Here is a 162752-nt window from a genome sequence, read left to right as displayed (position 1 = left end):
CCTGTAGGGCGCGTGCGCGGGGGGGGCGGCCCCCCCCCCCCCCCCGGGCCCCCGCGGGGGGCCGGGGGGGGCCGCCCCCCCCCCCCCCCCCCCCCCCCCCACCCCCTATGTGTCAGCGAACGCCGCGCGGCCCTGGTGGCAGTGCGGCCGGCAGGCGCTGCCACTGCGTCTGCTGCCGGGCGCTGTAGGCCCCTGCGCTGTAGGCGCTGTACGAGCTGCTGAACGATCCCGGCCGATGACCTCCGTGCGACTCCGAACTGGTCGGAATGTTGCCGAAGGCGACGAACCCCAGGTTCTCCTCGCCGCTGCGGTCACCCGGCAGCGTGCGGAAGGACTTGACGTACTCGGACCAGAGCGCGTCGTAGATGGGCGTGGCCGAGTGGCTGCCCGAAATGTCCTGGGCCGAGCGGGCGGAGGGAATCGGCTGGAAGGACTGGCGGCGGGGGATGTCGTATGCGTGCACGTATGTCCAAACGACCCCGAACTTCAAGGGATGCGGTTGATATCCGCCTCTTTGGGTGATCTCAGGTGCCCGCGAGCGGCATGGCGACGCCGACCAGCTTCCCGTTGGCCGCCGCCTTGTCGAGTGCGTCCCGCAGCAGGTCCTCACGGGGCTGGCGCCCGATGGACCCCACCGGCGCGGCGAACATGAGCACCTGCTGGTGCTTGTTGGCGGCGGCCCGCCAGCCGTCGGTCACCTGCAGCGGCTGGTGCGCCTGCCACCACGCCACCGGCTGCCCGCCGTTCGTGCCGGGCTGCAGCACGGCGTGCAGCTGGCCCATGGCGAGCAGCACCGACCAGCCGTGCAGCACCGGCGGCACCTCGGACAGCTCCATGAGCGGCATGAACCCCTGCTCGATCAGCAGCGGCAGGAAGTCGTCGCCGAGCCCGGTCGTGCCCGGCCGCACGATGGGCCCGGTGGGCTCGACGACCAGCGCCGGGTGCAACTCCCCGGCGATCAGGACCAGTCCGCTGGTCACGCCGAGCACGGCCTGCTCGGGGACGACCTGGTCGGGGTCCAGGTCCACGGAGTCCCCGGAGATGGAGCGCACGGCCCCCTGGAGCTGCTCCTCGGTGACCTGGACGACCTGCGAGGGCAGGCAGGTGGCGTGGGCGAAGGCGAGGACGGCGGTCTCCTCGCCGACGAACAGGACGGTGCTGGTGCGCTCCTGTTCGGAGTCGCCCGGGGTGCGGCAGGAGGTGCAGTCGTAACTGCCGGGGGCGTTCTCTCCGGCGAGCAGCCGGTCGGCTTCTTCGTCGCCGATCTCGGCTCGTACCTCGTCGCTGACGTCGAGCATGCGCGGCACGGGTGGCTCCCCTCGGGAAGTGTGAACCGGGCGGGTCCCGGGCTCATGAAGAAGACAACGGGCGATCTGTGGCGGGAGTCACGCTTCAGGGCGAACGGAGTCGAACCATCCACCGCACACGGTCACCTCGGGTGCGGAATCGGACACTCATTGTCAATTCCTTGGATATCCAAGGAAGTTGGTTGCGTGAAGTGAGTCACAGGTTCTCGGGCCTCACGGTCGACATATCAGGAAATCCGCGAATTAAATGGGTGGCCGAAAATTGCCGATACCGGCGGTAACGGCTAACTGGCCTGGAATGACAAGCAGTTGGTTGCTGACGCCTCGACAGGCTCCTTAGATTCCTCCGCCGTGTGCAACGAGCACCGCTCGGGAACGTCCGCCGACCGCACCAGCCAGCAGTACCAGCAGAACGCGATCACCGGCGGACGGGGCGGAGCGCGGCGACCGGCCCATGTGCCGTGAGCGCGCCCCGCCTTGGGGGAGCCCGGGTGATTCGAGAGGGAATTACATGTCCGAGTGTGCCGATACCACCCGTGACAACGTCCGCAGGAACCGTACGACGGCGCTCCTCGCCGGGGCTGCACTGCTCGCCCCGCTCGGGCTGCTGGCCGCGACCGGCAACGCCGCGGCGGCGGACGGCGGGGTGTGGGACCGCATCGCCCAGTGCGAGAGCGGCGGCAACTGGCACATCAACACCGGCAACGGCTACTACGGCGGGCTGCAGTTCTCCGCCGGAACCTGGCGCGCCTACGGTGGCACGGCCTATGCGCCGACGGCCGCCGGGGCCTCCAGGGAAGAGCAGATCTCCGTGGCCACCAAGGTCCAGCACGCCCAGGGTTGGGGCGCCTGGCCGGTCTGTTCGGCACGGGCCGGAGCGTACGGCAGCGCACCCGCGGCCTCCTCCGGATCCGCCACCACCAAGTCCTCATCGGCCGCCAAGCCGAAATCGGTCACCAAGTCGAAGCCGTCCAAGGCGCCGGCACGTTCGACCGGCCACCCGGCGCGCAGTGCCTCCCGCGGCGACTACACCGTCCGCGAGGGCGACACCCTGAGCAAGATCGCCGCCCGGCACGGGACCACCTGGCAGCGGCTGTACGCCGCCAACAAGGCCGTCATCGGCTCCGACCCCGACCTCATCGTCCCCGGGCAGCAGCTCGACCTCTGAGCCGCTCCCCCTCACCGAAGGGCTCCGTCCGGTCCTCCGACCGGGTGGGGCCCTTCGGCCCATCGGACGCGCCGGAGCGGTCGAGGGCCGCCCACTGCTTACCGTGGCCCGATGTTCCGCATGCACCGTACGCAGTTCGCACTCGCGCTGGCCGCCGCCCTGTTCGGCGCCCTCGTCCCCGTCACGGCGCAGGCGGCACCACCCCCACCGCTGCCGGGAACGCTTCCGGTGCGTCTGTCCTACGCCTGCGCCAAGGACCACTGGCCCTGGGGCTGCATCGCGGACTGCGAGAGCGGCGGACAGTGGGACATCAACACCGGGAACGGCTTCTACGGCGGGCTGCAGTTCCGGCAGTCCACCTGGAAGTACTTCGGCGGGCTGAAGTACGCCCCGCGCGCGGATCTCGCCAGCCGTGAGGAGCAGATCGCCGTGGCCGAGAAGGTGCTGGCCGCCCAGGGGTGGGAGACCTGGCCGGCCTGCTCCCACCGCTACCGCCTCCAGGGGCGCGTGCACGCCGTGCACGCCGGCGAGACGCTGGTGTCGATCGCGGACAGGTACGGCGTCGACGGCGGCTGGCTGTCGCTGTACCGGGCCAACAGGGACATGGTCGGCGAGCATCCGACCCGGCTGAACGTCGGTACGCAGCTGCTCATCCCGCGGGGCTCGGCCCGCGCCCGGGAGCCGTACCAGGACTTCGAGACGGCCGGCCCGCCCCTGTCCGAGGACGAAGCTCCCGTTCGCCCGCCTCTCCGCTGAACACGACGGTGCCGCGGCGCAGTTCGTACACGATGACCCCCGCCCGGTCCCGGAGCCCGGGCGGCAGCCGCTGCTCGGCGATGACGACGCAGGCGTCGAGGCCGCCCAGCAGCTCGTAGGTGCGGGCCGCGACCGCGGGGGACATGCCCTGCGCGGGCTCGTCGACGAGCACCACGCGCGCGCGTGCCAGCAGGGCGCGGGAGAGGGCGAGCATGCGCTGCTCGCCGCCGGAGAGGGTGCCGGCGCGGCGTGTGAGCAGCGGCTCCAGCTGCGGGTACGCCTCCAGGGCGAACCCGTATTCCCCTGACGCCAGTTCGAGGTTCTCGTGCACGGTGAGGGAGCCGAACACGGCCTGCCGCTCGGGAACCAGACACAGTCCCCGCCGGGCCCGCTCGTACGCCGGTGTCCGGCTGACGTCGACGCCGTCCCACACCACCGCGCCACCGGACAGCGGTACGAGGCCGGCCAGCGCGCGCAGGGCGGTCGTACGGCCGGATCCGTTGCGGCCGAGCAGCACGGTGAGGCCGGGGCCGGGGGCGGCGAGGGTGACGCCGTGCAGGGCCTCCAGGGGGCCGTAACGCACACGCGCGTGACGCAGGGAGATGGTCATGGGCCCGCCTCCCGGCTGCCGAGGGCGCCGCGGGTGTCGAGTACACGTCCGGGTGGGCCGGAGGCCACGATGCGGCCCGCCGTCATGACGTGCACGACGTCCGCGAGGTCGGCGACCAGGTCGAGGTCGTGCTCCACCACGAGCAGGGCGGTGCCGTCGGCCGCCAGCGCCTTCAGCACCCGTGCCAGGGCGGCGACTTCGGTGCCGTCGAGGCCGGCGGCGGGTTCGTCCAGGAGCAGCACGCGGGGGCTGCCCGCGAGGGCCCTGGCCAGCTCCACTCGGCGCAGTGTGCCGGTGGGGAGGTCCGCGGCGGGCAGGGTCCCTACGGGGCCGTCGAGGCCCAGCAGCCGCAAGGCCCGGTCCGCGGCTGCCGGGTCGTTCAGCCGGCCCTGCTCGGCGCCCACGCGGACGTTTTCGGCCACTGTCAACGACGGGAAGACGGAGAGTTGCTGGAAGGTGCGGGCGATTCCGAGGCGGGTGCGGGTGTGGGCGGCCAGGCGCGTGATGTCCCTTGCGCCCAGGCGGACTTGGCCGTGGGTGGGGTGGAGGGTGCCGGCCAGGCAGTGGAACAGGGTGCTTTTCCCCGCCCCGTTGGGGCCGACGACGGCGGTGATCTGTCCTGGGGGGACGGTGAGGTCGACTCCGTCGAGGGCCTGGAAGCCGCCGTAGCGGGCGTGGAGTTCGTGGGCTTGGAGGGTCGGTGCGGGTGCGGGTGCGGGTGCGGGTGCGGGTGTGTGGGGGTGCACCCGGCCTTCGGCCGGGTTCGGGTTCCCACCCGCACCATCCGTCGCACTATCGTTGTCGCGTGCGGGTGGCCCCTGTGGGGGCTGGGCGCCGTCGGCGGCCGCGGCTTGTTCTCGTGGGGGCTCAGCCGCGTCGGTCACTGCGGCCCGCCTTCGTGGGATTCCAGCCGCGTCGGCCACTGCGGCCCGCCTTCGTGGGATTCCCGTCGCATCGGTGCCCCCTCGCCCCGTCGCTCGCGCCTGCGGTGCCGCGGTCACCCCAGCCGGGGCGGGCCGACGGTCGGCCGGCGGCTCCGCAGGCCGTAGCCTTGCCCGCACCCGTACCCCCACCGGCGTCAGCCGTGCCCCCCGTCGCGGCCGCAGGCCGGCCGCCGCTGTCCGGAGGGCCTCGTACGGGCCGCCCGGGAAGCGGCCCACCAGCACCGCCAGTACGCCGATCAACGCTGCCGCCACGCCGCCGCGGGCGCCCGCGTCCAGGCCCACCAGGAGGGCGGCCGCGGCCAGGGCGCCCAGGGTGCTGTCGGCGCCCAGGACCACGACGGCGGCGAACCACAGCAGGCTGCGTACGGGGTCGTAGGCGCTCGGGTCGAAGGCCCGCAGGCCCATGCCGAGCATGCCGCCGCCGAGCGCGGCCAGGGCGGCGCCCGAGACGAAGGCCAGGAGCTTGAGCGAGGGGACCTGGACGCCGGCCGCCGAGGCGCCCGCCTCGTGGTCGCGCATGGCGGCCAGGGCCCGGCCCGTGCGGCCTCGGCGGAGCGCCCGCGTGGCCGCCAACGCGGCTGCCAGCAGGGCCAGTTCGAGGACGTAGTAGGCGCGGTCGCCGTCGAAGCCCGCGGGGCGGTCCAGGGTGAGGCCGGAGGTGGCGTAGGGCTGGGCGAAGACGAAGCGGCTCACGCCGACGCCCACCGCGAACGTCGCCAGCGCGAGGGCGAGGCCCTGGCGGCCGATCGCCGGCCAGCCGGTCAGGAGGCCCAGGGGAGCCACCAGGACGACCGCCACCGCCAGGGCGGCCAGCTCGGGCAGACGCGGCAGCACCGGGAAACGGCCCGCCGCGAGGAGGGCCGTGAACAGGGCGCCCAGGCCCGCGTAGGCGGCCTGGCCGAGGGAGATCTGGCCGCCCCGGCCGGTGACCACCACCAGGGACAGCAGGATCACGCCCAGCGCCGGCACCTGGACCGAGGTGTGCAGGTCCGAGCCCGCGAAGCCCAGCGGGAGCAGGAACAGGACGACGGCCACTGTCCAGGCGCCCGGCGGTGTCGGCACGCGCGCGGTGGCCGTGCGCGGGAGCGCGTCGCGGGTGCCGATCCGCGGCAGCACCAGGGCCGCGACCAGCAGCGCCACCACGAACAGGTTCGCGCCCACCGCCTGCAGCAGGGGCCCGCCCCAGCCGGCGGGATGCAGCCGCGTCAACTGGCTCTGCGCGATCCCGATGCCCAGCGCCACGACGACGGCCACCGGCAGGTTCCGCATCCGCGCCGCCACCGCGACCGCCACCACCTCCATGACGAGCAGCGGCAGCCCGTACGGGTCCAGGCGCACGTACGGTGCCAGCAGCGCTCCCGTCAGGCCCGCCGTGAACGCACCGAACGCCCAGCCCGCCGCCGCCACCCGGTCCGCGTCGATCCCGCCGAGCACCGCGAGCTGCCGGTCGTCGACCACGGCCCGCAGCTCCCGCCCGAACCGCGTCCACCGGATCACCGCGCCGACGCCCACGGCCAGCACGAGCACCACCGCCAGTTGGCCCCAGGGATCCTCCGAGACCAGTTCCGGGGCGTCGTCCCGCGCCCCCTGCCCCCACACCAGCGCCGCCCCGCCGACCAGCAGCACGAAGACCCCGATCGACGCGACGAGCGTCTGCGCCGGGTCACTGCCCAGGACGGCGAGCGGCCGGAAGACGAACCGCTCCAGGACCACGCCGATCGCCGGGGCCAGCACGACAAGCGTCACCGTCGCCCCGAGCCACAGCGGCCAGCCCCACTCGACCACGCACTGCCGCAGCACATACGCGCACACCATCCCGACCGCGCCGTGCGCGAAGTTGAGCACGCCGGTCGCGCGGTACGTCACGATCAGGCCGATCCCCGTGAGCGCGGCCGCGCTGCCGACGGAGAGGCCGGCGAGCGTGAGGTCGTACGTCAGGGAGGACATCGGGAGGCTTCAGTCGGTCTCGTCGGCGGGTTCGCAGATCGGGCACGGGCCCAGCTCGCCGCTCTGCAGCAGTTTCGCGTCGACCGGTACGGCCTCCACCTTCCCGGCGACCAGCGGGCAGTCCGCGCGGTGCCACAGCGTGCCGCCCGGCACCATCAGCAGCTCACCGCTGACCGCGAGGGGCAGGGCGGCCGCCTGCCGGGAGTCGTCGGCGTCGGCGGGCTCGGCGGCGACCAGGAGGCCGTAGAGCTCCTCCACGCGCGCGGCGGCGAGCGCGCCCCGCCCGTGCGTGAGCAGCACCGACCCGGCGACGATCAGCGCGGCGCCGGGGACCGTGCAGGAGGCGAGATAGGGCAGCTGGCGCTCGGCGTAACGCTCACCGGAGATGCCGTACCAGCCGACGACGCACAGCACCGCACCCGCGGCGAGCGCGGCCCAGCCGGCCCACAGGACGGGGTGCACGGTCCGCAGTCGGCCTGTCCGCATCACTGGCTCCCACACGTCGCGTTTCTGTGTATGTGCCTGGCGATATTCCATGTAAGCCAATGGACTTGCACTATGCCTCCTGGAAGCTGACCCTGAAAGCACCGGGCGCACCTTGCCCGGACCGACACCCGGTGGTGAGCCAGATGGTTCTCGGGAGCGACCTCAGGCGGGGGAAAGCAGGCAGGGGGCGCGGCCCAGGGGCGGCGGGACGGGGTACGGCGTTCGCGGCCGCCCTTGTTCTCATCTTCGCCCCGGCCCTCGCGGCCTGCAGCGACAGCAGTGGCGGTGGCAGCGCGAGCACACCCCCCACTCCGTCCGTGGAGAAGACGACGAGCGCGCCGGCCACCGCGCCCGCCGATCCGGCGGCGGCCAAGCAGGAGATCAGCAGGAACTGGCAGACGTTCTTCGACCCCAGGACGCCGCTGGCCCAGAAGCAGAAGGTCCTGGAGAACGGCGAGCGGATGGCGCCGGTCCTGAAGGCCTTCAGCGGTGACAAGCGCGGCGGGCAGGTGCAGGCGAAGGTCCAGAAGATCGAGTTCACCTCGCCGACCCAGGCGACCGTGACGTACACGCTGACCCTGAACGGCGCGACCGCCCTGCCGAACGCCTCCGGGACCTCGGTCCAGCAGAGCGGCACCTGGAAGGTGTCCGTCAACACGCTGTGCGCCCTGGTCAAGCTGAGCGGCGATGCGTCGGCCTCGCCGGCACCCGGCTGCTGAGCACGCGGCTGCCGCGGCGCTGCTGCTCCTGCTGGGCACGGCCTGCGGCAGCCGCCTGCCGGAGAGCGACTTCGAGCACGGCGGCCGCACGAACGCGCCCGCGCCCAGCAGCGGCACACCCGTTCGCGTCGGCATCATCACCAGCGCCACCAGCCCGGTCGGCGGCAACACCTTCACCGGCCCGCGCGACGGCGCCAAGGCCTTCTTCGACCGGCTCGACACGCTCGGGGGCATCGACGGGCATCCCGTCGAGGTGCGCGAGTGCGACGACGGTGGCAGCGGCGTCGGCAACAACACCTGTGTGCACCGGCTGGTCGACGAGGACCAGGTCGTCGCGCTGGTCGCCACCACCGCCCTGGACTACGCGGGCGCCTCCCGTGTCTCCCACGCGCGTGTGCCCGACATCGGCGGCCAGCCCATCGGCGCCGCCTACGACACCTGGCCGCACCTCTACGGCATCTACGGCAGCCTGGCCCCGCGGAACGGCACCCCCGGCTGGAACGGAAAGCTCTACGGCGGCACGGAGGTCTACCGCTACTTCAAGCACGAGAAGGGCGCCCGCACGGCCGCCGTCGTGTCCTACAACCAGGCCGCGTCCGCCGCCTACGCCCGTCTCGTCGAGCAGGGCCTGAAGGCCGAGGGCTACAAGGTGGTCACCGAACAGGTCGACTTCGCGCTGCCCAACTTCCGTGCCGCGGCCGCCGATCTGAAGGAACAGGGCGCCGACCTGGTCTTCGACGCCGTCGACACCCACGGCAACGCCCAGCTGTGCAAGGCGATGGACGAGGTCGGCGCCAAGGTCATCGCGAAGGTCACCAACGTGCAGAACTGGACGTCCACCGTCGCCGAGGACTACAAGGACTCCCCGCGCTGCCGCAACGCCCTCTGGGCGACCGGCTCCAGCCGCAACCACGACGACACCGGCAACGCGGCCGTACGCGAGTTCCGGGACGCCACCAAGGACCTGAAGACGCACTCCCAGTGGCAGTTGGAGGGCTGGGCGGCCGCCATGTGGTTCACGGACGCGGCGAAGTCCTGTGCACGGACGGGCATCACGCGCGCGTGCGTCGACGCCTTCATGAACCGCAGTGAGAACTACACCGCGGGCGGGCTGCTGGTTCCCGTCGTCTTCGAACGGCTGGCCGAGCCGCCGAAGGACCGCAGGGCCTGTGTGTCGGTGGCCCGCTGGCAGGACGGCAGGGGCTGGGTGTCCCAGGGGGACATGAACAGCACCTGCTTCGACGTGCCGCAGCTCTCCTACCAGCCGTAGTCCGGTATCGGCCGCGGTCCGGTCAAGGGGCAACCAAAGCGCCTGTTCGCGGGTCTGACCGAGAAGCACAGGCCGAGAAGGGATCCGTACCGCATGACAACGTTGGCTCCGCAGTCCACACCGCTGCGCGCCGACTGCATCGCCGACTCGGCGGGCGGCCTGACCTTCGACGTCCGCGCGGTCGGCGAGACGGCCACGGCCCTGCTCGTGCTGCGCCGCCGCGAAAGCCACGACGAGGTGTATCTGCCGCTGACCCCCGCCGCGGACGGCAGGCTGCGTGCCGCGCTGCCCAGCATCGTCGCCCTTCCCGAGGGCCGCTGGGACGCCTACGCGCGCGTGGACGCCGGCGAGCCGCGCCGCCTGGCGCCCGGCGTCACCGATCTGCGCTCGCTCGCCGCCCGTACCCCCAGCGGCACCCACGGCCAGGTCGCCGTCCGCATCCCGTACGCGACCCGGCAGGGCAACCTCACCGTCCGCAGCTGGGTGCGCGCCCCGCACGCCGAGGCGGGCGAACTGCGCATCAGACAGGGCGTGCTGACGGTGCCGGGGCGGATGTACGGCATCGGGCTCGGCCCGGACGCCCATGCCGAGCTGCGCGGCCGGCACGCGCCCGTCCCGGTGCGACGTGCCGAAGTCCTCGCCGACCGCACCGAGTTCCGCTTCAAGGTGGTCTACGGTGCCCTGGAGCCGGGCCTGTGGGACCTGTGGCTGCGGCCCGCGGGCGAGGCGGGACCGGCGGTGCGGATCGCGCGGCTGCTCGACGACGTGGCCGACAAGAAGCCCGTGTTCACCTATCCGCGGGTGCGCGTGAACGCGTCGTACGGCCCGGTGGAGGCCGGGCCCTACTACACACGGGACAACGACCTGTCCGTGTCCGTCACCGCGGTGAGCCCGTCTCTCCAGGATCCTCTTTAGGACAGCAACGGTCCGCAACGGCTGGCAGACTCGGGCCCATGTTGGAGACCTCGGCACGACTGCTGCGTCTGCTCTCGCTCCTCCAGGCCCACCGCGAGTGGTCCGGCGCCGACCTCGCCGACCGTCTCGGTGTCACCGCGCGCACCGTGCGCCGGGACGTGGACCGGCTGCGCGAGCTGGGCTATCCCGTCAACGCCAGTCCCGGCACCGGTGGTGGCTACCAGTTGGGCGCGGGCGCCGAGCTGCCGCCGCTGCTCCTGGACGACGACGAGGCGGTCGCCGTCGCCGTCGGGCTGCGCATGGCCGCCGGGCAGGGCATCGAGGGCATCGGCGAGACCTCCGTACGGGCCCTCGCCAAGCTGGAGCAGGTGCTGCCCAGCCGGCTGCGCCGCCGGGTGGGCGCCCTGAACGCCTTCACCGTGCCGATGCTGCGCGGCCCGCAGCCCTCCGCCGTCGACCCGGCGGTCCTGACCGAACTGGCCAACCTCTGCCGGGACTGCGAACGCCTGCGCTTCGAGTACAGCGACCACGGGGGTGCTTCGAGCCGCCGGACCGTCGAACCCCACCGCCTGGTGTGCTCCGAGCGCCGCTGGTACCTGGTCGCCTGGGATCTCGACCGCGCGGACTGGCGTACGTTCCGCGTCGACCGCATCACGCCGAAGCCGCCGCACGGCCCGCGCTTCGCGCCGCGCACGCCGCCCGCCGAGGACCTCGCCGCGTACGTCTCGAAGGGCGTCTCCACGCGCGCGTACGCCTCCCATGCGGTCGTCCGGCTGCTCGCGCCCCTGGACGAGGCGGCGGAGCGCATCTCGCCCTCGGCGGGGCAGCTGGAGGCGGACGGCCCCGACGCCTGCATTCTGCGCACCGGGGCGGCGAGCCTCGACGTCATGGTGATCCACGTGATGATGACGGGCTTCGACTTCGAGGTCCTGGAGCCCACCGAGCTCACCGAGGCGATCAGGACGGCCCGGGACCGGCTTTCTCGCGCTCTTCTCCGAGAGGCTCCTCGGGCGTCGCCGCGAGCTCGGGATGGTGCAGGTCGAACGCGGGGGACTCGGAGCGGATCTTCGGCAGGATCGTGAAGTTGTGCCGCGGCGGCGGGCACGAGGTCGCCCACTCCAGCGAGCGGCCGTAGCCCCAGGGGTCGTCGGTGTCGACCTTCTCGCCGTACTTGGCGGTCTTCCAGACGTTGTAGAGGAACGGCAGCGTCGACATGCCGAGCAGGAACGCGCCGATCGTGGAGATGGTGTTGAGGGCCGTGAAGCCGTCCGCCGCGAGATAGTCGGCGTACCGCCGTGGCATGCCCTCCGCGCCCAGCCAGTGCTGCACCAGGAACGTGGTGTGGAAGCCCACGAAGAGCGTCCAGAACTGGATCTTGCCCAGCCGTTCGTCGAGCATCTTCCCGGTGAACTTGGGCCACCAGAAGAAGAAGCCGCCGAAGATCGCGAAGACGACCGTGCCGAACACCACGTAGTGGAAGTGCGCCACGACGAAATAGGTGTCCGAGACATGGAAGTCCAGCGGCGGCGAGGCCAGGATCACCCCGGTCAGTCCGCCGAACAGGAACGTCACCAGGAAGCCGCATGCCCACAGCATCGGCGTCTCGAAGGACAGCGAGCCCTTGATCATCGTGCCGATCCAGTTGAAGAACTTCACGCCGGTCGGCACGGCGATCAGGAACGTCATGAACGAGAAGAACGGCAGCAGCACCGCACCGGTGACGAACATGTGGTGCGCCCACACCACCACCGACAGTCCGGTGATCGCCATCGTCGCGCCGACCAGCGTCAGATAGCCGAAGAGCGGCTTGCGGCTGAAGACCGGGAGGATCTCCGTGACGATGCCGAAGAACGGCAGCGCGATGATGTACACCTCGGGATGGCCGAAGAACCAGAACAGGTGCTGCCACAGCAGCGCCCCGCCGTTGCCCGCGTCGAAGACCTGCGCGCCGAACCGCCGGTCCGCCTCCAGACACAGCAGCGCGGCCGCGAGCACCGGGAACGCCATCAGGATCAGGATCGACGTGAAGAGCGTGTTCCAGGTGAAGATCGGCATCCGGAACATCGTCATGCCGGGGCAGCGCATCCCGATGATGGTGGTGATGAAGTTGACCGCCCCGAGGATCGTGCCGAAGCCCGCCAGCGCCAGCCCCATGATCCACAGGTCGGGCCCGACACCGGGGGAGCGCACCGCGCTGTTGAGCGGCGCATAGGCGAACCAGCCGAAGGCGGCGGGACCGCCGGGCACGAGCAGCGAGCCGAGCACGATGAGGCCGCCGAACAGGAAGAACCAGTACGAGAGCATGTTCAGCCGCGGGAAGGCGACGTCGGGGGAGCCGATCTGCAGCGGCATCAGCTCGTTGGCGAAGCCCGCGAACATCGGCGTCGCGAAGAGCAGCAGCATGATCGTGCCGTGCATGGTGAACAACTGGTTGAACTGGTTGTTGTCCATGATCTGCAGCCCCGGCCGGGCGAGTTCGGCGCGCATCAGCAGCGCCATCACCCCGCCGGTCAGGAAGAACAGGAACGAGGTGATCAGGTAGAGATGCCCGATCTTCTTGTGGTCGGTGGTCGTCAGCCAGTCGACGATCACCCGGCCCTGACTGGTCGGCACGGGTCGCGCCGCGGCCTGCACGGTCTGGGTCCCCATCGCTCGCTCGCCCCTTCGCTCGTCGCGCCCCGGGTCCGCTGAAGCCCGCGCCACCCCCGCCCGCGAGCTCACGTCATGATGCGCGCGCCGTCGCGCGCTCCGACAGGGGGCGTGCGGGGGTTCTGTGCTGGAACCGTGCATTTTCTACGCGGTGTCAGCTCTCACGAACCCGCCGGGAATCGGACCCGAAAGAAGTCCGGGATCAGTTCTCACGGCACTTTCCGACGGGCTATTCGAAGAGCGGCCGCGACACGCGGGAATTACGTTCGATTCCCTGCGGAAGGCCTACGGAACCGGTACGGAACCGCTCGTTCGTGTGACACCCGCAGCGCGGTAGTTGATGTCACATGAGCCGAAACACGTGTCGTGGTCCTGTGACAGAAGTGTGACAGGAGGGGGATGCGGGCCCTGGGGGACCGCCCCGGCTTCCCCGTCCGGGGGACAGGGCCTAGCGTGGCGGCATGGCACCGATTCCCACTCCGCAGGCGGAGCCCCAGGACAGTCCGGACGCGTATGTCGGCCTCGATGCGGCCGGCGCCGAGCGGCGCGCTCGGGAGCGCGGCTGGGCCACGGTGCGCTCGCTGCCGCCGGGGGCGATCATCACGATGGAGTACCGCACGGGCCGGCTGAACTTCGAGGTGGAGGACGACCGGGTGGTGCGGGCCTGGAAGGGCTGACAGCCGACGAAGGCCCCGGTTCCCGAACGGGAACCGGGGCCTTCGCGGTGCGGGGGTGGTTGTGCGTACCGGCCCCGCTGTCGCCGTGCTCTCAGCCGCCCGCCAGGGGGCGGGCCGTGGAGGTCGTCGCGCCGCGCGGGATGCGGTCCGCGTGCGGCGGGCGGCGGCTGCCGGCCGGGGTGACCGGTGTGCGCTCCGAGCGGGCCGTGTGCGGGCCCGGGGCCAGATAGAGGGGCGCCCGGGCCGAGCGGGCCCCGGAGCCGACCGTCTCGCGTGCGGCGGCCTCGTCCTGTGCGGTCGTACGCGGCTTGAGCAGCACCGGAGCGCCCACGGGTGCGGCCGGTGCGCCGGCACCCTTGCGGGCGCGCCAGCGGTCGCGCAGGTCGAAGAGGGCGACCTCGGCCTTGGCGATCCCGGGCTCGCACCACGGCAGGGCCAGCAGGATCAGCAGGCCGGCGGCCCAGCCGAGGAGCACGTCGCTCAGCCAGTGGGTACCGAGGTAGACGGTGGCCAGGCCCACGCCCAGGGCGGTCAGCGCGGAGAGGGCGGACAGCCAGCGGCGGGCTCTCGGGGTGGAGGCGAGATAGGCCAGGATGCCCCAGGTCACCACGGCGTTGGCGGTGTGGCCGCTGGGGAATATATCGCCGCCCATGCCCATCTCGTTCGAGCCGATGGTGGTCGCGTAGTGCGGTCCGAGCCGCCCCATGCCGATCTTGGCGGCGCCCACGGTGATGTTCAGCAGGAGCAGCGAGACGCCCAGGGTCAGCAGCGGGCGCAGGGTGTGCTGGCGCCAGGAGCGCCAGCCCAGCCAGGCCGCGACCATCACCGCGGTCGGACCGCGCTGGCCGAGCACGACGTAGTAGTCGACGAACCAGTGGATGTTGTGCCACTGCTGGTACGGCCGGAAGAACATGACCTGCCAGTCGAAGCGGACCAGCCACGACGTGGTCACGACGAGATACACGATCGCCAGGTAGAAGGCCAGGGTCCCGGTCAGCAACGCGACCCGGTGCCGGCTCATCCTCGGCACATCGAGGTTGGCCGGTCGTTCCGGCTCCCGGTCCAGTCTGGCGAACACCCGGTCCAGACGGGTGAGGTTTCGTTCGGTACGCACCCAATCGACGTTACAGCGAGTGAGGTAAGTTCTCCGTCTCTTCAGCTGCTTTGTGATGACGATGTGATGTGGGATTCCTCTCAGCGGCGGGTTTATTTCCAAGGAATCCGCAATGTCCGGCGGCTGCTCCCTTCAATTCCTTTGATCATTCTGCGAATCAGTTTTATGGGACGTACGAATTCGTTCACCGAATGCTGGGGTTGATTTACCCGGACGCTCACCGGCCCCACGAGTCGATCATGGAGGGCCGGAGCCGTTCAGCCAGAACGCTCCGTACACGGCCGATGCCACCGCGACACCGCCCACCACCAGGACCGACCGGGACGTACGCAGCCGGGACAGGGCCAGGGCGAGGGGCAGCAGCAGCGGGAAGGCGGGCAGCAGCAGGCGCGGCTTCGAGCCGAAGTAGCTCGAGGCGCACAGGGCGAGCGCGGTGACCACACCCGCGTAGACCAGCAACGGAAGCGGCTGGCGCTGCCGTAGGCAGACGACGTACAGCCACACCACAAGGCCGACCCCGAGGACGATCGCGGCGGCCGCGAGGGCCGAGGGGAACGACGTGAACTTCTCGGCGACGAAACGGGCGAAGGCCAGGCCGCCGTCGAAGCCGTTGCGCCAGCCTGCCTGGACGTCCAGATAGCCCAGCGGGCCCCTGCCGGTGCGGTGTCCGACCCACAGGACGTAGCCCGCGGCGCCCAGCGGGGCCAGGAGCACGGCCAGGGCGCGTCCTGCGGCCGCGGGGGCGCGCACTACGTCCGGCGCGCCTTCGGGCGACCCGACGCGCCGCGTGGAGCCGTTCCCGGGCGGCGCGGGAGTGCACTCGCCCGCGCGCGCGTCCGTCGCGCTCCGCTCTCGCACGAACGAGACCGTCGCAGCCGCCCACACCGCCGCGACGACGGCGAGCCCGACCGGCCGGGTCAGCCCCGCCAGCGCGGCCAGCGCGCCCGCCGTAAGCCAGCGGCCGGTGAGCACCGCATACAGCGACCAGGCGGCGAGCGCCGTGAACAGCGACTCGCTGTACGCCATCGACTGCACGATCCCCACGGGCAGCACCGCCCACAGCAGCACCGCGCACACCCCGGTTCTCCGGCCGTACACATGCTCCGCGACCGCGAAGATCCCCCAGGCCGCCGCGAGCGAGGCGAGCACGCTGACGACGAAACCGGCGTCGGCGTACGACAGCGGGCTCACCGCCGCCAGGCCCCGCTCCAGCCAGGGCAGCAGCGGGAAGAACGCCAGATTCGAGTGCACGTCGCCATTGGGCAGCCGCACCTCGTAGCCGTAACCCAGCTCGGCGACCCTCGTGTACCAGAGCGCGTCCCAGCGGGCCGTCAGCAGCGTGTACGCGCTCTTGCCGCGCGCGGCGCTCCACAGGGCCAGCACGAGCAGGCCCAGAGCGCGCACGGCCACGTACCCGAGGAGGGCCGGGGCCGCACGGCGCAGGGCCGTCTCGCGAGGCGGCGCCACGCGTGTCACAAGGTCGGTCACGGGCTCGATTATCGACGGCCGACGGAACCGGAAGGCCCGGCGGGGCGTGACCCGGAAGGAGGGGGAGTGGCGTACGCCACACCGGTCCGTGCGAAGACTGAGAGGTCCGCCACGTGACCTTTACACGAACTCGCGTACGCTGACGTGTCACTCGCCTTCGTTGCGCGGGCCGGAGACCACCGCTCCTCTCCGGCCGAGATCACGGGGAGTCCCCACCCCGTGTGCCCGCCGACCGCGAGGGAACATCTGGGAGGTACGTACATGTCCGGGACGACCACGGCCGCCGCTGCGCTGCGCCGTCGGGCGGCCGGGGCCGGTGCCAACCGCTGGGTCGTCCTCGTCGTCCTCTGCGTGAGCCTGCTGCTGGTCGCGGTCGACGCGACCGTGCTGCACGTGGCGGTTCCCGCCGTCACCGAGGACCTCAGGCCCGGCGCGATAGAACTGCTCTGGATCGTCGACGTCTACCCCCTCGTCTGCGCCTCGCTGCTGATCCTCTTCGGCACGCTCGGCGACCGGGTGGGCCGCAGAAGGATCCTGCTGCTCGGCTACGCCCTCTTCGGCCTCGCCTCCGGCCTCGCGGCCCTCGCCCACGACCCACAGGTGCTGATCCTCGCCCGGGCGCTGCTCGGCGTCGGCGGCGCGATGATCATGCCCGCGACGCTCTCGATCCTCCGCCAGGTCTTCCCCGACCGGCGGGAACGGGCCCTCGCGATCGGCGTCTGGAGCGCGGTCGCCGCGGTCGGCGCGGCGGTCGGTCCGCTGCTCGGCGGCTTTCTGCTGGAGCACTTCTGGTGGGGTTCGGTCTTCCTCGTCAACATCCCGCTGATGCTGGTCAGCCTGCCGGTGGGCCGGCTGCTGCTGCCCGAGTCGCGGGGCGCCGGTGACGGCCCCTGGGACGTGGTCGGCGCACTGATGGCTGCCGCCGGGCTGTTCGGCGTGGTGCTGGGCGTCAAGCGGCTGGGCGGCGGCGAGCTGGGTCTGTTCACCGTGGCGCCGCTCGTCGTGGGCGTCCTCCTGCTGGTCCTCTTCGTACGGCGGCAGCGGCGCCGTACGCATCCGCTGGTGGACCTCGGGATGTTCGCGCGGCCCGCCTTCAGCACCGCCGTGGGCTGCATCGTGCTGGCGATGCTCGCGTTGGTCGGTCTCGAACTGATCGCGGCGCAGTATCTGCAGCTGGTGCTGGGCCTGTCGCCCCTGGAGACGGGGCTTCGGCTGCTGCCGCTGACCTTCGCCGCGATGGCGGCGGGGCTCGCGGGGGCCCGGATGCTGCGCCGCTTCGGCCCGCGCCGGATGGTGAGCCTCGGGTTCTGCCTGACCGCCGGGGCCGTGGTGCTGCTGACGGTGATGGGCGGGTCCGACAACGCGGGGCTGATGGTGGCCGCGTTCATGCTGCTGGGCTTCGGCCTGGAGACCACGCTCTTCGGGGCGTACGAGTCGATGCTGAGCGAGGCTCCGCCGGAGCAGGCCGGTGGGGCCGCGGCGATCGGCGAGACCTCGTACCAGCTGGGGGCGGGGATCGGTATCGCGCTGCTCGGGAGCGTGATGAACGCCGCGTACACGCCCGGACTGGCGTCCGTACCAGGAGTTCCTTCGTCGGCCTCGGCCTCCGCGTCGCATTCGCTGGGCGAGGCGTATCAGGTGGCCGCGCAGTTGGGCGGACCCGTGGGGGTGGCTCTGCGGCGGGCCGCGCGGGACTCGTTTGTGCATGGGCTGCATGTGACCCTGCTGGTCAGTGCGGGGTTGTTGCTGCTGGGGGCGGTGATGGCGTTGCGGTTGCCGCGGATCATGCAGTGCGGGTCGCCTGCGGCGGCTGTGGAGTTGCCGGCGCCTCGGGAGGTTGCCGACTCGCGGGTCTCGGCCTGACCGATTTTTCGGCTCCACCGCCGGGTCGTTGGTTGTCTGCGGCGCCGTGGGGGCTGGTCGCGCAGTTCCCCGCGCCCCTTGAAGGCCGTTGCACTGGACGTGGAGGACACTGCACCGTAACGTCGGTCCAGAAGTCCTAACTAGCGGTGCTAGTTTTTCAACGTGCCGGAGGGTCCTATGTCCGCGTCCTCGAAGCTGCCCCCCTTCGATCCCGCCGACCCGCTCGGCATCGATGACCTGCTCGAACCCGAGGACCTGGCCATCCGGGACACGGTTCGCGGTTGGGCGGCCGACCGCGTGCTGCCGTACGTCGCCGAGTGGTACGAGAAGGGGGAGCTGCCCGGTATTCGCGAGCTCGCCAAGGAGCTCGGCAGTATCGGGGCCCTCGGTATGTCGCTCAGCGGGTACGGGTGTGCCGGGGCCAGTGCCGTGCAGTACGGGCTGGCCTGTCTGGAGCTGGAGGCCGCCGATTCCGGGATCCGGTCGCTGGTCTCCGTGCAGGGGTCCCTTGCCATGTACGCCATCCACCGGTTCGGCAGCGAGGAGCAGAAGCAGCACTGGCTGCCGCGCATGGCCGCCGGTGAGGCCATCGGGTGCTTCGGGCTGACCGAGCCCGATCACGGGTCCGACCCCGCCTCGATGCGCACGCACGCCAAGCGGGACGGCGACGACTGGGTCCTCAACGGGCGGAAGATGTGGATCACCAACGGGTCCGTGGCGGCCGTCGCCGTGGTCTGGGCCCGGACGGAGGACGGGATCCGCGGCTTCGTCGTGCCCACCGACAGCGCCGGGTTCTCCGCGCCGGAGATCAAGCACAAGTGGTCCCTGCGGGCCAGCGTCACCAGCGAACTCGTCCTCGACGACGTACGGCTGCCCGCCGATGCCGTACTGCCCGAGGTCGTCGGGCTCAAAGGACCGCTCAGCTGTCTCTCGCACGCCCGCTACGGGATCGTCTGGGGCGCCATGGGCGCGGCCCGCAGCTGTTTCGAGGCCGCCGTCGACTATGCGAAGTCACGGGAGCAGTTCGGGCGGCCCATCGGGGGATTCCAGCTCACCCAGGCCAAACTCGCCGACATGGCGGTCGAACTGCACAAGGGGATTCTGCTCGCCCACCATCTGGGGCGGCGCATGGACGCCGGCCGCCTGCGTCCCGAGCAGGTCAGCTTCGGCAAGCTCAACAACGTACGAGAGGCCATCGAGATCTGCCGTACGGCACGGACGATCCTCGGTGCCAACGGGATCTCGCTCGAATACCCCGTCATGCGGCACGCCACCAACCTCGAGTCGGTGCTGACCTACGAAGGCACCGTCGAGATGCACCAGCTCGTCCTGGGCAAGGCGCTCACCGGACTCGACGCGTTTCGGTAAAGCCTCCCCGCAACCCGGCGCGGGGGCAGGGCCGGTGAGCGGCCCTGCCTCAGCTCTGGTTGAAGAAACCGTCCGAACGGTGCGAGGCCGGCTCCCCGCTGATGATTTCCGTGTCGGCGGGGGTGAGCAGGAAAACGCGGTTGGAGACACGGTCGATCGAACCGCGCAGACCGAAGATGAGCCCCGCCGCGAAGTCGACGACGCGCTTGGCGTCGGACGCCTCCATGGCGGTGAGGTTCACGATCACCGGGACACCCTCGCGGAACAGCTCGCCGATGGCGCGGGCGTCCCGGAAGCTGTCCGGGGTCACCGTGCCGATGCGGCGGCCCTTTTCCTCGGCGGTGTCCGAGGCCACCTTGACCCGCGGGTCGGTGACCCAGGCATCCCCGGGCTGCTCGGTCCCTTCGGAGTAGTCGTCGTCGTAGTAACGCTCGTCATCGTTGTCGTCAACGAGGCCAAGCCAGGCACTCGCCTTGCGTACCGATCCCATGGACGCCTCCTCTCACAGCGGTCCTTCTTGCTTTCCGCATCCCTATGGTCATCCATGATGCGGTTGGCGCGCCAAGTGGATAGACGCCGCGCGGGGGGTTTGTGACGGTACTGGTGCAGAGCGAATCCGTCGAGAGCCCGCGTTTCCCAAGGGTCGTGCTGTACACAGATGCTGACTGTGAGTGAAATATGATTCTTCACGGCGTACGGGTGACGGGCAGTGCGTACGGGTGAACGCAGTGGTCGGTACGATGCGGCAGCTCAACGCCGTATCAGAAGCAGCGCCGGCACCGGAAGTCACACGAGCCACGGGGGGATCGTCGTGTTCGGAATCGTCAGGCCATGTACTCATCGACTCGGTGAGAACCTCAAGTCCCAATGGGTTGCCCATTTGTGCGGACTGTGTCTCGCACTGCGCAAGGATCACGGTCAGTTCGCACGAGTCGTGACCAACTACGACGGGCTGCTCATATCCGTTCTGACGGAGGCTCAGGCCGCGCGGGCCGCCGGACGGCGGCGCACGGCGGGGCCTTGTCCGCTGCGCGGGATGCGCACCGCGTCCGTGGCGCAGGGGGAAGGGGCGCGGCTCGCGGCCGCCGTGTCGCTGGTGCTCGCCTCGGCCAAGGTGCGGGACCACCTCGCCGACGGGGACGGGCTGCTGGCGCGCAAGCCGGTGGCGCTCGCCGCGCGCCGGGTGGCCTCGAACTGGGACACGGCGGGAGCCCGTACCGGATCCGCCGTCGGGTTCGACACCGCGGTGCTCGTGGACGCCGTGGACCGGCAGACCGGCATCGAGGCCCTCGCAGGACCCGGGACGCCGGTTGTGACGGTCACCGAACCCACCGAGACGGCGACCGCAGCGGCCTTCGCGCACACCGCGGTCCTGGCCGGACGGCCGGGCAACGCCGAGCCGCTCGCCGAGGCCGGGCGGCTGTTCGGGCGGCTCGCCCATCTCCTGGACGCGGTGGAGGACCGGGAAACTGACGCGGCGTCGGGTGCCTGGAACCCGCTCACCGCCACCGGAACCCCGCTCGCCGAGGCCCGGCGGCTCACCGACGACGCCCTGCACGGGATCCGGCTCGCGCTGCGCGAGGTGGACTTCGTGGACAGCGGACTCGCCCACCGGCTGCTGGTGCACGAACTGCGCACCTCCGTCGACCGCGCCTTCGGTACGGCCTCCTGCGCGCACGGGACGGCGCCGCCGGAGCCGCCGCGGAGCGACCGCCGTGGGCTGCTGGCGGGCTGCGCGGTGTGGGCGGGGCTGGCCTGTACGTGCCAGATGTGCTGCGGCGAGTACGAGGACCCGTGGAGCCGCCGACGCAAGGACGGCCTCTGCAAGGGCACCGACTGCGGCGACTGTTGCGATTGCTGTGACTGCGGCTGCGATTGTTGCGATTGCTGTGACGGGTGCGACTGCTGTGACTGCGGCTGCGACTGCTGAACCCGGTACCACAGGTGTCGTATACGGAATGCGCCCGGCGGGACGGTCACCTGGCGCTTCCTGAAGATCCTGTGTCCACAACGTAAAAGAAGAAGATGATCTGGTGACCGGTGCCCCGGTGAGGTCGTTGGGCGGAAGCAGAACCATTTCTGTCCCTGTCCCAACTCGCCACCCACATAAGGCACTTCTGTGGACGTCACAGCAAAAGCGACCACCACCATTCGCACCAGGCTGCTGCGGATCCTGATCCTCGCCCTCGCGGTCCTGCTGACGCTGCTCGGCGTCGCGGCCGCCCAGCAGATCTCCGCCTACCGCAACGCATCCGCCACCGACAACAACGCACGACTGGAGATCACCCTCCAGGGCCTCGTCCACGAGCTGCAGAAGGAGCGCGGACTCACCACCGGATACGTGGGCGGAGTCGGACAGTTCAAGGCCAAGCTGCCCGCCCAGCGGCGGGCCACCGACAGCGCACGCGCAGCGCTCGACAAGGCGCTGAAGGAGCGCGACGACGCGGCCGCCGACTCCGTGCGCGAGTCCCTCGGACGGCTCGACGGCCTGGCCGGCATCCGCAGGGACGCCGACGACGGCACCGGCGTCGTGAAGGACACCTTCAACTACTTCACCACCACGATCACCGTCCTCGACCGGCTCGACCTAGGCCTCGACGCGGTGCGCGACGGCACCCTGCGCGACGCCTACCAGGCGCTCCAGGTCCTCGGCAACGCCAAGGAGTTCACCGGGGAGGAGCGCGCCATCGTGCTCGGCTCGGTGCGCGCCTCCGGCGGCCGCTTCCGCGGCGACGACTACAGCCGCTTCATGCAGATCCGGGCAAGTCGCCAGGCCGCCCTCGCCGCCTTCCCGCGCGCGGCCACCGCCGACCAGGAACGGCGCCTGAACGAGGCCCTGACCACTCCGGACGCGCAGCGCATGCTGGCCTACGAGAGCGTGGCCGTGCACGGCGGTTCCAAGCTGAGTTCCTCCAGCCTCCCGCCCATGGACTGGTGGAACACCACGACCTCGACCATCAACGGGCTGCGGGCGGTGCAGATCTCCCTCGGCGCCGACGTCGAGCACCGCGCCGCCGCCCTGGAGAGCACCGCCCAGCGCGACCTGCTGCTGTTCGTGCTGCTCGCGCTCGGCACCGTCGCCGCACTCGGCGCGCTCGCCCTCGACTGTGTACGGTCCGTGTCCGCGCCGCTCGCCGAACTCGCCCAGCAGGCCCGGGAGGTGGCGGGCGAGCGGCTGCCGCGCGCCGTCGCCGCCGTACAGGACGCGAACGCCGGGGAGAGCCCCGAACCGCCCGCCCCACTCACGGTGAGCCGCAGGGCGGGCGCCGAGGTCCGGGAGGTCGCCGAGGCGTTCGACCGCGTCCAGCGGGCCGCCTTCGACCTCGCCACCGAACAGGCCGTGCTGCGCCGCAACGCCACCGACTCGCTGGTCAGCCTCGGCCGTCGCAACCAGAACCTGGTACGCCGCCAGATCAGCTTCATCAACAAGCTGGAGCACGAGGACGCCGATCCGGCCACCCTCGCCAACCTCTTCGAACTGGACCACCTCGCCACGCGCATGCGCCGCAACGCCGAGAGCCTCCTCGTGCTCGCCGGGGAGTCCAGCCCCCGCCCCTGGGCCACCCCGCTGGCCGTCACCGACGTGCTGCGCGCCTCGCTCGCCGAGGTCGAGGAGTACCGCCGGGTCACCCTGCGCCGGATCGAACCCGCGCACATCAGCGGCGCCGTCGTCGCCGAGGTCGCCCATCTGCTCGCCGAGCTGGTCGAGAACGCGCTGAGCTACTCGCCGCCGGACTCCGCCGTGGAGATCGAGGGGCGGCGCACGAGCGCCGGCTATCTCGTCGCGATCGTCGACAACGGCCTCGGCATGGACACCCAGGCGCTCGCCGAGGCCAACGTACGGCTGTCCGGCACGGCCAGCTTCATGGCCGAACCCACCCGGTTCCTCGGCCACTTCGTGGTCGGCGCCCTCGCCCGCAAGTGCGGGATCGAGGTACGGCTCGGCGAGGCGCCGGCGGCCGGAGTGGTCGCCCGGGTGCTGATTCCGTTGCAGCTGCTCACGGAGGCTCCGCAGGGCAAGGCCGCCGACAAGCCGGTGCTCCCCGCTCCCCGGAAGGAGAAGGACGTGGACGTTCCCCCCGGGGAGCTGGTGACGGTTCAGGCAGCGGCGAAACCCGCCGAGAACGCCGAGAACAGGGCCGCGGGCGGCAAGGGCACCTCCGCCGCGCGGACCCGCAACGGGCTCGTCAAGCGACCGCAGCGCAGCGCCATCTCCGAAGCGGTCAGTGAGACCGACCGCCCGGAGCGCCCGGCTGCCGCCGAGCGCACTCCCGACCGCAGCCCCGAGGAGATCTCCGGGATGCTCTCCACCCTGCGCAGCGCCCATATGCGGGGCGGGATCAGCGCGGAGAAGGAGAAGGCGAAGGAGGGCGACAAGGACGACCGGAAGGGCGCCGAGCAGGAAGAGGGTGACGCCAAGTGACCGCCGTCGACGCCCACAAGGACTCGCAGACCTTCAACTGGCTGCTCGCCAACTTCGTCAAGAGCACCGACGGGGTACGGGACGCGGTCGCCGTCTCCTCCGACGGGCTGCTGATCGCCGTGTCCGACGGGCTCGGGCGGACCGAGGCCGACCATCTCTCCGCGATCGTCTCGGGGCTCAGCAGCCTGGCGCGCAGCGCCTCCAAGCGGTACGGCTTCGACGGGGTCAAACTCATCATGATCGAGATGGGCCGGGGCTTCCTGCTCGTCTCCGCGATCCGCGACGGCAGCTGTCTGGGTGTACTGGCCGACAGCAGCGGTGAACTGGGGCTCGTCGGCTACGAGATGGCGGTCCTCGCGGAACGGGCGGGTGATCTGCTCACGCCGACCCTGATCGCCGATCTGCGACAGGCGTTGCCGCGGTGAACGGCGAAGAGCCCATGGACGTAGAGCCTGTTGAGGACGCGACGTTCGTCCGGCCGTTCATCATCACCGGCGGCCGGGCCGAGCCGCTCCAGGCCGACCTGCGGCTGGAGACGCTGGTCGTCGCCGTCGGTGACCCCGACGAGTCGCTGACGTTCGAGCGGCGGCACATCGTCGCGGTGTGCGAGCAGCCGACGACGGTCGCCGAGGTGGCGTCGCGGGTCGGCATCCCGCTGGGCGTCGCCAAGGTGCTCGTGTCCGACCTGGTCGTCGCCGGCCGGCTCGACTGCCGGGAACCCGAGGAGCTGCCGCTCCAGATGCTCGAAAGGATCAGGGACCATGTCCGGGCGCTCTGACAGGATCGTGCCGCTCGCCGTGAAGATCGTGGTGAGCGGTGGACTCGGTGTCGGCAAGACCACGTTCATCGGGGCGATTTCGGAGATCGAACCGCTGGACACGGAGGCCGCGATGACGCAGGTCTCCGTGGGCGTCGATTCGCTCGACGGGGTCGAGTCGAAGACGACCACGACCGTGGCGCTGGATTTCGGGCGGATCACTCTTGATCCGACGATCGCGCTCTATCTGTTCGGGACGCCGGGGCAGGACCGGTTCTCGTTCCTGTGGGACGACCTGGTGGAGGGAGCCCTGGGGACGGTCGTCCTCGCGGACACCCGGCGCATCGAGGAGTGCTTTCCGGCCGTCGACTACTTCGAGTCGCAGGGGGCGCCGTTCGTCCTTGCGGTGAATCGGTTCGACGGGGCGGAGCGGTTCGAACTGGAGGAGGTCCGGGAGGCGCTTGGCCTGGGGGCCGACGTTCCGGTGCTGGAGTGTGATGCGCGGGATCGTTCCTCGGTGCGGGATGTTCTGGGGGCGTTGATGGATCGGGTGATCGGGGTTCGGGCTGCGCCTAAGAGACGGGCGGCTCTGGTGCGTTAGCGGGTGCGGGGTTGGTTGTGGTTGCTCGCGCCCACGCGGCGGGGCCGCAGATCGACACAGCCCCGCGCCCCTTAAAAGCAGGCGCGGGGCACAGCCGTTAGTTCTGCAGCTCCGGGGGCGAGATCTGCGACTTCGTGATCGCCGAGCCCGTCGTTCCCCACTTCTTCAGGACCTTCTCGTACGTGCCGTCTGCTATCAGCTTGTTCACCGCTGACTGGAAGGCGGGGGCCAGTCTGGTGCCCTTCTTGAAGGCGAAGCCCACGTCCAGGCGGTGGTACTCGTTGAGGAACTTCACGCCCTGTTGGTGGGCCACCGCGTAGCGGAGACCGTTGATCGTGGACATCACCACGTCGCTGCGGCCCTGCTGGAGGGAGGACCAGATGGCGCCCGTCTCGCTGTAGGTCTGCACGTTGTACGGTTTCTTGCCGGCGGCCGTGCAGAGCTTCTTGTTCTCCTCCAGCGTCGCCTCGAAGGTGGTGCCGGCGCCGGTTGCCACGTTCAGGCCGCACAGCTGCCTCAGGTCCGTGACCTTGGAGAGCTTGCTGTCCTTGCGGGTGGCGAAGCCCTGGCCGTCGTTGATGTAGGTGACGAAGTCGATGGTCTTGCGGCGTTCGTCCGTGACGCCGAAGTTGCTCGCGCCGAAGTCGTACTTGCCGCTGTCGAGGGCCGGCAGGATCGCCTCGAAGCCGGCCTGTTCGGACTTGAGCCTGATGCCGAGCACCTTGGCGACCGCGTCGGCGAAGTCGACGTCCTGGCCGGTCAGGGTTTTGCCGTCGTCCAGGTAGGTGGTGCCGGGCGGGGTGCCGCCGACGCTGAACGCGACGGTGAGGCTTGTCGTGCCCGGCGGCAGCAGCTTTGCCGACGCCTCGTCCTTGTGGACGGCGGAGACCACGTCCGTCGTGGGGATCTTGTCCGCCTTCGCCGAGGTGCCCGCGGCGTCGGTCGAGCCGTCCGGACCCGAGCCGCAAGCGGTGAGCAGCACCGTGGCGGACGTGATCAGGGCGAAAGGTGCGAAGAGGGTTCTACGGGTACGCGTGAACGTGCGCATCGGGTGCGGTCTCCTGGAAGCAGGAAGGAGTGAGAAGAGCGCGAGGGGAGGGGTGCGTGCGCGTGTGAAGGCGAAGCGGGAGAACGCTGAGAACGCCCGGTCAGGGCGCGCAGTGAGGTCGGCTCAACAGGAACAGGACCACACTCGACCGAAGTCGATGTGGGAGCGCGTGACCAGCCACTGCTGTGGATGCATGGGCCAAGTGGAACAGGCATCCGGTTCTGCGTCAACTGACTTGAGACGTGCTGCTCACATGCCGGACAGCCTTGACAGTGAGGGGAAACGGCCCCGTACAGTCGATGGACGGCCCTGCTGAGGGGCTCGGCCGTAGCGCGCTGTCGCTGTGTGCAGCCCGGCGCGTCCGTGTGAAGGCATCCACCGTGTTCGACCAACGCGTCACGGAGCCTTCGCATGTCTTCCGACACTCTCGCCAAAGTCCCGGCGGCACCGGACATACCCGAGCAGGCCGATGCCCTGCGCATCGTGCCGCAGCGGCGGTTCGGCCAGTGGACCGCAGCCGTCCTCGTGCTCGCCCTGCTCGGCCTCGCCGTCAACTCCGTACTGCGCAACCGGGCGTTCGAGTGGGACGTCGTCGCCGAGTACTTCACCTCGGACTCGGTGCTGCGCGGGCTGTGGCTCACGCTGTGGCTGACCGCGGTCGTGATGGTGCTCGGCTTTGCGCTGGGCACGCTGCTCGCCGCGTTCCGGCTGTCCGCCAACCCCGTGCTGAGAGCGGTGAGTTGGGGCTATGTCTGGCTCTTCCGGTCGATTCCGATCCTGGTGCAGCTGTTGTTGTGGTTCAACATCGGGGCCCTGTATCCCGAGTTGTTCGGGGTCAAGACGGTCAATCTGCTCGGGCCCGTCGAGGTCGCCGTCGTCGGACTCACGCTGCACGAGGCCGCCTACGCCGCCGAGGTCGTGCGCGGCGGCATCCTGTCCGTCGACCGGGGGCAGATCGAGGCCGCCCAGGCGCTCGGGCTGAGCCGCTGGCGGCGCTGGCGGCGGATCGTGCTGCCACAGGCGATGCGCTCCATCGTGCCGCCCGCCGGGAACATGCTGATCGGCACCCTCAAGGGCACCTCCATCGTCAGCGTCATCGCGGTGAACGACCTGCTCTTCTCGGCGCAGCTGATCTACCACCGCACCTACCAGGTCATTCCGCTGCTGATGGTGGCCACCCTCTGGTACACCGTCGTCACCTCGGTGCTCGGTGTCGGGCAGTACTACGTGGAGAAGCACTACGCCCGCGGTTCGGAGCGCGCGCGATGAGGCCCTCCCTGGTGATCGTCGGGGCCGGGCCGCGGGGGACCGGTCTCATCGAGCGGATCGCGGCCAACGCCTCCGAGCTGTATGCCGGTTCGGGCCTCGACATCCATCTCGTCGACCCCCATCCGCCGGGCGCCGGACGCATCTGGCGCGCCGCCCAGTCGCCGCTGCTGTGGATGAACTCCCACGCCGAGGACGTCACCATGTTCACCGACGAGACGGTGGCCATGGAGGGCCCGGTGCGGGAGGGGCCCACGCTGCACGAGTGGGCCGGCATCGACGGCCGTACCTTCGCGGACCGGCAGCTCCAGGGGGCGTATCTGCGCTGGGTGCATGAACAGGCCGTGGCCGACCTGCCCCCGGGTGTCGTCGTCCACCACCATCCCCGGCGCGCCCTTCGGGTCAGCGGCCCGCGCGAGGGCCGTCAGCAGGTGTGGCTGGAGGGCCGCCCGCGCCCGCTCCTGGCCGACCTCGTCGTGCTCGCGCTCGGCCACCTCGACGCCGAACTCGACGTTCAGCAGGTCGAGTTGGCCGAGTACGCGCGTGCGCACGGGCTGGTCCACCTTCCGCCCGACTTCACCGCCGACAGCGATCTGACCGCGCTGAAGGCCGGTGAGCCCGTTCTCGTGCGCGGGTTCGGGCTCGCCTTCGTCGACCTGATGGTGCTGCTGACCGAGGGGCGGGGCGGGCGGTACGAGGGCGACACCTATGTGCCGTCGGGGCAGGAGCCGGTGCTGTACGTCGGTTCGCGGCGCGGAGTGCCGTACCACTCGAAGATCGGCTACGACTGGAGCGGCGAACGGCCGCCGCTGCCGCGGTTCTTCGGGCCGCCCGAGGTCGAGGCGCTGCTCGCGCGTCCCGACGGGTTCGACTTCCGGCGGGACGTGTGGCCGCTGGTGGAGAAGGAGCTGGGGTTCGCCCACTACCACCGGCTGTTCACCGTGCATCCGGAGCGGACGGCCGTCGAATGGAACGTCTTCGAGGAGAAGTACGCGGCCGCGTCCGGCGTGGCCGAGCGGGAGGCGCTCGTGGCGTCCGCCGTGCCCGACCCCGCCGACCGGCTCGACCTGGACGCGCTCGACCACCCGCTGGACGGGGTGCGGTACGGCTCCTTCGAGGAGTTCCAGGAGGGGCTGCGGGGCTATGTCGAGCATGACCTGAGCAGACGTCACGACCCCGACCACAGCCCCGACCTGGCCGTGTTCCTCGGGCTGCTCTCCGTCTACGGTCAGCTGGTCCGACTCGGTGGTATCGGCCCCTGGTGGCACGGCTTCTTCAGCTATCTGGCCTCCGGGCCGCCCGGACCGCGGCTGCGGCAGCTGCTGGCGCTGTCCCGAGCCGGAGTCCTGAAGTTCCTCGGCGCCGACATGACCGTCAGCGCCGAGGACGGGGTGTTCCGGGCGTCCAGCGCCACCGTTCCGGGTGCCTTCGTCGAGGCACGGGCGCTGGTCGAGGCGCGGCTGCCCGAGCCCACCGTCGGACGGGCCCGCGACCCCCTGCTGCGCGAACTGCACGCCGACGGCGCCGTCGAGACCCCCGACGGGCTGCTCCGGGTGGACCCCGCCGACGGGCGGCTCCTCGACGGCGTCGGGCGGCCGCATCCAAGGCGGTTCGCGCTCGGGCCCTACACCGACGGACGCACGCCCGGCGCCTTCACCCGGCCGCGCACCGGCGGTCCCGCCTTCCGGCAGAACGACGCCACCGCACGGGCCGTGCTGCGGTTCCTGCGCGAGCTGGACGGCAGCGCGGCCGCATGACCCGCCTGACTCCCCTTCCCAAGGAAGTGCCCCGATGAGCGTCATGGTCGACATCAGATCCGTCCACAAGAGCTTCGGCTCGCTCGAGGTCCTCAAGGGCATCGATCTGGAGGTGCGCACCGGCGAGGTCACCGTCGTCCTCGGCCCGTCCGGCTCCGGCAAGTCGACGTTGCTGCGCACCATCAACCACCTGGAGAAGGTGGACCGCGGAGCGATCAGCGTGGACGGCACGCTGGTCGGCTACCGGCGCTCCGGCGACAAGCTGCACGAACTGCCCGAGCGTGAGGTGCTCAAGCAGCGCACCCGGATCGGGTTCGTCTTCCAGAACTTCCATCTGTTCCCGCACCTCACCGTGGTGGACAACATCATCGAGGCACCCGTGTCCGCGCTGAAACGGCCGCGCAAGGAGGCGCTCGAGAGTGCGCGCCGGCTGCTGGACCGGGTGGGTCTCGCGGACAAGGCCGACGCCTACCCGCGGCAGCTCTCCGGCGGACAGCAGCAGCGGGTCGCCATCGCACGGGCACTGGCGCTGGAGCCCAAGCTGCTGCTCTTCGACGAACCGACGTCCGCGCTCGACCCCGAGCTGGTCGGCGAAGTCCTCGACGTCATACGGGACCTGGCCGATCAGGGCACCACGATGATCGTCGTCACGCACGAGATCGGCTTCGCCCGTGAGGTCGCCGACACCGTGGTCTTCATGGCCGACGGAAAGATCGTCGAACAGGGCCCGCCCGGTGACGTGCTGGACGCTCCCCGCCACGAGCGCACCAGGGCGTTTCTCTCCAAGGTTCTCTGAAAGGTTCCCCCCACATGACCTCATCGCACGGCCGGGGGCGGTTGCACCTGGCCGCCGCCCTGGACCAGCCGGCGGTGTTCGACGCCGGCTCCCACATCGAACTGGCGCGGCTCGCCGAGCGCGGCGGCCTGGACTTCGTCACGCTGGACGACACCTTCGCCCGCCCCGGGCCCGACGCGCTCGCCGTCCTCTCCCGGGTCGCCCCCGCCACCACCCGCCTCGGCCTGGTCCCCACCGTCACCACCACCCACACCGAGCCCTTCCATGTGCAGGCCGCCGTCGCCACCCTCGACTGGGTCAGCCGCGGCCGGGCCGGCTGGCGGATCGACGTGTCCACCACCGAGGGCGAGGCCCGTCTCTTCGGCCGCCGCCATGCCGTGACCGCCGAGGAACTGTGGCGCGAGGCCGGCGAAGTCGCCGACGTGGCCGCCAGACTGTGGGACAGCTGGGAGGACGACGCCGAGATACGGGACCCGGCGACCGGCCGCTTCATCGACCGGGACAAGCTGCACCACGTCGACTTCACCGGCGCCGGCTTCTCGGTGAAGGGCCCCTCGATCGTGCCGCGGCCCCCGCAGGGCCACCCCGTCCGCGTGGTCGACGCCACCGAGGGGCACGCCCGGCGCACCGCCGCCCAGTACGCCGACGTGGCCCTGGTGCGGGCCGCGAGCCCCGCGCAGGCCGCCGCCGTACGGGACCAACTCCGCCAGTCGGCCGCCGAGTTCGGACGCAACCCCGACACCCTGCGGGTGCTCGTGAGCCTCCTCGTCGACCTCGGCGACGGTGAGCACGCGGCCGAGCCGGGCCACGGCGGGGGCGGCCCCCGGCAGACCGTGCAGGGCCCGCTGTACCGGGGCGGCCCCGTGGACCTCGCCGAACTGATCGCCGGCTGGCACGCGGACGGCATCGTCGACGGCTTCCACCTCACGCCCACCGAGCCGCGCCGTGACCTGGAGCGGCTCGTCAACGGGACGGTGGCGCTGCTCCAGCACCGCGGGCTGTTCCGCACCTTCTACCCGGGCAGCACCCTGAGGGAGCACCTGGGCCTCGCGAGGCCCGCCAACCGGTACGCCGTGACCGGGGGAGCGTCATGACCGTACGACGCAAGCAGATGCATCTCGCGGCACAGTTCCCGGGGGTCGACAACACCACGGTGTGGGCCGATCCGCGATCGCGGTCGCAGATCGACCTCTCGTCCTTCGCACACCTCGCCCGCACCGCCGAACGCGGTCTGTTCGACTTCTTCTTCCTCGCCGAGGGGCTGCGGCTGCGCGAGCACAAGGGCCGTGTCCACGACCTGGACGTGGTGGGCCGGCCCGAGTCGCTGACCGTGCTGAACGCGCTGGCCGGCGTCACCGAACACCTCGGCCTCGCCGCCACCGTCGACGCGACCTGCAACGAGCCCTACGAGCTCGCCCGCCGACTGGCCACGCTGGACCACCTCAGCGGCGGCCGCGCGGCCTGGAACGTGGTGACCTCCTCCGACGTCTTCACCGGCGAGAACTTCCGGCGCGGCGGCTTCCTCGACCCGGCGGACCGGTACTCGCGCGCCGCCGAATTCGTGGGCGTGGCAAGGAAGTTGTGGGACTCCTGGACCCCCGAGGGCGTCTCCCGGCCGTTCGCGCACCGCGGGCAGCACTTCGACATCGCGGGCGAGTTCACCGTGCCGCGCTCACCGCAGGGGCACCCCGTCGTCATCCAGGCCGGGGACTCCGGCGAGGGACGGGAGTTCGCCGCGTCCACGGCCGACGTGGTCCTTTCCGGCTGGGGGTCCGGGGGTTATCCCCCGGGAAGGCACAGCACCCGGCACGGCACGCTGGAGGCGGGGCGCTCGTTCTACGCCGATGTGAAGCGCCGCCTGGAGAAGTACGGCCGCGCCCCGGACGACCTGAAGATCATGCTTGGTGTCACCGTCGTCCTCGGCGACACCGCCGCCGAGGCCCAGGAGAGAGCCGCCGAGATCCGGCGGCAGCAGGTGTCCCCGCCGAACGCGATCCTCGCCCTGGAGCAGATCTGGGGCGTCGACCTGTCGGCGTGCGACCCCGACGGCCCGCTCCCCGAGATCGACCCGGTGGCGGACTCCGCGATCACCCAGGGACGGACCCGGTGCGGCGACACCGTGGCGATCGCGGAGATGGGGGTCCCCCCGCTCGAGCGAAGTTCGAGAGTGGGGGAGGCGCGCGCGTCCAAGGAGAAGGGGCTGTCCATCCGGCAGACCGTGATCGAGGCGGGCGGCCGGCAGTCCTTCATCGGCACGCCCGAGGCCGTCGCCGCCGAACTCGACGAGTATGTGCGGAAGGACGCCGCCGACGGCTTCGTCCTCCAGCCGCTGATCACTCCGGTCGGGCTCGACGAGTTCGTGGACCGTGTGGTGCCGCTGCTGCAGGAGCGCGGCGCTTTCCGCACGGAGTACCAGGGGGCGACGCTGCGGTCACATCTCGGCCTGCCCGACCCGGTACCGTCCGTCAGTGCCTGACCGGCCTGGGGCGCGCCCGGGGTCGAGGGCCATCCGGAAGGGCGACTTCCGGACATCCCCGCGTGCTGGGCTTCTGCCGTTCCCGCCGCCGGGGAACATACGGGCGAGGCGGGCGTCCGCAACCTGGTCCCAACCAGGGCAGAGTTGGCCAAAACTCATGGTTCGTTGAGGGGTTGACGGCCGAAAGGCGCCCTTGCGCCTACCGGCCGTTCGGCCGAATACTCCCCGTCAAGCGCTTGTCAGGGGCACGGCGTGTCCGGAATCCGGACGAACGCGGCCCTGGCTGCGCCTCACGGGCCCCGACCCCACGCGGGCCCCCGACTTCCCCTTGGGAGGAACGAACGTGAGGATCAAGCGCACCACCCCCCGCAGCGGCATTGCGAGACGGACCCGGCTGATCGCCGTCGCCACCGGTCTCGTGGCCGCCGCAGCGTTCGCGGTCCCCAGCGCGAACGCGTCCACCGCCACCCCCTTCAGCACGGCCCAGCTCAAGAGCGCCGACGCCTCGGTGCTCAAGGCCGATGTCCCGGGCACCGCCTGGGCCGTCGACAGCAAGAACCACCGTGTCGTCGTCACCGTCGACAGCACGGTCTCCCAGGCCGAGATCGCGAAGATCAAGCGGCAGGCGGGCAGCAATGCCGGCGCCCTCACCATCAAGCGCACCTCCGGGCAGTTCAAGCCCCTGATCAGCGGTGGCGACGCCATCTACGGCGGCCAGTACCGCTGCTCCCTCGGCTTCAACGTGCACAGCGGGAGCACCTACTACTTCCTGACCGCGGGCCACTGCGGTGAGGTCGCCTCCACCTGGTACTCCAACTCGGGCCACACCACCACGCTGGGCACCAACGTGGGCTACAGCTTCCCGGGCAACGACTTCGCGCTGGTGCGCTACACCAACTCGTCGATCTCGCACCCGAGCACGGTCGGCAGCCAGACCATCACCAGCGCGGCCACCCCGAGCGTCGGCACCACGGTGTACCGCCGCGGCTCCACCACCGGTACGCACAGCGGCCGGGTCACCGCCCTGAACGCCACCGTCAACTACGGCAGCGGCGACATCGTCTACGGCCTGATCCAGACCACGGTCTGCGCAGAGGGCGGCGACAGCGGCGGCCCGCTGTACGGCGGCACCGTGGCGTACGGTCTGACCTCCGGCGGCAGCGGCAACTGCACCTCCGGCGGCACGACCTTCTTCCAGCCGGTCACCGAGGCCCTGAGCTACTACGGCGTGAGCATCGGCTGACGCCCGCTGTTCCCGGCCCCCGTGCGCAACCGGCGCGCGGGGGCTCCCTCTTGTCCGGGTGACGGAGTTACCTTCGAAGCACACGTGGTGCTCGGTCCCCTGGGGGCGGCATGGTCGAGGAGCTGGTGGCGGCGGGAGCGACCCTCGCGTCCGCCGGTGTGGTGTACGTGATGGCGGCCGCTCGGGTCGTCAAGCAGTACGAACGCGGTGTGGTGTTCCGGCTCGGCAAGCTCCGCGACGAGGTGCGCGGGCCGGGGTTCACGATGATCGTGCCGTTCGTGGACCGGCTCCAGAAGGTCAATATGCAGGTCGTGACGATGCCGGTGCCCGCGCAGGAGGGCATCACCCGGGACAACGTCACGGTGCGGGTGGACGCCGTCGTCTACTTCAAGGTGACCGGGCCGGCCGAGGCGGTCGTCCGGGTCGAGGACTACCGGTTCGCGGTCGCGCAGATGGCGCAGACCTCGCTCAGGTCCATCATCGGCAAGAGCGAACTGGATGATTTGCTGTCCAACCGGGAAAAACTCAACCAGGGGCTGGAGTTGATGATCGACAGCCCGGCCGTGGAGTGGGGCGTCACCATCGACCGCGTCGAGATCAAGGACGTGTCCCTGCCCGAGACCATGAAGCGTTCGATGGCCCGGCAGGCCGAGGCCGACCGGGAGCGCCGGGCCCGGGTCATCAACGCCGACGCCGAACTCCAGGCCTCGAAGAAGCTCGCCGAGGCCGCGCAGCAGATGGCGGACACCCCGGCCGCGCTGCAACTGCGGCTGCTGCAGACGGTGACGGCCGTCGCCGCCGAGAAGAACTCCACGCTCGTGCTGCCGTTCCCGGTGGAGCTGCTGAGGTTCCTGGAGAAGGCGCAGCAGACGGCCGGGGCGCCCCAGCAGGTCCCGCAGCAGCCGGTCCAGGCCCAGCAGCAACCGGTGCAGGAGCAACTGCCGCCTCCCGTGCCGAGCTTGGAGGCCGGCCCCGAGGGGTCGAATTCCGGACAGGACTAGACCTCACGCACCGCACATGGGTTACTCGCTCGTAGTGTTTGCAGAGCGAAGACATGGGGTGACCGTGCACTGTCAAAAAGGTAGGGGGCGCGCACACCGCGTTCTACGCGCGTCCTGAAGACGCCCTTGTGTGCTCCCTGCCGCCCTCGGGATAGTAGGCGCTGTTCAACGCCTTCCGGTTCGCGAGGTCCCCACAACCTCCCGGACCGACCCCCCACAGGAGGACGTGAGTTGAAGCACCGACGCATACCCAAGCGGCGTGCCGCCGTGGCCGGTGCGGGCATAGCCGCACTGGTGGCCGCGGGAGTCACCTTCCAGACTGCGAACGCCAGCGAGCCCTCGAAGGCCTCCGCGCCCGAGACCCTGTCGGCCGTGGCGGCCGGAAAGCTCGCCTCGACGCTCGGCAAGAGCCTCGGCGGCGACGCGGCGGGAACGTATTACGACGCGAAGGCGAAGAGCCTCGTCGTGAACGTCCTCGACCAGGCCGCCGCCAGGACCGTCGAGGCGGCCGGCGCCAAGGCGAGACTCGTGGAGAACTCCCTCGCCGAACTCGACGCCGCCCGTACGACGCTGACCAAGGACGCCACCATCCCCGGCACCTCGTGGTCGACGGACCCGGTGAGCAACAAGGTCGTCGTCACCGCCGACAAGACCGTCTCCAAGGCCGAGTGGGCCAAGCTCTCCAAGGTCGTCGACGGGCTCGGCGCCAAGGCCGAACTCAAGCGCTCGAAGGGGGAGTTCAAGCCCTTCGTCGCGGGCGGCGACGCCATCTCCGGCTCGGGCGGGCGCTGCTCGCTCGGCTTCAACGTGACCAAGGGCGGCGCGGCGTACTTCCTCACCGCGGGCCACTGCACCGACGCCATCAAGACCTGGTCGGACTCCGGCGGCAACCAGATCGGCCAGAACGCCGACTCCCAGTTCCCCGGCAATGACTTCGGCCTGGTGAAGTACACCGCCGACGTGGACCACCCGAGCGCGGTCGACCTCTACAACGGCTCCTCGCAGTCCATCACCCACGCCGCCGAGGCCACGGTCGGCGAGAAGGTGACCCGCAGCGGCTCCACCACCCAGGTGCACACCGGCACGGTCACCGGCCTGAACGCCACCGTGAACTACTCGGAGGGCACGGTCAGCGGTCTCACCCAGACCGACGTCTGTGCCGAGCCCGGCGACAGCGGCGGCTCGCTCTTCGACGGCGACGCGGCGATCGGCCTCACCTCCGGCGGCAGCGGCGACTGCACCTCCGGCGGCGAGACCTTCTTCCAGCCGGTCACCGAGGCGCTGTCGGCCGAGGGCGCCCAGATCGGCTGATCGTCGGCTCCGCCGGATGCGCGAAGTTGTGTGAAGTCCCGCCCCTGCGCGCGAGGGGCGGGACTTTCGCGTGCCGTGTCGCTCCGCGGGATGTGCGGTTGACTGTCTGCGGGTGTGTTCAATTCTGCGGGCGCGTTGTGGCTGGTCACGCGGTTCCCCGGACCGAGCCGCGTTTCCCTTGAAGTACGCGATCGACCGCGCCGCCCAGGTCCCGGCGCCGGGCGGCAGCGCGCCCGATCGCCTTCCAGAACGGCGGCAGCATGAGCGCGAGCGTTGCCGCCCCGACCGCCCCCACCCGCGGGTCGAAGGGTGAGCCGCGCAACCGGCCCAGCCGGGCCACCGTCTGCTCGACCGCGGCCTTGGGCGCCATGTCCTCACCGTCCGGGGTGGCGGACGTTTCCGCAGGTGGGGGAGGGGCGAACGGTTGTCGCACACTCGTTCGGTTTTTGGTCTATGGTGGAGGTGAGGCAGTCGGGAACTGATGTTCGATAATGGAGACGGCTCAGACAGCGGGAGGTGCGGATGCCTGGCTTCACCCATCTGCACACCGCCTCCGGATTCTCCCTGCGCTACGGCGCCTCGCATCCGGAGCGGCTGGCGGAGCGCGCCTCCGAGCAGGGCATGGACGCCCTCGCCCTCACCGACCGCGACACCCTCGCCGGCACGGTCCGCTTCGCCAAGGCCTGCGCCGGGGCGGGCGTCCGACCGCTGTTCGGCGCGGACCTGGCCGTGCAGCAGCCCGCCCGGCTGCGCGAGGACGATCCCGTACGGCGGGAGCGGCGCCGCACCCCCGTACGCGGCGGTGCCTTCATCGACGAGTCGACCCCCCGCGTCACCTTCCTCGCCCGGGACGGCGCCCGCGGCTGGGCCGACCTGTGCCGCCTGGTCACCGCGGCGCACTCCGCCGACGGCCCGCCCCTGCTGCCCTGGACCGACAACCGTGCCGACGGCCTGACCGTCCTGCTCGGCCCCGCCTCCGACGTGGGCCGCGCCCTCGCGGCCGGCCGCCCCGACCGCGCGGCCAGGCTGCTCGCCCCCTGGCGCGAGATCTACGGCGACGCCCTGCGCCTCGAGACGGTCTGGCACGGCCGCAAGGGCACCGGCCCCGGCTCGCTGCGCCTGGCCGCCCGCACCGTCGGCTTCGCCGCCGAACAGCGCATCCGCCCGGTGCTCAGCAACGCCGTCCGCTACGCCGACCCCGGCCTCGGCCCGGTCGCCGACGTCCTGGACGCGGCCCGCCGTCTGGTCCCCGTCGACCCGACGAAGGAGCTGGACTCGGGCGAGGCCTGGCTCAAGGGTGCGGGTGACATGCTGCACACCGCCGAGCGGATCGTCGAGGCCGCGGGCTACCGGCGCGACACCGCCCACCGGCTGCTGGAGCAGACGCAGGCGACGGCCGCCGAGTGCCTGGTCGACCCCGAGGACGACCTCGGCATGGGCGCCGTCCACTTCCCCGAGCCGCACCTCGTCGGCGCCGGCCGCCGCACCGCCCAGCGGGCACTGGCCTCGCGGGCGGCGGCCGGGATGGTGCTGCACGGCTACTCCGGCAGGCGCGCCTACTGGGAGCGGATGCACCGCGAGCTGGACATCATCGCCCACCACGGCTTCGCCTCCTACTTCCTGACGGTCGCTCAAGTGGTGGACGACGTACGGAAGATGGGCATCCGGGTGGCCGCCCGTGGCTCCGGAGCGGGCTCCCTGGTCAACCACCTCCTCGGCATCGCGAACGCCGACCCGGTCGAGCACGGGCTGCTGATGGAGCGCTTCCTGTCCAAGGAACGGGTCGTGCTCCCTGACATCGACATCGACGTGGAGTCCGCGCGCAGGCTGGAGGTCTATCGCGCGATCATCGACCGGTTCGGCGAGGAGCGGGTCGCGACGGTCTCGATGCCGGAGACGTACCGGGTCCGCCATGCGATCCGTGACGTCGGCGCGGCCCTGTCCATGGACCCGGCCGACATCGACCGCATCGCCAAGTCCTTCCCGCACATCCGCGCCCGCGACGCCCGCGCGGCACTGGAGGAACTGCCCGAACTCAGGGCACTGGCCGGGGAGAAGGAGCGCTACGGGCGGCTCTGGGAACTGGTCGAGGCGCTCGACGCCCTGCCGCGCGGAGTCGCCATGCATCCCTGCGGGGTGCTCCTCTCCGACGCGTCCCTGTTGAGCCGTACGCCGGTCATGCCGACCAGCGGCGAGGGCTTCCCCATGTCGCAGTTCGACAAGGACGACGTCGAGGACCTCGGACTGCTCAAACTCGATGTGCTCGGGGTGCGGATGCAGTCGGCGATGGCGCACGCGGTCGCCGAGGTGCAGCGGGCCACGGGGGAGCGGATCGACCTGGACGCGCTCGAGGGCGGCGACCCGGCGACGTACCGGCTCATCCGTTCCACCGAGACCCTGGGCTGCTTCCAGATCGAGTCGCCGGGCCAGCGGGACCTGGTGGGACGCCTGCAGCCGGCCACCTTCCACGACCTCGTCGTCGACATCTCCCTCTTCCGTCCCGGTCCGGTCGCCGCCGACATGGTGCGGCCGTTCATCGAGGCGCGGCACGGGCGGGCGCCCATCCGTTATCCGCACCCGGACCTGGAGGAACCGCTGAAGGGGACGTACGGGGTCGTCGTCTTCCACGAGCAGATCATCGACATCGTGGCCATCATGACCGGCTGCGGACGCGGCGAGGCGGACCGGGTGCGGCGCGGGCTGTCGGACCCGGAGTCGCAAGGCCGGATCAAGGTGTGGTTCGCCCAGCACGCGGCGGCGGCCGGGTACGACGCAGAAACGATTCGGCGGACCTGGGAGATCATCGAGGCCTTCGGCAGTTACGGCTTCTGCAAGGCGCACGCGGTCGCCTTCGCCGTGCCGACCTACCAGTCGGCGTGGCTGAAGGCGCACCACCCGGCCGCCTTCTACGCCGGACTGCTCACGCACGACCCCGGGATGTATCCGAAGCGGCTGCTGCTGGCGGACGCGCGGCGGCGCGGGGTGCCGGTGCTGCCGTTGGATGTGAACAAGTCGGCGGTCGCACACCGTATCGAACTGGTGTCTGAATCACCTGCCGTGTGGGGGCTGCGGCTTGCCCTCTCCGACGTGTACGGCATCAGCGAGGCCGAGGCGGCGCGGATCGCGGAGGGGCAGCCGTACGCCTCGCTGCTGGACTTCTGGGAGCGGGCGCGGCCGAGCAGGCCGCTGGCCCAAAGGCTGGCCCAGGTCGGAGCGTTGGACTCCTTCGGCGCCAACCGCCGTGACCTGCAACTGCACCTGACCGAGCTGCACCGGGGTGCCCGGGGTGCGGGCGGCGGTCAACTCCCGCTGGCGGGCGGCCGGAAGACGGCCTCGGCCGGGCTGCCGGACCTGTCGGAGGCGGAGAAGCTCAGTGCCGAACTGGGAGTGCTGTCGATGGACGCCTCGCGCAATCTGATGGATGATCACAGGGCCTTCCTCGACGAGCTGGGCGTGGTCTCCGCGCGCCGGCTGCGCGAGACCAGGCACGGCGAGACGGTTCTCGTGGCGGGCGCCAAGGCGGCCACGCAGACCCCGCCGATCCGCTCCGGCAAGCGTGTCATCTTCTCCACCCTGGACGACGGCACGGGCCTGGTCGACCTCGCCTTCTTCGACGACTCCCACGACGCCTGCGCCCACACCGTCTTCCACTCCTGGCTGCTGCTGGTGCGCGGGGTGGTGCAGCGGCGCGGTCCGCGCAGCCTCAGCGTGGTGGGCGCCGCCGCCTGGAACCTCGCCGAACTGGTCGAACTTCGCGCCGAGGGCGGCCTCGACGAGGTGGCGAAACGGCTGGCGCAGCCGCTGCCGGAGGGTGGCGGGGATTCGGCCCGCGGCCGGCGGATCCAACTGCCCACCGGATACGAGATGAACCCGTGGGCCGATCTGCGGCCGGCGGGCCAAGAGCCCTCACAGGTACGGAAGTTGTGGCACCAGAGCCCGGGGAGTGCGGGATGACCATCGTGTGCGTACGTTTCCAGCTGCCGCAGGCCTCGGAAGCCGCGCTGCCGGGGCTGCTCGGGCTGCTGGAGGAGTTCACCCCGGTCGTCCAGGCGCTGCCGCCGGACGCGGCGCTGGCCGATCTGCGGGGTGCCGAGCGGTACTTCGGTCGCAGCGCGGTCGAGCTGGCGGCGGTGATCCGGGTGCGCGCCCTCGCCCTGTACGGCGTCGACTGCGCGATCGGCGCCGGGCCGGGTCCGATGCTGGCCCGGGTGGCACTGGGTGCGGCCGGGCCCGGGCTGACCTGCGAGGCCCCCGGCGATCCGGACGGCATCGCGGAGTTCCTCGCGGACCGCCCGGTCACCGCGCTCCCCGGTGTCGGCGCGGCCACCGCCCGCACCCTGGACGAGTACGGCCTGGACACGCTCGGCCGGGTCGCCGCCGCACCGCTCTCCACACTCCAGCGCCTGATCGGTGCGAGGGCGGCCCGCGAGCTGCACGAGAAGGCGAACGGCGTCGACCGCGGCCGGGTCGTCCCGAACGCCGTCTCCCGCTCGCTCGCCGCCGAACGCCCCTTCACCCGCGACGAGTTGTCCCCGGACCGGCACCGCCGCGCGCTGCTCTCCGCCGCCGAGGAACTGGGCGCCCGGCTGCGCGCCCTGGACAAGGTCTGCGGCACGCTCACCCTCACCGCGCGCTACGCCGACCGCACCGCGACGACCCGCACCCGCACCCTGAAGGAACCCACCGCCCACTCGGCCGCCCTGACCAGGACGGCGTACGACATGTACGAGTCGCTGGGCCTCCAGCGCGCCCGCGTCCGCACCCTCGCCCTCCGCGCCGAGTCCCTCGGCCCCGCCGAACAGGCCTCCTACCAGCTCACCTTCGACCCGGTGGACGAGAAGGCCCGCCGCATCGAGGAGGTCGCGGACCGGGTACGGGCGAAGTTCGGACCGGAGGCACTGCGGCCGGGGGCACTGGCGGCATAGCCCTCAGTTGGCCCACGGGGGAGTGATGCGGGTGCCGTCGGCGAGCACCGCCTCCAGGCCGATGGACGTGGTGACCCAGGAGATCGCCGTCTGATCGGTGGGGTTCTCGACGCCGAGGGTCGCGCCGGGGTTGACGATGACCGTGTCGCCCGCGGTGATGCGTTCGGTGCGGCCGTCGAGGGTGATCAGCAGTTCCCCGATGAGGAGATGGAAGATCTCCTCACGATTGACCGTGTGCACCGGCGCCTTGGCCCCGGCGGGGATCTCACCGCGCCAGGCGCACAGTTCCTTGCTGCCGCCCCGCTCCGCTCGGGTGGTGCCGGTGAGGGGCGTGTTGTGCAACTGGCGTGCAGCGCAGCCGGCACCCACAGAGGTGGGCAGGATCCAGGCGCCGGGAAACGGGGCACGACTGAGCCCTCGGGGCCCGGAGTGGTGCGATTGAGGGCACCGCACCGCGGTCTCGTGAGCCACCCCGCAATGCCCTTGATGTATCGGCCCAGCCGCGCAGCGCGGTCGTACGGAAGGGCTACGCCGAGCGTCGCGTGCACCCCGTGGACGCCCGCGCCAGGTTGGTCGTGCTGACCGAGCAGGGGTGGGCCTGTACGCGGGCGGCGGAGGAGGCTGCCGCGGAGGTGGTGCAGGGGTGGAGTGAGGTGCTTGGTGAGGCTGGAGTGCGGGCGTTGGGTGGGCAGTTGGGGCGTATTGCGCCCTATGGGCCCATCCGGCCCGCCTGGTGAGGGTTCGGTGGCGGCTACTGGCGAGTCAGTTACCACTGGAAGTTTTTACTGACGCGTAACTTCACACTTGCACTACTCGCCCGTAACTTGACGAGTGAACAGCATCCTTCGTGATCCGGATCACAGGGCGTAAGGCCATCGCAACTCCCTTGAGCCGCAAGGAGATCACCCGATGCTGCCCTGGAAACGAGTGCTCAGACCCCTGACCGCGCTGCTGCTGACCGCCGCGGTCGTCACCGTCCCCGCCGCCACCGCAGCCCACGCCGACACGGCCGCCACCTCGTCGAGCGGCTGGAACGACTACTCCTGCAAGCCCTCCGCCGCCCATCCCCGACCCGTGGTCCTGGTCCACGGCACCCTCGCCAACTCCGTCGACAACTGGCTCGCCCTCGCCCCGTATCTGGAGGACCGCGGCTACTGCGTCTTCTCCTTCGACTACGGCCAGCTGCAGGGCGTCTCCGTCTTCTACGGCCTCGGCCCCATCGACAAGTCGGCGGAGCAGCTGTCCGCCTACGTCGACAAGGTGCTCGCCGCGACGGGCGCCGCCAAGGTCGACCTCGTGGGCCACTCGCAGGGCGGCATGATGCCCCGCTACTACCTCAAGTTCCTCGGTGGAGCCGCCAAGGTGAACGCCCTCGTCGGCATCGCGCCCGACAACCACGGCACCGACCTCGACGGACTGACCAATCTGCTGCCGTACTTCCCCGGCGCCGCAGACCTGATCTCCGCCTCGACCCCCGGGCTCGCCGACCAGATCGTCGGATCCGCCTTCCTCACCAAGCTCAACGCCGGCGGAGACACCGTCCCCGGCGTCCACTACACGGTCATCGCCACCAAGTACGACGAGGTGGTCACCCCGTACAGCAGTCAGTTCCTGAGCGGTCCCGACGTGCACAACGTGCTGCTGCAGAACCTGTGCGCACTCGACCTCTCCGAGCACGCCCTGATCGGGCTGACCGACCGGATCGCCTTCCACGAGGTGGCGGGCGCCCTCGATCCGGCGCACGCCACCGCCACCACCTGTGCGTCGGCGCTGAGCTGACGCACCTCTCGGGGCCTGTCCGACCTGAGCCGCCGGACAGGCCCCGCGCTCTTCGGCCCGGTCAGCGGCCGTGCCGTCCACGGCGGATCGAGGAGACCGAGAGGAACAGCGCCGCCGCACCGAGCGCGAGGGTGGCCGCGCCGCCGATGGCGAGGTACGAGGTGCCGGCGTCGGCGCCCGTCTCGGCGAGGTTCTCCGACGTCCCGGCGACCCTGGGCCCGTTGACCGCGGCGGCGGTCGGCGAGTCCGCGGAGGTGCTCGCGCCGGCGTCACCGTGACCGTGGTGCTCGACTGTCGACTTGTCGGCACCCGCCTCGATCTGCCGGTCCGAGGGGGCGGAGGCGGTCGGAGCCGGGGACGAGCTGCTCGGCGTACCACTGCCGCCGGTGCGACCGCCGCCGAAGCTCACGTCCGAGCAGGAGTAGAACGCCTCCGGGCTGTCCGAGCGCTGCCAGATCGCATACAGGAGCTGCTTGCCGGAGCGCTCGGGGAGCGTGCCGGAGAAGGTGTAGAAGCCGCCCGAGGCGACCGGGTCGGTGGCCGTCGCCACCGGGTGGTCGAGGTCCAGGTCGGACCAGGCCAGGGGGTGCGCCGGGTCGTAGCCGGCCTTGGTGACGTACACCTTGAAGGTGCCCTTGTGCGGGGCGGTCACGCGGTACTTGAAGGTGTACGGACCCGCGCTCGCCCTCGTCGCCGGCCAGTCGGCGCGGGCCAGGTCGAGCCCCTTGAACTCCTCGTTGTCCCCGCTGCACAGCCTGCCGTCCGGGATCAGCGTCCGGTGCCGCCCGTTCGCGTCGCCTATCCGGATGCCGTTCCAGTCGTAGAGCGCCTGGGTGCCGCCGGCCGCGACCGCCGCCCTGCACGCATCCGACTTCGGGCTCTCCGGGCCCTCCGCGTAGCACTGCGCCACCCGGCTGACCGGGTCGCCCATGGTGCCGTGCGCCGAGGCCGGGGCCGCGGCGAGGGCGGTCAGGGCGAGCGGGGCGACGCCGAGCACGGTGAGAGCGGCGACCTTGCGACGGCGTGCGGGCATGCGGAATCTCCTCGGAACGGTCCGGGTGCGATCAGAAGCTAGCCCCAAGAAACCGTGAAATCGCCTGCTGGAGGCGGGTGACGGAGATCCTTATGGTGCCGTTAAGGGAGTCCTCAGCCTGGGATCAGGTAATACCGTGCCCGGCATGACCGACGAGGAGATCCGGGCGGCCGTCGCCGCCGACGTACCGGCCGTGAAGGCCGTGACCGACGCCGCCTACCACCACTACATCGAGCGCATCGGGGTGGTGCCGCAGCCCATGGAGGCCGACCACGCGGCGAACGTGGCCGCGGGCCGGGTGTTCGTGACGGGGGAGCCCGTGATCGGTCTGGTCGTGCTGGAGGAGCGCACGGACCATCTGCACCTCGACAACATCGCCGTCCACCCCGAGGCGCACGGCAGGGGCGTGGGGCGACGGCTGCTGCAGTTCGTGGACGCACGCGCGCGTGCGCTCGGACTGCCCGAGGTCAGGCTCTACACCAACGCGATGATGTGGGAGAACCAGAAGATCTATCCGAAGTTCGGCTATGAGGTCGTCGAGCGGCGGGTGGACGGCCCCTACGACCGCATCCACTACCGCAAGCGGCTGGATTGACTTGACTGATGGGCTGGACCGGCTGTTTCAGCCGTCCGGCCACCACGTTCGTGCGATGTCCTTGCGGACCTCCGGGCGCCCGGAGGGGCGCTCGTCGGCCTCCTCGCGGACCTTGCGGGAGTCCGTCTTCGTCAGGGGCTTGTGCACGGTGGTGCGGCGCATGGCTGCCTCCTTCAGCGCCTACCGGGTTCCGCGTTCTCACGGAGGTAGACCCTTTCGGGGAGAGTGACTCATCGGTCGGGGTCTGTCTGTGGTGGCTGTCACGAATCGACTGTCAGTGGCGGGTGTCACTCTTGGGCGCATGACCAACGACAACGATGCGCTGAGCTGGGCGGCTGTGGACTGGGACGCGGAGGCCGCCTCCTTCGACGACGAACCGGACCACGGTCTGCGCGACCCGCAGGTGCGCCGCGCCTGGGCGGAGCGGCTTCGCTCCTGGCTGCCGGAGCGGCCGAGCGACGTCCTCGACCTCGGCTGCGGCACCGGAAGCCTGTCGCTCCTCGCATCCGAGCAGGGACACCATGTGACCGGAGCGGACGGCTCCCCGGCCATGGTCGGCCTCGCGAGAGCGAAGCTCGCCGGACGTGACGCGGCGTTCCTGGTCGGTGACGCGGCGGCGCCCCCGGTGGGGGAGCAGCGCTTCGACGTCGTGCTCGTACGGCATGTGCTGTGGGCGCTGCCCGAGCCCGGCCGGGTCCTGCGGCACTGGCGGGAGCTGGTGCGCCCAGGCGGCCGGCTAGTGCTGGTCGAGGGCGTGTGGGGGACGGTCACGCCGGTCGGCATACCGGCCGGCGTGCTCACCGGCCTCCTGACACCGCTCGCCGCCGAGGTGCGGCTGGAACAGCTGTCGCAGGACGCGCAGCTGTGGGGGAAGGAGGTGACGGACGAGCGGTACGCGGTGGTGGCGCTGGTGTGAGCCCTCACGCCAGGAGCGCGTCGAAGCCGCCCTCGCGGGCCAGCGACTCCAGCTCGTCCAGGGCGGCGACGGCGGCGGCCGCGGCCTGAGGGTCCGTCGCCGCCAGGCCGCTCTCGGCGAACTCGTCCTCGTCCAGCCGGAGTACGTCCTTGCCGTCGGCGGAGTGCCACAGGTCCAGGTCGAGGTCCTCGACGACCAGTTCCGTGCCGGAGAGCGTGGCCGGGCGGGTGACGTCGCAGTACCAGCCCTTCAGGGTGCCCTCGGAGTTCCTGACCTCCTTCACGGCGTACCAGCGGTCGCGCCAGTAGTACTCCGTGAAGACGTCGCCCTTCTCGAAGCGGACGAACCCGAAGTCCCGGACGCCGTCGCCCGCCCAGGGCGCACGGACGACGACGCGCGTACCGTCGTCGCCCAGCAGCTCCGCGGCATAACGGATCTTCGTCCGGCCCGCCTTGACCAGGACGACGTCCAACTGCCGTGTCATGTCAGGCGAGTTCGCGGACATACCGCACCTCCGATGCGCAGATCTCGTAACCGAACCATTTGTTGATCCCGAGCATGGGCCCGTTCCCGGTGTCGTTGCCCGTGAGCGCCACCGTGTATCCGGCGGCGCGGGCGCGGTGCAGGGAGTCGTTCTTGGCGAGCTTGGCCAGGCCGCGGCCGCGGTAAGGGCGGGCGGTGCCCGTCATGGCGGTGGCGTAGCGGCCGGTGGCCGCGTCCGTCCAGGCCAGGCTGAACGCGGCCGGGTGGCCCTCGACGAGCGCGATCGTGGTCAGCTCCCGGTCGAGCAGCGGGTGCTTCCAGATCTCCTCGACCCAGGTCTCGTAGTCGGTGAGCTCGGCGTCGACATCGCTCGGTTCGTCCGAGGTGGTCGCCGCGTCCAGCTCGAACAGCGGGCGCGGATCGTCCGCGAAGTCGGCCGCGGAGCGCAGCTCGACGCCCGGCGCCGGCGACTGGAGCGGCGGGAGCGCCCCGCCGGTCAGATCGAGGCGGAGGAAGTGGGCGGAGCGGCTCGCGCGGTAGCCGCGCCGTTCGGCGAAGGCCCGGTTGGCGGGCTCGTCCAGGACCCAGGCGAACAGCTTGGTCGCGCCGTGCCCGGCCAGGTGCCGCTCGGCCGCGCGGACCAGGAGATCACCGGCGCCGCGGCGGATGCGGTCCGGGTGCACATAGATGTTGAGCATGCCCTGGCCCGGCTCCGGGCTGTCGTACGCCAGTTGCACCTGGGCGGTGCCGACGACCTCGCCGTCCTCCTCCGCGACCAGGGATCTGAAGCGGGCGTCGGGGTGGGTGTGGGCGAGGTTGTGGACGATGGCCTCGGGGGTCCACAGGATGTGTGGGAGGGCCAGATGGCGGACATGGGCGAAGGCCTCCACCTCGGCCCGGTCCTCGGAGCGGAGATCGCGCACGGTCACTGTCATTGGGCGCACGCTACGGGGAAGGGACACCCGGATGCCTCTCATTTTCGGGCCGGTGCGGGACAATCGGCAGCGTGACCTTGAAGATCCACATCGACGACAGTGCCGCGCCGTACGAGCAGGTGCGGGCGCAGATCTCCGAGCAGGCGCGGTCGGGGGTGCTGCCGGTGGGCTACCGGCTGCCGACCGTGCGGGGGCTGGCCGAGTCGCTCGGACTCGCGGCGAACACCGTCGCCAAGGCGTACCGGGCGCTGGAGAGCGACGGGGTGATCGAGACCCGGGGGCGCAACGGTACGTTCGTCGCTGCCGCGGGCTCGGCGGCGGAGCGGGAGTTGGCCCTGGCGGCCCAGGCTTACGTGGAGCGGGCTCGGCGGCTGGGGGTGGGGGAGGAGGCGGCGCTGGCCGCCGTGCGGGATGCCCTGCGGGCGGCTTACGGGGGGTGAGCGGTCCCCCCCGGGGGTATTCACTGCGGCCGGCCCGTCGGTCGTCTGCAGGCCCGCTGTGGCTTGTCGCGCCCACGCGGCGGAGCCGCAAATCGACACAGCCCCGCGCCCCTGTAGGGGCGCGTTGGTCAGCGCCGGGGCGCCAGTTCCGGTGTGCGCGTTACCGTCAGGCCCGCTCTGGTTGCCGCCCGGCCGAAGGTCACCGCGTCCTTCACCGCCGCCCCGCCCGGGTCGTTGTTGAAGTAGGCGTACACGTCCCGGGCGTCGGACCAGGTGGTGGCGATGCGGTCCACCCAGGTTTCCAGGGAGCGGCGGCCGTAGTGGGGCCATGGGTGGGCGCGGCCCTGGTGGAAGCGGACGTAGCCCCAGTCGGTCGTACGCCACAGCGGAGTGGCGGGGCGGGCCTGGACGTCGGCCCAGCACAGGGCCGCACCCCGGGACTCCATGACCTTCCGGACCTCCTTCGTCCACCAGGAGTCGTGACGCGGTTCGACCGCGATCCGGGTCGATGACGGGAAGCGGGCCAGACATGCGTCCAGCAGTCCCGCGTCGGCCTTCAGTGTCGGTGGGAGTTGGAGGAGCACCGGGCCCAGGCGGTCGCCCAGGCCCGTCGCGTGGCTCATCAGACGGTGGACCGGCTCCTCGGGGTCCTTGAGGCGCTTGATGTGGGTGAGGTAGCGGCTCGCCTTCACCGCCACCACGAAGTCCCGCGGCACACGCTCCCGCCACGCCTCGAAGTTCTCCCGCGTCGGCAGCCGGTAGAAAGCGTTGTTGATCTCCACCGTGGCGAAGTGCTCCGTGTACTGCTCCAGCCACAGCCGCATGGGCACGTCGGCGGGGTAGAAGACCTCCCGCCAGTCCTTGTACTGCCACCCCGACGTTCCGACGAACAGGGTCATACGTCCATCAAAACACCGGGCGCCTACAGATACAGCCCGGCGTCCGCCCCGTCCCGCGGTTCCGGCAGGGCGGTTGGCGAGGTGCCCCTGCGCAGTGCGTACAGCTCCGCCAGGGTCGCGCCCTCGCGGCCCACGCCCTCCTCGGTGCCCAGCCAGTTCACCGCCTCCGCGCGGGTCAGCTGCCCCACCTCGATGCGGGCCAGACAACGCCCCGGGCGGACCACGGCCGGGTGCAGACGCTCCAGGTCCTCGTTGGTCGTCACGCCCACCAGCACGTTGCGGCCCTGGCCGAGCAGGCCGTCGGTCAGGTTCAGCAGCCGCGACAGGGCCTGGCCCGCCGTGTGCTTGGCCTCGCCGCGGATCAGCTCGTCGCAGTCCTCCAGGAGCAGCAGCCGCCAGCGGCCCTTGCCCGTCCCGTCCTCCTCGCCGATCGCGATGTCCATCAGATAGCCGACGTCGGAGAACAGGCGCTCCGGGTCGAGCACGCAGTCCACCTGGCACCAGTCCCGCCAGGAACGGGCCAGCGTGCGCAGGGCGGAGGTCTTGCCGGTGCCCGGCGGCCCGTGCAGCAGGAGCAGACGGCCCGCGATGTCCTGCGGGGTCGTCCTCATCAGGCGGTCCATCGCGTCCGCCACCGGCGCCGTGTAGTTCTCCCGCACCTCGTCCCAGGTGCCCGCGGAGATCTGCCGGGTGGTGCGGTGCGGGCCGCGCCTCGGGGAGACGTACCAGAAGCCCATCGTCACGTTCTCCGGCTGGGGTTCGGGCTCGTCCGCAGCGCCCTCCGTCGCCTGGTCGAGGACCTTCTGCGCCAGCTCGGCACTGGTCGCCGTCACGGTGACGTCGGCGCCGCGGTTCCAGCGGGAGATCAACAGCGTCCAGCCGTCGCCCTCCGCCAGCGTGGCGCTGCGGTCGTCGTCACGGGCCATGCGCAGCACCCGGGCACCCGGCGGCAGGAGCGTCGCCCCGGAGCGGACGCGGTCGATGTTCGCCGCATGCGAGTACGGCTGCTCGCCCGTCGCGAAGCGGCCGAGGAACAGCGCGTCGACGACGTCGGACGGCGAGTCGCTGTCGTCGACGTTGAGCCGGATCGGCAGAGCGTCGTATGGGTTCGCAGACATGCCGCCCATGATCCGGCACGTGGGCGCTCCGTGCACTGGATTTCCCCCGCTCTGTCCCGGGTGTCTGTTTGCTACAACCTCTGCCATACCTGGCATTCCGACGGTTACTGTTGCCCTCGATGGGACGTCATGAGTGGAATTCGGGGGCACGACGGTGGCGGTTCACCGCGCTGCTCGGCGTGGGCGTGGCCGCACTGGCTCTGATCGTGACCCTGATCAACACGCTGCCGGGGAACGGCGCCGGCACCGCGGGCACCTCGCGCAACGGCGACACGGTGCACGGCACCCCGGTCACCCGGCCCGACCAGGACAGGCCCGAGGTCGGCTGGGGCTTCACGCACACCCAGTACAGCGCCGACGAGGGCAGCTCCGCCGCCACCGAGCGGGTCGAGGGGCTGATCTCGGACGCCGGGGGCATGCCGCAGGACCAGGCGGTCATGGGCTGGGGCGCGGACAACCCCGAGCCGGTGAAGGGGCGTTACGACTTCGGCGCGATGGACCGCCGGATCGACTTCATCCGCAAGTCCGGCGGCACCCCGGTGGTCACCCTGTGCTGCTCACCTGACTGGATGAAGGGCGGCAAGGCCGGCGTCGACAACACCGACTGGAGCCAGTCCGCACTGGAGACCGCCCCGCGGCCCGAGCACTACGCGGACTTCGCCGCGCTCGCCGCGACCGTCGCCAAGCGTTATCCGGACGTACGCCACTTCATCGTCTGGAACGAGTTCAAGGGCTTCTGGAACGACGCCAGGGGCCGCTGGGACTACGAGGGTTACACCAGGCTCTACAACCTGGTCTACCAGGCCCTGAAGAAGGTCGACAAGGACATCATGGTCGGCGGGCCGTACCTGGTCATGGACAGTGTCGACCCGCGCGCGGACGAGGCCTCCAAGACCTTCAAGGGCCCCTGGGGCGCCATGGACCAGCGGGTCCTCGACGCCTTCGACTACTGGAACAAGAACAAGGCGGGCGCCGACTTCGTCGTCGTCGACGGCTCCAGCTACACCAACGACGACGAGATGCTGCCGAACGAGTTCGCGGCGACCGACAAGTTCACCGCCGTCGGCACGTGGGTGCGGCAGCGGACCGGCAACCTCCCGCTGTGGTGGTCCGAGTACTACGTCGAGCCCGCCGACGGCAACGACGACCGCAAGGGCTGGTCCGAGACCCGCCGGGTCGCCGTCCAGGCCGCCGGAATGATCGCCATGGTCAGGGGCGGCGCCTCCTCCGGCTTCTACTGGAACCCGGAGGACGAGAAGGGCAGCGACTGCGCGGGCTGCCTGTGGACGCCGACCGACGGCGCCGACGGCGGCCGGAAGCTGCCCATGTTCGACCTGGTCTCCCGCTTCCACCAGGCCTTCCCGCCCGGCACGAAGTACACGACCGTCTCCGTCGCCGCGGACGACGTGCCCAACGTCCGCGTCCTGGCCACCGGCAGGACCGTCCTGGTGGTCAACACCCTCGACCGGTCGATCAGCGCGCAGGTCGACGGGAAGCGGTTCGAGATGCAGGCGTACGAGGTGCGGTGGCTCACGCGCTGAGCCACCGCACGGTCACTTCATCGTCAGGAACCGCTGCACCAGCGAGGCCAGCAGCACCGCCAGCAGCGGCAGCGAGAACCAGAAGCTGCTCTGCAGCCACCGCAGCTGCCGCACGCCCGGCCGCACCGCGACCCGCACCACCTCGCGCGCCGTCAGCAGCACGATCAGCGCAAGGGCGGCCAGGGCGCCGACGACCGACCACGGCGTCCAGGTGATCATCGGCCCGATCGGACCCGGATCCGGCTTCGGCACCTTGCCCTCGGGCTGCTTCCTGAGGGCGTAGACGGTGGCGTCGTCGTTGACGTACACCTTCTTCAGCTCGGGCCGCTGGTCCAGGTTCTGGATGAGCCGGGGCTCCCAGGTGTCCGAGTAGCCCACGTCCATCTCGAGATACGTCGTCTGGCTCTCGTTGACCATCAGATACGAGTTCGGCCCCGCGTCCTTGAGCGCCTTGACCAGGCCCGACACCAGCACCGGGTCGGCGGGCGCCAGCGTGGGCACGTAGTTGACCCGCTCCATGTCCTTCGCGCCCCACGGCATCGCCGGCGTCACGTCGTTGACCGTGTCGTTGCTCAGCCACAGCAGGCGGACGGTCGGCTTGTCGTGGGCGTACACGTAGTCCATGGCGGCGACCTCTCCGGGCCGGACCCGCTCGAAGGGCTCGTTGCCCCAACGGGCCACCAGGAAGCCGCCCATGAGGACCAGACCCGCCATCAGCGCGGCCAGCGGGGCGACGCTCACGCGGTCCTTCTCGCGTTCCTCGGCGGTGACGCCGGTGCGCGGGAACAGGGCGAGGCCGCCGAGGAGGGCCGCGCCCGGCACCGCGAACATGAAGACGCGCAGGGCCATCTCGCCGCCGTAGGACTGCATGCCGAAGCCCAGGAACGGCACGAAGGTCAGCACCAGCAGCGAGCGCTCCCGGTACTTGTGGTCGCGCCGCCGCCACCAGCCCCAGCAGGCGAAAGCCATCACACCGCCGGCCAGCAGCACCCGCGCGTACAGGACGAGCTTGTGGGTCGAGTCGCCGCCCTGGATGCGGCCGGAGACCGAGGTGGAGACATTGCTGCCGACGCCGCCGACCCCGCCGAACAGATCGTTGAAGTGGCCGGACCAGTACGGCTCGGCCATGAAGCCGATCCACACCGCCACCACCACGGCGAACAGGATGGGCAGGCCGCGCAGTTCGGACCTGCCGATCAGGACGAGCACCGCGAGCACGCCCAGCATCACGAACGGGGTGAGCTGGTGCGCCGGGACGCTCGCCATGAACAGGCCGATCAGCACCCCGAGCAGAACGGCCTTCTGGCGCCGGTTCGCCGGCTCGACCTCCGCCTCGCCCGGCCGCTTCCTCGTCCAGATCACCCGCGGCTCACGGAACCAGACCAGGAGGACCGCGACGAACGCCAGGTACAGGAGGTAGGTGAAGCCCTGCGGGGAGAAGTAGTCCTGGCCCACCCAACTGCTGAGCACGAAGATCCAGATGCCGGCCCACTTGGCGCGCCAGCTCGCCCGCAGGGAGCGCACCAGCAGGAACATCGGGGCCAGATACATCAGCTGGATGGTCAGCGGCCACCAGCGGATGAGCTCGCTGAGGTCGGTGACCCCGCAGGCCTTCGTGACGAACGCGGCCACCGCGAAGAAGCCCGGCCAGCTCCAGCGCGCGTCCAGGTCCGGTACGGCGGACCCGGTGCGGTCGATGTAGTCGAGGAACCCGAGGTGCTGCCAGGCCGTCGGGAACCGCGGCTCGGTCTCGATCACCGCGGGCAGCGCATGCAGCGACACCACGGTCGCCACCAGGGTGACCAGCAGCAGCGCCTTGTGCTCACGGCCCAGCCACAGCAGCGAGGCGAACACCGTGACCAGCAGCGCCGCCCCGACCAGCGTCGGCAGCGGCAGCACCGAGATCAGGCCGAGCCCGCCCATCCGGTCCAGGTCGGCCTCGCCCAGGCGCAGCGCGGGCACCCAGTACAGCAGCAGCGCTGCCACCAGCAGACAGCCGAGGACCACGCCGAGGCGGGTGGGCTGCAACCGCTCCCGCCAGGAGAGCGAGGGCGACCCGGACCCCGGTACGGGCGCCTCTTCCGGCACGAGCGACGCCTCCGCCTCACGTACGACCTTCTCGCCCGCGCCTGGGCCCCTGGCGAGGCTCCTGTCGAAGCCCACGGCGAAGCCGGGCTCGAACTCGGTCTCGAACGGTGCGTCCACCTCCGCCTCGGCCGGTCCCAGGGAGGCTTCGGAACCCGGTTCGCGCTCTTCGACGGGCAGCCCGACCTCCGGGTTCTTCGCCCAGGTGGGCCGGGGGTCGAAGCGTGCGACGGGCGTGCCGGTGGGCGGGGTGCCCGGGCCCGGCCGCACGTCGGGACGGCGTTCCAGGTGGTCGAAGTCGACGTGGATGCCGAGAGCGAGGGTGTCCGTGTCCAGCGCCCAGGCGGGCCCCCGCCGACGGGGCTTCTCGGCGGCCGAGGCCTCGCTCGCCCCCAGGTCGGCGAGGTCCCCGTCGGGCGCCGTGTCCTCGGGGACGGCATCGGCCGGTGCGGCCCTGACGGTCCGGTACAGCTTGGGCGCGGCGATGGTGACGATCACCGCGAGCGAGGAGATCTCGGCGACGCCCGCACCGGTCAACCCCATGCGGGGGAGCAGCAGCAGCGTCAGACCGAGCACCAGGACGCACAACAGGCCCTGCAGCCAGGCCAGTCCCGCGGTGCGGCTCTGCGCGCGCAGCACCGCGAAGTACGTCTCCATGACGACCCTGAGCAGCGCTCCGACCGCGAACCAGCGCAGCAGCGGCGTCGCCGCGTCCGCATAGCCCTGGCCGAACACGCCGAGGATCCAGGGCGCGCCGAGGAACAGCAGCCCGCAGATCGGCAGCATGATCCGCGCCATCCGCTTGAGCGCGGCGCGCGTGTTCGCGGACAGCCGGCCGGGGTCGTGGGAGCCCTCGACGGTCAGCGAGGCGCCCATGTTGATGGCCAGCAGATTGACCGTGCCGCCGATCGTCGTGGTGATGTAGAAGTACGCGTTGTCCTCGGAGCTGACCTGCGAGGCGATGATCACCGGGATCAGATAGACCACGGCGAGCGAGAACAGCGAGCCGGTGTAGTCGCCCGCCAGGAACCTGCCGATCTCCTTCAGTGTCGGCGGTTTCGCATGGTCCGCGGTGGCCTCGATGTGCCGGGGGACGAGCCGCCGGAACACCAGCAGGCCGAGCGGCACCACGGAGGTGGCGATCGCCAGCACCCAGGAGACGAAGACACCGGTCGTGGGCATGCTGGCGGCGAGTCCGACCAGCAGCGCCAGCTTCACCGCCGAGAACACCGTGTTGCCGACCGGCACCCACGGCGCACTCCGCAGCCCCGTCAGCACCCCGTCCTGCAGCGTCAGCAGGTTCCAGGAGGCCACAGCCATGATGAAACCGAGGCCCTTGATCGACCCGTGCAGGAAGTGGTACGACGGCCCCCAAGTGCTGAGGGTCAGCAGGAAGATGCCGGCCGCGAACGACACGACGACACAACTCGCCGCGTACGTACGGAAGATGAGGCGTCCGGTGGCGCGCCCGGCGACCGGGATGAAGCGGGCCAGAGCGCCCGTCAGCGTCACCGCCGTCAGCCCGGCCAGCAGCTTCATCGCGGCGATCGCGGCCGAACCCTGGCCCACCGCGGACTCGGAGTAGTAACGGGCGGCGATCAGCCAGTAGCCCAGGCCCAGCACCGCGGAGATACCGGTGTTGAGCATCAGGGCGTACGCGTTGCGGAACAGCGGGCTGCCGCCCTTGGAGCTGCCCATCCCGGGCAGCCGAAGACGGCGCCCCGACTGCTCGGGCGCCTGGGTCGCGGGCTGCTTCGCCTCGGTCGTCGTGGTCGTGTCAGACACGGGAACGGATGACCTTCCGGCGGACCTGTCGTGCTCTGCGGACCAGGGCGTACCCCTTGGTGAGGGCACGGTCCCCGGCGAAGGTGCGGGCGATCGAACGGCCCTCGACCAGCCGCTCGAACTCCTCGATGCCCGTGCTGCGGCGCACGGTCAGGCGCTGCAGGGCGTACGGCCCCTGCCGGCGGCGCGCGAGGCCGTTGCCGACGGCGAGCGCCTGGGCGTACCCCGTCTCGCGGACCGCCCGGCGCACCCGGCGGCTGGAGTAGCCGTACGGATAGGCGAAGGAGGCCGGGACGGTGCCCAGTTCGTCGGCGACGATCTCCTTGCAGTGGATCAGCTCGTGCCGCAGCGTGTCGTCGTCGAGCTGGTCGAGCTGCGGGTGGGTGTGGCTGTGCCCGCCGATCTCGACGTCCGAGGCGGCCAGTTCGCGCACCTGTTCCCAGTCCAGCATCGTGTCGAGACCGCCCCCGGTGTCGTGCGCGCCCTTGATCCAGCCGGTGGAGACGAACAGCGTGGCCGCGAAGCCGTGCTTGGCGAGCACCGGCAGCGCATGCCGGTGCACGCCCTCGTAGCCGTCGTCGAAGGTGATCAGCACCGGACGCGGCGGCAGCGAGCGACCGGAGCGCCAACTCGCTGCCAGATCAGCTGTGTTGACCGGGGTGAGCCCCAGGTCGCCGATCATCGCCATCTGCTCCGCGAACGCCTCGGGCGCCACCGACAGCGCGCGCGTGGCCTCGTTCGGCGCGGTCGCGACCGAGTGGTACATGAGAACCGGTACGGGCGCTTCGCTCATTGAGATCCCCCCTCGATCCCGACCACGGAGAAGGTGGCACCGCCCTTGCGGGCCCGGACGCTCCCCACCACGTACCCACCCGCCGCCGTCAGCACCCCGGCGACGATCGCACCCGCCCGCCCCGCGCCGCCCGGCCGGGCCAGCACGGCGTCGCGCAGACCCCGCACCACACCGGCCGGCAGCACCCGCGTGGTGTACCGGCGCTCCGACTCAAGTCCCTTGCCCGCCCCCACACTGCGCGCCACCAGCGCCTTGGACAGGCCCTCGGCGTACGCACGCGTACGGAAGTACCCGAAGTGCTCACGCGCCTCGGGCACCCGGTGATGGATCACCGCACGGTCGTCGATCAGCAGGATCGCGTCCGGCCTGGCACGGGTCAACCGGATGCACAGCTCCGTCTCCTCGCAGCCCAGCGGCCGCTTGTCGCCGTCCCGCCCGATACCGGTGGCGAAGCCGCCCGCGGCGTCGAAGGCCGTCCGGCGGAAAGAGGCGTTGCCGCCCAGGACGTTGCGCACCCGCACCAGACCCGGCGGCAGCCCCCTGTACGTACAGCCCACCACCCAGTCGAACTCCTCCGGGAACCAGGCAGGGCGGCGGCCCGAGGCCCAGATCGGCATCGTACGGCCGCCGACGGCCATCACCCGCGGGTCCGCATACGCCTCGGCGAAACGCCGCAGCCACTCCCGCTCGGCCACGGCGTCGTCGTCGAGGAACGCGATCACCTCGCCCCGCGCGGCCGCGATACCGGTGTTGCGGCCGGCGGACAGCCCGCGGGGACCCGCGTTGGCGAGCACGCGGACCTCACCCGTCTCCTTGTGGTCCTTGTACTCCTTGGCGAGCCGGTCCAGCAGGGCCGGATTGTGGTCGACGACCAGCAGGGTCTCCAGCGCGGGCCGGGACTGCGCGCGCACCGAGGAGACCGCCGCGAGGATGTCCTCCCAGCGGTCCTCGGTGTAGACGCAGATCACGACGGAGATGTCGAGATCGCTCAAGACACCTCTCCCCGCACCGAGTCGAGCATCGGCGAGTGGCGTTCCTGGCTGCGCAGCTCGCGCCGGTTCGACCGTTCCTTGAGGATCACCTTGAGCACCCGGAACCCGTCGCGCACGGCCCGCAGATTGCTCGCGCCATGAATGCGGAGGTACTCGTAACTCGGTATCTCCTGCACCTTGAGCCCCGCCTTGACCACCCGGATGTTGATCAGGGTCTCGATCTCGAAGCCCGTGCAGTCCAGGGAGATCTTGTCCAGGCAGTGCCGCCAGAACGCGTTGTAGCCGTAGCACAGATCGGTGTAGCGGGCGCCGAACTTGCGGTTGACGATGGTGCACAGCGCCCAGTTGCCGAGCTTGCGGATGAACGTCATGTCGTCGGTGCCGCCGCCGTTGGCGAAGCGCGAACCCTTGGCGAAGTCCGCGCCGGAGACCAGCGCGGACACGTACGACACGATCTCGTTGCCGTCGGCCGAGCCGTCCGCGTCGACCATCACGATGATGTCGCCGGTGCATGCCTCGAACCCCGTGATCAGGGCATCACCCTTGCCCTTGCCCTGCTGCTCGACGACCTTGACGTCCGGCCACAGGCCGCGGGCCACTTCGACGGTGTCGTCCGTGGAATTGCCGTCCACCAGAACGACTTCGTGTATCCAGTCCGGAAGTGTCTTGAACACGTACGGGAGATTCTCCGCCTCGTTCATGGCGGGAATCACCACACTCACCGGCGGCGCGATGGCCAGGTGAGAGGAGATCGGCCGGTATTGGCCGGCAAGTGACGGACCTTGGTCCGTGGCCGCCGACCGCAGAACAGAACTCATGAGTCTGGTCCCTCTCGTCCGGTGGACCGCCCGCCCCTGGGCGGCCCGGTTATGTGTCCGGTTCGAAAGGGGGGTTTCACGCCTGTGGCAATGACGAAATGGATCTCCGTGCACGCCGATGGCGAGCTGGCAAAGCTTTCCGTCTGCCGTGGAACGGCAGCCGGTCGCGCGGCACGACCCGGTCACCAGTGCGGTCACCGAGCACGGCACCCCCCTACCGCGCCCCACGCCGGGAACCATCGCGGTCCTGAGCCCTCCCCTGGGCCGCTCGATGATGGACCGATGCGGGTGAGATGTACGACGGTATTGACGATTGAACCCGTATGGCAAGACCTGGAACGAGGCCTCACGTTTTTGTTGGTTTGACCGTTACAGAACCCAGAAGAATCAGAAAACTGATCACGGTCACTGCGATGATTCCGCCGCGCACCGACCACCGGTGAACGGCCAACATGCCCTGTGCCACCAGCATGTTGAGAACGATTGCGCCCGCGACGGCGGCGAGTGTGCGGCCGAAGGGCTCCAGTCCGCGCAGCGCGGCCCCGATGGCCGTGGCGGGCGCGGCGAGCAGAAAAAACAGGGTGAGCGGCCCGCGCAGGGGCGAGCTCGAGTCGGCCAGCGCCAGCAGCGCGCCGAACCCTCCGATGGCCGTCGCGGCGCCCGCGAGCAGTGGCGACAGGTCCCTCCCCGGCCCTGGTCGCGCCCGCTCGGCGCCGTCAGTCGACGAACTGCCGTCGTGCGAAGGTCTCTTGCTGAGTCTCTTGATGCGGATCGTCTGCATTGGCGACTTTGCCCCCCAGCGCGCCGGATGCCGGGCTTCAATGTCGCGCAGCGCAAGAGGGGGCGTCAAGGGACGGAACCGTCCCACAACTGTTCTCATCCCTCTTCAAACCTGTGATCCCCGGAGGCGTCGACTGCCTCCGGGGATCCGTGGATCAGGCCGAACGTGTCCCTTGTGCCGGTGCTACGGCACGATCCTCAGGAGCTTGTTCGGCGAGCCGGAGCCCGCGCTGGTGACCACACCGGAGGTGGCGCCGTTCACCAGGGCCGTGGCGACCTGGGCCGGGGTGGCCGAGGTGTGGCCCGCTAGGTAGACCGCCGCGGCGCCCGCGACATGCGGGGTGGCCATCGACGTACCGGAGATGGTGTTGGTCGCGGTGTCGCTGGTGTTCCAGCCCGCCGTGATCGAAGAGCCAGGCGCGAAGATGTCCAGGACCGAGCCGTAGTTGGAGTAGCTGGCCCTGGCGTCCGAGCTGGTGGTCGCGCCGACCGTGATCGCGGTGGAGACCCGGGCCGGGGAGTACGAGGAGGCGTTGGCGGAGCTGTTGCCCGCCGCGACGGCGTACGTCACGCCGCTGGATATGGAGTTGGCGACCGCCGTGTCCAGCGAGGAGGAGGCGGAGCCGCCCAGCGACATGTTGGCGACGGCCGGCGTGGTGTGGTTCTCGGTGACCCACTCGATGCCGTCGATGACGCCCGCGGTGGTGCCGGAACCGCTGTTGTCGAGCACCCGCACGGCCACGATCTTCGCCTTCTTGGCGACGCCGTAGGTCGACCCGGCGATGGTCGTGGCCACATGGGTGCCGTGGCCGTTGCCGTCGGAGGCGGTGGTGTCGCCGTCGACCGCGTCGTAGCCGTAGGAGGCCCGGCCGCTGATCTGGGTGTGGGTGATGCGGACGCCCGTGTCGATGACGTACACGGTCACGCCGCTGCCCGCGCTGTCCGGGTAGGTGTAGGTGCCGGAGAGCGGGAGCGCGCCCTGGTCGATGCGGTCCAGCCCCCACGGGGCGCTGGACTGCGTGGTGTCGGTCAGCTGCACACGCTGGTTCTGCTCGACGGAGGCCACCGACGGGTCGGCCGCGAGTCTCTTCGCCTCGGTCGCCGAGAGAGTGGCGGTGTAGCCGTTGAGCACGGTGTCGAAGGTCTTCCTGACCGTGCCTCCGTACTCCTTGATCAGGCCCTTGCCCGCGCTGGAGGCCGCCTTGAGGCCGGCGCTCTTCTTCAGCGTGACGATGTAGCTGTCCTTGACCGCGGTGGGGGAACCGGCGGCCAGGACCCTGCCCTCGGCCGGGGCGGCCTGGGCGGGGAGGGTGGTGAGTCCGCCGACGAGGGCGGTGGTCGCCAGACCGGTGACGGCGGCGAACCGGAGCTTCCTGCTGCGCAGTTGTGCCATGACGAGGGAGTCCTCCTCCAGGCGGCGCGCGCCTGGGTCGGGCGCACGACTGTGGGGGGTGCGCGCGAGGTCGCACGCACAGCCCGGAACGTCGCGTTCCCGCCCCAAGCCGAAGTAAAGAATGGGTCATCTGCCGGTGTGGAACAAGGGGGTTGAGGAGTCGTCAACAAATCTGTCATGAGCACGTAATCAAACACGCTGTGAAGCCGCGGTGGCGACCCGTCAGGGGCGGAAAAGTCTTGACATGAACACTTCCCATCGACACGTGTCATTGGTACGACGGTTATGGCAGAGATCCTGCTAAAGGGAGGTTCCATGAGACGTTCCCGAATTGCCGTTTTCGTGAGCTCGATCCTCCTCGCCGCCGGCACGGCCCTCACCGGGGCCACGGCGGCGCAGGCGTCCGGACAGGCCGCAGCCACCGGCTATGTGGCCCTCGGCGACTCCTACTCCTCCGGGGTCGGCACCGGCAGCTACATCAGCGCCGGCGCCGACTGCAAGCGCAGCACCAAGGCCTACCCCTACCTCTGGGCCGCCGCCCACTCACCCTCGACGTTCGACTTCACCGCCTGCTCGGGCGCCCGTACGGGTGATGTTCTGTCAGGTCAGCTGAGCCCGCTCAGCGCCTCCACCGGCCTGGTCTCCATCACCATCGGCGGCAACGACGCAGGCTTCTCCGACGTCATGACGACGTGTGTGCTCCAGTCCGACAGCGCCTGTCTCTCCCGGATCAACACCGCGAAGGCGTACGTCGACTCGACGCTCCCCGGACAGCTGAACAACGTGTACTCGGCGATCACCGCCAAGGCCCCCAACGCCCACGTCGTCGTCCTCGGCTACCCCCGCTTCTACAAGCTCGGCACCACCTGTCTCGGCCTCTCCGAGACCAAGCGGAAGGCCATCAACGACGCGGCCGACTACCTCGACACCGCCACCGCCAAGGTCGCCGCCGACCACGGCTTCACCTTCGGCGACGTCCGCACCACCTTCACCGGCCACGAGATCTGCTCCGGCAGCTCCTGGCTGCACAGCGTCGAGTGGTTCAACATCGGCGAGTCCTACCACCCCACCGCGGCCGGCCAGTCGGGCGGCTATCTGCCCGTCCTGACCAGCGCGGCCTGATCACTCGGAAGGCGACGGCGAAGTACTGGAGGAGGCCCCGCCCGTCGGGGTCTCCGACACGCAGGTCACCGAGAACGGAACCGGGTCGGACGTCGCCTGCTTCGGCGAGCGCACCTCGACACTGATCGAGTTCCGGAAGGTCCCGGTGCTGTTGTACGTCGTCACGAACGCCCTGTCCTGCTTGGTCTTTCCGCCGCCCTCGGGGAAGGACAGGGTCTTCCATCCCGGATCCATGATCTGCCCGTCCTTCGACAGCCAACGGTAACTGACCTCCGCCGGCAGCTTCCCCACCGTGAAGGTCGCCGTGAACTCGGGCGCGTCGCTCCGGGCGGGCGGACAGGTGCCGGAGTAGTCGGTGTTCGAGCCGGACAGGGTGACGCTCACCGTCTGGGGCGCCGCCTTGGAGGCGCTGCTGCTCGGACTCGGCGTCGGACTCGCGCCTCCACCCGGATTGCTGTGCGTGGCGGTCGACGGAGTCCCGGTGTCCGAACGGGGGGTGTCGGCATTGTTGTCCCCGCCGCCGTGGCCGCGGTTCAGCAGCGCGTACGTCAGCCCTGCGATGGCCAGGGCGAGGACGAGCACCCCGACGAGCAGGACGACACCGGCCCGGCGGTTGCGCTCCGGCGGCGGTGCGGCCGTCGCCGTCGTCGAGGGGCCCGGCGCCGGCTGCGGGTATCCGGCCGGGTACGGCATCGGAGGCGTCGGCGACCGATGCTGCGGGAAGGCCGCGACGGTCGGGGCGAACGGAGACACCGGCGCGCCGTACGCATGGGGCGTGCCTCCCCCAGAGGGGGTACCCCCAGCCGAGATGATCCGCAGGTCCTGCTCCGCCCGGTCGGCCGGCAGCCGCTCGGCCGGGTCCTTGCGCAGCAGCCCCTCGATGACAGGGGTCAGCGGACCGGCCCGGTGCGGCGGCGGCAGCTCCTCGTCGACGATCGCGCGCAGGGTGCTGAGCGGGGTGTCCTGGCGGAACGGGGAGTTGCCCTCGACCGCCGCGTACAGCAGCACGCCGAGCGACCACAGGTCGGACTCCGGGCCGGGCGTGCGGCCCAGCGCCCGCTCCGGCGCCAGGAACTCCGGGGAGCCGATCACCTCCCCGGTCATCGTCAGCGCCGAACTGCCCTCGACCTGTGCGATACCGAAGTCGGTCAGCACCACCCGGTCGTCGTTCGACAGCAGCACATTGGCGGGCTTCACATCCCGGTGCAGCACCCCGGCCTCGTGCGCCGCCCGCAGCGCGGCGAGCACCTCGGCACCGATGTGCGCGGCGCGCCGCGCATCCAACGGGCCCTCGGCGTCCAGGAGTTCGGCAAGGGAGATACCGCGGACCAGCTCCATGACGATCCACGGCCGGCCGTCCTGCGTCGCCACGTCGTACACCGTGACGACATTGCGGTTGGCGACCCGCGCGGCCGCCCACGCCTCGCGCTCCAGCCGGGCGTACATCCGCTCCACGTCCGCGGCCGGCAGCCCGGCGGGCGCACGCACCTCCTTGACGGCGACCTCGCGGTGCAGCACCTCGTCCCGGGCGCGCCACACGGTTCCCATGCCGCCCTCGCCGAGGGGGGACAGGAGACGGTAGCGGCCCGCGATCAGACGTTCACTGCCCGATTCTTCGGACACGGGCGTCCCCCATTCGCATCCGCGTGTTTTCTCCACTCCGTGCGTTTTCATCACAAACGTAGCTCAGCCGAGGGCGGATGCGGCCCCCTTGAGCACCAGTCCCACCCCGAGAGCCACGACGAGGAACGCCGAGCCCAGGGGTGCGGTCCTGCGGACGAGGGCCGCCATGGGGTGGGTGGTCCAGCGGGGGCGCCTGTCCAGCACACGGTTCATGCCGGTACCCAGCTTGACGACGGCGAACCCCGCCGCGGTGAGGGTGAGGGCGAGCCCGACGCCGTACGCGACGACGAGCAGCAGCCCGAACCAGGCCTGACCGAGAGCCGCCGCGCCGACGAGCACGACGACCGCGGAGGGACTGGGGACGAGGCCCCCGGCGAAGCCCAGCAGGATCGTGCCGCGCAGGGTGGGGGCGACGGAGTGGGTGTGGGTGAAGCCGCCGTGGGTGTGCTCGACGGTGTGGGGGTGGGGGTGGGGGTGGGGGTGGGGGTGGTCGGAGTGGTGGGTGTGGCTGTGGTGGTGATCGTGGCTGTGGGAGTGCTCGTGGTCGTGATCGTGGCTGTGGGAGTGCTCGTGGTCGTGGTCGTGTTCGTGGGTGTGGCCGGGGGAGTGCGTGTGGGTGGGGGCTTCGGCTGTCGTCGAGGCAGCTTCGGCGTGGGCGGCGACCAGGACCAGGGCGCGTTCCTCGGGCTCGGCGGTTTCGTGCGGATGCGTGTGTCCGTCCGGGCTGTGCGGATGCGGGTGGTCGTGGTCGTTGGGGTGCCCGTGTTCGTGGGTGTGCCCCGGTCCGGGGCCGCGGTTGCGCCAAGCTCGGCGTACGAGGGTTGCACCCGCGCAGGTCACCATGACGCCGCTCGCGATGCCCAGCCAGACGATCACCGAGGGGGCCGCCGCCGAGCCGGCCGTGACCAGCAGGCCCAGGGCCACCACGCCCAGGGTGTGGGTGACCGTGACCGAGGCGGCCAGGGGCATGACGTCCTTGAGGCGGGCGCGGCCGCCGCGGGCGGCTGCCGTAGCGGCCATCAGGGTCTTGCCATGGCCCGGGGCGAGCGCGTGCATCGCGCCGAGGACGACCGCGATGAGCAGCGAGAGCGCGGCGAAGCCGAAGGTGAGGTGGTGTCGGGCGACCAGGTTGTTCAGGGCCTGTGTCCAGCGGTCGGCGCCGCGCGGCAGCACGGAGACGGCGGGGGCGTCCTGCCGCTCCTCCACCAGGGCCGGTCCGCCGGGGCGCACCCGCAGGGAGGCGGTCGAAGTGTCGGCGGGGGAGGAGAGCAACTCCTTCGGGTAGCTGGTGAGTTCATGGGAGACCGACGTCCTCGGCACGTCCGTCGCGGTGAGCGTCATACGGTCGCCGCGCGCGGTGATCTCCCGCCAGCCGGGCCCGGAGGTGGCGCCCTCGCTGTGGAAGCCGAGTGTCACCGTGTCGCCCTTGGGGAGCGGCGCGGTCAGCCGGCACTCCACCCGGAGGGTGTTCAGCCCGGCCTGCCCCGGCCGCAACTGCGCCTTGCTGCTGCCGACGGTCAGGCCGGCGGCCCGTCCGTCGACGGTGACCTTGCTGCCCTCGGCCGCCTTCGCGCACCGCTCCTTCGCCCACTCGGTCATGCCGAGCCGCCTGATGTCGGGCTTGGCCTGGGTGGCCGGGATCTCGGCGAGGTCCTCCACGTGGTCGACGCGGAGCTTGCCGGGAGCGGCGACCAGGCCGTCGTAGCGGTTGACGGTGAAGTTGCCGAGGGGGTGCGCGCTCGCGCCGGTGGAAGGTACCAGCGCGAGCGCGCAGGCCGCCGTGAGGACGGCCCCGGCGGAGGCGAGCAATCGACGGGGGTTCACTTCGCCGCCTCCAGGTCTGCGAGTGCCTTGCGTGCTTCGCGGGCGCCCAGCGGTGAGAAGCCGGAGTTCAGCTCCAGCGCCGCCTTGAGGGAGTCACGGGCGTTCTTGGTGTGGCCGGTGGCGCGTTCGATCATGCCGCGGTGGTAGAGGAACGAGGCGTTGCGGTAGCCGGTGGCCGTCGCCTGCCGGGCGTACGGGAGGGCCTCCGCGTCCTTGCCGTTGACATGCAGCGCCCAGGCCAGCGCGTCCGCGGTGTGCACGGTGTGGCGGCGGGCCCACTCGGCGCGGGCGGCGCGCAGAGCAGCCGACTTGTCGCCGTGGTCGGCCGCCGCGAGGGCGGTGTCGAGGTCGGCGTTGACGCCGTTGGCGCGGGCGAGCGCGATCCAGGCGTCGACCAGGGCGTACTGCTCGCGGGCCTTCGCCTCGTCGCCGGCGGCGCCGCGGTCCTCGTACATCTCGCCCAGTTCCACGAGCGGTTGGGGCAGCGGGTAGCGGGCGACGAGCTGCTCCATGTCCCTGAGCCCGGTCGCCTTGTCGCCGCTCGCGTACTCGGCGCGGGCGCGGCCCTCCAGCGCCGGCAGGTAGTTGTCGTCCGCGGCGAGGGCGCGGGCGTAGTAGTCGACCGCGGTCTTGTAGTCGCCCTGGTTCCAGGCGAGTTGGCCCAGCTGGAAGGCGACGTAGGAGATGTCGCCCTTGGTGCTCGCGGTGCCGAGGGCCTGCTCCAGGACCCGGCGAGCCGTCTTCACGTCCCCGCGCAGCTCGTGCACATACGCGTACCGGGTGAAGACGGGGATGCCCGGGCGCCGCGAGTCCGCGGTGTCGGCCGCCTTCGACGCGTCGGCGTAGCGGCCGAGTTCGACGAGGGCGTCGATACGGGAGGAGAGGGCGCTTTGACTGTAGGGGTTCTCCTTCAGCACCCGGTCGGCGTACGTCAGGGCGTCCTTGAAGTCGTGCCGGGCCGCCGCGAGAGCCGCCTGCCCCATGATGGCCTGCTCGTTGCCGGGCTTCACGGCGAGGGAGCGCTTCAGCGCCTTGTCGGCCTGCGGGTAACGAGAGGGGTCACCCTTGGTGCGGGCCTGCTCGACATACGCCAGCCCAAGACTCGCCCAGCTCCCGAAGTCCCTTGGCTGCGCCTTGAGATGGGCCTGCAGGGAGAGGATGCTCGCGTCGATGTCCCCGCTGTTCAGCAACGCCGGAGAGAGCGCGCTGGGCGCGTCGGCGACGGCCGCGGTACGACCGTCCCGCATGGCCCCGTAAGCGATGGACCCGCCGGTCAGCGCAACGGCCAACAGGGCGGCAACCCCGGCCAGTTGCCCCACGTGCCACCGCCGCCCAGCAGCAGCGACCCGCCGAACCGCGGCAACGCGTTCGTCGGCGGGCACGCCTTCTGCGGAGCCGACGGCTGTTTCCAACTCCGGCTCGGCAACCGTGGCGCTCTTTGCGAAGCCTTCGTTGTCGTCAGTGTCCGGGGCCATGCCCTCTCCTCGTCGGTGTATGGGCCGAAGCCCGCGGACCGGGCGGTGCCGCTCCGAAGAAGCCGCCCGGTCCGCCGGTACTGGTGCGGACTAGTACGCGCGGCTGCGCATCCGGCGCCACCACATGAGGCCCGCGCCGATCAGCGCGACACCGGCGGCCCCGCCACCGGCCGAGGCCGCGACCAGCGTGGTGTTGTCCATGCCGCCGACCGACGCGGGCTGCAGCGCGTCACCGAGCTGGCTCTTGACGTCGCTGCCGCTGGAGACGCCCTTGGCGGTCGCACCGCGCGAACCGGAGGTCGGGTTGGCCAGGTACGGGAAGTACTTGCCGAAGCCCTTGTCGTTCTTGTCGACCGCGTCGCCCAGGTCGTTCTTGGAGCCGACCAGTTCGCCCTCCACGACCTGGAGCGCCTCGTCGATCACGTCGTCGGTGAGCCGGCGCCCGTTCGGGAAGCCCGCGTTGTCACCGTCGAGGACGCCCAGCCGCTTCGGATAGGCGGTCGGCTTGATGGACGTGTTCAGGCGCAGCTCCTCCGCCGGACGTACGTACGGCGGCTGGTTGAGGCCCTTGACGCCCTTCAGGAACACGTCGACGAGGTCGTTGCGCGGCTCCGACGGCGCCTTGATCTTGTAGATCGACTCGATGAGCTTCGGCAGCTCCGGGTTGGTCACGTTCTTCAGGAACTGCGCGTCGTACGCGGGCGAGGACGCGTTGAACCTGTCCTTGTCCTTGATCGGGTTGACGACCTCGTTGACGAGCGGGTTGCCCAGACGGGAGACCTGCTCGTAGTAGCCCCGGGCGTTCCTGCGCTGCACGGTCGACCAGATGCCGACGACCGGCTGCTTCTTCGACTCGGTGATCATGTCCGTCGGAACCTGCAGGGCGATCGAGTTGACGTTGTAGCCCTTGAGGGTGTCCCGCCCGACCTCGGAGAGGTTCCCGCCGTACAGCAGGTCGAAGACGCGCAGGTCGGCGAAGAACGGGTCGTCCGCCTGTCCGGCGAAGGTCTGCGCGCCGTTGGGAAGCTTGTAGATCGCCTGCTCGCGCAGCTTGTTGTAGTCCGGCATCGACGCCTTGCCCACGTCCGAGGGCGCCACCGGAACGTCGTCGGCGAGCTTCGAGCGGTACACGGCCTTGCCGTGCCTCAGCTTGACGACCTCGATGTCGTACGTCTGCGTGATGTTCAGGTCCGGGTCGGCCAGGTTGCTGACCACGCCCGTGTTGTACAGGAACGACTTCTTGTTCTTCGTCTGCGTCTTGAACGTGTAGCGCAGCAGCAGATCGTCCTGCGCATCCCCGTTGTTGTCGATGTGGAGGTCGTACTGGGCGTCGTCCGCGAACTGGTAGAAGTTCGGGCCGCCCGCGGGCTCCTCGAAGGGGATGAAGTTGGCGATGAGCGTTGTCGTGTCCGGCTTGTCCGGGCTGACGAACGCGTACAGGTCCGTGTTGTCGTACTGGGGCTGCCCCGAGATCAACGGGGCCTCCCGGTGGCTGGAGGCGGAGGCCGCCCCCGGTTCCAGCGTGGCCACGCCTGCGGCCGTGAGCCCGCCGGCGGCCAGCGCACTGGCTATCAGGGTCGCGATGCTCCTGCGTCCCGAGCCGCTCCTGGAGATAGGTGTCATGCCGTCCGTCCTCAGTCCCAACTTGCCTGACGAACGCTGATTCGGAGCGCTCGCCGGAGTGGATTGGTGGAATCTCAAACGTCTTTACGGCGAAGCCCTGATCTTGTCTCAGTCGAGCAGCCAAACTTCTTTCATGGGGCGCCGACCCGCGTTTCGAGGGCGCTGATCCGTACCCCATCCGGAGGTGCGTTCGTTGCGAATGCCTGGTGTGACGGGACGGGGCCCTTGCGGCCGGCGAGAGGGGGACCGAGTGGAGGCGGACGAGCTTCTGGTACTCGTGGCGGGCGGCGACCAGAAGGCATTCGAGGAGCTGTACGGCCTGGTGTCCGGTCCGGTGTTCGGACTGGTCCGCCGGGTGGTACGCGACCCCGCGCAGTCGGAGGAGGTGGCGCAGGAGGTGCTGCTCGAACTCTGGCGGTCCGCCGCGCGGTTCGACCCCGGCCGCGGCAGTGCCCTGTCCTGGATCCTCACCCTCGCCCACCGCCGCGCCGTCGACCGGGTGCGCAGCGCCCGCGCGGCCGTCGACCGCGAACAGCGCGAGGCGCGCCGGGCCCACCACCCCGCCTTCGACCAGGTCACCGAGGAGGTCGAGGCGGGCCTCGAACGCGAGTGGGTACGCCGCTGCCTGGACCGCCTCACCACCCTGCAGCGCCAGTCGGTCACCCTCGCCTACTACGACGGCTACACGTACCGTGAGGTGGCCGAGCGGCTCTCGCTGCCGCTGGGCACGGTCAAGACCCGGATGCGCGACGGACTCACCCAGCTGCGCAAGTGCCTGGGAGGTGTCGCATGAGTCTGCTCCCCCGACTGCTCGGCCGCGGAGATCTGCACTCGCTCGCGGCCCCCTATGCCCTCGACGCGCTGGAGCCCGCTGAGCGGGTCCGCTTCGAGCGGCACCTGAAGAACTGCGAGCGCTGCGGTGCCGAGGTGCGCGCCCTGTCCGAGGACGCCGTCCGTCTCGCCTGGTCCACGGCCGCCCCACCGCCGGCCGCGCTGCGCGACCGGGTGCTGGCCGCCGTACGCACCACTCCGCAGGAGGCGGGGCCGGTCGCCAGGGAGCACACGCCTCAGCTGCCGCCGCATGTCTGGGGCACGCAACCGCCGCCGGGACGCTCCCGTGCGCCGCGCGAGCGCCGCCCCTTCTTCGTGCCGTTCGCCACGGCGACGGCGGCAGCGGCACTCGTCGTCGCCTCGCTGTTCGCCGTGCAGGCGAACCGGACCCAGGACAAGCTGGACGCCGAGCGCGCCCAGGCACGTGAGATCGCCCACGTTCTCGCAGCTCCTGACGCGCGTGCCACCACCCTCAAGGACCCCCAGGGCCGAAGTATCGGAGCGGTCGCCTCCGCATCGGAGGGACAGGCGATCGTCACGCTCAGCGGATACGACGCCCTGCCCAGCGGACGGGTGCACCAGCTCTGGCTCATGCGCCCCGGTGCGCAACCACGCTCCCTGGGGCTCTTCGGGGGCGGCGACACGCCCTTGGTCGCGACCGACCTGAGCAAGTCCGCCACGTCACTCGCAGTGACCGTCGAACCCGACGGAGGCTCACCACGGCCCACCAGCCAGCCCATTGTCCAACTCGCCCTGAAATCGGTTGGATTCGGAGAGTGACCATGGAGGAGTTGTCAACACCCTTATGGGGAAGGTGAATCCTGTGACCGCGATACACGAGTGCCCCGAGGGAGCGATAGGGTTACCCTGCCCGGGCCGGGTGGACTCGTACGGGTGGGGAGTGACATGGAACAGATAACAGTGCGCAGCAGGGCCAGGGTCCCTGCGATCACCTGCGGGAGCAGCGCGACCAGTTCGCGTCTCGACCGCCATCTCTCGGTGCTGGGCGGCCCGGCCGTACCGCAGCGCGAGACGGCCGAGGCGACCTCGCTGATGCGTGAGCTGACCGCGCGTGACACCCCACGTGAGCGCAGCGCCAGCGGCAACCGGATCAGCCGTGTGCTGCTCTTCGCACCGCTGCGCCGACTGCGTCGTTCGCTGTTCGGCGGGCGCTGAGCCCTACCGTCGTTCCTGCGTCCGGTGCAGTGCTGCGGCAGCCGTCCCTCATCCCCGCGGCATGCAGTGGTGCACCGGCTCGCAGCCCCTGCTCGGGCATGTCCCGCCATGGGCGGCGTCTTCGGTGTGTCCCACCCGCTCCGCACCGAAGACAGCGGCCCGTAGCAGCCTTTGAGATCACCGGCCCCCGTGCGTGTACCTCCGTACCGCGAGCGGCATGAAGACCGCGATCAGGGCCACGCACCACCCCAGTGACCCGGCGATCGGATGCGCCACCGGCCAGGCGGCATCCAGCGGCACCGGAGCGTTCCCGAACAGGCCTCGCAGTGCTGTGGTCACCGCGCTGATCGGATTCCACTCGGCGAGGGTCCGGAGCCAGCCCGCGAGCCCCTCGGTCGGGATGTACGCGTTCGACAGCAGCGGCAGAACGAAGGTCGAGGCGCCGAGCTGCCCGGCCGCGTCCTCGCTGCGGGTCAGCAGTCCGAGGAAGATCCCGACCGACGTGCAGGCGAAGCGGAACAGCAGCAACAGTGCCACGGCGGCCGCCACTTCCAGTGGGCTTCCCTCGACCCGCCACCCCACCGCGAGGCCGACCAGGAGCAGCGGCACCGTCCCGATCGCCGTGACCACGAGGTCGGCCGCCGCCTGTCCGAGCGGCACCGCGGCCCGGCTCACCGGCATCGTACGGAAGCGGTCCATCACGCCGCGGTGCGAGTCGGCGGCCGCCTGGAACATGCCGGTCATCAGCCCGCCCGCAGCCGTCGCGACCAGCAGCCCCGGCACCAGGAAGGACCGGTACTCGCGGCCGGGCATCGCGAGGGCGCTGCCGAAGACGTAGCCGAAGAACAGCAGCATGTTGATCGGCATCACCTGGGTGAGGATCGCCAGCCCGGGACTGTTGCGGACCCGCCGCAGCTGCCGGCCGACCATCGCGAGGCCGTCGTACGCCAACGTGCTCATGCTGCGGGCTCCTTGATGTCGGTCGTCAGTCGGATGAAGGCCTCGTCGAGCGTCGGCTGCCGCAGGCTCGCGTCGAGCAACGGCACGCCCGCCGCGTCGAGTTCGCGCACCAGGCGGGGCAGGGTGAGCGTCCGGTCCCTGGTGACCGCGCCGACGGCGTTGCGCTCTCGGTCGAACGACGGCTCGGCGCCCGCGAGTTGGTCGAGCACCCCGGCCGCCTTCACCAACAGGTCGGCGTCCGCGACGACGACCTCGACATGGGCCCCGATGAGCGCCTTGAACTGGGCCGGCGAGCCCGTGTGCGCCACCCGCCCGCGGTCCACCAGGGCGATGTCGTCGGCGAGTCGGTCGGCCTCCTCCAGGTACTGCGTGGTCAGCAGCACCGTCGTGCCGTCGTCGGTGAGCTCGCGCACGGCTGTCCAGATCAGATTGCGGCTGGCCGGGTCGAGCCCCGTCGTCGGCTCGTCCAGGAACAGCACCTCGGGCCGGCGGAGCAGGCTCACCGCCAGGTCCAGTCGGCGGCGCATCCCGCCGGAGTACGTCGACGCCGTCCGGCCGGCGGCCTCGGCCAGCCCGAACCGCTCGAGGAGCTCGTCGGCCCGCTGCCCCGGCGCCCGCACCCGGTGCAGCCGCGCGAACAGCCGCAGGTTCTCGCGGCCCGTGAGGTCGCCGTCGACCGACGCGTACTGCCCGGTGACGCCGATCCTGCGCCGGACGGCTGCGGGCTCCCTGACGAGGTCGTGCCCCGCGATCCGGGCCGAGCCCGCGTCCGGCCGCAGCAGCGTCGTCAAGAGCCGTACGGCCGTCGTCTTGCCCGCTCCGTTCGGCCCGAGGACACCGCAGACCGTGCCCCGGGCCACCGCGAGATCCAGCCCGCGCACCGCGTGCACCTCACCGAACCTCTTCTCCAGACCTTCACTAAGTACAGCGTACGTAGAAGTCATGGCTCGACCATAGCGCACTACGTACGGTGTACGTAACTAGGATGGGGGGCGAGGTGATGATCGATGGCGGGCCGAGCGGCGGTACCCGAAGTGATCTGGGCGCGTCCCGAGCGGGCGGGCCGGGGGCCGAGGCCGGCCCATACCCGTGCCGACATCGCGGCGGCGGCGGTGAAGATCGCCGACGAGGGCGGCCTGGACGCGGTGTCCATGCGGCACGTCGCGGCCGAGCTGGGCTGCGGGACCATGTCGCTGTACAACTACGTCCCCCGCAAGGAGGACCTGTACGAGCTGATGGTGGACGCGATCAGCGGCGAGCACGAGCTGTGGGAGCCGTCGGGGGACTGGCGGGGCGACATGCGCCGGGTCGCCCAGCAGACGCGGGCGTTGATGCACCGGCATCCGTGGCTGACGCGGCTGATGTCACCGGTGTACGGGTTCAGCCCGAACGCACTGCGGTATCTGGAGCACTGTCTGGCCTGCCTGGATCCGCTCGATGCGCGCTACGGCATGAAGATGCAGCTCGTCGGCATGTTGAACGGGTGTGTGACGTCGTATGTCGCCACGGAGTTGGCTGCCGCCGAGCGGACGAGGTCGTTGCCGTGGTCGGCGGAGGAGGAGAGCGCGGTGCGGATCGCTTATCTGGGGGGTGTTCTGGCAGGCGGGGAGTATCCGCGGATGGCTGCGGCGTTCACCGAGGACTCGGGGCCGATTGATCTTGAGGGGGCCTTTGAGCTCATGGTGGAGCGGCTGGTGGATGCGTTTGCGCCGCGGGGGTGAGCACCAGCTCTTACAGCAACGCGAACTGTCCTTCCGGGCCTTCCTCGTGGTGGTCGAAGACCGAGGCGGGTCTCCGTGCCGCCTCCGGGACCGGGAGCACCCCCGCCTTGTGCAGGTCGGATGCCGTGATAAGTGCCGTCACCGTCAACTCCTCCAGCTGTGGCCGCAGTTCGGCCAACAAGGCCAATACCGTGACCAGCTCCAGCAGTTCCGAGGTCCAGGTCTGCGGCCATGTCGGCGGACGGATCGCGGCCAGCGTCCCCGTCTCGGCCTCTGTCGTCCGGGTCGTGAACCACTGCTCCAGGACCCGGACTCCGGACGCCTCGAAGTCCCAGGCCTCCGGTGGCACCGGGGAGATGCGGCCCTCGTCGAGGAGCAGGGTCTCCTCGTCGCGGTCGTAGGCGATCGTGAGGGGGCGGGAGGGCAGTGGCGCGCGGACGTAGGGCCGGCGGCCTCCCGGCAGTCTGGGGCGGTCGCCGTTGCGGCGCATCAGCCAGAGGAGGCGGCGGCCCAACTCCACGCCGTGCGACCAGAGTTCGGCGTCCTCGGTGAGGGGGACCGTCAGGTCCGGGCGGACCGCCGCCAGGGTCCAGGCGAGGAGGTCCGGCGGGGTGGGGGAGTGGCCGAGGCGGGTGCTCAGGTGGTCCAGCAGGCCGGGGGTCAGGTTGGGTTCCGTGCCGCCGGGGCGGCGGTAGAGGGGGCGGATGCGGCCGGGGCGCAGAAGGGGGAGGTGGGAGGTGGCCATCAGGTGCGGACCGGTGCCGTCCGTGGGCGTCTCGGCGACGAAGACCTGGTGCTCGTCCGCCACCCGCCACAGCTCGGGGCGGGCCGTGTCGATCAGGCGGTGGTCGGGGATCAGCCACTGTTCGTCGAAGGGGGCGAGCAGGACGCGTACCGGTTCGGGACAGGGGCCCGACGCGTGGATCAGTTTCCCGGTGCCGCTCGACTGGCCCGGCAGCTGGCCGACCGCCGAGCGCAGGGTGCGTGAGCGGGTCGGCTCGAACAGGGCCTCGCGGTCCGGGCCCTCGGCCTTCATCAGGGCGTCCCAGCGGGCTTTGAGGGATGCGGCGTCGGGGCCCGTCGGCCACCCCCGGCCGAGCCGCGGCGGTGCGACGGACCACGGCATGAGGTCCGCGAGCAGCGGAGCGTCGTCGTGCGTCACGCTGGGCATCGTACGGCCTTCCACCGACAGGCATCGGGGGCCGGTGACGTCATGTGGCGTCCAGGGTGACCGTGAAGGAGAAGCGGTCGCCGCGGTAGTGGATGACGGCCACGTCCAGGACGCGTCCGTCCCTGTCGTACGTGACGCCCGTGTAGTGCAGGATCGGGCTGAGCAGCGGGACTTGGAGCAGACGGGCCGTCTCCGGGTCGGCCAGGCGGGCCTCCACGGTGTCCGTGATACGGCTGATGTCCGCCCGGACGATGTCCCGCAGCACCTTGGTCATCGGCCGGCGCACCAGGTCGGCGGGGTCGAAGCGGGCGGCCAGTTCGGGACGGACCCAGTTGCGGGCGTGGTTGGTCGGCTCGCCCGTCTTCTCGTCGCTGCGCAGCCGGTGGTACATGGCCACCTCGCCCCTCTCGGGGAAGTACTCGGCGAGTTCGGGCGGCACGGGCGCGCTGCCGTGGTCCAGCAGCTCCGTCACCATCCCGGACTGCTGGGCCACGATCGCGTCCACCGAGCCGAGCAGCCGCACCGGGGCACCCCTCAGGGCGTCGGGCTCGATGAACGTGCCCCGGCGGCGGTGGCGCGTGATCAGGCCCTCGTCCTCCAGCTCCTTCAGCGCCTGCCGCATGGTCAGCACGCTCACCCCGTAGTGCCCCGCCAGCTGCTCCTCGGTGGGCAGCCGCAGGGGGTCCTGGGGTGAGCGGCCCAGTATCGAGGCGCGCAGGGACTGCGACACCTGGTACCAGAGCGGCAGCTTGCGGTTCAGGACGATCGAGTCCGGAGCGAAGGAGGTCACGGGCCTATCCGTACCGGTCGTACGCGATCAGTGCAACGGGCGGAAATGCCGTTCGAGGCCCTGCCACACGTCGTCGTAGCGCTGCTGGAGGTGCTCCGCGCCCGCGGCCTGCGGGGTGAGCGTCACCGGCCAGCGGGTCTCGAACATGAACGCCAGCCCGTCGTCCACCTTCTGCGGCTTCAGCTCGGCCGCGCTCGCCCGGTCGAAGGTCTCCCGGTCCGGACCGTGCGCCGACATCATGGTGTGCAGCGAACCGCCGCCCGGCACAAAGCCCCCTGGACCGGCGGTCTTCGCGTCGTAGGCGCCCTCGATCAGGCCCATGTACTCGCTCATCACGTTGCGGTGGAAGTACGGCGGCCGGAAGGTGTCCTCGCCCACCAGCCAGCGCGGCGCGAAGACGACGAAGTCGACACCGGCCAGGCCCGGGGTGTCGGACGGGGACGTCAGCACCGTGAAGATCGACGGGTCGGGGTGGTCGTAGGAGATGCTGCCGATGACGTTGAAACGGCGCAGGTCGTAGACGTACGGGACATGGTTGCCGTGCCAGGCGACCACGTCGAGCGGCGAGTGGTCGTAGACGGCCGTCCAGAGGTTGCCGCAGAACTTGTTCACCACCTCCACCGGGCCCTCCACGTCCTCGTACGCGGCGACGGGGGCCCGGAAGTCGCGGGCGTTGGCGAGGCCGTTGGCGCCGATCGGGCCCAGGTCGGGGAGGTGGAAGGGTGCGCCGTAGTTCTCGCACACATAACCGCGGGCGGAGTCATCCAGCAGTTCCACACGGAAGCGCACCCCACGAGGAATCAGCGCCACATGTCCCGGCTCCACATGCAGCAGCCCGAACTCGGTGCGCAGCAGCAGCCCGCCGCGCTCCGGGACGACCAGCAGCTCGCCGTCCGCGTCGCTGAAGACGCGCTCCATCGAGGAGTTGGCGTGGTACAGGTGCACGGCCATGCCGGTGCGCTGGGTGGCGTCACCGTTGCCGCCGAGGGTCCACAGTCCGGCCAGGAAGTCCGTCCCGGCCGGGGGCTCGGGCAGCGGGTTCCAGCGCAGGCGGTTCGGGTCGGGCACCGACTCGGTGAACGGGGCGGTGCGGATCGCGCCGTTGCCCGTGCGCGTGAAGGCCGGGTGCGCGGCCGACGGGCGGATGCGGTAGAGCCAGGAGCGGCGGTTGTGGGCCCGCGGCTCGGTGAACGCCGTACCGCTGAGCTGTTCCGCGTACAGCCCGAGCGGCGCGCGCTGTGGCGCGTTGCGGCCCTCGGGCAGGGCACCGGGCACGGCCTCAGAGCTGTGCTCGTTGCCGAAACCGGAGAGATAGGCCAGCCCCTCGGCCGTCTTGCGCGCGTCCCCGCTCATCGTCGCTCCCTTGCGGACTGATGCAGACAGATGCAGATCGCTGCCTCTGATTCCTATGCATCACCGTAGGATTGCGGTTTCGCGGGCGCAAGGGGTACCCGGGCTCCTCATCAGGGACGAACGAGAACCAGACTCCAGGGGGATCCGAGTGTCAGAGGGGTGTTCTAGTCTCCCGGGCATGTCGTGGACGCGGGGTCTTCCAGCCGCGCTCGCGGTCTGTGTCCTGCTGTTGACCGGATCCGTGAGCTGCGGCTCCAGTGATGCGCACGAGGGGAAGAACGGCGATTCGATCTCGCCGGTCGGCAAGCTCCTGGACCACACGGACAAGCAGGGGCGGCACTACCGGGAAGTGAAGAAGAAGGGCGCGCCGGAGGTCGGGATCGAGGTGCAGCCGGACTCCGGCAACACCTGGGACGTGCATCTGACCGTCCACCACTTCCGCTTCTCGCCGCCCGGTGCGAAGTCGCGCGCGACCGCCGGCCGCGGTCTCGCGTACGTCTTCGTCGACGACCGGCTGGTCGCCCGGCTCCGCGGCCTCACCTGCCGCCTCCCGGCCAGGTTCGTGCCACGCGGCACGCACCACGTCACCGCCCGGCTGTACGCCGACGACGGCACCGTATGGGCCGTGCAGGGCCGCCCCGTGGAGAGCACGGCCGACATCACGGCCTCGGAGGCGGCGGGCGCACCCGGTGTCACTCCGGGGGCGACCGCACTCGGTGTATCCGGCACCTATGTGCGTGCCGGGGGGCGAGGTTCACCGGAGCGCTCCGGAACGGCATCATGAAGCCTGTGCCCCACGCGACATCGCTACGCCGAGCGCCTGTGCAGCGGCGCAGTGCCGAACGCCTCACCAGGATCCTCGACGCCTGCGCCGACCTCCTCGACGAGGTCGGCTACGACGACCTGAGCACCCGGGCGGTGGCCCTGCGCGCCGGGGTCCCCATCGGCTCGGTCTACCGCTTCTTCGGCAACAAGCGGCAGATGGCCGACGCCCTCGCCCAACGCAACCTCGAGCGCTTCACCGAGCAGGTCACCGAGCGGCTGAAGTCGGCCGAAGACGGCGGCTGGCGCTTGGCGATGGACGCCGTCCTCGACGAGTACCTGGCCATGAAGCGCACCGCGCCCGGCTTCTCCCTCGTCGACTTCGGCAACCAGATCCCGGTCGGCGCCCGCAGCGCGGAACCCAACACCCGAGTGGCCGACCGTCTCACCGATCTGCTCTCCGGCTACCTCGACCGGGAGCCGGACGACGATCTGCGCCGCACCTTCCTGATCGCCGTGGAGACCGCCGACACCCTGGTCCACCTGGCCTTCCGGGTGGCCCCCGAGGGCGACGAGAAGATCATCGAGGAGGCGCGGGAGCTGCTGCGGGCGTATCTGGCGCGCGTGCTGGACTGAGATCCCGCAGGGCGGCGGCCCGCGGATTCCCGACCTCACTCCCCAAGAGGTCTCCCCTGCGTGCATACCGGTCGGTATGCTCGGCGCACAGTACGAGCGTCACCGTCGCCGCCACCGGGAGGACCCGTGTCCCGCACCGCCCTGCGAATCTGCCCTCTGTGCGAGGCCACCTGCGGGCTGACCCTCACCATCGAGGGCACCCGTGTCACCGGCGCCCGCGGTGACCGCGAGGACGTGTTCAGCAAAGGGTTCATCTGTCCCAAGGGCGCCTCCTTCGGCGCCGTCGACGGCGACCCCGACCGGCTGCGCACGCCGCTCGTGCGCAAGGACGGCGAGCTGCGCGAGGCCACCTGGGAGGAGGCCTTCGACGCGGTCGCCGCCGGCATCCGGCCGCTCGTCGAGCGCTACGGCCCGAACTCCGTCGGAGTCGTCCTCGGCAACCCCAACGTGCACACCATGGCGGGCGCCCTCTACCCGCCGGTGCTGCTCGCCGGTCTCGGCACCCGCAGTGTCTTCACCGCGTCCACGGTCGACCAGATGCCCAAGCACGTCTCCAGCGGACTGCTCTACGGCGACGCCAACGCCATCCCGGTGCCGGACCTGGACCACACCGACCATCTGCTGCTGATCGGCGCCAACCCCCTGGAGTCCAACGGGAGTCTGTGCACCGCCGCCGACTTCCCCGGCAAGCTCAAGGCCCTCAAGGCGCGCGGCGGCCACCTCACCGTCATCGACCCGCGCCGCACCCGCACCGCAAAGCTCGCCGACCGCCACATCGCGATCCGCCCCGGCACCGACGCCCTGCTCCTCGCGGCGATGGCGTACGTCCTGTTCGAGGAAGGCCTCGTCGACACCGGGGAGTTGACCCCGCACCTGCAGGGCCTGGACGAACTGCGCGCGGCGATACAGGACTTCAGCCCCGAAGCCGTCGCCGGAGCCTGCGACGTGGACGCCCCCACCATCCGCACCCTCGCCCGCGAACTCGCCGTCGCCCCCACCGCCGCCGTGTACGGCCGCATCGGCAGCTGCACCGTCCCGCACGGCACCCTGGCCAGCTGGCTCGTCGACGTCCTCAATGCCCTCACCGGCAACCTCGACCGCCCCGGCGGCGCCCTCTTCCCGCAGGCGGCCACCGACCGCACACCCCGCCCGGCAGGACCGAGCCACGGCTTCACGCTCGCCCGCTGGCACTCACGGGTGAGCGGGCACCCGGAGGCGAAGGGCGAGTTGCCGCTCTCGGCGCTCGCCGAGGAGATCGACACCGCGACCGACGAGGGCGTGCCGATCCGCGCCCTCATCACCTCCGCCGCCAACCCCGTGCTCTCGGCGCCCGACGGCGACCGCCTCGACAAGGCCCTGGACTCCCTGGACTTCATGGTCAGCATCGACCCGTACCTGAACGAGACCACGCGCCACGCCACCGTCGTCCTGCCGCCGCCCCCGCCCTCGCAGAGCCCGCACCACGACTTCGCGTTCAACACCCTCGCCGTACGCAACCAGGTCCGCTACACCCGCCCCGCCGTCCCCCTGGAGCCCGGCCGCCTGCCCGAGACCGAGATCTTCGCCCGGCTGATCCTGGCCGTCACCGGCATGCACGGCGCCGACCCGTCCGCCGTCGACGAGCTGGTCATCGGGCAGACTCTCGGCAAGGCGGTCAAGGAGCCGTTCTCGCCCGTGCACGGCCGCGACCCCAAGGAACTCGCCGCCCAGCTCACGGGGGTGAGCGGCCCCGAGCGGCGGCTCGACATGATGCTGCGCCTCGGCCCCTACGGCGACGGCTTCGGCGTACGACCGGACGGACTGAGCCTGGAGCGGCTGCTCGCGCATCCGCACGGCATCGACCTCGGTCCGCTGCGGTCGCGGCTGCCGCAGCCGCTGAAGACCAGGAGCGGCAGGGTCGAGCTGCTGCCGCAGCCGATCGCGGACGATCTGCCGCGGCTGCGGGCGGCCCTGGACCGGCTCCCGGACGAACTCGTCCTCGTCGGCCGCCGGCATCTGCGCTCCAACAACAGCTGGATGCACAACGTCCCGGCCCTCACCGGCGGCACGAACCGCTGCACGCTGCACATCCACCCCGAGGACGCCGAGCGGCTCGGCGTGCGGGACGGGGCTGCCGTACGCGTGAAGGGTGCCGGGGGAGAGGTGACCGCCCCCGCCGAGGTCACGGACGCCGTGCGTCCCGGCGTGGTGAGCCTGCCGCACGGCTGGGGCCACGACCGGCCCGGCACCAGGTTGAGCCATGCCGCCACCGACCCCGGCGTCAACGTCAACCAGCTCCTTGACGGCAGCCTGCTCGATCCGCTGTCGGGCAACGCGGTCCTCAACGGAGTGCCGGTGGAAATCGCCGCCGTGACCGAAAAGCTCAGCCCTGTGACCTGAGCAAAGCCGTGACCTGCAGTTTCGCGCTTATTGCTCACACATCAACGTCTTGTTAACGCTGTTTGAACGGACCTAACGTTCCTCGCACCGCCTGCCCGGTGGGATGTTCAAGGGCGAACGTTAGGTATCCACTCATGCTGACCATCCTCGGCTTCGCCATGATCGCGACCTTCCTGGTCCTGATCATGCTGAAGAAGATGTCGCCGATCGCGGCGCTCGTGCTGATCCCGGCACTGTTCTGTGTCTTCGTCGGTAAGGGCGCCAAGCTCGGCGACTACGTCATCGACGGCGTCACCAGCCTCGCGCCCACCGCGGCGATGCTCATGTTCGCGATCGTCTACTTCGGTGTGATGATCGACGTCGGCCTCTTCGACCCGATCGTTCGGGGAATCCTGAAGTTCTGCAAGGCAGACCCGCTCAGGATCGTCGTCGGTACGGCCGTCCTCGCCGCGATCGTGTCGCTCGACGGCGACGGCTCGACCACCTTCATGATCACCGTCTCGGCGATGTACCCGCTGTACAAGCGCCTGAAGATGAGCCTGGTCGTGATGACCGGTGTCGCCGCCATGGCCAACGGCGTGATGAACACCCTGCCGTGGGGCGGCCCGACCGCCCGCGCCGCCACCGCGCTGAAGCTCGACGCGAGCGACATCTTCGTCCCGATGATCCCGGCGCTCGCCATGGGCCTGCTGTTCGTCTTCGGTCTCTCGTACGTGCTCGGGCGCCGCGAGCGCAAGCGGCTCGGAGTGCTGACGCTGGACGAGGTGCTGGTCGAGGAGAAGGAGACCGAGACGGTCCTGGTGGGCGCGGGCTCCGGCGCCGGTTCCGGCAAGGACGCCAAGCGTGCCACCGGCGGCTCCCGCACCGACGCGGACCTCCCCGCGGACGAGGACGACGGCCTCCAGGGCCTCGACCCCGACCGGCCCACCCTGCGCCCGAAGCTGTACTGGTTCAACGCGCTGCTCACGGTGGCCCTGCTCACCGCCATGATCATGGAGTGGCTGCCGATCCCGGTGCTGTTCCTGCTCGGCGCGGCCCTGGCGCTGACCGTCAACTTCCCCCACATGCCCGACCAGAAGGCCCGTCTCGGTGCCCACGCGGAGAACGTCCTCAACGTCTCCGGCATGGTCTTCGCCGCCGCCGTCTTCACCGGCGTCCTCCAGGGCACCGGGATGGTCAACAGCATGGCCAAGTGGCTGGTGGACAACATCCCCGACGGGATGGGCCCGCACATGGCCTTCGTCACCGGCATCCTCAGCATCCCGCTGACGTACTTCATGTCGAACGACGGCTTCTACTTCGGCATCCTCCCCGTACTCGCCGAGGCCGGTCAGGCCCACGGCGTCTCGAGCCTGGAGATCGCCCGCGCCTCCCTCATCGGCCAGCCGCTGCACATGTCCAGCCCGCTCGTCCCGGCCGTGTACGTCCTGGTCGGCATGGCCAAGGTGGAGTTCGGCGACCACACCAGGTTCGTGGTCAAGTGGGCCGCGCTCACATCACTCGTGGTCCTCGGGGCAGGGATCCTCTTCGGCATCATCTGACCGTCCGGACAACGGATTTCGGCTTCCCCGAGGGAATTCAGGAGGATCCGCACATGGGGCCCGGTAGGAACCGCGGCTGGCTGCTCCGTCTCGTCATCGCCTTCGGCTTCACGCAGGGGGCGGTGTCGATGGCCCGGCCCGCCGTCTCCTACCGGGCCCTCGCGCTGGGCGCCGACGAGCGGGCGGTCGGCGTCATCGCGGGCGTGTACGCCCTGTTGCCGCTCTTCGCCGCGGTACCGCTGGGCCGCCGTACCGACCGCGGCCGCTGCGCACCCCTGCTGCCGGTCGGCGTGGTCCTGACAGCGGGCGGCTGCGCGCTCAGCGGACTCGCGGGCTCCCTCTGGGCGATGGCGGTCTGGAGCGGGGTGATGGGCCTCGGCCACCTCTGCTTCGTGATCGGCGCCCAGTCGCTCGTCGCCCGCCAGTCCGCCCCGCACGAACAGGACCGCAACTTCGGCCACTTCACCATCGGTGTCTCGCTCGGCCAGCTGGTCGGCCCGATCGCGGCGGGCGCACTGATCGGCGGCCCGGACATGGCGGGCACCAGCGCGCTGGCCCTCGTGGCGGCCGGTGCGGGAGCCGCGGTCGCGTTCACCTCGCTGTGGCGCATCGAGGACCGTACGGCCGTCAAGTCCCGTACCGCACAGGGCGATCACGTCCCGGTCGGCAGCATCCTGCGCGCCCCGGGCGTACCGGCGGGCATGCTCATCAGCCTCTCCGTGCTGTCCGCCACCGACATCCTCACCGCCTATCTCCCGGTGGTCGGCGAGCACCGGGGCATCGCGCCCTCGGTGATCGGTGTCCTGCTCAGCCTGCGCGCGGGCGCCACCATCGCCTGCCGGCTCGCCCTCACCCCGCTGCTGCGGCTGCTCGGCCGCCCGCTGCTGCTCACCGTGACCTGCCTGCTGGCGGCCGTGCTGTGCGCCGGGATCGCGCTCCCGATGCCGGTGTGGGCGCTCGGCCTGGTGCTGGCCGCCCTCGGGTTCTGCCTGGGCGTCGGGCAGCCGCTGTCCATGACGACCGTCGTCCAGGCGGCCCCGGACGGCGCCCGCTCCACGGCCCTCGCCCTGCGGCTGACCGGCAACCGGCTCGGCCAGGTGGCCGCGCCGGCCGCCGCGGGTATGGTCGCGGGGGCCGCGGGCGTGGCGGCGCCCTTCGTGATGCTCGGGGCCCTGCTGCTGTTCTCGGCGGGCAGTGCCCTGCGTGCACCCACCGCTCCCGGCGGCGGTCAGGTGGCCGGGGGAGCTCCGGGCGGGCGCCCGGCCGACGCTCCTTTGCGCCGGTCGAGGGATATCTGACGGCGAGTCGGGTGGTGCTGCCGCAACACGCCGGGCGGATGTGAAAGAGAGTCAGATGAAAGAGCGATTTGTATGAAAATCGTCTGACTCGGAGGAACGTCCATGCCCACCTTGCTGCCCCCGTCCGCAGGCGCCCGTCTGGGAGCCGCGGCCCTCACCGTACTCATCGCGGCCGGGGCCTCCTGGTCCGCGACCTCCGCCGCTCTTGCCGCCCCGGGTGACGGTGCCGACATCAGGATCCACAGTGAGCGAGTGCCCTACGGCGTCTCCAAGGACGATCCCGTTGTCTGCCGGTTCTACCTCGACGCCGTGAACTTCGGCGACCTGACGTCCGTGTCCTACACCATCACGGCTCAGCCCCCGCTGCCCACCGCGGCCACCGTGAGCGGCACGATCTCCCTGGCCGGCGGCGCCGGGCACACCGACATCCTGGGGCTGGCCGACGGCAGATACACCCTCCAGTGGACCATTCCGCCGACCACGCCGCCCACACCGCCCGTCGCGCCGAAGGAGAAGGTCTTCTCCGTCGACTGCCACGGCAGGCACGACCGGGGGCAGGCGGGCCCGAGCCACACCATCGAGGACCACGGGCCGAAGGGCGGCGTCCACGCCGGTGGCGGCGGCCTCGTCGACACCATGCAGGCGTACACCCCGCTGAGCGCGGCCGGAGGCGTCGGACTGGTCGCCGTCGGCGGAGCCGTCTACGTCCGGACGCTGCTGCGCCGCCGCTCCCACGGTGCCGAGTAGGAGCTGTCCGGCGCCCCCCGCCGGGGGAACGCGTGCCAGACCCCACGGCGCCGGCACGGTTCGCCGGGCGGCTCCCGCGCGCAGACGACGCAGGCCCTGGCACCGGACCCGCGCCTACCGCCTCACCAGGACGGCCATGATCGTGGCCGCCCTGGTGACGGTCTTCCGGTGCGGGGGGCATCACCACCACCCGACCGAGTCCGTCCGGGCCGAGGCCCCGGCGCGCGTCGAGGCGCCCGCCGAACCGGCCCCCGGCCCCGTCGACGGGCGCCCCCGGGCCTCCGAGCCGCCCGCGCCCGCACCACCGGCCCCACCGCCGCCGCCACTGCCCCGGTCACCGGCGGCCGCCCTGCGCGTACCGTCCCTGGGCATCGACGCGCCGGTCATCGGGGTGCGGGTGGGAGCCGACCGGCAGCTGGAGACCCCGCCGCTCGACAGGCCGAGGCTCGTCGGCTGGTACCAGGACGGGCCCGCACCGGGTGAGACCGGCACCGCCATCGCCGTCGGCCACCGCGACACGAGGACCGGCGCCGCGGTCTTCGCCGCCCTCGCACAGGTGCACCGCGGGGCGCGGATCGAGGTCCGGCGCGCCGACGGCCGCATCGCCGTCTACACCGTGGACCGCGTACGGGTCTTCGACAAGGACCGCTTCCCCGACAAGGAGGTGTACGGCCCGAGTCCACGCCCCGAGCTGCGGGTGCTGACCTGCGGCGGCCTGTTCACCCGCAGGACCGGCTACAGCAGCAACGTCGTCGTGTTCGCGCATCTGACGGCGACCCGCTGACCCGGGGAGGCGCCATCGCACCTCCGCGTCCGCTTTCTCACTGGGCGGAACGCAGCACCGGATTGCGTCACGTGTCTTCCCTGGAGCGCGTACGGTCCGTTAACTTCCGTGACTCACAGCCCGTGCGACCCGTACGGGCCGTTCGACCGCGGAGCCTCAGGACTCGCTCAGTACGCCCCCGGGGGCAGTGCCATGACACGCGCCATCTCTCTGCAGGACGTGAGCAAGACCTATGCGCGAGGCGTTCGCGTGGTGGACCGGCTGTCGCTGGACATCCACCCCGGCGAATTCCTCGTGCTGCTCGGGCCGTCCGGCTGCGGCAAGTCCACCGTGCTCAGAATGATCGCCGGGCTGGAGGAGATCACGGAGGGCCGGCTGCTGCTGGACGGCGAGCACGCGAACGAACTGCTCCCGTCCGAGCGGAACATGGCGATGGTGTTCCAGAACTTCGCCCTGTACCCGAACATGACCAGCCGCGGCAACATCGGCTTCCCGCTGCGCGTGGAGAACCCCGGCGAGGACCCGCGACCGCGCGTGGACGCCACCGCCCGGATGCTCGGCATCGATGACCTCCTCGACCGCTTCCCCAGCCAGCTCTCCGGCGGCGAACGCCAGCGCGTCGCCATGGGCCGCGCCATCGCCCGCCACCCCTCGGTCTTCCTGATGGACGAGCCGCTGTCCAACCTGGACGCCAAGCTCCGCAACCATCTGCGCGCCGAAATCTCCAAGCTCACCCGGGAGTTGGGCGTCACCACCGTCTACGTCACCCACGACCAGGCCGAGGCCATGTCGCTCGGCGACCGGGTCGCCGTACTGCGCGGCGGGGTGCTGCAGCAACTGGACACCCCGCGCACGGTGTACGCCCTGCCCCGCAACGTCTTCGTCGCCGCCTTCATCGGCACCCCGCGCATCAACCTGCTGCGCGGCCTGGTCCGCGCCCCGCTCGACGGCGCGATGACCATCAGCCTCGGCAAGCAGTATCTGCGGCTGCCCGAACCGCTCTGTCTGGACCACCAGTTGCTGCGGGTGCAGCAGGGCCGGGAGGTGATCGTCGGGCTGCGCTCGGAGGCCGTACGCATCGCCAAGCACTCCTCCGCCCGGCCGGGCGAAGTGCCGCTCACCGGCCTGGTGGAGCATGTGGAGTTCCAGGGTCACGAGATCCTCGTGCACTTCAACACCGGCTCCCAGCCCGCCGTCGTGCCGGAGCTGGAGGCGCCGCGGCCGGGCTCGCGCCCGTCCCGGCGCCGTCGCCGGGAGGGCGGCCCGACCGTGCTGGAACGTCTGCGGGACCGGGCGGGGGCCCTCCGGGCCGGGCCTGTGGTGGTCATGGACGACCCCGGTGACGGCGACCCGGCCGGCGGCGCGTCGACCGGGGCCCGCCTGCCGGGCGATCTGGTGGTGCGGACCACGCCCGACATCGAGCTGCGGCATGGCATGCACGTGCCGCTGCTCGTCGACATCGCCCATCTGTTTGTCTTCGACCAGCGTGGGGAGCGGATCTGTCCGGCGCCTGCGCGGTTGCCGGATTTGGACGCCTGACGGGGTGCCGGGAGGGGGTGTCGGGCGTCTGCGGGTGCGCCCCTTTGGGCGGTGTCGGTCTGGCGGTTGAAAACTACCGGCGCTAGTTTGTGTGGCTGTCGGTAGGTTGTCACGCGGACGACGCACCCCGCCCCGGAGGAGCAGCATGAAGGCACACGACGGCCTGTACATCGACGGCGCCTGGCGGCCCGCCGCAGGTCAGGACGTGATCGATGTCGTGAATCCCGTCGACGAGCAGGTGATCGGCCAGGTCCCCGCGGGTACGGCGGCGGACGTGGACACCGCCGTACGGGCCGCTCGCGCCGCCTTCCCCGCCTGGGCCGCGACGCCGCCCGCCGAGCGGGCCGCCCGGCTGGCCGCGCTGAGGGACGTCCTCGTCGCCCGCAAGGACGAGATCGCCGAGACCGTCACCGCCGAGCTCGGCTCGCCGCTGCCGTTCTCGCAGAACGTGCACGCGGCCGTGCCCATCGCGGTCGCGGGCTCGTACGCCGAGCTGGCGGCGACGTACGCCTTCGAGGAGAAGGCCGGGAACTCGACCGTCTATCTGGAACCGGTCGGCGTGGTCGGCGCGATCACGCCCTGGAACTACCCCCTGCACCAGATCGTCGCCAAGGTCGCCCCGGCCCTCGCGGCGGGCTGCACGGTGGTCCTGAAGCCCGCCGAGGACACCCCGCTCACCGCCCAGCTCTTCGCCGAGGCGGTCCATGAGGCGGGCGTCCCCGCGGGTGTCTTCAACCTGGTCACCGGCCACGGCCCGGTCGCGGGCCAGGCTCTCGCCGAGCACCCGGGCGTCGACCTGGTCTCCTTCACCGGCTCCACCGCCGTCGGCCGGCACATCGGCGCGACGGCGGGCGCCGCGATCAAGAAGGTCGCCCTGGAGCTGGGCGGCAAGTCCGCCAACGTCATCCTGCCGAGCGCCGACCTCGCCAAGGCGGTCAACGTCGGTGTCGCCAACGTCATGTCCAACTCCGGCCAGACCTGCAGCGCCTGGACCCGCATGCTCGTCCACCGGGACCAGTACGAGGAGGCGGTCGGACTCGCCGCCGGCTCAGCCGCCAAGTACGGCGACCGTATCGGCCCGGTGGTCAACGCCAAGCAGCAGGCGCGGGTGCGCGGTTACATCGAGAAGGGCGTGGCGGAGGGCGCGCGGCTGGTGGCCGGAGGCGCCGAACCCCCGCGCGAGCAGGGCTACTTCGTCTCCCCGACGGTCTTCGCCGACGTCACCCCCGAGATGACCATCGCCCAGGAGGAGATCTTCGGCCCGGTCCTCGCCATCCTCCGCTACGAGGACGAGGAGGACGCCCTGCGCATCGCCAACGGCACGGTCTACGGCCTCGCGGGCGCCGTCTGGGCGGGCGACGAGAGCGAGGCGGTCGCCTTCGCGCGCCGGATGGACACCGGCCAGGTCGACATCAACGGCGGCCGCTTCAACCCGCTTGCCCCCTTCGGCGGTTACAAGCAGTCGGGCGTCGGCCGTGAACTCGGCACGCACGGCCTCGCCGAGTACCTCCAGACCAAGTCCCTGCAGTTCTGAGGAGCGCATCCATGGTTCGCGCAGCAGTCCTTCCCGCCGTGGGCGCCCCGCTGGAGATCACCGGCATCGACCTCCCGGACCCCGGCCCCGGCCAGGTCCGGGTCCGTCTCGCCGCCGCCGGCGTGTGCCACTCCGACCTGTCCCTGTCCAACGGCACCATGCGGGTGCCGGTCCCCGCCGTCCTCGGCCACGAGGGCGCCGGTACGGTCGTCGCCGTGGGCGAAGGCGTCACGCATGTCTCGCCCGGCGCCGAGGTCGTCCTCAACTGGGCGCCTTCCTGCGGTGGTTGCCACGCCTGCACGCTCGGCGAGGTGTGGCTGTGCGCCAACGCCCTGAACGGCGCCGCGGACGTCTACGCCCACCGTTCCTCCGACGGCTCCGACCTCCACCCCGGCCTGAACGTCGCCGCGTTCGCCGAGGAGACGGTCGTGTCGGCGGGCTGCGTCCTGCCCCTCCCGGAGGGCATCCCCCTCACGGACGCGGCCCTCCTGGGCTGTGCGGTGCTCACCGGCTACGGCGCCGTCCACCACTCGGCGCAGGTCCGGGAGGGCGAGACGGTGGCGGTGTACGGCGTCGGGGGAGTGGGCCTGGCCGCACTCCAGGCGGCCCGGATCGCGGGCGCCGCACGGATCGTCGCCGTCGACGTCTCCGCGGAGAAGGAGGAGCTGGCGCGCGGCGCCGGCGCCACCGACTACGTCATCGCCTCCGACACGACGGCCCGCGAGATCCGCGGGCTGACGGACAAGCAAGGCGTGGACGTGGCGATCGAATGCGTGGGCCGCGCGTCCACCATCCGCACGGCCTGGGACTCCACCCGCCGCGGCGGCCGCACGACGGTGGTCGGCATCGGCGGCAAGGACCAGCAGGTCACCTTCAACGCCCTGGAGATCTTCCACTGGGGCAGGACGCTGGCGGGCTGCGTGTACGGCAACTCGAACCCGGCGAAGGACGTTCCCCTACTGGCCGAACACGTACGGGCGGGCCGCCTGGAACTGGGCGCCCTGGTGACCGAACGGATCGGCCTGGACGGCATCCCGGCCGCCTTCGAGAACATGCTGGCGGGCAAGGGCGGCCGGGCGCTCGTGGTCTTCTAGCCGGCTGATTCCGAGGCGGCCTCGGGCTGCGGCTCCGGAGTGCTCTCCGGCGCCGCGGCCCGCACGGCCGTGGCCCGCGGCCGCGACCGCGAGACCGCCACACCCGCCAGGCACAGCGCGCCGCCGCCCAGCGTGAGCAGCCCCGGCACCTCGCCGAGCGCCAGCCACGACATCAGCACGACCAGCGCGGGCACCGCGTACGTGGTCGCCCCCATCCGGCTGGCGGTCGTACGAGCCAGGGCGTACGCCCAGGTGGTGAAGGCGAGCGCGGTCGGAAACACGCCCAGGTACACCATGTTGAGCGTCGAGGACACCGGCGCGTGGGCCGCCTCGCTCACCAGCTGCCAGGCGAACGGCAGACACCCCACCGCCCCGACGAGACACCCGAACGTCGTCACCTGCAGCGCACTGGCCTTCGCCAGAGCGGGCTTCTGCGCGACGACTCCCGCCGCATAGCCGACCGCCGCAAGCAGACACAGCACCACCCCGAGCACCGACGACCCGCCGCCCCCCGACATCGACAGCCCGACGGTCACCGCCCCCGCGAACGACACCGCCATCCCCGCCAGCAGCCGTGGCGGCATCGGATCCCCCAGCAGCCGCGCACCGAGCAGGGCGATGAGGATGGGCCCGATGTTCACCACCAGCGCGGCGGTACCGGCGTCGACCTGTTGCTCCCCCCAGTTCAGGACGACCATGTAGAACCCGAACCAGAGCACCCCGGATATCGCGATCCCCCGCCAGGCGCCTCGGGGCGGCAACCCTTCCCCGCGTACGACCAGCATCACCCCGAGCACCAGCGCCCCGGACAGCAACCGACCGAGTGCCAATGCCCCGGGCGAGTACGCGGCACCCGCACTACGGATCGCCACAAAGGCGGAGGCCCACAAAAAGACGGTGACCGCGGCCGCGGCGGGGGCGAGCAGGTCGGTACGACGGGAGGTCATCATGCTCCAGAGGCTAGGTAATGGCAGGGGGTGAGAGCTCGCGGATTTCGGACGCCGCGCCGCTTCGGGGCGCTCACCGCAACGCCGTTGTCTCGATCCCCAGAAGTTCGGCCAACGCCTGCTCGCCTGCCGCGGTCACCCTGACCGCCCGCTCGGAGCCGATGCGCACGCACCAGCCTTCCTCCAAGGCGTGGCGGCACAGGGCCGCGCCTGCGATCCCCGCGAGATGTGGCCGACGTTCCGTCCAGTCGAGGCAGGCCCGGGCCAACGGACGCCGCCCCTTGCGGTCGAGTGCGATGCCGACGGCACCGAACCACTCCACACCGGTGTCCGTGAGCGCGAACCCCGTGTCCTGCCGCAACAGCCCCCGCAGGGTCATCGCATCCGTCACCGCGATCCCAAGCCGTCCCGCCAGATGGTCGTAACAGGTCCGCCCCCGCGCCATCGCCGACCCGGCGCTCGACTCCCGCAGCCCGCGAGGCCGTACGGCATCCCCCGGCCCGACCTGCGCGGCCAGATCCTCCACCAGTTGCGCGACCCCCGCATCGGCGAGCCGCACATACCGATGCCGGCCCTGCCGTTCCTCCGCGAGCAGGCCGCCCGCGACGAGCTTGCCCAGATGTTCGCTCAGCGTCGACGCGGCGACCCCCGCATGCCGCGCCAGCTCACTCGCGGTCCAGGCCCGTCCGTCCAGCAGCGCCAGCAGACAGCTGGCCCGCGTCTCGTCGGCGATCAGCCCGGCGAGACGGGCCAGCCGTGCTGCCCGGGGTTCTCTGGTGGTCATGCACCCCAGCATGGGACACGGACACTTCGGCGGCCGCCGAACTGCTAGCCGGCCCGCTCCACCTGCTCGAACTGCCGCACAAGACCGTCGAGCAGCGCCGTGAGCCCCGTCTCGAAGGCCCGCTCGTCGATCTTCTCCTGCTGCTCGGCGAGCAGATGCGCCTGGCCGAGGTGCGGGTAGTCGGCGGGGTCGTAAGCGCTCTGGTCGTCCACGAAACCCCCGGCGAAGGAGCCGAGCGCGGAGCCCATGATGAAGTACCGCATCAGCGCGCCGATGGAGGTGGCCTGCGCCGGCGGCCAGCCCGCGCGCACCATCGCGCCGTAGACGGCGTCCGCGAGGCGCAGTCCGGCCGGACGGCGCCCCGGGCCCGTGGCGAGCACCGGGACGATGTTGGGGTGGTCGCGCAGCGCGGCCCGGTAGGAGACGGCCCAGTCGTGCAGCGCGGTGCGCCACTCGCGGCCGTCCTCGAACATCGACAGGTCGACCTGCGCGCTCACCGAGTCGGCGACCGCCTCCAGGATCTCGTCCTTGGTGCGGAAGTGGTTGTAGAGCGAGGGCCCGCTCACCCCCAGTTCCGCGGCGAGCCGACGCGTGGAGACGGCCGCGAGGCCCTCCGCGTCCACCAGCGCACGTGCCGTCTCGACGATGCGGTCGGTGCTGAGCAAGGGCTTGCGCGGTCGGGCCATGGCGCACATAGTAGGGCTGCGCAACCGAAACTAGCAGTGCTAATTTAAATGTGCAGGATCTCGAGTGGGGTGACCGGTCATGAATCTGGAGCTCAGTGACGAGCAGGAAGCCGTCCGGCGGCTCGCCAGGGACTTCGTGGACCGCGAGATCGCCCCGAACGCCATCGCCTGGGACCGCGCGGAGGAGGTCGACCGGTCGATCGTGAAGAAGCTCGGCGAGGTCGGCTTCCTCGGGCTGACCGTCGACGAGGGGTACGGCGGCTCGGGCGGCGACCACCTCGCGTACTGCCTGGTCACGGAGGAGCTCGGGCGCGGCGACTCCTCCGTGCGCGGCATCGTGTCCGTGTCGCTCGGGCTGGTCGCCAAGACGATCGCCGCCTGGGGGAGCGAGGACCAGAAGCGGCAGTGGCTGCCCGGGCTCACCTCCGGCGAGTACGTAGGCTGCTTCGGCCTCACCGAGCCGGGCACCGGCTCAGACGCCGGCAACCTGTCCACGCGCGCGGTGCGCGACGGAGACGAGTACGTCATCAACGGCGGCAAGATGTTCATCACGAACGGCACCTGGGCCGATGTGGTGCTGCTGTTCGCCCGCTCCACCGACGCCCCCGGCCACAAGGGCGTCTCCGCCTTCCTCGTGCCGGCCGACACTCCCGGTCTCACCCGCCGCACCATCCACGGCAAGCTCGGCCTGCGTGGCCAGGCGACCGCCGAACTGGTCCTGGAGGACGTCCGCGTGCCCGCCTCCGCGATGCTGGGTCCCGAGGGCAAGGGCTTCTCGGTCGCCATGTCGGCCCTCGCCAAGGGGCGGATGTCGGTCGCGGCGGGCTGTGTGGGCATAGCCCAGGCCGCGCTGGACGCGGCGGTGCGGTACGCGGGCGAGCGCGAGCAGTTCGGCAGGTCCATCGCCCATCACCAGCTCGTACAGGAGCTGATCAGCGACATCGCCGTCGACGTGGACGCGGCCCGGCTGCTGACCTGGCGGGTCGCCGACCTGATCGACCGCGGCCGGCCCTTCGCCGTCGAGTCCTCCAAGGCCAAGCTCTTCGCCTCGGAGGCCGCGGTCCGCGCCGCCAACAACGCCCTCCAGGTCTTCGGCGGCTACGGCTACATCGACGAGTACCCGGCGGGCAAGCTGCTGCGCGACGCCCGCGTGATGACCCTCTACGAGGGCACCAGCCAGATCCAGAAACTGCTCATCGGGCGTGCCCTGACGGGGGTTTCGGCGTTCTGAGTACCTGAGCTGAGTATCTCGGCGGATGTGGTACCGGCCACATCCGCCGACGCTTGTCCCCATGAGTGACACATCCGGCAAGCAGCAGAACACCGCCGCCTTCTACGGCCAGGCCGTCGCCTCCTTCGCGATCGCCATGGCCGCGACCGCCATCGGCATCTTCCGGCTGAACGCCGACGCCTGGGTGCGGGCTTTCCTCGCGATCGCGGTGCTGTACCTGGTCACCTCCGCCTTCACCCTCGCCAAGGTGATCCGCGACCGGCAGGAGGCGGCGGAGCGGGCGTACCACCCCTTCGAGAAGCTCTGAGCGGCCACTCTAAGCGCTCGCTCACCTTCGGCGGTATGGTGGGGCTCTGTCGGTGAGAGGGGTAATGAGCGATGAGTACGGCGGAGGAGACGACCGGTGGCGAGACGTCCGCGTGGGGCGAGGTCACGCCCGACGCGGCCCGACGGCTGCTGATCGCCGCGGTGGAGGCCTTCGCCGAGCGCGGGTACCACGCCACGACGACCCGTGACATCGCGGGCCGCGCCGGCATGAGCCCCGCCGCGCTCTACATCCACTACAAGACCAAGGAAGAGCTGCTCCACCGGATCAGCCGGATCGGGCACGAGAAGGCCCTGGAGATCCTGCGGACGGCGGCCCGGCGCGAGGGCACCGCGACCGAGCGGCTCGCCGACGCGGTGAGCTCCTTCGTCCGCTGGCACGCGGGCGGCCGTACCACCGCCCGGGTCGTGCAGTACGAGCTGGACTCGCTCGGCCCGGACGCCCGCGAGGAGATCCTCGCGCTGCGCCGGCAGTGCGACGCCGAGGTGCGCGGGATCATCGAGGACGGCATCGCGTCCGGCGAGTTCGACGTGCTGGACGTCAAGGGCACCACCCTCGCCGTCATGTCGCTCTGCATCGACGTCGCCCGCTGGTTCAACGTCGACGGACCCTGGACGCCCGACGAGGTCGGCGCGCTCGACGCCGACCTCGTGCTGCGCATGGTGGGGGTCAAGTAGCCCGCCGGGGCCACCGCTCAGACGTAGAAGCGGGCCACCGACTCGGCCACGCAGACCGGCTTGTCCCCGCCCTCGCGCTCCACGGTGTAGGCGACGGCCAGCTGGACCCCGCCCGGGACGTCCTCGACGCTGCTGATCCTGCCGGTGGCACGCAGGCGCGAGCCGACCGGTACGGGGGCCGGGAAACGGACCTTGTTGGTTCCGTAGTTGACGCCCATCTTCACGCCCTCGACGCTGATCAGCTGAGGGCCGAAGAGCGGCAGCAGCGACAGGGTGAGATAGCCGTGCGCGATCGTCGTCCCGAAGGGACCCGCCGCGGCCTTCTCCGGGTCGACGTGGATCCACTGGTGGTCGCCGGTGGCCTCCGCGAACAGATCGATCCGCTTCTGGTCGATCTCCAGCCAGTCGGTGTACCCCAGCTGCTCGCCCACCGCCGCCTTCAGCTCGTCGGCGGACGTGAAGATCCTCGGCTCTGCCATGTCCCGGCCTCCCATGCCTCGCTCATGTCCTGAACATCATGAACACTATGTCTAAGCAACTGCTTAGCATGGTCCTACGGGAAACCAATGTCAACGGACGGCGGCCCGGTACGGATGGGTAGGGTTCGAGGGGTGCCGCAGATTCCAGAGAAGATCCACGAGCTCACGGTCGGCCAGCTCGCCGCGCGCAGCGGCGCCGCCGTCTCCGCCCTGCACTTCTACGAGTCCAAGGGCCTGATCAGCAGTCGGCGGACCGCGGGCAACCAGCGCCGCTACCACCGCGACACACTGCGCCGGGTCGCCTTCGTACGCGCCGCGCAGCGTGTGGGCATCCCCCTGGCCACCATCCGCGAGGCGCTCGCCGAGCTCCCCGAGGAACGCACCCCGACCCGGGAGGACTGGGCCCGGCTCTCCGAGGCCTGGCGTTCCGAACTCGACGAACGCATCAGCCAGCTCAACCGCCTCCGCGACCACCTGACCGACTGCATCGGCTGCGGGTGCCTGTCGCTGGACGGCTGCGTCCTGTCCAACCCGGACGACGTGTTCGGCGAACGACTGACGGGGTCGCGACTGATGGTGGAACGCAGAGGGCAGCGCACCTAGCCTGCGGCGCGCTGCCCGCGTGGCGCGGGTCGCTTTGTGGCCCGCGTGGCTGCGGGCAGTCGTGCCGCCGGGGGCGGCTCCCGACCCAAAGAAAGCGGCACCCCGCAAGCGGGCGAGAGATCCCCCCTCGTACGCACCGGCACCGGGCCCAGCCAACTCACGCTCACTCGTACTCGGTCCCGCCCTTCCGCGTCAGATACTCCGGGCTCACCGCCTTCGCAATGGCCCGCCCACCGGTCACAGCGCTGTACCGCTCCACCACAGGCCGGATCACCACACCCTCCCGAAGATGCAGCCCGCGCCTCGACACGGTCTCCCGGCCGCTCGCCACCTCCAGCACTCGCTCGATGTCGTAGGCCCCCTCGTACAGCCGCGGCACCAACGGCAACTCCCCGCCCAGCAGTTCGGCCGCATCCAGCCACCGCACCGTCCCGTCGATCTCCGCGGAGACGTCGAACACGGCGTACCCCAGGCTCTCGCGCCGCCCGTCCGCGCCGTAGGTCAGATCCTGGACCCCCGCCCCGTACACCTCACCGAAGATCCCGACCCGGCGCGCCCCCAGCCGCTCGGCGAGCCGGACGGCCGCCTCGGCGGCACCGTGGCCGTGCACGGCGCGCCAGTACAGATTGCGCGGATCCTCCTTCAGGGCGAGGGACTTGGCGCCGAAGCCCTTGGAGGAGACGTGCACCCGGTCCTCGTCGGCGAGATAGGTGAGCAGGCAGGCCGAACCGTGCAGTTTCTCGGTCAGGACCACAGCCTCGCCCGGTGTGAAGAGGTCCGGAAACCGCTGGATGTTCTCGATGTCGACCCAGGGCAGCAGGTCCGGCGCGGACTCGACCTCGCCGTCCATCGTGGGCGGGATCGGCGGCACCCACTTGGTGATGCCGAGCCGCTGAGCGAAGTCCGTCCCGTCCAGCGCCGCCCGCGCCAGGTCGACACCGGCCAGCGCCTTCGGCCGGCACACGATGCCCTGCGACAGCTCACCGCGCAGCTGCACCGCCTTGACCCGGTCGGAGTTGCTCCCCGCCAGCCGCCCGGTCAGCCCCAGCTCCTCGATCAGCCCGGTGGGCAGGACGGACTGCTCGGGGATGTACACGGCGGCGTCACCGGTGCGGTACGCGCCCTTGGCGACGACGGCCCGGTACAGGCCCACCTGGGCCAGTTCGAGCGCATCGGCGTTCGGGTGCTCGTGGACGGTCAGCACTTCGGCGGTGACGCGGAGCGTCGACATACGGGACTCCTAGGTTTCCGGGGTCGCTCGGTTCGGTTTCATCGCCTCCCCACTGTCCGGACGGGAAAGGGGTGGAGCGAACGGATTAGCGGCTGGTAACGTCGCGATCTTCGGTCGGCCGAGACGCCGCGCACGGAGTCCTGACGGGATCAACTCCCATGCCTTCAGCAGCACTTGACGCCGCCCTCGCGGACATCGACACCGTCTTCAACGGCTTCGCCAGCTTCGACGAGACCGGTTGCGGCTTCTGCCACGTGCCCGAGGAGACCGCGTATCTGCGCACGCCGTATGTGCGGATACCGGTGGGCGTGGTGCAGTACTACCTCTTCGAGGTCCCCGACCACTTCGACGACCACCCGGCCGCCCTGCGGCGCCTGCTTCCGCAGGCCGCACGCGCGATGGCCGACGGCTCCCTCGACACAATCGGCTACGGCGCGCACGGGCTGAGCCGGGTGGACTGGCGCTCCTGGCCCGCCGAGCAGGTCGCCGCGATCGAGGCGTTCCTGCACGCCTGGTGGCAGGACGCCCTCACCAGGCCCGACCCGCCCTACGGAATCGACGAGATCTTCGACACCTGCGCCACGATCGCCAGGACCGTGACCCCGTTCCTGGCCGGCTGGGAGCGTAGCCCCGTCGCCGACGCGCACCTCGTCCACTGCACCAACGGCTGGCTCTACGACCTGCTGTCCGACGTCTCCCCGTTCTTCTGGTGGTACGACGACAGCGAGGACACCGGCCTCGCGGACCTGCGCAGCTGGTTGGCCGGCCCCGGCGCCGCCCGCCTCCGCGCTCAGGGCGAGTCCGACCTGGCGACCCGTGCGGAGCTCCTCGCGCTGCCCTATGACGAGCGCTGGGCGCACCCGTACTGGGCCAGCGCTTCGGCGACCAACTGAGCGTTGCACAGGGCCCGTTCCCCGTCCGGCAGGAACAGGGTGTCCTCCAGGCCGATCCGGGTCGCGAGCCCGAGCCGGCCCGCCAGCCGCAGCACCGGCCACGCCCCGCCGTCCTCGCCGTGCAGCAGTACGGGGGCGGCCGGGTGCGGGCCCAGGTCCGTGATCAGTGCGCGCCCTGTCACCTCCGCCGTGTCCGGCGAGGCGTCCGTCACCTCGGCGAGCACGCGGAGCACTCTCGGGCCGAGCGGTGAGGCCGCGAACCGTATCGCCGCGTCCGTCCCGGACCAGATACCGGCCTCCACCTCCACGCCCAGGTCGAGCAGCGCGGCGGCGGTCTCCTCGGCGCCCTCCTCGTGCCAGTTGACCGAGGCGTGGTCGGGGAGTTCGGAGAGCGCGGCCCAGCTCCGGACGCGCTCCAGCCGTGCCACGGGATCCGGTTCCGCCCAGGCGCCCGTGGTCACGCCCACCGGCACCGACACGCGCGCCCGTATGGCGTCGAGCACCGGGCCGATCACGCGGGGCGACAACGAGTCGCGTCCGCAGGGTGTCTTGGGGTGGACGTGGATGTCCGTGGCCCCGGCCGCGACGGCTTGCGCGGCGGACTCGGCCATCGCTTCCGGAGTCAGCGGCACCATCGCACCGTCGGCGGACCCGCGGGGCCCGTTGAGACACACCTGCATCATGTCTCGATGGTGCCAGCCGGCACTGACAACGAGGAGCCGGCACTGAGCACGAGGGCAAGCCGACAAAGAGGGACATACAGGGGGTGCGGCATCCCCGGCGCACCCCCGCCTTGCTAGGCCGACACCAGCAGCCTTCCGCGCCTTGCGTCCGCCAGGGCCTCGGGACTGAGCACGGGCCGTGGCACGAGAATTCCACAGTGAGTGCAGACCGGACCCGCAGAGGGTTCGTGGTCCAGGTCGTACTTCCAGATCAGGCGCTCCGCGCCGCACACCGGGCAGCCGGAGCCCGGCTCGCGCTCCAGGCCGGAGATCAGCCGGCGCAGCACCTCCGCAAGCGGCTCGCGGGGGTGCACCCGCGGGTCGTCGCACCAGGCGACACCGAAACCGCCCCAGGTGAGCCGGTGCCAGTCGTCCACCGTGCCCGGCCGGCGCAGCCCGTCGTGCTTCTCCTTCTTGCGCCGCTCGGCGAACTCGACCTCATAGGCCAGCCAGACCGAACGCGCTTCCTCCAACTCCTCCAGTGCGGCCACGAGCCGCGCTGGGTCGGGGGAGCGGTCCTCGGGACCGAACCCGGCCCTGGAGCACAAATGGTCCCAGGTCGCCCTGTGCCCGTAAGGGGCAAACCTCTCAAGGCACTTGCGCAGTGAGTAGCGCCGCAGTGCCAGATCGCACCGCGGGTCGCGGACCTGTCTCGCCAGACTCCGAAAACCGGCCATCGCCCTGCACCTCCGTCACACCTGCACCTGTACTTCGGTCACTTCGGCGTCGTCGTACGGACGTCGCCGAATAGACGTATCGACAAGCGATTCGGCTCCATCCGATTTCCGATGTCCTCCATAAGCCGTCCCGCCCACTCCAAAACTTGACGCATGTTCATCTTCACTCCCGGGGATACCGGCGGTAACGTCCCGGCTCACCCCCGTCGGTAGGAGCTGCCATGCCCTGGCGTACCTCTCGTAGCGCCCCCGTCAGACTGAGAACTCCCGGCAGACTCGCCGGGTTCCTGAAGACCGCATCCATATGCGTCCTGATTGCTGGTCTTTTGTCCCCGCTCACCCAGGCGACCGCCGCGGCCGCGGCCTCGAACGACTACTGCGGCGGCCAGTGTTCCGACATCCTGCCGCCGGGTGAGAACGGCAACGCGACCCTCGCGCAGATCCTCCTCAACCAGGCGTTCGGCAGCCAGCCCGACCATGCGGAGGACCAGCTCGGTCCGTACGCCAACCTGGCCAAGGGATACTCCTCACTCACCGACTCGACGATCAATACGTTCTTCAACGACGCGTCGTTCGGGGTCCCTTCCGATCAAGTCGCCTCCACCGAGAAGCCCGCGGGCCGCAGCGACGTGACGATCGTCCGCGACAAGAAGGCGGGCATTCCGCACATCACCGGTACCACCAGATACGGCACGGAGTTCGGCGCGGGGTATGCCGCGGCTGAGGACCGGCTGTGGCTGATGGACGTCTTCCGGCACGTCGGACGCGGCCAGCTGACGACGTTCGCGGGCGGCGCGGCCTCCAACCAGGGCCTTGAGCAGGAGTTCTACCGCAACGCCCCCTACAGCGAGGCCGATCTGCAGGCCCAGATCGACAACGCCGTCGCCAGCAACGGCGCCCGCGGCCGGCAGGCCCTCGCCGACGCCAACGCCTACCTGGCCGGCATCAACGCCTACATCGACGCCTCCGACTCGGGCCGCTACTTCCCCGGCGAGTACGTCCTGACCGGGCACAAGGACTCGATCACCAACGCCGGAACCATCGACCACTTCAAGATCACCGACCTGGTGGCGCTGGGCTCCGTCATCGGCGCCCTGTTCGGCGCCGGCGGTGGCGGAGAGGTCAACAACGCGCTCTCACTCCTGGCCGCCCAGTCCAAGTACGGCGTGACCGAGGGCACCAAGGTCTGGGAGTCCTTCCGTGAGCGCAACGACCCGGAGGCCGTGCTCACCGTCCACAACGGCGAGAGCTTCCCCTACGCCGGCAAGCCCGACACCGCCCAGGGTGAGGCGCTGCCGGACGCCGGCTCGGTGACGACCGAACCGCTGGTCTACGACGCCACCGGCACCGGGGCGAGCCAGAGCGCCACCGCCGCCTCCAAGACGGCGACCACGACCGCTCTCAGCTCGGCCAGGCGCGGCATGTCCAACGCCCTGGTGGTGAGCGGCAAGTACACCGCAAGCGGCCACCCGATCGCCGTCTTCGGTCCGCAGACCGGCTACTTCGCGCCCCAGCTGCTGATGCTCCAGGAGATCCAGGGCCCGGGCCTCAGCGCCCGCGGCGCCTCCTTCGCGGGCCTGAGCATGTACGTCGAACTCGGCCGCGGCCAGGACTACTCCTGGAGCGCGACCACCTCCGGCCAGGACATCATCGACACCTACGCCGTCGAGCTGTGCCAGGACGACTACCACTACCTGTACCACGGCACCTGCACGGCCATGGACAAGGTCGAGCAGACCAACTCCTGGAAGCCGACCACGGCCGACGGCACGGCGGCGGGGTCGTACACGATGAGGGTTTGGAAGACGAAGTACGGGCCGGTGGAGTACCGGGCGACCGTCGGCGGCAAGAAGGTCGCGTACACCACCCTGCGCTCCTCCTACATGCACGAGGCCGACTCGATCATCGGCTTCCAGATGCTGAACGACCCCGACTACGTCAAGGGTCCGCAGGACTTCCAGAGCGCGGCGCAGCACATCAACTACACCTTCAACTGGTTCTACGCCGACTCCCAGCACACCGCGTACTACAACAGCGGCAACAACCCGGTGCGGGCGAGCGGTGTCGACGCCGAGTTCCCGGTGTGGGGGCAGGCGGCGTACGAGTGGAAGAACTGGGACCCGACGACCAACACCGCCGACTACACACCGGCCTCCGCTCACCCCAACTCCATCGACCAGGACTACTACATCTCCTGGAACAACAAGCAGGCCAAGGACTACACGACCGCGCCCTGGGGCGACGGGTCCGTGCACCGCGGCAACCTGCTGGAGGACCGGGTGAAGAAGCTGGTCGCGGCCGGCGGGGTGACCCGTGCCAAGCTGGTGCAGGCCATGGCGGACGCGGCACTGGAGGACCTGCGGGCCGAGGACGTGCTGCCGAAGCTGCTCAAGGTCATCAACAGCAGCACGGTGACCGACTCCACGGCCGCGGACGCCGTGAGCAAGCTGCAGGCGTGGGTGACCGCGGGCGCCAAGCGGACCGAGACGTCGGCCGGTTCGAAGAAGTACGCCAACGCCGACGCGATCCGCATCCTGGACGCCTGGTGGCCACTGCTGGTGAAGGCCGAGTTCCAACCGGGCCTCGGCAGCGATCTGTACACCGCCTTCACCAACAACCTGCCCGTCGACGAGTCCCCGTCGGCCGCGCACGGGCCGACCGGCTCGCACGCCGGCAGCTCCTTCCAGTACGGCTGGTGGAGCTACGTCGACAAGGACATCCGGGCGGTGCTCGGTGAGCCGGTGCAGGGGCCGCTGGCGCAGAAGTACTGCGGCGGCGGCAGCCTCAGCTCCTGCCGGGACATCCTGATCAGCACCCTGAAGACGGCGGCCGGCACCTCCGCGTCGACCGTCTACCCCGGCGACTCCCTGTGCTCGGCGGGCGACCAGTGGTGCGCCGACTCGATCGTCCAGCGCACGCTCGGCGGCATCAAGCACTACAACATCAGCTGGCAGAACCGGCCCACCTTCCAGCAGGTGGTGGAGTACACCTCGCACCGGTGACGGACCAGCGGCGGCGGGTCAGCGGATGCGGCCCGCCGCCAGCACCACCTGGGCCAGCTCCCGGTGCACGATGTCGCTGTGCGCACCGGAGGGCGGCCCGCCGTTCCTCACCACGGCCGCCGCGTCGATGTTGACGCACCCCGAGGTCGGCAGGGTGCTCGTGAGGGCGTCCGCGAGCGTGTACGCGCGCGTGCCCGGCACCGCCTGCACACCGTCGTGCCCCATCGCGCCCCACTTGGCGCCCAGCAGTTCCCCGACGCCGAAACCCTCGCCGTCGTCCGCCATGCGTGAGGCCAGCGGGTAGATCGTGCCGAGCGCCGAGTCGAAGTGGGAGTAGCAGCACACCAGAGGGCCGTCGATACGGTTCTGCTGGCCCTGCAGCACACCCCCCGCACGCGCGTCGTACGGCAGCCGCGCCGCGAACGCGTAGTGCGAGAACGCCCCTTGCAGCAGCGTCACCGACTTCACCGTGTGCACGCCCTCGGGCAGCCCGCGCAGCGCGAACGACACCAGCCGGCCGCCGAAGCTGTGCCCGACGAGGTGCACGCGCACGGCGGGAGCGGAGGCGGCGAGCTGCCCGACCAGGCGGCCGAGCCCGCGCTCTCCGACCGTGCCCGCGCGCCGCTTCATCGCGTAGTACGTCGCCTGCCGCAGCAGTTCCTTCGCCCCGTCCCAGGGGTTCGGCAACGAGAAACCCTCCGCGCCGTCACCGGACCGGACGTCGGCCAGCGCCTGCGCGAACTCGTCGCAGAGCGTCGCCGTGTCCGCGGTGAACAGCACCGGCTCGCTCTGCGGGACACCCTCCGCGAGGGTGTCCGCCGCGAACAGCGGCTGCGGACCGCCCGGTACGAGCTCCACGAGCAGCCGGACCAGCCGCCCGAACTCCTCCAGTTCGTTCTCGGGCCGCTGGTCCAGCATCCGTGCGATCTGGTCGATCACGGTGGCCCGCCCGGGGAACGTCTCCAGCAGGGCGTGCCGGGTGTCCTTGTCGAGCGCGGGCGCCGGGGACTCCTCCGCCTCCATGGCCACCACGGACTTCGGGAAGTCGGGGATCGGCTCGTCGCAGAACCGCATCGACGGCCAGATCACGCCCACGTACCCGATCCTCGCCTGGGCCGCGAGGTCCGGGATCGGCGCGAAGAACCGTCTGTAGAGGGCGGTCGCCCCCGAGCGGTCGTTGTTCCAGCCGTGCGCGAAGACGATCAGGTCACGGACTCCGCCTTTCGTGACCTCGGCGAGCAGCCGGTCCCGCTCCCGCCCGTCGACGTCCCCGTCCGCGTCGAAGGTCAGCTCCCAGTAAGGAGTCACACTCATTGCCGGCTGTGCCATGACAGGCCCCCTCGCCCCCCGTAGCAGTGCGATGTGGGCGCATCGTCCTGCTACCGGCCGAGGATGGCCATACGTCCCGACTCACTTGTAGAGGAGGTAATTCTTTCGAATCCGCCGGAACGCGGCGAGTTCCTCCTGCCAGCCCGCCACCACCTCGTCGGTGCCCGCGCCCGCGTCGATCGCCGTACGCACGCTCGTGGAGCCCGTGAGCCTGTCGATCCAGTTGTCGGACCGCCAGCCGAAGCCGCTCCACACCTTCTTGGCGGTCACCAGCAGGGCGATGCCGGTACGGACGGGGTCGTAGGCGGCCCGGTCGTGCACGTGGATCTGCACGCCGCCGACGGTCCTGCCCTGGAACTTGGAGAAGGTCGGCGCGAAGTACGCCTCCCTGAAGTGGACACCGGGCAGGGCGAGTTCGTTCGCCGCGGCCGCCCATCTGCCGTCGATGCCCTCCGCGCCGAGCAGTTCGAAGGGGCGGGTGGTGCCGCGGCCCTCCGACAGGTTGGTGCCCTCGAACAGGCACGTCCCCGAGTACACGAGTGCCGTGTCGGGCGTCGGCATGTTCGGACTCGGCGGCACCCACGGCAGTGACCAGGCGTCGTAGAACTCCGAGCGTTTCCATCCCGTCATCAGGACGGTCTGCAGGGGCACGGGGGTGCTCAGGAACTCCCCGTTGAACAGCCGGGCCAGCTCTGCGACCGTCATGCCGTGCGCCTGGGAGATCGGCTGCCGTCCCACGAAGGTCGCGAACTCCTTGTGCAGGACCGGCCCTTGGGCCGCGCGGCCCGTCACCGGGTTCGGCCGGTCGAGGACGACGAAGCGCTTGCCGGCGAGCTGGGCGGCCTCCATGCAGTCGTACAGCGTCCAGATGTACGTGTAGAAACGGGCGCCGACGTCCTGGATGTCGAAGACGACGGTGTCGACGCCGGAGGCGGTGAAGACGTCGGCGAGGGCGCGGCCGCTCCTGAGGTAGGTGTCGTAGACGGGGAGGCCGGTGGCGGGGTCGTCGTAGCGGCCTTCGGAGCCGCCTGCCTGGGCGGTGCCGCGGAAGCCGTGTTCGGGGCCGAAGACGGCCCCCAGGTCTACTCGGTTGTCCGCGTGCATCACATCGACGATGTGGTGGACGTCTCGGGTCACCCCGGTGGGGTTGGTGACGATTCCGACGCGTTGCCCTTGCAGGGCGGCGTAGCCGGTTGCGGCGAGGTTTTCGAAGCCGGTTCGGAGTTGTCCGTGGCGTTCGGTCGCGGAGGCCGGGGATGCTGTGGGGAGTGCTGCTGCCGTTGTCGCTGCGAGTAAGGCTCGTCTGGATAGGCGCATGCGGTGCACGGTATTGCTCCCGCAGGTTCGTTTGTAAGGTGCGGGAAGTCGGTGGTTGCTCGCGCCCACGCGGCGGAGCCGCACACCGATACAGCCCCGCGCCCCTGTCGGGGCGCTGCAGGCGGCCCCTTTCCTCGCACATACCGACCGGTTAGTCTGACGGGCAGCAGAGCCGCAGTCGAAGGAGACCGATGGTGGAAGCCGTTCAGGGTGCTGGTGTCGTTGTCACGGGGGCCGGAGGTGGGATCGGGGCCGCGCTGGCCCGGCGGTTCGCCGCGGAAGGGGCCCGGGTGGTCGTCAATGACCTGGATGGCGAGCGGGCCAAGGCGGTCGCTGACGAGATCGGTGGTGTCGCCGTGCCCGGTGACGCCTCCGCGATCGTCGCCGACGCTCGGGACGCGCTCGGCGGATCCATCGACGTCTACTGCGCCAACGCCGGTGTCGCCTTCGAGGACGCGGGGCCGGGGCAGCCGCTGGACGAGAAGTCCTGGGCCGTGTCCTGGGACGTCAACCTGATGGCCCATGTCAGGGCCGCCCATGAACTGCTTCCCGAGTGGCTGGAGCGGGGCGGCGGTCGTTTCGTGTCCACCGTCTCCGCCGCCGGGCTGCTGACCATGATCGGGGCGCCCTCCTACAGCGTCACCAAGCACGGTGCGTACGCCTTCGCCGAGTGGCTGTCGCTCACGTACCGGCACCGGGGGCTCAAGGTGCACGCCATCTGTCCGCAGGGGGTGCGCACCGACATGCTGGCCGCCACCGGCACTGCGGGCGACCTGGTGCTGCAGCCGACCGCGATCGAGCCGGCGGACGTCGCCGACGCCCTGTTCAAGGGGATCGAGGAGGACCGGTTCCTGATCCTGCCGCACCCCGAGGTCGCCGGGTACTACCAGGCCAGGGCCACCGACCCCGACCGCTGGCTGACGAACATGAACCACCTCCAGCAGAAGTGGGAGGAGGCGCGGTGACCGGCTCCTCTTACGCCGCCCGGCCCTGGGTGGCCCTGCTGAACGAGGCCCAGCGCGGCCCCATAGAGCCCGCCGACTCCCTGGTGCACGCGCTGCGCCGGTCCGTCGCCGCGGCCCCGGACCGCACCTTCCTCGCCTACTTCGACGGGCGGCTGAGCTACCGCGAGGTCGACGAGCTGAGCGACTCGGTCGCCGGGCATCTGGCCGCCCGCGGCCTGGAGCGCGGCGACCGGGTGGCGATCCTGCTGCAGAACTCCCCGCTGTTCGTGCTGGCGCTGCTGGGCGCCTGGAAGGCGGGGGCGATCGTCGTGCCCGTCAACCCCATGTACAAGTCCGGGGAGGTCGGGCACGTCCTGCGGGACGGCGAGGTCACGGCGCTCATCTGCGCCGACCGGGCCTGGCAGTCGTATCTGCGGGACACGGCCGAAGGCACGCCCGTGCAGATCGTGCTGACCGCCTGCGAACTGGACTTCCAGACGCGCGGCGACACGCGGGTGCTCGGCTTCGAGCGGCTGCCGCAGGCCGCGGACGCCGCCGACCTGACGACGGTGGCCCGCGCCGGGTACGAGCCGCCCGAGGGCCGCCGGCTCAGGCCGTCCGACATCGCGCTGATCAGCTACACCTCGGGCACCAGCGGCACCCCCAAGGGCGCCACCAACACGCACGGCAACATCATGTACAACGCCGAGCGGCAGCGGACGGGGCTCGCCCTGCCGGACGCGCCCGTGTACTACGCGCTGGCGCCGCTGTTCCACATCACCGGGATGGTGTGCCAGCTCGGCGCCTGTCTCAACAGCGCGGGCACGCTGGTGCTGACGTACCGCTTCGAGGCGGGTGTCGTGCTGGAGGCGTTCGCCGAGCACCGGCCGCACTACACGGTCGGCCCGTCGACCGCCTTCATGGCGCTGGGCGCACACCCGGACGCCACCCGGGAGCACTTCTCCTCGTTCGTGAACATCTCCAGCGGCGGTGCGCCCGTGCCGCCCGCCCTGGTCGAGAAGTTCCGGGCGGGCTTCGGGCCGTACATCCGCAACGGCTACGGGCTGACCGAGTGCACCGCGCCCTGCGCCTCCGTCCCGCCGGGCCTCGAGGCGCCCGTCGACCCGGCCTCCGGCACGCTGGCCGTGGGGCTGCCCGGTCCCGACACCGTCGTACGCATCGTCGACGACCAGGGCAAGGAGGTGCCGTTCGGCGAGCAGGGCGAGATCGTCGTCCGCGGGCCGCAGGTGGTGCCCGGCTACTGGCGGCGGCCGGAGGCGACCGCCGAGACCTTCCCGGACGGTGAGCTGCGCACCGGCGACATCGGCTTCATGGACGAGCAGGGCTGGCTGTACGTCGTCGACCGCAAGAAGGACATGATCAACGCGTCCGGCTTCAAGGTGTGGCCGCGCGAGGTCGAGGACGTCCTGTACACGCATCCCGCGGTCCGTGAGGCGGCCGTCGTCGGGGTGCCCGACGGGTATCGCGGGGAGACCGTCAAGGCGTACATCAGTCTGCGTCCGGGCGCCGACACGGACCCCGGTGAACTTGCGATGTACTGCAAGGAGAGACTGGCCGCCTACAAGTACCCGCGGCAGGTGGAGATCCTGCCCGACTTGCCGAAGACGGCGAGTGGGAAGATCCTCCGTCGGGAGCTTCGTTCCCGGCCGCAGGACAGCGAATAACCAGCGGACAGACACAGGCAGAGAGCTTGGAAGGCAGGTGGCGGCACAGTGCCCAGAACGACGGACGGTGACGGTACTCCCGTCCCGCAGCGGCTGCTGGCCGCCGCCACCCGGCTCTTCGCCGAGCAGGGCTACGACCGCACCTCCGTGCAGGAGATCGTCGAGGCGGCCGGAGTCACCAAGGGGGCGCTGTACCACTACTTCGGCTCCAAGGACGACCTCCTGCACGAGGTGTACTCGCGCGTGCTGCGCCTCCAGCAGGAGCGCCTGGACGCGTTCGCGGACGCCGACGAGCCGATCGAGAAGCGCCTGCGGGGCGCGGCGGCCGATGTCGTCGTCACGACGATCGAGAACCTCGACGACGCGATGATCTTCTTCCGCTCCATGCACCACCTGAGCCCGGAGAAGAACAAGCAGGTGCGTGCCGAGCGGCGGCGCTACCACGAGCGCTTCCGTGCGCTGGTGGAGGAGGGGCAGCAGGCGGGTGTCTTCTCGAAGGCGACACCAGCCGACCTGGTGGTGGACTACCACTTCGGCTCCGTGCACCACCTGTCGACGTGGTACCGCCCGGACGGGCCGATGAGCCCGCAGGAGGTCGCCGACCATCTGGCGGACCTGCTGCTACGGGCGCTGCGGCCGTAGGACGTACAGGGGTGAGGGGCGGTCGACATGGCGACCGCCCCTCACCCCTGCCCTACAGGTACTTCTTCAGCTCCCGGCGCGCCAGCGACCGCTGGTGCACCTCGTCCGGGCCGTCCGCGATCATCAGCGTCCGGGCTCCGGCGTACAGCTCGGCCAGCGGGAAGTCCTGGCTGACGCCGCCCGCGCCGTGCAGCTGGATCGCCCGGTCGATGATGTCGACGACCGCGCGGGGCGTGGCGATCTTGATGGCCTGGATCTCCGCGTGGGCGCCCCTGTTGCCGACCGTGTCCATCAGCCAGGCCGTCTTCAGCACCAGCAGCCGCAGCTGCTCCACCGTCACCCGCGCGTCGGCGATCCAGTTGTGCACCACGCCCTGCTGGGCCAGCGCCTTGCCGAAGGCCGTGCGGGACACCGCCCGGCGGCACATCAGCTCGATCGCACGCTCCGCCATGCCGATCAGCCGCATGCAGTGGTGGATACGGCCCGGACCCAGGCGGGCCTGGGCGATGGCGAAGCCGCCGCCCTCCTCGCCGATCAGGTTGGTCACCGGCACGCGCGCGTGGTCGAAGATCACCTCGGCGTGGCCGCCGTGGGAGTGGTCCTCGTAGCCGAAGACCTGCATCGCCCGCTTGACGGTGACGCCCGGGGTGTCGCGGGGGACCAGGACCATGGACTGCTGGCGGCGGATGTCCGCGCCGTCCGGGTTCGTCTTGCCCATCACGATGAAGATCTTGCAGTCCGGGTTCATCGCCCCGGAGATGTACCACTTGCGGCCCGTGATGACGTACTCGTCTGTGCCGTCGGAGGCTCGCTCGATGTGCGTGGTGATGTTGGTGGCGTCGGACGAGGCCACCTCCGGCTCGGTCATCGCGAACGCCGAGCGGATCTCGCCCGCCAGCAGCGGCTCCAGCCACTGCTTCTTCTGCTGCTCGTCGCCGAACTGCGCGAGCACCTCCATGTTGCCGGTGTCGGGCGCCGCGCAGTTCGTGGCCGTCGGCGCCAACTGCGGGCTGCGGCCGGTGATCTCGGCCAGCGGCGCGTACTGGAGGTTGGTCAGACCGGCGCCGTGCTCGGCGTCCGGCAGGAAGAGGTTCCACAGGCCCTGCCGGCGCGCCTCGGCCTTCAGCTCCTCCACCACGGCAGGGGTGTCCCAGGGGGACGCGAGCGCGGCCCGCTGCTCCTCCGCCACCGCCTCGGCCGGGTAGACGTACTCGTCCATGAAGGCGAGCAGCTTGGCGCGCAGTTCCTCGGTGCGCGCGTCGAACGCGAAGTCCATGGTCGGTCAGCCTTCCTGAAGAGTGGTCAGGCCGTGCTCGATGAACACGGGCACCAGGTCGCCGATGCGGTCGAAGCCGCGGCCGACCGTCTGCCCCAGCGTGTAGCGGTAGTGGATGCCCTCGAGGATCACGGCGAGCTTGAACCAGGCGAACGCCGTGTACCAGGAGACGGCGGAGACGTCCCGTCCCGAGCGGGCCGCGTACCGCTCGATCAGCTCGGCGGGGGCGGGGTGGCCGGGGGCCTCGGCGGTCGTGGAGACCGGGGAGTCGGGCATGCCCAGCGGCATGCTGTACATCACCAGCAGGCCCAGGTCGGTGAGCGGATCGCCGAGCGTGGACATCTCCCAGTCGAGGATCGCCTTGATCCTGTCGACACCCTTTTCTGGCTCGTTCGCCTCCGGGGCGCTCTGTGCCGGTGTCGAGAGCGCGACCGTGCTCAGCCCTTCGGGCCTCCGCGCGCTCGACCTCTCGACACCGGCGCGCCCCTCCGGCTCACTCGCGGGGCCGATCAGGACGTTGTCCAGCCGGTAGTCGCCGTGCACCACGGCCGGAGCGGGGGAGACGGGCAGCCGGCGGCCCAGTGAGGCGTGCAGCTCGTCGACGCCGGCCAGGTCGCGGTTGCGGGAGGCGTCCAGCTGCTTGCCCCAGCGGCGCAGCTGCCGGTCCAGAAAGCCCTCGGGGCGGCCGAAGTCCGCGAGGCCCACCTCGGCGGGATCCACCGCGTGCAGCTCGACGAGCGTGTCCACCAGGGACAGCACCGCGCCCCGGGTGCGGTCCGGGCCGAGCGGGGCGAGCTGGTCGGCCGTGCGGTACGGCGTGCCCGCCACGAACTCCATGACGTAGAACGGCGCTCCCAGCACCTCCTCGTCCTCGCACAGGAGCACCGGACGGGGCACGGGCACGTTCGTCGGGTGCAGTGCGCTGATCACCCGGTGCTCGCGCTTCATGTCGTGCGCGGTGGCCAGGACATGGCCGAGCGGGGGCCGGCGCACGACCCACTTGGAGGTGCCGTCCGAGACCGCGTACGTGAGGTTCGACCGTCCGCCCTCGATCAGCCGGCCGGTCAGGGGGCCGTGCACCAGTCCGGGCCGCTCCTGGTCGAGCAGGCCGCGCAGCCGGTCGAGATCGAGACCTGGCGGGTGGTCGGGGCTCATCGGTGCTCCTTCAGGGGCGTCGGAAAGGTTCCCCACCATGATGCCGACCGGTCGGTATGTCGTCCAGTGTGTGTGCGGCGAACGTGATCTGAGCCACGATAAGCCGACAGCTCCCGGCGCGGTGGCGCGGGAGCTGTCGGCCGACCGGTTCCGGCCGGTTTCAGTGGTCGTCCCAGTGGCCTTCGTGCGGGGCGTGCCGGTGGCCGTCGTGCAGATAGTCGACGTGGTCGCCGTGCAGGACGCTCTCGTGTCCGCAGCCCTCGCCGTGCCGGTGCTCGTGGTCCTCGTGCGGTGCGTGCCCGTCCGGTTCGCACTCGTCCCAGTGGCCGCCGTGCTCGCGGTGCAGATGCCCGTCGTGCGCGTAGTCGACGTGATCCCCATGCGGCACCTGTGTGTGTCCGCAGTCGGGGCCGTGGGCGTGGGTGTGGGGGGCGTGTTCCAGGTGAAGGGTGGTCATGGGGGTTCGCCTTCGGGGGAGTGCTGGTGATGACGTCGGACAGGGTGCCACGCGAACGGCGCATATCGGACCATTCGGCTTGCGTGGCGTCCGCGTACACCGGAGGGTCGAGCCCATGAAGGCCATCAGCTACGCACGGTACGGCGGACCCGAGGTGCTCGAGTACGGCGAGCTGCCCGACCCGAAGATCGGCCCCGACGCGGTCCTGGTCAAGGTCCGCGCGGCCGCTGTCAATCCCGTCGACTGGAAGTGCCGCGAGGGCCACCTCGACGGGATGCTCGACGCCGTCTTCCCGGTGGTGCCCGGCTGGGACGTCTCCGGCGTCGTGGTCCAACCGGGCGTGGCCGTCACGGAGTTCACCGCCGGGGACGAGGTCATCGGGTACGTGCGGGAGGACTTCCTCTCGCGTGGCACCTTCGCCGAGTACGTCGCCGCTCCCGTGCGCACCCTCGCCCGCAAACCGCGCAACCTCTCCTTCGAGGAGGCGGCCGGGCTGCCTCTCGTGGGGCTCACCGCCTACCAGGTGCTCCTCAAGGCGCTCCAGCTCAAACGCGGCGAGACCGTCCTGGTGCACGCGGCGGCGGGTGGCGTCGGGTCCATCGCCGTGCAGCTCGCCCGGCATCTCGGCGCCCGCGTGATCGGTACGGCGAGCGAGCGCAACCACGACTTCGTCCGGGGGCTCGGCGGCGAGCCCGTGGAGTACGGCGACGGGCTGGGCGAGCGGGTGCGCGCGCTGGTCCCCGAGGGCGTGGACGCCGTGTTCGACACCGTCGGCGGCGAGACCCTCAAGGTTTCGGCCAATCTGCTGGCCCCCGAGGGGCGCCTCGCGTCGATCGCCGACGGCGACGTCGTCGACTACGGCGGCCGCCACTGCTGGGCGCGCCCGGACGCCGAGGACCTGCTGCGGCTGACCGAGCTGGTGGAGGAAGGGGCGGTGTCCGTGCATGTGTCGGAGGCTTTGCCGCTGGAGCGCGCGGCGGACGCGCACCGGCTCAACCAGGAGGGGCGGACGCGGGGGAAGATCGTGGTGACGGTGGACTGGGAGGTGGAACCGGCCGGTTAGCGGACTCCGGTGCGAAATCCCTGGTCAGAGGACCAGCGCCGCCCCGCAGGCCGCGAGGGCCACGGTGCACAGGACCGCGGCGGTGGCGTGCCGGGGGGCAAGGGCCAGGGGGCTGTCGGAGGACGCCAGGGCGCTTATGCGGCGGTGGGCGACGAGGAGGAAGCCCAGCCAGAGGACGCAGCACAGGGCGCAGGCGATGATGCCGGCCGCGGTGAGGCTGCCGTGCAGGGCGGTCTTCGTGGCGAGGACGGCGGCCACGGTGCTCGCCAGCGTGGTACGCCGCCATGCCAGCCGGGTCCGTTCCGGCTGCAGCCCGGGGTCGCGCTCCGGGCCCGCGACGGCGCTCACCCCTCCCACCCGACGAGTACGACGACGACCATCGCCACGGCCACGACGGCGACGACGATGCTCAGCAGCGCCGGGAACCGCGAGACCGGCAGATCCTCGCCGCGGCGCATGGCCCGCTCGCAGCGCATCCAGTGGTTGACCGCGCGCAGCGAGCACAGCACGCCCGCGCCGAGCAGCGCCAGCGCCAGGCCCACGCGCCAGGCCCAGCGCAGGTCCGGCAGGAACTGGTCCACCGCGAAGCCGCCGCCGATCAGGGCGAGGGCGGTGCGCAGCCAGGCCAGGAAGGTGCGTTCGTTCGCCAGCGAGAAGCGGTAGTCCGGCGTTCCGCCCTCGCTCCGGACCTGTTCCGGGGCGAACCAGAGCCGGACGTTCCGTCCGAATTCGATCACGCTTACGACTCTATCCAGCTTCAGTCGGCGCCGTCGGCTGGGGGCTGCGCCCCCAGAACCCTTTCGGCCTGATCGGGCTCGTCCTCAAACGCCGGCCGGGCTGAAACACACGGACCGGCACTCGTCACGAGCCGTCGTACCGCATCAGCCGCTGATACGCATCCAGCCCGTCCGGCACCCACTCCCACTCGCTCAGCCGCTGCCGCACCTCCGTCTCCGGCAGGAAGGCGTGCCAGGCCACCTCCTCCGCCTGAGGGTTCACCGGCAGTTCGCAGCGCACCTCGTAGACCGCCGACCACCAGGTCCGGCCGGCGCCGTCGTCGTACAGGAACTTGAAGAGGAAGCGCGGGCTCGGGAGGCCGGAGACGCCGAGTTCCTCCTCGGCCTCGCGCAGTGCGGCCTCGTCGTAGGACTCGCCCGCGCCGACCACTCCGCCGACCCACATGTCGTAGAGGGAGGGGAAGACCAGCTTGGTGGGGGTGCGGCGGTGGACGAAGAGGCGGCCTTCCGCGTCCCGGGCCTGGATGAAGACGCAACGGTGGCGCAGGCCCTTGGCGTAGGCCTCGCCGCGCGGGGACTGGCCGATGACGTGGTCGTTCTCGTCGACGATGTCGAGGATTTCGTCTGCGGGGCTCGTCATGCGGCCATCCAAGCAGGACGGCGTCAGCCGCGCTGCAGGGCCTGGACCCGCTCCGGCTTCGCCGTGCCGCTCGGCATGCAGGGGTGCAGGCCCAGCAGGACGATGCCTGAGACGATCGCCGCGAGGCCCGCCGCCTCCCAGGCGAGGGCGCCCGTGTCGGTGCGCAGCCGGTCGCCCAGGAAGCCCACTCCGCACAGGATGCCGGCCAGCGGCTGGGCGGCGGTGAGGGCGGGCAGCGACATCCGCAGGGGCGCGGTCTCGAAGGCGCTCTGGACCAGGATCAGGCCGGCGACCCCCAGCGCCGCCACGCCGTACGGCTGCCAGCCCGTCGCCAGCTCGGTGAGGCCGCCCTGGGTGAAACGCTCGCCGCTGACCCGGGTGAGGGCGTCCTGGACGCCGTAGAGGAGACCGGCGGCGAGGGCGAGGAGGACGGGGGCGGCGCTCAGCCGGGAGCGCTTCGCGTACGTCGTCAGCAGGAGGGCCAGGCCGATCATGGCGCCGATGATCAGCCAGTGCCGGAAGGGGTCGGTGACCGCGGTGCCACCGCGTGGCTCGCCCGCGACGATGAAGGCGGTGACGCCGCCCGCGAGCAGCGCGAGGCCGGTCCAGCCCTGGCGGCCCAGGGGCTGTCTGGTCTGTTTGCGGGAGAGGGCCAGGGCGAACAGGAGGTTGGTGGCGAGGAGCGGTTCGACCAGGGAGATCTCACCCTGGCTCAGGGCGATCGCACCGAGGACCATGCCGGCCACCATCAGCGCGATGCCGCCCAGCCAGCGCGGCACCTGCATCAGATCGAGGAGCAGACGCGGGGAGAGGAAGTCGTTGAGGGGTGCCCGCTGGGCCGCGTTCTGCTGGAGCACGAATCCGAAGCCCACGCAGCAGGCAGCGCTCACGGCGAGAATCAGAACCAGAACGGACACGCTGCGTACCTCGAGTCAGATGGGCCGGGCCACGGGGTGCGTAGTGGGTGACTGTAGCGTCCCAGAGCCCGGCTTGCCCCTGGGAGTGCCCGGATCGGGCCGTCGATTCGGTCACGTGTCCCGACGATCAAGAGCCCGGCCGTGGTCGTCCCGCCATGGTGAGGTCCAGGGGCGGGTGGCGCCATGGCGTGCGCCACACGCATGGCCCGTGCGGCGGAACGAACGTCCCTGCGCGATCACAATTGCCCCTCCGGTAAAGGAAGTTGACGCGTGTAACAACAGGCTTTCCCTTGACGCAAAGCGTTGGTGGGGGATTTGCTGTGCGTGACCAGTTGACGGCAAACCGATGTCAGGCCGGACCGATACCCAGACGTCGAGCCGCGTCGCGTGAGGAAGATCCCGCGGTGTCCCCACCCCCGCCCCCCTTCGGCCGGGGCCGCAAGCGCGCGGCCCAGACCCTCGACGCGGCCCTCGACGACGTCGAACTCGTCGCCGCCCGGGCCGCGTTGGCGCAGGGAAGATGGCAGGCCGCGCGGTCCTTGCTCGTTCAGACGGGGGACGACTGGGATCTGCGCGGGCATCGGGTCACCGTGCTCGCGCTGGAGCCCTACAGTGCCGCCTGGGCCCGGGACTGGCTGCTCGCCGAGCCCGACTCCGCCGACGCCGCCGTGCTGCTCGCGCTCGCCCTCGTCGAGCGTGCCTCACGGGGCAAGGAGAAACCGGAGCGCGCCCGCGAGGCCTGCCGTGCTGCCGCCGCGCTCGTGCCCGCCGATCCCACCCCCTGGCTCGGCCTGCTCATGCTCGAGCGCGACCCGGGCCCCGGCGTCGAGCGGCTCTTCGCCGAGGTCCGCGGCCGCCACCCCGACCACCACCACGCCCACCACCTGATGGTCGCCCGCCTCGCCGAGCGGCACGCCGAGGCCGGCCCGGACCCGCTGCACGAGGTCTACGACTTCGCCAACCGGTCCGCGCTGCACGCCCCCGCCGACTCCCCCCTCGCGATCCTCCCGGTCGTCGCGCACGCCGAGCGCTACCGCGTACTGGCCGCCGCCGGGCACGAGCCCGCCGACCCCGCCGCCTCCGGCCACTGGAGCGGACGCCGGGCCCGGCAGGTGATGAAGGCCGCCTTCGACTGGTGGCTGGAGTGGGAGCACGAGGGCCACCCGCGCCGCCTGGTCGACCTCAACTTCCTCGCCCACGCCAAGGTCTGCGAGGGCCGCGGCGCCGAGGCCGCCGCCCTGTTCCACCGCATCGGCGAGCACGCCACCGCCGCCCCGTGGTCGTACCCGGACCGCGATCCGCACCCCGCCTTCCGTGCCGCGCGTGCCACCGCGCTCGGCACGGCCTGACACTCCCGACCCCGACAGAAGGACGGTCCCTCCATGACCACGGGCAGTTCCAACGCGAGCAGAGCCGCCGCGGGCGGCATCAGTACCTATCTGGGACAGGAGCGCGCCCTGCGCGCCGACCGCCTGGGCGCGGGCGGCCTGCTGCTCTCCGTGCTCGCCGCGACCGCCCCTCTCATGGTGGTCGCGGGTGTCATGCCCACCACATTCGCGGTGATGGGCATCGTCGGACAGCCGCTGCTCTTCGTCGTCCTCGGCGTGGTCCTGGTCCTCTTCAGCGTCGGCTACGCCGAGATGAGCCGGCACGTCCACAACGCCGGCGCCTTCTACGCGTACATCTCCCGCGGCCTGGGCGGCACCGCCGGAGCGAGCGCGGCCCTCGTCGCCCTCGCCGCCTACAGCGCGCTCCAGGTCGGCATCTACGGCATCTTCGGCTTCGAGGTCTCCAACCTGTTCGCCACCTACGCCGAGGTCCAGGTGGCGTGGTGGATACCGGCGCTGGCGGCCACGGCCGTCGTCGGGCTGCTGGGCTGGCTGAAGATCGACGTCAACGCGCGCGTGCTCGGTGTCCTGCTGGTCGTCGAGGTGATCCTCGTCGTCATCTTCGACGCCGCCTCGATCGCCGACCCGGCCAAGCAGGGCCTGTCGCTGCACGCCTTCAACCCGGACACCCTCACCGGCGCCGGGGTCGGCACCGCCCTGTGCTTCTGCATCGCGGCCTTCACCGGCTTCGAGCAGGCACCGGTGTACGCGGAGGAGACCAGCAGGCCGCACCTCCTCGTCCCGCGCGTCATGCTGCTCGCGGTCGGCTTCGTCACCGTCTTCTTCGCGATCAGCTCCTGGGCGTACACCGTCGCCACCGGCCCCTCCGCGATCGTCGGCGCCGCGCAGAAGGAGAGCGCCGGACTGCTGTTCTCCCTCACCGAGTCCCGGCTCGGCTCCACCTTCACCGACGTCCTGCACGTCCTGTTCGTGACCGGCATGTTCGCGGCCCTGCTCAGCTTCCACAACGTCGTCGCCCGGTACGCCTTCGCCATGGGCCGCGAGGGGCTGCTGCCGCGCACCTTCGGCCGTACGACGGGCACCAGCGGCGCGCCCGGCACCGGCTCCCTGCTGCAGACCGTCGTGTCCGCCGTCGTCGTGATCGCCTTCGCGGTCGCCGACGACAAGCCGACCGGTGACCCGACCGCACCCGTGCTGCACCTGTTCACCTGGCTCGGCAACATCGGCGCGCTCGGTGTGATCCTGCTGATGGCGGCGGCCTCCGTATCGGTGATCGTCTTCTTCGCCCGGCGCGGCGCGGCGGGCGCCCAGGCCTGGCGCCTGGTCACCTCCGCCCTTGCGGCCGTCGCCCTGCTGGTGATCGCCGGCTACACGGTCAAGGACTTCGACGTCCTGGTCGGCGCCGGCCCGGACTCGGCCCTGAGCTGGGCGCTGCCCGGCATCATCGGCCTCGCCCTGGTCGTCGGCCTGGTCCAGGGCCTCCTCCTGCGCTCCCGCTCACCCGAGGCGCACGCCCGCATCGGGCTGGGCAACGAGGCGTTCCAGCTGGACAAGGCGGCGCAGGACGCGTCGTGACGCCTCCCGTAGGGGTGGCTTTCTGAGAAGTCCGTAAGAAGTGATTACGGAACCCTGACGAGCACCCGCGATTCCTGGTCCCGCCGGGGCCGCGGGTGTTCGAATGGATACGTGAACTCCGAACGACCCGAGGAGCCGGGCACCCCGCAGCCACCGCCGGAGCACGGCACCCCGGTCGGCCGCCGTGTCCTGCTCGGCACCATCGGCCTGGGCGCCCTCGGCGTGGTCGCCGCGCCCACCCTGCAGCGCGCCCTGGAGGGCTTCCTCGGCGCGGCCGCCGACAAGGACCCCACCGGCCTGACCGGCCTGCTCCCCAACGGCGGCGGCTTCCGCTACTACTCGGTCGCCTCCTCCGTACCGCACAAGAACGCCACGAACTACCGCCTCACCGTCGACGGCCTCGTCGACCGCCCGAAGACCTACACCCTCGACGACCTGCGCGCCCTGCCGCAGACCCGGCTGGTCAAGGACGTCCAGTGCGTCACCGGCTGGCGGGTTCCCGGCACGCCCTTCGAGGGGGTGCGGCTGTCCCGGCTGCTGGACGCCGCGGGAGTGCGCTCCACGGCCGGGGCGGTCCGCTTCACCTGCTTCGACGGCACGTACACCGAGAGCCTCACCCTCGACCAGGCCCGCCGCTCCGACGTCCTGGTCGCGCTGCGCATGCAGGACAAGAACATCGGCCACGACCACGGCGGCCCGGTCCGCCTCTACGTGGCGCCCATGTACTTCTACAAGTCCGCCAAGTGGCTGTCCGGCATCACCGTCACCGAGCACGTGAAGCCGGGCTACTGGGAGGACCGCGGCTACGACGTCGACGCCTGGGTCGGCCACTCGAACGGGCGGGACGATGAGCCTACGAGCTGAGGCGCACACACCGCCGGTCGCCGGGGTCCGCAGGTTCGGCCCCGTGCAGCGCTGGGTGCACCGTACGACGGCCGCACTGATGGGTGTGTGCGTGGTGACCGCGGCCTTCCTCTACATCCCGCAGTTCGCCGAACTCGTCGGCCGCCGGGAGCTGGTGGTCCGCGTTCACGAGTGCGCGGGACTGGCCCTGCCGGTACCGGTCCTGGTGGGCCTGGTGTCCCGCCACTTCCGCGCCGACCTCGGGCATCTGAACCGCTTCGGACCGCACGACAGGGTCTGGCTGCGGGCGGCTCTGCGCCGGGACAAGCGGCGCTCGTCACGTCCGGCGGCGAAGTTCAACGCCGGGCAGAAGATCTACGCGGCGTGGATCGCCGGGGCCACGCTGGTGATGCTCGGTACCGGGCTGATCATGTGGTTCACCCATCTCACCCCGCTGATGTGGCGCACCAGCGCGACGTTCGTCCATGACTGGCTGGCCCTGACGATCGGGATCGTGCTCGCCGGGCACATCGGGATGGCGATCGGGGATCCGGAGGCGCGCGGCGGGCTACGGACCGGCCGGGTGAGCCGGGAGTGGGCCGAGCGGGAGCATCCCTTGTGGCGGCCCTGAGGATGCCTCCGGCGAGGGGGAGGGGGATGCGGCGGGTGCCGCCACCGTGAAGGCGTTTTTCAGGCGTGCCTCGGTGTGTCCGTAGCGGACGATCACGTCTACGGCGAGTTCGTCTGCGGCGCCGTTGTGGCTGGTCGCGCAGTTCCCCGCGCCCCTTTGGGGCGCTGGTGCACCGCACAGGGATGGCACGACGGCGGATAGCACTAGCTCATCACCCGCTTGCGAGCGCAGTACGAGAGGCCCGGCGAGTTGCTGTCCGCCGATGAACACGTTTCCGAACCGCAGCAGTTCCGCGTGGTCGAAGAAGGTGCCCCGTAGCTCGATGGTGATCGTGTCGCCCGGTTGTGCCTTGCCGTCGTCGCCCGTGTCCACGGTCGCGATCCGGTAGGTGCAGGCGGGGCCCCCTGACGCCATCTTCAACTGCGCAGTTGCTTCCGGGCGTTGGCGATGGAAGTCCAACAAGCCGCCGAGCACCGCGTAGGCGGCGCGGCCCTTGCAGGTGTCTGTCTTGCCTGCGAGGGCCGCGTACTCCTTGGTCGCCGTGGCCCAGCTGCCGCCCTCGCCCCGGGCGGCCAGGCAGGCGGTCGCGAGGGCGTGCAGCAGGCGCCACTCCGGGTCCGTGGAGGCCGTGGGGATCAGCTTGAGGGCGGTCCGGCACTGGCCGGGGTCGCGGAGGTGGTCGTAGACGCTCGACGGGTCCGGTGTGGTGTCGGCATTGGGTGATGCGGGGCCCGGTGGGAGCCAAGTGGGGCTCAGGAGGGGCTTGTTGCTCGGGGAGGCCCCACTCGGCGAGGGAGTGGCGGTACTGGTGTGGCCCTGGCTGCTCGGCAGTGGGGTGCCGCTCGCTTCTCCGGCGGGTGACTGCCGTGGTGTGGGGGAGGACGGTGTGGCGCCGTTCGACGGCCCCGCGGTCACGATCGCGCTGCCCCCGTCACCACTGTCCGGCGTGCCACTCCCGTCACCGTTGAAAGCCGCGACGGCCACCGCCACCGCTCCGACCACGAGCAGCCCCGAGATACGCATCCCGAGGGAAACCGCCATGACACCCCCCGACCCCCGACCCCCAGCGCCCCTGGAGGCCGTGTCCAGGGGTCCCCTCATCATCGGGCCGACCCCGGCGGCGGGAAAGCCGCCTTGGGCTGATCCTTGGGGAAAATTCAGGATCGGAAGTCGAGCAGCACCTTGCAGGAACGGCTGCGGTCCGCGGCCAGCGCGAAGGCCGACTCCGCCTCCCGGACCGGGACCACCGCGCTGACCAGCCCGTCGAAGGCGGGCTCGGCGGCCAGCAGCCGCAGCGCGTCGTCGAACTCCGTGTCGAAGCGGAACGCTCCCCGCAGCTCGATCTCCCGGCTCACGACCAGGTTCCCGGCGAAGGGACTCGGCCCGGGCGGCAGCATCCCGAGCTGCACGACCACCCCGCCCCGCCGCACCAGACGCAGACAGCTGTCGAGACCTGCGGCCACCCCGGACGCCTCCACCGCCACGTCCACCTCGGACGGCCACCCGGCATCCTCCGGATCGTCGGCCCGTACGAGGGTGTCGGCACCCGCGATACGCCCGTACTCCAGGGCCGCCGGGAGGAGGTCGGTGACCGTCACCTGGTCGGCGCCCGCCGCCTTCGCCGCCGCGACCACGAGGCAGCCGATGGGCCCGGCTCCGGTGACCAGGACATGCCTGCCGCGCACGTCTCCGGCCCGGCGGACCGCGTGCAGGGCGACGGAGAGGGGCTCGGCGAGGGCCGCCCGGCGCAGTTCGAGACCCTCCGGCAGCGGCCTCAACTGCTCGGCCGGTACGACGACCTGGGCCGCGAACCCGCCCTGTACGTGTGGGAAGCGGGCGGCGCTGCCGAGGTAGCGGGTGTCCCGGCAGACGTTGCGCCGCCCCTCCACGCATTCCGGGCAGATGTCGCACGGTGTCGCCGGATGCACCGCGACCGCCGTGCCCACGGCCGGGCCCGACGCGTCCGGGGAGCCGTAACCGACGACCGTCCCGACGATCTCGTGGCCCAGCAGCATCGGCTCCTTCAGACGGAAGTCGCCGACCCCGCCGTGCTTCCAGTAGTGCAGGTCGGAGCCGCAGACGCCGCCGTAGCGGACGGCGACCAGCGCCTGGCCGGGACCGGGTTCGGGGACCGGCAGCTCGTCGACGCGCAGCTCGTCCTGGCCGTGGATCACACAACCGAGCATCCGAGCAGCTCCTTTCACAGCACACTCGTCATTCCGCCGTCGACGTACAGCACCTGCCCGCTGACGAAGTCCGCGGCGGGCGAGGCGAGGAACAGCACCCCGCCCACCAGGTCCTCGGTGCGGCCCCAGCGGCCGGCCGGGGTGCGGCGGCGCACCCAGGCGCTGAACTCCTCGTCCTCGACGAGGGGTTGGGTCAGCTCCGTCTCGATGTAGCCGGGCCCGAGGCCGTTGACCTGCACGCCGTAGGGCCCCCAGTCGGCGCACATGCCCTTGGTGAGCATCTTCAGGGCGCCCTTGGTGGCCGCGTATGGCGCGATGCCGGGGCGGACCACCTCGCTCTGCAGCGAGCAGATGTTCACGATCTTGCCGTGGCCGCGTTCCGTCATCCGGCGGGCCGCCTCGCGGCCGACCAGGAAGGCGCTGGTGAGGTTGGTGTTCAGGATGCGGTGCCAGTCGCCGTCCGTGAACTCCAGGAGCGGGGCGCGCAGTTGCATCCCGGCGTTGTTGACCAGGATGTCGAGCGGGCCGACCCGCTCCTCGACATCCGCCATGCCGGCGGCCACCGAGGGGCCGTCGGTCACGTCGAAGGCGGCCGTGTGGACGTCGCCGGGCAGCTCCGCGGCCGCCTTGGTGAGGCGGTCCGCGTCGCGGCCGTTGAGGACCACCGTGCAGCCGGCCTCCGCGAGGCCGCGGGCCAGGGCGAGCCCGATGCCGCGGCTGGAGCCGGTGACCAGGGCCGTGCGGCCGGTGACGTCGAAGAGCGGGTGACTCATTGCCGTACCCCTAGATGACCAGCGAGAGGAGGAGGACCAGACCGCCGGCGACCACCGAGATGATCGTCTCCATGACGGACCAGGTCTTGAGGGTCTGGCCGACGTTCAGGCCGAAGTACTCCTTGACCAGCCAGAACCCGGCGTCGTTGACATGGCTGAAGAAGAGCGAGCCGGCGCCGATGGCCAGGACCAGCAGGGCCGTGTGCGTGGTCGACATGTCGGCCGCGAGCGGGGCCACCAGCCCGGCCGCCGAGACCGTCGCCACGGTCGCCGAACCGGTCGCCAGGCGGATGCCCACCGCGATCAGCCAGGCCAGCAGCAGCGCCGGGATCGACCAGTCCTTGGAGATGTCCAGGATCATCTGGCCCACACCGGTGTCGATCAGCGTCTGCTTGAAGCCGCCGCCCGCGCCGACGATCAGCAGGATGCCGGCGATGGGCGCAAGACCCTTCTCGACCAGCGGGGTCAGCCGCTCCCTGCCGAAGCCGGCGGGCCGCAGCAGCGTGAAGATGCCGACCAGCACGGCGGCGAGCAGGGCGATCAGCGGGGAGCCGATGACGTCGAAGACGCGCTGGGTGAGGTTGGCCGGGTCGTCGATCACGATGTCGACCAGGGCCTTGGAGAGCATCAGGACGACCGGGAGGAGGATCGTGGCGAGGGTGGCGCCGAAGCCGGGGCGCTGCTCCAGTTCCTCCGAGGCGCGCTGCGGGAGCATCCGGTCGGGGGCCGGGACGTCCACCCAGCGGGCGGCGAACTTCGAGAACAGCGGACCGGCGATGATCACCGTCGGGACGGCTATGAGGACGCCGAGCGCGAGCGTTACGCCGAGGTTGGCCTTGACCGCGTCGATCGCGACCAGCGGGCCGGGGTGCGGCGGGACCAGACCGTGCATCACCGAGAGGCCCGCGAGGGCCGGGATGCCGATGCGGATCAGGGAGTAGTTGCCCCGCTTGGCGACCATCAGCACGACCGGGATCAGCAGCACGACGCCGACCTCGAAGAACAGCGGCAGCCCGATCACCGAGGCGATCAGCACCATCGCCCACGGCATCGCCCGGCCGCCCGCCTTGGCGAGGATCGTGTCGACGATCTGGTCCGCACCGCCGGAGTCGGCGAGCATCTTGCCGAGGATCGCACCGAGCGCGATCAGCACGCCCACGCCGGCGACCGTGGTGCCGAGCCCGGTGGTGAAGCTGGTGAGCACCTTGTCGAGCGGTGCCCCGGCGATCGCGCCGAGCGCCAGCGAGCCGATGGTCAGGGACAGAAAGGCATGCAGCTTGAACCGGGTGATGAGCAGGACGATGACGGCGATGCCCGCCAGTACGGCGATGCCCAGCTGAGCGTGGCCGGCCGAGGTGATCGGCGCGGGTGCGTCCGCTGCCAGCATCTCAACGCTGAGTCTGGTCACGGGAGTTCCCTTGCAGGTGCGGGGACGGGGGAGGGAGTGCGGGGGGCTATGCGGCCGGGTGGGGCAGGGCGTCCAGTGCCTTCACGGCCCGGGCGGTGATCTCCTCGGGGCTCCCGGTGACGTCCACCGCGACACCCGCCTCGTCCGACTGGAGCGGCTGGAGCGTGGCGAACTGGGAGTCGAGCAGCGCCGTGGGCATGAAGTGACCCTGCCGGTGCGCCATCCGGTCCTCGATGAGGGCCCGGTCGCCCGTCAGGTGCACGAAGACGACACCGGGGGCGGCGGCCCTGAGCCGGTCGCGGTACGACCGCTTCAGCGCCGAGCTGCTGACCACCCCGCCGAGCCCGGCCCGCCCGTGCGCCCAGGCGCCGATGGCGTCGAGCCAGGGCCACCGGTCCTCGTCGTCGAGCGGGACGCCGGCCGACATCTTGTCGATGTTGGCCTGCGGGTGGAAGTCGTCGCCCTCGGCGTACGGAACGCCGAGCCGGGCCGCGAGGAGGGGACCGACGGTGGTCTTGCCGGTGCCCGCCACGCCCATGACCACGACGACCTGGGGGGTGCGCAGCTGCTGCATGGTGCTCTCACTGTCTTCTTCGACATCTGGACGCCGGCCGTGCAACCGACGCCGACGACACTGAAACCGATTAGGTACGACGAATTCAAGACCCTGTGACATATAAGTCTGACTTTTTGTTCCCGTGACCTGCCCCGTACGCTGAGCGCATGACCACTCCGGGCCGGGGTCTGCACGGCCATGTACTGGACTCCCTCGGCCCCGCGATCACTGCGGGCGAGTACCCGCCGGGCAGCGTTCTGCGCACCGACGAGCTCGCCCAGCGCTTCGACGTGTCACGCTCGGTGATGCGCGAGGCGGTCCGGGTGCTGGAATCCATGCATCTGGTCGAGTCGCGCCGGCGGGTCGGCGTCACCGTGCGCCCGAAGTCCGAGTGGAACGTCTACGACCCGCAGGTCATCCGCTGGCGGCTGGCCGGCGCCGACCGCCCCCACCAGCTGCGCTCGCTGACCGTGCTGCGCTCGGCCGTCGAGCCGGTCGCCGCGGGCCTCGCCGCCAGGAACGCCTCCGCCGAGCAGTGCGCCGAACTCACCGAGTGCGCGCTCGGCATGGTCGCCAACTCCCGCGGCCACAAGCTGGAGGAGTACCTCGTCCACGACATGGCCTTCCACCGCGTGATCCTCGTGGCGTCCGGCAACGAGATGTTCGCCCGGCTCGGTGACGTCGTCGCCGAGGTCCTCGCGGGCCGCACCCATCACGAGGTCATGTTCGAGGACCCCGACCCGGCCGCCGTCACCCTGCACGTCCAGGTCGCCGAGGCGGTCCGCGAGGGCGACGCGGGCCGCGCGGAGAAGCTGACCCGGGAGATCACGGTGGGCGCGCTGCAGGAGCTGGACATCCTCGCGCCCTGATCCTGCGCGGCTACGCCTCGGGGAAGTCCCCGTCGACGTACACCCAGGCCCCCTCGACCCGCTCGAAGCGGCTGCGCTCGTGCAGCGAACCGCCCTTGAAGGAGGCGCGGAAGGTCACCGTGCCGGTGGTGTGGAAGGCCGTCCCGTCGGTCGTCTCCAGGATCTCCAGGCCCGTCCAGCGCATGCCCGGGTCGAAGTCGACCCGCGCGGGACGGGTTCTCGGATGCCAGGTCCGCAACAGGTATGCCTCGTCACGCTTCACGAAGGCGCTGTAGCGCGAACGCATCAGTGTCTCCGCGGTCGGCGCCGCGGCCTCACCCCGGTGGAATCGGCCGCAGCACGCTTCGTACGTCTCCGCGAGACCGCAAGGGCAGGAGGGCTTGTGGGCCGGGGCGGAGCCGTGCTGCCGCCGGGCTCGCGAGGTACGTCGTGACATGTGGTCCATTCTGCGGGCAAACACCCGGCCGCCTACGCCGACTCGGCGTTGGTGGGCGGGTGTGCCGGACGTGCCGGGATCTGCGTGGGCAGGGGCGGCAGCGCCGTGCCGTACACCCAGGCCTCGAACAGGTCGTCCAGCGGCTCGTCCGCGAACCGGCCGACGTGGGCCGTGAACGTCGTGGTCGTCACCGCCCCGCCCCGGTGCAGCCCCGCCCAGCCGCGCAGCATCCGGAAGAAGGCCTCGTCGCCCATCGCGCAGCGCACCGCGTGCACGGTCAGGCCGCCGCGCTCGTAGAGCCGGTCGTCGAACATCGACTTGCGGCCCGGGTCGGCCAGCCGGAGGTCCTGCGGCAACGAGGACAGCAACCGGTGTGCGGCGGCGGCCAGTTGCTGGGCGCTGCGTCCGCCCGAGCGCTCCGACCACAGCCACTCGGCGTACTTGGCGAACCCCTCGTTCAGCCATATGTGCCGCCAGTCGGCTATGGACACGCTGTTGCCGAACCACTGGTGCGCCAGCTCGTGAGCCACCAGCCGCTCCGAACCCCGCGCCCCGTCCACGTGGTTGGCGCCGAACAGCGACAACCCCTGCGCCTCGACGGGGACATCGAGCTCCTCGTCGGTCACGACGACCGCGTACTCGCCGAACGGGTAGGGCCCGAACAGCTCCTGGAACAGGTCCATCATCTGCGGCTGCCGCGCGAAGTCCCGTGAGAACTCCGGCAGCAGATGCGCCGGGATGTGCCCGGCCTGCGGCACTCCGCCCGGCCCCGGGTCGCCCAGGAGCACCGTCTGGTACTTGCCGATCGCGAGGCCCACCAGATAGCTCGACGTGGGCGCCGACTGCTCGTACACCCAGGTCGTCGTGGAGGCCTTCGTGGTACGGGTGAGCAGCCGGCCGCCCGCCACCACCGCGTACGCGGACGGCGTGGTGATCGAGATCTGGTAGGCGGCCTTGTCGGCGGGCCGGTCGTTGCACGGGTACCAGGACGGCGCCCCGATCGGCTGGCTCGCCACCAGCGCCCCGTCCTCCAGCTCCTCCCAGCCGAGCCCGCCCCAGGGGCTGGGGACCGGCTTGGGGTTGCCCGACCAGTGGACCTCGACGGTGAACGCGGCACCGGCCCGGACCGGCTTGGCGGGGCGGATGCGCAGGCGGCCGCCGCGGTGCGTGTAGTGCGGCTGGCGGCCGTCGACCCGGACCCGGCCGATCTTGAACTCGGAGAGGTTGAGGGTGAATTCGGTCAGCGGCGAGCGGCCCGCGATGGCGTTGATCCGGGCCGCGCCCGCCAGCCGGTTCGGGCCCGGGCGGTAGTCCAGCGTGAGCTCGTACCGGTGCACGCGGTAACGCGCGTCACCGTGCTCGGGGAAGTACGGGTCCGAACCCGCCGTCTGCTGAACTGCCACTGCCGCTTCTGCTCCCTGCGCCGTCGTGCCACTCCGGTCCGCCGGTACACCGCTCACCGACTCCGAGTGGCCCGCGCTCAGGGACGCCATGCCTCGATCGGGTTGCCGAGCCAGCGGGTGTCGTCCGGGACGGACTCCGCGGCCATGACGAGCGACGCGGGACCCAGCGTGGTGCGGGCCCCGATCGTGCTGCCGGGCAGCACGATCCCGCCAGGGCCCAGCGTGGCGCCCTCACGGAGTACAACAGTATCCGTCCGCAAGATCCGGTCGTGGAAGAGGTGCGTCTGCAGCACGCACCCGCGGTTCACGGTGGCCGCGTCCTCCAGCGTCACCAGGTCGGTCTCGGGCAGCCAGTAGCTCTCCACCCACACGCCCTTGCCGATCTTGGCGCCCAGACCGCGCAGCCACGCGGTCATCAGCGGCGTCCCGGGCACCGCACCGGCCAGCCAGGGCACGGCCACGACCTCGACGAAGGTGTCCGCCAGCTCGTTGCGCCACACGAAGCCGCTCCACAGCGGGTGCTCCCCGGTGCGGTGCCGCCCCACGAGCAGCCACTTGGCGACGAACGACACGACCGCGGCCGCGGCACCCGTGGTGAGCAGCACCAGACCGGACAGCAGCGGAGCCCAGGGCCCGAGCAGGCACAGCGCCGCCACCGTCAGCACGGCGAGGCCGGCCGAGCAGAACACCGGCACGATCCGGCACAGCTCCACCAGGCCGCGGGCCCACAGCAGCCGGGCCGGCGGGTCGTAGGTCCGGCTCTGGTCGCCCGTCTCGGCGCTGCGCGGCAGCTTCACCGGCGGCAGCCCCAGGTAGGAGCTGCCCTTCTTCGCCTTCTTCGGCGTCGCGGACAGCACGCCGACCAGCCCGCCGTCCGGCACGCTCCGGCCCGGTGCGGTCATCCCGGAGTTCCCCAGGAAGGCCCGCCGCCCGATCTCCGCGCGCCCGATGCGCATCCAGCCGCCACCGAGCTCGTACGGCGCGGTCAGCGTGTCGTCGGCCAGGAACGCGCCCTCGCCGACGGTCGTCAGGCTGGGCAGGGCCAGCACGGTGGACACCTCTGCGCCCCGCCCGATGCGCATCCCGAGCAGCCGCAGCCACACCGGCGTGACCAGCCCCGCGTACAGCGGGAACAGCGTCTCCCGGGAGCGGTCCATCAGCTGTGTGACCGTCCAGGCCTGCCAGCCGATCCTGCTGTGCGTGGGGTGCGTGCCCTCGCGCAGGCCCAGGCTCAGCAGCCGCACGGCGACCAGGATCAGCAGGGCGTACGCCAGCCCGAACGCCAGCGTGGCGGGGACCAGGGCGAGCGCGGCACCGCGCAGGGGCGCCTCCGCGTCGATGAAGGCGTACGCCACGAGGAACGCGGCCCCGCCCGCCAGCAGCGGCAGCGCGGACAGCACGAGGCCGGTCAGGCCGTACATCACGCGCCAGTACGTGCCGCGCTGCGGGCGCTCCTTGGGCCAGTTCCGCTTGGCCTTGCCGAGCTTGACCGCGGGTGCGCCCGCCCAGCGCTGGCCGGTGGGGATCTGGCCGGTGACGGCCGAGCCGGGGGCCACCTCGGCGCGCTTGCCGACGCGGGCGCCCGGGAAGAGCATGCTGCGGGTGCCGACGGTGGCGTGCGCGCCCACCTTGACCTGGCCGATCTCCAGGCGGTCGCCGTCCAGCCACCAGCCGGACAGGTCGACCTCGGACTCCACGGCCGCGCCCCGGCCCAGCTTGAGCAGGCCGGTGACCGGCGGCAGCGAGTGCAGGTCGACGTCCTGGCCGACCTTGGCGCCCAGCGCCCGCGCGTACCGCTCGAGCCAGGAGCCGGTGAGCGAGGTCGCCCCGCTGAACTCGGCCAGCCGCTCGGCGGTCCACAGGCGCAGATGGACGCTGCCGCCGCGCGCGTACCGGCCGGGCTCGACGCCCCGCAGCAGCAGTCGCGCGCCGCCCGCGGCGATCGCGAGCCTGCCGGGCGGGCTGAACAGCAGTACCGCGCCGGTGGCGATCAGCCACCAGGGGGCGGTCGGCAGCCAGGAGTAGCCGGGCAGCAGGTTCCCGGCCGCGGCCAGCGCCACCGTCCAGCGCAGGCCGAGCAGCGTGAACAGCGGCACCAGGAGCAGCAGCTGGAGCACCTTGGCGCGGGTCGGCACCGGGGCGATCGTGCGCCGGCCGCCGTCGTCCTGCGCCGACTTCTCCAGGTGGCGGGCCAGCTTGCGCAGGGTGGGCTGCTGGTAGATGTCGAGGACGGCGGCGCTCGGGTAGCGGGTGCGCAGCTTCGTCGTCAGCTGGGCGGCGGCCAGGCTGCTGCCGCCGATCGCGAAGAAGTCGTCGCGGGCGCTGGTGACCGGGATGCCGAGGACTTCCGTCCACTGCTCGGCCAGCCACGCCTCGGTGCCGTAGAGCTGCTCGGCCGGACCGCCGGTCTCCAGGCCCTCCAGGGGCCAGGGCAGCGCGTTGCGGTCGACCTTGCCGGACGTGCGGGTCGGCAGGACCTCGACGGGGGCGATCAACGGCACGAGCGCGGCGGGCAGCTCGGCGCGCAGCTTCTCGACGGCGGCCGCGTGGTCCCAGCCGTCCTGGGTGACGACATAGCCGACGAGGAGCTGGTTGCCGCTGCGTGCGGTGCGCACCGCGGCGGCGGCACCGGCGACACCGGGCAGCGCCTGCAGGGCGGCGTCCACCTCGCCCAGCTCGATGCGGCGCCCGCCGAGCTTGATCTGCTCGTCGGCCCGCCCGAGGAAGACCAGGCCCTCCGGCTCGGCCTTGACCAGGTCACCGCTGCGGTAGGCCCGCTGCCAGCCCAGGGACTCCAGCGGCGCGTACTTCTCCGCGTCCTTCTCGGCGTCGAGATAGCGTGCGAGTCCGACCCCGCCGATCACCAGCTGACCGCTGCCGCCCATCGCAACCGGCTCCCCGGCCTCGTCGACGACGGCCAGCTCCCAGCCGTCCAGCGGCAGCCCGATACGGATCGGCTCCTCGCCGGACATGAGCGAGGCGCAGGCGACGACGGTGGCCTCGGTCGGCCCGTAGGTGTTCCAGACCTCGCGCCCCTCCGTCACCAGCCGCTGCACCAGCTCGGGCGGGCAGGCCTCGCCGCCGAAGATCAGCAGGCGGACGTCGTTGAGGGTCTCGGGCTCCCAGAGCGCGGCGAGCGTCGGGACCGTGGAGACCACGGTGATCTCCTGCTCGACCAGCCAGGGGCCCAGGTCGGCGCCGCTCCTGACCTGCGAGCGGGGCACCGGCACCAGACAGGCGCCGTAGCGCCACGCCAGCCACATCTCCTCGCAGGACGCGTCGAAGGCCACCGACAGACCCGCCATGACCCTGTCACCAGGACCGATGGGGTCGTCGGTGAGGAACAGGGCTGCCTCGGCGTCCACGAACGCGGCGGCGCTGCGGTGACTGACCGCGACGCCCTTGGGCTTCCCGGTGGAACCGGACGTGAAGATGATCCACGCGTCGTGCTCGGCACCGGGCCGGGCGGCGGGGACGTCGCTGCGCCCGGTGACCGTCAGCTCGTGCCCGGCGCCGACGACCGCCCGGACGTCCGCCTCCCCGAACACCAACTCGGCGCGCTCGTCCGGGTCCTCGGCGTCCACGGGCACATAGGCGGCACCGGCGGCGAGCACGGCCAGGATCGCGACGTACAGGTCGTTGGTGCCGGACGGGACCCGCACACCCACGCGGTCCCCGAGCCCGACCCCGGCCGCCGCGAGACGCCGGCGCAGCTGCTCCACCTCGGCGGCCAGCACCCGGTAGCTGAGACGGGTGGTGCCGTCGTCCAGGGCGAGCTCGTCCGGGTAGGACCGCACGGAGGCGTCGAAGATGTCGACGAGCGTGCGCGGGGAGGCCGCCTGACCTCCGGAGAAACGTGCGGTGTCACCGAACTGCTGGTGGATCTCTGCGCTGAGCTCATCGTCGAGCAGGCCGAGAGCACCGCTCTCGTCAATGGCTGCCATCCGGTCCTCGCGTCTCGATCCCGGAAGCCTCCGGGGCGCTGGCGGGCCCGCAGGTCTGCCTGGGGTTGTCCGGGTCCAGCTCCGTAACAAGCCGGAAATTTTAGTACGACGCTAGGTTCGCGACGGCTGATCGGCCACTCGGGTGGGCCGTTCGGGGTGGTCGCGGCAGGGTGCTGTGTGCTGTGACCTGGTGTTCTTCACTGCGAGGAGAGATGGCCCACACAGTGCCTCGCGGATGCCACGCCCCGAAGTTCCGACAGCAGGTCGCCCGACTCGCGGAAGTAGGCGCCTGGTTGGCGCATGTGCGGCACTCCGGTCCCGATCCCGTGTCTCGATACAACGATGACCGACGCAACCGCGGCAACGACCGTCCCGGCCGTTCAGGTGCGCGACCGGGCCACCTGGGCGGAGCTCTTCTTCGACCTGGTCCTCGCGTTCGGCGTGGGCCAGATCGCACACCTGCTCGCCGGACACCCCACTTGGCCGGTACTGGGACAGTGTCTGCTCGTGCTCGTCCCGCTGTGGTGGGCCTGGGTGGACGTCGTCATGGCGATGAACGCCGTGCACGAGACCAATCTGCAACGCGTGTTCCTGCTGCTGACCGCGCTCGCCGTCTACGGCATGGCGGTCGCGGCCCCGCAAGCCCTCGACGACCGCGAACAGGCCCTGCTCTACACGGGCAGTTACCTCGCCCTGCGCCTGCTCATCGGCGAGGCCATCCGCAAGGAGTGCGCCCTGTACACCATCCACCCCTACCGGGCCGGACTCGCCTTCGCCCTGGCGCTGTTCGGCGCCGCCCTGCTCCCCGGCCCCTGGCGCGAGGTGTGCTGGGCGGTCGCGGTGCTCGCCGAGCTGTCCGCGCCCGTACTGCTCAGCGGCCATCTGCGGCGGCTGGCCTTCGGCGTCAACCATCTCCCGGAGCGGTTCGGGCTGTTCATCATCATCGCCCTCGGCGAGAACGTCTTCTCCGTGGGCGCCGGAGTCGCCAAGGGTCCGCTCGACCCGGTCAGGCTGGCCTCCCTCGTCCTCGCCTTCCTCATCGGCTGCGCCCTGTGGTGGCTCTACTTCCACCTCGTCGCCTCGGCCGTCGCCCATGCCCTGCGCACCCACCCCACCCCGGCCGTGGTCGTCCGCGACGTACTCAGCTACGGCCATCTGGTCCTGGTGACCGGGCTGTTGCTGGTCTCCGTCGGCGCCGTACGCACCGTGCGCGACCCCCTGCTGATCCCGCACGCCGCTGTCGCCGGACTGCTGCCCGCCGGCGCCGCCCTGTTCCTGCTGACCTTCTGCCACACCCGCCGCCGCATGTTCGGCGCCGCCTCCGCGACCCGGTTCTACGGCGGACTCGTGCTGCTCGCCGCCGCCGTGGCGGCACCGTTCCTGCCCGCCCTGGCGGTCCTGGCCCTCACCACCCTGCTGCTCCTCGGCGTCAACACAGTGGAGCACTGGCTGCTCAGCACCGGCCGCAGCGTGCCGCTGGTGTGGCGCGCGCGGTCCCTCGGCGCCGACCTGACGTAGTGCCCGCACGGACGTCCCGCAGTGCCGCCCACTCTCGCGCGCGCACGCGCGCCGTGCCGCGCGACGCTCCTACGTTCGCCGTATGCAACTTTTCGGCACGGAAGTGGAAGAGGAGGTCACGTGATGCCGTCCCGCAGCGCATTACCGGCCCTGCTGTCGTTGTCACTGGGCTACTTCAGCCTGGGGACGATCTCGCTGGCGGTCGTCGGCCTCAACGGTCCGATCGGGGACGACCTGCACGTCGAACCCGCCTCGGTGGGCATCCTGGTGACCGTCTTCGCGCTGACCTTCGCCGTCTTCGCACCCACGGCCCCGATCCTGCTGCGCCGGTGGAACCGCAAGCGCGTCCTGCTCGTGGGCATCGGACTGCTCACCGTCGGAGCGGCTCTCGGCGCCATCTCGCCCGACTACGGCTTCCTCACGGCCACCCGGGTCCTCGGCGCGATGGGCGCCGCCGTCTTCGGTCCCGGCGCCTCGGCGGCCGGTGCGCTCATCGTCCCGCCCGAGCGGCGGCACCGGGCCCTCGCCACCGTCTTCGGCGGCATGACGGCCGCGGCCGTCCTCGGGGTGCCGCTGGCGTCCTTCCTCGGCGGCAGTCTGGGCTGGCGGCCCGCCCTGCTCGGGGTGGCCGCGCTCTCCGCGGTCGGCTTCGTCGCGGTGCTGGTGTTCGTCCCTGAGATCCCGGCCGGTGATCCGCCCACCGTGCAGGCCTACCGCGGCGCGCTGCGCACCCCCGCCACCGTGGCCACGGTCTCCACGACGTTGCTGTTCATGGCGGCCCAGTTCACCGTCTACGGCATCGCGGGCGCCTATCTGAAGGACCGCTTCGACGCGTCGTCCGGACTGATCTCGATCACCCTGCTCGCCTTCGGCGTGATCGGTGTGGCGGGCAACGCCTCCGCGCCGAGGATCGCCGAACGGCTGGGCGGTGAGCGCACCGTGAGTGTGGCCGTGATCGGCCTCGCGCTGGGCTTCGGGCTGCTGCTCGTCGCCCCGCACTCGGCGTTCGGGCTCGTGTTCTTCGCTTTCTGGGCGTTCTTCAGCCAGCTCTACCAGGCGCCGCAGCAGGCCCGGCTGGTGGAGCTGGTGCCCCTGCAACCCGGCCTGATTCTCGCCCTGAACGCAGCCGCGCTCTACCTCGGGATGAGCCTCGGCAGCTTCATCGGCAGCTCCCTGCTGCCGGGCGTGGGCGCGGGTCCCGTCCCGGCCGCGGCCCTGGGCGTCCTCGTCCTCGCCGCGCTCGCCCACCTGTTCTCGGTCCGGCAGGCGTCGGCGACGACCGCCGAGCAGCCCGCCACACCCGCCGTACACATCAGTTAGTCAAGGAGAACGCATGAGCAGCCACCAGGTGCACCTGGCGCGCGAATACCTGGAGAACGTCTGGAACCAGGGGCACACCGACCTGGCCGACAAGTACCTGGCCGCGGACCTCATCCAGCACAACCCGAACCTGCCCGACGGCCGCGCGCCGCTGGTGGAGTTCATCGACGGCTTCCGCAAGCAGTTCCCCGAGGCACGGTTCGAGGTCAAGCGCGCGGCAGGCTCGGAGAACCTGGTCTTCCTGCACTCCCACTTCCGCGTCAACCCGGCGGACCGCGGCTCGGTCGTCATCGAGGTGTTCCGGTTCGAGGGCGGACTCATCGTCGAGCACTGGGACGCCCGTGACGAGATCCCGGAGACCACCGTCAGCGGACACGACGTCGTCTGACGTCCGCCCGCCGGGTCACCCTGCCGCCCGGGAGGCTCCGTGCCTCCTGGGCGGCAGCGTTTGTCCCGTCACGCCTGCTCACCAGCCGGGCCGGGCACCGGCCGCGCACGCCGACACCACCACCGCCTTCGCTGCCTCCTGTACGCGGACACCGGCGGCGTGCCGGTGCTGCCGCCGCAGACGACGAAGCCCCCGCCTCGCTGCCACGAGGCGGGGGCTTCGTCCGGTACGGGCCTCTCAGCCCAGGTCGGCCGGGAAGGTCACCCCGGTCAGTGACTCGCTCAGCTCGCGCAGCCGGGCGCGGGCCTGCTCGTCGTAGGCCTGGGCGCCCGCCCGGGACCGCTGGGTGCGGTTGAAGTAGACGCCCGAGACGTCGTCCAGCTTCGGGTCGGTGATCAGGCGCAGAGTGCTTCGCACACCCTCCTCGACCGTGCTCTGCGGGGTGAACAGGTTCACCACCATCTTCGTCGGCATGTACGACGCCGGGTGCAGGGCGTTGACCGTCACCCCGGTGCCGCGCAGCCGCTCGGCCAGGTCGAAGGTGAGGCTGATCTGGGCGAGCTTCGCCTGGCAGTAGGCCTGCACCCCGTCCCACTGCCGCTCCAGCATCACATCACGGAAGTCGATCGGCGCCTGGCCCGCGGAGCTGACGTTCACGATGCGGGCCGGTGCCGAGCGCACCAGCAGGGGGGCGAGCCGGCAACTGAGCATGTAAGCCGCCAAGTAGTCGACCTGGAAGGTGAGTTCCAGGCCGTCCTGACTCTCCTGGCGCGCCAGCTCGACCCCGATGCCCGCGTTGTTCACCAGCGCGTCCAGCCGCTCGTGCGTGGTGAGGATCCGGTCGGCGAGCTTGCGGATGTCCTCCAGTGAGGAGAAGTCGGCCAGTTCGTAGCTCAGCCGCTGATTGCCGGTGGACGCGCGCAGTTCCGTCAGCAGGTCCTCGCCCTTGGCCGCACTACGGCCGTGCAGGATCAACGACGCGCCCTGCGCGGCGAGTTCATGGGCCAGCTGACGGCCCATGCCGTCGGTGGCACCGGTGAGGAGGATGGTCTGGTCGGACACAGGCCTCATGGTCGGGAACTCTCCTGTCAGGGGTACGTGGCCAGTTCGTCGGTGGACTGATCGGTGAATCCCTGACTGACCTCCACCACGATGCCGTCCGGGTCGGACACCCACACCGTCTTCCAGCCAGGGATGAACTCGTCGAAGGCCAGCGGGCCGAGCGTCGGCTCAAGCTCGCCGCCGGCCGCGGCGAGGAACGCGTCCACGTCGTCGACCTGGAAGGCGAGGTGGCGTGCCGTGCCGGGGTGGGGCGGGCCGTCCTTCTGCGTGGTGAACAAGGCGTCCGCGTCGGTGGCGAACAGCTCCAGGTAGACGGGGCCGTTGCGCAGGAACACCACGCGGACCCCGTCGGCCTCCACCACCCTGGCCCGGGCGAACCCGAAGTGCCGGGTGTAGAAGTCCTCGGTGGCCTTCTGGTCACGGCAGTTGAGGCCGACGTGCGACCAGCGCAGGCCGGTGGGAGGGGCGGCTGTCATCGCCCTCACTTCCCGGTGACCGGGGCGAACGGCACGGTGTCGTGGACGTTCGTCATATAGGTGATCAGACCGCCGGTGACACGGAAGTAGTTGCACACCGCAGCCTCGACCGTGATGCCGTCCGGGGTGCGGGCGGTGATGTCGGAGACCACCGCGGCCTGCTCGCCGTCCACGACCACGTGCCGGGGCACGTTGGCGAAGGAGGCGTACATGTCCGGGAAGCCCTTCATCATCTCCCGGAGGGTCTCGCGGCCCTCGACATGTCCGGCCAGCTGCTCGTCCATGGTCTGGTCGGCCGCGAACAGGTCGCACCAGGCGTCCCACTCGCCCGCGTTGGCCAGCTGGTAGTACGTGTCGACCACTTCTCGGGTGTCCATGCGCCCGTCCTTTCTGTGGCTTTCTGAGGTGTGGCTGTCCGGGGTGCGGGAGCGGTCAGGGGAGGGGGACGCCGACCTGGCGCATCAGGCCCGCCGTGTCGGCCTGCACCCAGCGCTCGACGACCTTGCCGTCCTCCAGCCGGTAGACCTCCAGGCTGGTCCAGGAGACCTCCTTGCCGGTCGGCTCCTGGCCGAAGAACGGCGCGATGTGCCGGCCATGGAAGGTGATGTGCATGATCACCTTGTCGGGCGAGGCCGGGTACAGCGCGTCGAGGTGCACGGTGAAGTCGAGGGCTTCGTGCGCGCCCTTGATGATGCCCTTGAGCTCTTCGAGGCTCTCGACGCTCCACGCCGGGTTGTTGTCGTGGAACGTGGGCCCGAACAGGTCGTCGAGGTCGTCGTAGCGGCGCTCGTTGACGGCGTCGCTGACCTGTTGGACGACGGCCAGGTTCGAGGCGTCCGTGGACACCTGCTCCCGCAGCCCGAACATGTCGTCCTGCGCCCACCGCTCCACGAACCTGCCGTCCTCGGCCCGCCAGATCTCGGTGGTGCTCCACTCCACCTTGCGGCCCGTGGCCGGGAAACCGAACAGGGGGCCGAGATGCGTGCCGGTGAGCCTGACCCGGGTGAGGACCCGGTCGTCGCCGAGCGGCGACAGCTCCTCCAGCTCCCCCTTGATGCCCAGAGCGTCGTATGCCGCGCGCAGCGCCTCCAGGTAGGAGTCGATGCCGGTGATGTCGAAGCCGGGGTGGTGGTCGGTGAAGCCGGGGGCGATGACCCGGGGCATCTCCTCCAGGTCGCCGGCGTTGAACGCGTCGAGGAAGCGCCGGTACAGCTTCAGGTTCTCCTGGGACCGGTCAAGGTCGGACATGCTGCATCCTCTCGTTCGGGTGGACGTCGGACAGGGACGGCACGGAGGTTCCGCGGACGAACGCGGCGGCACGCTCGCCGATCATGACGCTGGGCGCGTGCGTGTTGCCGGCGACGATGGACGGCATCACCGACGCGTCCGCGACCCTGAGACCCGCGATGCCGTGCACGCGCAGCTCCGGGTCGGTGACGGCCTCCGCTCCCGTACCCATCCGGCAGGTGCCGACCGGGTGCCACAGGGTCGTCGCGTTCGTGGCGACGTACCTCCGCAGCTCGGCGGCGGAGACGATGTCCTTGCCGGGACCCAGCTCGTCGCCGCGGAACGGGTCGAAGGCGCGGGCGCCGGCCAGTTCGCGGGCCAGCTGCACACCGTGCACCAGGACGTCGACGTCGGCCACGGAGGTGAGGTAGCCGCCGCTGACGACGGCGTTGGACTCCGGGTTGCCGTCGCGCAGCCGCACCTGGCCCCGGCTGTGCGGCCGCAGCGCGATCGGCGCGAAGGTGAAGCCGGGCCCCTCCCACTGGTCGGCGGGAGCGTCGGCCGGCAGGAACTTGATGGGGCCGAAGGTGAACTGCAGGTCGGGGGAGTCGGCCGGGCTCGCCGCGCCGGTGTGGGTGAACAGCCCCGCCTCCGACAGCAGCGCCCCGGCCGGGTGCTCCTGCAGTGACTGGTAGCAGACGGGTATGAACAGGTGGTCCTGCAGACCGGCGCCGACCCCCGGCACGTCCTGGACACAGCGGATGCCGTGCGCCCGCAGCTCGGCGGCGGGGCCGATGCCGGAGAGCATGAGCAGCTTCGGCGACTCGAACGCTCCGGCGCATACGACGACTTCGCCCTCGGCGCGCAGCTCGTGCCGCGTGCCGTCCTGGACGTACTCGACTCCCGTGACCCGGGTTCCGGCCAGCAGCAGCCGGGTGGCACGGGTGTCCGTCAGCACGGTCAGGTTGGGGCGGTCCAGGGCCGGACGGAGATAGGCGTCGGCCGTGCTGCACCGCCGGCCCGCGTCGTCGCGGATGGTCTGGTACAGGAAGCCGAACCCGTCCTGCCGGGCCCCGTTGTAGTCGCCGTCGCTGTCCGCGGCGATACCTGCCTCACCGGCGGCCGCCACGAACGCGCGTGCGATCGGTGAGGGGTCGGTGAGCTGCCGGACGCTGACGGGACCGTCCGCCCCGCGCAGCTCGCCGGCGCCGCCCGAGTAGTTCTCGGCACGGCGGAAGAACGGCAGGACCTCGTCGTACGACCAGCCGGTCGCGCCCTCGGCGACCCAGCGGGTGTAGTCGTGGCGGCTGCCGCGCACCCACATCAGGGCGTTGACGGAACTGCATCCGCCGACGACCCGGCCGCGGGCCACGGGGATGCGGCGGCCCTCCATGCCCGCCTCGGGTTCGGTGGTGTAGCCCCAGTCGATCTCCTGGCGCCACTCGGCGGTGAGCAGCGAGAGGACCGCGGCCGCATCGGTGCGGTGGATCTCGGGGCGCTCGTCCCAGCCGCCGGCCTCCAGCAGGACCACGGTTGCTGACGGGTCCTCGCTCAGCCGGGCCGCGACCGCGCAGCCGGCCGAGCCGGCGCCGACGACGATGTAATCGGCCCCGAGGGGCGCCGACTTCGACGGCATGACAGCCTCCAAAGGGTGTCGGGAATCAGATCGCGGCCGGCTCGCCGACCCGGTAGTCGACGATCACCGGGCGGGCGCCCGGCTCGGGCCGCTCCAGCTGCCACCTCTGGTTGATGCGGAAGGACGACACGGCGCCGTCGACAGTCGACTTGGCGGTCCACACCACCGTGACGTCGACGTCGACGCGGGTGCCGTCCTCGCTGCTGGTGAGCTGCTCGACGGTGTGACTCTGGTCGCTGTAGGCCACGCCGACGGCCGCGTACCAGTCGACGAAGTCCGCGTGGCTGTGCAGGGTCCGCTCCGGGAAGGCCATCACCAGGCCCGCGTCGGCGACGAAGGGCAGCAGCTCCTCGACCGGGGCGTGTTCGCTCAGCAGGTCGTACCAGCGCTGCACGAACCCGGTGATCTCCTGGTCGGAGCCGGTCTGTTCGCTCGGCATGAATGTCTCCGCTCATCGGGGTTCCGCTCCCGGGGTCCGGAAGCGACACACGTCCGATGACCCCATATCCGCGCCCGCCCGGCCCGCTCGGGCGCAGACACGGGCCGCACTGTGCGAAGTCGAGGTCCGAGCTGCGGCAACTCCCGTCGGATACCGGTGTGTTCGTAGGAAAAGAAGATCGATGGCCACAACATGCCGTAGTGCATTCGGCCACTTGGGGATGTGCCGCCTGCCGGGCGGCGCCGACGACCGGGGCGAAGGGACTCGGCGTAGACAGGAATCCGCCAGTTGGCACCGTCCCGCCGAACGGGAGGAACCCCCATGAGCAGGCGCATTCTGGTCGTCCTGTCCGAACACGGTTACTGGGGCGAGGAGTTGATCGGCCCCCTGGAGACCTTCGACAAGGCCGGCTACCACCTCACCTTCGTCACCCCCACCGGCAAGCGCCCGCAGGCGCTGCCGCCGAGCATGGACCCCGAGTACATCGACCCGCCGCTCGGCCGGTCCGTCACCACGCATGAGATGGCCGAGAAGGTGCGGAACGTCGAGGCCTCGGACCGGCTCGACAACCCGCTCGACCTGTCGTCCTGGCTGCCCGACCGGCCCTACCGGTCCAAGCCGTACTTCCTGCGCGACTGGGAGGCCTACAACACCCGCCTGGGGCAGGTGCGTTCACAGATCGCGGACCGCTACGACGCACTGCTGATCGTCGGCGGCAGCGGACCGATCGTCGACCTCGCCAACAACTGGCGGGTCCACGACCTGATCCTCGCCTTCCACGAACTGGACCGCCCGATCGCCGCCGAGTGCTACGGCGTCGCCTGCCTCGCCTTCGCCCGCGACCAGGAGACCCGCGAGTCGATCATCCGCGGCAAGCACGTCACCGGGCACTGCATCGAGTACGACTACAAGGACGGCACCGGCTTCCTCGGCACCGACTTCGTGATGGGGCCGCCGCCGTACCCGCTGGAGTACATCCTGCGCGACGCCACCGCACCCGGCGGCGCCTACCACGGGAACTTCGGCAAGGAGACATCCGTCATCGTCGACTTCCCGTTCATCACGGGCCGTTCGACTCCCGACTCCTACCTGACCGGACAGAAGACCGTCGAGGTCCTCGAACAGGGCCTGCGGCAGTGGGGGTTCAAGGCAACCGCCTGACGCCCTTTGTTCCGACGAGAGGTGTGCACACGATGGACAGCAGGCCGGCGCGGATCGCGCTGCTGGAACAACTGCAGGCCGAAGGGGTCCGGTTCATGTTCGGCAACCCCGGCACGGTCGAGCAGGGGTTCCTCGACGAACTGCGCTCGTTCCCCTCGATCCAGTACATCCTGGCCCTGCAGGAGTGCACGGCCGTCGGCATGGCCGACGGCTACGCCCGCGCCACCCGCACCCCGGCGGTCCTGCAGCTCCACTCCGGAGTCGGGCTCGGCAACGGCATCGGCATGCTCTACCAGGCGATGCGCGGCCACGCCCCGATCGTCACCCTGGTCGGCGAGGCCGGCCTGCGCTACGACAGCATGGACGCGCAGATGGCCGCCGACCTGGTCGGCATGGCCAAACCGGTGACCAAGTGGGCGACCCGGGTCGTGGACCCCGACTCCACGCTGCGCGTGCTGCGCCGCGCCTTCAAGGTCGCCGCGACCCCGCCGTACGGCCCGGTGCTGGTCGTGCTGCCCGCCGACGTGATGGACAGCGACACCGCCGAACCGGTGGTGCCCGTCTCCTACCCGGACACCCGCAGCCTGCCACGACCCGACACCGTGGCGCGGGCCGCGGCCCTGCTCGCCGACGCCCGCAACCCGATCGTCGTCGCCGGTGACGGCGTCCACTTCGCGGGCGCCCAGGCCGAGTTGGCGCGGCTGGCCGAGGTCTGGGGCGCCGACGTGTACGGCGCGGACTGGGCCGAGGTGAACCTCTCCGTCGAACACCCCGCCTACGCGGGCCAGTTGGGCCACATGTTCGGCGAGCAGAGCCGCCGGATCACCGGCGCCGCCGACGGCGTCCTCGTCGTCGGCACCTATGCGCTGCCCGAGGTCTACCCGGCCCTCGACGGAGTCTTCGGGCGGGGCGTCCCGGTCGTGCACATCGACCTCGACTCCGGTGCGATCGCCAAGAACCACCCTGTCGACCTCGGCATCGTCGCCGACCCGAAGGCCACCCTGGGCCTGCTGGCCGACGCGCTGGGCCGGGAGATGGGCCTGGGACGGCGGACCGCGGCGGTCGAGCGGCTGCGCCGGCGCGCAGCGCAGCGGTCCGCCGCGCTGGCCGACTCCGACGAGCGGGCCGAGGCCGCGGCGGCCGCACTGGAGCTGCCCACCATCGCCCTGGCACGGGAGTTCGCCCGACGCCTGCCCCCGGACGCCGTCCTGTTCGACGAGGCACTGACGGCGTCCCCGGAGATCTTCCGCCAGCTCCCGCCGACCGTGCCGGGCCAGTGGATGCAGACCCGCGGCGGCTCCCTCGGCGTCGGCATCCCCGGCGCGCTGGGCGCCCAACTCGCCCACCCCGACCGCACGGTGGTCGGCTTCACGGGCGACGGCGGCAGCATGTACACCTTCCAGGCGCTGTGGACGGCGGCCCGCTACGACCTCCCCACCAAGTTCGTGATCTGCAACAACGGCAGCTACAGGCTCCTCGAGGTGAACATCGAGGAGTACTGGCGTGAGCAGCACATCCCCGCCCACGAGCAGCCCGAGATCTTCGACCTGTCCAGGCCCACCGTGGACTTCGTCTCCCTGGCCGGCTCCATGGGTGTGGCCGCCGTACGCGTGGAGAAGCCCGGACAGGCCGAGGAGGCGGTGGCGCAGGCACTCGCGCACCGCGGACCGTTCCTCATCGACCTGGTCACGGCCAAGGGGAAGGAGTAGCCACCGTGCGACTGTCCGGTCACAAGATCGCCGTCCTGATCGAGAGCGACTTCTACGAGCCCGAGATCCTCTACTACCGGTACCGCTTCCCCGAGGAGGGCGCCGAGCTGCACTTCCTGTCCCGGCTGTGGGGCAACCAGGAGATGACCTTCCAGGGGCACGAGCACCGCATGCCCTTCGAGGTCACCGAGTCCTTCGAGGACCTCGACGAGTTCGCCCTCAAGGAGTATTCCGCGGTGATCGTCCCCTCCGGGATGGTCGCGGACCGGCTGCGCTACACCGAGGACCCCCAACTGCTGCCGCCCGCCTCGCAGTTCCTGCGCCGCGCGTTCGCCGACCCGGCGATCGTCAAGGGCATCATCTGCCACGGCATGTGGCTCGCCGCACCCGTGCCGGGCCTGATGCGCGGCCGGCGCGCGGTGGTGCACAACAACCTGCTCGGTGATCTGCGCAACATGGGCGGCGAGTATGTCGACCAGGACGTCGTCGTCCACGACGACCTGGTCACCGCCCGCACCGGAAACCACTGCCACCTCTTCGCACGCACCATCATCGACCTGCTGGCACCCCGTCCGCGGCCCGCCCCGACCGGGCGCGGCTGACGGGGTCCCGGCCAGGGAGGAGCGAACCATGACACCGGTGACCGGGCGCATCCCCGTCCTCGACGTCCGCCCACGGGTGCGGGACGGGGAACTGCCCGCCAAGGCCGTGACCGGCGAGCACCTCGACATCACGGCCACCGTCTTCCGCGAGGGCCACGGCGTCGTCGCCGCGGACGTCGTCCTGCACGACCCCGCGGGGCGCCCGGCCCATCGCGTCCCGATGACCCTCGTCGACGAGGACGCCGACCGCTGGCACGCCACCGTCGTACCCGACACCGAGGGCCTGTGGACCTTCCGGGTCGAGGCCTGGGCCGACCCTCTGGCGACCTGGCAACAGGACGCCCTGCTGAAGACGGAGGCCGGCGTCGACACCGAACTCACCCTGACGGAGGGTGCGTTGCTGCACGAGCGGGCGGCACTCGGCCTCACCTCGACAGACCGCCGGGAGGCGGTCCTGGCGGCCGCGGCCGCGCTCCGCGACACCCTGGGCCCGCCTCCGGCCCGGCTGTCCGCCGCCACCTCCCCCCGGGTGACGGCCGCCCTGGGGCGCTACGCGCTGCGTGATCTCGTCACCGCCTCCCGGCCCCTGCCGCTGCACGTCGAACGGCGGCGCGCCCTCGTCGGCTCCTGGTACGAGCTGTTCCCGCGTTCGGAGGGAGCGGTGGTTCAGGCGGGCAGGCGCCCCGTCAGCGGCACACTGCGGACTGCCGCCGAGCGCCTGCCCGCCGTCGCGGCGATGGGCTTCGACGTGGTCTACCTGCCGCCGGTCCACCCGATCGGCACCACCCACCGCAAGGGCGCGGACAACGTGCTCGCTGCCGGACCGGACGACGTCGGCTCACCCTGGGCGATCGGCTCCCGGCACGGGGGGCACGACGCGATCCATCCCGATCTCGGCACCCTGGACGACTTCCGCCACTTCGTGGCCACCGCCCGCGATCTGGGCCTCGAAGTAGCCTTGGACCTCGCCCTCCAGTGCTCACCGGACCACCCCTGGCTCACTGAGCATCCCGAGTGGTTCCACCACCGCGCCGACGGCTCGGTCGCCTACGCCGAGAACCCGCCGAAGACGTACGAGGACATCCATCCCCTCGACTTCGACGCCGACCCCGAGGGCCTGTACGCCGAGGCGCTGCGGATCGTGCGGCACTGGATGGACCTGGGCGTGCGCATCTTCCGCGTGGACAACCCGCACACCAAACCGGTGCCCTTCTGGGAGCGGCTGATCGCGGAGGTCGACGCCACCGACCCCGATGTGGTGTTCCTGGCCGAGGCGTTCACCCGGCGGGCCATGGTGCACGCCCTGGCGCAGGCCGGCTTCCAGCAGTCGTACACCTACTTCACGTGGAAGAACACCAAGGAGGAACTGACCGAGTACCTCCCCGAACTCGCCCGGGGCAGTGCCGACTTCCTGCGGCCCAACCTGTTCGTGAACACCCCCGACATCCTGCACGCCTACCTTCAGCACGGCGGCCGGCCCGCGTTCGAGGTCCGGGCCGTGCTCGCCGCGACCGCGGCGCCGAGCTGGGGTGTCTACGCCGGGTACGAGCTGTGCGAGAACACTGCGCTCGCGGAGGGCACCGAGGACTACGCCGGCTCGGAGAAGTACCAACTCCGGCCCCGCGACTGGGCGTCCGCGGAGGCCGAGGGCCGTACGATCACCCCGCTGATCACCCGTCTCAACCGGCTCCGCCGCCTGCACCCGGCCCTCCAGGAGCTGCGCAACCTGTGCCTCGAGACCACGGACAGCGAGCAGATCCTGGCCTACTCCAAACGCGTGGAGCTACGGGGCGGTGGCACCGACCTGGTGCTGGTGATCGTCAACCTCGACCCGCACCACGCCCGCGAGGCCACCGTCACCTGCGATCCCGCCGTCCTCGGCCTGCCCGCCGACGGCACGCTGAAGCTGCGCGACGAACTCACCGGCGAGACCTACGCCTGGGGCGAGTCCACGTACGTACGCCTCGACCCGGCCCACCAGGTCGCGCACGTGCTCACACCGGCGGAGGGATCATGAGCACCGGCATCCTCGAACCGCTGCTGCCGGCCCTCGGGCCCTGGCTGGAGGGGCGCCGCTGGTTCGACGCGCGCTACGCCGGAGCACGCGTCGAGGCGGACGCGGAATCCGTGCTCGGCGACGAACCGCCCCTGCTGGTGCACGCGGTGGTCTCGGCCCACCGCGACGACTTGCCGGTCCTGCGCTACCAACTCCTGCTGGGCCTGCGCCCGCACCTGCCCGCCCGACTCGAACCCGCGGCCATCACCACGGTGCCGGCCGGTCCCTGGCAGGGGTGGCGGGTGTACGACGCCCTCGCGGACGTCGCGCTGCTGGGGCTGCTGCTGCGCACGCTGGCGGGCGGGGCCGCCGGTCCCGGGCTGCGCCTGGAGCGAACGAGCCGCTATCCGCTGCCCGTCGGTCTGGTGCCCCGACCGCTCGACGCCGAAATGAGCAACACGGCCGTGGCGTACGGCGGCCGGATCCTGCTGAAGATCTTCCGTCGGCCCGAGCCGGGCCCGCACACCGAGGTCGAGGCCCTGCACGCGCTCACCCGGCAGCGCTGCGAGCGCACGCCCCGCCTCTACGGCGCGCTGCACAGTGACGCCCCGGGCGCGCGGGGCCTGGTCCTGGGTCTGATCGAGGAGTTCCTGCCCGACGCGCGGGACGGCTGGGAGGAGGCGGTGCGGCACGCGAGCGACTGCATGGACGAGGCGTGTCGTGGCGTGCCCGCCGGCGGCGGATTCACCGTGCACGCGGGCGGTCTGGGCCGTGCCGTCGCGGACGTGCACGGCGCGCTGGGCCAGGCCTTCGGGCGCAGCCGGCTGACGGCAGCGGACGTGGCCGAGGAGGCGGCGCGGATGAACATGCGGCTCAAGGAGGCCACCGAGGAGGTCCCGGCGCTCGCCCGTTACACCACACGGCTCGGCGCCCTCTTCGAGGACTACGCCCGCATCGCCGCAAGCGGCTGCCCCGTCTTCGCCCAGCGCACCCACGGTGATCTGCACCTGGGGCAGGCACTGCGCACCGCGGACGGCTGGCGGATCGTCGACTTCGAGGGCGAACCGGCCCGGTCCGCCGCCGAACGCGCCCGTCCGCAGCCGGCGTTGCGGGATGTCGCCGGCATGCTGCGCTCCTTCGACTACGCGGCCCGCGCCGCTCTGGCCTTACGGGAGCCCGCCGACCTCGAGGCCGACTCGCCTGCGCAGCGGCTGCGCCGGCGTCGGCGGGCGTCCGCGTGGGCGGTGCGCCACCGGCGGGCGTTCCTCGCGGGGTACGCGTCGGCCGGGCGGGAGGATCCGCAGTGTCACCCTGTGCTGCTGCGCGCGTTCGAGGCGGACAAGGCCGTCTACGAGGCCGTGTACGAGTCCCGCCACCGCCCCGACCGGGTGGCGGTCCCGCTCGCCGCGGTGCACCGGCTGGCGAGCACCTCCCGCTGATCGGGTATTGACCAGGGAACGCAGGAAATGGAGACGCCGACCGGTAATCCGGAAATTCCGGCGACGGTAGGCGGTGAGAATTCGGTCGACGGATACCAGGCCCGAGGACGGAAAAGAGAGTGGTATCCGGACGAAAATTGACCGAGGCCTGTGCGGGAAATCCGGGCGGGCCGGTCGCGTCGGCGCGCGGTCCGCGGCGCGGGCCGACTGGAACGCGACGAACCCCCCGATCCGGACACTCGCTCCAGGCGGGGGGTTCGACGGGGCCGGGTCCGGCCGGAAACGGAACCCGGGCCGACTGCTCCTCGGTCTGTTCGACGAGCAGAGATGCACGCCTTGCGGGGGCTGCCGGGCGAATGGCCCTTGCCATCGCGGGGGTCCGCCCGCGCGGGCAACTCCCCCTCGAAGGTGGAGAAATCGGCTGGATTCGGCTATTCGGTCGGGGACTCAGAAACGGTGCTGCTCGCTGAGGATATGACTGGGGTCCCGGTGCGGCGCCAGGCCGGCGGCCGACAGCGCCCGGTCGTACGCCTTGAGGGCCTCGGAGGTGTTCCCCTGCCGCTTCCACAGGTCACCCAGGTAGCGCCAGTTGAGGGCCACCTGGTGGGACGGCCGGAACTGGCGCAGCTGCCGGGTCGCGGCTTGCAGATACTGCGTGGCCTGCTCGCGGTCGCCGCGCAGCAGGTGGATCTCGGCAAGCGTGCCCCGAGCGCCGACGGCCTGGATACGGGACTCGGTCCCGGCCAGCCCCAGGGCACGCTCGGCGTGGGCCGCGGCCTCGTCCCAGTGCCCGAGCATCGCGTCCGCGTCGGCGAGACCGATCTCGCACTGGGCGAGCTCCGGCGCGTTGCCCACTTCGGCCAGCAACTGCTGTGCCTCCTCCAACAGCTGCTTGCCGCGCGCCGGTTCGGGCTCCTCGACCTGGAGCAGCAGCGAGCCGTAGTTCATCTTGAGCATGGCGAGGTGGCGGAGGTTGTCGTCCTCGGACATCAGCGCGAGTGCCCGCTCCACCAGGGCCATGGCCTCGTTGAGCTGGCCGCGGGAGCGGGCCACCAGACCGGCGTTCCAGTACACGGCGCCCCGCGCGGCCCGTGCGCCCTGCCTCTCGGCGGCGTCCAGGAGCCTGCTGCCCATCAGCTGGGCGCGGGTGAGGTCACCGCGCATGTGGTACGACGCCATGAGCGTGGCACCGAGCTGGACATGATCGACCGTCACGTCCAGGCCGAGGGCGTCGAGCCGGGCCATGGCCCGCTCGCCGATCTCGATGCTCAGCGTGATGTCACCGGCGTTGCGATAGCAGCGGCACAGAGCAACGTTGATCTGGCACCACTCGGCTGAGCCCGGGGCCAGGTCGGGGTCCCGGTGGAGCTCCTCCAGGACCGCGATGGCGGCCTCGGTGCGGTCGAGTTTCTCCAGGGCGGAGGCCTGGCCCAGGCGGGCGCGCCGGATCATCGAGGCGTCCAGCAGCGAGGGATTCGTCAGGAGTTCGCTGAGGGCCTGCAGGGCCTCGCCGTTGCTGCCGTTGCGCAGGGCCATCTCACCGAAGGCCAGCCGCAGGCGCGCCTCCTCGAGCTGGCGGTCGTCCCGGCCGCTTCTCAGGTACTCCGCGGAGCAGCCGAGTCGCTCCGCGAGCGCGGCGAGCACCGCGTCCGACGGCGCGCGCTTGCCGGATTCGATCAAGGAGATGTAGCTCGCCGATATGTCGCCGGACGCCAGATCCTGCTGCTTGAGGCCACGTTTGCCGCGCAGCAGCCGGATGCGCTCGCCCAGCCCTGCGGTCGTGATGTTCTCCTGAGGGTCCATGCGGGCTCCTAGAGGGTGGCGGCCATGACCGCCAAGATGACAGATCAACTCTACCAGTTAGTCACTGTCGATCCAATGGAGTCGACGTGATCGATTCGCTGGCGCGAAGTGGCTCATGCAGGGACTTTATCAATTGACGCTAATTCAAATTCCATTTGCCGGTATGCATTCCGTTTATCTAGATCATCCTTTACGAATTTAGTACTTGACTCAACTAGTCATTCCTTGTTGACTTCATCTGTCAATGCACACCCCGTACGCTCGGAGAGGGGAATTTCATGAGCCTCAAAGCAATAGCGCTCATTGCAATCGTTGTCTTCGTCGGTGGGTTGGTGACGAGCGGACTCTGGATAGGCGGTGCGGGTGCCTCGGAACATCCGCTGCGGGAGGGCCTCTCTCAGTCCAGTGGCGCGAGCGGTGCCTGCTGCTGAAGCGGGCCATGGATCAGTGAAGGGGCGCTGAAACGTTTCTTGGCGCGACAACCGCACGGCAGTGGCAAGCAGGCTCACGGGACCGGTGGACGGCCCGGCGGCGGGTTCCCCGGCCGGCCGGGCGTCCAGCGGTCCTTCCGCGTGTGCGACCAGGCCGGTCCGTCGTGCGGGAAGTGACAGGCCACCGTATGGGTGTCGGCCCCAGTGACCTTGGTCTGCCGTGGTATCTCGGTCTCGCAGCGCAGTCGCCGGCCGGGCGGGAGGGCTAAGGCGACGGGGCAGCGGGCCCGGAAACGGCACCCTGTGACGACCGGGACGCCGGCCGGGGGTTCGCCGGGCAGCACGACCCGGCGCCGTGCGCGTTCGGCGACCGGGTCCGGCAGCGGCACGGCCGACAGGAGGGCACGTGCGTAGGGGTGGCGCGGCGCGTCGAAGACCTCGGCCACGAGCCCCGTCTCCACCGTCCGCCCGGCGTACATCACGGACACCCGGTCGGCGATCTGCCGGACCACGGCCAGGTCGTGCGACACCAGCAGATACGCCGGCCCCAACTCCCTCTTGAGCCGCAGCAACAGGTCCAGGATCTGGGCCTGCACGGACACGTCCAGCGCGGACACGGGCTCGTCGAGCAGCACCAGCGCGGGCTCGACGGCCAGAGCGCGGGCGATCGCGATGCGCTGCCGTTGGCCCCCGGAGAACTGGTGCGGGTAACGCTCCGCGTCCGCCGGGGTCAGGCCCACCTGAGCGAGCAGCCAGGGGATCCGCGCTGCCACGACGGCCCGTGGCACGCGCCGGGCGTGCAACGGCTCGGCGACGATGTCACCCACCGGCATCCGCGGATCGAGGCTCGACATGGGGTCCTGCGGCACGATCTGCACTGCGCCGCGCAGCAGACGTGCCGTCCGCCGGGACAGCCCTGCGACGTCCTGCCCGAGAATCTCGACGACCCCCGCCTCCGGGGCGGTGAACGACGCGATCTCCAGCAGGACCGTGGACTTACCGGCCCCGGACTCCCCGACGAGAGCGAGGGTCTCCCCGCGACGCACCTCCACGTCGACCTCCTCGACGGCACGGACGGCCCGGTCGCGGCGGTGCCGGCCACCGGGAGGAACGTAGGTCCTGGCCAGTCCGGAGACCCGGAGCACCACGTCGGACTCGGGCGCCGCCCCGTCATGCTCGGGGAGGCGGAGCGCCGGACGCGATCTCCTGGGGAGGAACAGAGCGAAGCACCCCCCAGACCCCCGTTGCCCCTCGCCGGGCGGGTGTGTGTCTGCGCCCCCGCCGGGCGCGGGCGTGGCTGCTGTCATGCCCGGCGTCGGTGTGACTGCGACCTCGCCCGATGGGGTATCGGCAGTCCCACGCGGTGCCGGTACGGCTCCCGTCCCGCCTGGGGCGTGCGCAGCCGCAGCCCCGCCCTGCGCGGGTGTGCTCGCTGTCCCGCCCTGGGCGGGTGTGCTCGCTGTCCCGCCCTGGGCGGGTGTGCTTGCTGTCCCGCCCTGGGCGGGTGTGCTTGCTGTCCCGTCGTGGGCGGGTGTGTTTGCTGTCCCGTCGTGGGCGGGTGTGTTTGCTGTCCCGTCGTGGGCGGGTGTGTTTGCTGTCCCGTCGTGGGCGGGTGTGCTTGCTGTCCCGTCGGGCGCGGGTGTGCTCGCCGCCCTGTCCCGTGCGGGTGTGCTCGCCACTCCGTCCGGCGCGGGTGTGCTCGCCGCCCCGCCTCCCGCCGCTGCTATCGCCGCACCGCTCGGCGGGAAGAGCTCCGCCGCCGTCCGATGTGCGACCACCGGCACGCGTCGACAGGCTGCCTCGTGAGCCTCCGCTTCAGCCGGGTCGGGCCGGGTCGGGCTGTTCACTTCAAGGAGCCGGATGTCGGAGGCCACGCACTCCGGTTCCGCCAGGGGGCAGCGCGGGGCGAAGGCGCAGCCGGGGCCCGCTGCGCCCGGGGCCGGGGCCGTGCCCGGTATCGGCGTGAGGGCGGTGCGGGCGTCGAGCCGTGGGACCGAGCCGACGAGGCCGACCGTGTAAGGCATCCGGGGCCGGGTGAGTACGGCCTCGGCGGTACCCGTCTCCACGATCCGGCCCGCGTACAGCACGGCGACCCGGTCCGCCGAACCCGCGACGACCCCGAGGTCGTGGGTGACCAGCAGCAGCGCCGCCCCGGTCTCCCGCCTGGCGGCGGCCAGGGCCTCCAGCACCTGCGCCTGCACGGTCGCGTCGAGCGCGCTGGTGGGCTCGTCCGCGAGCAGGACGTCGGGGCCGTTCGACATGGCCATCGCGATCATGGCCCGTTGACGCATCCCGCCGGACAACTCGTGGGGATAGGCGCGTGCGGCCCGCGACGGCTGCGGCACCCCCACGAAGTCCAGCAGCTCCACCGCCCTGCGCAGCGCTGACTCGCGCCGCGGACGCGGCCGTTGGTGGATGCGCAGGGCCTCCGCGATCTGGTCGCCGACCCGCAGCACCGGGGTGAAGGCGTGCAACGGGTCCTGGAAGACCATGGCGATCCGCCGCCCGCGGATCCGCGCCAACTCCCGCTCGGGCAGCCCCGACACCTCCTCGCCCAGCAGCCGCACCGAGCCGCCCACCCGGGCGCCGGGCGGCGCGAGCCCCATCAGGGAGAGCGCGGTGAGCGTCTTGCCGGTCCCAGACTCGCCCACCAGGCCCAGCACTTCTCCGCGCTGCAGCGTGAGATCGACGCCGCGCACCACGGGCACCGCCGGGCGGCGCTCCGCGCCGACGGAGAAGGAGAAGGAGACCGTCAGGTCACGGACCTGCAGTACGGCGTTCATCCGGACAGTCCCGGCACAGTCGTACGGGACGGCCCCGCACGGCCCACTGTCGTCGGATCGAGCGCGTCCCGCAGTGCGCCCCCGATCAGGTTGACGGCCAGCACGAACGCGATCAGCAGCCCCGTGGGGAAGAAGAACATCCACGGATACACCAGTGCCACGTCCGTCGCGTCCGCGATCAGCGTGCCGAGGGAGACGTCGGGTGGCTGGACCCCCAGACCGAAGTACGACAGTCCGGTCTCACTGATCACCGCCCCGCCCACAGCGATGGTCGCGTCCGTGATCAGGAACGATGCCGTGTGCGGCAGCACATGCCGCCAGATGATCCGCGCCGGGGAGACACCCATCAGCCTTGCCGCCACCACGAACTGACGTTCCTTCAGGGAAAGGGTCATACCGCGCACGACCCGCGCGGTGACCATCCAGCCCAGCAGGGCCAGCAGCGCGACCAGCGTGAGCCAGCCCCACTTCCGCAGCCGTGGAGTGACCACCACCAGCACGAGGAGGGTGGGGAGGGCCAGCATGAGGTCGACGACGAACATCAGCACCCGGTCCGTCCAGCCGCCGAAGTAGCCGGCGCCCGCGCCCACCGCCGCGGCCAGCACGGTCGAGAACAGGGCGACCAGCAGCCCGATCAGCAGCGACTTCTGCAGCCCCCGCACGACCTGGGCGAACACGTCCTGCCCGATCCGGTTCGTGCCCATCCAGTGCTGTGCGTCCGGCGGGTGGCTGAGCGCCGTGTAATCGACGTCCGTGTACGTCCACGGGGATACGTACGGTCCCAGGAAGGCGAGGGCGAGCAGGAGCAGCAGCACCGCGAGCCCGCCGAGCGCCCCCGGACGCCGCAGCACCCGCCGCAGGACCGCGCGCCCGCGCCCCCCGGCCCTCACGGCCGCCGTACCCGGGGGTCGAGGAGGGCGTGCAGAACCTCGGCCAGCAGCCCGGCGAGCAGAACGACGGCCGCGGCGAAGATGTTGACGGCGACGACCGAGTTCACGTCTCCCTTCTGCACCGAGTCGATGAGCCAGCTGCCCATGCCGGGCCAGCCGAAGATCTTCTCGGTGAACACGGCCCCGGTGAACAGGGCCAGCACACCGTACGAGAAGAAGACCGACACGGGGATGAGCGAGATCCGCAACCCGTGCCGCAGCAGGGCGCGGCCCGGGGTGAGCCCCCTCGCCCGGGCGGTGCGCAGATGGTCGGCGCCGAGCACGTCGAGGGTGGCGGCCCGCTGGTAGCGGCTGTAGGAGGCGATCGCGGGCAGCGCCACGCAGATCGCAGGGAGCAGCAAGTGGGCGGCCGTGTCGGACAGTTGGACGGCCCAGTCACCCTGCAGGCCCGGTGTGTGCTCGCCCGTGTAGCGGATGACCGTGCTGCCGACGGCCTGGTTGACGGCCAGCGCCCCGGTCTTGAGCAGCAGCGCCAGGACGAAGGTGGGGACGCACAGCACCGCGAACGAGAAGACGGTCAGTACCCGGTCGCCCACCCGGCCCCGCCGTACCGCCGCCCACACCCCGGCCAGCACGCCCACGGCCGTTCCTGCCACGGTGCCCACCAGCAGCAGCCGTACGGACACCCCGACCCGGCGTCCGAACTCGGCGTTCACGGAGCCGCCGTCGATGGTCAGACCCAGGTCGCCGCGGACGGCCCGGCCCGCCCAGTGCGCGAAGCGCTCGGGCAGCGGGACGCGGTCGTCCATGCCGAGGCGGGACAGCTCGCGGTCGAGGACCCGGCTGGGCGGGGGTGGCTGCCGGTCCTCGAAGTAGGCGCGCGGGTCGAGCGCGACCGAGGCGAGGGCGTAGGTGAGGACGACGCAGGCGAGGAACAGGATCACGCAGTGGGCGAGGCGCCGGATGATCAGGGAGAGCATGCGACTTGTTCCGCTTCATGTGGGCGACACTTCGTGATGTTAAGCTCCGGCTCCTCAATTCGAGAAAATATCCGGGCAGTTGACGGTTCGTCCGAACTGAGAGGGCCGTGGCGTGTGGCGGATACGAGGATGGCTCGCGTGGCTGGTGGTGTGCTCTCTCACTGCCCTGACCGTGGTGGGCTGTTCCGGTTCCTCGCATTCCGACACCTCGCGCCGGGCGCTGCCGACATACGGCACGTATGACATCAACGCCCGGCCGCCGAGCTCGCTGCGCTCCGGCGGGACGCTGACCCTGCCGCTCGCGCAGATGATCACGCAGTTCAACTTCGACCACGTCGACGGCGCCCTCGACGACGTGTGGCGCGTCGACAGCATGACCGAGCCGCGGCTCTTCGCCCGGGACGTCAAGGGCGTCCCGCACGCCGTGCCGGCGTACCTGGTCTCCGCGTCCGTCACCAGTGACTCGCCGCAGGTCGTCACCTACCGGCTCAATCCGAAGGCCCGCTGGTCCGACGGCAGAGCGCTCGGCTGGCGGGACTTCGCCGCGCAGTGGCACGCGCTCGGCGGCGGCGACGCGCGCTACCTGGTCGCCGACACCAGCGGTTACGACCGCATCGGGGACGTGCGCCAGGGCGCGGGAGCGCACGAGGTACGCGTCACCTTCAAGCAGCCGTACGCCGACTGGCGCAGGCTGTTCACCCCTCTCTTCCCGGCCGCCGCCTACGACACCCCCGGGCGCTTCAACTCGGGATGGCAGGGCCGACTGCCCATCACAGCGGGCCCCTTCAGGCTCGACTCCGTCGACCAGACCGCGCAGACCCTCACCTTCGTACCCGACAGCCGGTGGTGGGGCAGCCGGCCCCGCCTCGACCGGATCGTCTTCCGGGTGCTCGACGCCGACGCCGCCCTCCAGGCCTTCCAGAACGGCGAGGTCGACGCGGTCAACGCCGCCACCAGCGAGGCCTATACGCAGTTGAAGAACGCGCGTGACAGCGAGATCCGCATCGGCTCCGCCTGGGACGAGGTGCACATCACCCTCAACGGCGCGGGCGGTCCGCTGGTCGACCGCTCGGTGCGCAACGCCCTCCAACGGGCTGTCGACCGCGCGTCGTTGGCCGACGTCGCGGCCCAGGGCCTGCCGGTGAAGGTGCCGCTGCTCGGCAACCACTTCTTCATGACCAACCAGCCGGGATACACCGACAACTCCCGCCCCTACGGCACCTACGACCCGAAGGCGGCCGAACGCGCCCTCGACGCTGCGGGCTGGAAGAGCCCGGGCCCCGGAAGGACACGGGTCAGGAACGGCCGCAGCCTCACCCTCCGCTTCGTACTGAGCGAGGGCACCAACCGGCTGGGCGAGGACCTCGCCCAGCTCGTCCAGCACATGCTCGCCCAGGTCGGAGTCCGGGTCGACATCCAGCAGGTGCCCGCCTCCGCCTACGGACCGCAGTACCTGGAGAAGGGCAACTTCGATCTCGTCATCTTCCGGTTCACAGGCCTGACCTACCCGAGCTCCGCGTACGCCATCTACCGCCGCCCCGAGGCGGGACAGACGTACCAGAACTACGGCAGGGTGGGATCGGCGGTGGTGGACAGGCTCCTCGGCCAGGCCTCCGGCACCCTCGACGAGCGGACCGCGCAGCGGCTCTACGACCGGGCCGACGCCGAGATCTGGCGGCTCGGCCACGACATCGAGCTCTACCAGCGCCCTCAGATCATCGCCGTCCGCAAGGGCCTGGCGAACTACGGGGTGCCAGGTCTCGGCGACGTCGACTTCAGCCTGGTCGGCTGGGAGAAGTGAGCGTACGGCGGCCCCGTACGGAGGTGTCCGTACGGGGCCGCCGCGGTGTGGGTGTTCAGGCACGCGGATGGCTCAGCGCTCTCTCGTCGGCCTGCTGGCGCACCATGTCGTAGCCGAGCGCGGCCGAGGCCAGCGTCACATGGTGGTGCCAGCCCCGGAAGGACCGCCCCTCGAAGTCGCCGAGCCCGAACTCCTCGTGCATCCGGCCCAGCGCCTCCTCGGCGAACCGCCGCAACTGCACCAGCGGTACGGTCTCCGTGAGGCGGCGGGTGGGGAGGTTCGTCAGCCAGTAGGCGCGCGGGCGGGGCCGGCCGTAGGGCCAGTCCGCGAGGAGCAGGCGCGGCCGGGACGCCGGGCCGGTCCCCGTAGCCGGGTCGGCCCGCAGGAGCACCGGGAGCGTGACGAACTCCGAGTGCCGCATGCGCTCGGTGACCGGGTCGTGCCAGGTCACCGAGGTCCGCTCGGCGTGGCGGGCGGCGCGCCCGGCGAGTTCGGCCAGGTTGCTGCGCACCCCGGAGGCGGTGGCCCGCCGTCGGGGCAGCAGGACCGGAGTGTGCGGCGCCGCCTGGACGACGTAGCCGAGGCCGCGTGCCTCCAGACCGCGCAGCAGCGGGTCGGGGTCGCTCTGGCTGCGCCAGTCGGCCAGCACCGGAAGCGGTTCGAGGGACCACTCGTCGAGCATCTCGTCGAGCGCCTCCAGAACGTAGCTCCAGCGCGGACGGCAGCGTTCCTGCACCGGCACGTGCGCCTGCCGGCGCAGCCGCTCGTCCTGGTCCCAGCGGGCCGGCAGCAGCAGCCGCCAGTTCACCGGGACCCCGCCGGCGTGCCCCACCAGCGAGGCGGCCAGGCCCAGTTGGCAGTTGATGGTGCGTTCCTGGGAGGCCGCGTACTGCCGGGCCACGCCCACGGAGCGGTCGCCGTTCTTGGCGAAGACGACCTCGTCGATGGACCAGGCCTCGGCACGGAAGGACCGCACCATCTGCCGGGCGAGCCGTCCGCGCACCGGAGCGCAGGCCCACGGGCTCTGGTTCACGAACTGCTGGATCTGCTGCACGGCCCGCTTCCCGAGCACGTGCTCGGAGATTCGGGCAGGCGTCTTGCGCCCGGGCACGTCCAGCAGCCCGCGCACGTACACCTCGCCCCAGCGCCGCTGGTCGGCCCGGGTGAAGTCGCCGAACAGCTCGCCGCAGTAGTCGGGGAGCCCGGCGGCGGTGCCCGGCGGCGCGCTCGGGGCACGCACGGACGACATCGGGACGGCGAAGGTCGCGAGTTCACTCATGGTTGCAGTCGTCACCGCCCTCCAGCAGGAAGGCGTCCGTCGCGAGCAGCGCGTCCGCCACGTCCGGCAGCGCACAGCCGACGATCACGAAGTCGACGTCCAGACCGGCCTTGGTGCGCTGGAACAGCAGCTCGTTGATGGCGGGCCGGCACATGCCGCCCACCTCGCAGAGATGGAACTCCACGCGCTGCGGAGCCGCGGCCATCACCTCGGCCAGGATCCGGCGGAACTTGCCCAGTTCGGCCGCGTCGATCACACCGTGGCAGCTGACGTGCGCGGTGCCGCCGTCGAACGAGGTGCGCATCCTCAGGCGCATCGCGGCCGGCTCCAGCTCGACGCGGACCCGGACCGGATCCTCGCCGCGCGGCAGCCGGACGGTCAGCTCCTTGCCGTCGAAGTCGCGGTACGGCTGGTCGTCGACCCACACCCGGGTCAGCTCCACCGAGCCGGCCGGCAGCAGATCGGGCGCCACCCGCAGCACCCGGTCCGGGAGGTCGTCCGGGCGGGGCTTGAAGTGCAGTACGACGGGGTCGTGGCTGAGCAGCAGCCCGGTGTACGTGGCCGAGAGGTAGCACAGCTCCAGCGCGTGGTAACCGGCCATCGCGTGGCTGCCCTTGAACCGCTCGGTGCCCAGCAGGTACGGGATGCCGCTGGCCAGTACGTTGAAATAGACGCCGCCGTCCTGGTAGTCGAGGAAGAAGGCGTTGTAGAACGCCGCCGCCTCGCGCGCCAGCCGCAGCTGCTCCGGGTCGCCGGTGGTGCCGGCCAGGATCAGATAGGCGAGGATCGCCTGCTCCTGCTGCCACCAGGCCTTGCGGTCGTGCCAGACCATGCGGTGGATGCCGCTGTCCGGATCGGGCTGCCGCTCGACCACGTCGTACCAGCCGCCGCGCAGCCCGTCGCTGCCCACCGCCGGCATGGTCTCGGCGAGGCGCTCGGCGGTCGTGGCGTACTCCGGTTTGTGGTGCAGGGACTTGATGCGGGTCAGGTTCCAGGCGATCTTGAGGTTGTGGCCGACCACCGCCCGGTCCTGCTGCCAGCCCCAGGTCCGGTCCGGACTCCAGTCGGCGTGGAATCGTTCCTGCACGAAGGGGCTGTTGGGTTCGTCGGGGAACCGCGCCACGATGGTGTCCGCGGTCTCCTCCAGGAGCGCGGCGAAGTCCGGGCGGCCCGTGGCGAGATAGGCGTTGATCAGGTATGCCGGCGCGTGGTCGCCGACGGAGTTCCAGTTCTTGCGGGACCGGTTGCGGCCGAGCGCGTCGGCGTTCGGATCCAGCGTGATCGGGTCCAGGTGCGAGTAGAACCCGCCCCAGACGGGATCACGGAAGTACTTCTGGAACAGCGCCACCGTCCGGTCGATGTCCTCCAGGATCCGTGGGTCGCCGGTGATGCGGAACGTCTGCGTGGGACCGGCGAGCGCGTAGATCTGCTCGTACATCGGGATCGCGTCGAAGTCGTCGCCGAACTCGGAGGCGAACACGGGGCGATGGCCGGCGGGCGTGATGTCGATGCCGTGGTACCAGTAGGTGATGCCCTCGGCCTTGTCGTTCACCCGCATGTGCTCGCGCAGGTACACGGTGCCGGCCTCGGCCGCCTCCAGGAAGCGGTCCTCGCCGGTGAGCAGGTACGCCGTGGACAGGCCGTAGACCAGCCGGGAGATGGTGTCCGTCTCCTGGCGTACGTCCACGCCGTCGAAGTCCGGCAGATGGGTGCCGCTGAGCGTGAGCTGGGTGCGGAAGTTGCGCCAGTCGTAGTTCCCGTCGGGGAAGTGCCCGCGCAGATAGAAGTCGGCCACGGCGGCGGCCTGTCGCACCCACCAGTTGGGGTGCTCGAAGACGTACTGGCCGCGGGTCTCCTCCGGGAAGGTGATCTCCTTGGCGTCGAAGCGGGAGCCGCCCTCCCACTCGTAGAAGATGCCGTACGCGAAGACGAACCGGCCCTCGGCCAGCATGTCGACGGTGTCGGACGTGGTGTCGCGGTAGGGCTCGCCGAGGTTGCGGACGATGCGCGAGACGGCGTTCGAGGAGAGGTGGACCGTGAACTCGCGCTCGTCCGAGGTGCGCAGGCCGAAGCGGCGTCCGGTCGGGCTGTAGTACGTGACGTAGCCGGCGAGCGTGTCGGAGTGGATGTGTCGTCGGGCAGGTGCGCTCATGGTCAGGTGCCCTTCGGGTCGGGCAGGGCCGCGAGCAGGACGACGCTGCGGCCCTGGGCGTGGTGGGTCGTACCGTCGACCAGCTCCTCTTGTCCGGGCGGCAGGATGTCGTCGGGGCCGGGGCGGGCCGTGTCGAGAACTCGGTGCCAGCGGTGACCGGGGATGTCGGGCAGCTCGAAGTCGAGCCCCAGGTGGTACATGTTGAGGATCAGGTGCAGATCCGGGTCACCGTCGAAACCGCCGTACGTGCAGGCCAGCACCCGGGCGTTGGGGTCCTCCCAGCCGGGTTGGTGGAGCCGGGTGCCGTGCCAGGTGATGTCGGGCAGGGAGCGGGAGTTGAGGCGTTCGGAGAAGAACTGCGGTTCGCGCAGGGTGCGGTAGCGCTTGCGGAGCTGGATGACGCCCCGGGTGAAGCTCGTCGTCTCCTTCTCCCTCGCGGCCTGGTTCCAGTCGAGCCAGGAGACCGGGCCGTCCTGGCAGTAGCCGTTGTTGTTGCCGTCCTGGCTGTTGCGGAACTCGTCGCCGGCCAGCAGCATCGGCACACCGCGGCTGAGCATCAGGAGGGAGAGCAGGTTCTTGATCTGCCGCGTCCTCAGGCATTCGATCTCCGGGTCCTCGCTGGGCCCCTCGACGCCGCAGTTCCAGCTGTAGTTCTCGTCCGCTCCGTCGGCGTTCGCCTCGCCGTTGGCGTGGTTGTGCTTCGCGTTGTAGCTGACCAGGTCGTTGAGCGTGAAGCCGTCGTGGCAGGTGATGAAGTTGATGCTGTTGGTGGGCAGTTCGCCCTGCGGCGCGAACAGGTCGGCGGAGCCGCCGATCCGCGAGGCCACCTCGCCGACGATGCCCGCGTCGCCGCGCACGAACCGCCGTACGTCGTCACGGAACGGGCCGTTCCACTGCGCCCAGCGCTTCCCGGGGAACCGGCCGACCTGATAAAGGCCGCCGCCGTCCCACGGTTCCGCGATGATCTTCGTCTCGGCGAGCACCTGCGACAGCTCCACCGCCCACAGGACCGGCGGCACGGCCATCTCGTAGCCGAGCGGACCGCGGGAGAGTTCGGAGGCGAGGTCGAAGCGGAAGCCGTCGACGTGATGCTCGGTCACCCAGTACTCCAGGCACTCCAGGATGAACTTGGTGACCATCGGATGATTGGCGTTGACGGCGTTGCCGCACCCGGTGAAGTCCATGTAGTGGGAGCGGTCCTGCGGCCACAGGTGGTAGTAGGCCTCGTTGGCCGCACCCCGGAAACTGATCGTCGGGCCGAACTCGTTGCCCTCGCTCGTGTGGTTGAAGACGACGTCGAGGATGACCTCGATGCCCGCCCTGTGGAAGGCCTTCACCATGTCGCGGAACTCGGTGATGTGCGTGGCGAGATGGGGGCTTGAGCAGTAGCCGGTGTGCGGGGCGAAGAAGCCGTAGGGGTCGTAGCCCCAGTAGTTGCGCAGGGGGGTGCCGTCAGGCCCCGACCGCAGTATCTGGGTCTCGTCGAAGTCGAAGACCGGCAACAACTCCACGGCGGTGACGCCGAGTTCGCGCAGGTGCGGGATCTTGTCGAGGACGGCGGAGAAGGTCCCGGGGTGTTCGGTGTTCGAGGTCGGGGAGGCGGTCAGGCCGCGCACGTGCATCTCGTAGATGACGGTGTCTGCCATCGGTGTGCGCAGCGGTGTGTCGCCCTCCCAGTCGTAGGCGTCCAGGTCGACGACCAGGCTTCGCATGCAGTGCTCGACGTTGTCACCGGGGCCGATGGCGTGCGTCCGCTCCCAGCGGCTGTTGACGTTGGCCCGCGCGTACGGGTCGATCAGCACCTTGCGGTGGTCGAACCGGGTGCCCAGGTTGCTGAGGTCGCGCGGTCCGTCGATGCGGAAGGCGTAGACCTGGCCGGCGCCGATCCCGCGGACGTGGCAGTGCCAGAAGTGGAAACTGCGGTGCCGGTCGGGCAGCAGGGTGATGGTGCGGTACGGGCGCGGGCTGTCGCAGTGCTCGAACAGCAGCAGGTCGACCCGGGTGGCGTGCTCCGAGAAGAGCGAGAAGTTGACACCGTCGGCATCGACGGTGGTGCCCAGCGGTTGGGGCCGCCCGGGGGTGACGTCGGAGGGCGGCCGGCCGTAGGAGCCGGCCTCCTGGTCGGGACTCAGTGTCAGCTGTTCCGTCATGGCATCTGTCCCAGGGTCGGTCGGAGCGTCGATCGGAATGTCATGCACATGGTGATCACCCTCGGGAGAGTGCGGCGCGAGCCGCGGCCGGGTCGTCGGCACGGAGTCCGGCGAACAGTTCCTCCCAGGGCACGGGACCGGTGGCCGGCCCCACCTCGCTGCGCATCTCGAAGGTCACGCCACGGGCCGCGGGGGAGTACAGCGCACGGACGCAGGCGTCGGCGACGTAGGGGCGGGTCACGCGTCCGTCGCCGATGTCGCCCTGCTCCAGGTGCAGATGACCGTGGCCGGGCTCGTCGGTCAGCCAGCCCGGGCGGATCACGGTGTACGGCAGACCCGAGGCGCGGACCGTGTTCTCCCCGGCCAGGCGCCAGTCCAACATCCGGCCGTAGACGTTCATCGGATGGTCGCGGTGGGTCACATGGCGCTGGCTGACCAGCACGAAGTGCGGGGTGCCCGAGGCGGAGCGCAGGGCGTCGAGGACATGGCGGACCCCGGTGTGCATGGTGGTCTCGGGGCTGTCGGGACCGGCGTCGTCGGTGCCCGGTTCCACGGTGTAGACGACCGCGGAACAGCCGTGCAGGGGGGTGCGGACGGTGGCGGGGGCGCGCACGTCGGCCGCGAAGAACTGGGCCTGCGGCGGTATGTGCCGCCGGGCCCGCTGGGTGCTGCGGCCGATGACCCGGACTCTCTCGCCTCTGTCGAGCAGTTGACGGGCGACGAGCCGGCCGACCCGGCCGGTTCCTCCTATGACTGCGATCGGGCTGTCCATCGAGATCTCCACGGGGGGCTGCGGAAGAGCCGGATAGGGGGGCACTCAGATCCACTGCAGGATGTCGTCGGCGCTGGTCAGATGGGTGCCGGTGGGCAGGCCGGTGACGGCGGGCACCCGCAGCCGCGGATACACGCTCACCCCGGTCAGCCGGGTACCGGGCCGCAGGTCGGCGGCCTCGCCGACGGCGGAGTGCAGGAGCCGGACCGGGCTGTCGCGCTCGGAGTGCACACGCGCCAGCGGGCCGACGTACGAGTCCGTGACACGGGCGTACGGCCCGACGACGGCGCCGTCGCCGATCGCCGCCCGGCTGAGCCGGGCGCCCTCGTCCACGTCGACGCCGTCACCGATGTCGGTGAACCGCAGCTGCACGCCCGGGCCGATCTCGGCGTTGCGCCCGATGCGCACGGCGGGGCCGATGACGACACTGCCCTCGGAGATCTTCTGGGCGAGGGTGGTGCCGGTGACGCTGTCCTTGGTGCGCAGGCTGGACTCGTGGATCCAGTACGGCGGGTCGGTGCTCTGCGGGGGGCCCATGGCCTTGTTCATCCACGGGTAGCGGCCGTCGAGGACGTCGCCGACGGTGGTCAGGTAGTCGGCGATGCTGCCGAGGTCGCCGAGCCGGTCGATGGGCGAGACCGCGACCGGCAGCCCGCGCCCGACCAGCCAGGGCAGCAGGTCGCCGCCCCAGTCGAGGCGCTGCTGGGCGAGCCGGATCATCTCGGGGTTGCGCACGGCCAGCCGTAGGCGGCCGCAGTCGACCAGGTACATGCCCGCGTTGGTGGGCAGGGTGCGGCCGGCGGTGGGCGGCGAGGTCTCGGCGAAGAGGCGGTGGACCCGGTCGAGGGCGGGCTTCTCCAGGAAGCCCGAGACCAGCCCGTCCGGGGAGGTCTGCATCACGCCGTACTTGCCGGCGACCTCCTCAGGGGTGCGGCCGACCGAGGCGACGGTCACGACGGCGTCGGCGGCGTCGTGCGTGTCGGTCAGCCGGCCGAGTTCGAACTGGAAGACCGAGTCCACGGGCAGCACCAGCGCACGGCCCGTCAGGTCCCACTGTTCGAGGTTGTGCAGGGTCGCGGCGCCCGATCCGACGTTGTACCGGTCGAGCCGGGCGCGGGAGTAGTGGATCTCCACGCCGAACCGTTCGCCGTGGCCGAGCACGAGCTTGATCTGGCTGTGGTTCTCGGCTCCCTGCGCGATCACGTAGAAGCGGCGGATGCCCTGGGCGCGGCAGGACTCGACGAGCCATTCGACGACGGGGCGGCCGACGACCGGGATGAGGGCCTTGCTGCGGATGTAGTCGCAGGAGGCGAGGGTGAGCGGCTTGGCGCGTTCGCCCCGGCCTCCCGCCAGGATGATTCCGAACGTCTCGTCCCCCATGACAGTCCTGCCTCCTCGGCCGACAAATCAACAACGTCAGTCAACTGGCATTGTCATGTAGAGTCAAGTAAAAAAGTAAACTAAGCGGGTTGGGGCGGGCTTGTGTCAGCCCTGTCTAGCAGACTGAACAGGGATTATGTCGCTTTACAGGACTCTACGAGTGGGGTAGTGGAGGAGATGACTTTCAAGCCCGTGGAAACCATGCCTGCAGCAGCACATCCCCCGCAGGCGATCACCGGACAGGTACTGCTCGCCCTCGCCGTCATCATCACTGTCGCCGTCCTCGGTGCCCGGCTGGCCGCGAAAGCGCGGCAGCCGGGCGTCATCGGCGAGATCGTGGCCGGGATCGCCCTCGGCCCGAGCCTGCTCGGACTCCTGCCCGGACATCTCACCGACCACCTGATACCCGAAGCCACCAGACCCCATCTGCAGGTCCTCGCCCAACTCGGCCTGGCTCTGTTCATGTTCGGCGTCGGCCACCGCCTCGACTTCACCCAGCTGCGGGGCGCCGGGCGGCTGGTCACCTCGGTCTCCCTGGCCTCCGTCGCCGTCCCCTTCGGCTTGGGCGCCGGCCTGGCCGCCGTGCTGTTCCCCTGGACGAACCACCCGCAGATCACCACCGACGGCCGCCTCGGACAGGCACTCTTCCTGGGGGCCGCGATGTCGATCACTGCCTTCCCCGTCCTGGCGCGCATCGTCTACGAGAAGAAACTGCACCACGACCGCATCGGAACCGTGGCCCTGGCCAGCGCAGCCCTCCAGGACGTCCTCGCCTGGTGCCTCCTGGCCGCGATCACGGTCAGCGTCCACACCGGCACCGTGTGGACCCTGGCGCGCATGCTGATCGCCTTCACCGCCATGGTCCTGGCCCTGGTCCACTTGGTGCGGCCGGCCCTGGCGCGGCTGCTCGCTTCCGACCGCCAGTGGCTCACCCAACCCCCCGTGGCCGTGGCCCTGCTGATCGCCGGCACACTGCTGTGCGCGTGGCTCTCCGACGACATCGGCCTGCACCCGGTCTTCGGTGCCTTCGCCTTCGGCGCCGCCACACCCCGAAAGCAGTGGGAAGCCGCAGCCCCTGACGCCGCCCGGCAAATCGAACAGATCAGCCGCGTCCTGCTGCCGGTGTTCTTCACCGTCACGGGCCTGTCCGTACGGTTCGACGAGCTGGACAGCCATGGAGTCGTGATGGTCGCAGCCGTGCTCATCGCGGCCTGTGTGGGCAAGTTCGTCGGGGGAGCGGGAGCGGCACGACTGGCCGGCGCCCCGGCACGACAGGCACTGACCCTGGGCGTCCTCCTCAACGCGCGAGGACTCACCGAGCTGATCATTCTCGGCGTCGGGCTCGACCTCCGGCTCATCGACACCCAGATGTTCACGGCGATGGTCCTGATGGCGCTCGTCACCACTCTGATGACGGGCCCGCTTCTGGACCGTCTCCACCCTGCCCGACTCCACGACACCACGACCGCGGAGGGCGCTGAAACGGAGACGGCCACCTCACCGTCCGGCGTCGGGATGAGCGCTCCACGCGAGTGATCACGACGCCGCTCTGCCCCTCGGGCTCCGGCCCACCCGCGAGCCCGGAAAACACCTTGTGCGGGCCGAGCTCCAGCTCGACCCGCACAAGGTGGTCATACGTCTTCAGTGTCCGAGGGGGGACTTGAACCCCCACGCCCGATAAAGGGCACTAGCACCTCAAGCTAGCGCGTCTGCCATTCCGCCACCCGGACAAGGTGTCTGTCGTGCGGGGTTTCCCCCGCGGCGACGAAGGAAACATTACCAGGCTTTCGAGAGGTCCCCGGTCACCCCCCGTCCGGCGTGAACGGCGTGTGACGGGCGGGGTCCGGTCTTGGGGGCGGCCGGGCGGGGAGGGAGGATGAGGGGAACCACCAGCAGTGACAGCGGGAGGAAGCAGCGTGAGCGAGACGGACACGGCCAGGGGCGTCACCGGCGAGGACGAGGTCGTGGACCTCTGCCGCGAGCTGATCCAGATCGACACCAGCAACTACGGCGACCACTCGGGTCCCGGTGAGCGGGAGGCGGCCGAGTACGTCGCGGAGAAGCTCGCCGAGGTGGGTCTCGACTCGAAGATCTTCGAGTCGCACCCGGGCCGGGCCTCCACGGTCGCCCGGATCGAGGGCGAGGACCCCTCACGGCCCGCGCTCCTCATCCACGGCCACCTCGACGTCGTACCGGCCAACGCCGACGACTGGACCCACCACCCCTTCTCCGGCGAGGTCACCGACGGCTGCGTGTGGGGCCGCGGGGCCGTCGACATGAAGGACATGGATGCGATGACCCTGGCGGTCGTGCGCGACCGGCTGCGCAGCGGGCGACGGCCCCCGCGCGACATCGTCCTCGCCTTCCTCGCCGACGAGGAGGCGGGCGGCACATACGGCGCCCGGCACCTGGTCGACAAGCACCCCGACCTCTTCGAAGGCGTCACCGAGGCGATCAGCGAGGTCGGCGGCTTCTCGTTCACGGTCAACGAGCAGCGGCGGCTCTATCTGATCCAGACGGCCGAGAAGGGCATGCACTGGATGAAGCTGACCGTGGCCGGCACCGCCGGGCACGGGTCGATGATCCACCGGGACAACGCCATCACCGAGCTGTCGGAGGCCGTCGCGCGGCTCGGACGGCACAAGTTCCCGGTGCGGGTGACGAAGACCACCCGGGCCTTCCTCGACGAACTCGGCGACGCGCTCGGCACCGAGCTGGACCCGGAGGACATGGAGGGGACCCTGGCCCGCCTCGGCGGCATCGCCAAGCTCATCGGCGCGACCCTCAGCAACACCGCCAACCCCACGCAGCTGGGCGCCGGTTACAAGGTCAACGTCATCCCGGGGGAGGCCACGGCGCACGTCGACGGGCGTTTCCTGCCCGGGTTCGAGGAGGAGTTCCTCGCCGACCTGGACAAGATCCTCGGGCCGAAGGTGCGGCGCGAGGACGTGCACGCCGACAAGGCCGTCGAGACCACCTTCGACGGGGCGCTGGTGGACGCCATGCAGTCCGCGCTGGTGGCCGAGGACCCGGCCGCCAAGGCGATCCCCTACATGCTCTCCGGCGGCACGGACGCCAAGTCCTTCGACGAGCTGGGCATCCGCGGCTTCGGCTTCGCGCCGCTCAAGCTGCCCCCGGAGCTGGACTTCGCCGGCATGTTCCACGGGGTGGACGAGCGGGTGCCGGTCGACGGCCTGAAGTTCGGCGTGCGCGTGCTGGACCGCTTCATCGACGCCTCGTGACCTTCGTAATCGGCCGCACGTACGGAACGGGCCCGGGAAGGGTGAATGCGACCATCAGCTCGTAGCTCCATTACTTCCTCCTCGTTACAGGTAATGCGATCAGCAACACGAGATCGCTTTTGCCAACAAGGAGGAATAATGCTCAAGAAGGTCGTCGCTGCTGCGGCTGCCACTGGTGGTCTGGTTCTCGCGGGTGCGGGCCTGGCCGTCGCCGACGCCGGTGCTCAGGGTGCCGCGGTGCACTCCCCGGGTATCGCTTCCGGCAACGTCGTTCAGGTGCCCGTGCACGTCCCCGTGAACGTCTGCGGCAACACGATCTCCGTGATCGGGCTGCTGAACCCCGCCTTCGGCAACACCTGCATCAACAAGTGATGTCGACCCGCTGAGGGTCGTTCACGCCCGTGGGGGGGGGGGGGGGGGCGCGGGGGGGGCGGGGCGCGCCGGCGGGGGCGGTAAATTTAAAAGTAATTT

The 162752-nt window shown here is 71.0% G+C and carries 142 protein-coding genes, 1 tRNA gene and 2 pseudogenes; 72 read left to right on the top strand and 73 right to left on the bottom strand.

Annotated features, from left to right (window positions below; translation table 11 throughout):
- Window positions 1-112: 112 nt before the first annotated feature.
- Together ACIBW9_RS29775 and ACIBW9_RS29770 are read right to left on the bottom strand one after the other, a co-directional pair.
- On the bottom strand, window positions 113-463 hold the full coding sequence (locus ACIBW9_RS29775) for a hypothetical protein (protein ID WP_398960124.1): 351 nt from the start codon (window positions 461-463) through the stop codon (window positions 113-115).
- 61 nt (window positions 464-524) lie between these two features.
- The gene (locus ACIBW9_RS29770) at window positions 525-1307 is read right to left on the bottom strand and encodes a hypothetical protein (protein ID WP_115909021.1); all 783 of its coding nucleotides are present in this window, start codon (window positions 1305-1307) and stop codon (window positions 525-527) included.
- A 511-nt stretch (window positions 1308-1818) separates the two neighbouring features.
- On the opposite strand from ACIBW9_RS29770, the gene ACIBW9_RS29765 reads away from it, so the two are divergent.
- A complete protein-coding gene (locus tag ACIBW9_RS29765) occupies window positions 1819-2475 on the top strand; it encodes a transglycosylase family protein (RefSeq protein WP_398960123.1) in 657 nt (218 codons plus the stop codon).
- 111 nt (window positions 2476-2586) lie between these two features.
- On the top strand, window positions 2587-3231 hold the full coding sequence (locus tag ACIBW9_RS29760; protein ID WP_398960122.1) for a transglycosylase family protein: 645 nt from the start codon (window positions 2587-2589) through the stop codon (window positions 3229-3231).
- Here the strand turns inward: ACIBW9_RS29760 and ACIBW9_RS29755 are convergent.
- From ACIBW9_RS29755 to ACIBW9_RS29745, 3 genes are read right to left on the bottom strand one after another with little or no spacing between them, the layout of a single operon-like run.
- Window positions 3125-3841 (bottom strand): ATP-binding cassette domain-containing protein, encoded by a 717-nt coding sequence (locus tag ACIBW9_RS29755; protein ID WP_398960121.1) that lies wholly within the window; start codon window positions 3839-3841, stop codon window positions 3125-3127. The two genes, ACIBW9_RS29760 and ACIBW9_RS29755, sit on opposite strands and share 107 nt — an antisense overlap.
- Complete coding sequence (locus ACIBW9_RS29750) at window positions 3838-6732, bottom strand: ATP-binding cassette domain-containing protein (protein ID WP_398960120.1); 2895 nt, start codon at window positions 6730-6732, stop codon at window positions 3838-3840. Before ACIBW9_RS29750 ends, ACIBW9_RS29755 begins: the two co-directional genes overlap by 4 nt.
- A gap of 9 nt (window positions 6733-6741) precedes the next feature.
- Window positions 6742-7218 carry a hypothetical protein gene (locus tag ACIBW9_RS29745; RefSeq protein WP_398960119.1) on the bottom strand — a complete coding sequence of 159 codons (477 nt, stop codon included), beginning with the start codon at window positions 7216-7218 and terminating at the stop codon, window positions 6742-6744.
- Window positions 7219-7361: 143 nt separating this feature from the next.
- Here ACIBW9_RS29745 and ACIBW9_RS29740 point away from each other — a divergent pair, with 143 nt between their 5' ends.
- The 4 genes from ACIBW9_RS29740 (at window position 7362) to ACIBW9_RS29725 (ending at window position 11204) form a co-directional block, all read left to right on the top strand.
- The gene (locus tag ACIBW9_RS29740; protein WP_398960118.1) at window positions 7362-7937 is read left to right on the top strand and encodes a hypothetical protein; all 576 of its coding nucleotides are present in this window, start codon (window positions 7362-7364) and stop codon (window positions 7935-7937) included.
- A complete protein-coding gene (locus tag ACIBW9_RS29735; protein ID WP_398960117.1) occupies window positions 7906-9207 on the top strand; it encodes an ABC transporter substrate-binding protein in 1302 nt (433 codons plus the stop codon). The genes ACIBW9_RS29740 and ACIBW9_RS29735 overlap by 32 nt, the downstream gene beginning before the upstream one ends.
- Window positions 9208-9300: 93 nt before the next feature.
- A complete protein-coding gene (locus ACIBW9_RS29730; RefSeq protein WP_398960116.1) occupies window positions 9301-10122 on the top strand; it encodes a hypothetical protein in 822 nt (273 codons plus the stop codon).
- A gap of 38 nt (window positions 10123-10160) precedes the next feature.
- Window positions 10161-11204: a helix-turn-helix transcriptional regulator gene (locus ACIBW9_RS29725; RefSeq protein WP_398960115.1), complete on the top strand. Its 1044-nt coding sequence runs from the start codon at window positions 10161-10163 to the stop codon at window positions 11202-11204.
- Between the two features lie 43 nt (window positions 11205-11247).
- Here ACIBW9_RS29725 and ctaD read toward each other — a convergent pair.
- A pseudogene (ctaD, locus tag ACIBW9_RS29720) lies at window positions 11248-12771 on the bottom strand (cytochrome c oxidase subunit I); the annotation flags it as partial.
- 461 nt (window positions 12772-13232) lie between these two features.
- On the opposite strand from ctaD, the gene ACIBW9_RS29715 reads away from it, so the two are divergent.
- Entirely contained in the window at window positions 13233-13448 is a 216-nt protein-coding gene (locus ACIBW9_RS29715) for an I78 family peptidase inhibitor (RefSeq protein ID WP_398960114.1), read from the top strand.
- A 91-nt stretch (window positions 13449-13539) separates the two neighbouring features.
- Here the strand turns inward: ACIBW9_RS29715 and ACIBW9_RS29710 are convergent, their stop codons facing one another.
- Both ACIBW9_RS29710 and ACIBW9_RS29705 read right to left on the bottom strand, forming a co-directional pair.
- On the bottom strand, window positions 13540-14562 hold the full coding sequence (locus ACIBW9_RS29710; RefSeq protein WP_398960113.1) for a phosphatase PAP2 family protein: 1023 nt from the start codon (window positions 14560-14562) through the stop codon (window positions 13540-13542).
- Between the two features lie 237 nt (window positions 14563-14799).
- The gene (locus ACIBW9_RS29705) at window positions 14800-16050 is read right to left on the bottom strand and encodes a glycosyltransferase family 39 protein (protein WP_398960112.1); all 1251 of its coding nucleotides are present in this window, start codon (window positions 16048-16050) and stop codon (window positions 14800-14802) included.
- A gap of 261 nt (window positions 16051-16311) precedes the next feature.
- Here ACIBW9_RS29705 and ACIBW9_RS29700 point away from each other — a divergent pair, with 261 nt between their 5' ends.
- Together ACIBW9_RS29700 and ACIBW9_RS29695 are read left to right on the top strand one after the other, a co-directional pair.
- Window positions 16312-17913, top strand: a complete 1602-nt coding sequence (locus ACIBW9_RS29700) for an MFS transporter (protein WP_398960111.1) — start codon at window positions 16312-16314, stop codon at window positions 17911-17913.
- A gap of 177 nt (window positions 17914-18090) precedes the next feature.
- Window positions 18091-19281, top strand: coding sequence for an acyl-CoA dehydrogenase family protein (locus ACIBW9_RS29695; protein ID WP_398960110.1), 1191 nt, complete (start codon window positions 18091-18093; stop codon window positions 19279-19281).
- A gap of 49 nt (window positions 19282-19330) precedes the next feature.
- On the opposite strand, the gene ACIBW9_RS29690 is transcribed toward ACIBW9_RS29695, so the two are convergent.
- Entirely contained in the window at window positions 19331-19771 is a 441-nt protein-coding gene (locus ACIBW9_RS29690; RefSeq protein WP_115909036.1) for a cell division protein SepF, read from the bottom strand.
- Between the two features lie 321 nt (window positions 19772-20092).
- Here ACIBW9_RS29690 and ACIBW9_RS29685 point away from each other — a divergent pair, with 321 nt between their 5' ends.
- The 5 genes from ACIBW9_RS29685 to ACIBW9_RS29665 all read left to right on the top strand — a co-directional run bounded on the left by ACIBW9_RS29685 (window position 20093) and on the right by ACIBW9_RS29665 (window position 25062).
- Window positions 20093-21211 carry a DUF5685 family protein gene (locus ACIBW9_RS29685; protein WP_398960109.1) on the top strand — a complete coding sequence of 373 codons (1119 nt, stop codon included), beginning with the start codon at window positions 20093-20095 and terminating at the stop codon, window positions 21209-21211.
- A gap of 189 nt (window positions 21212-21400) precedes the next feature.
- Window positions 21401-23704, top strand: a complete 2304-nt coding sequence (locus ACIBW9_RS29680; RefSeq protein ID WP_398960108.1) for a nitrate- and nitrite sensing domain-containing protein — start codon at window positions 21401-21403, stop codon at window positions 23702-23704.
- Window positions 23701-24129: a roadblock/LC7 domain-containing protein gene (locus tag ACIBW9_RS29675; protein ID WP_115909039.1), complete on the top strand. Its 429-nt coding sequence runs from the start codon at window positions 23701-23703 to the stop codon at window positions 24127-24129. Before ACIBW9_RS29680 ends, ACIBW9_RS29675 begins: the two co-directional genes overlap by 4 nt.
- Window positions 24130-24143: 14 nt before the next feature.
- The gene (locus tag ACIBW9_RS29670) at window positions 24144-24482 is read left to right on the top strand and encodes a DUF742 domain-containing protein (RefSeq protein ID WP_398960107.1); all 339 of its coding nucleotides are present in this window, start codon (window positions 24144-24146) and stop codon (window positions 24480-24482) included.
- A complete protein-coding gene (locus tag ACIBW9_RS29665; protein WP_398960106.1) occupies window positions 24466-25062 on the top strand; it encodes a GTP-binding protein in 597 nt (198 codons plus the stop codon). The genes ACIBW9_RS29670 and ACIBW9_RS29665 overlap by 17 nt, the downstream gene beginning before the upstream one ends.
- Window positions 25063-25159: 97 nt before the next feature.
- Here ACIBW9_RS29665 and ACIBW9_RS29660 read toward each other — a convergent pair whose 3' ends face one another.
- Window positions 25160-26110, bottom strand: coding sequence for an ABC transporter substrate-binding protein (locus ACIBW9_RS29660; RefSeq protein ID WP_398960105.1), 951 nt, complete (start codon window positions 26108-26110; stop codon window positions 25160-25162).
- 411 nt (window positions 26111-26521) lie between these two features.
- Here ACIBW9_RS29660 and ACIBW9_RS29655 point away from each other — a divergent pair, with 411 nt between their 5' ends.
- The 8 genes from ACIBW9_RS29655 (at window position 26522) to ACIBW9_RS29620 (ending at window position 35960) form a co-directional block, all read left to right on the top strand.
- Window positions 26522-27379 carry an amino acid ABC transporter permease gene (locus tag ACIBW9_RS29655; RefSeq protein ID WP_398960104.1) on the top strand — a complete coding sequence of 286 codons (858 nt, stop codon included), beginning with the start codon at window positions 26522-26524 and terminating at the stop codon, window positions 27377-27379.
- Window positions 27376-29133, top strand: a complete 1758-nt coding sequence (locus ACIBW9_RS29650; protein ID WP_398960103.1) for an FAD/NAD(P)-binding protein — start codon at window positions 27376-27378, stop codon at window positions 29131-29133. The genes ACIBW9_RS29655 and ACIBW9_RS29650 overlap by 4 nt, the downstream gene beginning before the upstream one ends.
- 34 nt (window positions 29134-29167) lie before the next feature.
- Window positions 29168-29929: an amino acid ABC transporter ATP-binding protein gene (locus tag ACIBW9_RS29645; protein ID WP_398960102.1), complete on the top strand. Its 762-nt coding sequence runs from the start codon at window positions 29168-29170 to the stop codon at window positions 29927-29929.
- 14 nt (window positions 29930-29943) lie between these two features.
- Window positions 29944-31023: an LLM class flavin-dependent oxidoreductase gene (locus ACIBW9_RS29640; RefSeq protein WP_398960101.1), complete on the top strand. Its 1080-nt coding sequence runs from the start codon at window positions 29944-29946 to the stop codon at window positions 31021-31023.
- A 17-nt stretch (window positions 31024-31040) separates the two neighbouring features.
- The gene (locus ACIBW9_RS29635; RefSeq protein WP_398960164.1) at window positions 31041-32405 is read left to right on the top strand and encodes an NtaA/DmoA family FMN-dependent monooxygenase; all 1365 of its coding nucleotides are present in this window, start codon (window positions 31041-31043) and stop codon (window positions 32403-32405) included.
- A gap of 343 nt (window positions 32406-32748) precedes the next feature.
- The gene (locus ACIBW9_RS29630; protein ID WP_398960100.1) at window positions 32749-33648 is read left to right on the top strand and encodes a S1 family peptidase; all 900 of its coding nucleotides are present in this window, start codon (window positions 32749-32751) and stop codon (window positions 33646-33648) included.
- 110 nt (window positions 33649-33758) lie between these two features.
- Entirely contained in the window at window positions 33759-34649 is an 891-nt protein-coding gene (locus ACIBW9_RS29625; protein ID WP_398960099.1) for a slipin family protein, read from the top strand.
- 231 nt (window positions 34650-34880) lie between these two features.
- A complete protein-coding gene (locus ACIBW9_RS29620) occupies window positions 34881-35960 on the top strand; it encodes a S1 family peptidase (protein WP_398960098.1) in 1080 nt (359 codons plus the stop codon).
- Between the two features lie 145 nt (window positions 35961-36105).
- Here ACIBW9_RS29620 and ACIBW9_RS29615 read toward each other — a convergent pair whose 3' ends face one another.
- On the bottom strand, window positions 36106-36330 hold the full coding sequence (locus tag ACIBW9_RS29615) for a hypothetical protein (RefSeq protein WP_398960097.1): 225 nt from the start codon (window positions 36328-36330) through the stop codon (window positions 36106-36108).
- A gap of 152 nt (window positions 36331-36482) precedes the next feature.
- On the opposite strand from ACIBW9_RS29615, the gene ACIBW9_RS29610 reads away from it, so the two are divergent.
- On the top strand, window positions 36483-39914 hold the full coding sequence (locus tag ACIBW9_RS29610) for a DNA polymerase III subunit alpha (RefSeq protein ID WP_398960096.1): 3432 nt from the start codon (window positions 36483-36485) through the stop codon (window positions 39912-39914).
- The gene (locus ACIBW9_RS29605; protein WP_398960095.1) at window positions 39911-40885 is read left to right on the top strand and encodes a DNA polymerase thumb domain-containing protein; all 975 of its coding nucleotides are present in this window, start codon (window positions 39911-39913) and stop codon (window positions 40883-40885) included. Before ACIBW9_RS29610 ends, ACIBW9_RS29605 begins: the two co-directional genes overlap by 4 nt.
- A 3-nt stretch (window positions 40886-40888) precedes the next feature.
- Here the strand turns inward: ACIBW9_RS29605 and ACIBW9_RS29600 are convergent, their stop codons facing one another.
- Complete coding sequence (locus ACIBW9_RS29600) at window positions 40889-41227, bottom strand: cupin domain-containing protein (protein WP_398960094.1); 339 nt, start codon at window positions 41225-41227, stop codon at window positions 40889-40891.
- Between the two features lie 170 nt (window positions 41228-41397).
- Here ACIBW9_RS29600 and ACIBW9_RS29595 point away from each other — a divergent pair.
- Window positions 41398-41622: pseudogene (locus ACIBW9_RS29595) on the top strand (MarR family transcriptional regulator); the annotation flags it as partial.
- Between the two features lie 172 nt (window positions 41623-41794).
- Complete coding sequence (locus ACIBW9_RS29590) at window positions 41795-42664, top strand: esterase/lipase family protein (RefSeq protein ID WP_398960093.1); 870 nt, start codon at window positions 41795-41797, stop codon at window positions 42662-42664.
- 61 nt (window positions 42665-42725) lie between these two features.
- Here ACIBW9_RS29590 and ACIBW9_RS29585 read toward each other — a convergent pair whose 3' ends face one another.
- Window positions 42726-43697 carry a lytic polysaccharide monooxygenase gene (locus ACIBW9_RS29585; protein WP_398960092.1) on the bottom strand — a complete coding sequence of 324 codons (972 nt, stop codon included), beginning with the start codon at window positions 43695-43697 and terminating at the stop codon, window positions 42726-42728.
- A gap of 145 nt (window positions 43698-43842) precedes the next feature.
- Between ACIBW9_RS29585 and ACIBW9_RS29580 the strand changes: the two genes are divergently transcribed.
- Window positions 43843-44292 (top strand): GNAT family N-acetyltransferase, encoded by a 450-nt coding sequence (locus tag ACIBW9_RS29580; RefSeq protein ID WP_398960091.1) that lies wholly within the window; start codon window positions 43843-43845, stop codon window positions 44290-44292.
- Window positions 44293-44319: 27 nt separating this feature from the next.
- On the opposite strand, the gene ACIBW9_RS29575 is transcribed toward ACIBW9_RS29580, so the two are convergent.
- A complete protein-coding gene (locus ACIBW9_RS29575; protein ID WP_398960090.1) occupies window positions 44320-44454 on the bottom strand; it encodes a hypothetical protein in 135 nt (44 codons plus the stop codon).
- Window positions 44455-44593: 139 nt separating this feature from the next.
- Here ACIBW9_RS29575 and ACIBW9_RS29570 point away from each other — a divergent pair, with 139 nt between their 5' ends.
- Complete coding sequence (locus tag ACIBW9_RS29570) at window positions 44594-45208, top strand: class I SAM-dependent methyltransferase (RefSeq protein ID WP_398960089.1); 615 nt, start codon at window positions 44594-44596, stop codon at window positions 45206-45208.
- A gap of 4 nt (window positions 45209-45212) precedes the next feature.
- Here ACIBW9_RS29570 and ACIBW9_RS29565 read toward each other — a convergent pair whose 3' ends face one another.
- Window positions 45213-45713 carry a DUF402 domain-containing protein gene (locus tag ACIBW9_RS29565; RefSeq protein ID WP_398960088.1) on the bottom strand — a complete coding sequence of 167 codons (501 nt, stop codon included), beginning with the start codon at window positions 45711-45713 and terminating at the stop codon, window positions 45213-45215.
- Window positions 45694-46626 carry a GNAT family N-acetyltransferase gene (locus ACIBW9_RS29560; RefSeq protein ID WP_398960087.1) on the bottom strand — a complete coding sequence of 311 codons (933 nt, stop codon included), beginning with the start codon at window positions 46624-46626 and terminating at the stop codon, window positions 45694-45696. The genes ACIBW9_RS29565 and ACIBW9_RS29560 overlap by 20 nt, the downstream gene beginning before the upstream one ends.
- Window positions 46627-46697: 71 nt before the next feature.
- Here ACIBW9_RS29560 and ACIBW9_RS29555 point away from each other — a divergent pair, with 71 nt between their 5' ends.
- On the top strand, window positions 46698-47066 hold the full coding sequence (locus tag ACIBW9_RS29555; protein WP_398960086.1) for a GntR family transcriptional regulator: 369 nt from the start codon (window positions 46698-46700) through the stop codon (window positions 47064-47066).
- A 128-nt stretch (window positions 47067-47194) separates the two neighbouring features.
- Here the strand turns inward: ACIBW9_RS29555 and ACIBW9_RS29550 are convergent, their stop codons facing one another.
- Complete coding sequence (locus ACIBW9_RS29550) at window positions 47195-47965, bottom strand: DUF72 domain-containing protein (RefSeq protein WP_398960085.1); 771 nt, start codon at window positions 47963-47965, stop codon at window positions 47195-47197.
- 23 nt (window positions 47966-47988) lie between these two features.
- Window positions 47989-49083 carry a DUF5925 domain-containing protein gene (locus ACIBW9_RS29545; RefSeq protein ID WP_398960084.1) on the bottom strand — a complete coding sequence of 365 codons (1095 nt, stop codon included), beginning with the start codon at window positions 49081-49083 and terminating at the stop codon, window positions 47989-47991.
- A gap of 119 nt (window positions 49084-49202) precedes the next feature.
- On the opposite strand from ACIBW9_RS29545, the gene ACIBW9_RS29540 reads away from it, so the two are divergent.
- Complete coding sequence (locus ACIBW9_RS29540; protein WP_398960083.1) at window positions 49203-50624, top strand: xylan 1,4-beta-xylosidase; 1422 nt, start codon at window positions 49203-49205, stop codon at window positions 50622-50624.
- A 12-nt stretch (window positions 50625-50636) separates the two neighbouring features.
- Here ACIBW9_RS29540 and ACIBW9_RS29535 read toward each other — a convergent pair whose 3' ends face one another.
- The 6 genes from ACIBW9_RS29535 to ACIBW9_RS29510 all read right to left on the bottom strand — a co-directional run bounded on the left by ACIBW9_RS29535 (window position 50637) and on the right by ACIBW9_RS29510 (window position 59270).
- On the bottom strand, window positions 50637-54494 hold the full coding sequence (locus tag ACIBW9_RS29535) for a lipopolysaccharide biosynthesis protein (RefSeq protein ID WP_398960082.1): 3858 nt from the start codon (window positions 54492-54494) through the stop codon (window positions 50637-50639).
- Window positions 54487-55287 carry a polysaccharide deacetylase family protein gene (locus ACIBW9_RS29530; RefSeq protein ID WP_398960081.1) on the bottom strand — a complete coding sequence of 267 codons (801 nt, stop codon included), beginning with the start codon at window positions 55285-55287 and terminating at the stop codon, window positions 54487-54489. The genes ACIBW9_RS29535 and ACIBW9_RS29530 overlap by 8 nt, the downstream gene beginning before the upstream one ends.
- A complete protein-coding gene (locus ACIBW9_RS29525; protein WP_398960080.1) occupies window positions 55284-56279 on the bottom strand; it encodes a glycosyltransferase family 2 protein in 996 nt (331 codons plus the stop codon). The genes ACIBW9_RS29530 and ACIBW9_RS29525 overlap by 4 nt, the downstream gene beginning before the upstream one ends.
- Window positions 56276-57097 carry a glycosyltransferase family 2 protein gene (locus ACIBW9_RS29520; RefSeq protein ID WP_398960079.1) on the bottom strand — a complete coding sequence of 274 codons (822 nt, stop codon included), beginning with the start codon at window positions 57095-57097 and terminating at the stop codon, window positions 56276-56278. The genes ACIBW9_RS29525 and ACIBW9_RS29520 overlap by 4 nt, the downstream gene beginning before the upstream one ends.
- A 346-nt stretch (window positions 57098-57443) precedes the next feature.
- Window positions 57444-57878 (bottom strand): hypothetical protein, encoded by a 435-nt coding sequence (locus tag ACIBW9_RS29515; protein WP_398960078.1) that lies wholly within the window; start codon window positions 57876-57878, stop codon window positions 57444-57446.
- Window positions 57879-58061: 183 nt separating this feature from the next.
- Complete coding sequence (locus ACIBW9_RS29510) at window positions 58062-59270, bottom strand: S8 family peptidase (RefSeq protein ID WP_398960077.1); 1209 nt, start codon at window positions 59268-59270, stop codon at window positions 58062-58064.
- Window positions 59271-59585: 315 nt separating this feature from the next.
- Here ACIBW9_RS29510 and ACIBW9_RS29505 point away from each other — a divergent pair, with 315 nt between their 5' ends.
- Window positions 59586-60392, top strand: a complete 807-nt coding sequence (locus ACIBW9_RS29505; RefSeq protein WP_398960076.1) for an SGNH/GDSL hydrolase family protein — start codon at window positions 59586-59588, stop codon at window positions 60390-60392.
- On the opposite strand, the gene ACIBW9_RS29500 is transcribed toward ACIBW9_RS29505, so the two are convergent.
- The 4 genes from ACIBW9_RS29500 to ACIBW9_RS29485 form a co-directional block, all read right to left on the bottom strand.
- Window positions 60393-62015 carry a protein kinase gene (locus ACIBW9_RS29500; RefSeq protein ID WP_398960075.1) on the bottom strand — a complete coding sequence of 541 codons (1623 nt, stop codon included), beginning with the start codon at window positions 62013-62015 and terminating at the stop codon, window positions 60393-60395. It abuts the gene before it with no gap.
- Window positions 62016-62078: 63 nt separating this feature from the next.
- A complete protein-coding gene (locus ACIBW9_RS29495; protein WP_398960074.1) occupies window positions 62079-63839 on the bottom strand; it encodes a sulfite exporter TauE/SafE family protein in 1761 nt (586 codons plus the stop codon).
- Window positions 63836-65314 carry a tetratricopeptide repeat protein gene (locus ACIBW9_RS29490; RefSeq protein WP_398960073.1) on the bottom strand — a complete coding sequence of 493 codons (1479 nt, stop codon included), beginning with the start codon at window positions 65312-65314 and terminating at the stop codon, window positions 63836-63838. Before ACIBW9_RS29490 ends, ACIBW9_RS29495 begins: the two co-directional genes overlap by 4 nt.
- Before the next feature lie 90 nt (window positions 65315-65404).
- On the bottom strand, window positions 65405-66937 hold the full coding sequence (locus tag ACIBW9_RS29485; RefSeq protein ID WP_398960072.1) for a DUF4331 domain-containing protein: 1533 nt from the start codon (window positions 66935-66937) through the stop codon (window positions 65405-65407).
- Window positions 66938-67187: 250 nt separating this feature from the next.
- Between ACIBW9_RS29485 and ACIBW9_RS29480 the strand changes: the two genes are divergently transcribed.
- From ACIBW9_RS29480 to ACIBW9_RS29470, 3 genes are all read left to right on the top strand, one after another.
- Window positions 67188-67730, top strand: a complete 543-nt coding sequence (locus ACIBW9_RS29480; RefSeq protein ID WP_266953822.1) for a sigma-70 family RNA polymerase sigma factor — start codon at window positions 67188-67190, stop codon at window positions 67728-67730.
- Complete coding sequence (locus ACIBW9_RS29475; protein WP_398960071.1) at window positions 67727-68548, top strand: anti-sigma factor domain-containing protein; 822 nt, start codon at window positions 67727-67729, stop codon at window positions 68546-68548. Before ACIBW9_RS29480 ends, ACIBW9_RS29475 begins: the two co-directional genes overlap by 4 nt.
- A gap of 126 nt (window positions 68549-68674) precedes the next feature.
- The gene (locus ACIBW9_RS29470) at window positions 68675-68944 is read left to right on the top strand and encodes a hypothetical protein (RefSeq protein WP_115909075.1); all 270 of its coding nucleotides are present in this window, start codon (window positions 68675-68677) and stop codon (window positions 68942-68944) included.
- 177 nt (window positions 68945-69121) lie between these two features.
- Here ACIBW9_RS29470 and ACIBW9_RS29465 read toward each other — a convergent pair whose 3' ends face one another.
- Together ACIBW9_RS29465 and ACIBW9_RS29460 are read right to left on the bottom strand one after the other, a co-directional pair.
- Entirely contained in the window at window positions 69122-69904 is a 783-nt protein-coding gene (locus tag ACIBW9_RS29465) for an ABC transporter permease (RefSeq protein WP_398960070.1), read from the bottom strand.
- Window positions 69901-70848, bottom strand: coding sequence for an ATP-binding cassette domain-containing protein (locus ACIBW9_RS29460; RefSeq protein ID WP_398960069.1), 948 nt, complete (start codon window positions 70846-70848; stop codon window positions 69901-69903). Before ACIBW9_RS29460 ends, ACIBW9_RS29465 begins: the two co-directional genes overlap by 4 nt.
- A 63-nt stretch (window positions 70849-70911) precedes the next feature.
- Between ACIBW9_RS29460 and ACIBW9_RS29455 the strand changes: the two genes are divergently transcribed.
- Entirely contained in the window at window positions 70912-71625 is a 714-nt protein-coding gene (locus ACIBW9_RS29455; protein WP_398960068.1) for a TetR/AcrR family transcriptional regulator, read from the top strand.
- 10 nt (window positions 71626-71635) lie between these two features.
- Here ACIBW9_RS29455 and ACIBW9_RS29450 read toward each other — a convergent pair whose 3' ends face one another.
- The 3 genes from ACIBW9_RS29450 to hmgA are packed head-to-tail and all read right to left on the bottom strand — an operon-like array spanning window position 71636 to window position 74939.
- On the bottom strand, window positions 71636-72796 hold the full coding sequence (locus ACIBW9_RS29450) for a type ISP restriction/modification enzyme (RefSeq protein WP_398960067.1): 1161 nt from the start codon (window positions 72794-72796) through the stop codon (window positions 71636-71638).
- A gap of 40 nt (window positions 72797-72836) precedes the next feature.
- Entirely contained in the window at window positions 72837-73586 is a 750-nt protein-coding gene (locus ACIBW9_RS29445; protein ID WP_398960066.1) for a GntR family transcriptional regulator, read from the bottom strand.
- Between the two features lie 27 nt (window positions 73587-73613).
- Entirely contained in the window at window positions 73614-74939 is a 1326-nt protein-coding gene (hmgA, locus tag ACIBW9_RS29440; RefSeq protein WP_398960065.1) for a homogentisate 1,2-dioxygenase, read from the bottom strand.
- A gap of 178 nt (window positions 74940-75117) precedes the next feature.
- Here hmgA and ACIBW9_RS29435 point away from each other — a divergent pair, with 178 nt between their 5' ends.
- From ACIBW9_RS29435 to ACIBW9_RS29390, 10 genes are all read left to right on the top strand, one after another.
- The gene (locus tag ACIBW9_RS29435; RefSeq protein ID WP_398960064.1) at window positions 75118-75723 is read left to right on the top strand and encodes a hypothetical protein; all 606 of its coding nucleotides are present in this window, start codon (window positions 75118-75120) and stop codon (window positions 75721-75723) included.
- Window positions 75720-76337, top strand: a complete 618-nt coding sequence (locus tag ACIBW9_RS29430) for a TetR family transcriptional regulator (protein ID WP_398960063.1) — start codon at window positions 75720-75722, stop codon at window positions 76335-76337. The genes ACIBW9_RS29435 and ACIBW9_RS29430 overlap by 4 nt, the downstream gene beginning before the upstream one ends.
- Before the next feature lie 126 nt (window positions 76338-76463).
- Complete coding sequence (locus ACIBW9_RS29425; protein WP_398960062.1) at window positions 76464-78716, top strand: molybdopterin oxidoreductase family protein; 2253 nt, start codon at window positions 76464-76466, stop codon at window positions 78714-78716.
- Window positions 78717-78850: 134 nt separating this feature from the next.
- On the top strand, window positions 78851-80257 hold the full coding sequence (locus ACIBW9_RS29420; RefSeq protein ID WP_398960061.1) for a CitMHS family transporter: 1407 nt from the start codon (window positions 78851-78853) through the stop codon (window positions 80255-80257).
- Between the two features lie 53 nt (window positions 80258-80310).
- Window positions 80311-81555, top strand: a complete 1245-nt coding sequence (locus ACIBW9_RS29415) for an MFS transporter (protein WP_398960060.1) — start codon at window positions 80311-80313, stop codon at window positions 81553-81555.
- A 102-nt stretch (window positions 81556-81657) separates the two neighbouring features.
- A complete protein-coding gene (locus ACIBW9_RS29410; RefSeq protein ID WP_398960059.1) occupies window positions 81658-82302 on the top strand; it encodes a hypothetical protein in 645 nt (214 codons plus the stop codon).
- Between the two features lie 136 nt (window positions 82303-82438).
- Window positions 82439-83086 (top strand): class F sortase, encoded by a 648-nt coding sequence (locus ACIBW9_RS29405; RefSeq protein WP_398960058.1) that lies wholly within the window; start codon window positions 82439-82441, stop codon window positions 83084-83086.
- Window positions 83087-83278: 192 nt separating this feature from the next.
- On the top strand, window positions 83279-84625 hold the full coding sequence (locus ACIBW9_RS29400; RefSeq protein WP_398960057.1) for an ABC transporter ATP-binding protein: 1347 nt from the start codon (window positions 83279-83281) through the stop codon (window positions 84623-84625).
- Window positions 84626-84770: 145 nt separating this feature from the next.
- The gene (locus ACIBW9_RS29395) at window positions 84771-86159 is read left to right on the top strand and encodes an aldehyde dehydrogenase family protein (RefSeq protein WP_398960056.1); all 1389 of its coding nucleotides are present in this window, start codon (window positions 84771-84773) and stop codon (window positions 86157-86159) included.
- Window positions 86160-86170: 11 nt separating this feature from the next.
- Window positions 86171-87253, top strand: a complete 1083-nt coding sequence (locus ACIBW9_RS29390) for a zinc-binding dehydrogenase (RefSeq protein ID WP_398960055.1) — start codon at window positions 86171-86173, stop codon at window positions 87251-87253.
- Here the strand turns inward: ACIBW9_RS29390 and ACIBW9_RS29385 are convergent.
- From ACIBW9_RS29385 to ACIBW9_RS29375, 3 genes are all read right to left on the bottom strand, one after another.
- Window positions 87250-88200: a DMT family transporter gene (locus tag ACIBW9_RS29385; protein WP_398960163.1), complete on the bottom strand. Its 951-nt coding sequence runs from the start codon at window positions 88198-88200 to the stop codon at window positions 87250-87252. The genes ACIBW9_RS29390 and ACIBW9_RS29385 overlap by 4 nt on opposite strands.
- 73 nt (window positions 88201-88273) lie before the next feature.
- Window positions 88274-88996 carry an ArsR/SmtB family transcription factor gene (locus ACIBW9_RS29380; RefSeq protein ID WP_398960054.1) on the bottom strand — a complete coding sequence of 241 codons (723 nt, stop codon included), beginning with the start codon at window positions 88994-88996 and terminating at the stop codon, window positions 88274-88276.
- Between the two features lie 32 nt (window positions 88997-89028).
- Window positions 89029-89679: a TetR/AcrR family transcriptional regulator gene (locus tag ACIBW9_RS29375; RefSeq protein ID WP_398960053.1), complete on the bottom strand. Its 651-nt coding sequence runs from the start codon at window positions 89677-89679 to the stop codon at window positions 89029-89031.
- Between the two features lie 70 nt (window positions 89680-89749).
- Here ACIBW9_RS29375 and ACIBW9_RS29370 point away from each other — a divergent pair, with 70 nt between their 5' ends.
- From ACIBW9_RS29370 to ACIBW9_RS29360, 3 genes are all read left to right on the top strand, one after another.
- Window positions 89750-90901, top strand: coding sequence for an acyl-CoA dehydrogenase family protein (locus tag ACIBW9_RS29370; protein ID WP_398960052.1), 1152 nt, complete (start codon window positions 89750-89752; stop codon window positions 90899-90901).
- Between the two features lie 61 nt (window positions 90902-90962).
- On the top strand, window positions 90963-91208 hold the full coding sequence (locus ACIBW9_RS29365) for a YiaA/YiaB family inner membrane protein (RefSeq protein WP_398960051.1): 246 nt from the start codon (window positions 90963-90965) through the stop codon (window positions 91206-91208).
- Between the two features lie 71 nt (window positions 91209-91279).
- Entirely contained in the window at window positions 91280-91903 is a 624-nt protein-coding gene (locus ACIBW9_RS29360; protein ID WP_398960050.1) for a TetR family transcriptional regulator, read from the top strand.
- Between the two features lie 17 nt (window positions 91904-91920).
- Here the strand turns inward: ACIBW9_RS29360 and ACIBW9_RS29355 are convergent, their stop codons facing one another.
- The gene (locus ACIBW9_RS29355; RefSeq protein WP_398960049.1) at window positions 91921-92382 is read right to left on the bottom strand and encodes a MaoC family dehydratase; all 462 of its coding nucleotides are present in this window, start codon (window positions 92380-92382) and stop codon (window positions 91921-91923) included.
- A 132-nt stretch (window positions 92383-92514) separates the two neighbouring features.
- Here ACIBW9_RS29355 and soxR point away from each other — a divergent pair, with 132 nt between their 5' ends.
- Window positions 92515-92985 (top strand): redox-sensitive transcriptional activator SoxR, encoded by a 471-nt coding sequence (gene soxR / locus ACIBW9_RS29350; RefSeq protein WP_398960048.1) that lies wholly within the window; start codon window positions 92515-92517, stop codon window positions 92983-92985.
- Between the two features lie 163 nt (window positions 92986-93148).
- On the opposite strand, the gene ACIBW9_RS29345 is transcribed toward soxR, so the two are convergent.
- Window positions 93149-94216, bottom strand: coding sequence for an RNA ligase (ATP) (locus tag ACIBW9_RS29345; protein ID WP_398960047.1), 1068 nt, complete (start codon window positions 94214-94216; stop codon window positions 93149-93151).
- A 158-nt stretch (window positions 94217-94374) separates the two neighbouring features.
- On the opposite strand from ACIBW9_RS29345, the gene ACIBW9_RS29340 reads away from it, so the two are divergent.
- Window positions 94375-95109 (top strand): hypothetical protein, encoded by a 735-nt coding sequence (locus ACIBW9_RS29340; protein ID WP_398960046.1) that lies wholly within the window; start codon window positions 94375-94377, stop codon window positions 95107-95109.
- On the opposite strand, the gene ACIBW9_RS29335 is transcribed toward ACIBW9_RS29340, so the two are convergent.
- Window positions 95055-95792, bottom strand: a complete 738-nt coding sequence (locus ACIBW9_RS29335) for a 3-keto-5-aminohexanoate cleavage protein (protein WP_398960045.1) — start codon at window positions 95790-95792, stop codon at window positions 95055-95057. The genes ACIBW9_RS29340 and ACIBW9_RS29335 overlap by 55 nt on opposite strands.
- A 113-nt stretch (window positions 95793-95905) precedes the next feature.
- Window positions 95906-96508 carry a hypothetical protein gene (locus tag ACIBW9_RS29330; RefSeq protein WP_344404222.1) on the bottom strand — a complete coding sequence of 201 codons (603 nt, stop codon included), beginning with the start codon at window positions 96506-96508 and terminating at the stop codon, window positions 95906-95908.
- 221 nt (window positions 96509-96729) lie between these two features.
- On the opposite strand from ACIBW9_RS29330, the gene ACIBW9_RS29325 reads away from it, so the two are divergent.
- A complete protein-coding gene (locus tag ACIBW9_RS29325; RefSeq protein ID WP_398960044.1) occupies window positions 96730-99510 on the top strand; it encodes a penicillin acylase family protein in 2781 nt (926 codons plus the stop codon).
- Between the two features lie 18 nt (window positions 99511-99528).
- Here the strand turns inward: ACIBW9_RS29325 and ACIBW9_RS29320 are convergent, their stop codons facing one another.
- Both ACIBW9_RS29320 and ACIBW9_RS29315 read right to left on the bottom strand, forming a co-directional pair.
- Window positions 99529-100839 carry a serine-threonine protein kinase gene (locus tag ACIBW9_RS29320; RefSeq protein WP_398960043.1) on the bottom strand — a complete coding sequence of 437 codons (1311 nt, stop codon included), beginning with the start codon at window positions 100837-100839 and terminating at the stop codon, window positions 99529-99531.
- Between the two features lie 81 nt (window positions 100840-100920).
- The gene (locus tag ACIBW9_RS29315; protein ID WP_398960042.1) at window positions 100921-102156 is read right to left on the bottom strand and encodes an exo-beta-N-acetylmuramidase NamZ domain-containing protein; all 1236 of its coding nucleotides are present in this window, start codon (window positions 102154-102156) and stop codon (window positions 100921-100923) included.
- Window positions 102157-102347: 191 nt separating this feature from the next.
- Here ACIBW9_RS29315 and ACIBW9_RS29310 point away from each other — a divergent pair, with 191 nt between their 5' ends.
- Genes ACIBW9_RS29310 through ACIBW9_RS29300 form a run of 3 tightly spaced genes read left to right on the top strand, consistent with a single transcriptional unit; the run spans window position 102348 to window position 105427 of the window.
- Complete coding sequence (locus ACIBW9_RS29310) at window positions 102348-103121, top strand: SDR family oxidoreductase (RefSeq protein WP_398960041.1); 774 nt, start codon at window positions 102348-102350, stop codon at window positions 103119-103121.
- Entirely contained in the window at window positions 103118-104785 is a 1668-nt protein-coding gene (locus ACIBW9_RS29305; RefSeq protein WP_398960040.1) for a class I adenylate-forming enzyme family protein, read from the top strand. Before ACIBW9_RS29310 ends, ACIBW9_RS29305 begins: the two co-directional genes overlap by 4 nt.
- Window positions 104786-104833: 48 nt before the next feature.
- On the top strand, window positions 104834-105427 hold the full coding sequence (locus ACIBW9_RS29300) for a TetR/AcrR family transcriptional regulator (RefSeq protein ID WP_351465873.1): 594 nt from the start codon (window positions 104834-104836) through the stop codon (window positions 105425-105427).
- A gap of 52 nt (window positions 105428-105479) precedes the next feature.
- Here ACIBW9_RS29300 and ACIBW9_RS29295 read toward each other — a convergent pair whose 3' ends face one another.
- From ACIBW9_RS29295 to ACIBW9_RS29285, 3 genes are all read right to left on the bottom strand, one after another.
- On the bottom strand, window positions 105480-106703 hold the full coding sequence (locus ACIBW9_RS29295) for an acyl-CoA dehydrogenase family protein (protein WP_398960039.1): 1224 nt from the start codon (window positions 106701-106703) through the stop codon (window positions 105480-105482).
- Window positions 106704-106709: 6 nt separating this feature from the next.
- Window positions 106710-107858 carry a phosphotransferase family protein gene (locus tag ACIBW9_RS29290; protein ID WP_398960038.1) on the bottom strand — a complete coding sequence of 383 codons (1149 nt, stop codon included), beginning with the start codon at window positions 107856-107858 and terminating at the stop codon, window positions 106710-106712.
- Window positions 107859-108018: 160 nt separating this feature from the next.
- Complete coding sequence (locus tag ACIBW9_RS29285) at window positions 108019-108315, bottom strand: hypothetical protein (protein ID WP_398960037.1); 297 nt, start codon at window positions 108313-108315, stop codon at window positions 108019-108021.
- A 115-nt stretch (window positions 108316-108430) separates the two neighbouring features.
- Here ACIBW9_RS29285 and ACIBW9_RS29280 point away from each other — a divergent pair, with 115 nt between their 5' ends.
- Entirely contained in the window at window positions 108431-109378 is a 948-nt protein-coding gene (locus tag ACIBW9_RS29280; protein WP_398960036.1) for an NADP-dependent oxidoreductase, read from the top strand.
- Between the two features lie 24 nt (window positions 109379-109402).
- Here the strand turns inward: ACIBW9_RS29280 and ACIBW9_RS29275 are convergent, their stop codons facing one another.
- From ACIBW9_RS29275 to ACIBW9_RS29260, 4 genes are all read right to left on the bottom strand, one after another.
- On the bottom strand, window positions 109403-109726 hold the full coding sequence (locus ACIBW9_RS29275; protein ID WP_398960035.1) for a DUF202 domain-containing protein: 324 nt from the start codon (window positions 109724-109726) through the stop codon (window positions 109403-109405).
- Window positions 109723-110115: a DUF202 domain-containing protein gene (locus ACIBW9_RS29270; RefSeq protein WP_344404236.1), complete on the bottom strand. Its 393-nt coding sequence runs from the start codon at window positions 110113-110115 to the stop codon at window positions 109723-109725. Before ACIBW9_RS29270 ends, ACIBW9_RS29275 begins: the two co-directional genes overlap by 4 nt.
- A 124-nt stretch (window positions 110116-110239) precedes the next feature.
- On the bottom strand, window positions 110240-110755 hold the full coding sequence (locus ACIBW9_RS29265; RefSeq protein ID WP_398960034.1) for an NUDIX hydrolase: 516 nt from the start codon (window positions 110753-110755) through the stop codon (window positions 110240-110242).
- A gap of 23 nt (window positions 110756-110778) precedes the next feature.
- Window positions 110779-111672 (bottom strand): DMT family transporter, encoded by an 894-nt coding sequence (locus tag ACIBW9_RS29260; RefSeq protein WP_398960033.1) that lies wholly within the window; start codon window positions 111670-111672, stop codon window positions 110779-110781.
- Window positions 111673-112076: 404 nt separating this feature from the next.
- Between ACIBW9_RS29260 and ACIBW9_RS29255 the strand changes: the two genes are divergently transcribed.
- The 4 genes from ACIBW9_RS29255 (at window position 112077) to ACIBW9_RS29240 (ending at window position 116070) form a co-directional block, all read left to right on the top strand.
- Complete coding sequence (locus tag ACIBW9_RS29255) at window positions 112077-113021, top strand: hypothetical protein (RefSeq protein WP_398960032.1); 945 nt, start codon at window positions 112077-112079, stop codon at window positions 113019-113021.
- A gap of 33 nt (window positions 113022-113054) precedes the next feature.
- Entirely contained in the window at window positions 113055-114596 is a 1542-nt protein-coding gene (locus ACIBW9_RS29250) for an APC family permease (protein ID WP_398960031.1), read from the top strand.
- 111 nt (window positions 114597-114707) lie between these two features.
- On the top strand, window positions 114708-115460 hold the full coding sequence (locus tag ACIBW9_RS29245; RefSeq protein WP_398960030.1) for a molybdopterin-dependent oxidoreductase: 753 nt from the start codon (window positions 114708-114710) through the stop codon (window positions 115458-115460).
- Window positions 115444-116070 carry a cytochrome b/b6 domain-containing protein gene (locus ACIBW9_RS29240; protein WP_389075698.1) on the top strand — a complete coding sequence of 209 codons (627 nt, stop codon included), beginning with the start codon at window positions 115444-115446 and terminating at the stop codon, window positions 116068-116070. The genes ACIBW9_RS29245 and ACIBW9_RS29240 overlap by 17 nt, the downstream gene beginning before the upstream one ends.
- On the opposite strand, the gene ACIBW9_RS29235 is transcribed toward ACIBW9_RS29240, so the two are convergent.
- The 5 genes from ACIBW9_RS29235 to ACIBW9_RS29215 form a co-directional block, all read right to left on the bottom strand.
- Complete coding sequence (locus ACIBW9_RS29235) at window positions 116008-117111, bottom strand: hypothetical protein (RefSeq protein WP_398960029.1); 1104 nt, start codon at window positions 117109-117111, stop codon at window positions 116008-116010. The two genes, ACIBW9_RS29240 and ACIBW9_RS29235, sit on opposite strands and share 63 nt — an antisense overlap.
- A 116-nt stretch (window positions 117112-117227) precedes the next feature.
- Window positions 117228-118256, bottom strand: coding sequence for an L-idonate 5-dehydrogenase (locus ACIBW9_RS29230; protein ID WP_398960028.1), 1029 nt, complete (start codon window positions 118254-118256; stop codon window positions 117228-117230).
- A 14-nt stretch (window positions 118257-118270) separates the two neighbouring features.
- Entirely contained in the window at window positions 118271-119029 is a 759-nt protein-coding gene (locus ACIBW9_RS29225) for an SDR family oxidoreductase (RefSeq protein WP_398960027.1), read from the bottom strand.
- Between the two features lie 10 nt (window positions 119030-119039).
- Window positions 119040-120437 carry a GntP family permease gene (locus ACIBW9_RS29220; RefSeq protein WP_398960026.1) on the bottom strand — a complete coding sequence of 466 codons (1398 nt, stop codon included), beginning with the start codon at window positions 120435-120437 and terminating at the stop codon, window positions 119040-119042.
- 46 nt (window positions 120438-120483) lie between these two features.
- Window positions 120484-121011, bottom strand: coding sequence for a gluconokinase (locus tag ACIBW9_RS29215; RefSeq protein ID WP_398960025.1), 528 nt, complete (start codon window positions 121009-121011; stop codon window positions 120484-120486).
- A 149-nt stretch (window positions 121012-121160) separates the two neighbouring features.
- On the opposite strand from ACIBW9_RS29215, the gene ACIBW9_RS29210 reads away from it, so the two are divergent.
- Window positions 121161-121862: a FadR/GntR family transcriptional regulator gene (locus ACIBW9_RS29210; protein ID WP_398960024.1), complete on the top strand. Its 702-nt coding sequence runs from the start codon at window positions 121161-121163 to the stop codon at window positions 121860-121862.
- Window positions 121863-121872: 10 nt separating this feature from the next.
- Here the strand turns inward: ACIBW9_RS29210 and ACIBW9_RS29205 are convergent, their stop codons facing one another.
- The 3 genes from ACIBW9_RS29205 to ACIBW9_RS29195 all read right to left on the bottom strand — a co-directional run bounded on the left by ACIBW9_RS29205 (window position 121873) and on the right by ACIBW9_RS29195 (window position 127645).
- Complete coding sequence (locus tag ACIBW9_RS29205) at window positions 121873-122298, bottom strand: YchJ family protein (protein WP_398960023.1); 426 nt, start codon at window positions 122296-122298, stop codon at window positions 121873-121875.
- A 32-nt stretch (window positions 122299-122330) separates the two neighbouring features.
- The gene (locus ACIBW9_RS29200; RefSeq protein ID WP_398960022.1) at window positions 122331-123701 is read right to left on the bottom strand and encodes a M1 family metallopeptidase; all 1371 of its coding nucleotides are present in this window, start codon (window positions 123699-123701) and stop codon (window positions 122331-122333) included.
- 77 nt (window positions 123702-123778) lie between these two features.
- On the bottom strand, window positions 123779-127645 hold the full coding sequence (locus ACIBW9_RS29195) for a Pls/PosA family non-ribosomal peptide synthetase (RefSeq protein ID WP_398960021.1): 3867 nt from the start codon (window positions 127643-127645) through the stop codon (window positions 123779-123781).
- A 342-nt stretch (window positions 127646-127987) separates the two neighbouring features.
- On the opposite strand from ACIBW9_RS29195, the gene ACIBW9_RS29190 reads away from it, so the two are divergent.
- The 3 genes from ACIBW9_RS29190 (at window position 127988) to ACIBW9_RS29180 (ending at window position 130871) form a co-directional block, all read left to right on the top strand.
- Window positions 127988-129163, top strand: coding sequence for a low temperature requirement protein A (locus ACIBW9_RS29190; RefSeq protein WP_398960020.1), 1176 nt, complete (start codon window positions 127988-127990; stop codon window positions 129161-129163).
- Between the two features lie 123 nt (window positions 129164-129286).
- The gene (locus ACIBW9_RS29185) at window positions 129287-130483 is read left to right on the top strand and encodes an MFS transporter (protein ID WP_398960019.1); all 1197 of its coding nucleotides are present in this window, start codon (window positions 129287-129289) and stop codon (window positions 130481-130483) included.
- Window positions 130484-130496: 13 nt separating this feature from the next.
- Window positions 130497-130871 carry a nuclear transport factor 2 family protein gene (locus tag ACIBW9_RS29180; RefSeq protein ID WP_398960018.1) on the top strand — a complete coding sequence of 125 codons (375 nt, stop codon included), beginning with the start codon at window positions 130497-130499 and terminating at the stop codon, window positions 130869-130871.
- Window positions 130872-131108: 237 nt separating this feature from the next.
- Here ACIBW9_RS29180 and ACIBW9_RS29175 read toward each other — a convergent pair whose 3' ends face one another.
- The 6 genes from ACIBW9_RS29175 to ACIBW9_RS29150 are packed head-to-tail and all read right to left on the bottom strand — an operon-like array spanning window position 131109 to window position 135711.
- Window positions 131109-131942 (bottom strand): SDR family NAD(P)-dependent oxidoreductase, encoded by an 834-nt coding sequence (locus tag ACIBW9_RS29175; RefSeq protein ID WP_398960017.1) that lies wholly within the window; start codon window positions 131940-131942, stop codon window positions 131109-131111.
- A 17-nt stretch (window positions 131943-131959) separates the two neighbouring features.
- Window positions 131960-132409, bottom strand: coding sequence for a VOC family protein (locus ACIBW9_RS29170; protein WP_398960016.1), 450 nt, complete (start codon window positions 132407-132409; stop codon window positions 131960-131962).
- A 5-nt stretch (window positions 132410-132414) separates the two neighbouring features.
- Entirely contained in the window at window positions 132415-132786 is a 372-nt protein-coding gene (locus ACIBW9_RS29165; RefSeq protein WP_398960015.1) for a nuclear transport factor 2 family protein, read from the bottom strand.
- A gap of 55 nt (window positions 132787-132841) precedes the next feature.
- Complete coding sequence (locus ACIBW9_RS29160; protein WP_398960014.1) at window positions 132842-133657, bottom strand: ester cyclase; 816 nt, start codon at window positions 133655-133657, stop codon at window positions 132842-132844.
- Window positions 133644-135272: a GMC family oxidoreductase gene (locus ACIBW9_RS29155; RefSeq protein WP_398960013.1), complete on the bottom strand. Its 1629-nt coding sequence runs from the start codon at window positions 135270-135272 to the stop codon at window positions 133644-133646. The genes ACIBW9_RS29160 and ACIBW9_RS29155 overlap by 14 nt, the downstream gene beginning before the upstream one ends.
- Before the next feature lie 25 nt (window positions 135273-135297).
- Window positions 135298-135711: a hypothetical protein gene (locus tag ACIBW9_RS29150; RefSeq protein ID WP_398960012.1), complete on the bottom strand. Its 414-nt coding sequence runs from the start codon at window positions 135709-135711 to the stop codon at window positions 135298-135300.
- Between the two features lie 321 nt (window positions 135712-136032).
- Between ACIBW9_RS29150 and ACIBW9_RS29145 the strand changes: the two genes are divergently transcribed.
- The 5 genes from ACIBW9_RS29145 to ACIBW9_RS29125 are packed head-to-tail and all read left to right on the top strand — an operon-like array spanning window position 136033 to window position 142618.
- Window positions 136033-136872, top strand: coding sequence for a type 1 glutamine amidotransferase domain-containing protein (locus ACIBW9_RS29145; RefSeq protein ID WP_398960011.1), 840 nt, complete (start codon window positions 136033-136035; stop codon window positions 136870-136872).
- Between the two features lie 32 nt (window positions 136873-136904).
- On the top strand, window positions 136905-138581 hold the full coding sequence (locus tag ACIBW9_RS29140) for a thiamine pyrophosphate-binding protein (RefSeq protein WP_398960010.1): 1677 nt from the start codon (window positions 136905-136907) through the stop codon (window positions 138579-138581).
- A 5-nt stretch (window positions 138582-138586) separates the two neighbouring features.
- Window positions 138587-139183, top strand: a complete 597-nt coding sequence (locus ACIBW9_RS29135) for a DJ-1/PfpI family protein (RefSeq protein WP_398960009.1) — start codon at window positions 138587-138589, stop codon at window positions 139181-139183.
- Between the two features lie 28 nt (window positions 139184-139211).
- Complete coding sequence (locus ACIBW9_RS29130) at window positions 139212-141200, top strand: alpha-1,4-glucan--maltose-1-phosphate maltosyltransferase (RefSeq protein ID WP_398960008.1); 1989 nt, start codon at window positions 139212-139214, stop codon at window positions 141198-141200.
- Window positions 141197-142618 carry a hypothetical protein gene (locus ACIBW9_RS29125; RefSeq protein ID WP_398960007.1) on the top strand — a complete coding sequence of 474 codons (1422 nt, stop codon included), beginning with the start codon at window positions 141197-141199 and terminating at the stop codon, window positions 142616-142618. The genes ACIBW9_RS29130 and ACIBW9_RS29125 overlap by 4 nt, the downstream gene beginning before the upstream one ends.
- Before the next feature lie 447 nt (window positions 142619-143065).
- On the opposite strand, the gene ACIBW9_RS29120 is transcribed toward ACIBW9_RS29125, so the two are convergent.
- From ACIBW9_RS29120 to ACIBW9_RS29105, 4 genes are all read right to left on the bottom strand, one after another.
- Window positions 143066-144421 (bottom strand): helix-turn-helix domain-containing protein, encoded by a 1356-nt coding sequence (locus tag ACIBW9_RS29120; RefSeq protein ID WP_398960006.1) that lies wholly within the window; start codon window positions 144419-144421, stop codon window positions 143066-143068.
- Between the two features lie 505 nt (window positions 144422-144926).
- The gene (locus tag ACIBW9_RS29115) at window positions 144927-147635 is read right to left on the bottom strand and encodes a dipeptide ABC transporter ATP-binding protein (RefSeq protein ID WP_398960005.1); all 2709 of its coding nucleotides are present in this window, start codon (window positions 147633-147635) and stop codon (window positions 144927-144929) included.
- Window positions 147632-148525: an ABC transporter permease gene (locus ACIBW9_RS29110; protein WP_398960004.1), complete on the bottom strand. Its 894-nt coding sequence runs from the start codon at window positions 148523-148525 to the stop codon at window positions 147632-147634. Before ACIBW9_RS29110 ends, ACIBW9_RS29115 begins: the two co-directional genes overlap by 4 nt.
- Window positions 148522-149505 carry an ABC transporter permease gene (locus ACIBW9_RS29105; RefSeq protein ID WP_398960003.1) on the bottom strand — a complete coding sequence of 328 codons (984 nt, stop codon included), beginning with the start codon at window positions 149503-149505 and terminating at the stop codon, window positions 148522-148524. Before ACIBW9_RS29105 ends, ACIBW9_RS29110 begins: the two co-directional genes overlap by 4 nt.
- 148 nt (window positions 149506-149653) lie before the next feature.
- Between ACIBW9_RS29105 and ACIBW9_RS29100 the strand changes: the two genes are divergently transcribed.
- On the top strand, window positions 149654-151306 hold the full coding sequence (locus ACIBW9_RS29100; RefSeq protein ID WP_398960002.1) for an ABC transporter family substrate-binding protein: 1653 nt from the start codon (window positions 149654-149656) through the stop codon (window positions 151304-151306).
- Between the two features lie 55 nt (window positions 151307-151361).
- Here the strand turns inward: ACIBW9_RS29100 and ACIBW9_RS29095 are convergent, their stop codons facing one another.
- From ACIBW9_RS29095 to ACIBW9_RS29075, 5 genes are read right to left on the bottom strand one after another with little or no spacing between them, the layout of a single operon-like run.
- Window positions 151362-152585 carry an IS701 family transposase gene (locus tag ACIBW9_RS29095; RefSeq protein WP_398960001.1) on the bottom strand — a complete coding sequence of 408 codons (1224 nt, stop codon included), beginning with the start codon at window positions 152583-152585 and terminating at the stop codon, window positions 151362-151364.
- Entirely contained in the window at window positions 152578-154737 is a 2160-nt protein-coding gene (locus tag ACIBW9_RS29090; protein ID WP_398960000.1) for an AGE family epimerase/isomerase, read from the bottom strand. Before ACIBW9_RS29090 ends, ACIBW9_RS29095 begins: the two co-directional genes overlap by 8 nt.
- 2 nt (window positions 154738-154739) lie before the next feature.
- Window positions 154740-156887 (bottom strand): glycogen debranching protein GlgX, encoded by a 2148-nt coding sequence (gene glgX, locus ACIBW9_RS29085; protein ID WP_398959999.1) that lies wholly within the window; start codon window positions 156885-156887, stop codon window positions 154740-154742.
- A gap of 55 nt (window positions 156888-156942) precedes the next feature.
- Window positions 156943-157659 carry an SDR family oxidoreductase gene (locus tag ACIBW9_RS29080; RefSeq protein ID WP_398959998.1) on the bottom strand — a complete coding sequence of 239 codons (717 nt, stop codon included), beginning with the start codon at window positions 157657-157659 and terminating at the stop codon, window positions 156943-156945.
- Between the two features lie 45 nt (window positions 157660-157704).
- Complete coding sequence (locus ACIBW9_RS29075) at window positions 157705-159039, bottom strand: sugar phosphate nucleotidyltransferase (RefSeq protein WP_398959997.1); 1335 nt, start codon at window positions 159037-159039, stop codon at window positions 157705-157707.
- A gap of 201 nt (window positions 159040-159240) precedes the next feature.
- Between ACIBW9_RS29075 and ACIBW9_RS29070 the strand changes: the two genes are divergently transcribed.
- The gene (locus ACIBW9_RS29070) at window positions 159241-160575 is read left to right on the top strand and encodes a cation:proton antiporter (RefSeq protein ID WP_398959996.1); all 1335 of its coding nucleotides are present in this window, start codon (window positions 159241-159243) and stop codon (window positions 160573-160575) included.
- Window positions 160576-160684: 109 nt separating this feature from the next.
- On the opposite strand, the gene ACIBW9_RS29065 is transcribed toward ACIBW9_RS29070, so the two are convergent.
- Window positions 160685-160769: transfer RNA gene (locus ACIBW9_RS29065), tRNA-Leu, on the bottom strand.
- Between the two features lie 186 nt (window positions 160770-160955).
- Between ACIBW9_RS29065 and ACIBW9_RS29060 the strand changes: the two genes are divergently transcribed.
- Both ACIBW9_RS29060 and chpH read left to right on the top strand, forming a co-directional pair.
- A complete protein-coding gene (locus ACIBW9_RS29060) occupies window positions 160956-162281 on the top strand; it encodes a M20/M25/M40 family metallo-hydrolase (protein WP_398959995.1) in 1326 nt (441 codons plus the stop codon).
- 138 nt (window positions 162282-162419) lie between these two features.
- Window positions 162420-162653 (top strand): chaplin ChpH, encoded by a 234-nt coding sequence (gene chpH, locus ACIBW9_RS29055; protein WP_030947654.1) that lies wholly within the window; start codon window positions 162420-162422, stop codon window positions 162651-162653.
- Window positions 162654-162752: the final 99 nt, after the last annotated feature.

It is taken from the genome of Streptomyces sp. NPDC049541 (assembly GCF_044465725.1).
Taxonomy (GTDB): Bacteria; Actinomycetota; Actinomycetes; order Streptomycetales; family Streptomycetaceae; genus Streptomyces.
The sequence above is the reverse complement of the archived record's forward strand: the minus strand, read 5'-3'. Positions and strand labels throughout refer to the sequence as shown.

Excerpts from the sequence above, each read along its gene's own strand:
- ACIBW9_RS29485 (WP_398960072.1), bottom strand. The coding sequence starts at position 66,937 with ATGACACCTATCTCCAGGAGCGGCTCGGGACGCAGGAGCATCGCGACC.
- ACIBW9_RS29170 (WP_398960016.1), bottom strand. The coding sequence starts at position 132,409 with ATGACAGCCGCCCCTCCCACCGGCCTGCGCTGGTCGCACGTCGGCCTC.
- ACIBW9_RS29450 (WP_398960067.1), bottom strand. The coding sequence starts at position 72,796 with ATGCCCAGCGTGACGCACGACGACGCTCCGCTGCTCGCGGACCTCATG.
- ACIBW9_RS29540 (WP_398960083.1), top strand. The coding sequence starts at position 49,203 with ATGGGACGTCATGAGTGGAATTCGGGGGCACGACGGTGGCGGTTCACC.
- ACIBW9_RS29605 (WP_398960095.1), top strand. The coding sequence starts at position 39,911 with ATGACCATCGTGTGCGTACGTTTCCAGCTGCCGCAGGCCTCGGAAGCC.
- ACIBW9_RS29330 (WP_344404222.1), bottom strand. The coding sequence starts at position 96,508 with ATGGCCGGTTTTCGGAGTCTGGCGAGACAGGTCCGCGACCCGCGGTGC.
- ACIBW9_RS29195 (WP_398960021.1), bottom strand. The coding sequence starts at position 127,645 with ATGGCAGCCATTGACGAGAGCGGTGCTCTCGGCCTGCTCGACGATGAG.
- ACIBW9_RS29285 (WP_398960037.1), bottom strand. The coding sequence starts at position 108,315 with ATGACCACCCTTCACCTGGAACACGCCCCCCACACCCACGCCCACGGC.
- ACIBW9_RS29590 (WP_398960093.1), top strand. The coding sequence starts at position 41,795 with ATGCTGCCCTGGAAACGAGTGCTCAGACCCCTGACCGCGCTGCTGCTG.
- ACIBW9_RS29375 (WP_398960053.1), bottom strand. The coding sequence starts at position 89,679 with ATGTGCGCCATGGCCCGACCGCGCAAGCCCTTGCTCAGCACCGACCGC.
- ACIBW9_RS29615 (WP_398960097.1), bottom strand. The coding sequence starts at position 36,330 with ATGGCGCCCAAGGCCGCGGTCGAGCAGACGGTGGCCCGGCTGGGCCGG.
- ACIBW9_RS29655 (WP_398960104.1), top strand. The coding sequence starts at position 26,522 with ATGTCTTCCGACACTCTCGCCAAAGTCCCGGCGGCACCGGACATACCC.
- ACIBW9_RS29130 (WP_398960008.1), top strand. The coding sequence starts at position 139,212 with ATGACACCGGTGACCGGGCGCATCCCCGTCCTCGACGTCCGCCCACGG.
- ACIBW9_RS29380 (WP_398960054.1), bottom strand. The coding sequence starts at position 88,996 with ATGCTGGGGTGCATGACCACCAGAGAACCCCGGGCAGCACGGCTGGCC.
- ACIBW9_RS29505 (WP_398960076.1), top strand. The coding sequence starts at position 59,586 with ATGAGACGTTCCCGAATTGCCGTTTTCGTGAGCTCGATCCTCCTCGCC.
- ACIBW9_RS29740 (WP_398960118.1), top strand. The coding sequence starts at position 7,362 with ATGGTTCTCGGGAGCGACCTCAGGCGGGGGAAAGCAGGCAGGGGGCGC.
- hmgA (WP_398960065.1), bottom strand. The coding sequence starts at position 74,939 with ATGAGCGGGGACGCGCGCAAGACGGCCGAGGGGCTGGCCTATCTCTCC.
- ACIBW9_RS29370 (WP_398960052.1), top strand. The coding sequence starts at position 89,750 with ATGAATCTGGAGCTCAGTGACGAGCAGGAAGCCGTCCGGCGGCTCGCC.
- ACIBW9_RS29520 (WP_398960079.1), bottom strand. The coding sequence starts at position 57,097 with ATGAGTTCTGTTCTGCGGTCGGCGGCCACGGACCAAGGTCCGTCACTT.
- ACIBW9_RS29250 (WP_398960031.1), top strand. The coding sequence starts at position 113,055 with ATGACCACGGGCAGTTCCAACGCGAGCAGAGCCGCCGCGGGCGGCATC.
- ACIBW9_RS29090 (WP_398960000.1), bottom strand. The coding sequence starts at position 154,737 with ATGAGCGCACCTGCCCGACGACACATCCACTCCGACACGCTCGCCGGC.
- ACIBW9_RS29355 (WP_398960049.1), bottom strand. The coding sequence starts at position 92,382 with ATGGCAGAGCCGAGGATCTTCACGTCCGCCGACGAGCTGAAGGCGGCG.
- ACIBW9_RS29490 (WP_398960073.1), bottom strand. The coding sequence starts at position 65,314 with ATGGCCCCGGACACTGACGACAACGAAGGCTTCGCAAAGAGCGCCACG.
- ACIBW9_RS29205 (WP_398960023.1), bottom strand. The coding sequence starts at position 122,298 with ATGTCACGACGTACCTCGCGAGCCCGGCGGCAGCACGGCTCCGCCCCG.
- ACIBW9_RS29690 (WP_115909036.1), bottom strand. The coding sequence starts at position 19,771 with ATGGGATCGGTACGCAAGGCGAGTGCCTGGCTTGGCCTCGTTGACGAC.
- ACIBW9_RS29160 (WP_398960014.1), bottom strand. The coding sequence starts at position 133,657 with ATGTCCGACCTTGACCGGTCCCAGGAGAACCTGAAGCTGTACCGGCGC.
- ACIBW9_RS29695 (WP_398960110.1), top strand. The coding sequence starts at position 18,091 with ATGTCCGCGTCCTCGAAGCTGCCCCCCTTCGATCCCGCCGACCCGCTC.
- ACIBW9_RS29470 (WP_115909075.1), top strand. The coding sequence starts at position 68,675 with ATGGAACAGATAACAGTGCGCAGCAGGGCCAGGGTCCCTGCGATCACC.
- ACIBW9_RS29175 (WP_398960017.1), bottom strand. The coding sequence starts at position 131,942 with ATGAGGCCTGTGTCCGACCAGACCATCCTCCTCACCGGTGCCACCGAC.
- ACIBW9_RS29405 (WP_398960058.1), top strand. The coding sequence starts at position 82,439 with ATGATCGTGGCCGCCCTGGTGACGGTCTTCCGGTGCGGGGGGCATCAC.
- ACIBW9_RS29325 (WP_398960044.1), top strand. The coding sequence starts at position 96,730 with ATGCCCTGGCGTACCTCTCGTAGCGCCCCCGTCAGACTGAGAACTCCC.
- ACIBW9_RS29760 (WP_398960122.1), top strand. The coding sequence starts at position 2,587 with ATGTTCCGCATGCACCGTACGCAGTTCGCACTCGCGCTGGCCGCCGCC.
- ACIBW9_RS29125 (WP_398960007.1), top strand. The coding sequence starts at position 141,197 with ATGAGCACCGGCATCCTCGAACCGCTGCTGCCGGCCCTCGGGCCCTGG.
- ACIBW9_RS29735 (WP_398960117.1), top strand. The coding sequence starts at position 7,906 with ATGCGTCGGCCTCGCCGGCACCCGGCTGCTGAGCACGCGGCTGCCGCG.
- ACIBW9_RS29410 (WP_398960059.1), top strand. The coding sequence starts at position 81,658 with ATGCCCACCTTGCTGCCCCCGTCCGCAGGCGCCCGTCTGGGAGCCGCG.
- ACIBW9_RS29120 (WP_398960006.1), bottom strand. The coding sequence starts at position 144,421 with ATGGACCCTCAGGAGAACATCACGACCGCAGGGCTGGGCGAGCGCATC.
- ACIBW9_RS29165 (WP_398960015.1), bottom strand. The coding sequence starts at position 132,786 with ATGGACACCCGAGAAGTGGTCGACACGTACTACCAGCTGGCCAACGCG.
- ACIBW9_RS29475 (WP_398960071.1), top strand. The coding sequence starts at position 67,727 with ATGAGTCTGCTCCCCCGACTGCTCGGCCGCGGAGATCTGCACTCGCTC.
- ACIBW9_RS29340 (WP_398960046.1), top strand. The coding sequence starts at position 94,375 with ATGCCTTCAGCAGCACTTGACGCCGCCCTCGCGGACATCGACACCGTC.
- chpH (WP_030947654.1), top strand. The coding sequence starts at position 162,420 with ATGCTCAAGAAGGTCGTCGCTGCTGCGGCTGCCACTGGTGGTCTGGTT.
- ACIBW9_RS29565 (WP_398960088.1), bottom strand. The coding sequence starts at position 45,713 with ATGTCCGCGAACTCGCCTGACATGACACGGCAGTTGGACGTCGTCCTG.
- ACIBW9_RS29640 (WP_398960101.1), top strand. The coding sequence starts at position 29,944 with ATGACCTCATCGCACGGCCGGGGGCGGTTGCACCTGGCCGCCGCCCTG.
- ACIBW9_RS29075 (WP_398959997.1), bottom strand. The coding sequence starts at position 159,039 with ATGGGGGACGAGACGTTCGGAATCATCCTGGCGGGAGGCCGGGGCGAA.
- ACIBW9_RS29215 (WP_398960025.1), bottom strand. The coding sequence starts at position 121,011 with ATGCAGCAGCTGCGCACCCCCCAGGTCGTCGTGGTCATGGGCGTGGCG.
- ACIBW9_RS29700 (WP_398960111.1), top strand. The coding sequence starts at position 16,312 with ATGTCCGGGACGACCACGGCCGCCGCTGCGCTGCGCCGTCGGGCGGCC.
- ACIBW9_RS29190 (WP_398960020.1), top strand. The coding sequence starts at position 127,988 with ATGACCGACGCAACCGCGGCAACGACCGTCCCGGCCGTTCAGGTGCGC.
- ACIBW9_RS29230 (WP_398960028.1), bottom strand. The coding sequence starts at position 118,256 with ATGCTCGGTTGTGTGATCCACGGCCAGGACGAGCTGCGCGTCGACGAG.
- ACIBW9_RS29515 (WP_398960078.1), bottom strand. The coding sequence starts at position 57,878 with ATGCAGACGATCCGCATCAAGAGACTCAGCAAGAGACCTTCGCACGAC.
- ACIBW9_RS29725 (WP_398960115.1), top strand. The coding sequence starts at position 10,161 with ATGTTGGAGACCTCGGCACGACTGCTGCGTCTGCTCTCGCTCCTCCAG.
- ACIBW9_RS29320 (WP_398960043.1), bottom strand. The coding sequence starts at position 100,839 with ATGGCACAGCCGGCAATGAGTGTGACTCCTTACTGGGAGCTGACCTTC.
- ACIBW9_RS29185 (WP_398960019.1), top strand. The coding sequence starts at position 129,287 with ATGCCGTCCCGCAGCGCATTACCGGCCCTGCTGTCGTTGTCACTGGGC.
- ACIBW9_RS29225 (WP_398960027.1), bottom strand. The coding sequence starts at position 119,029 with ATGAGTCACCCGCTCTTCGACGTCACCGGCCGCACGGCCCTGGTCACC.
- ACIBW9_RS29290 (WP_398960038.1), bottom strand. The coding sequence starts at position 107,858 with ATGAGCCCCGACCACCCGCCAGGTCTCGATCTCGACCGGCTGCGCGGC.
- ACIBW9_RS29755 (WP_398960121.1), bottom strand. The coding sequence starts at position 3,841 with ATGACCATCTCCCTGCGTCACGCGCGTGTGCGTTACGGCCCCCTGGAG.
- ACIBW9_RS29625 (WP_398960099.1), top strand. The coding sequence starts at position 33,759 with ATGGTCGAGGAGCTGGTGGCGGCGGGAGCGACCCTCGCGTCCGCCGGT.
- ACIBW9_RS29385 (WP_398960163.1), bottom strand. The coding sequence starts at position 88,200 with ATGACCTCCCGTCGTACCGACCTGCTCGCCCCCGCCGCGGCCGCGGTC.
- ACIBW9_RS29265 (WP_398960034.1), bottom strand. The coding sequence starts at position 110,755 with ATGACGAGCCCCGCAGACGAAATCCTCGACATCGTCGACGAGAACGAC.
- ACIBW9_RS29080 (WP_398959998.1), bottom strand. The coding sequence starts at position 157,659 with ATGGACAGCCCGATCGCAGTCATAGGAGGAACCGGCCGGGTCGGCCGG.
- ACIBW9_RS29765 (WP_398960123.1), top strand. The coding sequence starts at position 1,819 with ATGTCCGAGTGTGCCGATACCACCCGTGACAACGTCCGCAGGAACCGT.
- ACIBW9_RS29575 (WP_398960090.1), bottom strand. The coding sequence starts at position 44,454 with ATGCGCCGCACCACCGTGCACAAGCCCCTGACGAAGACGGACTCCCGC.
- ACIBW9_RS29210 (WP_398960024.1), top strand. The coding sequence starts at position 121,161 with ATGACCACTCCGGGCCGGGGTCTGCACGGCCATGTACTGGACTCCCTC.
- ACIBW9_RS29455 (WP_398960068.1), top strand. The coding sequence starts at position 70,912 with ATGGCGGGCCGAGCGGCGGTACCCGAAGTGATCTGGGCGCGTCCCGAG.
- ACIBW9_RS29645 (WP_398960102.1), top strand. The coding sequence starts at position 29,168 with ATGAGCGTCATGGTCGACATCAGATCCGTCCACAAGAGCTTCGGCTCG.
- ACIBW9_RS29435 (WP_398960064.1), top strand. The coding sequence starts at position 75,118 with ATGTCGTGGACGCGGGGTCTTCCAGCCGCGCTCGCGGTCTGTGTCCTG.
- ACIBW9_RS29280 (WP_398960036.1), top strand. The coding sequence starts at position 108,431 with ATGAAGGCCATCAGCTACGCACGGTACGGCGGACCCGAGGTGCTCGAG.
- ACIBW9_RS29140 (WP_398960010.1), top strand. The coding sequence starts at position 136,905 with ATGGACAGCAGGCCGGCGCGGATCGCGCTGCTGGAACAACTGCAGGCC.
- ACIBW9_RS29665 (WP_398960106.1), top strand. The coding sequence starts at position 24,466 with ATGTCCGGGCGCTCTGACAGGATCGTGCCGCTCGCCGTGAAGATCGTG.
- ACIBW9_RS29115 (WP_398960005.1), bottom strand. The coding sequence starts at position 147,635 with ATGAACGCCGTACTGCAGGTCCGTGACCTGACGGTCTCCTTCTCCTTC.
- ACIBW9_RS29145 (WP_398960011.1), top strand. The coding sequence starts at position 136,033 with ATGAGCAGGCGCATTCTGGTCGTCCTGTCCGAACACGGTTACTGGGGC.
- ACIBW9_RS29400 (WP_398960057.1), top strand. The coding sequence starts at position 83,279 with ATGACACGCGCCATCTCTCTGCAGGACGTGAGCAAGACCTATGCGCGA.
- ACIBW9_RS29420 (WP_398960061.1), top strand. The coding sequence starts at position 78,851 with ATGCTGACCATCCTCGGCTTCGCCATGATCGCGACCTTCCTGGTCCTG.
- ACIBW9_RS29310 (WP_398960041.1), top strand. The coding sequence starts at position 102,348 with ATGGTGGAAGCCGTTCAGGGTGCTGGTGTCGTTGTCACGGGGGCCGGA.
- ACIBW9_RS29180 (WP_398960018.1), top strand. The coding sequence starts at position 130,497 with ATGAGCAGCCACCAGGTGCACCTGGCGCGCGAATACCTGGAGAACGTC.
- ACIBW9_RS29095 (WP_398960001.1), bottom strand. The coding sequence starts at position 152,585 with ATGAGTGAACTCGCGACCTTCGCCGTCCCGATGTCGTCCGTGCGTGCC.
- ACIBW9_RS29335 (WP_398960045.1), bottom strand. The coding sequence starts at position 95,792 with ATGATGCAGGTGTGTCTCAACGGGCCCCGCGGGTCCGCCGACGGTGCG.
- ACIBW9_RS29730 (WP_398960116.1), top strand. The coding sequence starts at position 9,301 with ATGACAACGTTGGCTCCGCAGTCCACACCGCTGCGCGCCGACTGCATC.
- ACIBW9_RS29530 (WP_398960081.1), bottom strand. The coding sequence starts at position 55,287 with ATGAGCGAAGCGCCCGTACCGGTTCTCATGTACCACTCGGTCGCGACC.
- ACIBW9_RS29150 (WP_398960012.1), bottom strand. The coding sequence starts at position 135,711 with ATGCCGAGCGAACAGACCGGCTCCGACCAGGAGATCACCGGGTTCGTG.
- ACIBW9_RS29580 (WP_398960091.1), top strand. The coding sequence starts at position 43,843 with ATGACCGACGAGGAGATCCGGGCGGCCGTCGCCGCCGACGTACCGGCC.
- ACIBW9_RS29430 (WP_398960063.1), top strand. The coding sequence starts at position 75,720 with ATGAAGCCTGTGCCCCACGCGACATCGCTACGCCGAGCGCCTGTGCAG.
- ACIBW9_RS29715 (WP_398960114.1), top strand. The coding sequence starts at position 13,233 with ATGGCACCGATTCCCACTCCGCAGGCGGAGCCCCAGGACAGTCCGGAC.
- ACIBW9_RS29105 (WP_398960003.1), bottom strand. The coding sequence starts at position 149,505 with ATGCTCTCCCTGATCATCCGGCGCCTCGCCCACTGCGTGATCCTGTTC.
- ACIBW9_RS29550 (WP_398960085.1), bottom strand. The coding sequence starts at position 47,965 with ATGACCCTGTTCGTCGGAACGTCGGGGTGGCAGTACAAGGACTGGCGG.
- ACIBW9_RS29465 (WP_398960070.1), bottom strand. The coding sequence starts at position 69,904 with ATGAGCACGTTGGCGTACGACGGCCTCGCGATGGTCGGCCGGCAGCTG.
- glgX (WP_398959999.1), bottom strand. The coding sequence starts at position 156,887 with ATGACGGAACAGCTGACACTGAGTCCCGACCAGGAGGCCGGCTCCTAC.
- ACIBW9_RS29235 (WP_398960029.1), bottom strand. The coding sequence starts at position 117,111 with ATGGCGGTTTCCCTCGGGATGCGTATCTCGGGGCTGCTCGTGGTCGGA.
- ACIBW9_RS29585 (WP_398960092.1), bottom strand. The coding sequence starts at position 43,697 with ATGCCCGCACGCCGTCGCAAGGTCGCCGCTCTCACCGTGCTCGGCGTC.
- ACIBW9_RS29545 (WP_398960084.1), bottom strand. The coding sequence starts at position 49,083 with ATGTCTGCGAACCCATACGACGCTCTGCCGATCCGGCTCAACGTCGAC.
- ACIBW9_RS29670 (WP_398960107.1), top strand. The coding sequence starts at position 24,144 with ATGGACGTAGAGCCTGTTGAGGACGCGACGTTCGTCCGGCCGTTCATC.
- ACIBW9_RS29510 (WP_398960077.1), bottom strand. The coding sequence starts at position 59,270 with ATGGCACAACTGCGCAGCAGGAAGCTCCGGTTCGCCGCCGTCACCGGT.
- ACIBW9_RS29295 (WP_398960039.1), bottom strand. The coding sequence starts at position 106,703 with ATGGACTTCGCGTTCGACGCGCGCACCGAGGAACTGCGCGCCAAGCTG.
- ACIBW9_RS29570 (WP_398960089.1), top strand. The coding sequence starts at position 44,594 with ATGACCAACGACAACGATGCGCTGAGCTGGGCGGCTGTGGACTGGGAC.
- ACIBW9_RS29750 (WP_398960120.1), bottom strand. The coding sequence starts at position 6,732 with ATGTCCTCCCTGACGTACGACCTCACGCTCGCCGGCCTCTCCGTCGGC.
- ACIBW9_RS29745 (WP_398960119.1), bottom strand. The coding sequence starts at position 7,218 with ATGCGGACAGGCCGACTGCGGACCGTGCACCCCGTCCTGTGGGCCGGC.
- ACIBW9_RS29635 (WP_398960164.1), top strand. The coding sequence starts at position 31,041 with ATGCATCTCGCGGCACAGTTCCCGGGGGTCGACAACACCACGGTGTGG.
- ACIBW9_RS29660 (WP_398960105.1), bottom strand. The coding sequence starts at position 26,110 with ATGCGCACGTTCACGCGTACCCGTAGAACCCTCTTCGCACCTTTCGCC.
- ACIBW9_RS29365 (WP_398960051.1), top strand. The coding sequence starts at position 90,963 with ATGAGTGACACATCCGGCAAGCAGCAGAACACCGCCGCCTTCTACGGC.
- ACIBW9_RS29155 (WP_398960013.1), bottom strand. The coding sequence starts at position 135,272 with ATGCCGTCGAAGTCGGCGCCCCTCGGGGCCGATTACATCGTCGTCGGC.
- ACIBW9_RS29610 (WP_398960096.1), top strand. The coding sequence starts at position 36,483 with ATGCCTGGCTTCACCCATCTGCACACCGCCTCCGGATTCTCCCTGCGC.
- ACIBW9_RS29360 (WP_398960050.1), top strand. The coding sequence starts at position 91,280 with ATGAGTACGGCGGAGGAGACGACCGGTGGCGAGACGTCCGCGTGGGGC.
- ACIBW9_RS29650 (WP_398960103.1), top strand. The coding sequence starts at position 27,376 with ATGAGGCCCTCCCTGGTGATCGTCGGGGCCGGGCCGCGGGGGACCGGT.
- ACIBW9_RS29560 (WP_398960087.1), bottom strand. The coding sequence starts at position 46,626 with ATGACAGTGACCGTGCGCGATCTCCGCTCCGAGGACCGGGCCGAGGTG.
- ACIBW9_RS29345 (WP_398960047.1), bottom strand. The coding sequence starts at position 94,216 with ATGTCGACGCTCCGCGTCACCGCCGAAGTGCTGACCGTCCACGAGCAC.
- ACIBW9_RS29415 (WP_398960060.1), top strand. The coding sequence starts at position 80,311 with ATGGGGCCCGGTAGGAACCGCGGCTGGCTGCTCCGTCTCGTCATCGCC.
- ACIBW9_RS29070 (WP_398959996.1), top strand. The coding sequence starts at position 159,241 with ATGCCTGCAGCAGCACATCCCCCGCAGGCGATCACCGGACAGGTACTG.
- ACIBW9_RS29240 (WP_389075698.1), top strand. The coding sequence starts at position 115,444 with ATGAGCCTACGAGCTGAGGCGCACACACCGCCGGTCGCCGGGGTCCGC.
- ACIBW9_RS29460 (WP_398960069.1), bottom strand. The coding sequence starts at position 70,848 with ATGACTTCTACGTACGCTGTACTTAGTGAAGGTCTGGAGAAGAGGTTC.
- ACIBW9_RS29395 (WP_398960056.1), top strand. The coding sequence starts at position 84,771 with ATGAAGGCACACGACGGCCTGTACATCGACGGCGCCTGGCGGCCCGCC.
- ACIBW9_RS29390 (WP_398960055.1), top strand. The coding sequence starts at position 86,171 with ATGGTTCGCGCAGCAGTCCTTCCCGCCGTGGGCGCCCCGCTGGAGATC.
- ACIBW9_RS29315 (WP_398960042.1), bottom strand. The coding sequence starts at position 102,156 with ATGCGCCTATCCAGACGAGCCTTACTCGCAGCGACAACGGCAGCAGCA.